This window comes from Cupriavidus pampae, assembly GCF_914271485.1.
GTDB lineage: Bacteria > Pseudomonadota > Gammaproteobacteria > Burkholderiales > Burkholderiaceae > Cupriavidus > Cupriavidus pampae.
The window spans coordinates 1-230,686 of the sequence record NZ_CAJZAG010000011.1 but is presented as its reverse complement, the minus strand read 5'-3'; the positions used below and the strand labels follow the sequence as shown (position 1 = coordinate 230,686).

202 protein-coding genes, 2 pseudogenes and 1 riboswitch (1 of these 205 cut by a window edge) are annotated in these 230,686 nt (G+C 63.9%); of the genes and pseudogenes, 125 read left to right on the top strand and 79 right to left on the bottom strand.

The features are described 5' to 3' along the window. Positions 1-662, top strand: the 3' portion of a protein-coding gene (locus LDO41_RS26575) for a GGDEF domain-containing protein (RefSeq protein ID WP_223993784.1). The gene continues 634 nt to the left of window position 1, outside the view; 662 of the gene's 1,296 nt are visible here — the last part of the coding sequence; the start codon falls outside the window, past its left edge; its stop codon occupies positions 660-662. A 4-nt stretch (positions 663-666) separates the two neighbouring features. Here LDO41_RS26575 and LDO41_RS26570 read toward each other — a convergent pair whose 3' ends face one another. Next, positions 667-1,380 (bottom strand): GntR family transcriptional regulator, encoded by a 714-nt coding sequence (locus tag LDO41_RS26570; RefSeq protein WP_223993777.1) that lies wholly within the window; start codon positions 1,378-1,380, stop codon positions 667-669. A 121-nt stretch (positions 1,381-1,501) separates the two neighbouring features. Here LDO41_RS26570 and LDO41_RS26565 point away from each other — a divergent pair, with 121 nt between their 5' ends. The 3 genes from LDO41_RS26565 (at position 1,502) to LDO41_RS26555 (ending at position 5,146) form a co-directional block, all read left to right on the top strand. After that, complete coding sequence (locus LDO41_RS26565; protein ID WP_223993775.1) at positions 1,502-2,782, top strand: iron-containing alcohol dehydrogenase; 1,281 nt, start codon at positions 1,502-1,504, stop codon at positions 2,780-2,782. A gap of 69 nt (positions 2,783-2,851) precedes the next feature. Continuing rightward, positions 2,852-4,231 (top strand): MFS transporter, encoded by a 1,380-nt coding sequence (locus LDO41_RS26560; RefSeq protein WP_223993773.1) that lies wholly within the window; start codon positions 2,852-2,854, stop codon positions 4,229-4,231. Positions 4,232-4,342: 111 nt separating this feature from the next. Next, positions 4,343-5,146, top strand: coding sequence for a sterol desaturase family protein (locus LDO41_RS26555; RefSeq protein ID WP_223993771.1), 804 nt, complete (start codon positions 4,343-4,345; stop codon positions 5,144-5,146). A gap of 41 nt (positions 5,147-5,187) precedes the next feature. On the opposite strand, the gene LDO41_RS26550 is transcribed toward LDO41_RS26555, so the two are convergent. Continuing rightward, entirely contained in the window at positions 5,188-6,003 is an 816-nt protein-coding gene (locus tag LDO41_RS26550; protein WP_223993770.1) for an IclR family transcriptional regulator, read from the bottom strand. A gap of 182 nt (positions 6,004-6,185) precedes the next feature. Between LDO41_RS26550 and LDO41_RS26545 the strand changes: the two genes are divergently transcribed. The 10 genes from LDO41_RS26545 to LDO41_RS26500 all read left to right on the top strand — a co-directional run bounded on the left by LDO41_RS26545 (position 6,186) and on the right by LDO41_RS26500 (position 15,405). Beyond that, positions 6,186-7,274, top strand: coding sequence for an ABC transporter ATP-binding protein (locus tag LDO41_RS26545; RefSeq protein WP_223993769.1), 1,089 nt, complete (start codon positions 6,186-6,188; stop codon positions 7,272-7,274). Further along, positions 7,271-8,188, top strand: a complete 918-nt coding sequence (locus tag LDO41_RS26540) for an ABC transporter permease (protein ID WP_377743294.1) — start codon at positions 7,271-7,273, stop codon at positions 8,186-8,188. The genes LDO41_RS26545 and LDO41_RS26540 overlap by 4 nt, the downstream gene beginning before the upstream one ends. Positions 8,189-8,203: 15 nt before the next feature. Further along, a complete protein-coding gene (locus tag LDO41_RS26535; RefSeq protein ID WP_223993768.1) occupies positions 8,204-9,001 on the top strand; it encodes an ABC transporter permease in 798 nt (265 codons plus the stop codon). Then, the gene (locus LDO41_RS26530) at positions 8,998-9,312 is read left to right on the top strand and encodes a (2Fe-2S)-binding protein (protein WP_223993767.1); all 315 of its coding nucleotides are present in this window, start codon (positions 8,998-9,000) and stop codon (positions 9,310-9,312) included. Before LDO41_RS26535 ends, LDO41_RS26530 begins: the two co-directional genes overlap by 4 nt. Further along, positions 9,309-10,733 (top strand): FAD/NAD(P)-dependent oxidoreductase, encoded by a 1,425-nt coding sequence (locus LDO41_RS26525; RefSeq protein WP_223993766.1) that lies wholly within the window; start codon positions 9,309-9,311, stop codon positions 10,731-10,733. Before LDO41_RS26530 ends, LDO41_RS26525 begins: the two co-directional genes overlap by 4 nt. Beyond that, positions 10,726-11,916: an NAD(P)/FAD-dependent oxidoreductase gene (locus tag LDO41_RS26520; protein WP_223993765.1), complete on the top strand. Its 1,191-nt coding sequence runs from the start codon at positions 10,726-10,728 to the stop codon at positions 11,914-11,916. The genes LDO41_RS26525 and LDO41_RS26520 overlap by 8 nt, the downstream gene beginning before the upstream one ends. A gap of 12 nt (positions 11,917-11,928) precedes the next feature. Next, entirely contained in the window at positions 11,929-12,972 is a 1,044-nt protein-coding gene (locus LDO41_RS26515) for an ABC transporter substrate-binding protein (protein WP_223993763.1), read from the top strand. Positions 12,973-12,978: 6 nt separating this feature from the next. Next, positions 12,979-13,929: a 2-hydroxyacid dehydrogenase gene (locus LDO41_RS26510; protein WP_223993761.1), complete on the top strand. Its 951-nt coding sequence runs from the start codon at positions 12,979-12,981 to the stop codon at positions 13,927-13,929. 106 nt (positions 13,930-14,035) lie between these two features. Continuing rightward, positions 14,036-14,572 carry a TetR/AcrR family transcriptional regulator gene (locus LDO41_RS26505; protein ID WP_253074806.1) on the top strand — a complete coding sequence of 179 codons (537 nt, stop codon included), beginning with the start codon at positions 14,036-14,038 and terminating at the stop codon, positions 14,570-14,572. Between the two features lie 92 nt (positions 14,573-14,664). After that, entirely contained in the window at positions 14,665-15,405 is a 741-nt protein-coding gene (locus tag LDO41_RS26500) for an SDR family oxidoreductase (RefSeq protein ID WP_223993757.1), read from the top strand. Between the two features lie 15 nt (positions 15,406-15,420). On the opposite strand, the gene LDO41_RS26495 is transcribed toward LDO41_RS26500, so the two are convergent. Then, positions 15,421-16,305: a GntR family transcriptional regulator gene (locus tag LDO41_RS26495; protein ID WP_223993755.1), complete on the bottom strand. Its 885-nt coding sequence runs from the start codon at positions 16,303-16,305 to the stop codon at positions 15,421-15,423. After that, positions 16,302-18,962 carry an aconitate hydratase AcnA gene (gene acnA, locus LDO41_RS26490; RefSeq protein WP_223993754.1) on the bottom strand — a complete coding sequence of 887 codons (2,661 nt, stop codon included), beginning with the start codon at positions 18,960-18,962 and terminating at the stop codon, positions 16,302-16,304. Before acnA ends, LDO41_RS26495 begins: the two co-directional genes overlap by 4 nt. A 184-nt stretch (positions 18,963-19,146) precedes the next feature. Here acnA and LDO41_RS26485 point away from each other — a divergent pair, with 184 nt between their 5' ends. The 4 genes from LDO41_RS26485 to LDO41_RS26470 all read left to right on the top strand — a co-directional run bounded on the left by LDO41_RS26485 (position 19,147) and on the right by LDO41_RS26470 (position 24,337). Further along, on the top strand, positions 19,147-20,466 hold the full coding sequence (locus tag LDO41_RS26485) for an MFS transporter (RefSeq protein ID WP_223993753.1): 1,320 nt from the start codon (positions 19,147-19,149) through the stop codon (positions 20,464-20,466). An 85-nt stretch (positions 20,467-20,551) separates the two neighbouring features. Next, positions 20,552-21,778: a metal-dependent hydrolase family protein gene (locus tag LDO41_RS26480; protein ID WP_223993752.1), complete on the top strand. Its 1,227-nt coding sequence runs from the start codon at positions 20,552-20,554 to the stop codon at positions 21,776-21,778. A 101-nt stretch (positions 21,779-21,879) separates the two neighbouring features. Further along, positions 21,880-22,782, top strand: a complete 903-nt coding sequence (locus LDO41_RS26475; protein WP_223993751.1) for a LysR substrate-binding domain-containing protein — start codon at positions 21,880-21,882, stop codon at positions 22,780-22,782. A 406-nt stretch (positions 22,783-23,188) separates the two neighbouring features. Next, the gene (locus LDO41_RS26470; RefSeq protein ID WP_223993750.1) at positions 23,189-24,337 is read left to right on the top strand and encodes an OpgC domain-containing protein; all 1,149 of its coding nucleotides are present in this window, start codon (positions 23,189-23,191) and stop codon (positions 24,335-24,337) included. 13 nt (positions 24,338-24,350) lie between these two features. Here the strand turns inward: LDO41_RS26470 and LDO41_RS26465 are convergent, their stop codons facing one another. Together LDO41_RS26465 and LDO41_RS26460 are read right to left on the bottom strand one after the other, a co-directional pair. Further along, positions 24,351-24,638, bottom strand: coding sequence for a putative quinol monooxygenase (locus tag LDO41_RS26465; protein ID WP_223993749.1), 288 nt, complete (start codon positions 24,636-24,638; stop codon positions 24,351-24,353). 58 nt (positions 24,639-24,696) lie between these two features. Then, on the bottom strand, positions 24,697-25,464 hold the full coding sequence (locus LDO41_RS26460; RefSeq protein WP_223993747.1) for a glycine betaine ABC transporter substrate-binding protein: 768 nt from the start codon (positions 25,462-25,464) through the stop codon (positions 24,697-24,699). 261 nt (positions 25,465-25,725) lie between these two features. On the opposite strand from LDO41_RS26460, the gene LDO41_RS26455 reads away from it, so the two are divergent. The 3 genes from LDO41_RS26455 to LDO41_RS26445 all read left to right on the top strand — a co-directional run bounded on the left by LDO41_RS26455 (position 25,726) and on the right by LDO41_RS26445 (position 27,950). Beyond that, positions 25,726-26,220, top strand: a complete 495-nt coding sequence (locus LDO41_RS26455; protein WP_223993745.1) for a hypothetical protein — start codon at positions 25,726-25,728, stop codon at positions 26,218-26,220. Further along, a complete protein-coding gene (locus LDO41_RS26450; protein WP_223993743.1) occupies positions 26,217-26,708 on the top strand; it encodes a hypothetical protein in 492 nt (163 codons plus the stop codon). Before LDO41_RS26455 ends, LDO41_RS26450 begins: the two co-directional genes overlap by 4 nt. Before the next feature lie 573 nt (positions 26,709-27,281). After that, positions 27,282-27,950, top strand: coding sequence for a hypothetical protein (locus tag LDO41_RS26445; RefSeq protein ID WP_223993741.1), 669 nt, complete (start codon positions 27,282-27,284; stop codon positions 27,948-27,950). A gap of 146 nt (positions 27,951-28,096) precedes the next feature. On the opposite strand, the gene LDO41_RS26440 is transcribed toward LDO41_RS26445, so the two are convergent. Genes LDO41_RS26440 through LDO41_RS26425 form a run of 4 tightly spaced genes read right to left on the bottom strand, consistent with a single transcriptional unit; the run spans position 28,097 to position 32,306 of the window. After that, a complete protein-coding gene (locus LDO41_RS26440; protein ID WP_223993935.1) occupies positions 28,097-29,188 on the bottom strand; it encodes a VWA domain-containing protein in 1,092 nt (363 codons plus the stop codon). Next, the gene (locus LDO41_RS26435) at positions 29,185-30,237 is read right to left on the bottom strand and encodes a DUF58 domain-containing protein (RefSeq protein ID WP_223993739.1); all 1,053 of its coding nucleotides are present in this window, start codon (positions 30,235-30,237) and stop codon (positions 29,185-29,187) included. Before LDO41_RS26435 ends, LDO41_RS26440 begins: the two co-directional genes overlap by 4 nt. Next, positions 30,215-31,228 (bottom strand): AAA family ATPase, encoded by a 1,014-nt coding sequence (locus LDO41_RS26430; protein WP_223993738.1) that lies wholly within the window; start codon positions 31,226-31,228, stop codon positions 30,215-30,217. The genes LDO41_RS26435 and LDO41_RS26430 overlap by 23 nt, the downstream gene beginning before the upstream one ends. A 13-nt stretch (positions 31,229-31,241) precedes the next feature. Next, positions 31,242-32,306: a S1C family serine protease gene (locus LDO41_RS26425; RefSeq protein WP_223993737.1), complete on the bottom strand. Its 1,065-nt coding sequence runs from the start codon at positions 32,304-32,306 to the stop codon at positions 31,242-31,244. A 74-nt stretch (positions 32,307-32,380) separates the two neighbouring features. Here LDO41_RS26425 and LDO41_RS26420 point away from each other — a divergent pair, with 74 nt between their 5' ends. Further along, complete coding sequence (locus tag LDO41_RS26420; protein WP_223993736.1) at positions 32,381-33,442, top strand: VWA domain-containing protein; 1,062 nt, start codon at positions 32,381-32,383, stop codon at positions 33,440-33,442. Between the two features lie 16 nt (positions 33,443-33,458). Here LDO41_RS26420 and LDO41_RS26415 read toward each other — a convergent pair whose 3' ends face one another. Next, the gene (locus LDO41_RS26415) at positions 33,459-33,953 is read right to left on the bottom strand and encodes a winged helix-turn-helix transcriptional regulator (RefSeq protein WP_223993735.1); all 495 of its coding nucleotides are present in this window, start codon (positions 33,951-33,953) and stop codon (positions 33,459-33,461) included. Positions 33,954-34,123: 170 nt separating this feature from the next. On the opposite strand from LDO41_RS26415, the gene LDO41_RS26410 reads away from it, so the two are divergent. The 3 genes from LDO41_RS26410 to LDO41_RS26400 all read left to right on the top strand — a co-directional run bounded on the left by LDO41_RS26410 (position 34,124) and on the right by LDO41_RS26400 (position 36,708). Then, positions 34,124-34,765, top strand: a complete 642-nt coding sequence (locus LDO41_RS26410; protein ID WP_223993734.1) for an isochorismatase family cysteine hydrolase — start codon at positions 34,124-34,126, stop codon at positions 34,763-34,765. Next, positions 34,762-36,339, top strand: a complete 1,578-nt coding sequence (locus LDO41_RS26405) for an aldehyde dehydrogenase (NADP(+)) (RefSeq protein WP_223993733.1) — start codon at positions 34,762-34,764, stop codon at positions 36,337-36,339. Before LDO41_RS26410 ends, LDO41_RS26405 begins: the two co-directional genes overlap by 4 nt. A gap of 78 nt (positions 36,340-36,417) precedes the next feature. Beyond that, positions 36,418-36,708, top strand: coding sequence for a hypothetical protein (locus LDO41_RS26400; RefSeq protein ID WP_223993732.1), 291 nt, complete (start codon positions 36,418-36,420; stop codon positions 36,706-36,708). A gap of 3 nt (positions 36,709-36,711) precedes the next feature. On the opposite strand, the gene LDO41_RS26395 is transcribed toward LDO41_RS26400, so the two are convergent. The 3 genes from LDO41_RS26395 to LDO41_RS26385 form a co-directional block, all read right to left on the bottom strand. After that, positions 36,712-37,959: a GGDEF domain-containing protein gene (locus tag LDO41_RS26395; RefSeq protein ID WP_223993731.1), complete on the bottom strand. Its 1,248-nt coding sequence runs from the start codon at positions 37,957-37,959 to the stop codon at positions 36,712-36,714. A gap of 73 nt (positions 37,960-38,032) precedes the next feature. Beyond that, entirely contained in the window at positions 38,033-38,734 is a 702-nt protein-coding gene (locus tag LDO41_RS26390) for a substrate-binding periplasmic protein (protein WP_223993730.1), read from the bottom strand. A 208-nt stretch (positions 38,735-38,942) separates the two neighbouring features. Further along, positions 38,943-39,614, bottom strand: coding sequence for a LysE/ArgO family amino acid transporter (locus tag LDO41_RS26385; protein ID WP_223993728.1), 672 nt, complete (start codon positions 39,612-39,614; stop codon positions 38,943-38,945). Positions 39,615-39,700: 86 nt separating this feature from the next. Here LDO41_RS26385 and LDO41_RS26380 point away from each other — a divergent pair, with 86 nt between their 5' ends. Continuing rightward, on the top strand, positions 39,701-40,597 hold the full coding sequence (locus tag LDO41_RS26380) for a LysR family transcriptional regulator ArgP (RefSeq protein WP_223993726.1): 897 nt from the start codon (positions 39,701-39,703) through the stop codon (positions 40,595-40,597). A gap of 41 nt (positions 40,598-40,638) precedes the next feature. On the opposite strand, the gene LDO41_RS26375 is transcribed toward LDO41_RS26380, so the two are convergent. The 4 genes from LDO41_RS26375 to LDO41_RS26360 all read right to left on the bottom strand — a co-directional run bounded on the left by LDO41_RS26375 (position 40,639) and on the right by LDO41_RS26360 (position 44,147). After that, positions 40,639-41,613, bottom strand: a complete 975-nt coding sequence (locus LDO41_RS26375) for a Bug family tripartite tricarboxylate transporter substrate binding protein (RefSeq protein ID WP_223993724.1) — start codon at positions 41,611-41,613, stop codon at positions 40,639-40,641. 54 nt (positions 41,614-41,667) lie between these two features. Beyond that, a complete protein-coding gene (locus LDO41_RS26370; protein WP_223993722.1) occupies positions 41,668-42,426 on the bottom strand; it encodes an SDR family oxidoreductase in 759 nt (252 codons plus the stop codon). Between the two features lie 70 nt (positions 42,427-42,496). Continuing rightward, the gene (locus LDO41_RS26365; RefSeq protein WP_223993719.1) at positions 42,497-43,102 is read right to left on the bottom strand and encodes a fumarylacetoacetate hydrolase family protein; all 606 of its coding nucleotides are present in this window, start codon (positions 43,100-43,102) and stop codon (positions 42,497-42,499) included. A 91-nt stretch (positions 43,103-43,193) separates the two neighbouring features. Beyond that, entirely contained in the window at positions 43,194-44,147 is a 954-nt protein-coding gene (locus tag LDO41_RS26360; RefSeq protein ID WP_223993718.1) for a 2-hydroxyacid dehydrogenase, read from the bottom strand. Between the two features lie 119 nt (positions 44,148-44,266). Between LDO41_RS26360 and LDO41_RS26355 the strand changes: the two genes are divergently transcribed. After that, the gene (locus LDO41_RS26355) at positions 44,267-45,412 is read left to right on the top strand and encodes a citrate synthase family protein (protein ID WP_223993716.1); all 1,146 of its coding nucleotides are present in this window, start codon (positions 44,267-44,269) and stop codon (positions 45,410-45,412) included. A gap of 13 nt (positions 45,413-45,425) precedes the next feature. On the opposite strand, the gene LDO41_RS26350 is transcribed toward LDO41_RS26355, so the two are convergent. Next, positions 45,426-45,611 carry a hypothetical protein gene (locus LDO41_RS26350; RefSeq protein WP_223993714.1) on the bottom strand — a complete coding sequence of 62 codons (186 nt, stop codon included), beginning with the start codon at positions 45,609-45,611 and terminating at the stop codon, positions 45,426-45,428. A 134-nt stretch (positions 45,612-45,745) separates the two neighbouring features. Here LDO41_RS26350 and LDO41_RS26345 point away from each other — a divergent pair, with 134 nt between their 5' ends. The 5 genes from LDO41_RS26345 to LDO41_RS26325 all read left to right on the top strand — a co-directional run bounded on the left by LDO41_RS26345 (position 45,746) and on the right by LDO41_RS26325 (position 50,510). Continuing rightward, positions 45,746-46,654: a LysR substrate-binding domain-containing protein gene (locus tag LDO41_RS26345; RefSeq protein WP_223993712.1), complete on the top strand. Its 909-nt coding sequence runs from the start codon at positions 45,746-45,748 to the stop codon at positions 46,652-46,654. Positions 46,655-46,796: 142 nt separating this feature from the next. Then, complete coding sequence (locus LDO41_RS26340) at positions 46,797-47,423, top strand: isochorismatase family protein (protein WP_223993710.1); 627 nt, start codon at positions 46,797-46,799, stop codon at positions 47,421-47,423. 27 nt (positions 47,424-47,450) lie between these two features. Next, the gene (locus tag LDO41_RS26335; protein ID WP_223993708.1) at positions 47,451-48,959 is read left to right on the top strand and encodes a GMC family oxidoreductase; all 1,509 of its coding nucleotides are present in this window, start codon (positions 47,451-47,453) and stop codon (positions 48,957-48,959) included. Continuing rightward, positions 48,959-49,897, top strand: coding sequence for an alpha/beta hydrolase (locus LDO41_RS26330; protein WP_223993707.1), 939 nt, complete (start codon positions 48,959-48,961; stop codon positions 49,895-49,897). Before LDO41_RS26335 ends, LDO41_RS26330 begins: the two co-directional genes overlap by 1 nt. A 67-nt stretch (positions 49,898-49,964) precedes the next feature. After that, positions 49,965-50,510: an RrF2 family transcriptional regulator gene (locus LDO41_RS26325; protein WP_223993706.1), complete on the top strand. Its 546-nt coding sequence runs from the start codon at positions 49,965-49,967 to the stop codon at positions 50,508-50,510. A 74-nt stretch (positions 50,511-50,584) separates the two neighbouring features. On the opposite strand, the gene LDO41_RS26320 is transcribed toward LDO41_RS26325, so the two are convergent. Beyond that, the gene (locus tag LDO41_RS26320) at positions 50,585-51,796 is read right to left on the bottom strand and encodes an NAD(P)/FAD-dependent oxidoreductase (protein WP_223993705.1); all 1,212 of its coding nucleotides are present in this window, start codon (positions 51,794-51,796) and stop codon (positions 50,585-50,587) included. A 234-nt stretch (positions 51,797-52,030) separates the two neighbouring features. Between LDO41_RS26320 and LDO41_RS26315 the strand changes: the two genes are divergently transcribed. Continuing rightward, positions 52,031-53,185 carry a GGDEF domain-containing protein gene (locus LDO41_RS26315; protein WP_223993704.1) on the top strand — a complete coding sequence of 385 codons (1,155 nt, stop codon included), beginning with the start codon at positions 52,031-52,033 and terminating at the stop codon, positions 53,183-53,185. 17 nt (positions 53,186-53,202) lie between these two features. Here LDO41_RS26315 and LDO41_RS26310 read toward each other — a convergent pair whose 3' ends face one another. Together LDO41_RS26310 and lhpI are read right to left on the bottom strand one after the other, a co-directional pair. Next, positions 53,203-53,559: a RidA family protein gene (locus LDO41_RS26310; RefSeq protein WP_223993702.1), complete on the bottom strand. Its 357-nt coding sequence runs from the start codon at positions 53,557-53,559 to the stop codon at positions 53,203-53,205. Between the two features lie 24 nt (positions 53,560-53,583). Further along, complete coding sequence (lhpI, locus tag LDO41_RS26305; protein WP_223993700.1) at positions 53,584-54,534, bottom strand: bifunctional Delta(1)-pyrroline-2-carboxylate/Delta(1)-piperideine-2-carboxylate reductase; 951 nt, start codon at positions 54,532-54,534, stop codon at positions 53,584-53,586. Positions 54,535-54,696: 162 nt separating this feature from the next. Between lhpI and leuC the strand changes: the two genes are divergently transcribed. The 6 genes from leuC to LDO41_RS26275 are packed head-to-tail and all read left to right on the top strand — an operon-like array spanning position 54,697 to position 61,705. Next, positions 54,697-56,133, top strand: coding sequence for a 3-isopropylmalate dehydratase large subunit (gene leuC, locus LDO41_RS26300; protein WP_223993697.1), 1,437 nt, complete (start codon positions 54,697-54,699; stop codon positions 56,131-56,133). Then, positions 56,120-56,725 carry a 3-isopropylmalate dehydratase small subunit gene (gene leuD / locus LDO41_RS26295; protein WP_223993695.1) on the top strand — a complete coding sequence of 202 codons (606 nt, stop codon included), beginning with the start codon at positions 56,120-56,122 and terminating at the stop codon, positions 56,723-56,725. Before leuC ends, leuD begins: the two co-directional genes overlap by 14 nt. Beyond that, positions 56,722-57,795 (top strand): 3-isopropylmalate dehydrogenase, encoded by a 1,074-nt coding sequence (gene leuB / locus LDO41_RS26290; RefSeq protein WP_223993693.1) that lies wholly within the window; start codon positions 56,722-56,724, stop codon positions 57,793-57,795. Before leuD ends, leuB begins: the two co-directional genes overlap by 4 nt. A gap of 45 nt (positions 57,796-57,840) precedes the next feature. Continuing rightward, positions 57,841-58,872 carry a putative 2-aminoethylphosphonate ABC transporter substrate-binding protein gene (locus tag LDO41_RS26285; protein WP_223993691.1) on the top strand — a complete coding sequence of 344 codons (1,032 nt, stop codon included), beginning with the start codon at positions 57,841-57,843 and terminating at the stop codon, positions 58,870-58,872. Positions 58,873-58,913: 41 nt separating this feature from the next. After that, complete coding sequence (locus LDO41_RS26280; RefSeq protein WP_223993689.1) at positions 58,914-59,993, top strand: putative 2-aminoethylphosphonate ABC transporter ATP-binding protein; 1,080 nt, start codon at positions 58,914-58,916, stop codon at positions 59,991-59,993. Further along, the gene (locus LDO41_RS26275; RefSeq protein WP_223993687.1) at positions 59,990-61,705 is read left to right on the top strand and encodes a putative 2-aminoethylphosphonate ABC transporter permease subunit; all 1,716 of its coding nucleotides are present in this window, start codon (positions 59,990-59,992) and stop codon (positions 61,703-61,705) included. The genes LDO41_RS26280 and LDO41_RS26275 overlap by 4 nt, the downstream gene beginning before the upstream one ends. Here LDO41_RS26275 and LDO41_RS26270 read toward each other — a convergent pair. Next, a complete protein-coding gene (locus LDO41_RS26270) occupies positions 61,699-62,667 on the bottom strand; it encodes a LysR family transcriptional regulator (RefSeq protein WP_223993685.1) in 969 nt (322 codons plus the stop codon). The two genes, LDO41_RS26275 and LDO41_RS26270, sit on opposite strands and share 7 nt — an antisense overlap. Positions 62,668-62,956: 289 nt before the next feature. On the opposite strand from LDO41_RS26270, the gene LDO41_RS26265 reads away from it, so the two are divergent. Then, positions 62,957-63,988, top strand: coding sequence for a Bug family tripartite tricarboxylate transporter substrate binding protein (locus LDO41_RS26265; RefSeq protein ID WP_223993683.1), 1,032 nt, complete (start codon positions 62,957-62,959; stop codon positions 63,986-63,988). Between the two features lie 18 nt (positions 63,989-64,006). Here the strand turns inward: LDO41_RS26265 and LDO41_RS26260 are convergent, their stop codons facing one another. Then, positions 64,007-64,414, bottom strand: a complete 408-nt coding sequence (locus LDO41_RS26260; protein WP_223993682.1) for a cupin domain-containing protein — start codon at positions 64,412-64,414, stop codon at positions 64,007-64,009. A gap of 209 nt (positions 64,415-64,623) precedes the next feature. On the opposite strand from LDO41_RS26260, the gene LDO41_RS26255 reads away from it, so the two are divergent. Then, positions 64,624-65,073, top strand: coding sequence for a DUF6130 family protein (locus tag LDO41_RS26255; RefSeq protein WP_223993680.1), 450 nt, complete (start codon positions 64,624-64,626; stop codon positions 65,071-65,073). Between the two features lie 5 nt (positions 65,074-65,078). Here the strand turns inward: LDO41_RS26255 and LDO41_RS26250 are convergent, their stop codons facing one another. The 4 genes from LDO41_RS26250 to LDO41_RS26235 form a co-directional block, all read right to left on the bottom strand. Then, positions 65,079-66,422 (bottom strand): epoxide hydrolase family protein, encoded by a 1,344-nt coding sequence (locus LDO41_RS26250; protein ID WP_223993678.1) that lies wholly within the window; start codon positions 66,420-66,422, stop codon positions 65,079-65,081. A 48-nt stretch (positions 66,423-66,470) separates the two neighbouring features. Further along, complete coding sequence (locus tag LDO41_RS26245) at positions 66,471-68,048, bottom strand: aldehyde dehydrogenase (NADP(+)) (RefSeq protein WP_223993676.1); 1,578 nt, start codon at positions 68,046-68,048, stop codon at positions 66,471-66,473. Then, positions 68,048-68,674 (bottom strand): isochorismatase family cysteine hydrolase, encoded by a 627-nt coding sequence (locus LDO41_RS26240; protein ID WP_223993674.1) that lies wholly within the window; start codon positions 68,672-68,674, stop codon positions 68,048-68,050. The genes LDO41_RS26245 and LDO41_RS26240 overlap by 1 nt, the downstream gene beginning before the upstream one ends. Before the next feature lie 128 nt (positions 68,675-68,802). Next, on the bottom strand, positions 68,803-70,923 hold the full coding sequence (locus LDO41_RS26235; RefSeq protein ID WP_223993672.1) for a TonB-dependent receptor: 2,121 nt from the start codon (positions 70,921-70,923) through the stop codon (positions 68,803-68,805). Positions 70,924-71,130: 207 nt separating this feature from the next. On the opposite strand from LDO41_RS26235, the gene LDO41_RS26230 reads away from it, so the two are divergent. The 8 genes and pseudogenes from LDO41_RS26230 (at position 71,131) to LDO41_RS26195 (ending at position 79,033) form a co-directional block, all read left to right on the top strand. Then, the gene (locus tag LDO41_RS26230; RefSeq protein ID WP_223993671.1) at positions 71,131-72,750 is read left to right on the top strand and encodes a rhodanese-like domain-containing protein; all 1,620 of its coding nucleotides are present in this window, start codon (positions 71,131-71,133) and stop codon (positions 72,748-72,750) included. A gap of 102 nt (positions 72,751-72,852) precedes the next feature. Beyond that, positions 72,853-73,839, top strand: coding sequence for a Bug family tripartite tricarboxylate transporter substrate binding protein (locus LDO41_RS26225; RefSeq protein WP_223993670.1), 987 nt, complete (start codon positions 72,853-72,855; stop codon positions 73,837-73,839). 40 nt (positions 73,840-73,879) lie between these two features. Further along, positions 73,880-74,710 carry a transporter substrate-binding domain-containing protein gene (locus LDO41_RS26220; RefSeq protein WP_223993669.1) on the top strand — a complete coding sequence of 277 codons (831 nt, stop codon included), beginning with the start codon at positions 73,880-73,882 and terminating at the stop codon, positions 74,708-74,710. A 20-nt stretch (positions 74,711-74,730) separates the two neighbouring features. Then, positions 74,731-75,474 carry an amino acid ABC transporter permease gene (locus LDO41_RS26215; RefSeq protein WP_223993934.1) on the top strand — a complete coding sequence of 248 codons (744 nt, stop codon included), beginning with the start codon at positions 74,731-74,733 and terminating at the stop codon, positions 75,472-75,474. Continuing rightward, positions 75,419-76,147 carry an amino acid ABC transporter permease gene (locus tag LDO41_RS26210; RefSeq protein ID WP_377743380.1) on the top strand — a complete coding sequence of 243 codons (729 nt, stop codon included), beginning with the start codon at positions 75,419-75,421 and terminating at the stop codon, positions 76,145-76,147. The genes LDO41_RS26215 and LDO41_RS26210 overlap by 56 nt, the downstream gene beginning before the upstream one ends. Beyond that, entirely contained in the window at positions 76,134-76,982 is an 849-nt protein-coding gene (locus LDO41_RS26205) for an amino acid ABC transporter ATP-binding protein (RefSeq protein ID WP_223993666.1), read from the top strand. The genes LDO41_RS26210 and LDO41_RS26205 overlap by 14 nt, the downstream gene beginning before the upstream one ends. Next, positions 76,979-78,160: pseudogene (metC, locus tag LDO41_RS26200) on the top strand (cystathionine beta-lyase). The gene LDO41_RS26205 and the pseudogene metC overlap by 4 nt, the downstream one beginning before the upstream one ends. A 117-nt stretch (positions 78,161-78,277) precedes the next feature. Beyond that, positions 78,278-79,033 carry an SDR family NAD(P)-dependent oxidoreductase gene (locus tag LDO41_RS26195; RefSeq protein WP_223993664.1) on the top strand — a complete coding sequence of 252 codons (756 nt, stop codon included), beginning with the start codon at positions 78,278-78,280 and terminating at the stop codon, positions 79,031-79,033. 13 nt (positions 79,034-79,046) lie between these two features. On the opposite strand, the gene LDO41_RS26190 is transcribed toward LDO41_RS26195, so the two are convergent. Together LDO41_RS26190 and LDO41_RS26185 are read right to left on the bottom strand one after the other, a co-directional pair. Beyond that, entirely contained in the window at positions 79,047-80,153 is a 1,107-nt protein-coding gene (locus tag LDO41_RS26190; protein WP_223993662.1) for an oxidoreductase, read from the bottom strand. Continuing rightward, entirely contained in the window at positions 80,150-80,548 is a 399-nt protein-coding gene (locus LDO41_RS26185) for a RidA family protein (protein WP_223993660.1), read from the bottom strand. The genes LDO41_RS26190 and LDO41_RS26185 overlap by 4 nt, the downstream gene beginning before the upstream one ends. 121 nt (positions 80,549-80,669) lie before the next feature. Here LDO41_RS26185 and LDO41_RS26180 point away from each other — a divergent pair, with 121 nt between their 5' ends. The 3 genes from LDO41_RS26180 to LDO41_RS26170 all read left to right on the top strand — a co-directional run bounded on the left by LDO41_RS26180 (position 80,670) and on the right by LDO41_RS26170 (position 84,873). Then, a complete protein-coding gene (locus tag LDO41_RS26180; protein ID WP_223993657.1) occupies positions 80,670-81,602 on the top strand; it encodes a LysR substrate-binding domain-containing protein in 933 nt (310 codons plus the stop codon). A 64-nt stretch (positions 81,603-81,666) separates the two neighbouring features. After that, positions 81,667-82,533: a thiol-disulfide oxidoreductase DCC family protein gene (locus tag LDO41_RS26175; protein WP_223993655.1), complete on the top strand. Its 867-nt coding sequence runs from the start codon at positions 81,667-81,669 to the stop codon at positions 82,531-82,533. Between the two features lie 108 nt (positions 82,534-82,641). Next, positions 82,642-84,873 carry a rhodanese-like domain-containing protein gene (locus tag LDO41_RS26170; protein WP_223993653.1) on the top strand — a complete coding sequence of 744 codons (2,232 nt, stop codon included), beginning with the start codon at positions 82,642-82,644 and terminating at the stop codon, positions 84,871-84,873. 130 nt (positions 84,874-85,003) lie between these two features. Here LDO41_RS26170 and LDO41_RS26165 read toward each other — a convergent pair whose 3' ends face one another. The 6 genes from LDO41_RS26165 to LDO41_RS26140 all read right to left on the bottom strand — a co-directional run bounded on the left by LDO41_RS26165 (position 85,004) and on the right by LDO41_RS26140 (position 93,874). Next, entirely contained in the window at positions 85,004-86,308 is a 1,305-nt protein-coding gene (locus tag LDO41_RS26165) for an aminotransferase class I/II-fold pyridoxal phosphate-dependent enzyme (protein WP_223993651.1), read from the bottom strand. After that, entirely contained in the window at positions 86,305-87,009 is a 705-nt protein-coding gene (locus LDO41_RS26160; RefSeq protein ID WP_223993649.1) for a DJ-1/PfpI family protein, read from the bottom strand. Before LDO41_RS26160 ends, LDO41_RS26165 begins: the two co-directional genes overlap by 4 nt. A gap of 80 nt (positions 87,010-87,089) precedes the next feature. Further along, a complete protein-coding gene (locus LDO41_RS26155; protein WP_223993647.1) occupies positions 87,090-88,352 on the bottom strand; it encodes a D-amino acid dehydrogenase in 1,263 nt (420 codons plus the stop codon). Between the two features lie 189 nt (positions 88,353-88,541). After that, positions 88,542-88,634: riboswitch (glycine riboswitch) on the bottom strand. A gap of 28 nt (positions 88,635-88,662) precedes the next feature. Beyond that, complete coding sequence (locus tag LDO41_RS26150) at positions 88,663-90,987, bottom strand: FdhF/YdeP family oxidoreductase (protein ID WP_223993644.1); 2,325 nt, start codon at positions 90,985-90,987, stop codon at positions 88,663-88,665. A 364-nt stretch (positions 90,988-91,351) separates the two neighbouring features. Further along, on the bottom strand, positions 91,352-92,881 hold the full coding sequence (locus LDO41_RS26145) for an aminotransferase-like domain-containing protein (protein ID WP_223993933.1): 1,530 nt from the start codon (positions 92,879-92,881) through the stop codon (positions 91,352-91,354). A 312-nt stretch (positions 92,882-93,193) separates the two neighbouring features. After that, positions 93,194-93,874, bottom strand: a complete 681-nt coding sequence (locus tag LDO41_RS26140; protein WP_223993642.1) for a type 1 glutamine amidotransferase domain-containing protein — start codon at positions 93,872-93,874, stop codon at positions 93,194-93,196. A gap of 170 nt (positions 93,875-94,044) precedes the next feature. Here LDO41_RS26140 and LDO41_RS26135 point away from each other — a divergent pair, with 170 nt between their 5' ends. The 5 genes from LDO41_RS26135 to LDO41_RS26115 all read left to right on the top strand — a co-directional run bounded on the left by LDO41_RS26135 (position 94,045) and on the right by LDO41_RS26115 (position 100,487). Then, the gene (locus LDO41_RS26135; protein ID WP_223993640.1) at positions 94,045-94,317 is read left to right on the top strand and encodes a TFIIB-type zinc ribbon-containing protein; all 273 of its coding nucleotides are present in this window, start codon (positions 94,045-94,047) and stop codon (positions 94,315-94,317) included. After that, complete coding sequence (gene czcI / locus LDO41_RS34260) at positions 94,274-94,708, top strand: cation efflux protein, CzcI family (protein WP_290370919.1); 435 nt, start codon at positions 94,274-94,276, stop codon at positions 94,706-94,708. Before LDO41_RS26135 ends, czcI begins: the two co-directional genes overlap by 44 nt. A 92-nt stretch (positions 94,709-94,800) precedes the next feature. Continuing rightward, positions 94,801-96,069: a TolC family protein gene (locus tag LDO41_RS26125; RefSeq protein WP_223993639.1), complete on the top strand. Its 1,269-nt coding sequence runs from the start codon at positions 94,801-94,803 to the stop codon at positions 96,067-96,069. Beyond that, on the top strand, positions 96,066-97,340 hold the full coding sequence (locus tag LDO41_RS26120; RefSeq protein WP_223993932.1) for an efflux RND transporter periplasmic adaptor subunit: 1,275 nt from the start codon (positions 96,066-96,068) through the stop codon (positions 97,338-97,340). Before LDO41_RS26125 ends, LDO41_RS26120 begins: the two co-directional genes overlap by 4 nt. Before the next feature lie 15 nt (positions 97,341-97,355). Then, positions 97,356-100,487, top strand: coding sequence for a CusA/CzcA family heavy metal efflux RND transporter (locus tag LDO41_RS26115; RefSeq protein WP_223993637.1), 3,132 nt, complete (start codon positions 97,356-97,358; stop codon positions 100,485-100,487). Between the two features lie 71 nt (positions 100,488-100,558). Here LDO41_RS26115 and LDO41_RS26110 read toward each other — a convergent pair whose 3' ends face one another. Beyond that, complete coding sequence (locus tag LDO41_RS26110) at positions 100,559-101,011, bottom strand: nuclear transport factor 2 family protein (RefSeq protein ID WP_223993636.1); 453 nt, start codon at positions 101,009-101,011, stop codon at positions 100,559-100,561. A 361-nt stretch (positions 101,012-101,372) separates the two neighbouring features. Here LDO41_RS26110 and LDO41_RS26105 point away from each other — a divergent pair, with 361 nt between their 5' ends. Then, a complete protein-coding gene (locus LDO41_RS26105; RefSeq protein WP_223993635.1) occupies positions 101,373-103,001 on the top strand; it encodes a methyl-accepting chemotaxis protein in 1,629 nt (542 codons plus the stop codon). Positions 103,002-103,003: 2 nt separating this feature from the next. Here the strand turns inward: LDO41_RS26105 and LDO41_RS26100 are convergent, their stop codons facing one another. Then, entirely contained in the window at positions 103,004-104,419 is a 1,416-nt protein-coding gene (locus tag LDO41_RS26100; protein WP_223993634.1) for a carotenoid oxygenase family protein, read from the bottom strand. A gap of 247 nt (positions 104,420-104,666) precedes the next feature. Here LDO41_RS26100 and LDO41_RS26095 point away from each other — a divergent pair, with 247 nt between their 5' ends. Further along, positions 104,667-105,728: a LysR family transcriptional regulator gene (locus LDO41_RS26095; protein WP_223993633.1), complete on the top strand. Its 1,062-nt coding sequence runs from the start codon at positions 104,667-104,669 to the stop codon at positions 105,726-105,728. Between the two features lie 29 nt (positions 105,729-105,757). Here LDO41_RS26095 and LDO41_RS26090 read toward each other — a convergent pair whose 3' ends face one another. Together LDO41_RS26090 and LDO41_RS26085 are read right to left on the bottom strand one after the other, a co-directional pair. Then, positions 105,758-106,264 carry a DUF6630 family protein gene (locus tag LDO41_RS26090; RefSeq protein WP_223993631.1) on the bottom strand — a complete coding sequence of 169 codons (507 nt, stop codon included), beginning with the start codon at positions 106,262-106,264 and terminating at the stop codon, positions 105,758-105,760. A gap of 30 nt (positions 106,265-106,294) precedes the next feature. Further along, positions 106,295-106,987: an ArsR/SmtB family transcription factor gene (locus LDO41_RS26085; RefSeq protein WP_223993629.1), complete on the bottom strand. Its 693-nt coding sequence runs from the start codon at positions 106,985-106,987 to the stop codon at positions 106,295-106,297. Positions 106,988-107,452: 465 nt separating this feature from the next. On the opposite strand from LDO41_RS26085, the gene LDO41_RS26080 reads away from it, so the two are divergent. From LDO41_RS26080 to LDO41_RS26050, 7 genes are all read left to right on the top strand, one after another. Next, positions 107,453-108,127 (top strand): alpha/beta hydrolase, encoded by a 675-nt coding sequence (locus LDO41_RS26080; RefSeq protein WP_223993627.1) that lies wholly within the window; start codon positions 107,453-107,455, stop codon positions 108,125-108,127. Positions 108,128-108,174: 47 nt separating this feature from the next. Further along, entirely contained in the window at positions 108,175-109,806 is a 1,632-nt protein-coding gene (locus LDO41_RS26075) for an ATP-binding protein (protein ID WP_223993626.1), read from the top strand. A 133-nt stretch (positions 109,807-109,939) separates the two neighbouring features. Next, positions 109,940-110,659, top strand: a complete 720-nt coding sequence (locus tag LDO41_RS26070; protein WP_223993625.1) for an SDR family oxidoreductase — start codon at positions 109,940-109,942, stop codon at positions 110,657-110,659. Between the two features lie 168 nt (positions 110,660-110,827). Further along, on the top strand, positions 110,828-111,445 hold the full coding sequence (locus LDO41_RS26065; protein ID WP_223993624.1) for an isochorismatase family protein: 618 nt from the start codon (positions 110,828-110,830) through the stop codon (positions 111,443-111,445). A gap of 3 nt (positions 111,446-111,448) precedes the next feature. After that, positions 111,449-112,132: a DUF1326 domain-containing protein gene (locus LDO41_RS26060; protein ID WP_223993622.1), complete on the top strand. Its 684-nt coding sequence runs from the start codon at positions 111,449-111,451 to the stop codon at positions 112,130-112,132. Next, positions 112,129-112,959 (top strand): DUF2182 domain-containing protein, encoded by an 831-nt coding sequence (locus tag LDO41_RS26055; RefSeq protein WP_223993620.1) that lies wholly within the window; start codon positions 112,129-112,131, stop codon positions 112,957-112,959. The genes LDO41_RS26060 and LDO41_RS26055 overlap by 4 nt, the downstream gene beginning before the upstream one ends. A gap of 3 nt (positions 112,960-112,962) precedes the next feature. Next, complete coding sequence (locus tag LDO41_RS26050; RefSeq protein WP_223993618.1) at positions 112,963-113,937, top strand: GlxA family transcriptional regulator; 975 nt, start codon at positions 112,963-112,965, stop codon at positions 113,935-113,937. Positions 113,938-113,968: 31 nt separating this feature from the next. Here LDO41_RS26050 and LDO41_RS26045 read toward each other — a convergent pair whose 3' ends face one another. Beyond that, a complete protein-coding gene (locus LDO41_RS26045; RefSeq protein WP_223993616.1) occupies positions 113,969-114,688 on the bottom strand; it encodes a GntR family transcriptional regulator in 720 nt (239 codons plus the stop codon). A gap of 67 nt (positions 114,689-114,755) precedes the next feature. Between LDO41_RS26045 and LDO41_RS26040 the strand changes: the two genes are divergently transcribed. Genes LDO41_RS26040 through LDO41_RS26020 form a run of 5 tightly spaced genes read left to right on the top strand, consistent with a single transcriptional unit; the run spans position 114,756 to position 122,980 of the window. Continuing rightward, entirely contained in the window at positions 114,756-115,514 is a 759-nt protein-coding gene (locus LDO41_RS26040; RefSeq protein WP_223993614.1) for an enoyl-CoA hydratase/isomerase family protein, read from the top strand. A 10-nt stretch (positions 115,515-115,524) separates the two neighbouring features. Beyond that, the gene (locus LDO41_RS26035) at positions 115,525-117,036 is read left to right on the top strand and encodes an aldehyde dehydrogenase (protein ID WP_223993612.1); all 1,512 of its coding nucleotides are present in this window, start codon (positions 115,525-115,527) and stop codon (positions 117,034-117,036) included. Positions 117,037-117,045: 9 nt separating this feature from the next. Beyond that, entirely contained in the window at positions 117,046-118,569 is a 1,524-nt protein-coding gene (locus LDO41_RS26030; protein WP_223993610.1) for an efflux transporter outer membrane subunit, read from the top strand. 22 nt (positions 118,570-118,591) lie between these two features. Further along, positions 118,592-119,761: an efflux RND transporter periplasmic adaptor subunit gene (locus LDO41_RS26025; RefSeq protein ID WP_223993607.1), complete on the top strand. Its 1,170-nt coding sequence runs from the start codon at positions 118,592-118,594 to the stop codon at positions 119,759-119,761. Between the two features lie 9 nt (positions 119,762-119,770). Beyond that, entirely contained in the window at positions 119,771-122,980 is a 3,210-nt protein-coding gene (locus LDO41_RS26020) for an efflux RND transporter permease subunit (RefSeq protein ID WP_377743570.1), read from the top strand. 24 nt (positions 122,981-123,004) lie between these two features. On the opposite strand, the gene LDO41_RS26015 is transcribed toward LDO41_RS26020, so the two are convergent. After that, positions 123,005-123,499: an MATE family efflux transporter gene (locus LDO41_RS26015; RefSeq protein ID WP_223993603.1), complete on the bottom strand. Its 495-nt coding sequence runs from the start codon at positions 123,497-123,499 to the stop codon at positions 123,005-123,007. Between the two features lie 271 nt (positions 123,500-123,770). On the opposite strand from LDO41_RS26015, the gene LDO41_RS34385 reads away from it, so the two are divergent. The 3 genes from LDO41_RS34385 (at position 123,771) to LDO41_RS26000 (ending at position 126,522) form a co-directional block, all read left to right on the top strand. After that, positions 123,771-124,076 (top strand): YHYH domain-containing protein, encoded by a 306-nt coding sequence (locus LDO41_RS34385; protein WP_396022284.1) that lies wholly within the window; start codon positions 123,771-123,773, stop codon positions 124,074-124,076. A 96-nt stretch (positions 124,077-124,172) separates the two neighbouring features. Next, positions 124,173-124,703 carry a GNAT family N-acetyltransferase gene (locus LDO41_RS26005; protein WP_223993601.1) on the top strand — a complete coding sequence of 177 codons (531 nt, stop codon included), beginning with the start codon at positions 124,173-124,175 and terminating at the stop codon, positions 124,701-124,703. 346 nt (positions 124,704-125,049) lie between these two features. Beyond that, entirely contained in the window at positions 125,050-126,522 is a 1,473-nt protein-coding gene (locus LDO41_RS26000; protein ID WP_223993600.1) for a LamG-like jellyroll fold domain-containing protein, read from the top strand. Positions 126,523-126,573: 51 nt separating this feature from the next. Here the strand turns inward: LDO41_RS26000 and LDO41_RS25995 are convergent, their stop codons facing one another. The 5 genes from LDO41_RS25995 to LDO41_RS25975 all read right to left on the bottom strand — a co-directional run bounded on the left by LDO41_RS25995 (position 126,574) and on the right by LDO41_RS25975 (position 131,458). Then, positions 126,574-127,383 carry a carbohydrate ABC transporter permease gene (locus LDO41_RS25995; RefSeq protein WP_223993597.1) on the bottom strand — a complete coding sequence of 270 codons (810 nt, stop codon included), beginning with the start codon at positions 127,381-127,383 and terminating at the stop codon, positions 126,574-126,576. Next, positions 127,380-128,264: a carbohydrate ABC transporter permease gene (locus LDO41_RS25990; RefSeq protein WP_223993595.1), complete on the bottom strand. Its 885-nt coding sequence runs from the start codon at positions 128,262-128,264 to the stop codon at positions 127,380-127,382. The genes LDO41_RS25995 and LDO41_RS25990 overlap by 4 nt, the downstream gene beginning before the upstream one ends. A gap of 79 nt (positions 128,265-128,343) precedes the next feature. Next, on the bottom strand, positions 128,344-129,639 hold the full coding sequence (locus LDO41_RS25985; RefSeq protein WP_223993594.1) for an ABC transporter substrate-binding protein: 1,296 nt from the start codon (positions 129,637-129,639) through the stop codon (positions 128,344-128,346). Positions 129,640-129,688: 49 nt separating this feature from the next. Then, positions 129,689-130,663 (bottom strand): ABC transporter ATP-binding protein, encoded by a 975-nt coding sequence (locus tag LDO41_RS25980; RefSeq protein ID WP_223993593.1) that lies wholly within the window; start codon positions 130,661-130,663, stop codon positions 129,689-129,691. Positions 130,664-130,690: 27 nt separating this feature from the next. Beyond that, positions 130,691-131,458 (bottom strand): DeoR/GlpR family DNA-binding transcription regulator, encoded by a 768-nt coding sequence (locus LDO41_RS25975; protein WP_223993592.1) that lies wholly within the window; start codon positions 131,456-131,458, stop codon positions 130,691-130,693. 193 nt (positions 131,459-131,651) lie between these two features. On the opposite strand from LDO41_RS25975, the gene LDO41_RS25970 reads away from it, so the two are divergent. Both LDO41_RS25970 and LDO41_RS25965 read left to right on the top strand, forming a co-directional pair. After that, positions 131,652-132,464 (top strand): YggS family pyridoxal phosphate-dependent enzyme, encoded by an 813-nt coding sequence (locus LDO41_RS25970; protein ID WP_223993589.1) that lies wholly within the window; start codon positions 131,652-131,654, stop codon positions 132,462-132,464. Between the two features lie 38 nt (positions 132,465-132,502). Further along, entirely contained in the window at positions 132,503-133,423 is a 921-nt protein-coding gene (locus tag LDO41_RS25965; RefSeq protein ID WP_223993587.1) for a pyridoxal-phosphate dependent enzyme, read from the top strand. A gap of 70 nt (positions 133,424-133,493) precedes the next feature. Here LDO41_RS25965 and LDO41_RS34255 read toward each other — a convergent pair whose 3' ends face one another. From LDO41_RS34255 to LDO41_RS25940, 6 genes are all read right to left on the bottom strand, one after another. Continuing rightward, complete coding sequence (locus tag LDO41_RS34255) at positions 133,494-133,619, bottom strand: hypothetical protein (protein WP_290370918.1); 126 nt, start codon at positions 133,617-133,619, stop codon at positions 133,494-133,496. A 72-nt stretch (positions 133,620-133,691) separates the two neighbouring features. After that, complete coding sequence (locus LDO41_RS25960) at positions 133,692-134,330, bottom strand: FMN-binding negative transcriptional regulator (protein ID WP_223993585.1); 639 nt, start codon at positions 134,328-134,330, stop codon at positions 133,692-133,694. A 109-nt stretch (positions 134,331-134,439) separates the two neighbouring features. Continuing rightward, a complete protein-coding gene (pdxR, locus tag LDO41_RS25955; protein WP_223993583.1) occupies positions 134,440-135,960 on the bottom strand; it encodes a MocR-like pyridoxine biosynthesis transcription factor PdxR in 1,521 nt (506 codons plus the stop codon). 77 nt (positions 135,961-136,037) lie between these two features. Continuing rightward, entirely contained in the window at positions 136,038-137,996 is a 1,959-nt protein-coding gene (locus LDO41_RS25950; RefSeq protein WP_223993582.1) for an ATP-binding protein, read from the bottom strand. Between the two features lie 153 nt (positions 137,997-138,149). Further along, complete coding sequence (locus tag LDO41_RS25945; protein ID WP_223993581.1) at positions 138,150-138,383, bottom strand: hypothetical protein; 234 nt, start codon at positions 138,381-138,383, stop codon at positions 138,150-138,152. Between the two features lie 83 nt (positions 138,384-138,466). Next, a complete protein-coding gene (locus tag LDO41_RS25940; protein WP_223993576.1) occupies positions 138,467-138,904 on the bottom strand; it encodes a glycosyltransferase family protein in 438 nt (145 codons plus the stop codon). Positions 138,905-139,176: 272 nt separating this feature from the next. On the opposite strand from LDO41_RS25940, the gene LDO41_RS25935 reads away from it, so the two are divergent. Next, positions 139,177-140,244, top strand: a complete 1,068-nt coding sequence (locus LDO41_RS25935) for a zinc-binding metallopeptidase family protein (protein WP_223993574.1) — start codon at positions 139,177-139,179, stop codon at positions 140,242-140,244. Positions 140,245-140,293: 49 nt separating this feature from the next. Here LDO41_RS25935 and LDO41_RS25930 read toward each other — a convergent pair whose 3' ends face one another. Together LDO41_RS25930 and LDO41_RS25925 are read right to left on the bottom strand one after the other, a co-directional pair. After that, complete coding sequence (locus LDO41_RS25930) at positions 140,294-140,551, bottom strand: hypothetical protein (RefSeq protein WP_223993572.1); 258 nt, start codon at positions 140,549-140,551, stop codon at positions 140,294-140,296. Between the two features lie 165 nt (positions 140,552-140,716). Further along, complete coding sequence (locus tag LDO41_RS25925) at positions 140,717-141,478, bottom strand: SDR family NAD(P)-dependent oxidoreductase (protein ID WP_223993571.1); 762 nt, start codon at positions 141,476-141,478, stop codon at positions 140,717-140,719. 258 nt (positions 141,479-141,736) lie between these two features. Here LDO41_RS25925 and LDO41_RS25920 point away from each other — a divergent pair, with 258 nt between their 5' ends. Continuing rightward, entirely contained in the window at positions 141,737-142,201 is a 465-nt protein-coding gene (locus LDO41_RS25920; RefSeq protein ID WP_223993569.1) for a hemerythrin domain-containing protein, read from the top strand. 106 nt (positions 142,202-142,307) lie between these two features. Further along, complete coding sequence (locus tag LDO41_RS25915) at positions 142,308-142,889, top strand: redoxin domain-containing protein (protein WP_223993566.1); 582 nt, start codon at positions 142,308-142,310, stop codon at positions 142,887-142,889. Here LDO41_RS25915 and LDO41_RS25910 read toward each other — a convergent pair. Next, on the bottom strand, positions 142,870-143,670 hold the full coding sequence (locus LDO41_RS25910; protein WP_223993564.1) for an SDR family NAD(P)-dependent oxidoreductase: 801 nt from the start codon (positions 143,668-143,670) through the stop codon (positions 142,870-142,872). The two genes, LDO41_RS25915 and LDO41_RS25910, sit on opposite strands and share 20 nt — an antisense overlap. Positions 143,671-143,742: 72 nt before the next feature. Here LDO41_RS25910 and LDO41_RS25905 point away from each other — a divergent pair, with 72 nt between their 5' ends. Next, positions 143,743-144,339 (top strand): TetR/AcrR family transcriptional regulator, encoded by a 597-nt coding sequence (locus LDO41_RS25905; RefSeq protein ID WP_223993562.1) that lies wholly within the window; start codon positions 143,743-143,745, stop codon positions 144,337-144,339. A 131-nt stretch (positions 144,340-144,470) separates the two neighbouring features. Beyond that, a complete protein-coding gene (locus LDO41_RS25900) occupies positions 144,471-145,490 on the top strand; it encodes a sulfate ABC transporter substrate-binding protein (RefSeq protein ID WP_223993561.1) in 1,020 nt (339 codons plus the stop codon). 70 nt (positions 145,491-145,560) lie between these two features. Here the strand turns inward: LDO41_RS25900 and LDO41_RS25895 are convergent, their stop codons facing one another. The 3 genes from LDO41_RS25895 to LDO41_RS25885 form a co-directional block, all read right to left on the bottom strand. Continuing rightward, the gene (locus tag LDO41_RS25895) at positions 145,561-146,895 is read right to left on the bottom strand and encodes an epoxide hydrolase family protein (RefSeq protein WP_223993560.1); all 1,335 of its coding nucleotides are present in this window, start codon (positions 146,893-146,895) and stop codon (positions 145,561-145,563) included. 154 nt (positions 146,896-147,049) lie between these two features. Further along, a complete protein-coding gene (locus LDO41_RS25890; protein ID WP_223993559.1) occupies positions 147,050-147,970 on the bottom strand; it encodes a ketopantoate reductase family protein in 921 nt (306 codons plus the stop codon). Positions 147,971-148,037: 67 nt separating this feature from the next. Beyond that, positions 148,038-148,694 (bottom strand): FadR/GntR family transcriptional regulator, encoded by a 657-nt coding sequence (locus tag LDO41_RS25885; protein ID WP_223993558.1) that lies wholly within the window; start codon positions 148,692-148,694, stop codon positions 148,038-148,040. A 104-nt stretch (positions 148,695-148,798) separates the two neighbouring features. On the opposite strand from LDO41_RS25885, the gene LDO41_RS25880 reads away from it, so the two are divergent. Then, positions 148,799-149,902, top strand: a complete 1,104-nt coding sequence (locus tag LDO41_RS25880) for an enolase C-terminal domain-like protein (protein ID WP_223993556.1) — start codon at positions 148,799-148,801, stop codon at positions 149,900-149,902. A 70-nt stretch (positions 149,903-149,972) separates the two neighbouring features. Continuing rightward, the gene (locus LDO41_RS25875) at positions 149,973-150,482 is read left to right on the top strand and encodes a hypothetical protein (protein WP_223993555.1); all 510 of its coding nucleotides are present in this window, start codon (positions 149,973-149,975) and stop codon (positions 150,480-150,482) included. A 75-nt stretch (positions 150,483-150,557) separates the two neighbouring features. Here LDO41_RS25875 and LDO41_RS25870 read toward each other — a convergent pair whose 3' ends face one another. Continuing rightward, on the bottom strand, positions 150,558-152,327 hold the full coding sequence (locus LDO41_RS25870; RefSeq protein WP_223993554.1) for an ABC transporter ATP-binding protein: 1,770 nt from the start codon (positions 152,325-152,327) through the stop codon (positions 150,558-150,560). 114 nt (positions 152,328-152,441) lie between these two features. On the opposite strand from LDO41_RS25870, the gene LDO41_RS25865 reads away from it, so the two are divergent. Further along, positions 152,442-153,401 carry a Bug family tripartite tricarboxylate transporter substrate binding protein gene (locus tag LDO41_RS25865; protein WP_223993552.1) on the top strand — a complete coding sequence of 320 codons (960 nt, stop codon included), beginning with the start codon at positions 152,442-152,444 and terminating at the stop codon, positions 153,399-153,401. A gap of 20 nt (positions 153,402-153,421) precedes the next feature. Here the strand turns inward: LDO41_RS25865 and LDO41_RS25860 are convergent, their stop codons facing one another. Together LDO41_RS25860 and LDO41_RS25855 are read right to left on the bottom strand one after the other, a co-directional pair. Continuing rightward, the gene (locus tag LDO41_RS25860) at positions 153,422-154,552 is read right to left on the bottom strand and encodes a DSD1 family PLP-dependent enzyme (protein ID WP_223993551.1); all 1,131 of its coding nucleotides are present in this window, start codon (positions 154,550-154,552) and stop codon (positions 153,422-153,424) included. A 108-nt stretch (positions 154,553-154,660) separates the two neighbouring features. Next, positions 154,661-155,584 (bottom strand): LysR substrate-binding domain-containing protein, encoded by a 924-nt coding sequence (locus LDO41_RS25855; RefSeq protein WP_223993550.1) that lies wholly within the window; start codon positions 155,582-155,584, stop codon positions 154,661-154,663. 190 nt (positions 155,585-155,774) lie between these two features. Between LDO41_RS25855 and LDO41_RS25850 the strand changes: the two genes are divergently transcribed. The 3 genes from LDO41_RS25850 (at position 155,775) to LDO41_RS25840 (ending at position 163,269) form a co-directional block, all read left to right on the top strand. After that, complete coding sequence (locus LDO41_RS25850; RefSeq protein ID WP_223993548.1) at positions 155,775-156,443, top strand: response regulator transcription factor; 669 nt, start codon at positions 155,775-155,777, stop codon at positions 156,441-156,443. Between the two features lie 222 nt (positions 156,444-156,665). Then, positions 156,666-157,670: a LysR family transcriptional regulator gene (locus LDO41_RS25845; protein ID WP_223993546.1), complete on the top strand. Its 1,005-nt coding sequence runs from the start codon at positions 156,666-156,668 to the stop codon at positions 157,668-157,670. A gap of 37 nt (positions 157,671-157,707) precedes the next feature. Beyond that, complete coding sequence (locus LDO41_RS25840; protein ID WP_223993544.1) at positions 157,708-163,269, top strand: AAA family ATPase; 5,562 nt, start codon at positions 157,708-157,710, stop codon at positions 163,267-163,269. On the opposite strand, the gene LDO41_RS25835 is transcribed toward LDO41_RS25840, so the two are convergent. Beyond that, the gene (locus tag LDO41_RS25835) at positions 163,238-164,443 is read right to left on the bottom strand and encodes an MFS transporter (RefSeq protein WP_223993543.1); all 1,206 of its coding nucleotides are present in this window, start codon (positions 164,441-164,443) and stop codon (positions 163,238-163,240) included. The genes LDO41_RS25840 and LDO41_RS25835 overlap by 32 nt on opposite strands. A gap of 133 nt (positions 164,444-164,576) precedes the next feature. Here LDO41_RS25835 and LDO41_RS25830 point away from each other — a divergent pair, with 133 nt between their 5' ends. From LDO41_RS25830 to LDO41_RS25785, 10 genes are all read left to right on the top strand, one after another. Next, on the top strand, positions 164,577-165,038 hold the full coding sequence (locus LDO41_RS25830; protein WP_223993540.1) for a winged helix-turn-helix transcriptional regulator: 462 nt from the start codon (positions 164,577-164,579) through the stop codon (positions 165,036-165,038). A gap of 169 nt (positions 165,039-165,207) precedes the next feature. Further along, positions 165,208-166,194, top strand: coding sequence for a Bug family tripartite tricarboxylate transporter substrate binding protein (locus LDO41_RS25825; RefSeq protein WP_223993538.1), 987 nt, complete (start codon positions 165,208-165,210; stop codon positions 166,192-166,194). 17 nt (positions 166,195-166,211) lie between these two features. Continuing rightward, the gene (locus LDO41_RS25820) at positions 166,212-166,892 is read left to right on the top strand and encodes a 3-oxoacid CoA-transferase subunit A (RefSeq protein WP_223993536.1); all 681 of its coding nucleotides are present in this window, start codon (positions 166,212-166,214) and stop codon (positions 166,890-166,892) included. Next, positions 166,882-167,592 carry a 3-oxoacid CoA-transferase subunit B gene (locus LDO41_RS25815; RefSeq protein WP_223993534.1) on the top strand — a complete coding sequence of 237 codons (711 nt, stop codon included), beginning with the start codon at positions 166,882-166,884 and terminating at the stop codon, positions 167,590-167,592. The genes LDO41_RS25820 and LDO41_RS25815 overlap by 11 nt, the downstream gene beginning before the upstream one ends. Positions 167,593-167,680: 88 nt before the next feature. Then, positions 167,681-168,604 carry a tripartite tricarboxylate transporter substrate binding protein gene (locus tag LDO41_RS25810; RefSeq protein WP_223993930.1) on the top strand — a complete coding sequence of 308 codons (924 nt, stop codon included), beginning with the start codon at positions 167,681-167,683 and terminating at the stop codon, positions 168,602-168,604. Positions 168,605-168,727: 123 nt separating this feature from the next. After that, positions 168,728-169,024 carry a DUF4148 domain-containing protein gene (locus tag LDO41_RS25805; protein WP_223993533.1) on the top strand — a complete coding sequence of 99 codons (297 nt, stop codon included), beginning with the start codon at positions 168,728-168,730 and terminating at the stop codon, positions 169,022-169,024. A gap of 81 nt (positions 169,025-169,105) precedes the next feature. Beyond that, complete coding sequence (locus LDO41_RS25800; RefSeq protein ID WP_223993532.1) at positions 169,106-170,014, top strand: LysR family transcriptional regulator; 909 nt, start codon at positions 169,106-169,108, stop codon at positions 170,012-170,014. A gap of 112 nt (positions 170,015-170,126) precedes the next feature. After that, positions 170,127-172,181: a hydantoinase/oxoprolinase family protein gene (locus tag LDO41_RS25795; protein ID WP_223993530.1), complete on the top strand. Its 2,055-nt coding sequence runs from the start codon at positions 170,127-170,129 to the stop codon at positions 172,179-172,181. 3 nt (positions 172,182-172,184) lie between these two features. Then, positions 172,185-174,170: a hydantoinase B/oxoprolinase family protein gene (locus LDO41_RS25790; RefSeq protein ID WP_223993528.1), complete on the top strand. Its 1,986-nt coding sequence runs from the start codon at positions 172,185-172,187 to the stop codon at positions 174,168-174,170. 9 nt (positions 174,171-174,179) lie between these two features. Further along, entirely contained in the window at positions 174,180-175,184 is a 1,005-nt protein-coding gene (locus LDO41_RS25785) for a Bug family tripartite tricarboxylate transporter substrate binding protein (protein ID WP_223993526.1), read from the top strand. A gap of 78 nt (positions 175,185-175,262) precedes the next feature. Here LDO41_RS25785 and LDO41_RS25780 read toward each other — a convergent pair whose 3' ends face one another. Then, complete coding sequence (locus tag LDO41_RS25780) at positions 175,263-176,603, bottom strand: MFS transporter (RefSeq protein WP_223993524.1); 1,341 nt, start codon at positions 176,601-176,603, stop codon at positions 175,263-175,265. 220 nt (positions 176,604-176,823) lie between these two features. Between LDO41_RS25780 and LDO41_RS25775 the strand changes: the two genes are divergently transcribed. Both LDO41_RS25775 and LDO41_RS25770 read left to right on the top strand, forming a co-directional pair. Continuing rightward, positions 176,824-178,005, top strand: a complete 1,182-nt coding sequence (locus tag LDO41_RS25775; protein ID WP_223993521.1) for an iron-containing alcohol dehydrogenase — start codon at positions 176,824-176,826, stop codon at positions 178,003-178,005. A gap of 22 nt (positions 178,006-178,027) precedes the next feature. Then, positions 178,028-178,342, top strand: a complete 315-nt coding sequence (locus LDO41_RS25770) for an NIPSNAP family protein (protein WP_223993519.1) — start codon at positions 178,028-178,030, stop codon at positions 178,340-178,342. 27 nt (positions 178,343-178,369) lie between these two features. Here LDO41_RS25770 and LDO41_RS25765 read toward each other — a convergent pair whose 3' ends face one another. Then, the gene (locus tag LDO41_RS25765; RefSeq protein ID WP_223993518.1) at positions 178,370-179,341 is read right to left on the bottom strand and encodes a LysR family transcriptional regulator; all 972 of its coding nucleotides are present in this window, start codon (positions 179,339-179,341) and stop codon (positions 178,370-178,372) included. 127 nt (positions 179,342-179,468) lie between these two features. Between LDO41_RS25765 and LDO41_RS25760 the strand changes: the two genes are divergently transcribed. Further along, the gene (locus tag LDO41_RS25760; protein ID WP_223993517.1) at positions 179,469-181,061 is read left to right on the top strand and encodes an aldehyde dehydrogenase (NADP(+)); all 1,593 of its coding nucleotides are present in this window, start codon (positions 179,469-179,471) and stop codon (positions 181,059-181,061) included. On the opposite strand, the gene LDO41_RS25755 is transcribed toward LDO41_RS25760, so the two are convergent. Further along, entirely contained in the window at positions 181,062-182,339 is a 1,278-nt protein-coding gene (locus LDO41_RS25755) for an adenylosuccinate synthase (RefSeq protein WP_223993516.1), read from the bottom strand. 127 nt (positions 182,340-182,466) lie between these two features. Here LDO41_RS25755 and gcvA point away from each other — a divergent pair, with 127 nt between their 5' ends. After that, positions 182,467-183,360 carry a transcriptional regulator GcvA gene (gcvA, locus tag LDO41_RS25750; RefSeq protein ID WP_223993515.1) on the top strand — a complete coding sequence of 298 codons (894 nt, stop codon included), beginning with the start codon at positions 182,467-182,469 and terminating at the stop codon, positions 183,358-183,360. A 55-nt stretch (positions 183,361-183,415) separates the two neighbouring features. Here gcvA and LDO41_RS25745 read toward each other — a convergent pair whose 3' ends face one another. Then, complete coding sequence (locus LDO41_RS25745) at positions 183,416-184,498, bottom strand: LacI family DNA-binding transcriptional regulator (RefSeq protein ID WP_223993514.1); 1,083 nt, start codon at positions 184,496-184,498, stop codon at positions 183,416-183,418. 140 nt (positions 184,499-184,638) lie between these two features. Between LDO41_RS25745 and LDO41_RS25740 the strand changes: the two genes are divergently transcribed. The 12 genes from LDO41_RS25740 (at position 184,639) to LDO41_RS25685 (ending at position 204,361) form a co-directional block, all read left to right on the top strand. Next, positions 184,639-185,910, top strand: coding sequence for a DUF445 domain-containing protein (locus tag LDO41_RS25740; protein ID WP_223993512.1), 1,272 nt, complete (start codon positions 184,639-184,641; stop codon positions 185,908-185,910). A gap of 337 nt (positions 185,911-186,247) precedes the next feature. Further along, positions 186,248-195,745: a hemagglutinin repeat-containing protein gene (locus tag LDO41_RS25735; protein ID WP_223993510.1), complete on the top strand. Its 9,498-nt coding sequence runs from the start codon at positions 186,248-186,250 to the stop codon at positions 195,743-195,745. Next, entirely contained in the window at positions 195,742-196,074 is a 333-nt protein-coding gene (locus tag LDO41_RS25730) for a hypothetical protein (protein WP_223993508.1), read from the top strand. Before LDO41_RS25735 ends, LDO41_RS25730 begins: the two co-directional genes overlap by 4 nt. A gap of 92 nt (positions 196,075-196,166) precedes the next feature. After that, positions 196,167-196,706 carry an imm11 family protein gene (locus tag LDO41_RS25725; protein WP_223993507.1) on the top strand — a complete coding sequence of 180 codons (540 nt, stop codon included), beginning with the start codon at positions 196,167-196,169 and terminating at the stop codon, positions 196,704-196,706. A gap of 294 nt (positions 196,707-197,000) precedes the next feature. Continuing rightward, a complete protein-coding gene (locus tag LDO41_RS25720; protein ID WP_223993505.1) occupies positions 197,001-197,498 on the top strand; it encodes an Imm42 family immunity protein in 498 nt (165 codons plus the stop codon). Positions 197,499-197,664: 166 nt separating this feature from the next. Further along, positions 197,665-197,916, top strand: coding sequence for a hypothetical protein (locus LDO41_RS25715; protein WP_223993503.1), 252 nt, complete (start codon positions 197,665-197,667; stop codon positions 197,914-197,916). A 315-nt stretch (positions 197,917-198,231) separates the two neighbouring features. Next, a complete protein-coding gene (locus LDO41_RS25710) occupies positions 198,232-200,004 on the top strand; it encodes a ShlB/FhaC/HecB family hemolysin secretion/activation protein (RefSeq protein WP_223993501.1) in 1,773 nt (590 codons plus the stop codon). A 147-nt stretch (positions 200,005-200,151) separates the two neighbouring features. Then, entirely contained in the window at positions 200,152-200,676 is a 525-nt protein-coding gene (locus LDO41_RS25705) for a hypothetical protein (RefSeq protein ID WP_223993499.1), read from the top strand. Positions 200,677-200,817: 141 nt separating this feature from the next. Further along, complete coding sequence (waaC, locus tag LDO41_RS25700) at positions 200,818-201,816, top strand: lipopolysaccharide heptosyltransferase I (RefSeq protein WP_223993498.1); 999 nt, start codon at positions 200,818-200,820, stop codon at positions 201,814-201,816. Positions 201,817-202,021: 205 nt separating this feature from the next. Then, positions 202,022-202,369 (top strand): antibiotic biosynthesis monooxygenase family protein, encoded by a 348-nt coding sequence (locus LDO41_RS25695; RefSeq protein ID WP_223993497.1) that lies wholly within the window; start codon positions 202,022-202,024, stop codon positions 202,367-202,369. A 9-nt stretch (positions 202,370-202,378) separates the two neighbouring features. Next, positions 202,379-203,131 carry a sulfite exporter TauE/SafE family protein gene (locus LDO41_RS25690; RefSeq protein ID WP_223993496.1) on the top strand — a complete coding sequence of 251 codons (753 nt, stop codon included), beginning with the start codon at positions 202,379-202,381 and terminating at the stop codon, positions 203,129-203,131. Positions 203,132-203,230: 99 nt separating this feature from the next. Next, positions 203,231-204,361 (top strand): extracellular catalytic domain type 1 short-chain-length polyhydroxyalkanoate depolymerase, encoded by a 1,131-nt coding sequence (locus tag LDO41_RS25685; RefSeq protein ID WP_223993495.1) that lies wholly within the window; start codon positions 203,231-203,233, stop codon positions 204,359-204,361. Here LDO41_RS25685 and LDO41_RS25680 read toward each other — a convergent pair. Beyond that, on the bottom strand, positions 204,358-204,657 hold the full coding sequence (locus LDO41_RS25680) for a 2Fe-2S iron-sulfur cluster-binding protein (RefSeq protein ID WP_223993494.1): 300 nt from the start codon (positions 204,655-204,657) through the stop codon (positions 204,358-204,360). The genes LDO41_RS25685 and LDO41_RS25680 overlap by 4 nt on opposite strands. Further along, the gene (locus LDO41_RS25675; protein ID WP_223993493.1) at positions 204,641-205,249 is read right to left on the bottom strand and encodes an IMPACT family protein; all 609 of its coding nucleotides are present in this window, start codon (positions 205,247-205,249) and stop codon (positions 204,641-204,643) included. Before LDO41_RS25675 ends, LDO41_RS25680 begins: the two co-directional genes overlap by 17 nt. Before the next feature lie 212 nt (positions 205,250-205,461). On the opposite strand from LDO41_RS25675, the gene LDO41_RS25670 reads away from it, so the two are divergent. The 6 genes from LDO41_RS25670 to LDO41_RS25645 all read left to right on the top strand — a co-directional run bounded on the left by LDO41_RS25670 (position 205,462) and on the right by LDO41_RS25645 (position 214,282). Continuing rightward, complete coding sequence (locus LDO41_RS25670; RefSeq protein WP_223993492.1) at positions 205,462-206,073, top strand: DUF938 domain-containing protein; 612 nt, start codon at positions 205,462-205,464, stop codon at positions 206,071-206,073. Positions 206,074-206,192: 119 nt separating this feature from the next. After that, positions 206,193-207,392, top strand: a complete 1,200-nt coding sequence (locus LDO41_RS25665) for a CaiB/BaiF CoA transferase family protein (RefSeq protein WP_223993491.1) — start codon at positions 206,193-206,195, stop codon at positions 207,390-207,392. A 1-nt stretch (position 207,393) separates the two neighbouring features. Further along, positions 207,394-208,224: an HpcH/HpaI aldolase/citrate lyase family protein gene (locus LDO41_RS25660; protein WP_223993490.1), complete on the top strand. Its 831-nt coding sequence runs from the start codon at positions 207,394-207,396 to the stop codon at positions 208,222-208,224. A 377-nt stretch (positions 208,225-208,601) separates the two neighbouring features. Further along, positions 208,602-209,966, top strand: a complete 1,365-nt coding sequence (locus tag LDO41_RS25655) for a TolC family protein (protein ID WP_377743520.1) — start codon at positions 208,602-208,604, stop codon at positions 209,964-209,966. 22 nt (positions 209,967-209,988) lie between these two features. Continuing rightward, positions 209,989-211,167, top strand: coding sequence for an efflux RND transporter periplasmic adaptor subunit (locus tag LDO41_RS25650; protein WP_223993489.1), 1,179 nt, complete (start codon positions 209,989-209,991; stop codon positions 211,165-211,167). A gap of 13 nt (positions 211,168-211,180) precedes the next feature. Next, a complete protein-coding gene (locus LDO41_RS25645; RefSeq protein WP_223993482.1) occupies positions 211,181-214,282 on the top strand; it encodes an efflux RND transporter permease subunit in 3,102 nt (1,033 codons plus the stop codon). Positions 214,283-214,576: 294 nt separating this feature from the next. Here the strand turns inward: LDO41_RS25645 and LDO41_RS25640 are convergent, their stop codons facing one another. Together LDO41_RS25640 and LDO41_RS25635 are read right to left on the bottom strand one after the other, a co-directional pair. After that, complete coding sequence (locus LDO41_RS25640; RefSeq protein WP_223993478.1) at positions 214,577-214,930, bottom strand: DUF883 family protein; 354 nt, start codon at positions 214,928-214,930, stop codon at positions 214,577-214,579. 170 nt (positions 214,931-215,100) lie between these two features. Further along, positions 215,101-215,508, bottom strand: a complete 408-nt coding sequence (locus LDO41_RS25635; RefSeq protein WP_223993477.1) for a hypothetical protein — start codon at positions 215,506-215,508, stop codon at positions 215,101-215,103. A 253-nt stretch (positions 215,509-215,761) separates the two neighbouring features. On the opposite strand from LDO41_RS25635, the gene LDO41_RS25630 reads away from it, so the two are divergent. Continuing rightward, positions 215,762-216,547 carry an SDR family NAD(P)-dependent oxidoreductase gene (locus LDO41_RS25630; RefSeq protein ID WP_223993476.1) on the top strand — a complete coding sequence of 262 codons (786 nt, stop codon included), beginning with the start codon at positions 215,762-215,764 and terminating at the stop codon, positions 216,545-216,547. Between the two features lie 129 nt (positions 216,548-216,676). Here the strand turns inward: LDO41_RS25630 and LDO41_RS25625 are convergent, their stop codons facing one another. Both LDO41_RS25625 and LDO41_RS25620 read right to left on the bottom strand, forming a co-directional pair. After that, positions 216,677-217,003 (bottom strand): hypothetical protein, encoded by a 327-nt coding sequence (locus LDO41_RS25625; protein ID WP_223993475.1) that lies wholly within the window; start codon positions 217,001-217,003, stop codon positions 216,677-216,679. A 261-nt stretch (positions 217,004-217,264) separates the two neighbouring features. Beyond that, a complete protein-coding gene (locus LDO41_RS25620; protein WP_223993474.1) occupies positions 217,265-217,705 on the bottom strand; it encodes a polyhydroxyalkanoate granule-associated phasin in 441 nt (146 codons plus the stop codon). 258 nt (positions 217,706-217,963) lie between these two features. Here LDO41_RS25620 and LDO41_RS25615 point away from each other — a divergent pair, with 258 nt between their 5' ends. Further along, a complete protein-coding gene (locus LDO41_RS25615) occupies positions 217,964-218,956 on the top strand; it encodes a Bug family tripartite tricarboxylate transporter substrate binding protein (protein WP_223993472.1) in 993 nt (330 codons plus the stop codon). A gap of 19 nt (positions 218,957-218,975) precedes the next feature. Here the strand turns inward: LDO41_RS25615 and LDO41_RS25610 are convergent, their stop codons facing one another. Genes LDO41_RS25610 through araD form a run of 3 tightly spaced genes read right to left on the bottom strand, consistent with a single transcriptional unit; the run spans position 218,976 to position 222,439 of the window. Beyond that, on the bottom strand, positions 218,976-219,914 hold the full coding sequence (locus LDO41_RS25610) for a 2-hydroxyacid dehydrogenase (protein ID WP_223993471.1): 939 nt from the start codon (positions 219,912-219,914) through the stop codon (positions 218,976-218,978). Positions 219,915-219,946: 32 nt separating this feature from the next. Continuing rightward, complete coding sequence (locus LDO41_RS25605) at positions 219,947-220,678, bottom strand: ribonuclease activity regulator RraA (protein WP_223993470.1); 732 nt, start codon at positions 220,676-220,678, stop codon at positions 219,947-219,949. 21 nt (positions 220,679-220,699) lie between these two features. Further along, the gene (gene araD / locus LDO41_RS25600; RefSeq protein ID WP_223993469.1) at positions 220,700-222,439 is read right to left on the bottom strand and encodes an L-arabinonate dehydratase; all 1,740 of its coding nucleotides are present in this window, start codon (positions 222,437-222,439) and stop codon (positions 220,700-220,702) included. A gap of 137 nt (positions 222,440-222,576) precedes the next feature. Here araD and LDO41_RS25595 point away from each other — a divergent pair, with 137 nt between their 5' ends. Continuing rightward, entirely contained in the window at positions 222,577-223,278 is a 702-nt protein-coding gene (locus tag LDO41_RS25595; protein ID WP_223993467.1) for a GntR family transcriptional regulator, read from the top strand. A gap of 3 nt (positions 223,279-223,281) precedes the next feature. On the opposite strand, the gene LDO41_RS25590 is transcribed toward LDO41_RS25595, so the two are convergent. Next, positions 223,282-223,821: a BON domain-containing protein gene (locus tag LDO41_RS25590; protein WP_223993465.1), complete on the bottom strand. Its 540-nt coding sequence runs from the start codon at positions 223,819-223,821 to the stop codon at positions 223,282-223,284. Between the two features lie 297 nt (positions 223,822-224,118). On the opposite strand from LDO41_RS25590, the gene LDO41_RS25585 reads away from it, so the two are divergent. After that, positions 224,119-224,334 (top strand): helix-turn-helix domain-containing protein, encoded by a 216-nt coding sequence (locus LDO41_RS25585; RefSeq protein WP_223993463.1) that lies wholly within the window; start codon positions 224,119-224,121, stop codon positions 224,332-224,334. Positions 224,335-224,364: 30 nt separating this feature from the next. On the opposite strand, the gene LDO41_RS25580 is transcribed toward LDO41_RS25585, so the two are convergent. Both LDO41_RS25580 and alkB read right to left on the bottom strand, forming a co-directional pair. Then, the gene (locus tag LDO41_RS25580) at positions 224,365-225,900 is read right to left on the bottom strand and encodes an SLC13 family permease (RefSeq protein WP_223993460.1); all 1,536 of its coding nucleotides are present in this window, start codon (positions 225,898-225,900) and stop codon (positions 224,365-224,367) included. 113 nt (positions 225,901-226,013) lie between these two features. After that, positions 226,014-226,674, bottom strand: a pseudogene (gene alkB / locus LDO41_RS25575) (DNA oxidative demethylase AlkB). Between the two features lie 321 nt (positions 226,675-226,995). Here alkB and LDO41_RS25570 point away from each other — a divergent pair. After that, positions 226,996-229,428: a di-heme oxidoredictase family protein gene (locus tag LDO41_RS25570; RefSeq protein WP_223993458.1), complete on the top strand. Its 2,433-nt coding sequence runs from the start codon at positions 226,996-226,998 to the stop codon at positions 229,426-229,428. Positions 229,429-229,448: 20 nt separating this feature from the next. Continuing rightward, a complete protein-coding gene (locus LDO41_RS25565) occupies positions 229,449-230,483 on the top strand; it encodes a glycosyl hydrolase (protein WP_223993456.1) in 1,035 nt (344 codons plus the stop codon). Positions 230,484-230,686: the final 203 nt, after the last annotated feature.

Genomic DNA, 230,686 nt, shown 5'->3' with positions numbered 1-230,686 from the left:
ACCTGTCGATCCGCGACCATCTGTCCGGCTGTTTCAACCGGCGGCATCTGCATGCGACGTTGCTACCTTCGGAAATGATGCGTGCGCGCAAGGGCCGTCAGTGGATCACGCTGATGGTTTGCGATATCGATCATTTCAAGCGCATCAACGACAGCTACGGCCACCAGAGCGGTGACGCGGTGCTGCAGCACGTGGCGGGCACGCTGCAGGCGATGACACGCGGAGAACTGGACAGCGTGGTGCGCTACGGTGGCGAGGAATTCCTGCTGGTGCTGCCGCAGACCGACCTCGAGCGCGGCATGCGCGTGGCGGAACGCCTGCGCGCGGCGGTCGAGCAGAATCCGATTCCCGATGTCTCGGGCAAGGAGATTGCGGCGACGATGAGCATCGGCGTGTTGTCGGCGAATTTCGCGACGATCCGGCGCACGGTGTCGGAGGCCACGCTGATCGCGGCGGCCGATGCGCTGCTCTACGATGCGAAGAAGTCGGGCCGCAACAGTATCCGCTGCCTGCAGTGGACCGATGAGCTATCGCGCGCGGGGGCGCATCCGGGCAATCTGCCGTTTCCGCTGACCGGGCTGGACATCGATACGCGGGGACGCGCGGCACTTGCCGACGGTCCCCCGACGCAGGGGCGAAGCGAGCCGAGTATCACCGGCTGATGCGTTACCGGTAATCCCCGAGCACGGTTGCGCGCGTGAATTCCTCGATATTGTCGAGCAGCGCGTCAAGCGCCTGGCCGGCTGCCTCGACATCGCCGCGCGCGATTGCCGAGGCGACGGCCGCATGGAGCTTCGACATCGTGGGCAGGTCCGCCGCTTCCTTGTAATGCAGATACCAGAAGCGCCGCGACAACCCATGCATCAGCCGCATCGAACCCTCGGCAAACTCGTTGCGCGCGGCCACCAGGCATAGCTCATTGAACTCGCGATCGGCGCGCACGAACGTAATGTCGTCGCCGCTGCGTGACGATTGCTGGAACTCGGTGGCCAGCCGCTTGAAATGCTCGCGCTGCTCCGCAGTGGCACGTTTGGCCGCGCTGCGGCAGATCAGCCGTTCCACCTCGCGCCGCGTCTCCAGCAGGCGCAACTGACGCGCCACGTCCATCGGCGCGATCAGCAGGCCGCGCTGCGGCAACACCATGATCAGATGCTCGCGCGCCAGGCGCTGGATCGCTTCGCGAATCGGCGTGCGGCCGATTCCCGTCATCTCGCTCAACTGCAACTCCGACACCGAACTGCCCGGCGCCAGCCGCAGCGTGACGATCGCTTCCTCGATCTGTTCGTACGCCTGATCGGTCAGCTTGCCGCGCTGACCCGCGGGTTCTTCGGGTTCCGGAGCGGCCGCGGCACGGGCGCGGGAAGCGGTTCTTGCGGTCATGAGTGATGGTCTGCGGACGCGGTGCGGCCATTCTATCCGGTCCTTGCATCCTGAATGTTTTCTGCTAGCATGTCAGTAATATATTAGATGTACACCATTTGTGTACCCCACAGGAGACAGCATGAGCGTGGAGGACCTCGTCCATTTTTGCGCCCCGGCGCGGCTGATCATGGGCGCCGGCGCGCGCACGCGGCTGCCGGCGCTGCTGCAGCGGCTCGGGTACCAGCGCGGGCTGATCGTGACCGACAGGTTCTTCACGTTATCGACGCCATGGGTTGAAGAGCTGGTAAGCGGTGCCCGCGCGCATGGGGTGACACTGACCGTCTATGACGGCGGCGCACCCGACCCGACCACGACGTTGTGCGACGACGCGACTGCGGCTCTGCACGCGCGCGGTGACCTCCCGCTCGACCATGTGATTGCGCTCGGCGGCGGCAGCAATATCGACCTCGCGAAGGCGCTTTGCCTGACGCTGCCGGCCGGCGCGCCGGTGCGCACCTTTATCGGCCGGATCGACAGCGCTACGCCGGTGCTGCCGCTGATCGCCATGCCGACCACGGCCGGCACCGGCTCGGAAGCCACACCTGGCGCGATCCTCGTCGATCCCGACAACGCCACCAAGGTGGCCGTGATGGACAACCGCCTGCGGCCGGCGGTCGCGCTGATCGATCCCGAGTTCACCTACACCTGTCCGCCGCGCGTCACCGCCGATGCCGGTATCGATGCGCTCACGCATGCCGTCGAGTCTTACCTGACGATGGATGCGGCGCAGTTCGAGCGCGGCGACGATCCGGATCCCGGTTATAGCGGTCGCAACGCGCTGACGATGCTGTTCGCGCGGGAATCGATCCGGTTGTGCGCGCGGCATCTGCGCCGCAGTCACGCTACCGACGGCAGCGCCGCGATGCGCGACGCGCGTACCGGCATGAGCCACGCCAGTGTCTACGCCGCGCTGTCGTACGGCAGTGCGGGGCTCAACGCCGTGCACGGCATCGCCTATGCGGTAGCCGGCCTCACGCATCTGTCGCATGGCACCACCAATGCCGTGATGCTGCCCTACGTCCTGGATGCGCTACGCGATGTCAGGCGTGATGAACTACTGACGATCGCACGGCTCTTCGACGTGGACGATGTCGACGCGGACGCTGCCATCGAACGTTTGCCCGCGGTGCTGCGCGAGCTGATCGGCGCGCTCGGCGTGCCGATCACGCTCGCGGCATGCGGCATCGAGGAGGGCGACCTCGACACACTCACGCGCGATGCGCTGGCCGTGACACGGCTGGCCAAAGCGTTTCCCGTGCCCGATGTGGACGCAAGGTATGCGCGCATCGTGCGCAATGCGTGGGCCGGAAGACTTTCGTTCGACGATGCGCGGGCAGCGCCGCAACGCCGCGTGGCCTGACCACGCAATCGGTTTCCAAGACAAACGCGCCGTCAACGAGCGCGTGACACCTGCAAACAGGAGACAAGCATGGACATGTCCGTAGGCGCCCTCAAGCTCGAGACGAGCATCGCGGCGCGGCTGGAACGATTACCGATGACGCGATACCAGCGCTCGTTGTTCGGCATCATCGCCACCGCGTGGTTCTTCGACTCGATGGACCTTGGGCTGATGACGTTCGTGCTCGGCTCGATCAAGGCGGAGTTCGGGCTCACCGCCACGCAGACTGGCATGCTGGCCAGTTCGAGCTTTCTCGGCATGTTCCTCGGCGCCGCGATCGCGGGCCTGCTGGCCGACCGCTTCGGCCGCAAGCCGGTGTTCCAGATCAGCATGATCTTCTGGGGCGTGGGCAGCCTGATGTGCGGGTTTGCGCAGGATGTCACTACGCTGATGCTCTATCGCGTATTGCTCGGGTTTGGCATGGGCATGGAGTTTCCGATCGGTCTCTCGATGGTGTCCGAGATCGTGCCCGCGAAAAGCCGCGGGAAGTATGTAGCGATTCTTGAAGGATTCTGGCCGCTCGGCTTTATCGCCGCAGGTGTGCTGACGTACGCGCTGTTGCCGGTCATTGGCTGGCGCGGCATCTTCATCGCGCTGTCGGTGCCAGCGATCTTCGTTTTCGCGGTGCGCCGGATGGTGCCGGAGTCGCCGCGCTGGCTCGAGGATGTGGGCCGCACGCGCGAGGCCGATGCCGTGATGGCGGGCATCGAGCAACGCGTGGAGCGCGCCTCGGGCAAACCATTGCCGGCGGTGTCGGCCGCTTACAGCCGTGCGCCGGTCACGAATCGCAAGGCGCGCTTCATGGAGTTGTGGAGCGGCCCGTATGCGCGCCGCACCGTCATGCTGTGGTCGGTGTGGTTTCTCGCGCTGCTCGGCTACTACGGGCTGACGACCTGGCTCGGCGCATTATTGCAGCAGGCCGGCTATGCGGTGACCAAGTCGGTGCTCTACACGGTGTACATCTCGCTGGCCGGCATTCCGGGCTTTATCTTCTCGGCATGGCTGCTCGAGAAGTGGGGGCGCAAGCCGACCAGCGCGCTGATGCTGCTCGGTAGCGCACTGGCTGCGTTCGCCTACGGACAGGCTGCCGTGAACAAGGTGCCGGTGGAACAACTGATCGCCGCGGGGCTGTGCATGCAGTTTTTTATGTTCGGCATGTGGTCGGTGCTCTATGCCTATACGCCGGAGCTGTATCCGACGCGCTCGCGTGCCACTGGCTCGGGCTTTGCCTCATCGATTGGCCGCATCGGTTCGCTGGTGGGACCGTACCTCGTTGGCGTGCTGTTGCCGCTGACGGGGCAGGGCGGCGTGTTCACGCTCGGCGCGCTGTCGTTCGCGCTGGCCGCGGTCGTGGTGCTCGTGCTCGGTGTGGAGACTCGTGGCAAATCGCTCGAGGAGGTTTCGCAGTAACGACCCGTTTTTCATCACGCCCCTGTGCGCAGGGGCTTTTTTACCCGTCAACCTTTTTTATATCCAACTAATATGTTAGTGAATATTAGTTGGTCCGCATGGAGACGCAACATGATGACCGAACGCCAGCGCCAGTTCCGGGCGCAATACAAGGCAGATATCCATCCGGCCTACAATGGCCTGCTGCATGTGATCGTGATCTACGGCGTGGGTGCCGCCGCGTTGTACTACACGATCGGCAAACTGCACGGCGTGACGTGGGAATGGACGCTGATCCTGCCCGTCTTTCTGGCCGGTAATTTCGTCGAGTGGTTTATGCATAGATATGTCATGCATCGCCGCATCGACGTCTTTGCGTTGCGCGCGATCTACGAGCGTCACACGCGGCAGCATCACCAGTACTTCACTGACCAGGAACCGACCATCGACACCACGCGTGAGTTTCGCATCGTGTTCTTTCCGTGGCGTGTGCTGATCACGCTGGGCGTGGGCGGTTGCGGGCTTGGCTATCTGGCCTCGCTGCTGTTCAACACCAATGCGGGCTATTTCGTGTTCATCACGATGGTCGCGCAATACCTGCTCTACGAGACGTTCCACTACTGCTGCCACGTCCACGACAACTGGTTCGTGCGCAACATGCCCTTTATCAACACGATTCGCCGTCACCATACCGCGCATCACAACATGGGCATCATGATGAAGTACAACATGAACCTCACGTTCCCGATCGCGGACTACATCATGGGCACCTCTGACCTGCGCCGCGGCCTGCTCGGCCATCTGTTCAACGGCTATAGCGAAACGCACGTGAAGGAAGAACTGAAGCCGATCATCCAGAAGTTCCGCACCGACCATTCGCGCGTGACGCTCGACGGACCGGTGCTCGATGACGACGAACAGCGTGCGATGGCATAAGGGCTGCTTATCGTGTGATTGTCTTGTGAGCGTCGTGCGACCTAACGGTTCGCGAGTTCCGCTGCGGGGTTCCACAAGGTGGGATCGAACGGATTGATCTGCTGCGTGACCGTGGCGGCCTCGCGCTTCATCAGTTCCACCACGATCGGCAACCGCTCCGGGCTCAGGCGCTCGATCAGCGTGCCCACGCCCAGCGCGGCCACCGCGCGGCCCTCGCGATCGAGAATCGGCACCGCGACACCGGCCATGCCTTCGAGCAGGCCGGTGCGTCGCGAGGCGTAGCCGCACTCGCGGATCACCTCCACCTCGCTGCGCAGCGACACCTCGTCATGCACGCCGAACTCGCGTAGCCGCGGCAGATTGAATTGCAGTACGGCCTCTCGCTCGGCCTCGGGCAGGAACGCGAGGATCGCCATCGCGGCCTGGCCGACGCCCAGCGGCACGCGCCCACCGACGCCACCCGTGAACGTGCGGATCGCATAGGGCCCTTCATTGCGGTCCAGGCAGATCGCGTCGAAGCCGCTGCGCACCAGCAGGAAGATCGCGTCATTGAGCCGCGCACCAAGACGCAGCAGGACGGGTCGGCATAACTGCCGTAGTCCGTTGACGTTGCCGGCCTGCGCCGCCAGCACGAAGAATTCGATGCCAAGCCGGTAGCGCTTGGTGCGCGCATCCTGCTCGACCATCCCCTCCTTGACCAGCGATTGCAGCACGCGGTGCGTGGTCGCTTGCGTCAATCCTGCCTGTTCCGCCACATCCTTGATGCGCGATGCGCTGGCCTGGTGCATCGCGAGCACCCGCATCACCGCCATGATGCGGGCCGCGCCGCCGACGCCTGTTTCCTGCGGGTCTTCCATGAGTGACGATTTTCCTGTGGATGAAATTGGAACGCGTGCGAATCGTGCACTAATTTCGTTCATCGAAATAAAAACGAAAAAAATCACGTTCACTCGAATTATCCACGCAAACGGGAATATTTCCTGCTCAAATGAAGACGAGACCAGAACACGCATAGAGACACGTCAAGGAAATCGCCCCCATGTCCTTCCTAGCCCTGAGCAATGTGAGCAAGTTCTATGGCGACCTCCAGGTCGTCAAGTCGATGAACCTGTCGGTGGAACAAGGCGAATTCGTTTCGCTACTCGGTCCCTCGGGCTGCGGCAAGACGACCTGCCTGCAGATGATCGCGGGCTTCACGCCGGTCTCGCAGGGGCGCATCACGCTGGACGGGCGCGACATCACGCATGCGCGCCCGAACACGCGTGGGCTGGGCATCGTGTTCCAGAGCTACGCGCTGTTTCCGCACATGACGGTGGCCGAAAACGTGCGCTTCGGACTGGAGATGCGCAAGGTTTCGCGTAGCGAGCAGGAAGCGCGCGTCAAGCGTGTGCTGGCGCTGGTGCATCTGGAAGGCCGTGAAGGGCGCTATCCGCGCGAGCTGTCCGGTGGCCAGCGGCAGCGCGTGGCACTGGCGCGCGCGCTGGTGATCGAGCCGCCCGTACTGCTGCTCGATGAACCGCTGTCGAACCTCGACGCCAAGCTGCGCGAGGAGATGCAGTTCGAGTTGCGCCGTATTCAACGTACGGTGGGCACCACCACGATCATGGTGACGCACGACCAGCACGAGGCGCTGTCGGTCAGTGATCGCGTCGTGGTGATGGAGCAGGGCATGCTGGTGCAGGCAGACGCGCCTTACGCGCTGTACGAGCAGCCCTCCAACGCATTCGTATCGTCTTTCGTCGGCAAGAGCAATCTGCTCCCCGGGCGAGTCAGTGCCGCCGCCAATGGCGTGGTACTCGACGCGCTGCCCGGGCTGCCGCTGGCCGCGCCCGCCGTGACACTGGCGGCGGGAACGGCCATCTTGTTCAGCCTGCGTCCGGAGAAGATCCGTCTGACGCCGGCCGGTGCCGGACGCGTCGATGGACGCGTGGCCGAGCGCTTCTTCCTCGGGAGCCACTGGCTCTATCGCCTCGATACACCGCTTGGCGAACTCGTGGCGATGTCGGGCAACGATGGCGCCGTCGCGGTAGCGGATGGCGCCACCACTGGCATCACCTGGGACGACGCGAGCGTGCGCGTGCTGCCCGCCGTCATGCCAGCGGACGCGATGCAGGCGGTGGCGGCATGAGCACCACCGTTCCGGCTTCCGACACCGCGGCATCCGGTCAACCCGGCGCGATGGACGCCCCGCGCGCAAGCCATGCCACGCCGTGGCTGATGACCGCGCCCGGTGTGGTGCTGTTCCTTGTCATGCTGGTGACGCCGCTGGTGCTTACCGCCGTGCTCGCGTTCGGCGTGTTCGATCACAACCTCGGCACGATGGTCGATGGCGTGACGCTGTCGAACTTCGTGGCCATCGTCACGGACCCGTACTACTACGCGATTCTGTGGCGCACGTTCTGGATCGCGCTGGTGGTGACCTTGCTGAGCGTGCTGATCGGCGTGCCCGAGGCCTATATCCTGAGCCGCATGCGCAATCCGTGGCGCTCGATCCTGCTCGTGGTGGTGCTGGCCCCGCTGCTGGTATCGGTGGTGGTGCGCGCGTTTGGCTGGAGCATCCTGCTCGGCAACGGCGGGCTGGTGAATCAGGGGCTGCAGGCGCTCGGCTTCGAAGAAGTGAAGCTGCTGTACACGAACACCGCCATCGTCATCGGCCTGGTGCACGTGATGTTGCCGTTCATGATCATCCCGGTCTGGACCACGCTGCAGAAGATTGATCCGAGTGCCGCCGATGCCGCGCTCTCGCTCAATGCCTCGTTCTTCACGACGCTGCGCCGCATCGTGCTGCCGCAGATGACGCCGGGCATCCTGTCCGGCAGCCTGATCGTGTTCGGTCTCAGCGCGAGCTCGTTCGCCATTCCCGGCCTGCTCGGCGGGCGTCGCCTCAAGATGGTGGCGACGCTGGTCTACGACGAATACCTGAACACGCTGAACTGGCCGCTTGGTGCCGCACTTGCGATCGTGCTGCTGCTGGCCAATCTGCTGATCATGCTCAGCTATAACCGGCTGCTCGAGCAGCGCTACCGCAAGCGGTTGGGTTAAACGAGGGATATCGCGATGAACAAGAACGGACCGCTCGCCCTGATCTTTAACGCGCTCGTGGTGACCTTTACGCTGGCACCGCTGGTGGTCGTCTGCCTCGTGGCGTTCACCCCCGCGGAAACGCTGACGCTGCCGACCACGTCGTTCTCGCTGCGCTGGTTCCACACGCTGTTCGAGCACGACGAGTTCCTCCATTCGTTCTGGATCAGTCTGGGTTTGGCCGCGTGCAGCGCGACACTGAGTTGCCTGCTCGCCGTGCCGGCCGGCATCGCCATCACGCGCTATGCATTTCCGGGACGCAATGCCATCAACGCGCTGCTGCTGTCGCCGCTGCTGATTCCGCACCTCGTGCTCGGTGTGGCGCTGATGCGCATGTTCTCGCTGGTGGGCGGCGCGGGCAGCCTCGGCTGGCTGCTGCTGGCCCATGCGATGGTCATCACCCCATACGTGATGCGGCAGGTGGTGTCCGCGCTCGCGGGCTTCGACGCCAGCGCCGAGCAGGCGGCGATCTCGCTCGGCGCCAGTCGCGCCACCGTGTTCCGCCGCATCACACTGCCGATGATCCTGCCCGGTGTGACCGGCGGCTGGATGCTGGCGTTTATCAACAGCTTCGACGAGGTGACGATGTCGGTGTTCGTGACCTCGCCGTCCACGGTGACGTTGCCGGTGCGCATGTACATGTACGCGACTGAATCCGTCGATCCGATGATGGCGGCGGTGTCGGCACTGATGATTGCGTTGACCGCGGTGGCGATGCTGATGATCGACCGCGTCTACGGACTCGATCGCATGCTCGTGGGGCGTACGGGATGACAGGACAACTGCAACGGCTGCAGGAGCGCCAGCGCGCCGTGGTCGCGTTCGAACTTGATGGCGAGCGCTGCGAGGCGCTGGCGGGCGATACCGTGCTGACCGCGATTCTGACGCAGCGGCGCCGCCTGCGCGACAACGAGTTCACGGCCACACCGCGCGCGGGTTTCTGCATGATGGGCGCCTGCCACGACTGCATCGTCTGGACTGCGGGCGGCGAACGCGTGCGGGCCTGCACGACGATGCTGCAACCGGGCATGTGCCTGATGACGGAGCCCGGAACACCCGTGACGCAAACCGTGGAGGCGGCATGACGCGCGAACCCGCTACGGTCATCGTCGGTGCGGGGCCTGCCGGCGTGCGCGCCGCGCAGACGCTCGTGCGTCATGGCGTGCGGCCGCTCGTCATCGACGAAGCGCCACGCTGGGGCGGACAGATCTATCGCCAGCAGCCGCCGGGTTTCGAGCGGCCTATCACGCAGCTGTATGGCTTCGAGGCCGGCCGTGCGCGCGCGATCCACGATACGTTCGAGGATTTGCTGCCGCACGTCGATTACCTGCCAGGGCAGCTCGTATGGAATGCGGGCCCGCGGCATCTGGATCTGTGGCACGCCACCGGCAATCGCTACACGCAGGTGGCGTGGCGCGACGTGATTCTCGCCACCGGCGCCACCGATCGCATCCTGCCGGTGCCCGGCTGGACCACGCCCGGCGTCTATGCGCTTGGCGGCGCGCAGATCGCGCTCAAGTTCCAGGGCTGCGCGATCGGTCGCGACGTGGTGTTTGCGGGCAGCGGTCCGCTGCTATACCTCGTGGCCTATCAATATCGCAAGGCTGGCGCACGTGTGCGCGCGGTGCTCGATTACGCGACACCGGGCGAGCAGCTGCGCGCGGTGCCCGCGATGACCCGCCTGCCCGCGGTGCTGGCCAAAGGCCTGTACTACGTGGCATGGCTGCGCGCGCATGGGGTGCCTGTGCATCAGGGCGCTCAGCTTGTGAGCGTGGATGGTGAGACCTCCGTAAGCGCGGTGCGGTGGCAACCGCGCGGCAGTGACGACGTGCGGACGATCGCCTGCGACGCGCTTGGCTTCGGCTATGGTTTGCGCCCCGAACATCAGCTTGCGGACCTGCTCGGCTGCCGCTTCGTGTTCGATGCGCTGCAGCGCGCGCACCTCGTGGAGCAGGATCGTGGCGTGACCTCGGTACCTGGCGTCTATGTAGCGGGCGATGGCGCGCGCATTCTCGGTGCCGATGGTGCCGAACGTGCGGGCGAGCGCGCCGCGTTGCAATTGCTCGCGCAGCGTGGCGTGCATCGCGACAATGCGAGATTGGCGGCTCTCGATACCGAACTGTCACGCATCGAGCAGTTCCGGACTGGCATCGAGCGCGCGTTCCCGTTCCCGCAGGACTGGGCCGCGCAGGTGTCCGATGACACGCTGGTGTGCCGCTGCGAGGCGGTGACTGCGGGCGATATCCGCGACACCGTCGCCACGCTTGGCGCGGACGAGATCAATCGCGTCAAGGCACTGTGCCGGCTCGGCATGGGTCGTTGCCAGGGCCGTATGTGCGGCGCGGCTGGCGCGGAGATCGTGGCGCACGCCTGCGGTAAGCCGCTCGATCGCATTGGTCGGCTGCGCGGGCAGGCACCGATCAAGCCCGTGCCGATCTCGGCGTTCGCCGAAGATGACATCACCGAGCCGCGGGCGACCGTGGCGGCGGAGGTGTCCCATGGCTGAGCGCGAATTGCTCAAGACCGACGTCCTGATCATCGGCGGCGGTATCGTTGGCACCTCGGCCGCGATCGCCTTGCGTCGGCGCGGTGTATCCGTCGTGCTACTGGAGCGCGACCTGTGCGGTGCGCGCTCGAGCGGCATCAACTTCGGCGGCGTGCGGCGGCAGGGGCGGGCATTCGGCCAATTGCCGCTGGCCCAGCGCGCGCATCGTATCTGGCAGGATCTGCCCACACTGCTTGGCACCGATGGCGAGTACGTGCGCAGCGGCCATCTGAAATTCGCGCGCACCGCCGAGGACTTCGACAAGCTCGTCCACTATCGCGATGGTGCCGCGGCATACGGTCTCGAACTGGAACTGATTGGCGCCGCGCAGTTGCGCTCCCGCTTTCCGTGGGTTGGCGCAGGGTTTGCGGGCGCGTCGCTGAGCCCCGAGGACGGTCAGGCCAATCCGCGTCTGGTGGCGCCGGCCTTCGCCCGCGCGGCACGCGACGCGGGTACCGTGATTCGCGAACGTGAGGAAGTGGTAGAAGTCGGCCGCACGCTCGCGGGCTTTCATGCCACCACGGCCGCGGGCCTGACCGTGCAGGCGGACCATCTGCTCAACTGCGCGGGGGCATGGGCCGCGCCGCTGGCCGCGCGCTTTGGCGATAACGTGCCGCTCACGCAGGGACATCCGGCAATGGCGGTGACCGAGCCAATGCCGTACTTCCTCTCGTTGAGCCTTGGCATCGAGGGCGGCGATATCTATTGCCGGCAGGTCGCGCGCGGCAATGTCGTCTTCGGTGGCGGTCGCGTGGAACCCGGAGCGGCCGGCGTCGATGCGATCCGTTCCACTACCACGGCGCTGTTTCGCCAGATGCGCAGCCTTGCCGCGCTGGTGCCACGACTCGAACATGCGCAGATCATTCGCACCTGGAGCGGCATCGAGGGCTATCTGCCCGATCGGCAGCCGGTGCTGTGTGCCAGTCCGGGTACACCGGGCCTGTTCCACGGCTTTGGCTTCTCGGGCGCCGGCTTCGAGATCGGCCCCGCAGCGGGAGAGGTATTGGCTGAACTCGTGGTCGACGGCAGCACGCCTACACCGATCGACACCTTCGACCTGCGTCGCTTCACGCCACCCAGTACCGCTCATACGCAATCGCAATCACCGCAGCATAACGAAAGCCGCAAGGCCACCACGACATAAAGGAGCTCACTGATGAAACACATCCTCACCGGTTTGGGTGCGATTGCCGCGCTGTGCTGCGGGATGGTCACCGCGCAGGCCGCCACGCGCACGCTGTACGTCGGCATGAATGGCGGCGCGATGGAGAAGACCTACTCGGAGCACGTGTTCAAGGCCTTCGAAAAGGCCAATGATGTGAAGATCGTGGTGGTGCCGGGGACCTCTTCCGATATTCTGGCCAAGTCACTGGCCGCGCGCGCCAAGCCGCAGTTGCACCTGATGTTTCTGGATGATGGTCTGATGTATCGCGCCATCCGCATGGGACTGTGCGAACGGCAGCCTGCATCGACGAACACCAAGAAGCTCTACCCGCAGGCGCATATCGAGAACGATATGGCCACCGGTGTGACCATGAGCATGACCGGCATCGGCTACAACACCAAGATCTTCAAGGAGAAGGGGTGGGCGCCGCCGACCAGCTGGCAGGATCTTGGCGATCCGAAGTACAAGGGCAAGGTCGTGTTCCAGTCGATACCGTCGTCGACGTTCGGGCTGCACGGCTTTCTGATGCTGAATCGCATTCGCGGCGGCAACGAGAGCAACGTGGAACCGGGCTTCAAGGCATGGCCGCAGACTGTCGGCCCCAACGTGCTCGAGTACGTGTCCAACTCCGCCAAGCTGTCGGAGATGGTGCAGTCGGGTGAGGCCGCCGTATTCCCGTTCACGCCCAGCATGACCACGATCTTCCAGTCGCGCGGTCTGCCCGTCGCGTATGCGCCGCCGAAGGAAGGCGCGGTGGTGCTGATGGTTGCGCAATGCGTGATCGCCAACAACACCGAGCAGGAGTTGTCGCAGAAGCTGGCGGCGTACCTGCTGAGTGTCGATGCGCAGAAGGCCGCGCTCGAGGGTGGCTCTTACAACCCGACCAATACCGATGTGGCGGCGACCGGCAAGGCCGGCCAGGAACTCGCGCAGATGAAGGAGTACCTGAAGACCGCGGTCACCGTCGACTGGGCACAGATCAACCAGAACCGTTCGAACTGGGATCGCCAGTGGAACCGTCAGGTGGAGCGCTGATCGACGATGCCCGCGCGCCTGCTTGTCGTAGTGAAGTCCGGCGGCGCCGCCGCCATGCCCGAGTGGCGCGCCGCGTTCGCGCACGCGCTGCCCGAGGCTGAGGTACGGATGTGGGGAGACCCGGAGATCGTGCCGGCGGCGGTGACGCACGCACTGGTGTGGGAGCCGGAGGCCGGCGCGCTCGCCAGGTTTCCGAACCTGCGCCTCGTCATCAGTACCGGCGCGGGCGTGGACCATGTACTGGCCGATCCCGACTATCCGCGCCACGTGCCGCTGGCGCGCATGATCCTGCCCGAAACACGCGATGGCATGGCCGAGTACGTCGGCATGGCCGCGTTGATGCTGATGCGCGATATGCGCACGATCGCGCGGCAGCAGGCCGAGCATCACTGGCGCATTCCGCCCGAGATGCCACTCGCGCGCCGTACGCGCGTGGGCGTGATGGGGCTGGGCGCGCTCGGTCTGCACGCGGCGCGCTATCTGGCGACGCTAGGGTTCCAGACCTCGGGGTGGTCGCGATCGGCCAAGACGATCGAGGGCGTCACCACGTATCACGGGATGGGGCAGCTGCCGGGCTTTCTCGCGCAGTGCGACATCGTCGTCAACTTATTGCCACAGACCGCCGACACCGTGGGGCTGCCCGATCGTGCGCGGTTGTCGCTGCTGCCACGTGGCGCGAGCCTGCTCAACGCCGGACGAGCCGCGCATGTGGTCACCGCGGATCTGCTCGCGCTGCTCGATGAAGGACACCTGCACACCGCCATGCTCGATGTGTTCGACATCGAGCCCCTGCCACAGGATTCAGTGCTTTGGTCCCACCCAAGCGTCGTGGTCACGCCGCATTGCGCCTCCACGCCGTCGCGTACCGACCGCGCGCATCGCGCCGCCGCGCTGATCCGGCTGGCAGAAACTGGGGCACCGATTCCGGATCTGTATGAGGCCGCGCGCGGCTATTGATCACCGGGCCCGAAATTTGTTATTGACACATCAGTCCATAACAACTATCTTTCACTCCATGGTGAGACCAAGAGAATTCGATCGCGATGCTGCGCTGACCAGTGCCATGACGCTATTCCGTCAGAAGGGCTTTGCCGCGACGTCCACGGACGATCTGCTCAAGGCCATGGGAATTGGCCGGCAGAGCATGTACAACGCGTTCGGCGACAAGTGGCAGCTCTATCTCGAGGTGTTGCAGACCTATCAGCAGAACATGCTCGGCGCGCATCTGACGCGGCTCAATGGACCCGCGTCGCCGCTCGATGGCATCCGTGATCTGCTGAACGGGCTGGTGCCGTCGGATGATGCGTTGCGCGCGCTCGGATGTCTTGGTGTCAGTGCGGTGGGCGAATTCGGTACCAGCGAGGCCGAGCTGGGTCAGCTTGCACAGAAGGTGTCACAAGCGCTCGGCGCGCGGATTGCCGAGCGGATTCGCGAAGGGCAGACCCGTGGCGAGATCGATGCGAGTATCGAGCCCGGCGAAGGGGCCGCGTTCATCCAGACCACGATGACTGGCTTCCAGGTTGCGGCGCGGGCCGGTGCGGGCGTCAAGGATATGCGCAAGCTGACGGACTTTGTCGTCGGCCGGCTTGCGGCGCACTGAAAGCAGACTCAAGCGTCGGGCATCCCCGTCGGGAACGTGCCCGATATTTTTTTGGCTAGTTATGGACTGATCGATCAAAAAAGGAGATCGCAATGCAACAGACAACTTCCACGGCACGCAAGGCCGCACTCGTTTTCGGTGGTTCGCGCGGCATCGGCGCGGCGACTGTCGCCCGCCTCGCGAAGGATGGCTTCGCGGTGGCATTCACCTACGTGTCGAGCCCGGACAAGGCACAGGCACTTGTCGATCGCGTGGCTGCGGACGGTGGCGAGGCATTCGCGATTCGCGCCGATAGCGCCGATGCGACCGCGATCCGCGATGCGGTGGCACAGGCGGTGGCGCGCTTCGGCACGCTGAGCGTAACCGTGGTGAACGCCGGAATCTTCCGCATGGCGACCGTCGATGCGGTCAAGCTCGAAGACCTCGACCAGATGCTGACAGTGAACGTGCGCGGCGTGTACCTGTCGATTCAGGCGGCGGTGCCGCATCTGCGCGATGGCGCGCGCGTGATTACGATTGGCAGCAATGTCGCGCTGCATACGCGTACGCCGGGCTCCAGTGTCTATCAGATGACCAAGACCGCAGTGGCTGGCATGGTCAAGGGCATCGCGCTGGATCTGGCACCGCGCGGCATCACGGTCAACAACGTGCAGCCGGGTCCGACCGACACCGATATCAATGCGGGTGCGACCGAGATTCTGGCCGGCATGAGCCCGCTCAAGCGCGTCGCGGAACCGGCAGAGATCGCGGGGATGGTGTCATACCTCGCCGGCGACGATGCGCGCTTCGTGACCGGTGCGAGCCTGACGATCGATGGCGGTTGGACGTTGTAAGGCTGGCAGAGTGCGTCAGCCGCGCAGCACCTCGCTGATGCGCGCGAGCGCGGCGAGCGTGTGTTCGAGGTGCGCGCGCATCGCCTGCGCCGCTTCTTCGTTGCGTTCACTTTCCAGCAGCGAGAGGATATGCAGATGCTGCCGGGCATGCGCGGCGTAGCGCGCGCGGTCGCGCATCGAGCGGTAGGACAGCAGGCGGCGCACGCGGTTGACGCGCCGGATGGCATCGATAAAGAACGCATTGCCGGACGCCTCGACCAGTGCTTCGTGAAAGCGCACGCCGCGTTCGTGTAGTTGATCGGCGGTGTCGGTCTCGATGCCGCCATCGAGCAGGTGCTGTTCGGCCGCGCGCAATCGTGCGAGCGTGCGCGCATCGAGCCGATAGCCAGGTTCGAGCAAGGCAGCAGGCTCGAGCGCGAGCCGCATGCGATAGGACTGCAGTAGCGAGTCCGGCGTGGTCAGCATGGTCGAAAATTGCCAGCCGTAGCCGGGCTTGCGCTCGCCCCAGCCTTCCTGCGCGATACGTGTCAACACCGCGTTCAACTGGGCGGCGGTCAGTGCGTAGCGCGTGCGCATGGCCTGTTCGGACACTTCCATTGGCAACGCACCGTTGAGCAGATCCTCGGCGATCCGGAAATAAGCAGTGGTGACGGCGTCGGGTTCCGCAGCGCTCAGCGTCTTCACCGGCTGCGCCACAAAGAAGCCGCGATGCTTCTCGCGCGTGACGATGCCTTTTTCATGCAGCAGTGCCAACGCTTCGTTGACCGGTGAGCGCGATACCCGCAGGCGGTCCGCCAGCATCTGCGCGGGCAGATGCGTGCCAGCCGCCATGCGTTCGGCGTGGATCAATTCAACGATCTGGGCAACCACCTGTGCGGCGATGGACCGGTCCTGGCTCATGGCGATTCAGAGATACCTTGTTGTGCGAGCGTCTTCCGCAGAATCGACGGAATCACGCCGCCATGGCGCAACAACTCGACTTCGCGTCGCGTCTCCACAGCCGCGATGGCGTCGAAGACGTCCACGCTTCCATCTGCACGCTCGATGCGGACCGGTATCGTACCGCGTGGCACAAGCGTTCGCGCATCGGCGTGCACGTGCAGGCGATCGCCGGGCTGGATCGCCAGGGTCTGCGGATCGATACCGGCAGGCATGCGCAACGGCAGGATGCCCATGCCGATCAGGTTCGAGCGGTGGATGCGCTCGAAGCTCGTGGCCAGCACCGCGCGGATACCGAGCAGCCGCTGCCCCTTGGCGGCCCAGTCGCGCGACGAGCCGGTGCCGTAACGCGCGCCCGCCACCAGCACCACCGATGCATCATCCTGCCGATAGCGTTGCGCCGCCTCGAAGATCGGCAGCACCTCGCCGCTCGGCACATGCACGGTATGCGCGGTGGGCGCATCGGGCTGAAGCAGATTGACGAGCGTGCGGTTATAGAACGCAGCGCGCATCATCACCTCCCAGTTGCCACGCCGCGAGGCAAACACGTTCAGATCGTCGCGATCGTCGCCGCGAGCGACGAGGAAGTCCGCCACGAAGCTATCCGGCGGAATTGCGCTGGCCGGCGAGATATGGTCGGTGGTGACGTCATCGCCGAGCACGAGCAGCGGCCACGCGGCGTACTCACCGAGCTGCGAACCCCATTGCGGATCGGCTGCGGTGCCGACGGCCGCGAACGGCGGGCGTCGCAGCGTGGTGGACTCGGGCCGCCACGGATAGCGCGGGGTACCGGACGCAGGCAATGCGGCCCACGCCGGATTGCGCGAGGCCTCGGCGAATGCTGCGGCATAGTCGTCAGTGTCGGCACCGGTCGCGAGCGCCGTGGCGATTTCCTCGGACGTTGGCCACAGATCGGCGAGATACACCTCGCTGCCATCGGGCGCGATCTGCACCGGCTGCTGGCTCAGGTCGCGCGCGGCATCGCCGGCCAGCGCGAACGCGATCACGAGCGGCGGCGACATGATAAAAGCGAGGTCGAGATCCGGATGGATGCGGCCCGCGAAATTACGATTGCCGGACAGCATCGCCACGGGTCGCGCCGAGCGTTGCGCCACTACCGCGCGAATCTCGGGCGTCAGCGGCCCCGAGTTGCCGATGCAGGTGGTGCAGCCGAAACCGACGATATCGAAGCCCATTGCGGCAAGATCGCTCAGCAGTCCGCTGCGTTCCAGATAGCGCGATGCGGCGGGAGATCCGGGCGCGAGCGAGGTCTTGATCCACGGCGCAACTGTCAGGCCACGCGCGCGCGCCTTGCGCGCGACGAGGCCGGCGGCCATCAGCAGTGCGGGATCGGAAGTGTTGGTGCAACTCGTGATCGCGGCAATGGCGACTGGGTAGGCCGGCATCGCCACCGGTCGTGCATGGCTGGCGCTCGCCTCATCGAGCGGATGCGCGCTCAGCGCGCGTGCGGTATCCGTAAAGGCCAGCAGATCCTGCGGCCGACGCGGCCCGGCCACGTGCATGCCAACCGTGGACAGGTCGATCTCGATCGCGCGCGTATAGCGCGGGTTGGCTTCGGGATCGAACCACAGGCCCGTTCGCCGCGCATACTCGCGTACCAGCGCGATCTGCGCCGCGTCGCGGCCGGTGGTGCGCAGATAATCGAGCGTGCGCGCGTCGATCGGAAAGAAGCCGGTGGTCGCTCCATACTCGGGTGCCATATTGGCGACCACCGCGCGATCGCCGGCACTCAGCGTGCTTACGCCGGGTCCAAAGAACTCGACGAACTCACCAGAGATCCCAAGCGCGCGCAGACGTTGCGTAACGACCAGCGCAAGATCGGTAGCCAACGTGCCAGGCGGCAGCGCGCGTGTCAGGCGCACGCCAACCACGTCCGGAATCCGCTGCATTACGGGCAGGCCGAACATCACCGTCTGCGCTTCGAGTCCGCCCACGCCCCAGCCCAGCACACCGATGCCATTGATCATCGGCGTATGGCTGTCGGTGCCGATCAGCGTGTCCGGCACCGCCCATGTCTCGCCATCGCGCTGCTCGGTGGCCACCACCGTGGCTAACTGCTCGAGATTGATCGTATGCATGATGCCCGTGCCGGGCGGATGGATGCGTACACCATGCAGCGCGCGCGAGGCCCAACGCAGAAAGCTGTAGCGTTCCGCGTTGCGTCGGCATTCGATGCGCAGGTTCTCGCTGGCCGCATCGCCGCGCGCAAACACTTCCACCGCGAGTGAGTGATCGACCGAGGCGTCGACCGGCAGCGTGGGGCTCAGCGCAGTGGGGTCGGCGCCTGCTTCCGCCAGGGCATCGCGCATCGCGGCGATATCGACCAGCGCGGGGGTGCTCGTGGTGTCGTGCATCAGCACGCGGCCCGGCTGGAACTCGATTTCCGCCTCGCTGGTGCCCGTGTCCAGCCACGCTGCGATGGCCGCGATGGCTTGCTGACGCTCGTTGCCATCCATATTGCGCGCCACATTTTCGAGGAGCAGACGCAGGACGACGGGCAGGTTAGACCAATGCATGCCGGGTAGCGCACTCAGATCGAGGTATCGATAGGTGCGGCCGTGCAGAGCGAACGTGGAGGATGGGGGCGATGGCATCATGCCCGTTACTTTGCATAAATTAACGTAAAAATGCAATGTTTCCATACGAGATGCCACTATCGATATGCATGCGCTGGCGTCATGCATGCATGCGCAGCAATCGTTTGTCGCGTCATCAGGCCGACCCTAAGATCGGCTAGAGCCCAGTCGAGACTTGAGACTGACCAAAGGAGAGAGAGACCCCATGCAAGCCAGCGCCCCTGCCCGCAGTGCTTCCCCGCCTATCAGTGCGCCACCCCATATCGGGGCCAGCCAGCGCCGCCGCGCGATCGTTGCCACCGTTATCGGCAACGGTCTCGAATGGTTCGACTTCACCGTGTACAGCTTTTTTGCGGTGATCATCGCCAAGCTGTTTTTTCCGACCGGCAACGAACTGACATCGCTGCTGCTTGCGGTGGCCACGTTCGGCGTGGGCTTCTTCATGCGGCCCGTGGGCGGCATCATCCTTGGTATCTATGCAGACCGCGTGGGCCGCAAGGCGGCACTGTCGCTGACCATTCTGCTGATGGCGGCGGGCACCACGTTGATTGGCATTGCACCGACCTATGACCAGATCGGACTGTTTGCGCCGATGCTGATCGTGATCGCGCGTCTGATGCAGGGCTTCTCCGCCGGCGGCGAGATGGGCGGCGCCACCGCGTTCCTCACCGAGTACGCGCCTGAGAATCAGCGCGCCTACTACTCGAGCTGGATTCAGGCGAGCATCGGCGTGGCCGTGCTGCTCGGCGCGGCGGTGGGCACGTTCGTCACCGCATCGCTGAGCACCGAGGCGCTCAACAGCTGGGGCTGGCGTCTGCCGTTCCTGATCGGCATGATCATTGGACCGGTTGGCTATTACATCCGTAATCACCTCGAAGAAACGCCGACGTTCCAGGCCGCGACCGACAAGACCGACTCGCCGCTGAAGGAAGTGCTGCGCGACTACCCGCGTCAGACCGCCGCGAGCTTCTCGATGGTGATTCTGTGGACGGTGTGCACGTACGTGCTGCTGTTCTACATGCCGACCTACGCAGTCAAGGTCCTGCACGTGCCGCAATCGACGGGTTTCGTCGCGGGCATGGCGGGTGGTCTGGCGATTCTCGTGTTCGCGCCGATCGTTGGCATGATTGCCGACCGCCGTGGCCGTCGCGGTCTGTTGTCCGGTGCTGCCGCGCTGATCTTCGTGCTGGCATGGCCGATGTTCGTATACATCAACCAAGCGCCGGGGTTGTTCTCGCTGCTGGTGTTCCAGATCGTGTTCGGCGTGCTGATCGCGACTTACACGGGGCCGATTCTCGCGGCGTTCTCGGAACTGTTCCCGGCCAAGGTGCTGTCCACCGGCTTGTCCGTCGCCTATAACCTTGCTGTGACGATCTTCGGCGGCTTTGCCTCGTTCTTCATCACGTGGCTGATCGCGAGCACCGGCAGCACGATGGCGCCCGCGATCTACGTGATGATCGCCGCGGCGATCAGCTTCTGCGGTACGCGTCTGGTGCGCGAGCCGGCGTATCTGCGACGCCCGTAATGTGGCGCGCATGATTTTCATAACACGCCGCGGCGGTCACGCACGCGGCGGACAGCACAACCCAGCAGCAAAGACGTAACCCACCATGACTCAGATTCTCCTCAAGGGCGGCAACGTCCTCGATCCGGTCCGCGGCAGTCTGCGGCAAAAACACGATGTGCTGATCGACGGCGAGCGCATCGTCGAGGTGTCTGGCACGCCGATCCACGCGCCGCACGCTAAGGTCATCGACGTCACGGGCAAGACTGTGATGCCGGGCCTGATCGATCTGCACGTGCACGTGCTGGCCTCGCTGGCTAACCTTGGCGTAAATGCGGTGCAGCCCAACGTGCTGGTCGCGTTCCGCGCGATGCCGATCATGCGTGGCATGCTCGAACGCGGCTTTACCACCGTGCGCGATGCGGGTGGTGCGGACTGGGGTTTGTCGCAGGCGGTGGCCACCGGTCTGATTCCGGGGCCGCGCATTTTCCCGTCGGGCAAGGCGCTGTCGCAGACCGGCGGTCACGGCGACTTCCGTCCGCGCAGCGACGTGCTGGAGCCGTGCTCGTGCGCATTCCGCGCGGGTGCGATCGCGCGCGTCGCTGATGGCGTGGATGCGGTGCGGCTCGCGGTGCGCGAAGAGATTCAGAAGGGCGCCACGCAGATCAAGATCATGGCGTCCGGTGGCGTGGCCTCGCCGACCGATCCGATCGGCAACACGCAGTACAGCGAGGACGAGATCCGCGCGATCGTTGCCGAGGCGGAAGCGGCGCAGACGTATGTGATGGCGCATGCGTACACGGGCCGCGCCATCACGCGCGCGGTACGTTGCGGCGCGCGCACGATCGAACACGGCAACCTGGTCGACCTGGCCGCCGCACGCGTGATGCGCGAACACGGCGCGTTCGTAGTGCCTACGCTGATTACGTATGACGCACTGGCGCGCGACGGTGAACGCCTCGGGCTGCCCGCCGACTCGGTGGCCAAGATCGAAACCGTACGCGAAGCCGGTCGTGCGTCGCTGGCGATCTATGCGGAAGCGGGCGTGCCGATGGGCTTCGGCTCGGATCTGCTGGGCGAGATGCACCAGTACCAGTCCGAAGAATTCCTGATTCGCGCGGAGCTGCTCGGCAATGCGGAAGCGGTCCGCTCCGCCACGTCGATTGCGGCGCAGATCCTGCAACGCGAAGGCGAGCTCGGCACCATCGCGGCTGGCGCGCTGGCAGACGTGCTGGTGGTCGACGGCGATCCGCTGACCGACATCCGCGTATTGGCCGGCCCCGACACACGCATTGAGCTGGTGATGCAGGCTGGGCGCGTCCACAGCAGCTGACAGATTGAGAAGGCCTGCGGCATGGGCGTTCCAAAGTGGCGGGGCATAGGAGGTTGCGTTTACCATTGCGCCACCCCCTGCCCGATCACACGCCACCGCCCATGCGAATCTCCCCGCTTCCGCCGCTGCCCTGCCTGGTCGCCTTCGAAGCAGCCATGCGCCATGGCAGCTTCACCCGCGCGGCCGCCGAGCTGCATCTGACGCAAAGCGCCATCAGCCGACAGGTAGCGCAGCTCGAACGCTTTCTCGGCAAGAAGCTCTTTATCCGCGAAACGCGCGCACTGCGCCTGACCGTCAGCGGCCAGCAATACGCCGAGCAAGTGCGACGCCTGCTGGTGGACTGCGCGGAAGCCACCGAAGACGTGATGAAGCGCAAGGGTCAGGTCGAGCTGACCATCGCATGCTCCTCGGGCGTCGCCGTGCTATGGCTCGCGCCAAGACTGCCCGCATTCCGCGCGCGTCATCCCGACTTCCGCATTCGCCTCGTCGTCAACGACAGCCTGGCCTCGCTAGCCGGCACGGACTTCGACATCGGTCTCTACTATCTGCGCGAAGGAGCGCCAAGCGGCGTGGCGTCGCGACGGCTCTACGACGAGGAAGTGTTCCCCGTCTGCGCACCCCACTATCTGAATGGCCGCACGCTGGCCGTGGCCGATCTGCCGCGCGAGTCGCTGCTCGTGCTCGAAGACGCGCAACGTCAATGGATGTCCTGGCCCGCGTGGTTCGCGCGTAACGGGCTGCGCGAAGCGCGCGTCGAGCGCGAGGTCGTCGTCAACACCTATCCCGTGCTCGTGCAGATGGCAATCGAAGGGCAGGGCATCGTACTCGGCTGGCGGCATATGATCGACCGCTGTCTGGAAGCGGGAGTGCTGGTACGCGCGTGCGAAGCCAGCGCCTCGATGGGCGGCGGCTACTACGCGGTCTGGCCACGCGACCGCGCCGAGCCAGCCGCCGCGCGCGCATTCCGGCAGTGGCTGGTCGAGGAAAGCGGCGCGGATGCTTGAGCCCCTGCCATACGCCTGAGCTGACGTTACGCGTCTCGTAAAGGTTACGTAACGCGTAACGTAATCCCGTCTGCGTAACCGCCCGCCGCCGCCCGCTCCCGCTAACCTGGTCGCGCGCCAAGCCCTTGATCCGATTGCAATTTTCGACGCAGTCGGACCACCTTCCCCACAACCCCGCCCGCCTGGCACGCCCATTGCAAAAATGGATGCGTCGGGGCCGACTGGCCCCAGCAAGGCAGAACTGCAACCCCAGACCGTCCCCGTGCGGCCTGGGGTTTTTTTCGGCCAGGTGCAAGGGCTCGATGCCACCGACCCGGCGGCTCCGGCCATGCGCGACGATGCGCGCACCGGAACCCCACCGCCGTGAGCGAGTCGAACCGCCACGTTCGTGCTGCCGGTCCATGTCATGCTCTCTTCCCCCGCTCACCGCAATATCGAGATCGACTTTATTCGCGGTCTGGCGCTGCTGTTTATCGTGGTGGATCACGTGGACGGCAGCGTGCTCGGTCAGTTCACGCTGCGCAATTTCGCCGCATGCGATGCGGCCGAAGCCTTCGTATTCCTGTCCGGCTACTCCGCCGCTGCGGCCTTTCAGGCGATTGCCGAGCGCAAGGATCCACGCACCGCGCAGCGTCGTTTTCTGCGGCGGGGATGGGAGATCTATCGCGCGTTTATTGTCACGGCGCTGCTGATGCTGGCCTGCGGATTGATCCTGACGCGGCTTGCGGTGCCACCACCCGCGCTCGATGCGACCGAAATCGCCGCGTTCCTCGCGAGCCCGTTCTCGACGTTGATCGAGGTCGTCACGCTGGCACGGCAGCCTTACGTCGCGGACATCCTGCCGATGTACATGCTGTTCATGCTCGCGGTGCCCGTGTCCATCGGGTTTGCCACACGCTCGCCATACGGCTTCCTCGTGACCAGCGTCGTGCTGTGGGCACTGGCACCGTGGCTCGGCAAGGCCTTGCCGACTACCACCGAGTTCGGCTGGACCTTCAACCCGTTCGCATGGCAACTGCTATTCGCCCTTGGCCTGCTCGCGCGCCTGCGACCCGATGCGGTATTGCCCGACAGCCCCGGCAAACGCCGCACGATTACATGGCTCGCGGTGGCGATGACGCTGTTCGGCATCGTGGTGTCGTACCTGTGGATGCGACCCGAACTGTTCGAAGCGATCGCCCCAGAATGGCTGCGTCAGGAACTCTCATTCGGCGAGAAAAAATCCTCACTCGCCGCGATCCGCCTGGCGAGCTTCCTCGGCATCGCGTGGCTGGTCTACCTGCTAGGCACCCGAGGCTGGTTCCACCACCTCGCACTCGCACTACGCCCCGTGGCGCAGATCGGCAAACGCAGCCTGTTCTGCTTCGTCATCGGCTCTGTCATCTCGATCGGCATCGAAGGCATGACGTACGCGTTTGGCGGCGGCTACCCCGCAAAGTCGGTGGCCCTGTTCGGCGACATCTGCGCGGTGGCGCTGTTGCTATGCGCGGGCGTGATATGGGACCGCATCGTGATGCGGCGCCGCGCGCCGCTGGCGGCTGGCGCACGGCAATAATCCAGTTTCGGACTCAAGCTACCGGCGTCAGTCGCTGAATCGACAGCTGTGCAATGCCGGTGATCGTCTTGGCCAATGCGACAAAGGCAGGGGCATTGGCATGAGTTTCAAGATCCGCCTTGCTGCTCCAGCGTTCGACCATGACAAAGCTGCCGGGCCGCTCCGTGTCGGCGTTCAAATCGTATTGCTCACAGCCCGGCTCCCCCCTGACAGCCGCCACAGCGGTGGTGAGCGCGTCCCGGACAATGCTTTCTGAACCTGGCTGAGCAGTAATGGTTGCGATAACGACGATTGGTTGCATGTTGAGGTGACTCGGTTGATAAATCGGTAAAGCGACTCGCGCAATGATGAGGGGTCAGTTATGCAGCTGTGGCCTCTCGTGCGGCATCGACGGGATCACGGTGTTGGCGGGATATCAGATAGTCGATCTTGCTGATCGTACTATTTCCTGGTTGCAGTCCACGCAGCGCATCCACGGCGGCCGATGGTAACTTGGCAAGGCGATCCTTGCGTGCGACCAGCGTGGCGTCATCGACAACGCCCATGACACCCAAGGGATCCACGAGGGGGCGAATATGGTGGGTTTCATGGAGGAATTGCGGCTGCCACAGCGGTACGGTAACCCAATCGCCTGCCGCGACAGCTTGCTCGTACGCACTCACGCAGTCATCCAACGTGCCATTCGCGAACTGATAGCCATGCTGCGCAAGCCCATACCGCTCGAGGGCGATGCGAGAAAATCGGCTGATCCCGGCACCGGGGCCGATGCCCTGCAATAGCTTCCTCATCCGTCCAGCGACGGGCGCGTTGGCGAGATCCCAAATCGAGCGCACTGACTCGATTGGCACGTAATCAGGCACCCCCCAAAAGGCGAACGGCCGATAAAGCACCGTCAACTTCTCGACCTCATGAGCGATGGGCGCGAGATAGATTTCATGACTCGATGGCAGCCAGGCGCTGCAGATGAGATCGGCTTGGCCAGCCTTAAGCAGTTCAAATGCCTTTTCATGAGGCGCAAGCAGTTCGTGCGTGGTGACCCCATGGTCCTCCAGCGTGGCTCTCACCAGACCAGTGGCCGCACGGTGGAACGACAGATCGATAGTAACGATCGTGATATCGGCCGACATAGTCGCTGCCCTCTACATTAGATTCGAGGAAGCAATAGTTCCATAACACAGGGCGTAGATCACCCCGCACTGCGGGGCAGCAGTTTCACTGTTCGCGTGAAACTGCCCGGTCGACTTCCTGATAGCGCTGCCTGGCAATACCAAGCTGCGAATAACAGTTTTTACATGGTGGAACTCAATCGATAGCGTCGTCCGCCGTTGATCCCGGCAAGCCTGGCAGGTCACTCTGCGAGGGATTACAAAAACTAGGCGACGAACATCATGAATATCACTTCTCCGGTAGCTGCCGACTTTCCGATGCAGGCACCGACAACCGAGGCCGCTCCGGCAGCGGGAGCCCAGGCAGGCACGACGCAATCCGCCTCTGGCACGGACGCCGACAAACCAGAAGAACAAGGTCGCATCACTGTGTCCCACGGCGGCCGGATACTGTCTAAGTCGGACAGCGGCAAGGACCCCGCTACGCAGGCGATCGAGGATAGCAATTACCCGGAAGAGATCAAAAAGCTAATGATCAAGATCCGCGAACTGCAGGCGCAACTGCGTGAGAAGGCTGCGGAGCTGAGGGACGCCGCGGGCGATCAGACGACACCACCGCGCCAGCGCGAGATGAAGATCACCGCGATCCGCGAAGCGGTGACAACAATCACCTCAGCCATCCGATCGGCCACGACCACGCTGAACGACGCGATGACGGTAATGCGGATGTCCAGCGACGACCGCAAACAGATCGCAACGATGATCTCCGGCGCGTGATCCTTCACGGTGAAGACGGAGAGATCTTTGCGGAACGGTTCGCTCAAGAGCTTCTTTTCCCTCATGTAGCTGCTAAAGACGCATTGACGAGCGTCTTGGCATCGCAAGATCGGATGGAGCGCGCTCACTTCTACGCCGAGGCATACGATATCTCGATCGTGACCGTCATTCGTCAGATCGATCGCGTGGCTGGGGAGCTTGGTCTGCCTGCGACAGGATTGGAGACTTCCGATTTCTGGCAAGCATGGAATGGCAACCGCGCTTCAATCCCTACCGTTGGCCATTCTATTTTTGGCACGGAAAAGCCTGATGTGGCGACCTATGTCGTCGACTCCGAGAGAACCTTCGGTACGACCTTCTTCAAGGCGCTTGCTCAATGGCAACTGACCGAGGGTGGTCGATCGCCTTCTTTCGTCGCCACTGTGATGAATATCGGCTTGGATGATGCGATTGAGCTGTCGCACTATCTACAGACGCATACCGCTTGAGTTGCTACGGCAAGTCTGATCGTCTTAGAACTATCCTTTATTCGAAGGCGAAACTCGCAGAACGGCGAGATCTTTGCCAAATAGTCGCTGATACACTGCGCGCGTTCCAGCATCTCGTTTCGCAATACCGATGAATAAAGCTGACAATGGTGGCGCCGAAGAATGCGTCGCGGCGGAGCCTTGCTATCGTGGGTCGCAGAAACACAAGAACCGACCGGTCGAGACACGTAAGGGCACACTTTGCCCGGAGTGGACGCATCGAACGGAAGGAGGCAGCTATGCAGCTGATCCATTCAAGCACGATTGGAATATGACGGCGGCCTGCCAAATGTTGAAGGCATCCGTTGAGTCGCCGGATGGGCGGAGGCGGTATGCTACGGCGAACGGTATCGCGTTTGAGGCTAAACTCACCGGTGATGGCACATGGCATGGCTATCCGATTCCGTGGGAGAACGTACCTGCGGCGATTCTCAAGGCATGGCGCGATTCTGGGCAAGTCTCGAAACGCGACCTTCGGCGGTACTGGACTGCCAACCCCAATGACCTTCGGTGGGCTTTGGATAGCGACGTCTCATGAACGATTTCATTACCTTTGGCTCACCAGATCGATTCGAAATCTCCGCACGATGGACGAGTGACATCGAGGCGCGCGATCGGCTGCCGCTTGACGACGGATGGTCTACGGGCGATTTGCGTATCACCGTGGGTAATCAGGTTCTGACAGAGAACCGGTTCGGCCAATCCTCGCGAGATCACTTGTCGTGGTACCTGTCACCGGTGCTGGACTGGTTGATCACGTCATGGACGTGGCTTTTTCATGAGGAAGGGTACGCGTGGCTTGATAAGTCTGGAGACTCCGCCGCCGTTGCGACGATCTCGGCAATCAAGCGGACAATCGCGTCGTCGAGCGATGCCGAGCATGATCTATACAAGCTAACGCAAGAATGGTGGCAACGGCATGCGCTGCGGGCGGCCGACTCGAGCGCGCTTTACCCGGACGTTTACTTTCGTCGCGTGGGCGACGATATCGAAATTTCCTGGCTCGACCGGCAACCGTCCTATGCGCCCGACGGGTTGGCAATAGCGCTTCTTCCGGGCTGCGCGGTATTGCCAGTGCGCGCCGTCGCGGAGCCGCTTTGGCAGTTTCTTGATTGGGCTACGAGCACGGCCACTCCGGTCTTCGATGCGGATGTCTTGCGAATCGCGACTCTGCGAAATGCATTTGGGAGTCTTAGGAAGTGAGCGGCAGAGGGGGGCATAGCCTTCAACGTACCGCCGCCTCAGCCCGCAATAGCGACACAAACTTCGTGATCGTCTCGTTCTGGCCGCCGCGTCGCAAGACGGCGCCTGTTGGGCCGAACGAGCCGACATCGCGCGGTGCATTGCAGTTACAACACGCGCCCGAACCACCACAGCGACAGCATGCCGGCGATCGTTGCCAGCAGCGCGCCGAACGCAGCGAAGAATGCGGTGACTTCGATCTGGTCGCGCTTGCCCATCGCGAGCTTGGCGTGTAGCGCCTCGTAGACCCTGCTCAGCTTGCTCGCGTCTTCAAGGCGGAAGTATTCGCCGTTGGTGGCGTCGGCCACCTGCTTGAGTGCCTGTTCGTCGAGCTTGACGCGTGACGACAGGCCGTCCACCTTGAGCACGACGCCGTCGGTGGTGCCAATCCCCACGGTGTAGATGCGCACACCGTTCTCCGCAGCCAGTTTCGCGGCCTGCATCGCGGCGGGGCCGGCGTTGCTTTCGCCGTCCGAGAACAGCACGATCGCACCTGCTGCATAAGATCCCGGCTGCGCGGCTTCCGGCGCGGACGCAGCGCCGGCGCTTGCCGCGCCGGCCGCGGATTTCGGCTTGCGTACCGGAATCGCATCCTCATCGTCGCTGAGCATGCGCGCGGCATCGTTGTTCAGTTGCGGTAGCAGCGCGGTCAACGCGATCAGCAAACCGTTGCCGAGCGCCGTGCCGCCCTGCGGCTGCAGACGATCGATCGCCATCGTCACTTCATCCTTTCTGCGGCTCGGTGCCTGTGCCAGCGCCGCGGTGCCGGCCATTGCCACCACGCCAGTGCTCACGCGCGCGGGCTGCGCGTTGACGAGTACCTTGGCCGCCTGCTGTGCCGCGCGAATGCGGCTTGGCTTGATATCCTGCGCGCGCATGCTGCCCGACAGATCGATAACGAGGATCACGGTCTCGATGCGCGACGGCAAGACCAGCACGGCCTGCGGTCGCGCGATTGCCACCACGAGCGATGTCAGCGCCAATAGCGCCAGCACCGGTGGCACATGCCGCCGCCATCCCGCGCCGGATTTGGGCACGAGCCCGATCGTCTTCAACGCGGGATACGCGATGGCGGTGCGCCGCCGTCGCGCATCGAGCCATACGTATCCTGCCGCCAGCAACACCACGAGCGTGAGCAACCACAGCAGGCTGGGCCACAGAAAGCTGAGGACGGGCAGGCGCTCCATCGCGTCCATCAGACCGCTCCTTTGACCGCGCTCTCGGCGGCGGCTCGGCCGGCATTCTGCCGATGATGTTGCTGACGCGCGAAGTGCAGCAGCGCGAGATCGAGCCGCGCATACGTGGATAGCGTCAGGCATGCCACGCCAGCGCGTGCAAAGCCCTGGCGCAGTTCCGCCTCACGTGCCTCGGCAACTTCGGCAAAGCGTTTTCTGAAAGCGGGATCGTGTGTGTCGACGAACAGTTGCTCGCCAGTCTCCGCATCCTGCAACACCACGAGGCCGAGGTCGGGCATCGCGGTCTCCAGCGGATCGACAAGCCGCACCGCCACCACCTCGTGACGACGCGCCAGCATGCCGAGCGCCTCCTGCCATCCCGGCGTGCTGATGAAATCGGAGACCACGAACATCACCGAGCGGCGCTGCGCCACGCCGCGCGCGCGATCGAGCAGATCGCGCAACTGTGTGTCGCCCGGTGAAGCTGATGGCGTCGCGCGCATGCGGTCGATCAGATGCAGCAGATGACGGCGACCGGCGCGCGCCGGAATCACGGCGGCGCCAGCGTCCTTGGTCTTGCCATCGTTCTTGCCGTGCGAGCCACCATAAAGCACCGCGCCAACGCGATTGCCATAGCGCGTGAGCAGCGATCCCATCACCGTGGTGAAATCGCTCAACAGATCGCGCTTGGTCACCTCGCCCGAGCCAAAGCCGATGGAGCCGCTGAGGTCGAGCAGGAACCAGACCGATACCTCGCGATCCTCCTGAAACTCGCGCACATGCGGTACCTGCAGCCGTGCCGTTACGTTCCAGTCGATATGACGCACGTCGTCGCCGGGTTGATATTCGCGCAGATCGGCAAGGTCGAGGCCGAAGCCGCGGAACAGCGTACGGTAGTCGCCCTGCAGCAACCCGTCGAGCCGACGCACCACGGTCCATTCGAGCCGGCGCACGAGCGCCTCGGTATGGCTCGCACCGAGCCCCGCGCGCTCGCCGGACTCCGGCACTGGCGGGGGAGAAGGGGGCGCGGCGCTCTGCCCGCGCTCGCGCTTACCGCGCAGCCGCCCGAACATGGGATTCCAACGGCCGTTCGGGTACAGGCAATACCTGCAGGATGCGCGCAATCAATTGATCGGGCGTGACGCCGTCGGACATCGCTTCGTAAGATAGCGCCAGCCGGTGACGCAGCACGTCGGGCACGAGGTCGATCACGTCTTCGGGCAGCGCGTAGTGCCGTGCGCGCAGATACGCCAGCGCGCGTGCGCCCTCGATCAGGCCGATGGTCGCGCGCGGGCTCGCGCCAAATGTCACGTAGCGGTCCATGTCGCCCAGCCCGTACGCGCTGGGTTTGCGCGTGGCGGCCACCATGCGCACCGCGTATTGGATCAACCCTGGGTCCACGTACACGCGGCGGCATTCCTCCTGCAGACCGGCCAGCAGTTCCGGCGTGGCGATGGCGCCGACATTGATGCGCGGCCCCGTCACGCGGTTGACGATGACAACCTCTTCTTCCTCGCTCGGATAACCGACCAGCACCTTCATCATGAAGCGGTCCACCTGCGCTTCCGGCAGCGGGTACGTGCCTTCGGTCTCGATCGGGTTCTGCGTGGCCATCACGAGGAACGGCGTCGGCACACGGTGCGTTTCCCCGGCGATCGTCACCTGCTTCTCCTGCATGACCTCGAGCAACGCGCTCTGGACCTTGGCCGGTGCCCGATTGATTTCATCGGCCAGCAGCAGGTTCGCGAACACCGGGCCGCGCACGGTAGAAAACTCGCCGGTGCCCTGGTTGTACATGCGCGTACCGATCAGATCCGCCGGCAACAGGTCGGGCGTGAACTGGATGCGCTTGAACGTACCGCTCATCGTGCGCGCGAGCGTGTTCACCGTCAGTGTCTTGGCGAGCCCCGGCACGCCCTCCACGAGCAGGTGGCCGCCCGCGAGCATCGCCACCAGCACGCGCTCGAGAAAATGGTCCTGACCGACTACGACACGTTTCACCTCGAACAGCAGGCGCTCCATCATGTTGGCGCTGTCCGCAGCACCACGGGCTTGGTCGTTCATAGGCCTCCGCGTCTTAGAAAGGAGAAGATCCGAGGGAACCGCCGGCACTTTCGATCGTGATGGCAAAGCCGATGCCGATAAAGGTGCCGCTTTGACTGGGGTTGAGAATGGCGGTGACGATGCCGACCACCTCGCCGTTCATGTTGACGAGCGGACCGCCCGAATTGCCGGGGTTGGCCGCGGCGTCGAACTGGATCAGCTTGTCCAGCTTGACCTTGCTGTCCGGCGAGATGAATTCTCGATCGAGGCCGGAGACTACACCGGCGGAAACAGACGGACCGATGCCGAACGGGAAGCCGACCGCAACGACTTCCGACCCCGGCGCCAGGTCGCGACTGTTGCCGAGCGTGGCCGCAGGCAGATCGTCGGGAATCGACATCGGCTTGATGATGGCGAGGTCCTTCTCGGGAATCGCCTGCACCACTGTGGCCTCGGCGATGTAACCGTCATGGAACCGGACTTCGATGCGTCGCGCGCCAGCAACCACGTGATAGTTGGTGATGACGGTGCCACTCTCGGTCACCACCACACCCGAACCGATGTGGCTCGGCTCGTCATCGCCCGCCGGCGCACCCTTGGGGCCGGTGGCTTCCTTGCGCTTGTCGTTGGACTTGTCCCTGCCACCGGTCGGATCTTTCGTGGCATCGCGCGCCGGATCCTTCGCCAGTTCGTCTGGCCGGGCGGGGCCGGGTGGGGGCGGCTTGGCGGATTTGCCCGCGCGGTCGTGACCCTGGTCCTTCTTGTCGGGCTTCTTTTCCGCTTTTTTCTCGGGCTTGCGGGATTTGGGGTCGTCCCTGGGGACGATATTGGGTGCGTTTGGCGCGGAGGCGGCTGCGAGCGTCTTCTCCGATGGCGAATAGCCACGAATCTCGACCACCGATTCGCGCACCGCCTCCGCCGCGCGCGCAGTGCGCGACGGCAGACTCTTCGTCGTCAGCGTGTGCAGTACGGCAGCGTCGATATCTGCCTGGGTCAGCACGCGCAGCTTGGGCTGCGTGAGCCAGACGGTCCCCACACCGGCCGCAAACACCAGTGCGATCGCCACCGAGATCCATCCGTAGATCGCCACGCGCTTCATTGCAGCCTCCGACGTCCCGTACCGCTTTCAAAAATACAGTACCATCCTCTTGTCTACGCGCCAAGGAGCACGGCATGCAGTTCATCTGGCCGCAATTGCTCTGGTTGCTGCTTGCGCTCCCGTTGCTGGCAGCCGCCTACGTGTATCTGCTCGCTCGGCGGAAAAAAATCGCGCTCCTTTATGCCAGCCTTGCTCTGCCGCGCGCTGCATTAGGTCCTCGCCAACGTCTGCGGCGACACATCCCACCTCTGCTTTTCTTTTTTGCACTGACTGCGGCGATTCTCGCGTGCGCGCGCCCCAGCGCAACCGTGACATTGCCCGCTGATGTGCTCACGCTGGTGTTGGCCGTCGATACGTCGCGCAGCATGGAAGCCACCGATGTGGCGCCCTCGCGCATCGTCGCCGCGCAGCAGGCGGCGCGTGACCTCATTGTGGAATTGCCGTCCAGTGTGCGCCTGGGCATCGTGTCGTTCGCCACCACGGCGACGGTCGTGCAACCGCCAACGAACAATCGGCAGGACATGCTCGATGCACTGGATCGGTTCCAGCTTCAACGTGGGACCGCAACCGGAAGCGGTTTGATCCAGGCGCTGGCGGTGCTGTTTCCGGACGATGGAATCGACCTCGAAAACATCCTGTTCAATGGCGCGTGGGAGCGTGGCAGCCGCCCCGGCTCGCTCGACGAAGCCGCGGCCGCCGATGCGGCGCGCAAGCGTCAGCAGGAACGGCCGCCGGCGGAGCCTGGCTCATATCGGCACGGTGCGGTGATCCTGCTCAGCGACGGGCGTCGCACGACCGGCCCGGATCCGATCGAGGCGGCACGTATGGCCGCGCAGCGCGGCGTGCGGGTCTACACCGTGGGGTTCGGTTCGCCGCAGGGGGTGACCGGCGGCGACAACAGCCTTTCGTACTTTATGCAGCTCGACGAGCCAGCGTTGCGCGCGGTGGCGACCCTGACCGGTGGCGAGTATTTTCAGGCGGGATCGGCTGCGGACCTGACCAAGGTGTATCGGCAACTGACGGCCCGCTTCGCGCTGGAGCGCAGGGAGACTGAAATCAGCGCGCTGTTTGCGGCGGCTTCGGTACTGCTGCTGGTGCTGGCGGGAACGTTATCGATTCTCTGGTTCCGCCGCTGACCGACGCGCTCTGACCCTATCGGCGACGGAACGCTTCGCGCCGCGCCGTGCGTTCGGCAGCAAAGCGTTCGCCCATCGTCGCATCGAGATCCTTGCGCTCCACCGGTTCGCCACAGTGTGGGCACACGTTGGCAAGGCCGACGTCATGACCACAGGCGCGGTGCACGAAGTGCATCGCCACCTCTTCATCGTGCTTGCACCAGTTTTCCCCAAACGCGCGCAGCGCGTAGATAACGGGGTAGAACGCCCAGCCCTTGTCCGTCAGCCGGTACTCATGGCGCAGCGGCTTCTCGCTGTACGGATGCCGCGCGACCATGCCATCCGCCTCCAGCGCCTTGAGACGCGAGGCCAGCATCTGTGGCGTGGCCTCGGTCTGAATCTGGATTTCCTCGAAACGCGTCGCGCCCATATAGAGCTCGCGCAACACGAGGATGGTCCAGCGATCGCCGGCCACATCGACCGAACGCGCCACCGGACAGTTCGTGTCCGCCGTTTGCTTCGTGCCAGTCACGATCGCCTCCGCTAGTCACTATTGATTTCATAGTAACACAGATTCGGCGAGTATGCCGAGCTGGGAGAGTGTGCCTCATCGCCCGCAATCCCTCGTGTTTCTTGACACTATGATTTTCATAGTTATACTTCGACTCACCGACGCGCCCCGGCGTCCGAATGGAGTCCAACATGTCCAACCCCGTATATCCCGCGGAAAGAACCGGCGTGCTGCTGGTCGATCCGTACAACGATTTCCTCTCCCACGGCGGCAAGCTGTTTCCGATGCTGCGCGACGTGGCTGACGATGTGAAGCTGATCGACAACCTGCGCGCCACCGTCGGCGCCGCCCGCGCGTCGGACATTCCGGTGTTCTACGTACCGCATCGTCGCTGGCAGCCCGGCGATTACGACAACTGGGATCATCCGAACCCCACGCAACGCCTGATTCAGCAGCGTCATACGTTTGCCAAGGGCGAGTTCGGTGGCGAATGGCATCCCGACTTCGTGCCGCAGGACGGCGACATCATCATCCAGGAGCACTGGGGTCAGAGCGGCTTTGCCAACACCGACCTCGACTTCCAGCTCAAGCAGCAGGGTGTCACGCACGTGATCGTCATCGGTCTGCTGGCCAATACCTGCATCGAGTCGACCTCGCGTTTCGCGATGGAACTCGGCTATCACGTGACGCTGGTACGCGATGCCACGGCGGCCTTCAGCAAGGAGCTGATGCACGCCGCCCACCAGTTGAACGGTCCCACGTTCGCCCATGAAATCCTGACCACGGCAGAAGTCATTGCAGCACTGCCTACGACCCAAGGGAGCGCAGCATGAAACTCACCGGTAATCTTCTGATCGGCGCCAGCGAAGTGGGCGCCACCGCGGGCACCCTGCAGGCGCTCAACCCAGCCACCAACGAAAAGTTCGGTCCGGACTTCGCACTGGGCGGCGCGGCCGAGGTCGAACGCGCGGTGCAACTGGCCGACGAAGCGTTCGATAGCTACAATGCGACCAGCCTCGAGGTCCGTGCGGCGTTCCTCGATCGCATTGCGGATGGCCTCGATGCCAACGCGCCCGCACTGGCCGAGCGCATTTCGCTCGAGACTGGCCTGCCAGCCGCGCAGTTCCTGGGCGAAGCCGCCAGGAGCGCGACGCAATTCCGTCAGTTCGCCACCGTCGTACGGCAGGGCCGCTTCCGTCAGGCCGCGATCGATCCCGCGCAGCCCGAGCGTCAGCCGCGTCCGCGCATGGATCACCGCATGCAGAAGATCGCGGTGGGTCCGATCGCTATCTTCGGCGCGAGCAATTTCCCGATCTCGTACTCGGTGGCCGGTGGCGATACCGCATCGGCGCTGGCCGCCGGCGCGCCCGTCATCGTCAAGGCACACAACGCGCATCCGGGTGGCTCGGAAATCCAGGCGCGCGTGATTCAACAGGCCGTCAAGGATTCGGGTCTGCATGAAGGCGTGTTCTCGATGGTGCGTGGCGAAGGCAATGCGATTGGCGAAGCGCTGGTCGATCATCCGCTGATCAAGGGCGTGACATTTACCGGCTCCGAAGTCGGCGGCATGGCGCTGTACCGCCGCGCGCAGCAGCGTCCCGATCCGATCCCGGTATTCACCGAGATGACCAGCGTCAATCCGACGTTTATCCTGCCAATCGCGTTGTTCGAACGCGGCGCGACCATCGGTGATGGGTTTGCCGAACGCATGCTCGTCAATGTCGGCCAGGCGTGCCTGAAGCCGGCGATTCTGCTGGCGATCGACGGTGTTGGCTACAGCGAGCTCAAGCAGGCGATGATCGAGCGCATCAGCGCGATGCAGGCGCGCACCATGCTCACGCCGGGCATCAACCTCGCCTATCGCAAGAACGTCGAAGCGCAGCGTGCCGCGGGCGCAGAGCAGATTGCCGCGGGTGCCGGCCCTACCGGTGAGTGGGATGGCCAGTCGTTCCTGTTCGAGGTCGATGGCGCACGTCTGCTCGACACACCCGCGCTGCTCGACGAAGTGTTCGGTCCGTCGGCGCTGCTGGTCCGCGTGCGCGACGACGAGCAACTGCTGGCCATCGCGCGCCGTTTCCGCGGTCAGTTGTCGGCGACCATGCATCTGGAACGCGCAGACCATGCACTGGCCACGCGTTTGCTGCCGATTCTCGAACGCCGCACCGGCCGTATCGTGATCAACGCGTTTGCGCATCCGCAGGAAGTTTCGTACGCGACCATCCACGGTGGTCCGTTCCCGGCCACCTCGGACAGCCGCTTTACATCGGTGGGCATGGGCGCGATCGAGCGATTCCTGCGGCCCGTCACGTACCAGGGCTTCCCTGACGAGTTGTTGCCGGAAGCGCTGCAGCGCGCGAACCCGCGTGGGCTCTGGCGTCTGAACGACGGCGAACTGTCGAAGGCCTGACCCGCCCGCGCCCGCATCCATCTTCATGCTCACAAGGTGCGGGCGCAGGTCTCCCCCTAACTCATTCTGGAGTTGACGATGCAATTTCTCGTTCTGGTTTCCCGCACTTCGCCTGCCCCGCAGAACCCGCCGACCGCCGCCGATCGCGAGGCCGAATCCGAAGTCATCCGCCATTTGTATGTCGATGGCGTGGTGCGCCAGATCTGGCTGCGCGGTGACGGTGGCGCGGCCGTACTTGCCGAGGCCGACGATGCGGAGCGCCTGGTGCGGGCATTCTCGGCGCTGCCGCTCGTGAAGTCGGGCTTCCTGCAGCCGCCGCAAGTGATAGAGCTCAAGCCGTACTCGGGTTTCGGTCCGCGCGCGGCCTGAAACTCAGTCGAACACCGGGTCGCTCAGTTCGCCACCCGTGTCGCACGACTCGTCACTCCGCCTGGGCGCATATTCCACGCGATTGCGCCCGCGCTCCTTGCTGCGGTACAGCGCCTGATCCGCGCGCGAGATCATGCCGTGGATCGTGTCGCTCTGCTGCACGCATGCCACGCCCAGGCTCGCGGTCATCTGTCCCGTGACCGAAAACACGCGCGCGGCCACCGCGTCGCGCAGTGTTTCCGCAAAGCGCACCGCATCGTCGAGGTCGGTGTCCGCGCAGATCAGCAGGAATTCCTCGCCGCCCCAGCGGCCCACGGTATCCGTTACGCGCTTGACCTCGAGAATGCAGCGTGCGATCTCCACCAGCACGCGGTCGCCCACCTGGTGTCCGTAGGTGTCGTTGACCGACTTGAAGCGGTCCACGTCGAGCAGAATGATCGAGAACGGCATGCCGTCGTGCCGCGAGAACGTCAGCGCGCTGTTCAGGACTTCGTCCAGATGCCGGCGGTTGAAGACGCCGGTGAGCTGATCGGTCTTTGAAACCGCTTCGAGTTGACGGTTCTTCTCCACGAGTTCGGCCTGGGTTGCCTGCAGCCGCCGCAGTACGCGGTTGAAACCGTCGATCACGCTGTCGAATTCTGTGCGGCCCAGCCTGGCCAGTTCGTCGAGGCGGTCGCCCTGGCTCGACGCCAGCCGGAACAGTGCCGTGCGCAGATGTTCGAGCGGGCCGAACACCATGCGCAACCCAAACGTCAGCAGCAGCACCAGCACCACGTCGATCGCCGCGACTTCGGTGATGCCCTGCACCATGGCCTTGCGCTGCGCCTGACGCATGTTGTCGCGCGTAAAGCGGATGATGGCCTTGCCGATGGGCTGGGCGCGGCGGTCGGCGTCGATCTCGTCGGGCGGATAGATGGTGACGTCGCTGAGCACATCGTGGCTGCCCGTGACCGTGCAGGCGGAGGCATGCGTGGCCGATCGGTGCACCTCGGCGTAGACGTCGTGGCCATCCGGCGCATAGATACAGGCACCCGTGACTTCAGGGTGGATCAGCGTGGCTTCGAGCGTCGTGCGCAGGATATCGACATTGAGCGCCCAGGCTGGCGCGGCAAGGCTTTGCCGCAGGCCGTCGGACACTTCCGCACGCGTGCGCTCGAAGCGTTGTTCAAGGTCCTGCTGCAACTGCCATTGCCGATGGGCGGCAAACGCGCCCAGCGTGGTGGTCGTGGCAACGATAAACAGGACGATCATCCTGTTCCGGATCGAACGAACCGGTGGCAGCAGTGGCATGGAAGCGCGATCTCGGGAGTGTCAGGGCAGCATTCTATTCATCCACCGCCTTGTCGAACAACTGCCGGAAGCGAGCGAGTTCCGGATGGGATTCCTCATACTTCTTGCTGAAGCCGATATGCACGGTTTCGTTGCGGATCGTCAGCACGCGCCGGGACTTGTAGCGCATGCGTTCCGGGATGCCCTGCGCCTCGAGCGCGATCAGCGCCTCGTTGATGACCACGCTGGGGTTGACCACGCAGTCGATCTCCTGCACCAGCATCTTCTTGACGAGGTCGTGGAACTCGTGGCCCTCGACCAGCCCGATCCTGCCGTCGGCCACCATCTGGAAGAATGGCTTGCCGGGGGCCAGGTAGCCGCGCTGGTTGCCGAACCGCAGGCCGGCGAAATCCTCGGGATAGTTCCGAAACGTCCGACCCTCGATCGAATCGCGGTTGCAGTGCACGGCGACTTCCTCGGTGTAGAACGCCTTGGAATGATTGAGAAACGGCCGATCGTTAGGGCGGTAGTACACGCCGAGGATGCCGGCGGAGTTGCCGTTGCGCGCTTCCTCGACCGTACGCGCCCAGGATGCGAAGCGGATCTGCACCTTGTACTCGGGCATGCGCCGGAGCACGCGCCGGAGATTTTCGATATAGGCGCCGCGCGGAACGCCGTTCTCCTCGAACGACAGCGGCCGCTGGCCGGCTTCCGAATACAACACGATGGTGATCTCTGCACCGGCCGCGGGGGCCATGGCACAGAGCGCGGCCCAACCCACGCAGATAGCGAGGAGAAGCCGGCGGAAGCGAAGAAGGTGCATGGCGTCAGGTACGGCGCGGAAGGCGAGAACGTGCTCTGCTGCGCACCCGCAACCCGGGTCCCTCGCAGTAAGCCCCTGCGGCATTAACGGCAGGTTACAGCGGGGGTTTAGATCAAGGATTACCCTTGTTCCGCCATCAAAGTCATCCGACGACGGCCTGCCGCAGCAGCAGCCCCGACAACAGGAACATCGTCACACCTATCAGGCCATCGAGCACCCGCCACGCCAGCGGCCGCGCGAACCATGGCGCCAGCCAGCGTGCACCAAAACCCAGCATTCCAAACCAGCACAGACTGGCCGTGCTTGCCCCCGCGACAAACCACACGCGCAATGCCGCCGCCTGCTGCGCCCCGATGCTGCCGACCAGCAATACGGTATCCAGATATACATGCGGATTCAGCAGCGTGAAGGCGGCCGCCTGCGCCAACGCTGCGCGGCGCGTGAAACCACGGCCCGTATTCGCGGCATCCATGCGCTGGTCGCGCCGCGCGCGCTGCAACGCGCGCCAGCCATACACCGCCAGAAAGATCGCCCCCACCAACGCCAGCACCCGCGCAAGCCCGGGCCGTTCGCCCAGCGCCTGGGCCATGCCCAACACGCCGGCCGCAATCAGCAATGCATCGGCGGCCGCGCAGAACGCCACGATGATGCCGACGTGCTCGCGGCGCAGCCCTTGCCGCAACACGAAGGCATTCTGCGCGCCGATGGCCACGATCAAGCCGAAGCTCAGCACCACACCCTGAACAAAGACGGCGAGCGAGGCGGAAGGAGAGAAGGGGAGGGCAGGAAGGGCAGAAAGGGAGATTGGGTTCATGCGCACAGCTTGCCGGTCTTGGCGAATGAAGACAAACTATCTTATCTTTATCCGCATTAGACAAACTAAACCACGTTGGCAGAACGATGCTCGACTACGCAGCCCTCTCCGCGCTGGCCGCAGTGATTCGCGAAGGCAGCTTCGAGCGTGCCGCGCGCATGCTCAACGTGACGCCATCGGCCATCTCGCAGCGCATTCGCCTGCTCGAGGAGCGCGTTGGGTGCGCGCTGGTCGTGCGCGATCAGCCATGCCGGGCCACCGAGACTGGCCGCCGCCTGTGCCAGCATGTGGATCGCGTGCGGTTGCTCGAGCATGAGTTGCAGGGCACGTTGCCCACACTCGCCCCCGAAGGCATCGCGCGCGTGCCGCTGCCCATCGCGGTGAACGCGGATAGTCTGGCCAGTTGGGTGGCACCGGCCCTCGCACGCTTTGCCGCCAGCCATCCGGTACTGATGGAAGTGGCGGTGGACGATCAGGACCACACCATGGAATGGTTGCGCAGCGGCGCGGTGATGGCGGCGGTGACCGGCACCGCGCGCGCCGTGACCGGCTGCAACAGTCAGCCGCTCGGTGCGATGCGTTACGTGGCCGCCGCCAGTCCGAGGTTTGTCGCGCAATACTTTGCGGATGGGGTGGGCGCTGGCAGTCTGGCGCAGGCGCCGAGCCTGGCCTTCAACCCCAAGGATGAACTGCAGGATCGCTGGGTGCGGCGCGTATGTCATCGGCATGTCGAACTGCCGCGCCATGCACTGCCATCGACGCATGCCTTCATCGTCGCCGCGGTCGAAGGCATGGGATGGGGTTTGCATCCGCAGGCGCTGATCGCCGACCAGCTTGCGGACGGCACGCTCGTCGAGCTGTTACCGGATACGCCGCTCGACGTGCCGCTGCATTGGCAATACGCGCGGGCCGCCTCGGCATTGCTCGACGGGTTGAGCAAGGAAGTCATGGCAGCCGCGCGCGCACTGTTGCTACCGCAGTAGCAACTCAGCAGCCAACGCAGTGGCCAACTCAGTGGCCAAAATTACTCCGGCTGGATGTTGGCCTCCTTGACCACCTTGCCCCACTTCGCGAGATCGGACTTGATCACCGCCGCGTACTGCTGCGGCGTGCCACCCTGCACCTCGATGCCGGCGGCCTCGAGCTTTGCGCGCACCTCCGGCAGCTTGAGCGCCGCATTGATCTCGACATTGAGCTTGTTGACGATGTCCTTCGGGGTACCGGCCGGCGCGAGGAAGCCACCGTTGGTGTTGGCGTCATAGCCCTTGATGCCCTGTTCCTCGGCCGTCGGCACGTTGGGCAGCGCCTTCGAGCGTACCTTGGTGGAGACCGCCACCGCGCGCACGTTGCCTGACTTCACCTGCTCCTGGATTGCGCTGATGGTGTCGATGTAGAGCGCGGTACGGCCCGCGATCAGATCCGGATGCGCGGCCGATGAACCCTTGTACGGCACCAGCAGCACCGGCGCGCCGCTGTCCATGCGGAACATCTCGGCGGCCATTTCCTGCGCGCTGCCGCGACCCGAGGTGGCGACCTTGGCTTCGGCCGGGTTGGCCTTCATCCAGCTCACGAGTTCAGGCAGTGTCTTTACCGGCAGCTTCGGGTACACCGCGAACACCAACGGAATCTCGTGTGTGTAGACGATGGGCTCGAAGCTCTTCTCGGGATCCCAGCCCAGGTTCTTGAACAGGAACTTGTTGGTGTTGTGGCTGCCGCCGACGATGCCGATGGTGTAGCCATCCGGCTTGGCGTTGGCGAGCACCGCGGTACCGAGGTTGTTCGATGCGCCCGGCCGGTTCTCGACGATAAACGGCTGGCCCAGCTTGACTGAGAGCTTCTCCCCAACCACGCGCGCGATCAGGTCGATACCACCGCCGGCCGGCGCGGGCACGATGATCGTAACGGGGCGGGTCGGGTAGTTCTGGGCCAGCGCCAGTCCCGGCGCAACGATGAGTGCCGCGGCGGCGGCGACGGTCTGGATCAGCTTGTGGATTGTCATGGTTGTCTCCTTCTGTGTTCTATTCGTTCGGTGTCAGTGTCGGTGGCGACCGACTTATCCGCGACCGACAAATGGCATGTTGCTGGCCATCACCGTCATGGTCAGCACGTTGGCTTCCAGCGGCAGCGAGGCCATGTGCCGTACCGCGTTGGCCACATGCTTCGCGTCCATCATTGGTTCCGGCGCCGTGGTGCCGTTAGCCTGCAGCACGCCGCGCGTCATGCGCTCGGACAGTTCGGTCAGCGCGTTGCCGATATCGATCTGGCTCGCGACGATGTTGTAGGCGCGCCCATCGAGCGCAAGCGCCTTGGTAATGCCGGTGACCGCATGCTTGCTCGCGGTGTACGGCGCCGTGAACGGACGCGGCGTATGCGCGGAGATCGAACCGTTGTTGATGATGCGACCACCTTGCGGCGACTGGCGGCGCATGAGGCCGAACGCGGCGCGCGCGCACAGGAACACGCCCGTGACGTTGGTGTTGATCACGTTGAACCACTTGTCCAGCGGCAGCTCGTCCATCGGTACCGCGGGGGCATTGACGCCGGCGTTGTTGAACACCATGTCGACCCTGCCGAACTCGCGCTCGATGTTGTCGAACAGCGCCTGCACGCTGGCGGGATCGGTCACGTCGGTCGGCATCGCCACGGCATGCTGACCACGTTCCGCTGCTTCGGCCGCGAGCGTCTGCAGCGGTTCGGCGCGACGGCCGGCAAGCACGACGGTCCAGCCGTCGTCGAGCAGCGCGAGCGCGGTCAGGCGGCCAACGCCACTGCCAGCACCGGTAACGAGGGCGATCTTGCGAGATGCGTTCAAGGACTGTCTCCTTCCTGTTGTCGTGCAACGGCGGTCTGTCGCCGCTTGCGTGTGAGGGTGAATCGGATGTTTATGGGTGGCTGGCGCTCGGCGACGGGCCGACGGTCATCGACAGTTCGCCGATACCGCTTACGCTCGCGCTGATGACATCGCCGGGTTGCAGTGCGGCTACGCCAACCGGCGTACCGGTAAAGATCAGATCGCCGGGCATCAGCGTGACCGAGCGCGACAGCATCGCCACGAGCTCGGGTACAGGCCACAGCAGGCCCGATAGATCGTCATGCTGGCGTGCGACACCATTGACCGCCAGTCGGATCGACCCTGCATGCGGATGGCCACACGTCGCCACCGGTACGATGGGACCGCACGGCGCCGAGTGATCGAAGGCCTTCGACGGTTCCCACGGATCGCCCGCGCGCTTGGCCTGCTGTTGCAGATCGCGCCGCGTCATGTCCAGGCCGACCGCATAGCCCCAGATATGGGATGCGGCAAGCGCGGGATCGATGTCGCGGCCACCATCGCCAATCGCGACGACCAGTTCCACCTCGTGGCAGAACTCCGCGGTGCCCGGCGGATACGGCAGCGTGCCTCGCGCGGGTACGACGGCGGTAGCCGGCTTCATGAACCATGCGGGCATGCGGGTGGGCGCAGGCTCGTCAGGCTGCCAGCGATCCATCGACGGCCAGCGAGGCTGGTACGGCGGGCGGAAAGACGTAGTCCATCGTGAGGGCTGTCATGATCTGGCGCTGGCGACTTGGCGTGGGCGCTCAGGTGGTCAGGCTCATCGTCGGACGCTGACCGGCCAGGCCCTGCGCCACGCTGTCCAGCACCATGCGCGCCATGGCACCACGCGTCTCCCACGTGGCGCTCGCGCGGTGCGCCTGCAGCGTGGTGCGGTCGGACTCGCGCAGCGCCGCCGGCACGCGCGGCTCGTCGACAAAGACATCGAGCCCGGCCCCGGCGATGCGTCCAGCGGTAATGGCTTCGGCAAGGTCGTCTTCGTTGACCAGGCGACCACGCGCCACATTGACGAGGAAGCCACGCGGGCCCAGCGCATCGAGCACGGCGGCATCGATGATGCCTTCCGCCTTGTCAGCCGCCGCGCACAGCACGAGCGCGTCGCTGGCCCGCGCCAGATCGCGCAGATCGGACACGAATTCGTGTGGCACGTCGTCCATGCGACCGAGGTCCGTATAGCGGATCGGGCAGTTGAATGCGGCGGCGCGCGTGGCCACCGCGCGGCCCACGCGTCCCATGCCAACGATGCCGATGTTCATGCCGGTGAAGCGGCGCGCCAGCGGAATCGCGCTCGGCGACGGATGCAGTTCCCACTGGCCGTCGCGCACGAAGCGATCGCCGGCAGCGATATTGCGGCAGGCGGCGATCAGCAGGCCGATGGCAAGGTCAGCCACGTCCTCGGTCAGCGCGCCCAGCGTGGCGGTGACGGGCAGGCCGCGCTCGCGGCAATAAGCCAGATCGACGGCATCGGTGCCCACGCCGTTGACGGCGACCACCTTGAGCGAAGGCAGTTGCTCGAGCATTGCGCGGGAGATGCCGGTATGGCCGCCCGTGATGACAGCCTGGATTGCCGCGCCATGTTGCTGGAGCCACGCCGCCTGGTCCGCGATCTCGAAGTACTTGTGCACCTCATAGAGGCTGGCAAGCTCGTCGTTGATCGCGGGAATCAGGATGGGATTGAGTTGCAGGATCTGCGGCTTCATGTGTGGGGGCGGTGTCGCGTTGAAGGTTGACTAGCATGGTATGTAATACTTGATCGACAAGGCAATATTGATCTATAAAATCAACATATAACGACACGAGAGAGTTACGACTGGTCATCATGGGAACCTGGATCACGATGGATGAGGCGTGCCAGCGCCTGGGCGTGCGGCCGCAGACGATCTACGCGTATGTGAGCCGCGGCAAGCTCGAGGTGACGTCCGACCCGGCCGATACGCGCCGCAGTCTGTATCGCGCGGAGGATGTGGCGGGCCTCGCCAAACGCAAGCAGGCAGGACGCAAGCACGAGACGCTTGCCACCAACACGCTGTTCGGCGCGGAGCCGAGTATTCCGACCTCGATCTCGACCTTTGTGCGCGAGCGGCTGTATTACCGGGGGCAGGACGCGGTGACGCTGGCGCAGGCGGGCACGCTCGAGGAAGCGGCGCAGTTGCTGTGGAACGCGCAGCAGACGGTGGATCTGTCGTCGACGGTGCGCGTCGCGCGGCCCGGCCGCGTGGCGGCCTTCACCTCGCTGGCCACGCTGGCCGCCACGGGCCATTCGACGCATGGCCGCACCACACGCGTGCTGCATGTCGAAGGCCAGAGTCTGGTCGGGCAACTGGCCAATGCATTCGGGGCGCAGCCGGGCCAACAGCCGCTGCATCTGCGCTTTGCACAAGGCTGGAAGCAGCCCGCGAAGGTCGCGGAGTTGTTGCGGACCGCGATGGTGCTGCTGGTCGACCACGAACTGACGAGTTCGGCGTTTGCCGCGCGCATCGCTGCCTCGAACGGGGCCTCGCTGCCGGCATGTCTGCTGTCGGGGTTGACGACGTTGTCCGGCCCGCTGCATGGCGACGCGTCAGGGCGCGTCAAGGCGCTGTTCAGCGAAGTGGAGCGAAGCGGCGAGGATCAGGTCATCGCGCACCATCTGTCGACGGGTTTGCCGTTCGCGGGCTTTGGCCATCATCTGTATCCCGATGGCGATCCGCGCGCGACGGCACTGCTTGCGCTATTCGAGCCGCCCGAGGTGATCGCGCGTTTTATCGAGAAGGCGACGGCGTTGACGGGGCTGCAACCGAATATCGACGTGGCGCTCGCCGCGCTCGTCATGCATCACGGCTTGCCCGAGGATGCCGCGTTTGGCATGTTCGCGACCGCGCGCAGTATCGGGTTGCTGGCGCATAGCATCGAGCAACTGGGCATCGCGCAGGTGATCCGCCCGCGCGGGCGATATGTGGGCACGATGCCGGAGAAGACCGGTTGAATGCGCCCTTGGGCTAGCGATCGCGCTTAAGGCTCACGCCTTCGTCGACGACGCCGTAGACGCTGATGCCCGATTGGCCATCATCGGGGCGCGAGGCGCAACCGGCGAGGGCGCCGAACCCAATCATGACGGCGATGGCGCCAAGCACGCCGATCAGGCCGAGTCTGCGGCGGAGCCTGCGTTTCGTGTTCTCTCCCATGGATCTTCTCAGTGTTGGCGTAAAGCGTTGGCGTAAACACATAGGACGCCCGGGCACCATGGAAAGTTCGGACGCATCGCCATGCGTTAGCATTGCGCAAGTCACATTGCGTCAGGAATGAGCCGCCGCCAGACATGATCGATCTCAATGACGTCTATTACTTCGCCAAGGTCGTCGAGCACCAGGGCATTACCGCCGCGGCCCGCGTGCTCGATGTGCCCAAGTCCAATATCAGCCGGCGCATCCTCGCGCTCGAGGCCGCGCTGGGGGCGCGGCTGATCCAGCGGACCTCGCGCCGTTTCGTGATCACCGAGATCGGCGTGGAGTTTCATCGCCACGCGGTGGCGATGCTCGTGGAGGCCGAGGCGGCGGAGAGCGTCGTGCGCACCCGCACAGCGGAGCCGAGCGGCACCATCCGCTTCACGTGTTCGGTCGCGGTGGCGCAGTTGGTACTAGCCACGCTGATTCCGCGCTTTATGGCGACATATCCGCGTGTGCGCATCGTCGAGCATGCGACCAATCGTCATGTGGACCTCGTGCATGAAGGCTTCGACATGGGCCTGCGCGCGCATATGGGGCCGTTGCCCGATTCCTCGCTGGTGCAACGTCCGCTCGCGCAGATCCCGTGGTACCTGTTCGCCAGCCCCGGTTATCTCAGGCGCAAGGGCGTGCCCAGTGCGCCAGAGGAGTTGGCCGGGCATGACGCGATTGCGCTGGGCGCCACGCAGGATGCCTACGTCTGGCAATTGCGCGATGTCCGTCATGCGGATCAGACCCATGCCGTGCCGTATTCCCCGAGCCTTGTCAGCGATGACATGGCCACGCTCAAGGCCGCCGCGTGCGAGGGCGTGGGCATCGTCGCGCTGCCGGGCTACGTCGGCCGCGCCGAGATTACCGCCGGCAAGCTCGTGCGCGTGCTGCCGCAATGGATCGTCGGGGTGGCCACACTGACGTTGCTGATGCCGTCGCGGCGCGGGCTGCTGCCGTCGGTACGCACGTTTGCCGAATACCTCGCCGAGCATGTGCCGACAGTCGTCCAGTAACTTTCTTCGTGGCTCATCGTCCCAATAATGGGACGATAGGTCCAATTTACACCCACTGTTTTCTGATCGTCTCATTTGTAAAGTGGTCTCCAGGCCGCGATCGCACCGCGACGCGGGCCTGACCCACCCAACGGAGAGACCCATGAACGCTCAGAACAACGCTCGCAACAATCGCCTGACCCGTGACAACGCCGTGCTGCTGTTGGTCGACCATCAGGTTGGCCTTTACACCGGCGTGCGCGATATCGAGGCACTCGAACTGACGCACAACGTGGTGAGCCTGGCCAAGGCGGCCGTCGCGCTCGGCGTGCCCGTGATCGTCACGACCACCACCGAAAACCTGTGGGGCCCGCTGATTCCCGAACTGCGCGACGCGCTGCCCGGCATTACCGTGATCGAGCGCACCACCGTCAATGCGTGGGACGAGCCGCGCGTGGTGGCGGCCGTCGAGGCGACTGGCCGCAGGAAGCTGATCGTGACCGGTATCTCCACCGATGTGTGCCTGGCCTTCCCGGCGATGTCCGCGCTCGATGCCGGCTATGACAGCTTTGCGGTCATCGATGCGTCGGGTGGTTTCTCGAAGACCCAGGTCCAGATGGGCGTGGCGCGCATGCAGCAGGCAGGGGTGGTGCCGGTCTGCTATTCGAACGTCGCGGTGGAAATTCTCGCCGACAACGCGGCCCCGGAGGCGCAGGCGGTGTACGCCGCGTTGGGCATGCCGTTCGCCAGTCTGGTGTTCGGCCTCAAGCAGCATTTCTCGCGCGGTTGAGCGTCGGCGTTGAACGGGAGTCCGATCATGCAATACGACATCGTCATTGTGGGTGGCGGCAGCGCGGGCGCGGTGATGGCCCGCCGGCTCAGCGAAACGTCGCAGCAGCGCGTGCTGCTGCTGGAGGCGGGCCCCGCTTATCGTCCTTCGAACTATCCCGACGCGTTGGCGCTGGCCGACCGCGTCGGTGGCGACGCGCCGCACGACTGGGGCTACAAGTCCGAGCCCGGCGTGGTGGGCCATGCGATCCATGCGCGCCGGGGCAAGGTGCTTGGCGGCAGCTCCGCGGTGAACGCCGCGGTGGCGATGCGCGCGCGATCGGCCGACTTCGATCGTTGGGCGCGGCGCGGTCTCACCGGCTGGTCGTCGGCGGAGGTGCTGCGGAGTTTTCGCAAGCTCGAATCCGCGCCATATGGTGACGATGCCTGGCACGGACGTGACGGTCCGCTGCCCGTGCGGCAAGTCGCACATAGTGCGCTGACGCCATCGCTGCGCGGGTTTGTCGACGCCACTGTGGCACTTGGCTTCGAGCGCATCGCGGACTTCAATGCGGCCACGCAGCATGGCGTGGGCCCGTATCCGCTCAACGTGGTCGACGGCGTGCGGCAGAACACCGGCATCGCCTATCTGACCAGCGATGTGCGTCGCCGCGTGAACCTCGAGATCCGTGCCAGCGCGGAGGTCGATCGCGTGCTGGTCGAGGGCGGCCGCGCCCATGGCGTGCGGCTTGCCGATGGCACACTGATCGAAGCCGGTACGGTGATCCTTTCCGCCGGCGCTTACGGTAGCCCATCGATCCTGATGCGTTCGGGCATCGGTCCCGCCGACGATCTGCGCGCGCTCGGCATCAAGCCGCTTGCGGATCTGCCCGTGGGCCGCCGCCTGATGGACCACCCGTTCTATTACAACGTCTACGCTCTGCGGCGCGAGTTCAATGCGATGACGCCCGCAGCGGGCGCGGTCCTGTGGACGCGTTCGCTCGAAGCGTCACCTGGCGAGCTGGACCTGCATGTCTCCGCCACGCATATCTGGGATCCCGCGGCGAGTCCGACCGGAGGTGCGATCGTGCTGGCTACCGCGCTCACGTTGCCGGAGTCGATCGGCAGCGTGCGGCTGGCCAGTGCCGATCCACGCGTGGCACCGCGCATCGACTTCAACTTCCTGGCCACCACGCGCGATCGTCGCCGCCTGCTGGAAGGCGTGCGGTTGTCGCGGCAGATCGGTGCCACCGCGCCCTTCGCGGATCTGGTGGCGCACGAGATGGAGCCGGGCCGCGCGGTGCGGACGGATGCCGAGCTCGAGGCGGCCATCGTGGCGGGACTCGATACTTATCAGCACGCGACCTCGACCGTGCCGATGGGCGCGGATAACGATCCGGGCGCGGTGGTCGACGGCCTCGGCGCGGTACGCGGCATCGCGGGACTGCGCGTGGTGGATGCATCGATCCTGCCCGAGATTCCATCGGTCGCAACCAACCTCACCACGATCATGGCGGCCGAGCACATTGCCGCGCGCGTCACCGACTGGAGCCGATGATGCCTGCCACTACGACCCAGACCATGCCGTTGAGCGCGGAGGAGCGCGAGGCGGAACGTACCTTGCTGGAGTCCTTCGTGCGCTATTGGTCCGCGCATGCGAACGACGATCTGCGCACCACCTACGATGGCTTTATCGCCGCGACGCCCCCTGCGGCCGATGTGATCGCCGTCGCGGTGCACGACGGCGAGATAAGTGGATGGTGGTTGCTGCCGCCGGGACAGGAGCGCGCGGGAGACGCTGCGATTCTTTATCTGCATGGCGGCGCCTACGTGCTCGGTTCCGCCACCGCATACCGCCACTTCGCCAGCCAGATCGCCGCGCGCACCAACCGGCCGGTGTTCGTGCTCGACTACCCGCTGGCACCGGAACACGCGATGCCCGCCGCGCACGATACGGCGGTGGCAGCGGCGCAATGGCTGGCACGCTCGGGCGTGCAGCGGCTGGCGGTGATCGGCGATTCGGCCGGAGGTGGGCTGTCGCTCTCGGTGTTGGCCACGCTGACGCGCGCGTCGACGGCGGGTGAACAGAGCGTCCCGACGCTCGCGGCAGGGGCGATGTTCTCGCCGTGGACCGACCTGTCGCTGTGCAGCCCAAGCATGACGGATCCCGCCATTCGCGATGTGTTGCTCACACGAGCATACCTCGCGGACAGCGCGGAGAAGTATCTGGGGTTTGCCGCGCCGACAGACCCCATGGCGTCACCGCTGTTCGGCATTCCGGCGGGCATGCCACCGCTCTATATTCAGGTGGGCAGCGAAGAACTGTTGCGCGACGACGCCACGCGTTACGCACAGCAGGCGCGCGAGCAGGGCAATACGGTGAGCGTGGAGATCTGGGAGGGTCTGCATCACGTGTTCCAGTTCAATGTCGTCGAACTGGCGAGTGCGCGTAGCGCGCTTGACCGTGTGGCGGGTTTCCTGACCGGGCGATTGTGATCGCACCTTGCGGTGGCCGCGCAAGTTGTATAGGCTATTACTACGATTACAACAGTCCTAGTTTGTTATGTCCCACATCAGCACCGGCGTCGAGTACGGCCTGCATTGCATGCTGTATCTGACGCGTTCGGACGCCGCCGTCGATGAAGCGAGCGTGCGCGATCTTGCCGAGCTTCAGGGCGTACCCACCGAGTTTCTCGCCAAGTTGTTCACCAAGCTGGCCAAGGGCGGACTCGTGGCGGCGACCGAAGGCATCAAGGGCGGCTTTCGGCTGGCGCGCCCCGCCAATCGCATCACGGTGCACGATGTCGTCGAGGCCATCGACGGCGACAAGGCACTGTTCGACTGCCGCGAGATTCGCAGCCGCTGCGCGGTCTTCGAGGATGCGCCCCCGACATGGGCTACGCGTGGTGTCTGTTCGATTCACGCGGTGATGCAGGCGGCGGAGCGCGCGATGCGCGCCGAGTTGCAACAACATACGCTCGCGGATCTGGCGCAGCGCACGCTCGAAAAGGCGCCGGCGGCCTATGGTCCGCAAGTGGTGCAATGGCTGACCGATCGCGCCGACCATCGCGCGGACAGCCGTCGTAGCGACAAGAGCGAACGCGGCTGAGTCATTGTCGACATGGTGTGAAAAAAGGGCGATCCATTGGATCGCCCTTTTCTTTCATCGTGCGTTGACGTTCATCACGCCACCACGATGCGTTGCGGATCGGCCAGTGCCAGTGCTTCCGCACGGTCCGCGCGCGGCGGATAGATCCACTCGGTGTTGATTTGCGTCTTCAGCGCCTTGGCCACGCCGCCCGTCAGCTTGACCTGACGATCCCACCCTTCGGTGTACACCGCGCCCCACGGGCCGAGGTCCAGGCACGTAACGTACTTGGGCTGGCTGTATGGAATCGCTGCCACGCCGAGCAAATCGGCGGCCACGTTGTGCCCGGCTGAGCGGCCGAGATTCATCGCATGCTGGCATGACATCGCCGCGAAGTTGCCCTCGTCGTCGGTGGCCGCGTAGGCACAGTCGCCGGTCGCGAACACGGTGTCCAGGCCCTTGACCTTGAGACTGCTATCGACGTGCAGACGGCCGAATTTGTCGCGCTCGGCCGGAATCTGCGCGGTCAGCGCGCTGGCGCGTGCGCCCGCGGTCCAGATCACGGTTGTCGCTTCGATGCGCTCGCCGTTCTCGAGCGTCACGCCGTGCGCGTCCACCGCCGCCACGCCGGAACCGAGCTTCCAGGTCACGCCGAGTTCGGTCAGCGCCTGCGTGATGACGGGACGCGGGCCCGCGCCGAGGTCGGGGCCGATCGCATCGTTGCGCTCGACCATGATCACGTTGACCGCAGCGTTTTCTCCGAGCACTTCGCGCAGACGCGCCGGCATCTCGGCCGCGGTCTCGATGCCCGTGAAGCCCGCGCCCGCGATAACGACCGTGTTGCGGGCCGCGCTGTCGGGAAGGCCGGAGAGACTGCCGATATGCGCATCGAGCTCGGCCGCGTCCGCTACCTGATCGACGTTGAACGCATGCTGTTCGAGACCCGGGATCTGCGGGCGGAACAGGCGGCTGCCGGCGGCCAGCACCAGTCGATCGAAGTGGACAAGTTGGGAGGCGCCTTCCGCACCCGCGGTGGCGACGGTGACTTCCTGCCGCGCCACGTCGATGTGTTCGACCCAGCCTTGAATAAAGCGAACCCCGACGGCCTGGAAGATGTCCTGCAACGGCGCACGCATGCCATTCGGATTCTGTTCATAGAGGCGCGGGCGAACGTGCAGCTCGGGCGTGGGAGCGACCAGAGCAATTTCCATGTCGGTGCGCCCGACCTGATCGAGCAGGCGGGCCGAAGCCAGTGCGCTCCACATACCGGCAAAGCCGGCGCCAATAACAAGAATACGTTTCGACATCTCTGATGCTCCTGAATCAAACCTCGGTTTCGTGCGGTCTGGCCGCCAGTGGCGGGCGCCCTGAGATTTCTGTACGGCGCCGCATAACTACGATTCTATGAGTCGGAGTTTAAAAGTGCAAGAAATTAGAAGGGATTCCTTGGAAAGTGAACGTTTAGTAACCTCGCACGGTCGAATTTCCAACGTAAAATTCGGCTGGCGCCAGAGCCATGGCGCAACGTCTTTACATTCGGGATGTACGTCGATCTCCTTACCCTTTATCTCCTTGCGATCGGGACTCTGCTGGCCAGCGCCGGCATGATCTTCTGGGAACACCGGACCAATCCCAGGCGCAGCCGGTCGTTGCGAATTCTCGCGACGGGCTTTGCAACGCTCGCGACCGGATGCGCCGCGGTACTGATCCGCAGGCAGTTGCCCGGTTTCAGCGGCGCGATGATCAGCAACCTGATCATGCTGTGCGGTTATCTGCTGATCCTCAGTGGTGTGGCCTCGTTCAGCGGGCGGCACGTGCGTGGGCGCGCGATAGCCATCCTGGTCGTGATGGCGCTGATCTGGCTGATCGGTGGCGCGCGCTGGCAGGACCAGATCTGGGCCTACGTCAGTGCGACGCCGATTGCGTTGATCAGTGGCATGACGGCATGGGAGATGTGGCGCTGCGAGTCGCTGCGCGCGCTGCATGCGCGTCGCATCGTCGTGGCGGTCACGGGCATTCACTCGCTGTTCTATATCGCGCGCACCTGCGTGCTGCCGTGGGTCGTCAACGCGTATGGCCCGGTGGCACAATCGATGGCAAGCAAGATCACGATGTACGAGGGCGTGCTGTTCTCGGTCATCCTGCCGATGACGCTGCTGAAGCTCGTGCGCGAGGAGCTGCACAGCCAGCTACTGCGTGAGTCGCAGACCGACTATCTGACGCGCCTCGGCAATCGGCGCTGGTTCTTCGAGCAGGGCGCGCGCATTCTCGATGGCGAAGACGGTCGTGGTCCGGTGGCCGTGCTCGCGTTCGACCTCGATCAGTTCAAGGCCATCAACGATATCCACGGTCACCAGACCGGTGACACCGTGTTGAGGTCGTTTGCGGAAATCGCGCGTGGGGTGCTGGAGCCGGGCGCGTTGCTCGCGCGCATCGGCGGCGAGGAATTTGCCGCGCTGCTGACCGGTGACGATGCGCGCCGCGCGCAGACGCTTGGGCAGACCATCGCGCAGCGCTTTGCCGCCGCCATCCCCAACCGGCTCGACAGCGTCGGCGTGCCAGCCACGGTTAGCATCGGGCTCGCGCAGTTCGAGCAGGACGCTCCCGCGCTAACCGACGGCCTGGCCGCGGCGGACCAGGCGCTCTATCGCGCCAAGTCGCTTGGCGGCAACCGTCTGGAGCTCGCGGGGGCCTGAGGCAATGCGTGCCGACCTCAGTCGCGCGCCGCGGTCACGATGAACTCCACCAGAATGGCGGCGTCGGCCATCTGGGCCTGACACGTCGCGCGCGCCGGTGCGGCACCCGCCGGTAGCCAGCGTTCCCATACCGCATTCATCGCCGCGAAGTCTCGCGGCAGGTCCTTCAGCCAGATCTGCGTGGTCAACAGCCGCGATTTGTCGCTGCCAGCCAGCGCGAGCAGGCGTTCCACTTCGGCCAACGCCTGTTCCGACTGGGCGGTGATATCGCCGTCCAGACGCTCGGCAATGGCGCCGGCCAGGTAGACGGTATTCCCATGGATGACCGTATGGGACATGCGGGCGCTGGTTTCGAATCGTTCGATCTTGGACATATTGAGAGAGGATGAAGAAGGGGATCAGTGTTGGGACGCGGTGAGCTGCCGGTAGGCGAGGCGGGCACTCGCGAGGTCTTCCAGCGCAGTGCCTACAGCCTTGAACACGGTACGCTCGGTGGCTGACTGCCGGCCCGCGCAAGTGCCGCGCGCAAGGCCGGTCAGATTGCCGCGCAATGACTCCGGGGTCAGGCAGCCTGCGGCAAACGCGTTGAGCAGATCGCCGGATTTGGCCGGTGCTTCGTCGGTATCGACCCATACCGAGGCATTGGCAAAGCAGGCGGGCTCGGCTTCGGTCATGCGCGGTGTAAAGCTGCCGATCAGGTCCAGATGGCTGCCGGCGGCAAGCCATTCCGCGTGAATCAGCGGCGAGGTGGCCAACGTCGCGCAACTGACGATATCGGCCGCGCGTACGGCGTGTTCCAGATCCGTGGCGGCGCTCGCCGGAAGACCCTGTTCACGCAGCGCTTGCGCGCATCGGGCCGCCGCGCTGGCGTCGATGTCCCAGATCTCGATACGGTCGAGCTGGCGGACGGTCGCCATGGCCGGCGCCACCAGACTGCCGACGCGCCCGGCTCCCACAACCAGCAACGAACGGGCGTCGGGGCGGGCCAGATAGTCGGCGGCCAGCGCCGCCGCCGCGGCAGTGCGGCGCGAGGTAATTTCGTTGCCGTCGAACATCGCCAGTGGCGCGCCGGTGCGCGCGCTGTACAGCATGTAGGTCGAATGCAGCCCCGGCAGGCCGTGCGCGGCATTGCCCTCGTAGATATTGACGATCTTGACGCCATAGAAGCCCTCGGCATCCCACGCGGGCATCAGCAACGAGATGCCGGCATCCGGCTGGCCCGCTTCGCCGATGGTGTGGGTATGCCTTAGCGGTACCGTGGCACCGGCGGCAAACGCGTCGCGCAGGGCGCTCACGAGCAGTGGGAACGACAACAGGTCTCTCAGCAGCGCGGCTTCGGGTTGCAGCACGACGGCTCCTTCTTCTCGATCGATGGAATCCCGCCATGCTAGCCGCGCCGGACGATCCTTGCCATCGTCATTCGCGTCGGCAGCGTCGCGAACCACCAATATACGGGCGCGGGGCGGCTCGGCAAGATGGCGGCACATAACGTCATGGCACCACAGGCCTTCATGCCGCACCCCACACATCACGCATCGCCGCGCTCGCTGTTCGAGAAGATCTGGCAGGCGCACGTCGTCGCGGAGCAGCCATCCGGACAGATCCTGCTCTATATCGATCGCCATTACCTCAGCGACGACCTGCCCGCCGAGTCGTATCACACGCTGCAGCGTCGCGGCATTCCTATTCGGCGGCCGGCGGCCACCGTCGCCGTGCCCGATCACTACGCGCCGTCCCACAGCACACGGCTGGCGGATGTCATCGACGAGGACCGGCGCGTCATGGTGACGGAGCTCGCCGAGCAGGCGCGTCGCCATGGCATGGTGCACTTCGGCCTCGGCGACGAACGTCAGGGCATCATCCACGTGGTCGGCCCGGAGCAGGGCATGAGCCTGCCCGGCATGACCGTGGTCTGCGGCGACAGTCATACCTCGACCCACGGCGCGTTCGGTGCATTCGGGTTTGGCATCGGCGCCAGTGAAGTCAGTCACGTGATGGCCACGCAGACGCTATGGCAAGTGCGGCCCGCCACCATGCGCGTGTGTTTCAGCGGCGAGCCGGCGCCTGAGATCACGGCCAAGGATCTGGCGCTGGCGTTTATCCGCCAGGTGGGTGTTGGGGGTGCCACGGGGCATGTCATCGAGTACTGCGGCCCGGTCATCGATGCGATGTCGATGGAAGCGCGCATGACGCTCTGCAATCTGTCGATCGAGGCGGGCGCGCGTGCCGGCCTGATCGCGCCCGACCACACCACGCTCGCATATCTGCGCGGCCGGCCGTTCGCGCCGTCGGGCGCGGAATGGGACGCCGCCAGCCGCGACTGGCTGGCATTGCGCAGCGACCCCGACGCGGTATTCGACCGCAGTGTCACTGTTGCCGTCGCATCGATTTCACCGATGGTCACGTGGGGCACCGATCCGTCGCAGTGCTGCGGCATCGACGAACGCATTCCCGATCCTGCCGATCTGCCCGATCCCGCACGACGCGCCGCCGCCGAACGCGCGCTGCGTTACATGGGACTCGAGGGTGGGCAGTCGCTACAGGGGCTCCCGGTGGACCGTGTGTTCATCGGCTCGTGTACCAATGGCCGCATCGAAGACCTGCGCCTCGCGGCCAGTGCCATCCGTGGCCGCAAGGCCCGTGTGCGCACGCTCGTAGTGCCGGGCTCGGGCCTGGTTCGCGCGCAGGCGGAAGCCGAAGGGTTGCACCGTGTCTTCCTCGATGCTGGCATGACATGGGGCACACCGGGCTGCTCGATGTGCCTGGGTGTGAATGGCGATATCGGTCAGCCGGGCGAGCGCAGCGTGTCCACCACCAACCGCAACTTTGTCGGCAGGCAGGGCCCCGGGGTGCGTACCCATCTGGTCAACCCTGCCATGGCCGCCGCCACTGCGATTGCGGGTTGCCTGACGGACTATCGCGAGGAGCTGGCCCATGCAGCCGTTTGATCATGTGCGCGGCGTGGCCGTGCCGATGCCGGAAGCCGATATCAACACCGATCAGATCGTGCCCGGTCGCTTTATGCACAAGGTACGCGAAGACTACGGCCGCTTCTGTTTCCACGACCTGCGCTTCGATCAGACGGAGCAACCACGGCCCGGTTACGTGCTGAACGATCCTGCCTATGCCGGTGCGGCCGTATTGGTGGCGGGGTCGAACTTCGGCTGCGGGTCGTCACGCGAGCACGCGGTATTCACGCTTGCCGACTACGGATTTCGTGCCGTGCTGGCGCCGAGCTTCGGGGACATCTTCCGCAACAACTGCTACCAGAACGGCGTGCTGCCTGTCGTCCTGCCGCCCGACTTCATCTCTCGCCTGCTGGCGTGCCTGGCCCGCCAGCCCGGCGCGCAGGTGGAGGTCGACTTGCCCGGGCAGCAGGTGACGGCGCCGGACGGCGGCGTCTGCGGGTTCGAGATCGACGCCTTCCGCAAGGACTGCCTGCTCAAGGGGCTCGACGATATCGACCTGACGCTCTCGATGCGCGAGGCCATCGATCGTTTCGAGCAAAACCGGATTCAACCGACGGGTAAGACATCATGAAGATTGCAGTACTGGGGGGCGATGGTATCGGCCCGGAAGTGACCGCGCAGGCGGTCAAGGTTCTGCGGGCGCTGGCAACGCGAGGCCTGCATTTCGAGATGGTCGAATGCCTGATCGGCGGTGTGGCCTACGATCGGACAGGCCATCCGCTGCCGCCCGCCACGCTCGATGCGGTGCAGCGCGCGGACGCGATCCTGTTCGGCGCCGAAGGCGGGTTCCAGTATGAGACGCTGCCGCGCGGATTGCGCCCGGGCGATGCGCTGCTCACGCTGCGCAAGGATCTGGATCTGTTTGCCAACTACCGGCCCATCGTCACGTTCCGCGAACTTGCCGGCGCATCGTCGTTCCGGCCCGAGATCGTCGAGGACCTCGATCTGTTGCTGATCCGCGAGCTGACGTCGGATCTCTATTTTGGCGAGCCGCGCGGCATCGTTGTAGAGAACGGTCGTCGTGTCGGCATCAACACCATGCGCTACACGGAGGACGAGATCGCGCGCGTGGTACGCGTGGGCTTCGAGGCCGCGCGGGCCCGGCGCGGCAAGCTGTGCTCGGTCGACAAGGCCAACGTGCTGGAAAGCATGGAGCTGTGGCGCATCGTGACCGAAGAGGTCGCGCGCGACTATCCGGACGTGGCGCTGAGCCACCTCTACGTCGATGCCGCGGCCATGGCGCTGGCTCGCGACCCAAAGCAGTTCGACGTGATCGTCACCGGCAATCTGTTCGGGGACATCCTCTCCGACGAAGCATCGATGCTTACGGGGTCCATCGGCATGCTGCCGTCATCGTCCCTGAACGCGCAGGGCAAGGGCCTGTACGAACCCGTGCACGGCTGCGCGCCGGATATCGCCGGCAAGGATCTCGCCAATCCGCTGGCCTCGATCCTGTCGGCAGCCATGATGCTGCGGCAGGGCTTGGGCCAACCGCAGGCGGCGAATCTCATCGAGCGCGCGGTACGCCGCGTGCTGGCCGACGGTCTGCGCACGGCCGACATCTTTCAGCCCGGCTGCACGCGCGCCGGCACGGAAGCGATGGGCGACGCCGTGGTGGCGGCGCTCGCCGCTCTCGAATAACCGTTGCGGCCTGCCAGCCGTGTCCAACCCCCGAAGAGGACTGCCATGAACTTACTGAAATCCACGCTGTTCGCCGCTTTCGCCTGTCTGGTCGTGCCGTTCGCGCAGGCACAGGGCAAGACCACCCTGACGGTCTACACCACGCTCGAGAAGGAGCAACTGGCGCCGTACAAGGCGGCGTTCGAGAAAGCGCATCCCGAGATCCAGATTGCCTGGCTCCGCGACAGCCCCGGCATCATCCTTGCACGACTGATCGCCGAGAAGGACGCGCCCAAGGCCGACCTGCTGTGGGGCGTGCCGGCGATGCATATCCTGACGCTGAACAAGATGGGGCTGATTCAGCCGTACGAGCCCAAGGGCTACGCGCAGCTCAAGCCGCGCTTTCGTGACAGCGTCAACAAGCCGCCGGTCTACACCGGCAACGAGGCCTGGATGACCATGATCTGCTTCAACACGGTTGAGGCCAGGAAGCGTGGTCTGCCGCCGCCAACGCAGTGGTCGGATCTCGCCAAGCCCATTTACAAGGGCCAGATCACGATGCCGAATCCGGCTTCGAGCCAGACCGGCTATCTCGGCGTCAATCACTGGGTCCAGAGCATGGGCGAACCCGCCGCGTGGAAGTACATGGATGGCCTGCACGCGAACATCGCGATGTACACGCATAGCGGCTCCAAGCCTTGCAAGCTGGCGGCCACGGGTGAATACGTGATCGGCATCTCTACCGACATCACCGCGCCACAGCTCAAGAGCAAGGGGGCGCCGATCGACATCATCGTGCCGACCGACAAGCTCGGCTGGGACATCGAGTCGACGGCGATCATGAAGAACACGCCCAAACTGGCGGCTGCCAAGGTTGTGGCGGATTGGGTTACCACCAAGGAGGCCAACGAGCAGTTCAACAAGTTCATGGCGGTGGTGTCTCATCCCGAAGTGAGCCAGGTGCCGCCGAACTATCCGGCCAACGCGGAAGCGATGATGGCCGACGACAACGTGACCACTGCCGTCGATAACCTGACGCGACTGACCAACGAATGGGTGCGCCGCTACGACGGCAAGTCCGAGCCCAAGCCGAACTGATGCGGGCAATGGAGTCCATGATGCAGAATCCGAGCGGCCACATGCTGGCACTAGAAGGCATCGGCAAGCGCTTCGGCAAGACCGAGGTGCTGCGCGATATCGACCTCACGATCGGAGAGGGGGAGTTCGTCTGCTTTCTCGGTCCGTCCGGCTGCGGCAAGTCGACCTTGCTGCGGATCATCGCCGGACTGGAGGTCCAGAGCGACGGCCGGCTGTTCAAGCAGGGCACCGACATCTCGCGGCTGCCGGCCGCGGCACGCGACGTCGGCATCCTGTTCCAGTCGTACGCGCTGTTTCCGAACCTCAGCGTGGCCGACAACGTGTCGTATGGCCTGGTCAACCGGCGCACACCGCGCGCGGAGATCCAGCGCCGTGTCGAGGAGTTGCTGACGCTTGTCGGTTTGCCGGGCATTGGCGAGCGGCTACCCGGTCAACTGTCCGGTGGCCAGCAGCAGCGCATTGCGCTCGCGCGTGCACTGGCACCGTCGCCGCGCGTCCTGTTGCTCGACGAGCCGCTGTCGGCACTGGACGCCAAGGTGCGCGTGCATCTGCGTCAGCAGATCCGGCAACTGCAGAGCGCGCTGCGGCTCACCACGATCATGGTGACGCACGATCAGGAAGAGGCACTGACGATGGCCGATCGCATTGTCGTGATGAACCATGGCGTGATCGAACAGATCGGGACGCCGGAGGAAATCTACCAGCGTCCCGCATCGCGCTTCGTGGCGGACTTCGTCGGCAAGATGAATTTTCTGCCGGCGGTGCGCACCGGCGCGGAGGAAGCGCGTGTCGGCGACGTGCGCTGGACCGTGCCGCGGACCGATGCCGCGGAGGATGGGGCCGGCAAGGACGTCACGCTGGGCTTTCGTCCCGAGGAAATCTGCTTTCGTCACGTGAGCGAGCAGCAGCCCAATAGTCACGCCGTGCGGGTTGGTGATATCGAGTTTCTGGGCGCGACGTGGCGCACTGCCCTGACATGTCCGGCATTGGGCGATGCGGCATTGATCGCAGACTTTTCCTGCGCCGATGCCCGCACGCTGGGTCTGCACACGGGTCAGGAGCTGCGCGTGGCGATCCCACCCGAGCATGTTCACGTCTTTCCCGGCGGAGTCATGCGATGAAGGCCGCTGCTCCCCTGCCATTCGGCACGCAGGTTGTCGCGCCGCCCGCCAGCCGACGGCGCGTGCCCGAGCGCGCGGTGGCGTGGCTTGTGCTCGCGTTGCTGTGCGTCATCGCGCTGATATTGATCGGCCTGCCGTTATGCATGGTGTTATCGCGCAGCCTGCGCGATGGTGACGGTCATTTCGTCGGACTGGCCAACTTCATCGCCTATGCGTCCAATCCGGGCCTGCGAGCCTCGCTCGTGCATACCCTCGTGGTGTGCGCGCTGACCACGGTCATCACGCTGCCGCTGGCGTTCGGTTATGCGATGGCGCTGGTGCGCAGTCGTCTGCCGTGCAAGGCGCTGTTCAAGGGCATCGCACTGCTGCCGCTGCTGGCACCGTCGCTATTGCCGGCCATCGCGCTGACCTATATGTTCGGCAATCAGGGCTTCCTCAAGGGCTGGCTCGGCGGCGAGTCCATCTATGGGCTGATCGGTATCGTCATGGCGCAGGTGTTCTACTGCTTTCCCCATGCGGTATTGATTCTGGTGACGGCGCTGGCGCTGTCGGACGCGCGCATGTACGAAGTGGCACGCACGCTCGACACACGGCCCTTGCGCGCATTTCTGACGATTACCCTGCCGGCCGCGCGCTACGGCCTGGTCAGCGCGGCATTCGTGATCGTCACGCTCTCGGTGACCGACTTCGGTATCGCGAAAGTCATCGGCGGGCAGTACAACGTACTGGCGATCGACATCTACAAGCAGATCATCGGGCAGCAGAACTTCAGCATGGGGGCTGTGGTGGGTGTCATCCTGCTGGTGCCGGCGGTGCTGTCGTTCTTTGTCGACCTGTTGGTGCGCCGCCGCCAGCGCTCGATGCTGAGCGCGCGCTCGGTGCTCTATCGCCCAGAGGTCCGCCCGATCTTCGATGGCGCCATGGCGCTGCTCGCGGTGATGGTCTCGCTGGCGATCCTGCTGGTGGTTGGCACCGCGATCTTCGCCTCGCTGGTCAAGCTATGGCCGTACAACCTCAGCCTGTCCCTGCACAGCTACGATTTTGCGGCCTACGACAGCCTGGGTTGGGGTGCGTATTACAACAGCCTGACGATTGCGGCGGGCGTGGCGGTGGGCGGTACGGTACTGGTCTTTACTGGCGCGTATCTGATGGAGAAGGTGCGTGGCGTGGGCCTGCCCGCCATCGTGCTGCACTTCCTCGCCATGCTGCCGCTGGCGGTGCCGGGTCTGGTGCTCGGGCTGGGCTTCGTGTTTTTCTTCAACGATCCCGCCAATCCGCTATCCGGTCTCGCCAGCAGCCTGGTGCTGATGACGATGTGTTGCATCGCCCACTATTACACCGTGCCGCACCTGACTGCGCTGACCGCGCTGCAGCAGATCGACAGCGAGTTCGAGGCAGCCTCCGCATCGCTGGGCGTACCGTTCTGGACCACCCTGCGCCGCGTCACGATTCCGATCTGCCTGCCGGCGATTCTGGATATCGCCACCTACTTCTTCGTCAATGCGATGACCACGGTCGCGGCGGTCATCTTCCTGTACGAACCATTGAGCATGGTGGCTTCGGTGGCAGCCGTGGCAATGGACGACACCGGCGACACCGCCGCCGCCTGTGCCATGGCGGTCATGGTGCTGCTGACCTCGGCGATCGTGAAGTTGCTGCAGTCGCGACTGGCCGCGTGGATGGGGCGTCGCACGCAACGCTGGCGCTACTGAGTCGACGCGTTTCCCGTCAGGTGCTGGAACATCAGTCGGGTGGCCACCGGCTGCTGCTCCAGATCCCGCACGCAGACCTTGTAGTGCCGGTCCACCCATTGTTCCTGCAGGTTGATGGATACGATGCCGGCGGTCGGCGATAGCCGCGCCGCGTAGCTATGCGGCACGATGCCGACGCCCAGGTTGGCCTGAACCATGCGACAGACGGCGTCGTAGCCGGCCACACGCACGTGCGAACGCGGCGTGATGCCCAGCTCGGCCGCCTGCCGTACCAGCAACGCCTGCAAGGCGCTGCTGGCTTCCTGCTCGACCATCTCGTGGTCGAGCACATCGGCATATCGCACGGTGTCGACTGTGGACAGCGGATGGCGTGCCGGCACGACGGCAACCAGCCGGTCCGAATAGCAGGGCACCACCGTGAGATGTGGGGCCGCGATATCGCCCCAGAAGATACCGATGTCGGTGGTGCCGTCCATCACCGCCTGCACCGACGCGGCGCTGGACGCCGCGGCCAGATCGATGCGAATCTCCGGATACAGCTTGGTGAAGGTCTTCAGCGCGTCGGGGAAATAACCGAACAGCGCGGACTCGCTGGCCAGCATACGCACATTGCCGCGCACGCCATCGGCATAGTCGAAAATCTCGCTTTCAAGTTCGGCCAGATTGCGCAACATGGTGCGCGCATGGTTGAGCATGGCGAGACCGGCGGCGGTGGGCTCCACGCCCTTGCGATGCCGCAATAGCAACTGCGTCTGCGTTGCATGCTCCAGATCGGCGATGCGCTTGCTGACGGCGGAAGGCGCGATAAACTCGCGCTCGGCGGCGCGGTTGATGCTCTGCTCCTCGACGATCGCGACGAACAGCTTGAGCGTGACGAGATCTAGCCGCGAGACGAGGCTGCCATGGAGCCTGCCGCGCGATACGTTGCGGCAGCCGGGTGGGGATTTGACGTTCGAGTTCATGAGACGCGGGAACAGCGCATGGGCGCGCGTGAAACAACAGATGCGCACCGTAGTGCAAGCTTCGTGCCGAGTCCTGCACCATCGTGCAACATCGCGGGGGCGGTCAATCGGGACTTGCACCGATCGGCGCATGTGGTCCCATGTGGCCCCATGCGGCCCATCACTACGGCGGTGCATTGGGCAGGTGCGCTCGCGGATCGCGATGTCGGCGTCGTCAATGACGTGTTGGCACCCCTTCGCATTCGATCGATGATGAGCGGCATCGAGCCTATTGCGAGGAGTCTGATCCATGTCTTCGGTCGTCGTCCGTGCTTCCCGTTTCAAGTCCCTATCCACGCGACGCAGGCAGTTGCTGCGCGTGGGCGCCAGTGCATGTATCGCCGCCATGTTCGGCGCGGCGCCGTTGACCGATGCGTGGGCGCAGACCGGCGATAACACCGGTCCGCTGCGGTTGATCGTGGCCTACCCACCCGGCGGCTCGGCGGATATTCTCGCTCGCATGCTGGGGCAGAAACTCGGTCAGGTGCTCAATCGCAGCGTGGTGGTCGACAATCGCCCAGGTGCTGGCGGCATGATTGGACTCAACGCCGCCGCGCAGGCGGCGCCCGACGGCAATACGATCTTTCTGTGTGCCGTGACCACGCAGATCATTGTCACGCTGCTCAACAAGAACGCTCGTTACGACGTCACGCGCGACCTCGAGCCGATCTCGCTGATGGCCAGCGCGCCGCATGTGCTGGTCGTCCATCCGTCGGTGCCCGCCAAGGACATGAAGGCTTTTACCGCGTGGCTCGCCACCCAGAACGGCAAGGTCAATTTTGCTTCCGGCTTCGGCACGCTGTCGCACCTCGAGGGCATTCTCCTCGGGCAGCGCCTCGACGTGACGCTCCACAATATTCCCTACAAAGGCTCGTCGCAGGCGGTGACCGATCTGCTGGCCGGCAATGTGTCATTCATGTTCGACAGCATCCCGTCGTCGCTGCCGCTGATCACAAGCGGAAAAGTGCGCGCGCTGGCGGTGGCCTCGACGCAGCGCATGCCGGCGCTGGCCCAGTTGCCCACCGTCGCGGAAGCAGGGGTGCCGGGCTACGACGTCAACAACTGGTTTGGTGTCTACGCGCCCAAGGGCACGCCACAGTCAGTGCTCGAGGGCTTCGACAAAGCGATTGCCGAGACGCTCAGGGACAAGGATCTTGTTGCCAGGATGGAGCGCAACGGGTATCTGCCGAAGTACGGCAACAGTGCGGAGATGGGGCGGGTGGCCACCGACGAGGTCAAGCGATGGGGCAACGTGATCTCGACGGCGGGCCTGTCACTTTGATTCGCGCTGTCGCGCGGCTTATTTAGCCGGCACCACCAGCGGCGCGTTCTGCTTGACGAAGTACGTCGCCAGCTCGGAGGCTTTGCCACTGCCCACGTTCCTCGCCGAATGCGCGACACCGGCGGGGATAAACAGCGACTCTCCGGTCTTTAGCGTCACGGGCGGTTTGTCGCCGAGTTGATACTCGAGTGTGCCCTGCAGCACGAACGCGATCTCCTCGCCCGGATGGGTATGCTTCGGCGCAAACGCGCCCGGATCGAAATCGACGCGAGCCTGAATGCCGTCGTGGCCGGGTACGCTCAGCTCCTGCTTGACGAGGTCGGTGCGATGAATGCCGGCTGCCTGAGCGTGCGCGGCCTGCAATGAGAAGGCGCCGCCGATCAGAAGGAGCGTGGCGGTAAGGTTGCGGATGGATAGGGTACGCATGAACTGTCTCCGTGGTTGCGTTCGATCGGGAGCTTTTGCCCGACCGTTATGCTGTATTGAAGGACAGCGATGTATCGCCGGTGTCGCGATAAGAGTGATCGTGCGTAACGTTGCGTAAGCACTCCCACCCTCGATACACGCGGACACAACTTTCGCGCGCACTCGGTCTACGCTGCGGGTCTACGCTGTAAGCGAGGAGACAAACTATCATGCGCCTGCTATCGAGATGCCTGTTGATCACCGCGCTGTGCTGCGCGATGCCGCCAGCACAAGCGTCACCCGTGGATGAACAACCGCCCGCCATTCTGCCGCTCGCGAGTGAACCTTCGCCGCGGCTCGTGCCCTACGCGCCATTGCCCGAACCGCTCGCACGCGGTGTGGTGATCGTGCAGTTCCGTACCGAGCATTTTCGCGTGATGCCGGTCTTCGGCAAGACCGCAAGCGAAGTGTCACCGCGCATCGGACATCTGCACGTGACCGTCGATGATGGCCCAGCCACCTGGGCGCATACGAGCGAGGACCCGATCATCGTGGTGGGGCTGCCTGCCGGGCCACATCGCGTCAAGCTCGAACTGGCCGATCCCACGCACAAGATATTGGCCACCGAGCTCGTCACTGTGACCGTACCCGACGTGAAAGCGGCCCCGCATCGACACTGAACGGTTCAGCGCAACGTGCGAAAGCTCACGCGCAGCTCCTCGGTGAAGGCCATCGGTTGTTCCCATGCCGCGAAGTGCCCGCCCTTGGGCATCTTGTTGAAGTGGATCAGCTTCGGATAGGCCTTCTCGGCCCAGCTTTGCGGCGCGGCGTAGATCTCGTCGGGGAACACGCTCACGGCCACCGGAATCGCGATGTGCTTCGGCTCGAAAAAGTTGAGCTTGTTCTCCCAGTACAGACGCGCCGACGATACGCCGGTGCCGGTCAGCCAGTACAGCGTAGCGTTGTCGAGGATATCGTCGCGCGTCAGACCTTCCTTTGTGCCCGCAAACACACGCGCGATCAAGGCCTGGCTGCGCGCGTCGTGATCGATCATCCATGCTGCAAGTCCGATTGGCGAATCCTCGAGCGCATACAGCGTCTGCGGGCGATTCGCCATCTCCAGCGCATAGCCCAGCCCGTGCTTGTAGAAGTCGTCGAGTTGATCGAATGCGTTCTTCTCGTCGGCCGACAGCCCTGCTGGCGCCGGCTCGCCAAACTTGAGCGCGCGCGCAATGTTGTCAGGCACGGTCGCGGGCATATTGGTGTGGATGCCGAGTAGCTCCGGCGGCTTCAGCACCGCCATCTGTTCGGTCACAGCGTTGCCCCAGTCGCCACCCTGCGCCACGTAGCGCGTATAGCCCAGCCGCTTCATCAACGTGACCCACGCGCGCGCGGTGCGTTGAGGATCCCAGCCGGTTGCCGTCGGCTTGCCCGAGAAGCCATAACCCGGCAGTGATGGAATTACGAGATCGAACGCATCCGCCGCGGTGCCGCCATGCGCGGTTGGATTGGTGAGGGGCTCGATGATCTTCATCTGCTCGATGATCGAACCGGGCCACCCGTGCGTGACGATCAACGGCAGCGCATCCTTCTGCTTCGAGCGCACGTGGATAAAGTGAATGTCGAGCCCGTCGATCTCGGTAACGAACTGCGGCACGGCGTTGAGCTTTGCCTCCATGCGTCGCCAGTCGTAACCCGCGCCCCAATAGCGCGCGACGCTCTGCATGGTCGCCAGCTGCACACCCTGCGAGGCGTCGTTGACGGTCTCGCGTTCGGGCCAGCGCGTGGCCTTGACGCGCTTGCGCAGATCGGCGAGGTCCGCCTCGGGTACGCGCACGCGCAGCGTCCGGATGGCACTCTTGTCGCCGCCCGGAGGCTTGCCGATATCCACGATCGGCACCTCGGCCAGCGCGTGCTCGCTCAGCGAGGTGGCGGCCAGCGCGGCCGCCGATGTACCGAGAAAGCGCCGGAAGAAAGGACGGCGAGAAGGGATCCCGGGCACGCTGGGCAGTTTGTTGTTGTTATCCATGGCAGGCTCCTGAGGGCAGGGAAGGAGGCAATGCACTACGTTCGCCAATCAGGCCCTCGACAGCTCACCATCGGTCAGCCGCCAGATGCCAGCCGGGTTGGCATGTCGGAGCGCTTCAGGCAACAGCGCGTCTGGAAACCCCTGATAGCAGACCGGCCGCAGGAATCGCTCGATAGCAGTCATGCCCACCGAGGTGAAGCGACTGTCCGATGTGGCCGGGAACGGTCCGCCATGGATCGATGCGTACGAGACCTCCTGCGGATGCGAAAACGCATTGATCACGATGCGTCCAGTGCGACGTTCGAGAATCGGCACCAGCCGGCGCGCCAGCGCGTAGTCGTCCGCGTCGATCTGCAGCGTCGCCGACAACTGCCCGCGAAACTGCCGCGCCAGCGCGAACAGCTGTGCTTCGTCCTTGACACGCATCAGCAGCGCGGCGGGCCCGAACACCTCCTCCGACAGCGAAGCTTCCTCGAGTGCGCGCGTGCCATCGACTTCGAACAACATTGCCTGACCGTCCCAGGCGCCCTGTGGATCGCCACCGGCCGCAATACGCTCGGCACCGGCATTGGCCAGACGTTCGAGATTGCGGCGATACGCGGTGTTGATGCCCGGCGTCAGCATTGTGCGTGCCGGCATCGCCTGTACGCGCGCGGTCATCGCCTGCTTCATGGCGTCGTAGCCGGGCCCGTGAATGGCCAACACGATGGCGGGCTTCAGGCAGGCCTGGCCGACATTCACCAGCATGCGTTCGGCATAGCCATCGCCAATGTCGTGCCCGCGCGCGGCCAGTGCCGCCGGCAGCACGAAGGTTGGATTGACGCTCGTCATCTCCGTGAAGACAGGGATCGGATCGGGACGTTGCTGTGCGCGGTGGAACAGGGCCATGCCGCCAACCTCGGAGCCCGTGAAGGTGACACCCTTGATCAGTGGATGCGCGACCAATGCCTCGCCGATCTCGTTGCCGCCGCCGCGCACCAGCGAGAACACGCCTTCATGCAGTCCGGTGTCCTCGATCGCGCCGCGAATCACGCGGCCCTCGATCTCCGAGGCACCAGGATGCGCGTTGTGCGCCTTGAGAATGACCGGACAGCCGGCGGCCAGCGCGGAAGCGGTATCGCCCCCCGCCACCGAATAGGAAATCGGGAAATTGCTCGCGCCGAAAATCGCCACGGGACCGATCGCGATCTTCTGCAGTCGATGATCCATGCGTGCGCGCGGCTGACGATCGGGCTGCGCGGGATCGATCGCCGCCTGGCGGAAGCGTCCCTGCCGCACGACTTCGGCAAACTGCCGGAACTGCGTCACCGACTTCGCGATCTCCACCTGCAGTTGCGCCGCCGAGAAGCCGGTTTCGAGCGATGTGCGCTCGGCAAGCTCCGGCGAGACGGCCTCGAGCCCGGCAGCGATGCGTTCCAGGAACGCCGCGCGCTCCGCCAGACTCGTCGCGTGATAGCTCTCGAACGCGTCATCGGCGAGCTGGGCGGCCCGGTCCACTTCCGCTGCCCCGCCAAATGCGAACGCTGGCTCGATTTCCTGGTTGGTCGCCGGATTGAGGGCCTTCATCGAACCCGCGGTGGCGGCGACATCTTCCGCGCCGATAAGCATATGACCGGTCAGTTCCATCAAAGCCTCCCAAGCGTGGCAGTGAGTTCCGCAGCGGTCAGAATCGCGTGCGCGAAGGTCGGACCGTTGAGCTCGTGCGCGGCATGCATCATTTCCTTGCTGAACGCGGCGGTGGCATCGCGCACCAGCGTCACGTGGTAGCCGAGCTCCATGGCAAAACGGCTGGTCGATTCGATGCAGGTATTCGCCAGCAGTCCGATGACCATCACGTGCGTGACGCCCTGTTGTTTCAGCTGGAAGTCGAGGTCGGTATTGGCAAAGCCGCTTTGCGCCCAATGCTCCTTGATCATGATGTCCTCGGGCCGCGGCACGAAGTCGGGATGCCATTCGCCACCCCATGTGCCCACCGCGAAGGTATGCCGGTCCTCGATCGCCACCTGCGTGGGATTCGGATGATCCCAGTTCTCGTAATCGCCAGGCTGCCAGCGACGGTGCGGCACGTAGAAAACCTGAATCCCGGCCTTGCGTACTGCGGCGACCACCGCGCGCATGTTGTCGAGCAGCCCTACCTCGTTCGCGACCGCCTCGATCATGGGAAACACTTTGCCGCCGTGCGACAGAAAGTCGTTGTACGGATCGACCAGCAACAGGCCGCAGCGCTCCGCTCGATACACAGGATCTGCCATTTCGCTCTCCCTACGACATTGCTCACGCATTCGGTATGCCGAATGGACGGATCGAGTCTAGATGATGCGAAATGGAAAGGCAGCCGCGCGCATAAAAATACGCGGCGAAAGTGAAACCGTGTCGCGAATCAGAAGCGATGGTTCACGGTGAACTCGAAGCGCCGGCCCGTACCCTGCAACCATTGGGTGGGGTTGTAGTAGGCGGTGGTCACGTACGAACGGTTGAAGATGTTGTAACCGCGCAGTGACAGCGTCGTGTCCCGGCGCGGACGCCATTGCAGCAGCGCGTCGGTCGTGGTGTACGCAGGCATCTCCAGCGTGTTCGCGCGATCGGCAAAGCGGCGGCCCACGTAGCGGATGCCTGAGCCCACAGTCCAGCCCGGCAGGAAGCGCCATGTCAGCCAGGCATTGGCAAGGCGCTCGGGCACATCCGTGGGGACATTGCCGGCGCGCGACACTGGGGCTCCGCCGACCGATTCCGTGAAGTCGTCGTAACGTGCCTGCAACACCGCGGCATTCGCATCGACGCGCCAGCCCGGCAGAAACTCGACACCAACGGTTGCTTCCAGACCTTTGGTGGATTGTTCACCGACTTGTACGCTGAGCGACGGGTTGATGACGTCACGCGTAACGAGGTTCTTCTTGACGATGCGATAGGCGGCAAACGTCCATTCGCCCTTGTTGTCGAGGAAGTTCTGCTTGACGCCGGCTTCCACCTGATGGCCCGTGGCCAGGCTGAAATTGCTGTTGGCCGGCGATAGCATCAGCAGGGCGCTGACCGGGTCGGCCGCCTCCGAGTACTGTGCATACACGGCGAGGTTTTCGGTCAGGTTGTAGACGGTGCCCGCGCGCCAGCCCACGTGCGAGAAGCTCTTGTCGTAGGCCTGCTGGTTGATGACGAGATCATGGCGGCTGATGTCGGCATGGTCGTAGCGCAGGCCAGCCAGTACCGACCAGCGCGAGGTGATCTCGAGCCGGTCTTCGGCGAAGAACGCGTATTGCGTGGCGGTGTTGTCATAACGCGGCGAAGTACCGGCCACGTTGATGAAGTTACCGCGATCGAACACGTACGGGTCTACCACCGAACTGCCCGAGTACGGCGAGTTGTTGGTGTGCCGGAAGGCCGCGCGGTTGACGTCGTAGCCGGCCGAGATACTGTTCTTCATGCCGAACGGCGTACGACGGTACACGACGTTGGTGGTATTGCCGACCTGCCACTGATCGTGGAGGATCTCCACATAGTCCGAGCGGCCGATCATGCCGCTTGCCGGCAGATAGTTGTAGTACTCGGCATTGCGCCAGTGGCGCTTGCTGTCGACGTAGTACAGCCGCGACTGCACCGTGAAGTTTGCGCTCGGCGTCCACTTTGCCGCGAGCTCGGTCCAGGCGTCGTCGTACTTGATCTGGCTGTCCGCCACGTTGTAGTTCTTGCGGCGCAGGCTGTCGTCCTGCACACCGTTCACGAGCGGCACGCCAAAGTATCGCTCGGGCTCCTGCCATCCCTTCGCGTAGCTGAGCTTGAGGCTCAGGTCCGCGTTGGGATCCCATTGCACCGCGCCGGAGAGCGACAGATCGCGCGAGCTGCCGAAGTCGACCCAGCCGTCGGAGCGATTGCCGCTGACGTCGAGCCGATACGACCACTTCTCGCTGATCGCGCCACCGCTGCCGAAGGCAAGGCGCTGTGTATTGTTACTGCCGACGGTGGCCTGCACTTCGTTCTCGATCGGACCGCGCGTGGGCTTTCTCGGCACGATATTGACGGTGCCACCGATCGCGCCTTCGCCATAGATGACCGAAGCTGGCCCGCGCAGTACTTCGATGCGCTCCACCGACCAGGTATCGAACGGAAAGGTCACGCCGATGCCGCCGTACTGACGCAGCCCATCGTACAGCCGCATGACCGACGCGGCATCGGTAAAGCCACGCGACGACAGCGAGGCGCCACCGTTGCCTGGATGGCCGAGACTCGAAATGCCGGCCGCGCGCGTGACAGCCTCGACGATCGAGGTATCGCCGCGCTCCTCGATCTGCTCGCGCATGATCGCTTCCACGCTAGCCGGTGTCTCCATCGGCGTCAGGCCGAGGTTGGAGCCAACCGCCGCGGGCTCCTGCAGCACGGTCAGCGCCGTATCCGCCTGCACAGTGACCGGTGCCAGCGCGTGCTCGGGACTTGCCGTTTGCTGGGCCAGCGCGGGCAGGCACAGTAGCGCGATGGCGGAGGCGATCGCATGCTTGCGGAGTTCGGTCATCGGTGGGCAGGACACAGGCGGACGTGGGATGCACGGTGGAAGGAGCCCGCATTGTATGAATGGGTGGACATGCGGAAAATGCGACACGAAGCCGCAGCGCGGAACCCGTCCATATCTGTTTCGCGCATATCCGCATGACAATTGCCACCTTTGCCGCGCTGGAGGACCTCCCTAGAATGGGCCGCTCTCCTTCAGCCAACTCTCTACATGCCGAATGCTTCCATCCGCGCGATCGACGCGGCTACGCTCAAATCGTGGGTTCACGACGATCAGGAGCTCGCGCTGTTCGATGTGCGCGAGCACGGGCAGTACGGCGAGGGGCATCCGCTGTTCGCGGTACCGCTGCCATTCAGCCGTCTGGAGGCCGATATCGGTCGCCTGGCGCCACGTACCGCCGTCCGCATCGCGCTGGTAGACGATGGCGATGGTGTGGCCGACGCCGCGGCGCGCGTGCTGGCCGCGCTGGGCTACGCGAATGTGTTCTTGCTCGCGGGCGGCGTACCGGCGTGGCAGGCCGCGGGGCTCGCGGTGTTCAAAGGCGTCAACGTGCCATCGAAGGTATTCGGCGAACTCGTCGAGCATCATTTCGGCACGCCGCGCGTGACGGCTGCCGAATTGGCCGCGATGCAGCGCTCGACCAACGCGCCCGTCGTGCTCGACGGCCGGCCTGTGAGCGAGTTCAGCAAGATGAATATTCCGGGTGCGATCTGTTGCCCGAACGGTGAACTTGCCTATCGGCTGCGCGACATCGTGCCCGATCCTGATACGCCGGTAGTGATCAATTGCGCGGGCCGTACGCGCAGCATCATCGGCGCGCAATCGCTGATCAATGCGGGCGTCGAGAACCCAATCTATGCGCTGGAGAACGGCACACAGGGCTGGTACCTGAACGACCACGTGCTCGAGCACGGCGGTACGGCGCGCTATCCGGACCGGGTGTCGCCGCCATCGGTGCGCCGCGCACGCACCGGCGTGCAGGCGTTCTCGGCACGCTTCGAGGTGCCGCATATCGCTGCAAGCGATGCCGCCGCGTGGCTGGCCGACGGCGCCCGCACCACGTTCCTGCTGGATGTGCGCACGGAGCAGGAGCACGCCGCCGCGACGTTGCCGGGCGCGCAGCATGCGCCGGGCGGCCAGCTCGTGCAGGCGACGGATCAGTACGTTGGCGTGCGCCACGCGCGGTTGATCGTGTTCGATGCCGACGGCGTGCGCGCACCGCTCGTCGCCAGCTGGTTGCGGCAGATGGGACATGATGCGGTGGTGCTGCAAGGCGGGCTGGAAGCAGGGCGAGCGGCGCATCTGTCGGCGCGCCCGGGGCCACGCGCCACGCCACATGACGCGCGCTCGATTTCTCCCGCCGAGCTTCATGAGAGCCTTGGCGCCAGTGCCGCACAGATCGTCGATCTGCGCGACAGCATGGCCTACCGTGATGGCCATATCGCCGGCAGCAAGTGGTCGATCCGTCCGCGTCTCGCGCGCGATCTTGCCGAGGTGCCCAGACACGTCACGCTTATCGTGGTCGACGACAGGAAGAGCGGCGCCGCGGCGCGACTTGCCATCGGCGATCTGCACGCGCTGGGCTATCAGGATGTGCGCGTGCTGGCCGGTGGCATCGGCGCATGGAAGGAGGCGGGACAGCCGCTGCGGCAGGGCGCGCATTTCCTGCCCGATGCACGTTGCATCGATTACCTGTTCTTCGTGCATGACCGCCACGACGGCAACAAGGACGCCGCGCGCGCCTATCTGGCATGGGAGACCGGCCTGATCGCGCAACTCGACGAGCGGGAACTGGCGACGTTCAAACTGCCGGCGCTCGATCACGCGTAATAAGCTCGGACGGTTTTTCGCGCATATGGATGTGCGGGAAGATTCGTTCGATTCCTGCGGGGCGATCACTAAGCTAGTCGGTTCCATCTCTCGAAACCGATCATGCCGCGTCGCTCCCTGCTTCAAGCCCTTCGTATCGCCACCATCGTCGCGCTGTGCTCGGCGGCATTGCCATGCGCGGCACAAGGCGCGGGTGACAACGGCAAGCCGGTGCGCATCGTGGTGCCGGTCTCGGCCGGCGGCAGTGCCGACAAGCTTGCGCGTATCCTCGCCGTGAAACTCGCGGAACGGTGGCATCAAACCGTGATCGTCGAGAACGTGGCGGGCGGCAGCGGCACGATCGGCGCGGCGCAGGTCGCACGCGCGGCGCCGGATGGCCGCACGCTGCTGCTCGGTGGCGAAGGCGTGACGCTGAACGCGTCGCTGTTCAAGCGCCTGCCGTATGACACCAATCACGCATTTCGCGGCGTGATCAAGGCTGTGGTGAGTCCGCAGATTCTGGTGGTGCGTCCGGACCTCGGCGTGCGCACGTTCCAGGACTACGTGGCCTACACGCGGCGCAAGCCGGGCGAACTCGCGCTGGGGCTGCCCGGTAACGGCGGCATCGCGCATGTCGCGCACGAGATGCTCGCGCGCCAGCTCGGCATTCGCGTCAACTACATTCCCTATCCCGGCGGCGGCCCCGCCACGCTCGATCTGCTCGGGGGCCATATCGATGCCACGCTGATCACGCTGGCCGCCGTCACCGATTACGTGCGCACGGGCAAGCTCACCGCGCTGGCGGTCACCACGCCGTATCGCTCGAAAGCGCTGCCACAGGTGCCGACCATGGCGGAGGCAGGCGTGCAGAACTTCGCCGTCGAAAGCTGGCAGGGCCTGCTTGCGCCCGCGGCGACGCCGTCGGACGTGGTCGAGCGCATCTATCGTGACGCCGCCGCCGTACTGGCCGAGCCGGCGACGCTCGCACAACTCGAGGAAGCGGGTTTCAACGTCGTCGCGTCGAATCCGCGCGACCTCGATGCCACGCTGACGCGTGACCTGCCGCGCTACGCGGCGGTGATTGCGTCGGCGGGTCTTACGCTCAACTGAGCGCCCATCGTTCCTACCCTCTCTATAGATCGGCTTCGACATGCTTACCTCGATTCCTCTGCGCGCCATCGCCGCGCTCGTACTGCTGACCACGGGTGTCTCGACCGCGTGGGCCGACGCCACGCTCGACAAGATCCGCCAGCGTGGCAAGGTGGCCATCGGCGTGCTCGTCAATGGCGGGCCCTTTGGCTCGATCGATCCCGCCACGCAACAGCTCGTCGGCTGGAACCCCGAGCTTGCGCGCGACCTGGCGAAGCGTCTTGGCGTCGAAGCCGAACTGGTGCAGGTGAACCCAGCCAATCGCGTGCAGTTCCTGCAGCAGGGCAAGGTCGATCTGCTGGTGGCGTCGATGGAGTACAACGCCGACCGCGGCGAGATCCTGTCGTATGCGCCGACGCCGTTCTATCGCGTGGGCGGCACGGCCGCGGTGCTCAAGACCAGTGGCATTCAGCAGTGGGAGGATCTGCGCGGCAAGACCGTGTGCGCCTCGCAGGGCAGCAGCTTCGTCAAGCCGCTACAGGAGCAATACGGCGCACAGGTGCGCGGCTTCAAGACCGCTGCCGAGTCCCTGCTGGCGCTGCGCGGTGGGCAGTGCGTGGCGGCGGTGCATGACGCCACGTTGATCCATCCACTGCTGCGCACCAATGCCGAATGGGCCGGCTATGCGGCGCCGCTTCCCACGGAGATCCTGCCGGCACCGTCGGTGGTATGGGCACGCAAGGGCGAGGCCGATACGGTCGCCGCCGTGGACAAGGTCGTGCAGACGTGGCATCGCACCGGGTGGCTGATCGACACCGAGAAGCGCCTCGGCATCACGCCGCCGCAGCCGCTGCTGCCCGAGTTGCAGAAACAGTTGCGTCAACCCGCCTGAGCGGTCGAGCGGCAGACGTGATGCTCGACACCGTGACGGTCGTGATCGCCGCGCTCAAGGCGTTAGGTCTCAACTACGGCTTTCTGCTCGATGCGCGCGAACGCGTGGCCTTCCTGCGCGGGCTGGGCGTGACGCTGGAGTTGTGCGCACTGACGATACCGGTCAGCTTACTGGCGGGCATCGTCCTGGCGGCAATGCTGACGTCGGGCCGTCGCACGCTCGCCGCGCCGGCGCGGGCGTTTGTCGAGATCACACGCAATACGCCGACGCTCGTGCAGTTGTACTGCGGCTTTCTCGTACTCAATATGGTGATTACGCAGCAGCTGAGCCAGTACGGCGGCACCAATCCGTTGACGCCATTCTTCTGGGTGGTGCTGGTGGTCTCGCTGCACAAGGCCGTGTTCCATGCGGAAGCGCTACGCGCTGGCATCGAAGCGGTGCCGCCTGTCACGCTGGAGGCGGCACGCTCGCTTGGCTTCTCGCGCCGGCAGATGCTGCTGCGCGTGGAGTTGCCGCTGGCGGTTCGCTTCGCGCTGCCGGCGCTCGTCAACAACCTCGTCGACCTCGTCAAGATGACCGCGCTGGCCTCCGCGATCGCGGTGGGCGATGTCACATACGAATCGATCATGATCTGGACGCAGCGCGACAACGTGCTGGAACTGCTGCTGTTGATCCTTGCATGGTTCGGCCTGCTGACCTGGCTGGTCAGTGTGGTGGGACGCTGGCTCGAAGCGCGCCTGCGCATGCCTGGCTATGGCCAATAGTGTGATCGAGCTCGCGTGGACGTGGACACCGGTCCTGCTGCGTGGCATGGCGGCCAATATCGGCATCAGCGTACTGGCGATGGCGATCGGCACGCTGGTCGGGCTTGTCATCGGCGCGCTGTCGCTCTCGTCGCTGTCGCCGGTGCGTCGTGCCACGCGGTGGTGGGTGCAGGCCTTCCGCAACGCTCCAGTACTCGTGCTGGTCTACTTCACCACGTACGTGTTTCCGTTCGAGTGGCAGGTCGGTCAGTGGACGGTGCCATTTCCAGACTGGGTCAAGGTCGTGCTCGGGCTGGCGCTGCCGGCCAGCGCCAACGTCGCGGAGATCTTCCGCGGTGCGATCCAGTCGATCCCCAGCGCGCAGTGGGAAGCCGCGCACTCGCTAGCCTTCCGTCGCCGCCAGATCTATCGGCTGATTGTGTTGCCGCAGTGCGTGCGGCGCATGCTGCCACCGTGGATGAACCTGTACGCGAGCATCACCATGAGCACATCGTTCGCCTCGCTGGTCGGCGTGCATGACGTGGTGGATGCCGCGCAGGTAGCCAGCAACACCGTGGCGCGCACCGACTTCACGATCCTCGTCTACTTCGGACTGCTGATGCTGTTCCTGCTGTATTGCTATCCGATCTCGCGCGCCACGCGCGCACTGGAGCGCCGCCATGGCCGTTATTGAGGCGAAGATTGAAGTGACACCGCAGGTTGCACTGCGCGATGTCCATCTGGCGTTTGGTGAGACCGCTGTGCTCAAGGGCATCGATGTCGATGTCGGGCGCGGCGAGGCGGTCACCATCATCGGGCCGTCCGGCTCCGGCAAGAGCACGATCCTGCGGTGCATGACGGGCCTGCTGCGTCCGCAACAGGGCAGCATTCGCGTTGGCGATACAGCCGTCGAGACGCTGCGCACGGAAGCCGAACTGATTTCGCTGCGCAAGCGCGTGGGCTTCGTGTTTCAGCAGTACAACCTGTTCCCGCATCTGACGGTGCTGGAGAACCTCGTTATCGCACCAACGCGCGTGATCGGCCGCGCCCGCGCGGAGGCAGAGCACGACGCGCGGGAACTGCTCGGCAAGGTGGGGCTAACGGACAAGGCGCATGCCTATCCCGGCGAGTTGTCGGGTGGGCAACAGCAGCGTGTGGCGATTGCCCGCGCGCTGGCCATGCGACCCGAGCTGATCCTGTTCGACGAGGTCACGTCGGCGCTCGATCCCGAGACTGTTGGCGAAGTGCTGACCGTGATTCGCGATCTCGTCGAGGACGGCCTGACGTGTGTGCTGGTCACGCATGAAATGCGCTTTGCCGCGGAAATCAGCGACCGCATCTACTTCACGGAAGCCGGGCGCATCGTCGAGCATGGGCCGCCCGAACAGATCTTCGGCCATCCCGAACATGAGCGTACGCGGGCGTTTCTGCGTCGCGCGCTCGGTGCGGTGCCGCGCCTGCCGGCATCGTTCAACGCGGCATTCGCGCCGCTCTCCCCACCGCCGCTTTCCAAAGAGGATCACGCATGAGCGAGGCTGACCGCCACGGCAATCACACGCGCCTGCTGCATGCCGGTGCGCCACGTCTTCATGATGGCATCGGGCCCGTCAATGTACCGGTGGTGCGCACAAGCACCGTGCGCTTCGATAGCGTGGAGACGTTGGCCTAGCGCCAGCACCGCCGCGCCGATCACGAGCGTGTGGCGACCTATGGACGTCATGGTCTGGACACGCATACGGCGCTGGAAGATGCGTTGTGCACACTCGAAGGCGGCCGGCGCGCGTTCCTGACGCCATCGGGACTGTCGGCGATCGCGCTGGTACTGCTTTCGCTGCTCGGTCCGGGCGACCACGCGCTGGTGTCGGACAGCGTGTATGCGCCATTGCGACGTGTCGATCTGGATCTGCTGCGGCGCCTCGACATCCAGCTGGAATATTTCTCGCCGGCGCATGACGACCTGGCCGCGTTGATCCGTCCGCAGACGAAGCTGGTGTACCTCGAATCGCCGGGGTCGCTGTTGTTCGATGTGCTCGATCTACCGGCATTGACGGCCATTGCACGTGCGCGTGGCGTGCCGGTTGCGATCGACAACACATGGAGCGGTGGCTGGTTCCTGCAGCCGCTGAAGCTGGGCGCCAATATTTCCGTGCAGGCGTCCACCAAGTACATCGCGGGACATTCCGACGTGATGCAGGGTGCGGTGATCGTGGATAGCGACGATCTCGCGCGGCGCATCTCGATCACGCACGAGGCGCTGGGGCTGACCATCGGTGCCGACGATGCCTACCTCGCATTGCGCGGCCTGCGCACGTTGCCGGTACGGCTGGCGCAGCACCAGACCAATGCCACCGCGGTCGCGCAATGGCTGCAGCGGCATCCGCAGGTAGTGCGGACGTTTTACCCGGCACTGCCCGAAGATCCCGGTCACGCACTATGGCAGCGCGATTTCTCCGGCGCGAGCGGCCTCGTATCGTTTGCGCTGCGCGATGCCGATGCGGCCGCGGCCGGGCGCTTTGTTAATGCATTGCAACTGTTCTCGATCGGCGCGTCGTGGGGTGGCTATGAAAGTCTTGCACTGGTGGCGCCGCCGGAACGGCTGCGCGCCTATCGCTCATGGCAGAACCCCGCACCGGTCATCCGGCTGCATGTGGGGTTGGAGGATGTGCAGGATTTGATCGGCGATCTTGCGCGGGCGTTCGCGGCGTAAGAGGATTTCAATACTGCAACGATAACTTTCAATCAATGCTATTTCGTTATTGATCGCCGCGCCATATGCTTCTTCTCATCGGATCACGTGATCCAGACACGTTCAAGGAGAAGCATCATGGCTGGCAAACTCGAAGGCAAGATCGCACTGGTTACCGGCGGCACCAGCGGCATTGGTCTGGCCACCGCCAAGCGCTTTGCGAAGGAAGGCGCGCATGTGTACGTCACCGGCCGGCGCCAGGCCGAACTCGATGCGGCAGTGGACGCGATCGGCAAGAACGCCACTGGTGTACGCGTCGATTCGTCGCAGCTCGCGCAACTCGATCAGCTTTATGAGCAGATCCGTGCCGAGCGCGGTCATCTCGATGTGCTGTTCGCCAACGCGGGCGGCGGTTCGATGTTGCCGCTGGGCGCGATTACCGAGGAGCAGTACGACGACACCTTCAATCGCAATGTGAAGGGTGTGCTGTTCACCGTGCAGAAGGCCCTGCCGTTGCTGGCCAAGGGCGCGTCGGTCATCCTGACCGGTTCCACCGCGGGCAGCGCAGGCACGCCGGCGTTCAGCGTGTATTCCGCCTCGAAGGCTGCGGTGCGCGCATTCGTGCGCAGCTGGATTCTGGATCTCAAGGATCGCAACGTGCGCGTCAACACGCTGAGCCCCGGTGCCACGCGCACGCCGGGTCTGGTCGAACTGGCGGGTCCCGACGCGGCACAGCAACAGGGCCTGGTCGACTACCTCGCCTCGCAGATCCCGCTCGGTCGCGTGGGTGAGCCCGACGAGATCGCTGCCGCCGCGCTGTTCCTCGCCTCGGACGAGGCGAGCTTCGTGAACGGCGTCGAGCTGTTCGTCGATGGCGGGCAGCAACAGATCTGAGCGGGTGATGCTGTTACTCCCGTACCGCGAGTTCGGCCGGCTTGATATCGCCGAGCGGACTCAGCAGTGCGGGATCGAAGTCACGCGGCGCAATGCCGGCGCGCACGCGGTGCGGCCAGTCGTGGTTGGCAAGGGCGCCACGCCCTAAGGTCACGACATCCGCACCGTGTTCCAGCACTTCCACCGCACGCGCGGGGTCGTGCAGGCTGCCGTTGGCGACGATCGTCAACTTCGGCGCCGACTCCCGGGCGAGTTGCACAAGGCTGCGGGCATCGTCCGCAAACGCGGGCTTCCACGCTTCGAACTCGGTCACGTGCAGATAATCGATGCCCGCATCAGCCAGTTGCGCGAACACGGTATGCGCGCCTTTCACGCCTTCCGGCCATTTGTGCGTGAAGTCGTTGACCTTGCCCTGCGAGATACGGATGCCTACCGTGAAGTCCTCGCCAACAGCCTCACGCACCGCGCGCACAATCTGCAATGCAAGTCGCGCGCGACGATCGATCGTGCCACCCCAGGCGTCATCGCGCAGGTTGGTATGCGCGGTCAGGAACTGGTCGATCAAATAGCCGTTGGCGCCGTGGATTTCCACGCCATCGAACCCCGCGACATCGCGAGCCAGGCGTGCCGCCCGCACAAAGCCATCGATCACTGCACCGATATCGGCTTCGGTCATGGCGCGTGGCGTCGCGTAGGCGCCGTTGCCTGCATACACTTCCATCTGTTTCCCCTGCGGCGTGATGGCCGATGGGGCGATCGTGTCGGCACGGAACCGGTTGCCTTGCGATAGCGCGCCCGCATGCATCAGCTGCGCGACGATGCGCCCGCCCGCGGCATGCACGGCATTGGTCACAGTACGCCACGCGGCCGCCTGCTCACCATCGGTCAGGCCGGGCTGGCCGGCGTAGCCCTGCGACCATGCACGATCGGTGTAGATGCCTTCCGTCACCATCAGCCCAAAGCCGCCGCGAGCAAAACCGGCGTAGTAGCGCCGCATCGTGTCGGTCGGCACGCCATTGGCGGAGGCGCTGACGCGCGTCATCGGCGCCACGGCGATACGGTTCTCCAGCGGCAGCCCGCCGAGATGGCCGGCGTCGAACAACTTGCGATCGGCGCTCATGATGCGGCTCCATCGACGACCGCAATGGCTTCGATCTCGATCATCGCATCGGGCGAATACAGCGCCGAGATCTCGACGATGGTGTCGGCCGGATACGGCGCCGAGAACCACTTGCGGCGCAACTCCACGATCTTGCCGAAATGCGCCATCGATGTCAGGAAGATGGTGACTTTGGCCACGCGGTCGAGGCCCGAACCGCCGGCCTTGAGCGCGCGCTCGAGATTGCGGAAGGCGCGATCCGCCTGACGATCGAAATCGCCGGGGCCGTCGATTTTCCCGTCATCACCGACGGCAGCCTGCCCGGAGACAAACAGAAAGCCGCCCACACGGATGGCTTGCGACAGCAGATAGGGCGCGTAGGGATCAGGCTGGGTATGGACTTGTTCGAGCTGCATGAGAGGCTCCGTGATATGGTTGAACGATTGTTGAACTGGGCTCAGGTGTAGCCAGTATCGACAGCCGTCGATTCGTGGACAAATGGTCATATCTCACGCTATGGGTGAGTAAATCTTCATCATGCGCAAACTTCCTCCCCTCAGTGCGTTGCGGGCATTTGAAGCAGCCGCGCGGCGCAACAGCTTCAAGCAGGCTGCCGAAGAACTCAGCGTCACGCCCACCGCGGTCAGTCACCAGATTCGCCAGCTCGAGGAATGGCTCGACCTCAAGCTGTTCGAGCGTCAGACGCGGCAGGTTCGCCTGACCGACGGCGGCAAGGCTTTGTTTCCCGCCATCCGCGACGGGCTCGATGGTTTCGAGCGCGCGATCGAGTCGGTGCGTCACGCGCGCGATGCAAAGGTGGCCACGCTCACCTCCACTGTGGCGTTCACGGCAAGATGCCTGGCCGCGCGCGCGGGCGCATTCCACAAGGCGCATCCCGAGTGGGCGCTGCGGCTCGACGCCACCAACACCGTGGTGGATCTCGATCGCGATGCCGACGCATCGATCCGCTATGGCTCGGGTCAATATCCGGGGCGCATCGTCGAGCCATTGTTCGGCGATCGCTTTGCACCGGTGTGCCGGCCCGACCTGCGCATCGCCAGCGAAAAGGATCTGCGGCGCGCCACGTTGATCCATTTCGAATGGGGCGCCGCCGTACACGGCGATCCGCGCGCGATCGTGTGGCAGGACTGGCTCGAGGCTGCGGGCATGGGTAGCGTGGAAGCCAGCGGCGGCCTGACGTTCACCGAGGAGGTTCATGCCGTGCAGGCCACCGTCGCGGGTCAGGGCATTGGCCTGTTGAGTCTGACGCTGGTGGCCGACGAGCTCGCGGCGGGGGTTCTCGTGCAGCCGTTCGAGCTCACGCTGGAAAGCTTCCGCTACGACCTCGTGTACAGCAAGCGCGCTGCCACGCGTCCCGCGACGGGGCTGTTGCGTGAGTGGGTGCTTGCACAGTTTGGCGATCGAACACCAGCCAGGACGCGAAGCAAACGACTTGCACGCGATGCTTGACTTTCCTGTCGATTAATTCTTTAATTTCTGTAATAACAGAAATTAAAGAAAGCGGAGAAGCATCATGTCGGCGGTGCAACTGGAGTTGTTCTACGACGGCAAGTGCCCGTTCTGCACAGCGGAGATGGGTCGGCTTGCCAGATGGGATCATGGCGGCCGACTCGCCTTCGTCGATATGGCGCAGCCTGACTTCGATTGCACACCGCTCGGCGTCGACATGGCCGCGCTCGATCGCGAGGTGCACGGCCGCACACGGGACGGTCGCATCCTGGTTGGCATCGACTGCATCTTCGCCGCCTATTCGCTGGTTGGCCGCCGCTGGCTCGTATGGCCGCTGCGTGTACCGGGATTGCGCGCGCTTCTGGCAACGCTGTATCGCGGCTTTGCGCGCAACCGGTATGCCTTCTCTCGCTGGCTGGGATACGGCACCGCGCAGCAATGCGAGAGCGGCGTGTGCGCGGCGTACGGCGCGCACACGGCTTCCGCGACGGCGCGGCATGACGACCCCACGCGTAACCGTGTCGCGTTGTGGCTCTATGCCGCCGCCCTCGCGCATCTGTTTGGTGGCATCGTCCTCGCATGGTTTACTGGCAGCGTAGGTCTCGACGGCTACCATCGTGGCATCGAGGCATATTTCTGGCACGGCGCGGCACCGGTTGCCGCGCGCGCGCAGCAGGCATGGTGGATGCAACTATTTGGCGCCACGCTCCAATGCACCGCCATCTGGATGCTGGCGCTCGTGCATATCGGCTATCGCAGCAGACAACGCATGGCGTGGGGCGCATTGCTGGCCGGCCTGCTGATCTGGGCGCCGCAGGACATCGTCATCTCGCTGCAGGCCGGCGTGTGGTCGCATCTGGCGGCCGACGGCTTCGCACTGTTAGCGATGGTGCCGCCGCTACTATGGCTGTGGCGAAGGGATTCGCGTTGAGCAGCGACGATTGGCATAACGGTCTGCGCTTTTTTTCGTTCCGCTGCCGGCGGCTGGGTCATAGAGTGGGAGATCCCCATCCCATACTCACGACCTCCACAGACCAGCATGAGCGCGATTCCGCATTCCTCCGCCGTCGCCGGCGATGTCTTCAGCCGCCGCCAGGCCGCCGTTGCGGCCTTTATCGATACTGCCAGGCAGCATCTTGATGCCGGCGAGCACCATGCGCCGCTGACGCACGACCAGCTCAAGCCCGTAGCCGAGGCGCTCGAGCAGCTTGGCCTGCAGCGCGATCTGTTTCCGGACGAGCACTTCCGCGTGACACCCGAATTTCCGGCGCAGGTCTATCGGCTGGCCGAGGACGCCGATGGCCGCTATGCGCTGTATGTGTCCGCGGGTCTGCCCGGCAAGTCCCAGCCGCCGCACGACCACACCACGTGGGCGATCATCGCCGGGGTCACCGGGCGCGAGCGCAATGTCTTCTTCAAGCGCGAGAAAACCGACGATCCGGTTCGCGACGACCTTCACCGGCTGAGTGACAGCGACGTCGTGGCCGGCTCGTCGGTGAGGCTGCTTCCCGACGACGTGCATACGATCGAACTGATCGGTGACGAGCCTGGCCTCCACCTGCATTTCTACGGTCTGGCGCTGGACCGGCTTCATCATCGCGTGGTGTTCGACAGCCCGGCAGGCGGCAGCTTCCGCACGTTCGGGCCACCGCGTCGGCTCGCGGCACCTGTCATAGATGCCGCGACGCTCAAGGCCGCGCTGCAGGATGGTCAGGAGATTGCGTTGCTCGACGTGCGCGAGGCGGGTGTGTTCGCGCACGGCCATCTGTTGCTGGCAGCCTCGGCGCCGCTGTGGCGTCTGGAGCTGTTGATCGATCGGCTGGTGCCGCGCCGCGATACGCGCATCGTGCTGACCGACGGTGGCGACAATCGTGACCAGTTGGCGCATGACGCCGCCGCCAAGCTCGTGCGGCTGGGCTGGCGCAATGTCGCGGTGCTTGAAGGTGGAGTGGCCGGCTGGGTCGCTGCCGGCAACGAACGCTTCACCGGCAGCAACGTGCCCAGCAAGGCTTTCGGCGAGGTCATCGAGCACCGCAAGCACACGCCATGGATCGATGCGCAAGCGCTGCAGCAGCGCATCGAGCGCGGCGACGACATCGTCGTGGTCGATAGCCGCACTACCGAAGAATTCGCGGATTTCAGCCTGCCCTTTGCGCACAGCGTGCCTGGCGCGGAGCTGGTCTACCGCATCGGCGAGCTCGCGCCGCGACCGGAGACGCTGGTGGTCGTCAACTGCGCCGGTCGCACGCGCAGTATCGTCGGCGCGCAGACGCTGATCGATGCGGGCATTCCGAATCCGGTCGTGTCGCTCAAGGACGGCACGATGGCGTGGCTGCTTGAAGGACGCACGCTTGCGCATGGACGTGTGACGCCGCTGCCGGAGCCTTCGCCGGAGACGCTACGCGATGCGCGTGAGCGTGCCGAACGCGTGGCCAAGGCAGCAGGCGTACGCCGCATCGACGCGACCACGCTGGCTGACTTCGTCGCTGGCGAGGACCATCGCAGCGTCTATCGGTTCGATATCCGCACGCGCGCCGAGTATGAAGGCGGCCATCTGCCGTATTGGCGCTGGGCACCGGGCGGCCAGCTCGTGCAGGCAACGGACGAATACGTTGGCACGCGCCATGCGCGCATCGTGCTGGCGGACTTCGACGGCGTGCGTGCGCTGACCACCGCCGCATGGATCGCACAACTCGGCGGGCATGAGGTCTTCGTGTTCACGCCGGAGGCGAATGCCGAACTCGTGACCGGTCCCGAGCCGATCCGCGTGCTGAGTTCGCGTGCACCGGCACGCACCGTATCAGCCCAGCAGGCGCGCGAGCAACTGGAGGCACAACGTGCACGATTGTTCGACGTCGAACGTCGGGCCCCGTATCAGAAACGTCATGCCGCGGGCGCGTGGTTTGCGGTGCCCGATCAACTGGAAGCGCTCGTCGCCGATCTGCGCAAGGAGCAGACCATTCTGCTGACGTCCTCCGACGGCGTGCTCGCCCGCATCGTCGCGGCGGAACTGGCCGCGCGCACCGGCCGCGATGTGCGCGCCATCACGGGCGGCACGCAGGCGTGGATCGCTGCCGGCCTGCCGACGGACAGCGGCGCGGCACGCGTGCTCACCGGCGACGATGACTACTGGTTCAGCCCGTACCATCAGCCCACACAGGTGCAGCGTGACGCGGGCTTCCGTGAGTATCTGGAATGGGAGGTGGGACTGGTCGCGCAGCTCGAACGCGAAGGCGACGTCGGATTCTGGCTGGTCGGGGACAGGCACTAACAGTCGAGTCGCGATTGCGGAGTGTGGTGGCACGGACGTCGGCTATACCGACTACCCGTTTCACACGGCGTTGCTGGCGGCGTAATCAGGAGGGTAATCAGGAGCGTAATCAGGAGGGTAATCGGGCCGTTCACGCCAGTTGCGGCGGCCGCGCGGTGAGCGCCTGCGCGAGCGCCGCGACGAAGGCGTCTGCGGCGGCCTGATCCAGCGCGGCGGTCGTCACGCGGAACCCTGGCGCGCTCTCCAGCGTGAAATCCGCGCCGGTGCGAATGTGCCAGCCACTGGCGATCAGGCTTTGCGCGATCGACGCATCGTCCGCGCACGGCACCCAGATATTGAAACCCGCGGTGCCGGTGGTCTCGATGCCAATGCGGCGCAGCGCCTTCTGCATGTATCGGTACCGCTCGCGATAGATCTTGCCGGCATCGCGCACCAGCGTGTGGACCGCCGGCTGTTGCAACAGGCCGCCCACCAATCGTTGCAGCAGCGAGCTGACCCACCCCATCGAGTAGGCCTGCGCACGCGCGATGCGTGCCACCGTCAGTGCATCGCCGGCCGCCACCGCCACGCGCATATCGGGGCCAAGGAACTTCGACACCGAACGCGTCACCAACCAACGCTCAGCGTGCGCCGCGACGAGGTTGCGATACGGAGCAAGTTCGAGCAGGCTCGAGTGGTCGTCATCGAGGAACAACGTCTGTTTCGCTTTGGCCACGATCGGCGCCAATTGCTTGGCGCGCTCGGCCGACGTGCAGATACCAGTGGGATTTTGCGCGCGCGTGCTGAGGATCACCGCCTTGCAGCCGGCCTTGATGGCGGCCTGCAACGCTTCCGGACGAACACCCTGCGCGTCCATGGCCAGCGGGAAGGTCTTCAATCCGATCGAGCGTACCAGCCCGACCGTCGTGGCATAGGCCGGATCCTCCAGCGCCACCAGATCGCCGGGCGCCAGGCAGTTGCGCAGCACCATGTCCAGCACGGCCATCGTGCCGCTGCCTATGAACAGCGAATCGGCGGGAATGCCATCGGCATCGAACGACGCGCGCGCCCATTCCATCAGCGGCATCGCCTCGTCGGCCTCGCCATAGAGCAGCGGGTCGGTCGAGATCTTCTGCAACTGCGCGCGCACCATCAGTGCACTGGGCAGCAGCGTGCGGTCCGGATTGCCACCGTTGGCCGCGATCACGCCATCAGGCGGGGGCGCCCATCCCGTGGTCGCATGCGGCGCCACCGGGCCACCGACCACCGAGCCATTGCGCCCCGCACTGTAGATCAGCCCGGCGTTCTGCAGCATGCGGTATGCCGCAGCCACGGTGTTCTTGTTGACCTGCCAGAGCTCGGCCGCTTCCCGCACGGTAGGCAAGGCATCGCCCGCGCGCAATTCGCCGCGAACGATCCGGTCTTCCAGACTGCTGAATATCTCTGCCGCTTTCATCGTCGCTCAGACTTCTGTTGATAGGCCTTCGCGGTGGCCAGCCGTTGCGTCGTGATCGGCGCGGCGCGCTGCGTCACCGCGTCAAGGATCGACGCCGGCGCGGTCTTCGGCGAGCCCGCATTGAAGGGCGGTTGCGGATCGTAGTTCATGTACAGCTGCAACTCTTGCGCGACCGTCTCGCCGCGCAGCAGGGATGCCATGATAAGCGAACCATCGATGCCGGAGGTCACGCCCCCCGCGCTGACGTACTTGCCGTCGATCACCACGCGGTCGTCGCTCGGAATCGCGCCGAAGTAGGGCAACACGTCCATTGCCGTCCAGTGTGTCGTGGCGCGCTTGCCGTGTAGCAGGCCAGCCGCGCCGCACAGCAGTGCGCCAGTGCACACCGAGTACACATAGCGCGCCGACGCGGCCTGCCGGCGGATAAAGCCGAGCACCTCTTCGTCGGCCATCAACGCTTCCTGACCGTACCCGCCGGGCACCAGCAGTACGTCGAGTTGCGGCGCCTCGTCGAATGTCGTATCCGCCAGCAACTGCATGCCGGCCATATCGCGCACGGGAAGCCTGTCCTTCCAGAGCGTCACGAAAGTGGAATTCGGCACGCGTGCGAGGGCTTCGAACGGACCAGTGAAGTCGCACTGGTCCATCTTCGGAAAGATGATGCCGCCAATCGTCAGGTGAACGTCGCTGGGGATGGTCATGATGGGCTCCTGTGGCCGATACGTCCTAGTACAAAAACAATATGAACTAGGACGATAGGCCGATCAGGCAGCCATGTCAACTACGCGACCGCCAGCCGCAACTCCCCATGTGCCGCCACCTCGGCCACCACATCCCCGATCATCTCCGCCGTGGCGGCCGATAGCGTCCACCCCAGATGCCCGTGCCCCGTGTTGTAGAAGACGTTGGCGGCGTGCCCACGGCCGACGCGCGGCATCATGTCCGGCATCATCGGTCGCAATCCGGCCCATGGCACCACGCTGCGCGTGCTCACGCCCGGGAAGCACTGGTGCACCCAGTCGATCAGCGGACGAATGCGATCGGCGCGGATATCGCGGTTGATGCCATTGAACTCGGCCGTCCCGGCCACCCGGAAGCGATCGTCACCGAGACGACTGGTCACGAGCTTGGTCTCGTCATCGAGCAGGCTCACGATCGGCGCGGCCGCCTGGCTGGTCGCATCGTTCAGATTGACGGTGATCGAGTATCCCTTCACGGGGTAGACGTTCACGCGGTCGCCTAGCTGGCGCGCGAACTCGCGACTGGCCACGCCGGCACACACCACTACGGCATCGAATTCACGCGTGGCGGGTAGTCCGTCACAGATCGACGTCACGCGTGCCGACAGGCCGTCGGTCTCGATCGATGTCACCTGCTGGTCATACAGCGTGGTTGCGCCATGGCGCGCCGCGGCAGCCGCAATGCCGGTCGTGAACTTGTGGATATCGCCGGTGGCATCGCTCTCGGTGTAATAGCCGCCGTAGTACGTACCCGCCAGCGTTGGCTCGATGGCACGCATCTCCTCGGGTGTCACGGCCCGCCGTTCGAGTCCGCCCTCCGCCAGCATTTTCGATACGCGCCCCGCATGTTCGAAGCCGGCCCGATTGCGATAGATATGAAGGATGCCGCGCCGCTTGAGGTCGAAGTCGATATTCTCGGCCTCGGCCCACGCGAACAGATGCGCACGCGCCGCGATCGCCAGCCGCGCGGTTTCCACGGTATTCGCGTGGTAGCGTGGCATTGACGCCATGAACGCCGCGAACCAGCTGAGCTTGTGCCAAGACGGGCGTGGATTGACGAGCAACGGCGCATCGCTGCGCAGCATCCATTTGATGCCCTTGAACAACGTCGACCAATGCGTCCACGTTTCCGCATTGGACGCCGAGAGCTGCCCGCCATTGGCGAACGAGGTCTCCATCGCCGCATAGCGGTGACGCTCGAACATCGTGACGGAGAAGCCGCGCCTGGACAGCGCGTAGGCCGTGGTGGCGCCAGTGATGCCACCGCCAATAACGGCGATGGATTTGACTGCATGGGATGTCATGAGACGGTCTTCCGGACGTCGGGGGAATGGCAGTCCGTGCGCAGGATTGCGCAATGCGGACGCCCCCTCTGTCCTTGACCTGAGAGATTCGCGGGCGCGCCTCCACTATGCGAGGTTCGCAAAAGAAGCGCGCCGCTTGCTCCTTCGGTACCAGCGGCGGACGTACGCGCCGTGGTTCTTCAGAGTGCAATGGTGACACCGGTCCGGGGTGCCTGAGAGATTCCGGGGCGGTTGCTCCTTCGGCGCCGTGCGCTGTGGCACGGACTCTCCCGATGTCGCGGGCTACTATGCCAAGTAACCCGCGACGCTGTCAAGCGGCCGCGGCTTCAGCCACGTGGGCGGTCAGCAGTACCGGCACCGACTTCGACGTCGGCGTGCCGCAACCGTCGCCCGTGCTCTCCAGCGGAACCAGCGGATTGGTTTCCGGGTAGTACGTGCCGATGCAGCCGAGCGGAATGTCATACGGCACGATCCGGAAGTCTTCGACATGGCGCGTTACTCCATCGGCCCACACGCTGGTGATATCGACGTGCTGGCCATCCCTGAAGCCCAGGCGTTCCATATCGCTCGGATTGATGAACACCACGCGACGCAGACCGAACACACCGCGATAGCGATCGTTGAGACCATAGATCGTGGTGTTGTACTGATCGTGCGAACGCGTGGTCATCATCACCAGCAGCTTGTCACCGTGTTCGGCGCGCAGCTTTTGAATCGGCGTGTCCTTGACGACCGGATGCACGATGAACTCGGCCTTGCCGGACGGCGTGTCCCAGATGCGATCGCGCGCGGGCGGTGTCAGATGGAAGCCGCCGGGCACCGCGATGCGCGCGTTGTAGTCCTCGAAGCCCGGGAGCACCTTCTCGATCGCATTGCGAATACGCGAATAATCCTGTGCGTACCAGAGCCAGTCGATCTTGCGATTGCCCAGCGTCGCGGCAGCCATGCGCGCGATGATGGCGGTCTCCGACAGCAGATGCGTCGACGCGGGCTGGTTCATGCCGTACGACACGTGGACCATGCACACCGAGTCTTCCACAGTGATGCCCTGCGGCACGCCATTCTGCATGTCGACTTCGGTGCGGCCCAGCGTCGGCAGGATCAGCGCGTCGCGACCGTGGACCAGATGGCTGCGGTTGAGCTTGGTGGCGATGTGTACTGTCAGGTCGCATTGCCGCAAGGCTTGCTGCGTGCGCGGCGTATCTGGCGTGGCGGCGGAGAAATTGCCGCCCAGGCCCACGAACACCTTTACCTTGCCGTCGAGCATCGCCGAGATCGTATTGACCACGTCATAGCCGTGCTTGCGCGGCGGTTCGAAGTTGAAGACCTTCTCCAGCCGATCGAGGAACGCCTCGGTCGGTTGCTCCTCGATGCCCACCGTGCGATTGCCCTGCACGTTCGAGTGACCGCGCACCGGCAGCAAGCCCGCGCCCGGGCGGCCGATATTGCCGCGCATCATCATCAGGTTGGTCAGGATCTGAATCGTCTGCACCGAGTTCTTGTGTTGCGTCAGACCCATGCCCCAGCATGCAATCACATTCTTGCCGCGCGCATAGACCTCGGTCAGCGCATCGATCTCCGCGCGCGTGGTGCCGGACTGCTCGATCAGATCGTCCCAGTTCTCGGCGCGCAGATCCGCGACGAACACATCGTAGCCATGCGTGTGGCGGCGCACGAAGTCTTCATCGATCAGCGACGGCTCGCCACGCTCACGCGCGGCATCGTCCATTTCCACGAGGCGCTTGGCCATGCCCTTGATCAGCGCGAAGTCACCGCTCAACTGCGGCTGCACGAACATCGACGCAATCTTGGTGCTGCTGCCGGTAATCATCTCCGACGCGTGCTGCGGGCTGGTAAAGCGCTCCATGCCGCGTTCGCGCAGCGGATTGATCGATACGATCATGGCGCCGCGGCGTGCGCATTCGCGCAGCTCACCGAGCATACGTGGATGATTCGTGGCCGCGTTGTGGCCGAAGATCAGGATCGTGTCGGCGTGTTCGAAGTCATCGAGCAACACCGTGGCCTTGCCCACGCCAACCGTCACCGGCATGCCGCGGCTCGTGGCCTCGTGACACATGTTGGAGCAATCGGGGAAATTGTTGGTGCCATAGGCGCGCACGAACAGCTGATACAGGAACGCGGCTTCGTTGCTGGCGCGACCGGACGTGTAGAACGCCGCCTGGTCCGGCGTATCGAGCGCGCGCAGATGGCGTGCGATCAGTGCAAATGCTTCGTACCAGTCGATGGCGACATAGCGATCCGCCACCGCGTCGTACACCATCGGGTGCGTCAGACGGCCATGCTGTTCGAGTTCGTAGTCGGTCTGCTGCAGGAGCGACGTGACGCTGTTCTCGGCAAAGAACTCGGGCGTCACGCGCTTGCTGGTCGCTTCCGCCGCCACGGCCTTGACGCCGTTCTCGCAGAACTCGAACGTCGAGCCGTGTTCGCGGTCGGGCCACGCGCAGCCAGGACAGTCGAAGCCATCGGGCTGGTTCTGACGGAACAGCGTCACGTACTTGCCGCCGGCCACCTTCTCCTTGACGAGATTGATGGCCACGTACTTGAGGGCGCCCCAGCCTGCTGCGGGGTGAGTGTAGGGGGCGATGTAACCGTCTTCAGGGGTCGGCTTGCTCATGACTATGTTTCCTTCGAATCTTCAGGGGGCGTGAATCGTGGTGATTGCAAGATTAGGTCTCGCATCGAGATACAGACGGATACAACCCGTTGGACGCTCAGGGGACACAGTGAACACAGCGCCGGACACCGTGTTGGTGCACGCTGTAATGCATCACGTCTTGATGGACTGTGTCCTTCGGCGTAGCGCATCCGCACTAAAGTTCTTCGCGACGATGCTTGTATTTCGTTCCTTTCTCCTCACATACGAAGAGACAGGCGTTTTTCCATCCCGACCAATGTGCAGCACTGGTGCCCGGAGTCAGTCGGGATGGAGCGTTTCGGCGGTTGCTGCGCGCAGCGACTCCGGGCACTTTTTTTACAGATCAATGAATGCCCTGCGAGAGTTCGGACGAGGCGAGTGACGCCATGGAGGTCAGTGCAAGCTGACCGAGCGTCTGCATGGCGCGATCGGTTTCGCCCGTCCATTCACCGCTGAAGTTCAACCGAAGGAAGTTGGCAAAGCGATGGTCGCTGCTGAATAGCCGACCTGGCGCGGTGCTGATGCCGCACGCCAATGCATTGCGATACAGCGCGAGCGTATCGATACCGTGCGGCAGTTCGATCCACATCAGGTAGCCGCCTTCGGGCGTATGCACGCGCGTGCCCGCCGGGAAGAATCGATGAACTGCCGATTCCGCGATGCTGGCGTTCTGCGCGATGCGTCGACGCAACCGGCGCAGGTGATGGTCATAGCCATCGTGCTGCAGGTATTCGGCCAGAGCGAGTTGCACGCTCGCGGGTGTGGTGATCGCGCTGAGAAACTTGAGCTTTTCCACCTGCTGACGGAAACGACCCGGCAACGCCCAGCCGATGCGATGACGATGCGTGAGGCAACGCGAGAACGATCCGCAGTGCAGCACCAGGCCGCGCGTGTCGTACGTCTTCAGGGACGTGGGATGCTGCGTGCCGAAATACAGTTCGCTGTATTCGTCGTTCTCGACAATCGGAATGTCCTGGCCCGTCAGCAGTTCGACGAGCTCGCGCTTCTTCTCGTCGGGCATCTGCCGTCCGAGCGGATTCGAGAAGTTGGCCGTCAGCACGCACGCGGCAATGGTCTGCGTATCGAGCGCATCGCGCAGCAGCGCCAGATCGATGCTGCCCGACTCGTCGCTCGGAATCTCGATCGCGCGCATGCCAAGGTGCGTGATGGTCTCCAGCATGCCGTAGTAGCAAGGCGATTCCACCACCACTGCATCGCCGGGACGCGCCACCGCTTGCAGGCACAGACGTACCGCCTCGGTGGCGCCGCATGTGATGATGAATTCGTCCGGATTCGCCGGCTGGCCACGTTCGACGTAACGGCGCGCGAGCTGGCGGATCAACGCGGGGTGGCCGGGCGGCAGGCCGTCGAGCATCGCGCTGTCGCCGCAGCGGCGCGCCTGCACACCAACGTACTGCGCGATGCGTTGCGAGGGCAGCAACGCGGTATCGGGATACGGCGAGCCCAGCGGCATCGCATTGTCCTGCTGGATCGCGCGCAACGTGCTCAGCACCAGTGACGTGACATCGACGTCGTCGTCGTGCGCAGCGGCGGGAGGCTTCCCCTGACTGCGGGTCATGGCGCGATCGTGCGCGGCGATCGTACGCTCGATCGCCGCGGTTGCGGATCCTGTCGCGGACGCGGGGTGGGACGTCGCCGCGAAATCCATACGCGACCGCACGAAAAATCCCGACTGCGGCCGGCTCTCGATCACGCCACGGCTCTCCAGCAGCAGGTACGCGCGCACCACGGTGTTGATGCTGATGCGATGCTGCTGGCTCGCCTGGCGGACCGACGGTATGCGTTCGCCGGCACGGAAGATTCCCTGCTGGACCGATCGTTCGATCGCATCCGCGAGCCGGTGGTAGAGCATGGACGAAAGATCGGGCTTGCCATGGCCAGCCGCGGCGTCGTTGAAGGATTCGAGCGTGGTGACGATCATCAGAGAAACTCCCAGAGGCGGCGTCGTGGTGCAAGGTGGACGCGTGGCCGTTGTGCTGCCGAAGCGAATGCCATGCAGAGATGACACATGGCGACACAACTTTAAGGAGCCGAGCCGGACAAAACCCGCTCAGAACAATGACAGATCCGTCATGAAACTGGCCTCATTGAGGACCGAAAAACACAAAGCGCCCGGAGCCGGGCGCTTATCTGCAATCGCGTACGCGAATATGAAATAGATCTCTTACTTCTGTAGCAGCTTCAACAGTGCGCGTGCCCCGTCGGCCGACGATCCGGGGTTCTGTCCAGTGACCAGCAAGCCATCGGTCAACACATACGACGCCCAGTCCGGCCCGCTCGAATACTTGCCGCCGTTTGCCTTGAGCGCATCCTCGACGAGAAACGGCACCACGTCGGTCAACTGCACGGCGGCTTCTTCGCTGTTCGAGAACCCCGTCACCGACTTGCCCTGCACCAGCGGCTTTCCATCCGGCCCCTTGACGTAACGCAGCACGCCGGGCGCGTGGCAGACGAGCGCGAGCGGAATCTTGCTCGCATAGGTGCGCTCCAGCAGACCAATCGAGTCGGCATCGTTGACGAGGTCCCACATCGGCCCGTGCCCACCCGGATAGAACACCGCATCGAACTTGTCGTTGGCCACATCCTTCAGCTTGTGGGTCTGCGCAAGCTGCGCGCGGGCCTCGCTGTCGGCCTCGAAGCGACGCGTATCGTCGGTCTGGAACCCCGGTTCATTGCTTTTGGGATCGAGCGGTGGCTGGCCGCCCTTCGGTGACGCGAGCACGATCTCGACGCCAGCCTCCTTAAAGACGTAGAAAGGCGCAGCCAGCTCCTCGAGCCAGAAGCCGGTCTTCTTGCCCGTGTTGCCGAGTGTGTCGTGCGATGTCAACACCATCAGGATCTTCATCTCATCACCTCATCTTGGTATGGTCTGTGTGGTCCGGGGAGGAGCCTCAACCATTGTGGGCAATGGGACAGATTTTTCCATCTACATTACATTTTGGTTAGAAACGCACTGGTCAGCGAGGCCGCCCATAGAATGCTCCCGTCACAACCGCTTGGCATGGAGCCTCGAACATGAAATGTCCCGTCTGCCCGGATGCCGTGCTCACAATGACCGATCGTCAGGGCATCGAGATCGACTACTGCCCGCGCTGTCGCGGCGTCTGGCTGGATCGCGGCGAACTCGATAAACTGCTGGAGCGCGCCACGGATGCACCGGCACCGCGCGCGGCGCGCGAGCGTCATGAATCGTCCGACTATCGCTACCAGCAGCAGGGTGCGCGCGATCATGGTGGGTACAGCCATGGCAAACGCCGCAAATCGTGGCTCGAAGAGATTTTCGATTAAGCTGTCACCTTTCCGATTCGCCGACTCTCGGATTACCTATTTTTCTGACGTGCGCCGTTTTCTGTTGATCTTCCTGTTGCTCGTACTGCCGTGCCAGTTCGCCTGGTCCGCGGCGGTACCGTATTGCCAGCACGAAGCGCAACCGGCGAAGTCGTGGCACCTCGGACATCACGAGCATCGCCACGAGGCCAAGAAGCAGCACGAGACAAAAATGGCGGTCGATGCCGATTGTGACGTCTGTCACCTGGCATCGGCACCGCTCGCATCCGTCGCCCGGACGTTTGTATCGATCCACCAGCAGGTGCCGGCCGACGTCCAATCCGTCGAGCGCAAGCTGCACTCGCATGTGCCCGAGGCACCTGATCGCCCCAACTGGTCCCGTCTCGCCTGATCGGCGAGACGCCTCCTGTCTGTTGTCCTGAAGCCAGCCGTCTCGCCGAATTTCCCTGTTCTTGATTCAGGTGCAATTCGATGCGAACCCCGATGCGAACCCTCTTGTTGCCGCTCGGGCTGGCGGCCGTCATTTCCAGCTCATTGCTTTTTCCCTTGTCGGTTGGCGCGCAGGTATTACCCGCGGCCACCGGCTATGCCCAGGGCGTCACCGAGCCCGATGGACCGCTGACGCTCGATGCCGCGCTGGGCTTTGCCGCCGGCGGCAACTTCACGCTGTCCGCTGCCGGCCGTGAAATCGATGCGAGCGAAGGCGCCGTGATCCAGGCCCGCGTGATTCCGAACCCGGAACTCGCGACGCTGGTGGAAGACACGCGGCGGTCCTCACGAACGTCGACCGCGCAGATCAATATGCCGATCGAACTCGGCGGCAAGCGTTCGGCACGAATTTCCGCCGCGGAGCGCGGGCGCGAGGCCGCGCAGGCATCGCTCGGCAGCATTCGCGCGGATCTACGCGCGGCCGTGATCGAACGCTTCTTCTCGGTGCTGATTGCGCAGGAGCGCATCAAGCTTGCGCGGGGCTCGCTCGATATCGCCACGCGCGGTACCGACGTGGCCGCGCGCCGCGTGGCCGCCGGCAAGGTTTCGCCGGTCGAGGAAACCAAGGCGCGTGTGGAGCAGGCGAACGTTGGACTGGAGCTGGCCGAAGCCACCGCCGAGTTGCAGAGCGCGCGGCAGGCCTTGACCGCGCTGTGGGGCAACGATCTGCCGCGCTTTTCCGATGCGCAGGGCAATCTCGATGCGCTGCCCTCGCGCCCGGCACCCGATGCGCTGCGTGCCGCGCTCGACGAATCCCCGGACATCATCGCCAGCCGCATCGAAATCGAGCGCCGGCAGGCGCTGATCGGTGTGGAGCGCAGTCGCCAATATCCCGACCTGACCGTCAGCGTCGGCGCCAAGCGGGATAACGACATCCATCGCAATATGGCTGTGATCGGCGTGTCGATTCCGCTGCCGCTGTTCGATCGCAATCAGGGCAACCTGTACGAGGCGATCCGCCGCGCGGACAAGGCGCAGGACGACTACCTCGCCGCGCGTATCCGGCTAGCCAACGATCTGATGGTCGCGTCCAACGTGCTGGCGGTATCGCGCGCCTCCGCGCAGACGCTGAAAGGCACGGTGTTGCCGGCGGCCGAGGAAGCCTATCGCGCCGCGACCATCGGTTTCGAGTCCGGCAAATTCAATTACCTCGACGTGCTCGATGCCCAGCGCACGCTGTTCCAGGCGCGGATTCGCTACCTCGGGGTGCTTTCGCGCACCTATCAATCCGCTACCACCATCGACCGCATTCTGGGACGCTGAACATGACGAACAAGCAAAAAAAGACGATCGCGGCGATCCTCGTGGTGGGCCTGCTGGCTACCGCCGCCGCGGTGATGGTGGGGCGTGGTGGCGGAGACAGCCACGATCATGACGAAGAACACGCGCACGAGAGCGAGCAGGCGAAGCCGGCAGCCGATGCCCACGGCGCGGCAACCGCGTCGGCACCGACTGCGGCGGCTCAGCCGGCCGCAACGGCGAAGCCCGGCGAGGACACCGTCCGCCTGACGCGCGAGCAGATCCAGCAAGCCGGCATCACCGTGGTCGAAGCCAGGCCCGGCAGCGTGCAGGCCAGCCTGCCGTTCCCGGGCGAGATCCGCTTCAACGAAGATCGCACCGCGCACGTGGTCCCGCGTCTGGCCGGCGTGGTGGAGAGCGTGCCCGCCGACCTCGGGCAGATGGTGCGCAAGGGGCAGGTGCTCGCAGTGATCGCCAGCACCGCGTTGTCCGACCAGCGCAGCGAGTTGCTCGCGGCCCAGCGCCGGCTCGAACTCGCGCGCACCACCTACGCGCGCGAGAAGTCGTTGTGGGAACAGAAAATCTCCGCCGAGCAGGACTACCTGGCCGCGCGCAACGCGCAGCAGGAGGCGGAGATCAGCGTGCAGAACGCGCGGCAGAAGCTCACTGCGATCGGCGCAGACACTGGCAGTGGTGGTGCGCTGAATCGCTTCGAACTACGCGCCCCGTTCGACGGCATGGTCGTCGAGAAACATCTGACGCTTGGGGAGGCTGTAGCGGCCGACGCCGCCATCTTCACGATCTCCGACCTGCGTTCGGTCTGGGCCGAATTCGTGGTGGCCGCACGCGATCTGGGCAATGTACGCGTGGGTGAGCGGGCGACCGTGAGGTCCACCGCATCCGACAGCAAGGCCGATGGCACGGTGTCGTATGTCGGCGCGCTGCTCGGCGAGCAAACGCGCACGGCCAAGGCGCGCGTCACGCTGACCAACCCCGACAACGCGTGGCGGCCGGGCCTGTTCGTAACGGTCAACGTGCTTGGTGCAGCCGCGCAGGTACCCGTGGCGGTAGCGGCCGAAGCCGTGCAACAGGTGGAGGGGCGCACCGTGGTGTTCGTCGAAACGCCGGAAGGCTTCCGTGCCCAGCCGGTGACGGTGGGCCGCACCAGTGGCAGCGGCAGTGGCAGCATCAGCGAGATTGTCTCGGGGCTCGAAGCCGGCCGTCGCTACGCATCCGCCAACAGCTTCGTGCTGAAGGCGGAGCTCGGCAAGGCGGGCACCGAGCACAGCCACTGAGCGGGGGAGACGATCATGTTCGAACGCCTTATCCGCTTTGCCATCGAACAGCGATGGCTGGTACTGCTGGCCGTGCTCGGCATGGCGCTGCTCGGCGGCTACAACTACACGCGGCTGCCGATCGACGCGGTGCCTGACATCACCAACGTGCAGGTGCAGATCAACACGCACGCGCCGGGGTATTCGCCGCTGGAGACCGAACAGCGCATTACCTATCCGCTCGAAACCGTGATGGCGGGCCTGCCCGGCCTGATGCAGACGCGTTCGCTGTCGCGTTATGGGCTGTCGCAGGTCACGGTGATTTTTCGCGATGGCACCGATATCTACTTCGCGCGCCAGCTAGTCAATCAACGCATTCAGGAGGCACGCGCTTCGCTGCCCGATGGCATCACGCCCGCCATGGGGCCGATCTCGACCGGGCTCGGCGAGATCTACCTGTGGACCGTGGAAGCGGAGGAGGGCGCACGCAAGGCCGATGGCAGTGCGTACACCACCGCGGACCTGCGCGAGATTCAGGATTGGGTGGTGCGGCCGCAGTTGCGCAACGTGACCGGCGTGGCGGACGTCAATGCCATTGGTGGCTTCGACCGCCAATACCTCGTGGCACCAAGCCTCGAACGCATGGCGTCGTACGGGCTCACGCTGGCCGACGTGGTGGGCGCGCTCGACAAGAACAACGACAACGTGGGCGCGGGCTATATCGAACGCCGCGGTGAGCAGTACCTCGTGCGCGTGCCGGGTCAGGTGAAGTCCATCGACGATATCGAGCAGGTGATCGTGGGCACTGCGCAGGGCCAGCCGATTCGCGTGCGCGACGTGGCGGCGGTGGAGTCCGGGCGCGAACTGCGCACCGGCGCCGCCACCGAGAATGGCAGGGAGGTGGTACTCGGCACGGTGTTCATGCTGATCGGCGAGAACAGTCGCGCGGTGTCGCAGGCTGTGGATGCGCGAGTCAAGAGCATCAATCGCACGCTGCCCGAGGGCGTGAAGGTGATTACCGTCTACGATCGCACCAAGCTGGTCGACAAGGCGATTGCCACCGTCAAGAAGAACCTGCTCGAAGGCGCGGTGCTGGTCATCGCGATTCTGTTCCTGTTCCTCGGCAATATCCGCGCGGCACTGATTACGGCGCTGATCATCCCGCTTGCGATGCTGTTCACGTTCACGGGCATGGTGCAGTACCGTGTCAGCGCAAACCTGATGAGCCTGGGGGCGCTGGACTTCGGCATCATCATCGACGGCGCGGTCGTGATCGTGGAGAACTGCGTGCGGCGCCTCGCGCATGCGCAGTCGGCACTGGGACGACCGCTCACGCGGCGCGAGCGCTTTGACGAAGTGTTCGCGGCCGCGCGCGAGGCCCGGCGCCCGCTGCTGTTCGGCCAGTTGATCATCATGATCGTGTACCTGCCGGTGTTCGCCTTGACGGGTGTGGAAGGCAAGATGTTCCATCCGATGGCGTTCACGGTAGTGATTGCGCTGATCGGCGCGATGATCCTGTCGGTGACGTTTGTGCCGGCCGCCGTGGCGCTGTTCATCGGAGAACGCGTGGCGGAGAAGGAGAATCGGCTGATGGGCTGGGCGCGTGCCCGCTATGCGCCGCTGCTGGACCGCACGCTCGCCAACACGCCTGTGGTGTTCGCGCTGGCCGCGATGATCGTAGTGGTTTGCACGGCGGTCGCGTCGCGGCTCGGCAGCGAGTTTGTGCCGAACCTCAACGAGGGCGATATCGCGATTCAGGCATTGCGCATCCCGGGTACGAGCCTCACGCAATCGATCGCCATGCAGACGCAGATCGAACGCGCTCTGATGGCGAAGTTTCCGGAAATCGAACGGATCTTCGCGCGCACCGGCACAGCCGAAATTGCCTCGGACCCGATGCCGCCGAATATCTCCGACGGCTACATCATGCTCAAGCCACGCGACCAGTGGCCCGAGCCGCGCAAGACGCACGCGGAGCTCGTGGCGGCGATCCAGCAGGAGACCGACAAGATTCCGGGCAACCTGTATGAGTACTCGCAGCCAATCCAGCTGCGCTTCAACGAGCTGATTTCGGGCGTGCGGTCGGACGTTGCTGTCAAGATTTTTGGCGATGACAACGCCGTGCTCGACGCCACGGCCAATCGCGTGGCGGAGGTGCTGCAAGGCATTCGCGGCGCGACCGAGGTCAAGGTGGAACAGACCACGGGCCTGCCGATGCTGACCGTGAACATCGATCGCCAGAAGGCCGCGCGCCATGGGCTCAATATGCGCGACGTGCAGGATGCGGTGGCGATCGCGATTGGCGGGCGCGAGGCCGGCACCTTCTTTGCCGGCGATCGCCGCTTCGACATCGTGGTGCGGCTACCCGATGCCGTGCGCGACGATGTGGAGTCGCTGCGGCGCCTGCCGGTGCCGTTACCGAAGGGCGCGGCGGCCGATGCGCGCACGACGTTTATCCCGCTGAGCGAAGTGGCCACGCTCGAGGTGGCGCCCGGTCCCAACCAGGTATCGCGCGAGGATGGCAAGCGCCGCATCGTCGTCAGTGCCAACGTACGTGGCCGAGACATCGGGTCGTTTGTGACCGAGGCCGAAGGTGCGCTACAGCGTCAGGTCAAGATTCCGGCTGGATACTGGACCGCATGGGGTGGCACGTTCGAGCAACTGCAATCCGCCACCGCGCGGCTCAAGATCGTGGTGCCGGTGGCGCTGCTGCTTGTGCTCGTGCTGCTGTTTGCGATGTTCGGCAATCTCCGCGACGGGCTGCTCGTATTCACGGGCATCCCGTTCGCGCTGACCGGCGGCATCCTCGCGTTGTGGGCGCGCGGTATTCCACTGTCGATCACGGCGGCGGTCGGCTTTATTGCGCTATGCGGCGTGGCGGTGCTGAACGGGCTGGTGATGCTGTCGTTTATCCGCACACTGCGGGAGGAAGGGCAGCCGCTGGAGACGGCGGTGCGGGAGGGGGCATTGACCCGGTTGCGTCCGGTGCTGATGACCGCGCTGGTGGCGTCGCTTGGTTTTGTGCCGATGGCGATTGCTACGGGAACCGGCGCCGAGGTGCAACGGCCACTGGCGACCGTGGTCATTGGCGGCATCCTGTCTTCGACCGCGCTGACGCTGTTGGTGCTACCGGCGCTGTACCGCTGGGCCCACCGCCGAGACACCTGAGATCGGTGTGTTCCCCTCTCCCTGCGGGAGAGGGGCGTCCCGCTACATAAGATGTCGTATGACTAAGTCATTCACGCGGCCTTGACGGCCTGGCGTGCCAGCAGCTTCCAGTGGCCGCCTTGCTTCTGCCACACTTGCAGCACCTTGAGCAGCACCGTGCCCTGCTTGCCGCTGTCGAGCGTTTCACCGGACAGCGTGTGGCGCACCACGGCAACGTCACCGGAGACGCTCACGGTCTGGTCGGTAATCGCGATGCTCACGAAGTCGGACTTCTTGTCGAGCAGGTCGCCGATAAAGCTGGATTTGGTATCGAGGCGGCCGCCCGAGTGGCCATAGCTCAGCGAATCGGCTACCAGGCCGGACAACGTGGCCTGGTCGGGATCGACCATCGCGACGCGCAATTTCTCGGCCACAGCGGTGACGGCTTGCGTGTCGGCGGACTGGGCGTGGACGGGCGCGCTGATGGCGATGAAGAGGACGGCGGCGCTGAGGGTAGCGGTAACGGCGGCGGTGAGTCTGGACATCGGGTGTCTCCGGTTTCTTCGAGTTGTCTTCGGTTGAACTCCTAATCCGACACCTGACCGCACGTACCGGACTAGTTGTAGGTCATCGTATCACAACGATTGCAAGCAGGCAGATGCTCGTCAACCCTTGCTTTCCGACCCGCCAGCACGCTTGCCCACGCGCTTTCTCACCCCCCTTCCGACGGCCCCCCACTCGCGTAGGGGTTATGTCCGGGGAATTTGGCCGTTAGGGTGCGAATAAAACAAATGTCTGGCGACATTTACGCCGGGCAATATGCTGGAACGGGCTCATCAGCGGTGCAACGCGTCACGTCAGAAGACGCGTCATTCATGCAACCGGGAAGAGAGAGGGGGTAGAGCCGTGGCATTCCGCAATCTATCAATCAAGACCAAGCTGCTGGCTGGCTTTGGTGTGCTGGCACTTGTCGTACTGGTGGTATCGGGGTTATCGCTGCACGCGCTCAACCGCGCCATCGACGGCTTCAACGACTACATCAACGGACTCAACGCACGCGCCAACATGGCGATCGAGGTGCGCACGGCAGTGGACCGCCGCGCGATCGCGGCACGCAACCTCGTGCTCGTGACCACGCCCACGGATCTCGAGATGGAGCGCACCGATGTCCTGCGCGCCCACGACGACGTGCAGAAGAACCTCGCCCGACTCAAGGACATGATCGTGCAGGGCAATGCAAGCCAGGGCGCGCGCGACCTCGTGGCGGAAGTCGATCGCGTGGAAGCGAAATACGGCCCGGTTGCCACGGCGATCGTCGGGCTGGCCCTCGACAAGCAGCAGAGCGCCGCCATCGCGAAAATGAACGCCGAATGCCGGCCATTGCTGGCCGCGCTGGTCAAGGCGACCGATAGCTACCTGAGCTTTACGCACGCTCGTCAGCGCGAGATGGTGCAACGCCTGCAGGACGACTACATGACGCAGCGCAACCTGCTGATCATCGCGTCGCTTGCGGCGGTGGCGTTCGGCCTGATCGGTGGCCTGCTGCTGACGCGTGCCATTACGGGCCCGATCCAGCGCGCGGTGGAACTGGCGCGCACGGTGGCACGTGGCGAGCTTGGCTCGCGCATCGAGGTCAACTCGGATGACGAGACCGGTCGCCTGCTTGGTGCCTTGCGCGACATGAACGATCGCCTCACGGAGACCGTGGCCCGCGTGCGCGATTCGAGCGCCAATATCAGCGTGGCCACCGGCGAGATCGCCAACGGCAATATGGATCTGTCGAGCCGTACGGAGCAGCAGGCTGCTTCGCTCGAAGAGACTGCGGCGAGCATGGAGGAACTGACGGCCACCGTGCGTCACAACACCGAGAACGCGCGTCAGGCCAGCGAGCTGGCACGCACTGCCGCCGAGGTGGCGCAGCGCGGCAGCCAGACCGTCGGTCGTGTGGTGCATACGATGGAGGGCATCAGCGCGAGCTCGGTCAAGATCGCGGAGATCACGGGCATCATCGAGAGCATCGCGTTCCAGACCAACATTCTTGCGCTCAACGCCGCGGTGGAAGCGGCACGCGCGGGCGAGCAGGGTCGTGGCTTCGCGGTCGTGGCCAGCGAGGTGCGCAGCCTGGCCCAGCGTTCCTCGAATGCGGCCAAGGAGATCAAGGAACTGATCGAGACGTCGGTGGTGCAGGTGACCACAGGTTCCTCGCTCGCAAGCGAGGCCGGCCAGACCATGAGCGCGGTGACCGAGGCCGTGGGACGTGTGACCGCGATCGTGCAGGAGATCTCGTCGGCCTCGGCCGAGCAGAACCGCGGCATCGAGCAGGTGAACCAGGCGATCGTGCAGATCGATCAGGTCACGCAGCAGAACGCCACGCTCGTGCACGAGGCGGCCACCGCGTCACGCTCGCTGGAGGAGCAGGGTCGCGAGCTCGACGAAGCGGTGTCGTTCTTCCGCCTGCCGAACGGTCTCGCCGCCGGCACGCGCCTGATCGAGGCACCGCGCGCGAAGGGCGCGTGGCAGCCGCAGCTCGCGTAGCCTCAGTTTGCCGCAGGCACCCAGTTCCCGTGGAAGCCAAACGGCACGCGGTGCGACAGCTGCACCGTGGCCACGGGACCTGCTGCAATATCGGCGGTGTCGTACACCGCCAGATCGCTACGATGCTGCTGTCCACGATAGACCGTGGACAGCAGCCAGCCATCCCCTTCCGCCGCATCCGCCGCGCGCGGCACGAACACTGGTTCCGACAGCGCATCGCCAAGCGGTAGCGTATGCATGCGCCGCGTGCCGGTGCCATGGTCGATATGCACGAGCGTGTCGTAAGTCGAGCGCAACGAATCCGCATGCAGGCGCGATGCAAAGAAGCCGTGCCGGTAGGGCAACGTGGCGTGACGATCGTCGATGCGCGGAAACTCGCTGCCGAGATCGTCGAGCCATGTGCGCTGGAACTGGTCGCTGTTGCTCGCCATGTCGAAGGTCCAGCGACACAGACGCGCGCGCGTGCCGGGGCCGGTGGCGCCGGGATTGAACATGCCCGGGTTGTCGTACTGCAGTACATCCGCGTGGATCAGGTCGCCGTCTTCCCACGCGTTCATCGTGTGGAACACATAGCAGGACTCGCCGCGGAACCAGCGTAACTGCGAGGCATCGCCACCTCCACGTCCATCGCGCGGCAGGATGCCGATATGCGACCCGCGCTCGGGTTCCCATAGGTACATCGACTCGCCCCGCATCGCGCGCGCCATGCTGCCGACAATCGGCAGGATCGGAAACAGCGCATAGCGCGGCGTCACCAGAAAGTCGTGGACCATGCTCGAGAACGGCGCGTCGAATGCGGCGGTATGCGTGATGCGGCCGTCGCCGTTGACGACGCCGAATGCCATGCCGTTGGAGATCGGTCCCGATGCCGAGTAGGCGAAGTAGACCATCTCTCCGGTGACCGGATCGATCTTCGGATGCGCGGTCATCGCGCCGGCCAGCTTGCCGCCATAGCGATACTCGCCGCGGGTAGCGAGCGTGCCCGGGTCCATTTCGATCGGTGGGTCTGCTTCCTCCAGCGCCAGCAGCCGGCCGCCATGCCAGACGATATTGGTGTTGGCCAGGCTCGAAGTCTCGTCCCGTACCGAGGGATCGGTCGTGGCCGGGTTACCCCAGCTGCCGAACAGCGATTGCCCCGCCGCGCGCTCGAGTTCGAACTTGCGGGTGCGCACCCATCGGTTGCGATATCGCGCGCGCCCGTCGCCGAGTTCGAACGCGTGGATCATGCCGTCGCCGGTGAACCAGTGATAGTCATTGTCCCGTGGCGCGAACTGTGGGTTCGGTCCATTGCGATACAGCGTGCCATGCAGCGCACGTGGCAGCTCGCCGACGATGGGTAGATCGTGCGCGTCGCACTCGATCGACAGCGGCGCGAAATTGCCGGACAAATAGAAGTGGGGAGGGAATGGCTGGCTCATGCGGCACCTTGTCAGGAAGACGTTTCGGGGGCGCTTCGAAGCGTTTTGGGGGACGCTTTCGGGACGTTTGACGCAGTGTCCGTCATGTTGACAGGTTTTATGCCGTTCCGAAATCCAGGCCGGCGTGCGAATGCGAAAGCGGCCCTCCGATGCCTTAACCACATCGTGAGCGTGGACTTCATCATTGTCCATGTTGTGGGACAATCGCCGGCGACGTCCCGATGGGCGTTGACGATGGGAGTACCGGATGAAATCGATCGACTGGAAGGACTGGGAAATCTTCTGCCGCGTGGTGGAAGGTGGTGGGTTTACCCAAGGCGCGGAGCTCGCCGAGGTCCCCAAGTCATCGGCCAGCGCCGCCGTGGCGCGACTGGAAGGACAGCTTGGTATCCGCTTGTTCGAACGCACCACGCGCCGCGTGCGCGTGACGCAGCGTGGCCAGCAACTCTACGAACGCGTGGCGCCGCTATTCGGCGAACTGCGTGAGATCAGCGCGGAAGCCGTATCCGTCAGCGCGGAAGTCAGTGGCACGTTGCGTATCGCCACGCCCTACGAGGTCGGATCCCAACATTTGTCTCCCTCGCTGTCGCGGTTGCTCAAGCTGCATCCGTCGCTGCGCGTGCAGCTCGACGTCAGCTGGGATCAGCCCGATCTGATTCGTCACGGCTACGACCTTGCCTTCGTGATGACCGATACCGGCCTGACCGACAGTTCGTTTGCAAGCAAGCGGGTGGTGCTGATCGAGCGCGCGTTCTACGCGGCGCCATCGCTGATCCGCGAGCGCGGCCTGCCACGCGTGCCGCAGGACCTCAACGGCTGGCCGACGCTGGGAAGCATCGACGATGGCCGCTGGGAGTTTCTGCGCGATGGCGTGGAGATGCACACGATGGAGGTGGAGCCGCGCATCTGCACGCACAACGCGGAGGTGCGGCTCAAGGGCGCGATTGACGGCCTGGGCGTGGCACGACTCTCGCCGCGCTTCGTGCATGAACAGCTCGGCCATGGCCAGCTCGTGCGCGTGCTCCCGAACTACATGTCTTCGCCGCTCAAGGTTTACGTGCTGATGCCCGCGCGCAAGCTGATGCCGGCGAGCGTGCGCGCTTTTCTGGACGTCCTCGAGGAAACGCTGGGTGTGCCCGATGGACGCAAGCCCGTACCGCGTACGCTGCTGGGCTCCTCACCGAGGTGGGCGGCGCTCACGGGCTCGGGATCGATCACGTTGCCCGATGGTCTCGATGGCATCGACGAGACGCTGGTGCCTGCGCCGGATGGCGCGTCGCCCATCGTCACGCTCGACGACGGGGTTTGACGCGCGCGCGTTCGTTGCGCGTCTGACGCTTAGTAGGGCTGGTCGCCCGTACGCAGATCGATGCTGAGCGTCTCGGAGATTTCAACCATCTCCTCGTCGTCCTCGCTTCGCGTAATCCAGCCTGCGTAGGCATCGCCGCCGGTGTCCCAGTTCCACAGCGTGTAGCCTGCGACGCGCAGCTGGTTGAATGCGAGTTCCATCAACTCGGGGACGCTGGTGCTTTCGAGGAAGTCTTCGTCCTCGGTATCTTCCACACCCCAGTCGATTTCCAGATCGATGCGCTCGCACAGCTGGTTCAGACTGCCGATAAAGGACTCGGCGTCCTTCCAATCGACGTAGAAGCCCGACTCCCAGTCGATGATGTCCTTGAGGACCCAAAGCAGTTCCTCGCCATCGGCGTCCTCTTCCTCGGAATCTTCGAGCGACTCATCGAACAGCGCCTGCTGCCGCTCGGTCTGCGCGGTGTCGCCGAGGTTGATCAGCCCGATCAGCCGACCGACCGCATCAGCTGCGTCGTCTTCCAGTTCAATTGCCATCGTTCGGTCTCCTTGTCGTGCCGTGGCCAGTCATTCTGCCGCAATTCCCACAATCGCCCGCTGCCCGCGCGGCGTTACCCGCAACGCGCGCGAGGTAGCGGTTGTCTCGATCCAGCCCTGCGTCAGCATGCTCTCCAGCAACGCCGCGCCGAGCGCGCCGCCCAGATGCGGCTTGCGCTCGCTCCAGTCCGGGCAGGTACAGGCAAACTGCCGGCGCTTGCGCCGCGCATTCCCCAGATCGATCCCAAGCTGCGTCATCGCGTCGGTCCCATCCGCAGTGAGATCCACTGCGGACCCATCCACGATGATCCAGCCCGATTGCTTCATACGATCGAACAACCCCACCGCAAGTTCACCGGCCATATGGTCATAGCAGGTCCGCGCCTGCCGCAACGCCGGCGGCGCCGTCCGCGAAACGGGCACCGCCCGCATGCGCGGCGGCTGACTGGCCAGCGAAGCGGACGCCAACGCCTCGATCGCAACACCGATCTCGGGCGTGGAAAGCCGGTAATAGCGGTTACGCCCCCGCGACTCGACCGCGAGCAACCCGCCCTCTGATAACCGGTTCAAATGCCCGCTGGTAGACGACGCTGATAACCCCGCAATCAACGCCAACTCGCCAGCAGGACGCGCGCTGCCATCCATCAGCGCCCAAAGCATGGCCGCACGACCAGGATCGGCGAGAAGACCAGCAAGCTGGCTGATACCGGGGGCGTATTCCATTGTTTGGTTGCGGATGAAGGGTGGGATGTCGGGAGTATAGACAGATGCGTCTTTTAATCAAGTGCACCGCTTTCCTTAACGGTGCGGCTACTGGTCAGCCTTGCTATTCGGTAGTAATGGCTTCAAGGACACAAATGCAAAAGGCTCCAAAATCGGAGCCCTTTGTGATGCTGGAGAACTGACAGTCGGAACATCCCCTTAGCTTGTAGGTTCGGGGACTAGCAACCAATGTGACCGACTTGATGTCGCCACAGTGGCTAGTCGTTGCTACCACTGCCATCAGAACCCCGGACGGTTCTGTGCCCAATTGAGTGGACCCGTTGGTGCCGGGATGGTCCCCCAAAAGTTCTTGCAACCAGCGGTGCAATCCTAGCGCCTCACTAGACAAGAACACAAGAGCCTGCCCTATGCACAGAAATGGTGATATATTACATATCACCACGTCAATGACGCATCGCTTCCTCCATGTTCGATCCTTCTCTGCTGGGCCGGATGACTTTTACGCATGCCGAGCCGTCGCTGGCCCCATTTCCGCCGGGCCGCCACCAGCTTGGACTTGTCGATGACCGCGATGCTGTCCTGTATGTGCCTGAAGGGCTAGGCCCGGGACCGGTGCCGTTGCTGGTCATGTTTCACGGTGCCGGTGGCTTTCCAGAAAAGGTATTGCCCTCTGTCGAGCCGCACGCCGATGCGCATGGCTTTCTGGTGCTGGCGCCGCATTCGACCTTTCCCACGTGGGACATCGTCATTGGTGGCAACGGACCCGATCTGGAGCGCCTGCAACAGGCGCTGGTCGCTGTTTCGGCTCGCTACCAGATTCGTCGCGATCGACTGGCGTTCGCCGGCTTTTCGGATGGCGCGAGCTACGCGCTTTCGATCGGTATCACCAACGGCGATATCGCCAGCCACGTCATCGCTTTCTCCGGCGGGTTCATGTCCGTATTCATGCAGGAGGGCACGCCAAAGGTCTTTATCGCGCATGGGTTGGCCGACGAGCAGTTGCCCGTGCAGACAAGTGGCCGCGTCAATGCCGCCAAGCTGAAGGCTGCCGGCTACGACGTCGAGTATGTCGAATTCAACGGCCCGCACGCGATTCAGCCGCCAATCGTGGCCGAGGCCATCCGCTTTTTTCTGGCATAGCGCTCCGTTATGTGAGCCTGGGATTTGCCGCTATCGGAGTGCAACTTATGAATTTCGAGATTCCGCAGTCCCTGATTCACCCGCTGCTCGCAATGATCCAGGCCGAGTCGCCACTGGCCCGGCAGTTGAAGGAACACGGCATCTGTCACGGCAGCATGTCAGTGTCGGCTCGCCTGTTTGACGCGCAGTCGCTCAATACGCTTTACACGTTGAGCAAGGCGCAGAACGAGCGCGAGCTTCTGTTCCAGATGCTCGCGCTCGATAACATCTACAACGCACCGCAGGCCCGCACCATTCCCGGTCTGGAGATGCTGGTCGCGGGACTTGTCGCCTACCTGTCGCGCGATGTCATTGACGGTTGGCTCTACCAGCGCAGCCGCGACGGAATACTGCTGCCATGGTTGGTCCAGCGCATTCGTCACGTAGAGCCCGAGCAGGGCATGGCCTACGTTGCCATCGACATGTTGGCGAACACCATGCTGTCCGCCAACTCGGAGCTGACCGACCCCGCACGACGCAGGGCGGGCATGACGACTTCAATCATCGTCACGCGAGACGAGATCGTCGACCGTACCATCCCGCAACTTCTCGCCGATTTTGGCTTCTTCAAGGAGTGCGCGGAATTCCGGCAGGAGTACGAACGGCACGCGCAACTCTTTGTGCGCTACCAGCGCAGCTTCGGCGCACAGTACATTGCCACGGGGTCCGCGCTCACCGTTGAAGGCAAAAGCACCGTCACGCTGGCGCGTCTGGGCGACGGCGTAGCGGCTCGCTGCATCAATGACGAAGAACGGCTCGAGCGCCGCTTCGAAGTGACCTGCGACGCTGAGTTCTGGCGCAGGGCCGGCGTTGCCACCGGCTTTGAAAAGATGCCGCTGCACAGCTACGTGCATCTGTTCCATCTGGAATGGCACCGGAACATCTGGGTGCATGTACAGCACCTGAGCGAGTACCAATACCGGCCCGATGTGCGCGAGAAATTGGTGCTGCCAGACCATCACCGCGACCTGATCGATATTCTGACGTCGCATATGGACGTCCTGGTCCAGGATTTCGTGCCGGGCAAATCGGGTGGCACGACCATCCTTTGCCAGGGCGCGCCCGGGCTCGGTAAGACCTTGACCGCGGAGGTCTATGCGGAGGTCGTCGGCAAGCCACTCTACCGCGTGCATTCCGGACAGCTGGGTACGACCGCCGCATCGGTCGGCGCGAGCCTTATGGAGATACTGCGCCGGGCCATGCGCTGGAATGCGGTGCTATTGCTGGACGAGGCCGATGTCTACATCCGCCGCCGCGATAACGACCTGGAGCACAACGCCATCGTTGCGGAGTTTCTGCGCACGCTGGAGTATTTCAGCGGTCTGTTGTTCATGACCACAAATCGCACCGGCGACGTCGATGATGCCATCCTGTCGCGTTGCATTGCCACCATCCAGTACGAGACGCCGGGCAGAGAAGATGCGGCGCGTCTATGGCGCCTGCAAGCAGATCAGTGCGGCGCGACGCTGGACGACGAGCTGGTGGACGTATTGACCGCCGCCTATCCGAAAGCGAGCGGACGCGACATCAAGGAGTTGATGAAACTCGCTACCCGCTATGGCAAGGCAAAGCAGACCGCGCTATCGGAAGATGTGTTCAGGCTATGCGCGCAGTTCCGCGCCATTGATCCAATGACGTGATAGCGGAGAGGGTGCCCGGGCGCACCCGAAAATTTCTTGACGAAAAATTAGATGTTGTCTACCATCTATTTAAGATGGTTAGCGACCACAAACAAGTGGGCGGCCACATTTGATCGACTTCAGGAAGCGAAAAATGGACATCAAGGACTCGGTTGTATTCGTCACCGGCGCAAGCCGCGGTTTGGGTCTTGCGTTTGCGCGTGAGGCGTTGGCTCGGGGCGCGGCAAAGGTGTATGGCGGTGTGCGTAATCCGGCGGCGTTCAACGAGCCAGGCATCATCCCAGTCGCGCTGGATGTTACGGACCCGGCATCGATTGCGGCGGCAGCAGCGTTGGCGAAGGACGTCACCATACTCGTCAACAACGCGGGCGTTGCCGAAATCACTGGCTCGCCGTTTGCCGATCATGCCGAAGAACAGGCGCGCCGGATCTTCGAGACGAACTATTACGGCGTCATGCGTGTGACACAGGCCTTCGAGTCGATCCTGCCTGATGACGGACGCGGCGCAATCGTCAACGTGCTTTCCGACGTGACGTGGAAGACGGCTCCCCCGCTTGCCTCGTATGCAGCATCAAAGGCCGCCGCGTGGAGCTACACAAACAACATTCGTGTGCAGCTGAAGGACCGGAATATCTCGGTGGTGGGTTTGCATGTCGGGTTCGTCGACACGGATCTCACCAAAGATTTCGACGTTCCCAAGTCCAGCCCCATTGCGGTCGCCAGCCAAGCCTACGACGCACTGGAAGCCGGTGCCGGCGAGGTGTTGGCGGATGCCGGCACCAAGGCGCTCAAGCGCACGCTTTCTCTGGACGTGCCGGGCTACATCGACCCGGAGGTTCTTGCCGCCGCATGAGATGACGCGTTGCTTCGCGACGCGGAAGAAGCGACAGTTCGCGCGAGTGAACTGTCGCTAAACGCACGGCGTGTCGGTATCAACACAGATTTCGTCGTTCCTGCCAATTGGCGGTAGCGCGCCAACGCTGCATTCTTCCTATACCGAATCCTCAGTCGAGTAAGGAAGATGACCAAGCGCGCACTCGTCGTCATTGACGTCCAGAATGAATATATCGAGGGAAACTTTCGTATCGAGTATCCCCCGACCGAATCCTCGCTCACTCAGATCGCGAAGGCGATCGACGCCGCAAACGCCGCGGCTATTCCGGTAATCGCAGTCCAGCATCTATTGCCCGCCGATGCGCCAATCTTCGCCGAGGAAAGCGAAGGTGCCGAGTTGCATCCAACTGTCGCGGTACGTCCCTACAGCGTCTTGATCAAGAAGGCCTTGCCAAGCGTTTTCTCGTCCGAGGCGTTCGGCCCATGGCTCAAAGCGCACGCGATCGACACGTTGACCATCGTTGGATATATGACTCACAACTGCAACGATGCAACGGCGCGGGAGGCCATGCATCGGGGCTATCACGTGGAAGTCTTATCCGACGCGGCGGGATCCCTGCCATACAAGAACAAGGGCGGAACAGTGAGTGCGGAAGAGCTTCACCGCAGCACGCTGACGGTCATGGAATCCGCGTACGCCGCGGTCATGACGACCGATCAATGGATGTCCAGCCTGAGCGCATCGGTTCCGCCGCGCCCCGACAACATCTATTTTTCTAACCAACGTGCTCTGGGACGGATGTAAAAGATGTCGGCCCCAACAACTGAGCATATCGCCACCACGCGTGGCGGCACCGAGTGGCACATCGCAGGCGAGTGGTTCGACGTCTGCTCCTGCAACTCCCCATGTCCATGCACCTTCGCGCAGCCGCCCACAAACAACCATTGCGAGGTGCTTTGGGCGTACCGGATCAACTCGGGTCACTACGGCGGAACTCCAATGGCCGGGCTGCATGTTGTCTTGCTCGCCGGCTTCGATGGCAATCTTTGGGGTGGCGCGATGCTCGACTGCGGCTTCTTCTTCGATGCCAGGGCGAATGAGATTCAGCGCGCGGCATTGGTGAATATCTTCACCGGGAAGGCTGGAAGCTGGATGTCTCAGTTCGTGCCAACGCACGTCCGCCAGGTGAATGGCGTCGAGTTCGCCGACATTGCGGTAGAGATCGACAGCAAGCTCGAGCGCTGGAGCGTGAAGATCGACGATCGTGTCGATGCGAGTGGAACGCCGATGTACGGGCCCACGTCTGACCAGTCAAAGCTCCTTCAGAGCTTCAATCCACCGGGAAGCGAGGTTGGTCCGACCACTGCGCCGGTGACGTGGGGAACGGGAATGGGTGGCCGTTGGACGGCCTTTGGCTTCGAGCAGAATATCCCGGCGGGCCAGGCGAGCAAGCACATCCCCTTTGACTGGCACGGGACCGACCATTCATGAGGGCCGCAGCTTCCGCCTGGCGCTCGGCGATCCATTCGCTCGGGCGTGGCGCGCCAATCGCGGGCTGGACCGTTCTCATCGTCGGCCTGAGCGCCGCCGCCTGGCTCTACATGCTCTTCTTGATGGGCGGGATGGACCATCAATCGCAAGGGCAGCTGCATGACCTGCCGGTCTTTCTGGTTGGCTGGATCGTCATGCTTACCGCCACGATGTTGCCGTCAGAGCTGAACTATGTCGCCGCCTTCGCCATTCTGCTCAGAGGTCGAGGGAAGTCTCCGGTTGAACGTCAGCGCATGATCGTAGCGTTTATTGCTGGCTATGGCATTGCCTGGAGCGCTTATGGACTGCTGGCCTACGCGTTGGACTCGGCCTTCCGCCTGGGCGCTTTCGAATGGGTTGCCTGGAACCAGACCAGCCCGTATCTGGCTGGCGCCACGCTCGTGCTGGCGGGCGCCTATCAGTTCTCCACACTCAAGCATGCGTGCCTGACAGGCTGCCGCTCGCCGCTCTCCTTTTTTTCGCGTTATTGGGGGGAAGGCAACCTCGGAGCGATCGGCATGGGCGTCAGGCACGGAATGGTTTGCGTTGGTTGCTGCTGGGCATTGATGGCGGTGATGTTTGCCGTCGGCGTCATGAGCTTTTCGTGGATGGCCTTGCTGACCGTCTTTATGTTTGCCGAAAAGATGTTGCCCCAGGGAAAGAGGCTTGCGGCCCCCATTGCCGTTTTTCTCATCGTGATGGGACTTTGGGCTGTGGCGGCACCGGAAACCGCGCCTCTGCTCCAGCCCCATTTCCTATACGATTCCGTGATCTGCTACGGGCGCTAGACCATGCAACGACATATCGAGATCGGCATCGTCTTGTTTCCCGGTGTACAGCTCGCAGCCGTATATGGGCTGATCGATCTCTTTGCGATTGCCAATGAATTCGCGGGGAGGCGGGGCGGCGAGGATGTCGCTTCGCTGCATATCACGCAGTGGCGACAGCATCCGTCAGAGCAGGAGCCGATGAGGGACGCCCCGATCGTTCACGATCGGAGCAGTTCTCCCGCCGTATTGCTGCTGCCGCCATGCCTCGGTGATCCGTTGTCGCGGGAGCAAGCCGAGTTCTTTGCGGGGTGGTTGGCACGGCAGCATCGGAACGGGACCACACTGGCTTCCGTCTGCGGAGGCGCCTTCCTTCTCGGAGAGACCGGGTTGCTGGCGGGGCGTACCGTTACCACCCACTGGGCGCTCGCCGACGCCTTCCGGCAGCGCTTTCCCGAGGCATTGTTGAATGCGGACCGATTGCTCATCGATGACGGGGACATCATCAGCGCAGGCGGAATGATGGCTTGGACGGATCTTGGTCTGAAGCTGGTGGATCGCTTTCTGGGACCCACGGTGATGTGTGACACCGCCCGCTTTCTACTGGTCGATCCGCCGAATCGCGAGCAGCGCTATTACAGCGTGTTCTCCCCTGATCTGACGCATGGCGACCCAGCGATACTGAAGGTTCAGCATTGGCTGCAGGCGACCGGCGCGAAGGATATGTCGCTCGCCTCCCTCGCCGTCCGAGCGGGGTTGGAAGAGCGAACCTTGCTACGTCGTTTTCGAAAGGCGACCGGTTTGACGCCAATCGATTATTGCCAGAGAGTGCGCGTGGGCAAAGGCTGCGAATTGCTGCAGTTCGGACATCTGGCAATCGACGCCATCGCATGGGAAGTCGGATACGGCGACCCGAGCGCCTTCCGGAAAGTCTTTCAAAGGATCATTGGGCTGACGCCTGGCGAATATCGTCGCCGATTCAGTGTGGAACGCGGATAAAGGGCATCCGATCCTCCACGCGGCAGGCACATCAGTCGTCCCCTCCCTTGAGTACGTCGAGCGCAGCGCCACACGCGCCGCGCAGTTGCTCGCGCATCAGCTTCTGGGCGTCGTCGCCTGACTGCTGAACGATGGCATCGCGGATACGAACGGACTGGTCGAACGAAATTCGCATGCGTCCGCCCCGGGCCATGGCGATGCGCCGCAGGCGTCGTACGGGTCCAATCAGGCCCCGATGTGTTTCCTGCAGCGTGCGGTTGTCCGCGATCGCCATGATGATCGTGTAGAAGCGATCGAGCGCGTCTACGTAGCGACTGGCGTCGCCAGCGTCTACCGCCGCGCGCATCGCATCGAGTACGTCATCGAGTTGCGCGGTGCCCAGCGCATTGATCCGTTCCGCGGCTTCCTGTACCGCGAGGCATTCCAGGGCAGCCCGCACCGTATAAATCTCTTCCACATCTCTCGGCGTGACGATACGGACTAGCGCGCCGACACGCGGGAGGATGGTCACGAGTCCTTCACGCTCCAGTTGAGAGAACGCCTCTCTCATCGGCGTGCGGCTGACATTGAGCTGCTTGGCGATCTGGACCTCAGACAGACGACTGCCCGCCGCCAGCACGCCATCCACGATGGCTTCGCGAAGCGCCGGCACCACCAGCCCTTCACTCAGCGAATCGCCTAGCGCGGGCGTTGTCCGCAGACGTTCGTGATGCTTACTCGCGATCGTTTCCAGCGTTTGCACTGTCGACATTGACTTCTCCCGGGTCAGTGTATACCCTGTATACAGGGTGTTCGAAGTATACACGAAGGAGGCCGCAATGGGGCCAGATTCGTTTTCATCTCCTGTGCTCATCGAGCGCAGTGGCGGCGTCTTGACGTTCATCATCAACCGGCCGCACGCGGGCAACGAGGTGTCGGGACCGATGTTCGAGGCGATGGTGGCCGCGTTGCGGGGGGAAGTCGAAAGGCCAACCGCGCGTGTGCTACGCCTCCGAGCAGCCGGCGATGTGTTTTGCCGGGGCCGCGAGCGGGCGGGGCGCGATGCCGAAACCGTGCACAGCGAGGTGAGTCAGCTGATCGAGCTGAAACGGCTGTTGCGCTCGACGTCCCTGATTTCGGTTGCGCAGGTGCAGGGCGACGCGCTGGGGTTTGGCTTTGGGATTGCCATTCTTTGCGACTTCACCCTCGTGTCGTCGAGCGCGTCCCTCGGGTTTCCCGAGATGCGAAAAGGATTGCCGCCCGCCGCCATCATGGCGTACCTCGGCAACTACGGTCTTCCCAAGCAGCTGTTTCCCATGCTGCTGTTCGGCGACGCCATTACACCAGCCGACGCGTTGCACGCGGGCCTTATCACCCAGATGTCCGACCCCGCGCGCCTGCAAGCCGATACGGATGCGCTGATCGCGCGCGTGGTCGGTCTTGACGATGCTGGCGCACGTCAGTGCAAGGCCTTCTTCCAAGCCGCGCAGGAAGGCTCCGTCGAGCAGAATTTTCGCTGCGCGACAGAAATGCTGACGGCAACCAGCCTCCGGATTCTGGAGCGCCATCGTGCCTCCGCTTCACTTCAAGGTGAGTGAGGAAAATTCCATGAACACAACCAACACTCCGCATCATGAAGCGCTGCTCTTCATCGATGGCGAATGGACCCAGGCTGCCGACGGCCGCACGCTGGAGATCGTGAATCCCGCAACCGGTAAATCCATCGGTTCGCTCGCGGTAGCTTCGCAGCACGACGTCGATCGCGCGGTGCGCGCGGGGCATGACGCATTCGAGCGCGGTGCGTGGCGCGATATGCCCGTCCAGCAAAAGGCGCGCGTGCTCAACCGCTTTGCGGACTTGTTCGAGGCGGACCTCGAGCAGTTCTATCAGCTCGAAACGCTGAACAATGGACGGCCGACCAATGAGACGCGCGCGCAGATCGGACGCCTTCCCCAGTTTTACCGGTACTTCGCCGCGCTCGCGCTGACGCGCCGCAGTGACGTCATTCCGGTTGAAGGCCCATATCTCTGCTACACGCAGCGCGTGCCACTTGGCGTCGTCGCGCTGATGACGTCGTTCAACCACCCGCTGATGATTCTGTCAAAAAGCCTTGCGCCCGCTTTAGCCACCGGCAATAGCGTGGTGATCAAGGCGTCCGAGCGGACACCACTCACCACGGTGCGACTGGTCCGTCTGTTGCACGAGGCCGGAATTCCGAAAGGAGTGGTCAACGTCGTCAACGGCATCGGAAGCGAAACCGGCGCAGCGTTGGCAAGTCATCCGCTGATTCGCAAGATCGTCTTTACGGGAGGCACCGCAGTGGGACGCTCCATTGGCGAAGCGGCTGCCCGCAACTTTGCGCTGACGACGCTGGAGTTGGGCGGCAAGGGTGCCGTCATCGTGTTTGAAGACTTCGATTTGGAGCGCGCGGTGACTGGTGCCACCTTCGCCGCGTTTATCGGTGCCGGACAGACCTGCGTGTGCGGTGCCCGGATTCTTGTCCAGAGATCGATCTACCGGGCGTTTCTCGAGCGACTGCGCGAGAAGACCGCTGGCATTCGCATCGGCGACCCGGCCGACCCCGACACACAACTTGGCCCGGTGATATCGGAGTCTTCACGTGAGCGCATTCTCGCCATGCTCGAGCGCGCGAAGGCCGATGGCGCGAAGGTGTTGACGGGGGCGCGCGTACCGCCCGGCTTCGAGCACGGCTTCTTTATCGAGCCGACGGTGCTCTACGACGTCGATCCGCAATGCGAGATTGGCCAGGAAGAAGTGTTCGGCCCAGTGACCGTCGTCATGCCGTTCGACGACGAGGCCGATGCGCTGCGCATTGCCAACGGCACGAAGTTTGGCCTTGCGGCATCGGTCTGGACCAACGATGTGGCACGCGCCCATCGCGTCGCCGGCAAGCTCGAGTTCGGCCTGGTGTGGGTGAACGACCATCATCGGCTCGATCCGGCCTCGCCGTGGGGCGGATTCAAGCAAAGCGGCGTGGGCCGCGAGACCGGTATCGAATCGTTCGATCAGTTCAGCGAGGCGCGCGCGGTGACGATCAACACCTCGGGCGAGACCACGGACTGGTATGCCGACGGTGGTGCACCGGCGCGCCTCAACTGAGGAATGGGCGTGAAGACCGATGCCACGACGATGGGATGCGGGCGGCTAGCGCGCGGCGCGACGTTCGCGGTCACCCTCGCCCTCTCCCTGATGCTCGCCGCCTGCGCCGTCGGCCCTGACTATCGTCGGCCAACGGTGCAGATTCCGGCAGGCTTCAAGGAGGGGGTCAGCTGGCAGCGCGCGCAAGCGAATCCGGCCGCATCGATATCGAGTACCTGGTGGCGCATGTATCAGGACGACACGCTCGACGGACTCGTCGAGCGTGCGCTGAAGGCGAACCAGTCCATTGTGGCCGCCGAGGCCGCCTATCGTGTCGCGCTGGCAACCGTGCAGTCCAACACGGCCGCGCTTTTTCCGATCGTGACGGCCGGCGCCTCAGGGACGCGCACCGGCATCGGTGGCAACGTGACCCAGGCGGCGTCGGGCACTTCATCGCTCGGGAGAACCGCGACGCCGGGCGTTTTCAATAGCGTAAGCGCATCCCTTTCGGTGAACTGGGAGCTCGATCTGTGGGGCGGAATCCGCCGTCAGATCGAATCGGCGAAGACGAGCGCGCAGGCGAGCGATGCGCAGCTCGCTGGTGTTCAGTTGTCGATCGCCGCCAGCGTGGTGCTCAATTACTTCGCGCTGCGGCAGGCCGATTACGACATCGACTCGCTGACGCGTCAGCAGAATATCGATAGCAAGATCCTCGAGATGACCCGAGCGTCTTATCGCGAAGGTGCATCGTCGAGCAACGATGTACTGGTCGCGCAGGATGTGCTGGACGCGGTCATCGCGAACCTGCAAGCGTCCAGGATAGCTCGCGAGCAGGACGAACATGCGATAGCCGTGCTCACAGGCGTGCCGCCAGCGGCAGTCGATATCGCATCGGACCCGGCGTACACATTCCGCGCCCCTCAATTGCCGCTCGCGCTGCCGTCCCAGTTGCTCGAGCGCCGCTACGACGTGGTGAGTGCCGAGCGCCTTGCCGCCTCCGCGAACGCGAAGATTGGCGCAGCGGTGGCAGCGTTTTTTCCGGATCTCACGCTATCCACCACAGGGGGCTTTCAAAGCAACACGTTCGCCCGCCTGTTCTCGTTGCCGAGCCGATTCTGGACACTCGGCCCCGATGTCGCCGCGACGATCTTCGATGCCGGTGTGCGTAGCGCGGCGGTGACCTCGGCCCGTGCGAGCTATGACGAGCAGGTGGCGACGTATCGCAACACGGTGCTAACGGCGTTTCAGAGCGTCGAAGACAGTCTGTCATCGATCAACCATCTGCGTACGCAGGAGCAGTCCTCCGCGGACATCCTGCATCGCAACCAGCAACTGTTCGCGACCGTCGAGGCCCAGCGCAGCATTGGGACGTCAAGCGAGGAGGATCTGCTCGATCAGCAGCTCACGCTGATCGAGGCCGAGCAGAGCCTGCGCGACACGCAGTCGGCGCTTGCACAGAGTGACGTCACGCTGATCAAGAACCTCGGCGGCGGGTGGTCGGCGGATGGCACCAACGCGGCGTCGACGACCACCAGCCTGCATGTACGGTCTTGAACCGGACTGGAGTTTCCCTTCCATGAAGTTGTCCCCTTATCGCGTGTCGGTGCTGCTGCTGAGCGTCGTCATGCTGGCCGCCTGTTCGCACGGCAATCCACCGGCACCGCCGCCTCCTACCGTGGCGGTAGTGGTGGCCCGACCGCAGAGCGTGCCGCTGATGCGGCAGTTCGTCGGGCGCCTTTCGCCGTATTACAGCGCCAACGTGACGGCGAGGGTGTCGGGTGTGCTGACGAAGCGCGTCTATACCGAGGGCAGCGAAGTCCGGGAAGGGCAGGTGCTGTTCGATATCGATCCCGCGTTCTACAAGACCCAGCTCGATAGTGCCATCGCGCAGCTTGCGCAGGACCAGGCGACCTACGTCGACGATCGCATCACCGCCGAGCGCAACCGCAAGCTGCTGCCAGTGGGATCGGTATCGCAGCAGACGGTCGATAACACCGACGCCCTGGAGCGTAGCGCCGCAGCGAAGGTGCAGGCGGATCGGGCACTGGTCGACAGCGCGCGCATCAGTCTCGGATATACCCGCGTGACGTCGCCGATCGACGGCATTGCAGGACAGCAACTGGTGACGGCAGGGGCCGTCGTTGGCAACGGCACGAACGACGTCGGCACCGGCGGTACGTTACTCACCACGGTCCAGCAGATCGATCAGGTCTACGTCAACTTCACGATGAGCTCTGCCGACCTGACGACGCTGCGACTATCGCAGGACGTTGGATCGGTCGACCTCGCAAAGCAGAGTGCCACCACGGTGCAGGTCGGTTTGCCCAACGGCGCACCCTACGACCACGCTGGCACACTCGACTTCTCGGATGTGGCTGTCAACGCGACGACAGGCGCCGTCAACCTGCGCGCGTTGGTGCCTAATCCTCGGCACTTGCTGCTGCCCGGGATGTACGTGACGCTCAATGCGAACTTCGGGCGGCAGAACGATGTCTTCCTGATTCCACAGCAGGCGCTGCTGCGCGATACGCGCGGGGCTTACCTGCTCGCCGTCGGGCCGGACGGCAAGGTGGTGCGCAAAGACGTCGATGCGAGTACCAGCCAGGGGACCGACTGGATCATCACTAAAGGTCTCGTGCAAGGCGACCGGATCGTGGTCATGGGTATGCAGGCCGTACGCGAGGGCAGCCAGGTGGCGACGACACCATGGCAGCCGCCCGCACCGTCCAGCATGGTGCGGAGTTAAGACATGTCCATGCCCGGTTTCTTTATCGATCGACCCGTATTCGCCTGGGTCGTCGCCATCCTGATTTCTCTGTTCGGTGCCATCGCCATGCGCAGCATGGGGATCGACTCGTATCCGGAAATCGCGCCGCCGCAGGTGACGATCACCGCGAACTATCCCGGTGCGAGCGCCGCGACGATGGAGTCGACGGTGACGCAGGTAATAGAGCAGCAGCTCACCGGCATCGACAACCTGCTGTACTTCAGTTCAAACTCGAGCGCGAACGGCCAGACCGTTATCACGCTCAGTTTTGCCACCGGCACCAACCCCGACATCGCGCAGGTGCAGGTCCAGAACAAGGTGACGCTTGCCGCGCCGCTGCTGCCCGCGCAGGTCACCCAGCAGGGCGTGGTCGTCGCCAAGGCGAGTCCCGATATCCTGATGTTCATTGCGTTGCGCTCGAACAGCCCATCGGTGGACGCGGCGCGGCTCAGCGATATCCTTGCCTCGCAGATACAGCCTGTGATTGGGCGGATCAGCGGCGTTGGCAATACGACGTTGCTCGGCTCGGAGTATGCGGCGCGCATCTGGATCGATCCGGACAAGCTGCAAGGCTATGGGCTCTCGACGACCCAGGTCCTCAATGCAGTCAATTCCCAGAACGCACAGTTTGCGGCGGGCGCGCTCGGCGCGGACCCCGCAGTGAAAGGCCAGGTCTTTACCGCGACGGTATCCGGCGACAGTCTCTTCTCGTCGCTGCAGCAGTTCCGCGACATCATTCTGCTTTCGAGAAGCGACGGTACGACGGTGCGACTCTCCGATGTGGCGCGTGTCAGTTTTGGTGCGCAGACGTACGGGATCGCGCCGGTCTATGACGGTAAGCCGGCCGGCGGCCTCGCGGTCTTTCTGCTGCCGAGCGCCAATGCACTATCGGTGGCGAACGCGGTCAAGGCCCAGATGAAGGACCTCTCGCGGGACCTTCCCGCTGGCGTGACGTGGAGCGTGCCTTATGACACCACGCCATTCATCACGGCCTCCATCACCGACGTGGCCTACACGCTGATCGAGGCCATCGCGCTGGTGTTCGTCGTGATGTTGGTCTTTCTGCAAAACCTGCGGGCCACGATCATTCCGACGCTGGTCATCCCGGTGGCGTTGCTCGGCACCTTTGTCGGCCTTTCCCTGCTGCACTACACCTTGAATCAGCTCACGCTGTTCGGGATGGTGCTGGCGATCGGTATCGTGGTCGACGACGCGATCGTGGTGATCGAGAACGTCGAGCGCATCATGAGCGAGGAACACGCCGAAGCGAAACCCGCGACGCACAAGGCCATGGGGCAGATTACGGGCGCGATCATTGCGATTACCGTCGTGCTGTCGGCGGTGTTCGTGCCGTCTGCGCTGCAGCCGGGTGCGACGGGGATTATCTACGCACAGTTCGCGGTGACCATTGCCGTGTCGATGCTGTTCTCCGCGTTTCTTGCAATGTCGTTCACGCCAGCGCTGTGCGCCGCCATCCTCAAGCCCGTCCACGCTGACAAGAAGGGAGTGATATTTCGCGGGTTCAATCGCGGCTTCGAGTGGATGTCGCGGACCTACCTTGGGCACGTCGGCCGGGCCGTGCGTCATGCGCCGCGCTGGATGATGGGCTTTGTACTGCTTCTCGCATTGACCGGGTTTCTGTACACGAAGCTACCGACGGGCTTCGTTCCGGACGAGGATCAGGGCTTTATCCTCGTGCTCGTGAACCTGCCGTCGGGGGCGACGCTGGAGCGCACGAATCGCGTGATGGGCGAGGTACGCCAGAAGCTGCTTAGCAGCCCGGTTGGGAAGGATATCGACGCCATGTTCCAACCGGTGGGATTCAGCTTCGTGGGCACCAGCGAGAACGTCGGTATGACGTTCATCAAATTGACCGACTGGAGCAAGCGCTCGCAGAGCGCGATGGATTTGATACCGCAGGTCAATCAGATCCTGCACGGCATCACCGATGCACAGACTTTTGCCACCGATCTGCCGACGATTCGCGGCCTGAGCCAGTTTGGTGGCATCGACATGTATCTGCAGGCACGGGCCGGGCAATCACGTGACCAGTTGGCAGCCGCCGAGGCCACGCTGCTCGAGAGCGCGGGCAAGAGCCCCGCCTTATACGGGATTCGGGCCAATTCGCTGCCGAGCGCGCAGCAGTTGCGGATCGCGGTGGATCGCACGCAGGCGGAATCGATGGGGCTATCGCTGACGGATGTCTACAACACGATTCAAATGCAGCTCGCGCCCTTCTTTGTGAACCAGTTCACCTACGGCGGTCGCGTGAAGCGTGTGTACATTCAGGCGGATGCCCCATATCGCATGGACCTCGGCGCGTTCGGACATCTCTTCACGCCGGCGGGGACGACGAGCGGGACCGTGGCGGGAACAACTGCAGCCACTGCCGCCAATCCTCTGGCTCCGGTGAATCCATCGATCGCCAACACCTTGGTCAGTCCGTACAACATGGTGCCGCTGTCGAGCGTGGTGAATACTCAGTGGGCATATGCGCCGACGGTGCAGCCGCGGTATGACGGTTTTTCCGCCGTCGAGATCGTCGGCAACCCAGCATCGGGTTATTCCACTGGGCAGGCCATGCAGGTGCTGCAGGACATCGTTGACCAGAAGCTTCCGCACGGATTCGCCGCGGACTGGACGGGTCAGTCTTATCAGGAACTGCTGGCGGGGTCTTCCGCGACCACGCTGATGGCGCTTTCCATCGTTGTCGTATTCCTGTGTCTTGCCGCGCTCTACGAGAGCTGGTCGATCCCGGCTTCGGTACTGCTGGTGGCACCCATCGGGATGCTCGGCATGCTTGCGTTCGTTCTGTGGCACCACATGCCCAACGATATCTACTTCAAGATCGGTCTCGTCACGGTCATCGGGCTTGCCGCGAAGAACGCCATTCTGATCGTCGAGTTCGCCGTTGAAGGGCAAGCACGCGGACTGAAGCTCTATGACGCTGTCGTAGCGGCGGCACGGCTGCGCCTGCGCCCGATCCTGATGACGTCGATGGCATTTATCCTCGGTGTTTTCCCGCTAGTAGTGTCCACTGGCGCTGGTGCGGCATCCCGGCATGAGATCGGCACCGGCGTGATCGGCGGAATGCTCGCGGCGACTGTGCTCGGGCTGCTGTTGATTCCCGTGTTCTATGTCACAGTCAGACGGCTACTCGGAGACAAACTCGACGAGGCGCCGCAAGAGCGGTCATGAGCATGTCTTTCGGGGTCGAGAGCGCTATAACGCGCGCTGCGCTATCCGTCGCAAATCGAGCGCGAAGCTTCGCCATAGAAGGGCGCTGGTTGCGCCAAACGCGATGCACAGGCCTAGCCAGACACCCTCGCCACGCCAGCCGAGCCAGGTGCCGAGGAGAAGTATTGCCGGGAGGCCGATCAAGCCATAGCCGATCATTACCGGCCTTGCCAGCGTGACCACGGCGGCATCCTGGCCGAGGGAGGTCAGGCAAAAGCTCAATCCGACGAGCAGACCGCCAGCGACAAGTGCGACGGTGGTGGCCAAGAACAATGCGGACCGAATGAGGTCGCGGATTTCTTCTTCTGCGATGGCGTCGATGCCAACATGCCCGGTACGCCGTTCGCCTTTGCCAATCGCTGCGGCAATCAGATTGCCCAGGCCGGTCACCATGCCCACGCACATGGTGCGGAACTGGTTATAAAGCAGAAGCGCCAGCCCGCCCGCCGCGAGCGCATCGATGCCGATCAACCCCATCATCGCGAGGTCCGTACTCGTCAACGCAATCTGCGCGAATTGAATCCCGGCGATTGGCGCGGAGAGCGAGATCAGTGCACGGTAGTGACGAGGGAGAGATGGCATCGAGGGGCGGTGGACACGCGTCCAGCGTATTAGACGATGTTCCCGCTGTTGCCAGCAATCGATTTTCCCTACTCCGGCGGGATAGTGGCGCGGTGGCGCACAGAGGAGAATTGGATCCCCGCGGCGCATTGCGCGTTGCACAAAATAAGAATGTACAAGGGAGGGGGCGATGGGGAAAATGTTGGGAACGAGCGGCCTGATATGGATTTTATTGTCCGGTGTCGCGCATGCGCATGGCGGCGGTCTGAATGCCGAGGGTTGTCACTCCAATCGGAAGACCGGTGAATATCATTGCCACCGAGGCGGTGCAGGTTCAAGTGCGCGGTCAGCACAGACTCTCGAGTCCAACACAGCACGGGCGACCGCAACGAAGTCTGACCGATCGGCGCTGAGTGGACCCACCTGCTACACCGGCCCCAGGGGCGGTACATACACGATCACGGCGAGTGGCCGGAAGAATTACGGCGGCTGCTAGTTCGTAGCAACGCGACGCGCGTCTCTTGCGGACGACGCGCTTTAGGTCGATGCTTGCCGAAGGCAAACACCCAACCCCATCCTCTGGAGCTTCTAAATGAACGCCGCAGTCACCGTCCGTCGCATCGGTCCCGATGAGGTAAGCGATTACATCGATCCCTTGTCCGATGTCCTCATCGATTGCGTGGAAGGCGGCGCGTCGGTCAGCTTTATGCTGCCGATCTCACGCGAGACCGCTGGCCGATTCTGGAAGCAGGTCGCCGACGGCGTGACGCGCGACGAGCGGATTCTGCTGGTAGCTGAGCACACCGATGGCCGCGTCGTCGGCACCGTGCAGGTGGTCACAAGCCAGCCCGAGAACCAGCCCCATCGTGCCGATATCGCCAAGATGCTGGTGCATCGGGATGCCCGGCGCCAAGGCGTCGCCCAACAACTAATGACCGCCGCCGACGAAGCCGCGCGCGCGGCGGGCAAGTCAGTGCTGGTGCTCGACACCGTCACCGGCGGCGATGCCGAACGCCTGTACGCACGCGCGGGCTGGGAGAAGGTCGGCGATGTACCGAACTACGCGCTGATGCCAGACGGAAGCTTGTGCGGGACGACGTTCTATCACAAGCAGCTATCTTGATCGCCCCACGCCATAGGTCGCCAAGTGATCTACCGGTTTCTTTAGCATAAATCGGTAGTTTAGCTGCCCAGCTAAACCACCGTTTTTAGCTAAAGCAAGCGTACGAAAGAAGTGAGTCTTCGCTCAACATCACACTCGTTTTAGTGAGCAAACGAAACCTCGTCGGTTTCATTTCGCCGTCACCTCCCCGTCATATCGCTGTCCCGATTGATGCCGACAATCGGGGCCACCACGGGCACTTGTCGCGGTTATCCGCGTCGGGTGCCGGTGTTGGCGGGCCCTTCGGTGGTCGTTGCATTGGTTTCAGGGCCCGTGTTCGCTCACTTCCAACATAACGGGATCCTGCATGCATCGAGCCATTCAGTTGTATCGACGTTTCATTCGCGCATTACTTCTGCTGTCGCTATGCGCAGCGCCGGTCGCCGCGCACGCGAGCACTTACTGGAGCGGTATCGGCCGCGCGCTGCCGGTATCACCGCTGGGCAACGCCGTGGCGCTGTCGTGCCATAACTGCTACGGCAGCAGCACCGCCGCGACTAACGCGCAGGTGGCTACGGCCCTGACGCGCGGGTTTGATCTGATCGAGTTCGATCTGACCTCGCACGCCGACGGGCAGGTGTACGTCGAGCACGGCGACAGCGAGAGCGCGGTGGGCAGCTTCGCCGACGCGCTGGCCAATACCAATCTGCTGCAGAGCGATCGGATGCTGTTTCTGGAGGTCAAGGAGAGCTACTCCACTGCCGCCGCCAGCGACACCATGATGTTGGCCGTACTGCGTGCCGTGCGCGACTGGGGTTATGCCAAGGCCGGACGTCCGGTGTTCCTGCGCGCGTTCATGGATGGTCGCCATCAGCATCTGGTGCGCGCCAAGGCATTGCTCGCGCAATCGGAGTTCGCCAGCATCCGTGACCACGTGCGCTTTCACACGCTGATCGAAAGCAATATCCGCAGCAACATCCGCACGACCAAGAGCCTGGGCTTCGATGGTGTGGAGCTCGAGTACCGCATGACCAGCCTGTTCGGCGCGCTGATGCAGGCCAAGATGCTGGGCCTGGGCGTTGGCGTCTACACCACGCCCGCCAGCATGGGCGAGCTGTATCTGTCCGCGCTGCGCGAGGATGTGGACTTCATCACCACTGAGTACGATCGCGGTGCAACCGCTTTGCCGGTCCAGTCACGCGCGCTGATCGCAGAGCCTACCTCGCTGGTGCATATGAACACCGCCCAGCAGACCGCATGGCCGCTGACGTACGCACGTACCAACTCGACGCGCTATGGCATCGCGCAGAGCGCCACCACGCCGACGCTCGAGCAGCTGGCGGTGACGTCCGACGAAGATCGCGTCGGCGGCAGCATGGTTTTCAGCGGCACGCAGTCGGTCACCACCTGGCAGGCCGACAACGAAACCAATGGCGGCTTTATGGTCAGTGCCGTGGTCAATTTCGACGACCTCACCTCGGGCGCGACGGCAGCAATTATCGCCAAGAGCGACTCGGGCGGCTTTGCGCTCGAGCAGGCCGGCACGCTGCTGCGCTTCGGTGTGTATGTGAACGGTGGCTACCAGTACGCGACGGCGCCGCTGTCGCTGTTCAACGGCACCGACTCGTACTTCATCGTCGGCGCCTATGACGGCAACGGCGCGGTGCGTCTGTGGGTGAACAACGTCGAGCGTACGCCGTCCGTGTCAGTGAGCGGTGGCGTCGGCCTCAACACCAGCCCGATCGTGATCGGTGCAGACCCGCAGGGTGCCACCGATCGTCGCTACTTCTTCAAGGGCAAGATCCAGCAGGTGATGGTGCAACGCTGGCGCGATCATTGATCCTTGATCGGGATCGCGTGTAAGAAGTAAGTCGTAAGGCGGGCCGGCGCGCTATTTGACGCCGGCCTGCATGAACGATTGCATGAACTGTCGCTGGAACAGCAGAAAGGCCAGCACCAGCGGTCCGACGCATAGCAGCGTGCCAGCCGACAGTACGCCCCAGTCGACACCGGTCTCGGGCGCGGCAAACAGCGCCATACCGACCGTCACCGGGCGGCTGGCTTCAGTCTGCGTGGCGACGAGTGGCCACAGAAAGTTGTTCCAGTGATAGCTGATGGAAACCAGCGCATAGGCCAGGTAAGTCGGCCGCGCGAGCGGCACATACACCTTGAGCAGAATGCCAAGCCGCCCCAGCCCCTCGATACGCGCGGCATCCTCGAGCTCCTGCGGCACGGTCATAAAGGTCTGCCGCAACAGGAAGATGCCGAAGGCACTGGCGATATACGGCAGGGCGACGCCAAGGTACGCATCCACCTGACCCAGCCGCGCGATCGTCAGGTAGTTCTCGGCAATCAGCACCTCGGGCATCACCATCAGCTGTAGGAGCACCAGACCGAACACGAAGCTGCGTCCGGCAAAGCGCATGCGCGCCAGCGCAAACGCGGCCAGCGTGCAGACCGTGAGTTGCAGCACCAGCAGCAGCGTAACGATCGCCACGGTGTTGAGCAGATAGCGCGCAAACGGCGCCACATTCCACGCCTGCGGGAAATTGGCCAATCCCCACGGCGTCTGCAAGCTGAGCCGCATCGCTTCGCCACCGGGGTGGAACGCCCCCCAGCACAGCAGCAACAGCGGCGAAATCCACAACAGGCCAGCCACGAGCGCGGCGGCGGGCATCAATGCATGGCGAAGGAAGTTCATCGATAGTGCACGCGGTTGCGAGACAGCCAGAACTGGATGGCCGAGCACAGTGCCAGCAGCGCCAGCAGCACAACCGTCAGCGCACCGGCATAGCTCGCGTCCTGAAACTTGAAGGCGATTTCGTAGAGGTAATACAGCAGCAGCGTGCTCGCATTATTGGGGCCGCCGCGCGTAAGTACGAACAGGTGATCGACGAGCTTGAACGCGTTGATCAGCGCATTCACCACGACGAACAACGTGGTCGGCGCCAGCAATGGCAACACCACGCGTCGCAATCGGTACCACGCGGAAGGCGACTCGAGCCGTGCGGCATCGAGCAGCTCCGTCGAAATCGATTGCAGCGCCGCGAGGTAGAAAATCATGAAGAAGCCCGCTTCCTTCCAGATGGTCACCACCATCAGCGCCGGCAGCGCGGTATCGGTATCGCCAAGCCAGTTGTGGCCGGCAATGCCAAGGGCTGCCAGCAAACGGTTCAGCAGGCCGATATCGGGCGCATAGAAGAACAGCCAGATGTTGGCCGCGGCCACCATCGGCAATACGGTGGGCGTAAAGAAAGCCAGCCGCAGCAGGCCGCGACCGGCGTAGCGCTGGTTGACCCACAGCGCCATGGCAAGTGCCAGCACCACGGACACCGGCACGGTGACCAGTGCGTACCAGAGGTTGTTGCGCAGCGCCTGACGGAATACGGGATCGTCGAGCAGCGCCGTGAACTGTTCGGCGCCCGCGAACGTTGACGGTAACCCCGGCGCCTGCATGTGAAGGCTGTGCCAGAGGCTGCCGGCAATCGGCCAGTAGGTGAACGCGGCCAGCAGCACCAGCGCGGGCAACAGCATGAGCCAGGCCTGAGCGGCCTGGCGAGGATCGCGGAACCGAAGGTTCATCGAGGGCTTGTCCAAATCTCGGTGTGACCGGACGCGGCCGGCACCGGCAACAATGCCAGCGCCGGCCGCGCCCGTGTCATCAACGCTGGTAGGGCTTCAGCACGCGGTCCGCCTGCGCCTGCGCGCCGGTCAGCGCCGCACGCGGCTCCTGCTGGCCGGTGATGGCCGATTGCAGGGCGTCTTCAAGCATCTTGCGCACACGGCCCGACTGATGCGTCGACAGCTCGGCCGTTGCCACAGACAGCTGGTCACGCGCGACGAGCGTCTGCGGCACCTTGGCGGCGTACTCCTTCAGCGTCGGCGTGTCGTAGCTGGCGGCGCTCACACCCATGTAGCCGGTGGCCACGCTCCACTGCGCCGAACGCTCCGGTGCGGTCAGGAACTTGACCAGACGGAACGACGCGCGTTGCTCGGCTTCGCTGCCGCTCTTGAACAGGTAAAAGTTGCCGCCGCCGGTGGGCGAGCCCGGTTCGGTGTTGCCGGGCAGCGGGGCCACGCCGACGTCAAACTTGGCATCCTTGAGCACGGCCGTCAGATTACCGGTGGAGTGCCACATCATCGCGGTCTTGCCCTCGACGAAATTCTGGCGCAGCGTGCCCCATTCGATCAGGCCCTTCGGGCTCACGCCGTCCTTCGACAGCGACGTCCAGAACTCGAGCGCCTGCACAGCCTTCGGGCTGTCGAACATCGTGCGCGTACCGGCCGGGTTCATCAGCGTCTGGCTGTTCTGCTTGGTCAGCGCGCCGAACATCCAGTAGGCATAACCGGTGGAGGGGATCATCACGCCCCAGCGGTTGGTGGTGTTGCCGTCGCGCTGCACCAGCTTGGCGGCGGCTTCGCGCATCTCGGTCCAGGTGCGCGGCGGCTTGTTCGGGTCGAGGCCGGCCTGACGGAACGCATCCTTGTTGTAGAACATCACGATGGTGGAGCGCTGGAACGGAATGCCCCAGGTCTTGCCATCGGCACGGCCGTTGTCCATCAGGCCCGGGTAGAAGCTTTGCAGCCACGCCTTGTCTTCGGGCATGGTGGCGAAGTCGTCGAACGGACGAATCACGCCCATGTCCTTCAGTTCGTGCAGGTCGATCGAGAACAGCACCGAGGTCTGCACCGGCGTGCCGGCCTTGAGCGCGGCCAGTGCCTTGGTGCGCGCGTCGTCATAGTTGCCCGCGTAGATCGCGTTCACCTTGACATCGGGGTTGGCCTGCTCGAATTCACCGACGAGCTTGTCCACAACCTGAGTGAGCGGACCGCCCACGGACACGGGGTAGTACATCGTGACCTGCGTCTGTGCGGCGGAAGCGGCGACCGGCGACAGACCGGTCAGGCCGGCAAACGCGCCGAGCGCAAGCGCCAGGCATCGGGTTTTGAACGACATGGTGGCTCCTTGAAGGCGATGGGGGATAAAACTAGGGCAGGTCAAAACGTCACTGGCTGATCGCATCGAGGGCGAAGCGATGTTCATGCTCGGCGGACCACCGCAACATGAGGCCGGCGCCGGGCGATACCGCGACGCGGCCGGGATGGCGCACCAGCAGCGGTTGCTCGTGGAGCTTCACCTCGATCAGCGTGTCGGCGCCGTGATATTCGGTGCGCATGACGACAGCAGCATGTCCGTCGGCGAGTTCGATATGTTCGGGACGCACGCCGAGCCAGGTGCTGGTGCCAGGCATGCGAATCAGATTCATCGGCGGCTGGCCGATAAAGCGCGCCACGACGGGCGTGGCGGGCTGGTCGTAGAGCTGTGCGGGGGTACCGACCTGTGCGATCTGACCCTGATGCATCAGCACGATGCGGTCGGCCATGCTCATCGCCTCCACCTGATCGTGCGTGACGTAGACCACGGTGAGACCGAGCTGTTGCTGGAGCTTGCGCAACTCGGCGCGCATCTCGGCGCGCAGTTGCGCATCGAGGTTGGAGAGCGGCTCATCCATCAGGCATAGCGGATGCTGCGACACGATGGCCCGTGCCAGCGCGACACGTTGCTTCTGGCCACCCGACAGCGCGCCGGGTTTGCGTGCGAGCAACGCGCTCAGGCCCAGCAGCTCGGCCGCGTGCTGCAGCCGGCGAGCCTGCTCGTCGCGCGCGACCTTGCGCGCACGCAGGCCGAACACGATATTGTCGGCCACGCTCAGATGCGGAAACAGCGCGTACGACTGGAACACCATGCTCAGCATGCGCTGCGCGGGGTCCAGTGCGGTGACGTCGCGGCCATCCAGATGGATGTGGCCATCGGTGGGCGCATCGAGTCCGGCAATCAGCCGCAGCAGCGTGGTCTTGCCGCAGCCCGAGGCACCGAGCAACGCGATGAATTCGCCGCGTTCGATGTCGAGGTCGATGCCGCGCAGCACGTCATGATCGCCGAAATGCTGCCGTAGTCCTTCGAGTCGCAGATAGGCCATGGAAGGGATAGAAATGGGCGCGCCCGGTTAGCAGAGATGGAGGGCAACGCCCGCCTGTTCGCAAAGCGCGGGCAGCGTGCCCAGCGCGTCGGTGGCCTCGTGATCGGTAAAGAGGTGATCGATCTCGTCGAGCGTGCCCACGCGGCAAGGTGCGTTGTGCAGGTACTTGCTGCTGTCGAGCAGCAACATGCGCAGATGGCTATGCGACAGCAGCACGCGACTCAGTTCGGCCTCTTCGGGCTGGAACTCGTAGAAGGCACCATCCTCATCGAAGCCCGCCGCGCTGCAGACCGCCACATGCGCACGGAAACGGCGCAGGAAGTCGAGCGACGCGCTGCCCATCACGTCGAGGTCTCCCGCGCGCAGGCGGCCGCCGGCGACCCAGGTCTCGATGCGCGGCTTGTCCGCGAGCGCGTGCACAACGCCCAGATTGTTGGTCACGACGCGCAATGGCAGATCGGCTGGCAGCGCATGCGCGAAGTCCGCCACCGTGGTGCCGTAGCCGAGGAACACCGTGGCATCGGCCTCGAGCATGCCAACCGCCACGGCCGCGATGCGGCGTTTGCGTTCGACGTGATTGGCGCTGCGTTGCAGGTAGCTAAGGTTGTGCTGGCTCGCGGAGAGGCTCAGGCCACCGTGCGTACGGCGCGCCAATCCCTGCACGCTGAGTTCGTTGATATCGCGGCGAATCGTCTGCGTGCTCACGCCAAAGCGGCTCGCGAGCTGTTCGGTGCTCAGGTAGCCAGCATCGTTCAGCCAGCCGATGATTTCGCGTTGGCGCGGAGTCAGGCTCATAGGGTGCCGCCCGACTGAATCGGGCTCATTCGATCATTTTGTGTGTTCGAATGAAAATGTAAGCGCGCAATGTGTCACTTCCATGACGCACAATGGACGCGATGGACGAATAGGTACGTAAACTGGACGGATGGATCGATTGCGACGGATCGGGCGCGCCATACTTCAGACATCCGATCGAACGAAGGCACACATGTCATCGCTGAACTCTCCGCCAACCGGCACCCTGCATGCCTTGCATGACCGTTGGCCGCAAGCCAAGTCGGTGGACGATTTCCGCGCCAATCTGGCGGCGGTGCACGCGCGCATTGCCGCGGCGTGCCAGCGCGCGGGGCGCGATCCCGCCGGGGTGCGGCTGCTGCCGGTCAGCAAGACCAAGCCGGAAGACACCCTGCGGCTCGCCTATGCGGCGGGCTGCCGCATGCTCGGCGAGAACAAGCCGCAGGAGGCCCATCGCAAGTGGGAAGGGATGCGGGATCTGACCGATTTGCAGTGGTCGGTCATCGGGCATCTGCAGACCAACAAGGCGAAGCTCGTGGCGCAGTGCGCGAGCGAGTTCCAGGCGCTGGACAGCCTGCGCGTGGCCGAGGCGCTCGATCGGCGCCTGCAGGCTGAGGGGCGTGCGCTCGATGTGTTCGTGCAGGTCAATACTTCGGACGAGGACAGCAAGTACGGCTTGCCTCCCGCCGAGGTGGCTGCGTTTCTGCGCGAACTCCCTGCGTTCTCCGCGCAGCGGGTGAAGGGGTTGATGACGCTTGCGATGTTCTCGGCGGAGGCGGAGCGTGTACGCGCGTGCTTCGTGCAGCTACGCGAACTGCGTGACCGGTTGCGCAACGATCTGCCATCGGGCCTCACGCTCGATCAGCTGTCGATGGGCATGTCGGGGGATTTCGAGATCGCGATCGAAGAGGGCGCCACGGTCGTGCGCGTGGGACAGGCGATCTTCGGCGCGCGCGCCACGCCGGACAGTCACTACTGGCCCGGTGGCGCGCAGGAAGAGGCATGACGGCATAATGCCGGGGTTCATTTGATCACGCCCTCAGCATGACTCTTCATATTCGTACCCCGCTATTGCATTCACTGCCGATGTCCGCGCGCCTCGGCAAGACTGTCTGGCTCAAGATGGAAGCGCTGCAGCCTTGTGGCTCCTTCAAGCTGCGAGGGGTCGGGCACGCGTGCCTGACGCATGCCGAACGCGGCGCGCGGCATTTTGTGTCGTCGTCGGGTGGCAATGCGGGCGTGGCGGTGGCCTATTGCGGCCGCATGTTGCATATCCCGGTGACGGTGGTGGTACCGGAGACGACATCGGCGCGCGCGCTCGAACTGCTGCGCCTCGAAGGTGCCGAGGTCATCGTCCATGGGCAGTCGTGGGCGGAAGCCAACACACTCGCGCAATCGATGCTCGATGCGCACACCGCGTTTATTCACCCGTTCGATGATCCGCTGCTGTGGCATGGCCACGCATCGCTCGTCGATGAAGTGGCGGAGGCGGGCATCAAGCCCGATGCGGTGGTGCTGTCGGTTGGCGGTGGCGGGCTGCTGTGCGGCGTGGCCGAAGGCATGCACCGGCAAGGCTGGGACGACGTGCCGATCATCGCCGCGGAGACGCATGGCATGGCGTCCTATGCGCGCTCGCTGGAAGCCGATGCGGTGGTGGCGCTGCCCGCGGTGACGGGCATTGCGACCTCGCTGGGCGCCAAGCAGCCATCGAGCGAAGCGGTGGCATGGAGCCGCCGCCTGCCAATCTCGAGCGTCGAGGTGTCCGACCGCGAAGCGGTGACCGCCGCGCTTCAGTTGCTGACCGACCATCGCGTGCTGGTGGAGCCCGCCTGCGGCGCGGCGCTGGCCGCGGTGGAAAAAAACTCGGAAGAGCTGGCCGCGGCGAAAGACATCCTGATCGTGGTCTGTGGCGGCGTGGTGGCGACGCTCGCGCAGTTGCAGGATTGGGAGCGCACGCTAGCTTGATTTGTTTATCGCGGCCTGCCACCATGCCTCTCGCCCCGATTTGACCCGCAGCTGAATCGGTTGGATATTCTTACGCAGTCAGCCGCAGTCCAAACCACCAAAAATCGACTCGCGCAAACCAGTGGCCATCGTGTTTGCCGAAGCCGATGCGGGCCATGCGGTTTGCGGAGTTCAGTGGCAGGTAGGTGATCTTCATCGTGCGGAAATCCGGGGCCAAAAGGAAAATGGCCCCAGATCTTACAGGTGCTTTGCGCGGACAGCGCCGCGGCTAGCGCTGTTGCTCGGGAATCGCGTCCAGCATCGCCTGCCCCATCGCGACGTCGCCTTGCGCCTTGAGGCCTTCGGCCGCGCCCGTTTTGTCACGCAGTTCGCGGTTCTGGCTCAGCTTGAACTTGCCGACGAGCTGCTCGATTTCCACTTCGATGCCGACGATGGACTTGAGCATGGTGTCGAGAAAATCAGCGGGGGCATCGCCCATCTTCCAAGGCTTTGGTTGCGAGGCCTCGTGCGTGCGGGTCAGTTTGGCTACCACACCGCGCACATAGCGCTCGTCATCGCGAATGGTGATCTTGCCGTGAGCGTGGACGACTCTGTAGTTCCAGGTCGGAACCACCTTGTGCGCTTCCTGTTTGCTCGGATACCAGTTCGGCGAGATATAGGCGTCTTCCGCGCGGAACACCACCAGCACATCGTCACCGCTCTTCACGTCCTGCCAGACAGGGTTGTTGCGGGCAACGTGCGCAAGCAGGACTCCCTGCTTGCCGGCCGCGGGATCCAGTTCGAACGGAAGGTGATTCGCATCGAGACCGTTCTTTCCGTTCGTCATCAGGATGGCAAACGGAAACTCGCGCATCAGGCGATGCAGGTCTTCGACATTGGGAACTTCGAAATGGGCAGGGACGTACATGTTCTGTTCCGCTGGGGGTCTTTATGTGGGGATGAATCCATGATGGCCTTCCCGGATGTCATCGGGAAGGGCCATTTTCACCCAATTTCACTAGACCAGTATTGTCCGGTTACGCGCCGGCGCGCCGTCGTCTGGGTTTCCGCTCTCCGGCCTCGGCTGCAATGATCGTGGCCAGCTTCTTCACGGCGTCGTCCATCTGCTTGTCGGTGAATCCGCCCAGCCCGAGAATCAGGCCGGGACGGCGCCTGGCGTTCGAATACATGGGCGATACGGCCCTGACTGCCACGCCGGCCTCCTTGGCCTTTGCCGTAACGACCGTGTCGTCGATGCCTTCGGTCAGCCACAACACGACGTGCATGCCCTGATCGCCGGGTTGGAGCCACGCGAGATCGGCCGGAATCCGCTGTTCGACGATCGAGATCAATTGCTGGCGTCGATCTGCATAGACGAGTCGCACGCGACGGATATGGCGATCGAGATATCCCTCGGCTATAAACGCCGCGAGCGTGTGTTGGTCCGCGCTTGGCGGATGCCGGTCCATCAACCCGCGCGCGCCACAGAACGCCGGCACAAGATGCTCGGGCACGATCGCATAGCCGATGCGCAACGACGGGAACAGAATCTTGCTGAAGGTGCCGAGGTAGATCACGCGATCGGGCGCCAGACCCTGCAGCGAGGGGAACGGATGCCCTACGTAGCGGAGCTCGCTATCGTAGTCGTCCTCGACGAGCCATGCATCATTCGCGCGGGCCCACGCCACCAGCGCGGTCCGACGCGCCATGCTCAGCGGCATGCCGAGTGGATACTGGTGAGAGGGCGTGACGAAAGCCACGCGTGCATCGGGTGCGGCGCGAATGCCGGCGTCTACATCGATGCCGGCCTCATCGACGGCCACGCGCACCATGCGATCCGCAGCGCCCGTGGCTTCCAGAATGCCTGTGATACCGCGATAGGCGGGATCTTCCACCCACACCGTGTCCGCAGATTCCAGCAGAATCTGGCACGAGAGATAGAGTCCCTGCTGCGTGCCTGCCGTGATGATGACCTGCGCAGGCGTGCAATGCACCGAGCGAGACTTGCGAACGTAGTCGGCAATGGCCACGCGCAGCGCCGGTACGCCCTGTGGATCGTCATAGCCCGATGGCGCGGCCGAACGTAAGCCACGTGTGCGATTGCCGAGTTTGCGCCAGGTGTCATCGGGCGCTGTGGGGCCGATCGGGACCGATACCGCGAATGGCACCGGGGGGAGTGGTGCGAATTGACGGGCCACCTCCGCAAACGCCGCGGCACGGGGCCGCAATTCAGGCGCCGGCTTTGCCTTTCTGCTCCGCTTGGCACCGTCATCCGCGGGGAGCTGAGACAAGCCTGTGGAGACCCGGGTGCTTGACCCCGCCTGCGCCTCCAGAAACCCCTCGGCAATCAACTGCTCGAACGCATTGGTGACGAGCCCACGCGAGATCTCCAGGGTGCTGGCGAGATACCGCGTGGATGGCAGCGATTCCCCGGGCTTCAACTCACCCGAACGAATGGCCTCGCGGAGCACGAGCATCAGCTGCCGCCCAAGCTGCCCCTCGGTGCGATCGAGTCTGCCGACGAACGGCAACTCCACAGCCTGACGACGTCTGGGCATAAATACTGGCTCATTGATTCCGGTCGATACTCGTTACATACCATAAACCAGTAAAAAGTCGAAAGCCAGAGTCCCTATCAGAAGGCTGAGGCCATGGCTTCTTCCTCATCGGTCTCCAGCGCTAAGCCATCCTCGTCCTCCACAGCGTCGTCAACTTCGAATACGCCCTGCAGGTACGTCGCGTAGCGTCGCTGCAGGTACCTGAGCGAGGCACCGCGATCCGCTTGAATATCGAGCTGGTCTTGCAAAAACTTCAGGCGTGCGCGGTTGTCGTCCAGCACTTGAGCCCAGGTTTTCGCGAAGATGCTGACATTCGGCTTCTCCAGAATCGAGCCGGTCTCGTCCTTGACCAGATGCTCGGTGTAGGGCTTCAACTCGTCGCTGATTACCCAGAAACTCCACTTCACCCCCACCCTTGAGAAGCGCGGGTCGTCGATAACCGAGAACGCGTAGCCTTGGATCTGCGTGACCTCATCGGGGCCGATGGACACATTGGGCGCCTTGAGTTCCACGACGAGGTGCGAGAGCCGGTTGGCACGATGATGCTTGGTGGCCCTCGACAGCATCAGATCCACAATGCCGCGCGTCTGTGAGATATGCCTGACCGGCTCGTCGATCACGATGTCGGCATCGAGCAGTTTCTTGTGCGCCACCAGCGCTTGCGTGAGCGACTGGTCGTCCACCGAGAGACCAAACTCATCGCCGAACAGCCAGCAGTTCTGCGCAATGATGCGATGCAGCTGCGATCGTTCCTTCAGGCGCCGCTTTGGTTCGGCATCGAAGAGTATCGCCTCCAGACCATCGAGAAACTTCAGCCGGTCAGACACAACCTTCGCCGCGCCGATGATGGAAGACACGGTCGTGTCGCGTAGCAGCCGCGCCAGCTCTTCCTGCTGCCGCCTCGGCAGTCGGAGCACCTCGCCGAGGATCAGTTGAAGATCTGCGGGACTACGCTCGATTGCCTGCCGAAGCATGCGTAGCTGAAACGCCTTGGTCGTCGGTTGTGTCGCGCCGAAATCGGGAAGGTAGCGCGCCACATTGACCGCGACAATGTCGAACACCTGACGTTCGACCCGCTCGATCGGCGTGACCGGCTCGTTTGCGAACGGGTACACGGCGTCGTGCTTCCACTCCTCCACCACTGAACGAGCCTCTTCCGCCGCGCGCAGCCGGAAATGAGTCCTGATGACGTGCTGGGCCTCCGCAACCGTCGCGGCCACGACGTCAGCCTGCAGCGCGAGGTCGAAGTAGGGCGAGTAGAGGTACGCGGAGAACTGGAATAGTCCAATCTGGATAGGACGATCGACCTGCATCAGAGGAAACACCCGCTGGTTGCAGAGATAGAGCGCCTGATGACTGGTCGCGTCCCATTCGATCAGGTGCAGGCGTACCCAGAATTCTCGGCCATCGATCGTGATGTCGGTCAGGCTGAACGACTTTCGTCCAGCCATGGCAGACGCTGAATCGATGACGCGCCCGTCGAGAACGATGCATGCGTTATTTCGCGCATCGGAGAGATAAATGGCGAAGACTTCCGTCAGCGCCTGGCGGCCGTCCTTGAGCGCAAGCACATCAAGGTCCTGAATGAGCTCTCGAATCGTGACGGTCACGCCCGGCATCGCCGTATCGGTTGCCACAGTTTCGTCGCTGATCCTCACCTCGCGGAGGTCGTGCGCCGATACGCGAATCGTGTAGGCCCACAGCTCGCCATCGCGTCGATAAACAACCGCCCACTCCGCTACGCGCCCGAGTGCAAACGCCTTGAAGCGACCGCACCCGTCCCGTCCATGCAGGAAACGGCCGGTTCGCGTCTGCGATCTCGTCTTCTTCCAGGAGTCGCTCTGGAAGCGAAAGAATTCCGCGGCATCAGCGTGGGGAATGCCATCGCCGTCGTCTTCCACCATGACGGCCTGCGGTTCGCCGGCGTCGTCGCGTTCGAACGATACCTTCACCGTTCTCGCCTCGGCGTCGAAAGCGTTCCAGATGAGTTCACCCAGTGCGAGCACGGGCTTTGAACGTTCCTGCTCCGCAACCATCGTCCCTCTCCTTGACCATGTAACCACGCAATGCTGTGGATTTATACAGTCTCGAAGGTGAACGGTGAAGACCGGCGTCCGCATATTGCAACGCGAACATCAAATCGGGAAATGGCGATGGACAGGGCAGGGCTAACGGCCCCACTCGGTCCTTCACCGCAACCCATGAATGATGTCGATGGCAAATCTGCCGTAGTACAGCGCTGCCTGCTCCGCGGCTTCACGCGTGAAGTAGTCGTCGTCGTAATCGAGCGAGTCGCAGAAGATGTGGTCGTCCCGTTGTGGCGTATAGCGAATCGCCATACGGTAGTTCCACTTCGGGCCGGGGAGCTGCTGGTGGCTGGCGTCTTCGGGGGGCAATTCGAATGCCACGGCGTGGATGTACATGCCTCGATAGCCTTGGCAGAACCAGCTCGATCGATTCATGCTGTCCTTGCCCATTCCGATTGCACGCCCATGCCGTGGCGGTCTCAGCTACTCGCGGAGATAGAGACGGTGCTGCGTACCTTTCGACCAGCGCCGAGGCCCACGGGGATCAGGGGGCCGTCCCATGGATCAACGGCCCAGTCCAGTGCGCAATCGCCTTCGCGCGCCTTGTCGTACAGGTGATCACGCAGGGCCTGGGCGATGGCAAGACGGATCAATGCCTCCGGCGTGCTGAACGCTCCGTCCTGCACCGGTGCCTCGACGGTCCACACCGCGAACGAACGGCGTCCCGCGCCCACGAAGCTCGTGAAGCGGATGTTCGCTGGTTGACGTTGGGATGCATCGTGAAAACCCACCACGACGTGGTAGGCCGTACCCTGTTGCTCGGATGGCAGCTTGCAAAGGAATTCGAAGGGTGCCGCGGCAGTCGCCGCCGTGGAATCCTTGCCTGCTCGGCTGGACTCGATCTCGTTATTGATCATCTGAGGCTCGCTGTGGGCATGCGGAAGGCGTGATCTCAACGCTTGCGGCGATGAGACCGGTGGGAGCTGCGGGAGGAGAGCCCGTACAAACGTATGGAACATCGCGAGACGAAAAACACGCAATGTGTCTGACCAGTGTAGTGGCTCATGGCGGTTCCAGCTAACATCCTTACAAACTAAATCGCCAAAGTATCCCTCACAGGGTGGAATATGGCACGGAGCTTGCACTTACTGTTGTAGTAGTTCCCTCCTTCCTCCTGCCAGGCACGCCAATGAAGACGTTCCACTGCACGCACTGTAAAAGTCTCGTGTTCTTCGAGAGCTTCTCCTGCAATCATTGCAACGCCTTGCTGGGCTATGTGCCCGGCATGCAGGAAGTCTGCGCGTTCGAGGGGAGCGATGCCAATGGCTGGTCGATACTGCCCGCTCTGCCGGATGCATCGGGTAAACACTTCCGCCGCTGCGCCAACTTCGCACAGGAAGCGGTCTGCAACTGGATGGTGCCGGCGGACGATTCCAACCCGTTGTGCGAGTCCTGCCGCATGACGCGCATCATCCCGACGCTGTCCAAACCGGACAATCGGCTGTACTGGTATCGTCTGGAACAGGCAAAACGGCGTTTGTTGTACACGCTTACCGCGTTGCATCTGCCGACCCAATTCGCGGGCACCAATGGCACCGGGCCCCTGACCTTCGAGTTCCTCGAGGACATATCCGCCACGGAGCCCGTGGTAACCGGTCACGACAACGGCCGCATCGTCATCAACATCAAGGAGGCGAACGATGTCGAGCGGGAAACCACGCGTTCGTGGGCGGGGGAGGCATATCGGACGTTGCTGGGCCATCTGCGTCACGAGTCCGGGCATTATTACTTCCAGCGGCTGGTAGAAGGGTCGGAGGATATCGCGCCGTTTCGCGCGCTGTTTGGCGATGAACGAGCCGACTATGCGGAGGCGATGCGGCGCTATTACGAGAACGGTGCGCCATCGTCGTATCAGGGTTTCATCAGCGCTTACGCCACCATGCATCCGCTCGAAGATTGGGCCGAGACGTGGTCGCACTACCTGCATATGGTGGATACGCTGGATACCGCCAACTGGTGCGGGCTCACATTGCTGCCGTCGACCCATGCCGATCCGGGTCTGACGGATCGCACGCCCGTCGATATCGCAAACTTCGACAGCCTGATGGGCCGGTGGCAACCGTTGACGTACGTCATGAACAGCCTCAACCGCAGTCTGGGCTTGCCGGACGCCTATCCGTTCTCACTGTCGCCAACGGCGGTGAACAAACTCCGATTCGTGCATCGGGTGATCAATGCATGCGGGCAATACCGATGAGAGCCCAGCCGATGAGAGCCCAGCCGATGAGTGCTCAGCCGATGAGCGCTCAGGCGTCCGCCAGCAGCACGTCGACGACGATCCTTCCGCGTCGCGCGCAGGCGTCTTGTGCATCGCCCTGCGTGCCGTAGCCGGACGACGAATAGAACGGCCCGGAGAGCAGGGCGCCATCGCTGTCCATAATCGCTACGTCATAGTCCCAATCGGTGCGTTTCAAGGCGGTGGCGCCGCGCGCGGCCTGAAACACGTGCATGCGCAGCAGCAGCCCGCGGTAGGCCTCGGTGGTTGGTTCGGCCCGATCTGTCACATTGTCCCCAGATAAACCCGCTGAATGCGCGGCACGATACGGTATCGCGGCAAGAACATCCGGTGGTGGGGTTCATGGTAGGCCTCTTTGGCGACTGGCCCTGTCAGTCTATGTCTGATTATTTCCGGTGCCGCGCAAGTCCAGGCGCCGCACGGGCGCTCCCTTCTATTGCGGGGGCTGGCCGTTGGATGCGCTCAGTCCACCGTCCACCGGCAGGTTCACGCCGGTGATAAAGCGCGCGTCCTCGCTGGCGAGAAAGGCAATCACATCGGCAATGTCTTCGGGCTCGGCGGTACGACCCAGGGCGATGCGCTCACGAAATTTCGCGATCAGAGCCTCGTCCTTGAACATGTCGGTGGTGAGGTCCGTACGTGTGAGCGAAGGGCATACCGAGTTGATGCGTACGCCGTCGCGGCCATAGTCCAATGCGAGCGAGCGCGTCAGATTGACCACACCGCCTTTCGCCGTGTTGTAGAAGCTCATGTTCCAGTCGGCGCCGAGACCGGACACGGACGCGGTATTGACGATGCATCCCTTGGTCTTGATCAGATGGGGCAGCGCCGCGCGCGCGCCGTGGAACACGCCATCGAGGTCGATCGATATCACCTTGTGCCAGGCGTCGACGCTATCCTCGGTCGCGCGGCCTTCGGACGCAACGCCGGCGTTGTTCACCATCACGTCCAGCCTGCTGAACTTGTCGATCGTCGCACGGACGAGTCCTTCCACCTGGTCATAGTCGCTAACGTCCGCCACCCGCACGAGGTACTTCTCCTTCGGTAATTGCGCGGCCACGCTCTCCAGCTTTTCGCGTGTGCGTCCCGCCAGTACGACCTTGGCGCCTTCCGCGGCAAATCTGCGCACGGTGGCGGCACCGATGCCCGACCCCGCTCCGGTCACGATGACTACCTTGTTCTCGAACCGTTTCATGATCTCGTTCCCATAAAGTTCACGAGACCTGCGCGCAAGTTCCATACCCTGCAGCAGCCGTCACGATCATGCGGCGCTGTGGCGAGGTCTGCACCGCGCTTTGTGCGCGCCAGACGCAAGCAAAAATGCAGTGACCGCAGATTTGTACGCGTAAGCGTGGCCGGTACGCATTTTGCTGAAGGAACAGGCCGCAACGGCAAACCAAGTATTTGCCGCGGTATCGGCGTACCGATTGCAACTTTCCCCACGGAGATTCACATGGACAAGTCAAAAATTCCGGTCGAGCAACGCCCAGCGCTGGCTCTGTTGATGGATGACCATCGCGCGGTGAAGAAGCTCTTCAAGGAGTTCGAGGCCGCGAAGAAGGATTCCGATAAACAGGCCATCGCCGCGGAGACCTGCCAGCAGCTCAGCGTGCATGCGCAGATCGAGGAAGAGATCTTCTATCCGGCCCTGCGCGGCGCATCGGACAAGGTCGATGACATGCTCGATGAAGCGGAAGTCGAGCATGACGTGGCCAAGTCGCTGATCCAGAAAATCCAGCAAGGCGACTCGGAGATGCTCGACGCCAACTACAAGGTGCTGACCGAGTACGTGGGTCACCACGTCGAGGAAGAGGAAGGCGAACTGTTCCCGGCCGTGATCAAGGCAAAGATCGATCTGCGCGAGATTGCGACGCGTCTGGAAGCCCGGAAGATGGAGCTGCTTGGCGAGCCTGCTTGAGCGGCGCCGGATGCTGTACGAATTGATAGCTAATCTGGACGAATTGAGGCATCGCGCGGTGTCTCCGGTTGCATACTGATCCTGTCATGCAGCCGGAGATTCCATCATGCGCGAACGTCATTTTCAGCCTGCCCCGGAATGGGTGGTCCAGCAGTGGTTCAACACCGACAAGCCTCTAACTCTTGCAGCGCTGCGCGGCAAGGTCGTGGTGCTCGAGGCGTTTCAGATGCTGTGTCCGGGCTGCGTTTCGCATGGGTTGCCGCAGGCTCAGCGCGTGCATCAGACGTTTTCGTCATCCGAAGTCGTGGTCGTGGGTTTGCACACGGTGTTCGAGCATCACGAAGCGATGACGCCCACCGCCTTGCGCGCGTTCCTGCACGAATACCGGATTCCGTTCCCGGTAGGAGTGGATATGCCCGATGGCCGCAATGGCGTGCCGCAGACGATGCGGGCGTACGATATGCGCGGCACGCCGACGCTGATCCTGATCGATGCGCGTGGCAATCTGCGTCAGCAACATTTTGGTTCGATCAGTGACCTGACGCTTGGTGCGCAGATTGCCGAGTTGGTGCTCGAGGCACGCGAGGACGCGACCGGTGCGTCGGCGACGTCGGCTGGCAGTGGCGCCGATCGCAGCGCGGACGACTGCGCATCGGGCGCCTGCGCCATCAGAATGCCGAACGAATAGTGCCGCCGTCGACGCGGATCGTGGCGCCGCTGATGTAGTCAGCGAACGGGCTCGACAGGTACGCCACCGCGCCGGCAATTTCATCGGGACGGCCCAGACGGCCGACGTCGTTGGGTACGAGGTCGCGTACGCAGCCTTGCTCGATCTCCTCCCAGCTCTCGCCCCAGCCGAACTTGGGCGCGATGGCTTCCAGCAACTGCCTGACCGCCGGCACCAGAATCGCGCCGGGCGCCACGACATTCGACGTCACGCCCGTGTCCTTGAGGTCGCGCGCCAGCGATACCGCGAGGTTATGACGCGCGGCGAGCGATGCGTTGTAGTCCGGCTGCATCGGCACCGGCTGCCCGGCGAGGCCGCCACCAATCTGGATCACGCGGCCCCAGCCACGCTCGCGCATGTTGGGCACCAGTCGCTGGATCATACGCACGGCCGATACCACGTTGACCTGATAGGTCTCGACCCAGGTCTCCGGCAGCGCGGTGGTCCAGTTCAGATGGTGATAGTAACCAGCATTGTTGACGAGGATATCGATCTCGCCGCCTTTCCGCGCCTGTGCTGCCACGGCATCGGCGCCTTCGTCGGTGGCGAGATCGCCCAGTGCCACCTCTGCCGCGCCGCCTGCGGCTTTGATGGCTGCAGCCACCGTATGAGTGCGATTGGCATCTCTGCCGTGCACCACCACCGTCGCGCCTTCCGCCGCCAGCAGCTTCGCGATCGCCTCGCCCAATCCTGCGCTCGACCCGGTGACCAGCGCGCGTTTTCCGTTCAGATTCAGATCCATGCCATGCATCCAGCTTGATAAAGTTCTACCAGTGTAGAATTTATGGCATCAAAAGTATACGTGTGTTTAATTATGCGAGAACTGGGGAAGAAGGGTGCCGCGACGCGCCAGGCGATTCTGGAGTCGGCCCGTCAGGCGTTCACGCAATCCGGCTATGACGTGGGCGTGCGGGAGATCGCCGAGAACGCGGGCGTTACGGCGATGCTGGTCAACCGCTACTTCGGTTCGAAGGAGCAACTGTTCGAGGAGGTACTGGAGGGGGTGTTGTCGGCGCCGGGCATTCTGACGCGCGAAACCATGAAGCACGCCACGGACCTCGCGGCGTTGTGCCGCGAAATTGCCACCTCGTTGGTAGCGCGTACGTCGCCGGATATCACGCCGATGGATGGCTTTTTGATCATGCTGCGCTCCTCGAACAACGCGCAGGCCACGGCGATCCTGCGCAAGAAGATCGACGCGCATTTCGCACGGCCGCTCGCGGCGGTGCTGCCGGGTGCCGACGCATCCCAGCGCGCGGCGATCTTTCTGGGAATCATCGCCGGCATCCAACTGATGCGGCAGGTCATCGAGCTTGGCGCACTGCGACGCACCACGCCCGAAGACCTCGCGCGACGCATCGAGGCGTTATTGATCGTCGCCATCGGTGAGGCGGATCAGGCCTTTTTATAACCTTATTCGTCTATCGACATTAGAAAATCATCTTTGCGGTGCTATGAGTGACATTGGAGAATGGCACGGCGCATGGGTGATCCCGCCGCGCGACCTCGCCGGGTTCACGGCGGCTATCTACCTACAAAACCATGTCCGCATTGGAATTTCTCGGGTCGCGCAGTCTTCGCAATCTCCTCGTGGCGGCATCGCTGTCGGGTCTGTCGTTTGCCGCACTGGCGGACACCACGATCCTGAACGCCGCGTATGACGTCACGCGCGAGCTCTACAAGGAGGTCAACCCTGGCTTCGTCGCGCAGTGGAAGAAGGACACCGGCGAGACGATCACGGTCAACCAGTCCCATGGCGGCTCCAGCAAGCAGGCGCGCTCCGTTGCCGATGGCCTGGAGGCCGACGTCGTGACGATGAATCAGGAGACTGACATCGACCTGCTGGTGCAGCGCGGCATCATCGCCAAGGACTGGAAGACCCGGTTGCCGAACAACGCATCGCCGTATTTTTCGACGATCGTGTTCCTGGTGCGCAAGGGCAACCCGAAGAAGATTCTCGATTGGGACGATCTCGGCCGCGCGGGCGTGCAGGTGGTCGTACCCAACCCGAAGACCTCCGGTAACGGCCGCTATACGTATCTGGCCGCGTGGGGTGCGATGATCCGCAAGGGTGGCACCGAAGCGCAGGCGCGTGAAGCGGTGACCAAGCTGTTCCGCAACGTCCCGGTGCTGGACACCGGCGGTCGTGGGGCCACCACCACCTTTACGCAACGCCAGATCGGCGATGTGCTGGCGACCTTCGAAAGCGAAGTCCATCAGATCCGCAAGGAACTGGGCGACAACTTCGAGGTGGTCTACCCGAGCCAGTCGATCATCGCGGAAGCGCCGGTCGCCGTGGTGGACAAGGTGGTGGACAAGCGCGGCACGCGCAAGCAGGCCACCGCCTATCTGCAATACCTGTGGTCGGAGCCGGGGCAGGAAGTGATTGCCAAGCAGTTCAACCGCCCGCGTTCGGCCACCGCGCTGAAGGCCCATGCGGACCTGTTCAAGCCGATCAAGCTGTTCTCGATCAATGAAGTGTTCGGCAGCTGGGCCCAGGCCCAGGCGCGCCACTTCAACGACGGCGGCGAGTTCGATCAGCTTTATCAGGCACGCAAGTAAGGACGTTGTCCGGGGGGAGACGCGTTGCGCCCCCCCACCTCTGCTAAAAAACAGCGGTCAGTGTGTGGGCCTATCGCAGCGACCGGAAGCTCGTCCGCACCTCTGCCGTGAAGGCCTGCGGTTGCTCCCACGCCGCGAAGTGGCCGCCTTTGGGCAGGCGGTTGTAGTGGATCAGCTTCGGGTACGCCTTCTCTGCCCAGCTGCGCGGCGCCGCGTAGATTTCGTCGGGGAACACGCTGACCGCGACCGGGATGGTCAGGTGCTTCGGTGCGAAGAAGTTGAGCTTGTTCTCCCAATACAGCCGCGCGGAAGAAACCGCCGTATTGGTCAGCCAGTACAACGTGACGTTGTCGAGCACATCATCGCGCGTCAGCCCTTCCGACTGCCCGGCAAACACGCGCGCGATCAGCGCCTGGCTCGCGGCATCGTGGTCGAGCATCCACGCCGCGAGGCCGACCGGCGAGTCCGCCAGCGCGTACAGCGTTTGCGGGCGGTTGGCCATCTCCAGTGCATAGCCGAGACCATGCTTGTAGAACGTGTCGAGCTGCGCGTACGCATGCCGTTCGTCGGTCCCGAGCCCTGCGGGGGCATCGCCGCCGGCCTTCAGTGCGTTGGCAATATCGTCCGGAATCGTGGCGGGCATGTTGGTATGAATGCCAAGTAATCCAGGCGGGGCGATCAATGCCATTTGCTCGGTAACCGCATTCCCCCAGTCGCCACCCTGCGCGACGTAACGCGTGTAGCCAAGGCGCTGCATCAGCGTGACCCACGCGCGCGCGATGCGTGCGGGATCCCAGCCCGTTGCGGTGGGCTTGCCCGAGAAGCCGTGTCCCGGCAGCGAGGGAATCACCACATCGAACGCATCGGCTGCCGTACCGCCGTACGCGGTCGGATTGATAAACGGCCCAATGATCTTCAACTGCTCGATGATCGAACCGGGCCATCCATGCGTGATGATGATCGGCAGTGCGTTCTCGTGCTTCGAGCGGACGTGAATGAAGTGAATGTCGAGCCCGTCGATCTCGGTCACGAAGTTCGGCACGGCGTTGAGGCGCGCCTCCACCTTGCGCCAGTCGTAACCTGACGCCCAATACTGCGCGAGCTTGCGCATGGTCGCGAGCTGCACGCCCTGCGTGGCGTCGGTCACGGTCTCGCGCTCGGGCCATTGCGTCGCGCGAATGCGCCGACGCAGATCGGTGAGCCGGGCCTCCGGCACGTGTACGCGCAGCGGGCGGATGGCCTCGGCAACGGCCGGCTTGTCGCCCGACGCACCGGTTATCTGAATGAGGGACGGATTCTCATCGGCAAAGGCAAGTCCACTGAAGGATGCCGTTGCCACGGCAGCAGCGGCCGCGCCGATAAAGTGCCTGCGCGACGTCGCTGCGGGAAGGTTGGTGTTTGACATGACTGCTCCTGATTTCCTGAGTTGTCTCGAGCGCGGCGCGAACACCGCGTGGTTGCGAGATCAGTATGGGAAATCCTGAGCAGGAGTTGAACGGTAACGGGCGTACAAGACTTGTGCGAGGCAGGAACAACACCACCTGCCGGCGCACGACGGCTCAACCCCGGCCGTTCACATAGGGCGAGAGCGCATTCGCGATCAGGGTGTTGACGGGCACAGCCACGTTGACATCCTTTGCCAGCGACACCACACCGCCACCAAGCCACGGCAGTTCGATGCGGTTGCCCTTCTCGAGGTCGTGGAACATCGACGACGTCATCGTGTAGGGCAGGTTGTCGACGAGCTTCATGCACTGGTCCGCATAGTCCTCAGGCAACTTGACGCCGTGCGCGCGGCCCACCTGTACGCCTTCCGCGATGACCGAGCGCAGCACGCCGCGGCTGCCTTCGCTTTCGCGGATCGGGCCGATGGTCAGGTGCGTGAGGCAGGTCATCGAGGACAGGCCGACCAGGAACACGTACTTTTCCCAGAGCACGCGCTGGATGTCATCGGACAGCAGCGCATCGATGCCGGTATCGGCAAAGCTCTTCACCAGCGTTTCGGTACGCTCGCGACGCTTGCCGTCGTACTCGCCGAGCGTCACGCGCTGCAACGCGCCCGTCTGCCGGATCACGCCGGGGCGGCCGATGGTGGTGGCCACATAGCCCACGCCGCCGATGACCGCTTCCTCGCCAAACACCCGACGCAGCACCAGATCCTTGATCACGCCGTTCTGCAGCGACAGTACAGCGGTATTGGGGCCGGCAATCGCCTTGAGCTCCTGCGCGATGCTCTCGAGGTCCCACAGCTTCACGGCGATGATGATGAGGTCAGGTTGCTCGAGCGACTTGATGTCGTCAGTCACCTTGACCTTGATCGACGACAGTTCGCCGCTATCGCGCTCGATGTGCAGACCGGTTTCCAGCATCGCCTTCAGGTGCGCGCCGCGCGCGACGAAGGTCACGTCGTGACCCGCCTCCTGCAGCTTGAAACCATAAAAGCCGCCCACACCGCCCGATCCGATGATTGCAATCTTCATTTGCCGTCTCCAATTGGTTAACCAATATCAATAATTGGTTTAATTCTGGTACGACAAATGGCAGGTGTCAAGGCCGGAGCAGCGCCGACGTGATCTGCTCCAGATGCTCGCGCGTGGCGTTGTACGCGGCCGTGGCATCGCGGCTGCGGATCGCCGCGACGATCTTGTCATGCTCGCGTCGGGAGGCCACACGCCGTTCCGCCGTCAACAGGCGCTGGCGGATATTGCCCCATTCGATCTCTTCATCGGCCGCAAGAAAGGCTTCGTAGGCGCGGACCAGAAGCGGATTGTGGGTGGCCATCGCGATCGCGCGATGAAAGCCCTGATCGGCCTGTTCGTAGGTTTCGAAATCGTCGGCCAGATGGTAGCGTTGCGCGCATTCGGTCAGGTGCGCCAGATCATGGGTGGTGCAGTTCATTGCCGCCATCGCCGCGAGATTGGGCTCCACCGCCAAGCGCGCTTCGACAATCTGCTTGGGGCTCAGGTCCAGCACGTCACTCGTCATACCCGCCCGGCGTGGCTGATGGGCCAGATAGGTGCCGCTGCCGACCTTGCGTACCACGCGGCCTTCCATCTCCATAGCGGCGAGCGCTTTCCGCACGACGTTGCGCGAGACGCCGAGCGTTTCCGCCAGCGCCCGCTCGGTGGGGAGCTTGGCGCCATCTTCCGCATTCCCGCGCAGCAGGTGGCTGCGCACTTTTTCCACGGCGGCGTCGGCTTTCATTTGGTCAACCAATTTGGCGATTCTGGTGTCATTGGATTAGGATTGGTTAAATTCTGGATGGATTGGTTCACACTCTATCACTGCCCCCTGCCTGGAGAAACACCGTGACCTCTGTTGCTCGCCCCTTGCTGCACATCTCCGCGATCCGCACCCGTTTTGTGAAGGTGCCGATGAAGTTTCCGTTGGGCACGACTGCGGCCCGTATGACCGCGGCGCCGTTGTTGCTCATCGATCTGGAAACGAAGGAGGGCGTGGTCGGCCGCAGCTACCTGTTCTGCTATCGCGATAGTGGCGCGCGCGCGATTGCCGAAGTCATCAGGGAAGCCGCGGAGCTGATCAACGGCATGGAAGCCGCGCCGGGCAAGATCGCCGAATTCCTTGGACGACGCTATGCGCTGCTGGGGGTGACCGGTGTGGCGCGCATGGCGCTGGCCGCCATCGATATCGCGCTGTGGGACGCGCTGGCCGTGGCCGCCGATATGCCGCTTGCCACGTTCCTCGGCGGCAACCTCGATCCGCTCCCGGCGTACAACAGCGATGGGCTGGGGCTGATGCCGGCAAAAGATGCGGCCGAAGAAGCGATCCGTCTGCTGGAGCCCGGCTTCAACGCCGTGAAGCTGCGACTGGGCCACGCCGATGCGCGCGTGGACCTCGAAGTGGCAACGGCCGTACGCGCTGCGCTCGGCAACGACGTGGCGGTGATGGTCGACTACAACCAGGGGCTGACCGTCCCCGACGCGATCCAGCGTGGACGCGCGCTCGATGGACTGAACATCTACTGGCTCGAAGAGCAGATCCGCCACAGCGATCTGGCCGGCTATGCGGCCATTGCGGCGGCGCTGGAGACGCCGGTTCAGCTGGGCGAAAATCTCGACGGCCCCGATTCGGTATTCGATGTCGTGGCCAACCGCGCGGCCGATTACCTGATGCTCGATATCGCGCGTATTGGTGGCGTCAGCGGCTGGCTGCGCGGCGCCGCGATTGCCGCCGCGCGCGGCGTGCCGGTATCCACGCATCTGTTCCCGGAGATCAGCATTCACCTTTTGGCCGTCACGCCCACGGCGCATTGGCTCGAATACACGAGTTGGGCCGATTCGATCCTCGAAGAGCCGCTGCAGATCGTCGATGGCAAGATCGCGCCGCCGAATCGTCCCGGCCTGGGCCTGCAATGGTCGAAGGCCGGTATCGAACGCTGCCGCGCCGACTGAGCCCCGCATTGGCGCCGGATCTGCCGACTGGGCTAAAATCCACGCCCGCACAGCATTTCGGGCAGCACGCATGCAACAGCACAACGACACCATCGATTCGGCAGCATCGGCAGACGAGCCCGATCAGATTCACGAGCCTCGCCTCTGGCGCGACAAGGGCTGGACCGCACGCGTCATCAAGAACGAGGATGGCGAAGGCTGGGCCGTCGAGATGATTCGCGATGGCAGCGCCGAGCCCGCGCTCGTCGGACCCTGGACCATGGGTCGCAACAAGGTCGACCCGAAGCCGCTCGATGCTACTGCGCATCAGACGCTGGTGAAGACCGCGTCCGAGGTGATTCGCCGGCACGAGCAGCAGTTGCACGCGCAGCTCAACAAGGAGGTGTCGATCGACTTCGGCGACGATGTCGTCTCGGTCCGGTTGACGATTACGCCGGACGAGTTCGAACCGTTCGGCACGCTCATCGCGCTCAACCCGCTCGGCGACGTATTGGCCACCACCAACGTGCGCCCGGATTTCCGGCTGACGCGCGAGAGCGCCGGCCGCTGGGCCGCCGACGGCTTCGGCAAGATCCGCTGAGCTGAACGGTCCCCACGCCGCGCGACGGACCCATCCAGCCGCGCGACGGACCGATCAAGCCGCGCGAGGTACCCATCAAGCCGTGCGGCGGGCCAATACCTCATCGCGCGGACCGGCATCGACCACGCGGCCGGCTTCCACCACGACGATGGTGTCGAAGCGCGCAAGCAGGCTAGGGCGATGCACCGACGCCACGATGCAGGTCGTCGGAAACGCGGCGAACATGCGGTCGAACACGCGGCCTTCGGCCTGTGGATCGAGCGCGCTGGTCGGCTCGTCGAGCAGCAGCAGCGAACTCCCTTGCGATGCCAGCGCGCCGCGCGCCAGTGCCAGCCGCTGACGCTGGCCACCCGACAGGTTACTACCGCGCTCGTTGAGCGGACTGGCCAGTCCATCCGGCATGCGCTGCAACACTTCATCGAACACGCCCGTGTGGACCGCCGATTGCAGCGCCGCCGCCTCGGCCGGTTCGCCGAACGTGAGGTTCTCCTCGACGCTGGCCTCGAAGACTTCGGCCTCCTGCGGAATCAGCGTGGCAAGCGTACGCAGTTCGGCCCAATCGTTCGCCACGCCATCGCGCAATAGTTCGCCCTGCTGCGGTCGGTACAACCCAGCCAACGTACGCAGCAACGTGCTCTTGCCTCCGCCACTGGGGCCGATCAGTGCGACGCGCGTGCCACGATGCAGCACCAGATCCACGCCATGCAGCCCACCCCGCGCGTCATCGGCATAACGCCAGGTCGCGCCGCGCAGCGCCAGCGTCTGCCATGGGGCATCGGGTATGAGCTCGGGCACGACCGCATCCGGATCGCCCGGGGCCGCCCAGATCGGCTCGGCGCTGCCGTAGTCGGTATGCATGCGCGCAAAGCTCTGGAAGTTCGATGCCATCGCACCGACCACGGTCGCGGCCTGCTGCGCGTACTGGTAGATCATGAAGATCGTGCCCAGTAGCACCGCTTGCCCAGGCTGGCGCGATTGCAATACGTACACCACGACCAGAATCCACGTCAGCCCCATGCCGAGAATGTCGACGGCAAACCATTTGCCTTCGTTGACCATGACCGCGCGGCGCAGTGGCGCCATCACGGCCGCCATGCGATGGTCGAGCAGCTTGCGCGAGGCCGCCTGCAGCCGCAAGCCGATGACCGTGCCGGCATTGCCAACGAAGTCGAGCAGCGCGGCCGCGTAGCGGCGTTCCGCATCGTTCTCCGCGCGGGCCAGATGCATCAGTGTGCGATCGAACCGCAGGATGATCAGCGCGACGATGACATAGCCGGTGACGGCGATAATGCCGCTGGTGTGCGACAGCAGCGCCAGCGCAACGATCGGACCAACGAAGTTGAAGGCGCTCTGCAGATAGCCGAACTGGTTCTGCGCGAAGTCCGACAGCGCGCGGCTGGACTGCACCACGCGGTGTTGCAACTCGCCGGAGTGATGGCCATCGCGCCACGCCAGCGGCGCCGACGTGATGCGCGCATAGAGCTGATCGGCCAGCCGCTCGCGCACGCGTACGCCGACGTTGCGTTCCAGCACGCGGCCCGGGCCATGCAGCAGCCACGACAACAGATAAATACCGATCAGGTAAATGATCCAGCGCCCCGCAGTGGACATGTCGCCCTGCTGCAGCGCGTTGATAGCCTGCGCGGCCAGCCATGGCATGGTCAGGCGCAGCAACTGTGCAGCAGACAGCAGCCCCGCCGCGCCGAGCATATGGGCACGCACGCCGTGGGCATGCTGCCAGAGCGCGCGATACAGATCGCGTGCCGCGCTGCCAAGGCCGACCGCGCGCGGATGCGCAGGGACGTCGGGCGCGTCGGGGATATCGGGGGTAGCAAGCTCCGTCATGCAGTCATCACTCCTGTTCGGGTGAAGGTCCGGATGAAGGCCTCTATGGTAGCCTCTCTCTTCAAGACGTTACCGAGAGACGTCGCATCACGACCACCATTCGAGGAGACTCCATTGAAGTCATCGCGCCTGCATGCCGCCGCGCTGCTGCTGACCATCGCCGGTACTGCCCACGCTGCCTATCCTGATCGACCCATCAAGCTGATCGTGCCATTCCCGCCGGGACAGGCCACCGACATCTTCGCGCGCGCGCTCGCCGAGAAGCTCGGCAAGCAGCTTGGCCAGTCGATCATCGTGGAGAACCGCGCGGGCGCGGGCGGCAATATCGGCATGGAGGTCGCGGCCAAGTCGCCGGCCGATGGCTACACGCTCGTGATGGGTGGCAGCGCGATGGCCATCAATCAGACGCTCTACAAGAAGGTCAACTACGATCCGCTGCACGATTTTGCACCCGTAACCGGTGTGTTCTCGGTGCCGCTGGTGTTTCTGGCCACGCCGCAGTCGGGCTTCAAGTCTCTGCATGAACTGATCGCCAAGGCCAAGGCCGCGCCGGGCAAGTACAGCTACGCGAGTGCGGGTATCGGTGGCACGCAGCATCTGTCGGCGGAAATGCTGAAGGCACAAGCGGGCGTATTCATTGTGCATATCCCCTACAAGGGTAGCGGCCCCGCGCAGGCGGACTTCCTCGGCAATCAGATCCCGCTGATGGTGGACTCCGTGACGGCCGCCATGCCGTTGATCAACACTGGCAAGGCCGTGCCGCTAGCGGTGACCACGGCGAAGCGCGTGCCGCAGCTACAGTCGGTGCCGACCGTTCGCGAAGAAGGCGTCGCGGGCTTCGAAGCGCTTGGCTGGGCCGTGCTGATGGCCCCGGCAGGCACGCCGCCCGCGACCCTCAGCCTGCTCAATACGGAGGCCGTGAAGGCGTTGCAATCGCCCGAGCTAAGCAAGTTCATCACCGATCGCGGCTCGGAGCCAATGCCGTTGACGCCGGCCGAGACCAGCAAGTTTATCGACGGCGAGATCCGGAAGTGGGCGACCGTCGTGAAGCGTTCGGGCGCGACGGCGGATTGATCTGCTACCGGCCGCGAGGGTTACCAGCCATAAAAGCGCGGCCACGTGTGCACCGAACCATCCGCGCTGACAGCCTGGTACTCGGGATGCTGCGCGCCCGTTGCGCACGCATGGTTCGGCAGGATGCGCAGCTTCGTGCCGATCGGGAAGCGGGTGGCAATCTCGAGGTCCGGTGACCCGGTGCGCGACACGATGCCGTGTTCCTGGTTGGCGCCGCTGATGGTGTAACCGTCGATCGGCGCACCGTTCTCGTTGCACACCTGCCCATAGCCGAAGTCATGCTGCTGGCGTTGCGTGCCGCGGTCGCGGCTCATCGCCATCCAGCCAGCATCGACGATGGCCCAGCCCTTGTCGGTCTGATGTCCGATCACGGTCGTGAGTACGGACAGCGCGATGTCGGCGGTTTCGCACACGCCGACGTTGTGCATGACGAGATCGAAGAACACGTACACCCCCGCGCGTACCTCGGTCACGCCCGCCAGTTGTTCGGCGGTGAGTGCGGTGGGCGTGGAGCCGATACTGACCACGTCGCACGGCAAACCGGCCGCGCGCAGGCGGTCGGCGGCGCGCACGGTGCCGGCGCGTTCCTGCTCCGCGATCTTCACGAGCGCCTCGTGCGTGTTGTAGTCGTAGCTGGAGCCCGCGTGCGCCATCACGCCACCCAGCCGCATGCCACTCTCCGCCAGCACACGGCCGACCTCGAGCAGGGTATCGCTCTCCGGCGGAATGCCCGAGCGATGACCATCCACATCGACCTCGATCCATACATCGAACGCTTCCCCATGCGTGCGTCCGAATGCGGCAATGGCTTCGGCGGTCTGCACGCTGTCGGCCACGATCTTGAGGTCGCAACCCTTGCGACGTAGCGCCAGCGCTTGTGCAAGCTTGGTCGGCGCCATGCCGACCGCGTAGACGATGTCGCGAACGCCGGCTTCGAAAAACTGCTCGGCTTCCTTCAGCGTGGAGACCGTGATGCCCTGCGCGCCAGCCGCGATCTGCGCCTCCACCACTTCGCGGCACTTGGTCGTCTTGACGTGCGGGCGGAACCTGACGCCAAGGGCGTTCATGCGCGTCTGCATGCGGTCGATATTGCGCTGCATGCGGGCAAGGTCGATCAGGGCGGCGGGGGTGTTCAGCGTGTCGAGGCTCATGATGTCGCGGGCGGTAGATATTCAGTCAACACCGCCACTATAGAGCGTCGGCAGCTTGCCGTGGTTAATGCCGATTGAATGCTTCGTTTAGTTGTATTTAATGCTGAACTAGGCCCGTCGCCACGGTGGCGGCGACAGCGCGGCGCGCAACGCGTCGAGAAAAGCCCGCTGCCGCGACGATACGCCGGTGCGCGAAGGCAGCAGCGCCATGACCGGCGCTTCCGGCAGACTCCAGTTCGGCAGCAGCCTGACAAGCTTGCCTGCGGCGATCAGCGGTGCCACATCCCACTCGGACCGCTCCACGATGCCGAGACCGGCCAGCGCCCAGTCCGAGATGATCGTGCCGTCGTTGGTGGAGAGAATGCCCGACACACGGATCGTCACCGCCTTGCGCGCATCGGCCTGTCCGCCATGGCCGGGCAGGAACCGCCAGCGCGTCACGTCTTCCTCGTTCTCGCGCAGGCACAGGCACGGATAGCGCGTGAGATCGGCGGGATGTTCGAGGTCCGTCAGGCGACGGGCATAAGCCGCGCTGGCACACAAGATGCGATCGTTCGGCGCAATCGGATGGGCAATCCACGACGACGACTTGAGTTTGCCGATGGTCACCACGAGGTCGGCGCCGGACCCGTCGGACAGTGGGCTCTCGGACAAATGCAGCGACACCTCGAGTTCGCGGTGCTGGCGATGAAAGTCGCGCACGATCGGCGCGATGTGCTTTCTGCCGAAGCCGAATGGCGCCACGATGCGCAGCTTGCCGCGCATCTCGCCATCGCGGCCCGAGATGCGCGCCGGCAGCGCTTCCATGCGGTCGAGCAATTCGATGGCCTCCTGATGCAGACGATGACCCTCGTCGGTCAGGGCGATGCCGCGCGACTGCCGCACCGCAAGCCGCACACCGAGCCGCGCCTCCATTCGCTGCAGACGCACCGTTACCGCAGGCGGCGTCAGGTCGAGCAACTGCGCCGCGGCGGCGAGCGACGGGGACGCGCCCACGGCGCGAATCAGGCGCAGATCATCGAGGCTGAGCATTAAACGGAATTAAGTGCTGAGTGGAAATGGCATTAAACACGAGTTCCGGCCACGATGCCAGGCTCCGGAATGGCACAGGCATGATGTCGTCATACTTTCGTCTTACGGGAGCGGAATGATGCTTGCGAGGCGGTCGGCCGTGATGCTAGGGTGCCCGTGGCAATGTCGCAACCGGCCGTAAGGAAGCAAGATGAGTTCGTGGTCCCAGTCCACTTTTGTCCCACCGTCGCATGATCCCCGGGAGTGGATGGTCTATGTCATCGACGATGACGAGTCGATGCGTCTGTCGCTCGATGCGCTGCTTCGTTCGAACGGCTTACGGGTGGCAACGTTCGAGTCGGCACAGGAATTCCTGGCGCACCCCAAGGCCCCGGTGCCGAGCTGCCTGATTCTCGACGTCAGGTTGCGCGGCGAGAGCGGTCTGGCTTTTCAGGAGTACATCGCGCGCAACGGCGTGCATATGCCCATCGTGTTTGTCACCGGCTATGGCGACATCGCGATGACGGTCAAGGCGATGAAGGCCGGCGCCGTCGACTTCTTCTCCAAGCCGTTTCGCGATCAGGACATGCTCGATGCGGTGGCCAGCGCGCTGGCGCGCGACAGCGAGCGGCTGGCGGCGGACAAGGCGACGGCCGTGCTGCGTGCCGGCTATGACGCGCTGACGCCGCGCGAGCGCGATGTCATGCGGCTCGTCGTTACCGGCATGATGAACAAGCAGATCGCCGCGCAGTTGAGCGTGAGCGAGGTCACGGTCAAGATTCACCGCGGACAGGTGATGAGGAAGATGGCGGCCCGTTCGATTGCGGAACTCGTCAAGAAGGCACAGTTGCTGGACCTGCCCGCGCAGTCCCCTGAGTGACCGCGCGTTGCCGGCGGGGCGGTGTTCCCCCATACCGTCGTATGACCCCCGCATGCGGATGTAGAACCTGGCGTCAGACCTCCGAAGAATGGTGTCGGCATGTCGTGTGCCCCTACTCTTGCGTCACGGCGGGCATGCGGTTGCGGCGTTGAGATCGGCTTCTATCCATCGCCGCATCTCGCGACCCGTTGCCGCGCCCGACGCAACATTCCGGAGTCACCGATGAATCTACCGAGCCTGTCCCCTCGAACCAGTCACGCCGGCCTGCCTTTGCATGCGGCGGCCGCGCGGCGATTGCCAGACCACGATGGCCTGTCCAGTTGCCTGACGACGAGCTACGCGAGCATCATCGCGTTCATGGCTGTGGCGGCCGAGGGCAACTTCGCGCGGGCCGCGGAGCGCCTCGGCATCGGTCGCTCGGCGGTGTCGCGCAGCGTGCAGCGGCTGGAAGAGCAATTGCGCACGCGACTATTCCTGCGGACCACGCGCTCCACCAGTCTGACGCGCGAGGGCGAACGTTTCTTCAGGCATTGCAACGAAGGCGTGACGCAGATCGTCGGCGCGGTCAACGACATGCTCGACCTGCGCCATGGACCGCCGCGTGGATTGCTACGCGTGTCGTCCGGGGTGCGCTTCGGGCGCGAGGTGGTGACGCCGTTGCTGCTGAAGTTCTTCGATCTCTACCCGGACGTGGCGGTGGAGCTGCAACTCGATGACGAGCCGGTGGATCTGTCCGCCGGCCGCATCGATATCGCGTTTCGCGATGGTTGTCTGGAGGACTCGAGCATCATCGCGCGGCGTCTCGCGCCGATGGACATGATGGTCTGCGTGGCGCCGTCGTATGCACAGTCGCGCGGTTTGCCCGAGACGCCGGAGGAACTGGCGCGGCACGATTGCATCAACCTGCGGCTCTCGTCCGGACGGATGCTGCCGTGGCACTTCGACGCGGACGGGCGCAACGCACGGCATTTGCCAACTGGCCGGCTGACGTTCAACGATGCCGCGGTCGTGCTGAGAGCGGTGCTGGACGGCCGTGGCCTTGCCCAACTTCCTGCGCATCAGGTCCGGGAGCATATTGCGCGCGGCGAACTGGTGACCACGCTGGCGGCGCATGCCCCGCGCGATCGCTGGCATTACATCTGCTACCCCTGCCGAGAGCATCTGCCCATGCGCGTGCGCGTGTTCGTCGATTTCATGACCGAACAGCTACGCGTCAACGGGCCCTGAGCGCCGGCCGGTTTATCAAGAAACGCATCGATCAGCAATGGCAATCCGACTCGAGACCCTGTGGGATGATGGCGAACGCGTGTTCTGCCGACAATCGGCGCCCGAAGCCGCGCACAGCGTGCTGATCGTGCGCTCGGCGGCGGAGCGCCCGCTACCGGCGAGTCTCGATCGCCTCGCGCATGAGTTCGCGCTCAAGGACGATCTCGACTCCGCCTGGGCGGCAAGACCGCTGAGCCTGATGCGTGAAGGGGGCCGCAGCCAGCTGGTGCTCGAGGATCCCGGTGGCATGCCGCTGGCGTGGTTCGACGCCGCGATGCCCGAGCCCGAGCAATTCCTGCAACTGGCCATCGGCATGGCAGGTGTGGTGAGCAAGCTGCATCAGCGTGGCCTCGTCCACAAGGACATCAAGCCCGCGCACTTTCTGGTGCATTGCGCCGATGGCGGTACGCGCCTGACCGGCTTTGGGCTGGCGTCTCGACTGCCGCGCGAGCGCCAGCTGCCGGAGCTGCCGGAGACGATCGCGGGCTCGCTCGCGTATATGGCACCCGAGCAGACCGGACGGATGAACCGGTCGATCGACTCGCGCAGCGATCTCTACGCGCTTGGCGTGACCTTCTATCAGTTGCTGACTGGGGTGTTGCCGTTTCAGGCGGCGGATGCGATGGAGTGGGTACATTGCCATATCGCGCGGCAACCGGTGCCGCCGGGCGAGCGCGTAGGCGCGGTGCCCGCCGCGATCTCCGACATCGTCATGAAGCTGCTGGCGAAAACGGCCGAGCAACGCTACCAGACCGCGGCCGGACTCGAGCACGATCTGCGTCATTGCCTGACGGCATGGCGGCGCCATCGCAGGATCGAGCCGTTTCCGCTCGATACCTACGGCACGCCGGACCGGTTGATGATCCCCGAGAAACTGTATGGGCGCGAGCGCGAGGTGGAGGCCCTGGGTGCCACGTTCGCGCGTGTCTGCGAGAGCGGCCTCCCGGAGATGGTGCTGGTGTCGGGTTACTCGGGTATTGGCAAGTCTTCCGTGATCAACGAACTGCACAAGGTGCTGGTGCCTCAGCGAGGGCTGCTCGCAGCCGGCAAGTTCGATCAGTACCAGCGCAATATCCCCTACGCCACGCTGGTGCAGGCGTTTCACGGGCTCGTGCGCGCGTTGCTTGGCATGTCCGATGCGCGGCTGGCGACATGGCGCGATGCGTTGCTGGAGGCGCTGGATCTCAATGCGGTGCTGGTGACGGATCTGATTCCCGAACTCAAGCTGGTAATCGGCGAGCCACCACCGGTCCCGGAACTTGGCGCCCAGCAGTCGCAGCAGCGCTTCCGGCAGGTGCTGCGCCGCTTTATCGGCGTGTTCGCGCGCCCCGAGCATCCGCTGGCGCTGGTGCTCGACGACCTGCAATGGCTCGATGTGGCCACGCTGGATCTGCTGGAGGATCTGCTCACGCATGCCGACCTGCGGCATGTGATGATCGTCGGCACCTTTCGACATCACGACATGGAGGCGGGGCATCCGCTGTGTGCAACCCTGCGGGCCATCCGCAGTGCGTGTGTCCGGGTGACGGAGCTGCGCCTGACGCCGCTCGGCAGCACGCATATCGAGCAGTTGCTGGCGGAGTCCATGCATACCACCTGCGCGGAGATGCGGCCGCTGGCGCGACTGATCCGCGATCGGACGGCCGGCAATCCGTTCTTCGTGATCCAGTTCCTGCAATCACTCGTCGACGAGGCGCTGCTGGTGTTCGATCACGAGACGCGGCAATGGCGCTGGGATGCGAGCCAGATCCACGCGAAGGGGTACACCGACAACGTAGTGGACCTGATGGTCGGCAAGCTGGCGCGCGTGCCGGAAGGCACCCTGCATGCTCTGCGGCAGCTTGCGTGCCTGGGTCACGTTGCCGATGTCACGACGCTGGCGTTGATGCTCGATGTGTCCGAGGCGGAGGTCCATGCCGCGCTATGGGAAGGCGTGCGGCAGGAGCTGGTGGAGCGTATCGACGATAGCTACGCGTTTGCGCACGACCGCATTCACGAAGCCACGTATTCGCTAATGCCGGAGTTCGAGCGCACGCAGGCGCATTTGCGGATCGGGCGGTTGCTGGCCGTGCATACGCCGCGCGCGCGGCGCGGTGAGGCGATCTTCGAGATCGTCTCACAGCTCAACCGCGGCGCTGCCTGCATGACCGACGCGGACGAGCGGGAGTCTCTGGCGGAGTTCAACCTGCGCGCGGGACGACGCGCCAGGGCCTCCGCGGCGCACGTTTCCGCGCTCACGTATCTGACCACCGGGGCAGGCCTGATGGAGGCTGCCGACTGGACGCGCCGTCACGAGCTGATGTTCGCGCTGGAATGCGGCCGCGCCGAATGCGAGTTCCTCACCGGTCAGTTACAGGTGGCGGAGGCGCGCTTCGCGGTGCTCTCCACCCATGCGGCGACGACGGCCGAGCGTGCGCGCGTCGCCTGCTGGCAGGTGGATGTGTATCTGCTGCTCGAGCGTCATGGGGACGCGATCGGCGTCTGCCTCGCGTTTCTTCGGCACGTTGGCATCGACTGGACCGAGCGTCCCGACGAGGCGTTGCTGCGCAACGAGTACGAGGAGATCTGGCAGCGCATCGGCGAACGGTCAATCGAAGATCTGATCGACCTGCCACCGATGGCGGACGAGGTGGCGATCGCCACGCTCGAGGTTCTGGCGTCGCTGTTCTCGCCCGCGCTGCTGGCCCACGGCAATCTGGCCGGGCTGACGATTTGCAAAGCGGTCAATCTGAGCCTGGCGCACGGCAATGGCGAGGCATCGTGCGTCGCGTACGCAAACTTTCCGCGCATTGCCGGGCGCTTGTTTGGCGACTATGCGGTGGGTTTTCGCTTTGGCCAACTCGGCTGCGAGCTGGTCAGGCGATACGGCTGCGAGCGCCATGCGGCCCGTACCCATCTGTCCTATTCCCTATTCGTGGCGCGCTGGACGCAGCCGATGCGGGAGTGTACCGATCGGTTGCGCGATGCGTTCGAGACCGCGCTGCGGATCGGCGATGTACCGCGTGGCGGCTTTGCCTGTAACTCGCTGGTCTCGACGCAGTTGTATATGGGGGAGTCGCTATCGATCATTGAAGCGGAGGCGCGGCGTGGCATCGAGCATGCGAGCAAGGCGCAGTTCCGGCTCGTGGTGGATTTCCTCGGGCAGCAGCTTGCGCTGATCCGCACGCTGCGCGGCGTCACGCCGAGGTTTGGCCACTTCGATGACGAGGACGTCAATGAAGCGGAGATGGAAGCGCGGCTGTCGGAAGGCTCGCCGATCCGTGCGTGCTGGTACTGGATTCGCAAACTGCAGGCGCGCTACCTTGCTGGCGATCATTGGGCGGCGATGGCGGCGGCATCGCATGCGCAATCGCTGCTGTGGATCTCGCACGGGTTTATCGAGGAAGCCGAATACACCTTCTACGCCGCGCTGGTCGGAGTGGCCCGCTACGATGTGATCGCGGTGGAGGATCGACGCCGACAACTGGGCCTGATTCAGGTGCTGCGCGCCAAGCTCCAGACCTGGGCCACGCACTGCACGGAGAACTTCGCGAGCCAGACCGCACTGGTCACGGCGGAGGTTGCGCGCATCGAAGGGCGTGTGGCCGAGGCGGAGCTGCACTACGAGCATGCCATCCGGTTGGCGCGCGATGGCGGCCTGATTCATATCGAGGCGCTGGCCAACGAGTTGGCGTCACGCTTCTACGCGGCGCGCGGCCTGGCGAAGATCGCCCGCGTCTATATGCAGGACGCACGGCACGGTTATCTGTGCTGGGGCGCGGACGGGAAGGTGCGACAGCTCGAGGCGCAGCATGCGTATCTGCGCGCGGAGGCGCGTGCGCCCACGTCGACGCACACCATCGCCGCTCCAGTCGAGCATCTGGATCTCGGCACCGTGATCAAGGTGTCGCAAGCGGTGTCGGGCGAGATCGTGCCGGACAAGTTGGTCGCGCTGATCCTGCGCACGGCAATCGAGCAGGCTGGCGCCGAGCGCGGGTTGCTGATCCTGATCGACGACGACGCGCATCGCATGGCAGCAGAAGCTACGGTTGGCGTGGATGGGATCCGACTGCACCACGAGGAAGCGGAGGTCACCGCCACCATGATGCCGATGTCGATGCTGCTGCAAGTGCTGCGGACGCGCGAGAGCGTGTTGCTCGACGACGCCAGCGCCGACCCGTCTTTCGTCGCGGACCCTTACGTGCGCGAGTTGCGCGCGCGTTCCATGCTGTGCCTGCCGCTGACCAATCGCGCCAAGCTCGTTGGCGCGATCTATCTGGAGAACAACCTGATGGCGCGGGTGTTCGATCCGTGCCGTGTGGCGGTGCTGAAGCTGGTGGCATCGCAAGCCGCGATCTCGCTCGAGAATGCACGCCTGTATCGCGACGTTGCCGCCAGCGAGGCGAAGATTCGCCGGCTGGTGGAGTCGAACATTATCGGCATCATCGGCTGGGACAGCGACGGCTATATTCTCGAAGCCAACGATGTGTTCCTGCGTATGGTCGGCTACGCGCGTGAAGAGCTGGTTTCCGGGCGCGTGCGCTGGCGCGACCTGACGCCACCGGAAATGCTGACGCTCAGCGAACGCGGCCTGGAGGAAGCGCTGCGCACCGGGCGCGCGGTGCCTTACGAAAAGGAATACATCCACAAGAACGGTACGCGAGTGCCGGTCATCATCGGGTTGGCGACGTTCGGCGCGGAGAGCCAGCAGGGCGTGGGCTTTGTGCTCGATCTGACGGAGCGCCGTCGTGCCGAGGAGCGGGTACGCGAAGGCGAGCGGCGCTATCGCGAGGTGCAGACCGAGCTCGCACATGCCAATCGCGTGGCCACGATGGGGCAACTGACCGCATCGATCGCACACGAGATCAATCAGCCGATCGGTGCGACGGTCACCAACGCCCAGGCCGCGATGCGGTGGCTCAAGATGGCGGCGCCGAACCGCGATGAAGCGATGCTCGCGCTCGAGCGTATCGTTAAAGATGGGGGACGCGCGGCCGATGTGTTGGGCCGCATCCGGCAACTGATCCGGAAAGGGGCGCCCGAGAAGACTGCCGTGGCGATCGACGCGGCGATCTGCGAGGTGATCGAGCTCACGGCGACCGAAGCACGCAGGAGCGGCGCGGTAGTGACGGTCCGCCTTGGCGGCAACCTGCCACGCGTGGAAGGGGATCGGGTGGCGCTGCAACAGGTGTTGCTGAACCTGATCGTCAATGCGCTCGAGGCCATGCGTGGGATGGAGGACGGTGTGCGGGCGCTCGACATTGCCGCGAGCGCTGGCGACGACGGCTACGTGCGCGTGACCGTGGCCGACACCGGACCCGGCTTTGGTCTCGATGAGGCCAGGGCAGAGGGGGCCGGACATGCCGCCAGCTTCGACGCCAACTTCGACACCAACTTCGACACCAACTTCGACACCATCTTTGCGGCGTTCTACACCACCAAGCCGACCGGACTCGGCATGGGGCTGGCCATCTGCCGCTCGATCATCGACTCGCATGGCGGGCAGCTATGGGCCAGCCACAACACGCCGCGTGGGGCGCTGATGCAGTTCACGCTGCGTGCGTGTGGCGACGTTGCATGACGAACAGAAGCAATGCAAGCAGACTCACCCCCGCGCCAAGCAGACACACCGCCTGCCAGCCACCCCATGCATACGCGATCGTGCTGACGCTCGCGCCCAGACCGCTGCCGATCGCGTAGAACAGCATATAAAGCGCGATCAGGCGCCCGGCCGCCTGCGGCCGGTTGCGCAGGATCAGGCTTTGGTTGGTCACATGCAGTGCCTGCGCGGCGGCATCCAGCAGCACGATCCCGAGCACTAGCGCCGCCAGTGAGGCTAGTGCCGAGGGTGCCTGCAGGTACGACAGCGGCCACCATGCCATCAAGAGAACGATCGATGCGATGGACGTCGTACGTTGGCTGAAGCCGCGATCCACCCACTGCCCCGCGCGCGTGGATGCCAGCGCGCCGACGATGCCGACCAGACCGAACGCGCCGATGAGGGTATGCGGGAACGAGAAGGGCGGGGCGCTCAACGGCAGTACCAGTGCACTCCAGAAGATGTTCAAGGTCGCAAACATCAACAGCGCCAGCATGCCGCGCTGCCGCAGCACGCGTTCTTCGCGCAGCAACGTAAGCATGGATGCCAGCAGGCGGGCATAGCCGATGTCCACGCGCGGGGCAGGCAGAACCGGCAGTCGGCGCCACAGCGGAATCGCGAGCACCAGCATCAGTACCGCCGACGCCAGATAAACGCCACGCCAGCCGGCGACATCGGCGATCGCGCCCGAGAGTACGCGCGCCCCGAGCAGCCCCATGAACACCCCGCTCTGCGCGGCACCGACGATCCGACCCTGCTCATGCGCGAACGCGCCATGGGCGGTGCTGGCCGCGTAGGCGATCAATCCCTGCGTCATCGCGGTGCCGAGCAGGCCAACGGCCAGCATGCCGGCGTACAACATCGGCGTCGATCGGGCACTGGCTACGAGCAGCAACGCGCCAACCAACGCGAGCAACTGGATCACCATCAGCCGGCGCCGGTCGAAGCGATCGCCCAGCGGCACTAGCGACACCAGCGCGAGCGCGCAGCCGATCTGCGTCGCCGTGACCACGCTGCCAATGGCAGCCTCGGCGACACCGAATTCGCGCGCAATGGCGTCGAGCAATGGTTGCGCGTAGTACACGTTCGCCACGCTGAGTCCGCTCGCCACGGCGAACAGCGTCAGCAGGCTGGAAGGTAGGGTAGCGGTGGGCATTTTGGGGACGAGCGTGTCCCCAACCTCGGCCGAAGGCAGGTTTGACATGGATGAATGTAGTTGCAAATCGAAACTGGTTGAATGCTAGGGCTTCTAGTTTTAAAATGCAACCACATTCAATCAACGGCCTGTCATGTCAAAAGCTCGATCCGAAACGCGTCTGGATCCCAGCGAGGATCCCTGTCCGGTCGCCCGATCGCTGGGCATCATCGGCGACCGCTGGTCGATGTTGATCGTGCGCGACGCGTTCGACGGCGTGCGGCGCTTTGGCGATTTTCAGCGCAACCTCGGCATGGCGCGCAATATCCTGACCGACCGGCTGCAGAAACTGGTCGATGCGGGCATTCTCGCCACGCAGCCCGCTTCCGACGGAACGGCCTATCTCGAGTACGTGCTGACCAGCGCCGGCGAACGCCTGTTCCCGGTGGTCGTGGCGCTGCGGCAATGGGGCGAGAGCCATTTGTTCGCGCCGGGAGAATGGCATTCGGTGCTGATCGACAAGCGCACCGGCAAGCCGCTGCCGCCAATGCGGCCACTGGCAAAAGACGGCACCGCGATCGCTGCCTCGGCGACGGAAGTGAAGAAGGTGCGGTGATACGGCCGCCGGGTGGGGGGTGGTACTTCCACAACCCCGAAGCCCAGTGTTGTAAATCAAGAATTCCCATGTCTCCGGGGCTGGCCTATCGTAAGTGCGCGATCCGGACGTTACGGCGCCACACAAATACATAACGGCCGATGACATAACGGCCGGCCAGGAGACAGCAATGACCACAACGATGGGCGGGGCCGGTCTGGCTGCCGCATGGGCGGTTGCATCCTTTCTCTCGTTGGGCATGGCGGGCGGCGCGCAGGCTGCCTATCCCGATCACCCGATCCGGCTGATCGTGCCCGCTGCGGCAGGCGGTACCACCGACATCGCAGCCCGGCTCGTCGGCAAGCGTATGAGCGAGATCCTCGGACAGCCGGTCGTGGTGGACAACCGCGCGGGCGGGGCGGGCATCATCGGGGCGCAGGCGCTGCTGCAGGCCCCCGCCGATGGGTACACGCTGATGATGGGCAATATCGGCCCGAACGCCATCAACTACGCGCTGTACCGACAGCTTCCCTACAAACCGCAGGACTTCGCACCGATTACGCTGGTGGTATCAGTGCCCAACGTCCTTGTGGTCAATCCGAAAGTGCCCGCCCACAACGTCGCGGAACTGGTGTCGTACGCGAAGACGCAGCCGGGGCAGTTGTCGTTCGGCTCCTCGGGAACCGGCCAGTCGGTGCATCTGTCCGGCGAGCTGTTCAAGAAACGCGCGGGCATCGACGCCATTCATGTCCCCTATAAAGGGGCCGCGCCGGCCGTGGCCGATCTTGTCGCGGGACAGGTGACGATGATGGTCGACAACCTGCCCAGTTCGCTGCCGCAGATTCAGGCCGGCAAGCTGCGCGCGCTGGCGGTGACCAGCGCGACGCGCGTGCCAGAACTGCCCGATGTGCCCACCATGAAGGAGGCGGGATACGACGACTTTCAGGTAACGGCATGGTTCGGGCTAGTGGCGCGCGCCGGTACCCCCCAGGCGGTAATCGACCAGCTCTACAAGGCGGCGTCGACGGCGCTGGCAGAGCCACAGATCAAGACGCGCCTTGCCGAACTCGGCGGTCAGTCGGGTGGCGACACCCCCCAGCACTTCGGGCAGATGATCGAGCAGGAGCGCCAGCGCTGGGCGCGCGTGGTCAAGGACACCGGCATCCCCTTGCAGTAGTTCTCGAAGGAGTCTTCATGATCGACAAGATCGCCCCGTCGCTCGCGGCGGCGGTGGCCGGTATCGGCGATGGCGCCACGGTATTGGTCAGCGGCTTTGGTGGCTCGGGCATTCCCGATGCGTTGCTGGAGGCGCTGCTGGCGCAGGGCGCGCGCGACCTCGTCATCGTCAATAACAACGCCGGCAACGGTGACACCGGCATCGCGGCGCTGATACGTGCGGGCCGCGTGCGCAAGGTCATCTGCTCGCATCCGCGTTCCACCAATGCCGAGGCCTTTATCGATGCCTATCGCGCGGGCAAGGTGGCGCTCGAATGCGTGCCGCAAGGTACGCTGGTGGAGCGCCTGCGCGCCGCTGGCGCGGGGCTCGGGCCGTTCTTCACGCCTACCGCGTACGGCACCGCGCTCGCGGAGGGCAAGGAGAGTCGCGTGATCGACGGAGTCGGCTACGTACTGGAGCAACCATTGCGCGGCGACTTCGCGTTGATCAAGGCGCATCGTGCCGATCGCTGGGGCAACCTCACGTATCGCTATGCGGGGCGCAACTTCGGTCCGGTCATGTGCACCGCGGCGCGTCATACGATCGTGCAGGTGGATGAGGTTGTGCCGCTTGGCGATATGCCGCCCGAATCCGTGATGACGCCGGGCATATTCGTGCAGGCGGTGGCACTGGTCGAAGGAGAACTTCATGCCGCATGACACGTCACCGATGACCGCCACGTTGCCGCGTCTGAGCCGTGCCGAGATGGCGCGCGTCGTCGCGCATGACATTCCCGCAGGTAGCATCGTCAATCTCGGCATCGGCATGCCGACGCTGGTATCCGATCAACTGCCGGGCGATCGCGAGATCGTGCTGCACAGCGAGAACGGCATCCTCGGTATGGGGCCGGTCATTCGCGAAGGCGCGACCGATCCGGACCTGATCAATGCCAGCAAGGCACCGATTGGCCTGATACCCGGCGCGTCGATCTCCGACCACGTGATCTCGTTCACGATGATGCGCGGCGGTCATCTCGACATCACGGTGCTGGGTGGCTTTCAAGTGTCCGCAACCGGGGATCTGGCTAACTGGTCCACGGGCGAACCCGATTCGATCCCGGCCGTTGGCGGCGCGATGGACCTCGTGGTTGGCGCCGCAACGCTGTTCGTGATGATGGAACACGTGACGCGCGACGGGCAACCCAAGATTGTCGAGCGTTGCACCTATCCACTGACGGGCCTCGGCGTGGTCGATCGTATCTATACGGACCTGGCGGTCATCGATGTGGTACCCGGGCAGGGCCTGCACGTAACGGGGCTAGTGGAGGGAGTGTCGTTCGACGCCGTGCAGGCGCTGTCCGCCGCACCGTTGACGCTGGCGCCCGACTGCCGCGTGCTGCGCGCCGGGCTTGGCACATAAGGCATCCATAACAGGCGAGGGGACAACAATGAGAATGCTGACGAAGAACGCGCTCCATGCTGTGGTGGCACTCGCCACCGTAACGGTCATGCCGCAGCTCGCGATGGCGGCGGAGGCATGGCCGACCAAGCCGATTCAATTGCTGATTCCTTATCCGCCAGGCGGCAGCGCGGATTTGCTCGCGCGTCCGCTCGGCGCCAAACTGCAGGAGAAACTGGGCCAGCCCATCGTGCTCGACTATCGGCCCGGTGCCGGCGGCACCATCGCGTCGCAGGCCCTCGCGCGCAGCAAGCCGGATGGCTACACGCTGATCATGGTGTTGGCCGCGCACGCGATCAATCCGAGCCTGTATCCGAAGCTGCCGTACGACACGCGCAAGGATTTCGCGCCGGTGTCGTTGGTGGCGAACCTGCCGCTGATCGTCGCCGGCAGCGCATCACTGAAGGCGCGCAACGTGACGGAGCTGATCGCAGCCGCCAAAGCCGCACCGGGCAAGATCACGTTCGGCTCGGCGGGCAACGGCAATACGGGTCACCTTGCGGGCGAGTTGTTCGATTCGATGGCCGGCGTGAAGATGACCCACGTGCCCTACAAGGGTAGCGCGCAGGTGGTCAACGCGATGCTCGCGGGCGACATTCAACTGACGTTCGACAGCATTTCCACCTCGATGCCCCAGATTCGTGCAGGGCGCATGACCGCGCTGGCCGTGACCAGCAGCAAGCGCGCGGCCATGGCACCTGATGTGCCGACATTAGCCGAAGCCGGCGTGCCGGGCTTCGATATCAACGGCTGGTACGCGATTCTTGCGCCGGCCGGCACGCCGCGCGCGATTGTCGACAAGCTCAGCACCGAGATCGCGGCCGTGCTGACGCAACCCGAACTGCGCGCGCAGGTGGCCGCGAACGGTTATGAGCCCGTGGGCTCGACGCCGGAGGCGCTAGGCACACATATCGAGGCGGAACTCGTGCGCTGGCACAAGGTGGTGCAGGAGGCAGGGGTGAAGCTGGAGTAGCTTGCATCGCTGCCATTGCTGTCATAGCGCTAAAACTTGTGAAACTTCGACGTCGTAGAAAGCGAATGTCGTCAACGCCGCCTATGCTGGAAGCGCTGATTGCGTTGCAAAGGAGCGGTATCCATGAAACGACTGATGAGTTTTGCGTTGATGTCGGCGACATTCGCGGCGGTAACGTTGGTGCCATCGCTGGCGGTGGCGGCTGACGCGGCCTACCAGGGCGCCCCGCGCGGGCTGACGCGCGAAGAGGTGCGGGCCGATCTCGAGGCATGGGAGAAGGCAGGTCTGCGTAACCGGTATCGCGGCGACGGCGCCCCGCCGTTCTTCGATCCTTCGCTGCAGAAGCAACTGGCCGAGTATCAGCGGCTGCGCGCGACGTCGGTGCCTGCGGCGGCGCCGCCGCCTTCGACTGGAGGGTGAAGCGTTTCCCTCGGGCTTGAGCGGGGCCGAGCGCCGGTGCTACGATGCGCGCTTGTTGCCCCCCACGATGCCTTTTATCCGATGAAACGTATTGGCCGACGCCACCTGCCGGCAATATCGAACCTGGTTGCGTTCGCCACCACCGCCCGTCTGGGCAGCATCACGCTCGCCGCGCGCGAGATGTCTCTGACGCAGAGCGCGGTCAGCAAACAGTTGTCGGAGCTCGAATCCTTCGTCGGCCTCAAGCTCGTGGAGCGGACTCCGAGCGGCGTCGTGACGACCGTGGCGGGCAAAGAATACCTGCGGCGCGTCACACGCATCATCGACGACCTTGACGACGCCACTGCCGATCTGATGGCGACGCGTGGCGAGGCCGGCAGCCTCAATCTGTCGGTGGTACCGTCGTTCGCGTCGTTCTGGCTGCTGCCGCGGCTGTCCGACTTCGCCAAGGCGCATCCCGACATCACGCTCAATATCACCACGCGCACGGGCATCCCCGACCTCAACGAGGAAGGGCTAGATGTGGCGATCGTCACCAACGCGAACCCGCCCGCGCGCTATGGCAGCGACCTCGTCATGGGGCTCGAGTCCTACCCGGTGTGCGCGCCGTCGCTGCTGGCTGGACGCGAGCTGACCTCGCTGGCGGACATCGCCGAACTGCCGCTGCTGCATCAGTCGCTATTCCCGGAAGCATGGGGTGAATTCTTCCGCGCGCACGGACACGACAAGGGGCACAACCTGGTCGGGCCGCGCTATTCGATACTCTCGCTGGGCTTTCAGGCCGCGGTCAGCGGGCTCGGCTGCGCGCTGTTGCCGGACTACCTGACCGAGCAGGCGATCGAACAGGGCCAGCTGGTCAAGCTGTCCGAGTTCTGCTTCCGCCCGCAGCAATGCTATTACCTGCTTTACTCGCCTGATCGCACCGGGGCCCCGGGCATCGCCGCCTTCCGCGGCTGGCTGCTCGAATCCGTGGCATTCCAGGGGCTCTGAATTTCTGGAATGGCCGTCTGAAAAAGGATCAATTGTTGATCTTGCGGCGCGTCTCTACAGTTTCCCTGACAGCAAACGCTGTGCAAACGGAAATCAACCTGTTGGGACGATCATGGGTTATCGAATTGGTGTGGATATTGGTGGCTCGTTCACCGATTTTGCGGTACTGAACGAGGAAACACTTCAGGTGCAGGCGCTGAAGGTGTTCTCCCGCCCGGACGAGCCGGGCGCGGAGGTCATCACGGGCGTGAAGACGCTCACCGAGCGTTATGGCATTGACCCCGCCGAAGTCACCTACTTCACGCACGGCACCACGGTCGGCGTGAACGCGGTGATTCAGCGCAAGGGTCTCAAGCTTGCGTTGTTCACCACGGAAGGCTTCTCCGACGTGCTGGAGCTGGGCCGCCTGAAACTCCCGAGCATGTTCAACCTGCTGTCCAAGCGTCCCGCGCCGCTGGTGCCGCGCGAGATGGTGTTCGGCATTCGCGAGCGTCTGTTCCGCGACGGTGCGGTCGATGAACCGCTGGATCTCGACAGCGTGGCAGAAGCGCTGGCACTGGCGAAGAAGGCCGGTGCTGAGGGCGTGGTGGTGTCGTTCCTGCATTCGTACCGCAATGCCGCGCACGAGCAGGCCGCCTGCGACCTGATCAAGACGCTGGCCTCGGAACTGCCCGTGTTCAGCTCGGCCAAGATCTGGCCGATCGTGCGCGAGTTCGAACGCACCACGACCGCGATCATCAACGGCTATGTACAGCCGCGCGTCGAGCACTATCTGTCGTCGTTCCAGAAGGCGCTGAAGCTGGCCGGCGTGCAGCCCGAGCCGCGCGTGACGAAGTCCAACGGTGGCGTAATGACCGCGGAGCAGGCCAAGCGCGAGTGCGTGCAGATGATTCTGTCGGGCACCGCGTCGGGCGTGATCGGCGCGGCATTCGTAGCAAAGGAATGCGATGTGCCGGAGTGCATGAGCCTGGATATCGGCGGCACCAGCGCGGATGTGGCGCTGATCGTGAACGGCGAGCCGCAATACGGCATTGGCGAGTACATCGGCGAGCATCAGATCTTTATCCCGTCGGTGTCGGTGACGTCGATCGGTGATGGCGGTGGCTCGATCGCATGGGTGGACTCGCTCGGCGTGCTCAAGGTGGGCCCGGACAGCGCGGGCTCCAGCCCCGGCCCGGCCTGCTTCGGCCGCGGCGGCGAGCGCCCGACCATTACCGATGCGTTCGCGGTCTGCGGCATCGTCGGTCAGGGCGAGATCGGCTTCAATGCGGTGAAGGTGGACGTCGAGCGTGCACGCACCGCGGTGGGCACGCTGGCCACGGTCCTGAACCAGACCATCGAAGAGACAGCCGAGTCGATCATCAACATCGCGGTGTCGGGCATGTTCGCGAAGGTCAGCGGTCTGGTGACGCGCTTCGGGGTGGACCCGCGTTCGATGGCCATGCTGCCGTTCGGTGGTGCGGGCCCGATGATGGGGGCGCTGCTGGCGCGCGAACTGGAGATGACGGAAATCATCGTGCCGCTGGTACCCGGTGTGTTGAGCGCGATGGGCGGCTTGATCGCCGACCTCAAGAACGATTTCATCAAGACCGTCTACGAAGATCTGGAACCGGAAACCGTCGAGACCCTGCAAACCGAGTACCGCCGCCTGCGTCGCACCGCGATCAACTGGCTGCGTGAGGAACAGGACTATCGCGGCGAAGAGCAGTACGTGTACACGGCCGATATGCGTTATCGCGGCCAGTCGTACGAGATCGAAGCGGTGATCGACGAGAAGGTGATCGAGGCAGGCGACTTCCAGGCGCTCCGCCAGGCCTTCCACGACGCGCACGAGAAGCTCTACGGCCATAGCGATCCGGAAGCATCGATCCAGATCGTCAACCTGCGCCTCGTGGTCAGCGGCAAGACGCCGCAGCCGAACATGCCGCGCATCGCGGAGGGCACCGGCAGCCCCGACCCGGTCAAGACCGTGGACGTGTGGTCGGACGGTGCACACCGCAAGACGCCTGTGTATCGCCGTGCGCAGCTGCTCGCGAATCAGGAATTCTCGGGCCCGGCCATCGTCACGCAAGACGATACGACCACCTTCGTTCCGCAGCACATGCACGTTCGTGTGGACGCTTTCGGCAACCTGCGCATCACGTCCAGCGCGGCACAAAAGGATTAAACGATGAAACTCACTCGAGCAACGCTTCAGATTCTTGCCGACTACTGCGCGGCGGCAACCGAGGTGATGGCGTACACGGTGATGCGCACCGCGCACTCCTCGTTCGTCAAAGAAACCGAGGACTTCACGACGCAGCTGGTGACCCCCGGTGGCGAGACTTTCGCCTCGCCGAAGGGCCTCGGCGCGACGTGGTACACCGGCATCAACTACTCGGGCGTGCTGCCGCTGGTCAAGGACTACCGCGAAGGCGACATCTGCCTGACCAATGATCCGTACAGCGGCTTCGTCGCCACGCACACCCCGGACATCCATATGTGGAAGCCGGTGTTCCACGAGGGCGAGCTGGTCTGCTTCGTGGCCGGTCACGTGCATAACACCGACGTCGGTGGCGCGGTGCCCGCATCGCTGTCGCGCTCGCTGAACGAAGTGCATCAGGAAGGCATCCGCATTCCCCCGACGAAGATCGTTGAAGGTGGCAAGTTCAACGACGACGTGCTGAACATCCTGCTGCTGAATGTGCGCACGCCAGACCAGAACTGGGGCGACCTGAAGGCACATATCGCCGCGATGAACTCGGGCGAACGCCGCATCCACGAGATCATCCGCCGTTTCGGCGTGGACGTGTTCAAGGCCGCGCAGGGTGAACTGCTCGACTACGCCGAGCGCCAGGCGCGCGAAGTCGTACGCGACATTCCCGATGGCGAGTACTTCTTCGCGGACTACGCCGACGAAGACTCGGTCAACGGCTATCCGTGCCGAATCGCGGTAACGCTGACGGTCAAGGGCGATGCGCTGACGATGGACTTCACCGGCAGCGATCCGCAGCTGGCGTCGTCGCTGAACATGCCAACCGGCGGTCATCCGCAGCACGCACTGGTCACGCCGGCGCTGATCTATACGCTGGCGACGCTGAACCCGCACCTCGTGCTCAACGCGGGGACCTCGCGCGTGGTCAACTCGATTCTGCCGCGCGGCACCGTGATGAACGCGGAGGCCCCGGCGGCATGCGGCATGCGCAGCCTGACCGTGGCGGTGTCGCAGCTGGCGGTGCTGGGTGCCTTCCAGCAGGCGCTGCCCGAGCGTCTGGCCGCGGCACCGGCCGGCAGCGCGTCGCTGATGAACGTCAAGACCAACGATCGGCGTGGTCGCCTGATCATGGCATCGATCGGCCCGATCAGCGGCGGTGGCGGTGGTTCGGTCTCGGACGATGGCGCCGAGGGTAGCGGCGGCAATCGTTCGTTCCTGAAAAACACGCCGGTGGAAATGATCGAAACCGAAGTGCCGATCAAGATCATGAACTATGGTCTGGTGCGCGACTCGGGCGGTGCGGGCCGCTATCGCGGTGGTCTCGGTATGGTCATGGAATTCAAGGTCTTCTCGCCGAACTCGGTGGTCACCGCGCGAAACCGCAATCGCACGCGCTTCAGCACATGGGGCGTGCTCGGTGGCAATGCCGGTGGCAACTCGCAGTTCCTGCGTAATCCGGGCCAGCCGAACGAGGTCGACCTCGTGAACTCGGACGTGGTCAGCTGCAATCCCGGTGACGTGCTGCGTATCATCGGCCCCGGCGGCGGTGGCTATGGCGACCCGTTCGAGCGTTGCGTGCACACCGTGGCGCGCGACGTTGCGGCAGGATTCGTCAGCCGCGAGGCGGCACGCTCGGTCTACGGCGTGGAGCTTACGGACGATATGGAAGTGAACGAAAGCGCTACACGCGTACTGCGCAGCGCCCGACCGCTGTGGAAGAATGGCGCGCACTTCAGCTACGGCGAGAAGCGCGACGCGTTTGAAGCGGTATGGTCGCGCAGCCGCTACGATGCCTTGACGAAGATCCTGGCGCAGGTGCCGATCACGTGGCGCCACTACGTCAAGAACACGATCTTCGCCGCAATCGGCGAGGATATCGGCGATGCGGGTCCGGCCCGGGTCAACGAGGTTTATACCGAACTGGCAAGCCGCCATTCGGATCTTCCGACGCTAACGTTCTAGGGGAAAGTCGTGAGTTATCAGCGTCGCAGTTTTATGCGTGCGATTGGCGCTCTCGGTGCCGGACTGGGTGGGGCTGCGGTCCTGCCGAGGATGGCCTGGGCAGAGAAGGCCGTCGAGTATCCGACCAGTCCGGTCAATGTGATCATCCCGTTCACCGCGGGTGGCAGTACCGACTACATGGGGCGGTTGATCACAACTGACATTGGCTCGCGCTTTGGCGGCAAATTCATTCCCGAGAACAAGCCGGGCGCGAGCGGCAGTATCGGCACGGCCGGCGTGCTGCGCGCGCAGGCCGATGGTCATACGCTGCTCTACACCACGGCCGCATTCATCACGAACCTGCTGCTGTACAAGAACCTGCCGTACGACCCGATCGCGGATTTCGCGCCGATCGCTCGCACGGTGGGGTTGCCGCTGGTGCTGACGGTAGGCAAGGAGACCGGCGTGACCTCGCTGCCCGGCCTGATCGACTACCTGAAGCGCAACCAGCAGTCGGCGTCCTACGGCAGCTACGGCATTGGTACGTCGTCGCATGTGTCGGCGTCGATCTTCCTCAAGAAGATCGGTCTGCCGTCGATCGTGCATGTCCCCTACAAGGACAACCGCATCACGAGCGACCTCGTCGAAGGCCGGCTGACGTTCATGATGGAAGCATGGTCGGTGGCGGCACCGATGGTGCAGGCCGGGCGCGCGGTGGCGCTGGGCGTCACCAGCGACCAGCCACTGCCGTTCTCGCCGCAGTTGCCGACGATCCAGAGCGTTATCCGCGACAAGTACAACCTGGTCTCGTGGCATGCGGTATTGGCCAAGAAGAAGACGCCGGACGACATCCTCGACCTGCTCAACCGGGAAATCAACGTGTCGCTCGCCAAGGAGCGCATTCAGAAATCGGTCAACGACATGGGCTTCCTGAAGTTCGCGCCGATGTCGCGCCCGGCCATGACGCCATTCCTGACGGACGAGCTGGCGCGCTGGAAGCTGCTGATGGCGGAAGCCGGCGTTCCGATGGTGTGAGGTGAAACGAGTACTGTGAGGGCTTTCCGCACGGCGCAGCGATCTGCGCCATGCGGTTTTTTGCGTTTGAGGATCGGACTATCTGGTGGCTTCGGTGGCCACAACCCGCTCACGCGGGCGGTAGTCGATCAGGCTGGAGAACACCGCGATGCCAACGGCCATGACCACGAAGAACAGCAGCGCCAGGAAGTACGAGCCGGACCATTGCACGATCACGCCGATCAGTACCGGCACCACCACGCCGGCCATATTGCCGCAGAAGTTCATGGTGCCGCCGAGCACGCCGGCGCGCGCGGGGCCGCCGATCACCGCCGGCAGGCTCCAGTACATGCCGCAGAAGCGGATAAAGAACAGCGCCACGCACAGCAGGCCCACCACCACCGCGGAGTCGGCGATATAAGCGGCCGCCAGAATGCACGCGGCGGCGATCAGCGACGAGCCGCTGAACATCGTGCGCATGACAAGATTCGGCGATGCGCCTGAGGACTTCCACTTGTCGCCGATATAGCCGCCGATCAGCTCGCCGACAAAGCCCGACATAAAGATCAGAAAGGTCGCGCCGCCCATTGCGGCGATGTTGAAACCGTGCGCCTTGTGCAGGTAGCTCGGCATCCATGTGAGCAGGCCATAGAACACCGCCAGAATGCAGCTATAGCCGGCGAACATCGCGAGCACCGAGCGGTCGCGGATCAGCTCGCGAAATGGCACCTGCTCGGCAGCGGCATGGTTATCGGCGGCATTGCCGCGCTCGATGTGCTCGAGCTCGGCCGCGTTGACGTCGGGATGCTCGGACGGATGGTTGCGGATATAGCGCCATGCCAGAAAGCCCGCCAGCATCGTGCCGACCCCGGCGATCACAAACGCGATGCGCCATGAGCCCAGCCACGAGATCAGGCCCGCGATGATGATCGCGCCGAAGGCGCTGCCGAGGGGCGCACCGCCATCGACCAGCACCGCGCCGCGGCCGCGCTCGTGCGGCGTAAGCCAGGAGCCGATCAGCTTGGCGCCCGACGGCATGATCGGCGACTCGGATACGCCAAGTCCCATGCGCGTCAGCAACAGGATGATCCAGTTGTGCGAGACCGCCGCGAGGGCCTGGAACGCGCCCCACGCGATGGTCGCCGCGGCGATGATGCCGCGCGTGTGATAGCGGTCCAGCATCATGCCGGCCGGAATCTGCATCAGCGCGTACGACCAGAAGAACGCGCTCAGCATCAGCCCCTCGATGGCTGGCGTGAGGTTGAACTCGGGGGCGATCAGCGGCAACGCGACCGACAGCGACGCGCGGTCGATGTAGTTGATCGCGGTCAGCAGCAGCATGATCAGGAAAATGCGCCAGCGCACGTTGGTCGGCCGCATCGCGGCGGCATGCGACGGTGCGTGTGGCGCGGGAATGGCGGAAGGATGCGTGGTTGGCATGGCTGTCTCTCTTTGTTGTGTTCGGGGCGAAGCGAGTCGCCACGGCACTGTATGAGCCGTCCATGCGATTGGCTAATGACGCGTTGTGATCACGTGATAACCAACGGATATGCACCGCCACCACGCCGCGCTTTGGTTATCGGGGCATCACGCCTTTTCATTAGGCAGCGTCGGCGAGGGTTTGTAACGTTGGAAGCCGGAGACACATCAGGACGACAACATGCACGCTTTCCCCTATTACTTCCCCACCACGCTCAAGTACGGCAACGGCCTTGCCGCCCAGGCCGGTGCGCTGATTCGTCAATTCGTGCCCGCCGACGGCAAGCTGCTGGTCGTCACCGACGAAGGGCTGATGCGCAGCGGCGTGCTGGACAGCTTCTTCGCCTCGCTGCGCGCGGCCGAGATTGCCTACGAAACGTTCGACGGGGTCGCGCCCAACCCCGACACCGCCGTACTCGAACGCGCGGTGGGGTTCCTCAAGCAGCATGGCTGCACCGCGGTAGCTGGCGTCGGTGGCGGCAGCAGCATCGACACCGCCAAGGGTGTGGCCGCGATGGCCACCAGCCCGGGTTCGATTCTCGACTACGAAGGCTACGACCGCATTCGCGAGACGCCGCTGCCGATCGTCGCGTTGCCGACGACGTCTGGCACAGGCAGCGAATGCACGGCATCGACGGTGTTCACCAACCGCGAGACGCTGTTCAAGACCGTGATCATCAGCCCGAAGCTGTTTCCGCAGCTCGCGATCCTCGATCCCGAGCTGACGCTGCGGCTGCCGCCGGCGATCACCGCCGCCACGGGCATGGATGCGCTCACGCATGCCATTGAATCGTATGTGTCCAAGCAGGCGAACCCCATCAGCCAGGCGCTCGCGCTCCACGCGATTCGCATGATCGGCCGCAGCCTGCGCAAGGCCTACTATGTGGGCGCGGACCTGCCCGCGCGCGAAGATTTGCTGATGGGCTCGTTCCTGGCGGGCGTGGCGTTCTCGCAGTCCAAGCTCGGCAACGTGCACGCGATCTCGCACACCATGGGCGGCGTGTTCAATATCGCTCACGGCATCGCCAATGCGGCGCTGCTGCCCTATGTGCTGGCCTTCAATGTGCCGGCTTGCCCCGAACGCTTCCGCGACATCGCGCAGGCACTTGGCGCCGACGTCGCCGGTCTCGACGATCTGGCCGCCGCGCGGCGCGTGGTCGAGGAAATCCGCGCGCTCAACCGCGCGCTGGACATTCCGTCGAACATTCGTGAGCTCGGGGTGGACCTCGCCCATCTACCGCAGATGGTCAAGGACTCGATGCGCAGCGGCAACGTGCTCGTCAATCCGCGCCTGACCAATGCCGGCGATATCGAACGCATCATCGTTGCGGCACACCGCGGCAATATCGAAGAGATTGTTTAACATCCACTCATTAGGAAGCACCATGTATTTTGAAATGCGGACCTATACGGTCCAGATCGGCAAGATGAAGGACTACCTGCGCCATTTCGAAAAGGAGGGGTTGCCCGTCATCTCGCGCTACGCGAAGCTCGTGGGCTGGTGGTACACCGAGATCGGCGAACTGAACCAGGTCGTGCATATCTGGGCGTACGAAAGCCTCGACGACCGCATCGCGCGTCGCAATGCACTCTACGAAGACAAGGACTGGCTCGAAAAATTCGTGCCGGTGGCCTTCCCGATGCTGGTCAAGATGGAGTCGAAGCTGCTGCGCCCCGCGGATTTCTCGCCGATCAAGTAATGCGCGGCAGGGGTCAGTAGCAGGGGGCTAGTCGTGCGGCAACGCTTCGTCGGGGAGCGGCGCCGTGCGATGGGCCCGCAGTGCATCGATCAGCAGACGCGCACCGGGCGACAGTTGCGTGCCTGTGCGCGTGATGACGCCGTAGGGATCCTCGAGCGCGCGCATCGCGACAGGCAGCCGTACGAGCATGCCGAAGCGTTCGCCGAACTCGGCTACCGCGCGCGGCATTACCGCGACGAGGTCGGGCGTTTCCTGCAGCATCGTCAGCATCGCAAACGCGGATGCCGTTTCCAGCGGATAACGCGGCAGATCGATGCCGGCATCGCCGAGCTCGCGCTCCAGCGTGTTGCGCATCGGCGTGTTTACCGGGTAGGCCATCCACGGCAGCCCGGCCAGATCGGCCAGCGCGAGCGAAGACTCGCCGGCCAGCCGGTGCGAGGGCGCGGCCACTACGGCGAGCGGCTCCATCTCCAGTTCCATGCAGTCGTACGCGCCGGGGCGGCGGCTCACGCCGCATCGACACAATGCGAGGTCGATGCGACCTTCGTCTAGCAGAGCGAGCAGCGTGGCGCTGGTGTTCTCGATGATCTCGACCGATAAATGCGGCTGCTGCTCGCGCACGGCGGTGATGGCGCGTGTCAGCAGCGGGATCGCACCCATGATGACGCCCACCGCGAGGTGGCCGCCGTGACCATGTGCGATCGCGGTGATCTCCGCGTGCAGATGTTCGAGGTCGCTGTAGATCAGCCGCGCATAGCGCGTCACACACTGGCCGAGTTCGTTGGCAACCAGCCCCTTGGGCTGGCGTTCGAACAACGCCATGCCGAGGATGTCCTCGATCTCGCGCAGCGCCTTGGTGGCCCCCGGTTGCGAGATGGCGATCTCGTCGGCCGCCTTGTGCAGCGAGCCGTGATTGTCGAGTGCGATCAGCAGCCGCAACTGCTTGAGGCGCAGCCGCGAGGCAATGGTGGCGAGGGAGGGCAGGGGCGTGGAGCGCATGCGGGGCGTGCAAAAGCCCACACTATACCAACGGCATAACCGCCATGCATCGGCCGATCAGGTCTTTTCATTAGCCGCGTGGCGCAATGGCTCATAGAGTGCTCCGACATTGGCGAAGGAGACATTTATGACCACCGAGCATTTCAAGCAGTTCATCAAGGGCGAGCAGGTCGGGGCAAGCGACGTCGTGCTGTACAGCGTCGACGCCACCACTGGCGAGCGCCTGCCGTACACCTTCCGCGAGGCGACCGCTGGCGAAGTAGATGCCGCCGCCAGGGCCGCGGCAACGGCATACCCGGCCTTCCGCGCGCTGCCGCCCGAGCAACGCGCGCGCTTTCTTGACGCCGTGGCGGACGGACTCGATGCGCTCGATGCGAGCTTTATCGAACTGGTGTGCCGCGAGAGTGCGTTGCCATCAGGACGCATCACGGGCGAGCGCGCGCGCACGAGTGGCCAACTGCGGCTGTTCGCCACCGTGTTGCGTCGCGGCGATTACCTCGGCGCACGCATCGACCTCGCGCTACCGCAACGCACACCGCTGCCGCGCGCGGACCTGCGTCAGTACCGCATTGGCGTAGGCCCGGTGGCCGTGTTCGGCGCCAGCAATTTCCCGCTCGCGTTCTCCACTGCTGGTGGCGACACTGCCGCCGCGCTCGCGGCTGGCTGCCCGGTCGTGTTCAAGGCGCACCCGAGCCATATGGCCACCGCGGCGATGGTGGCCGAAGTGATCGTCGACGCCGCGCGCCGTACCGGTATGCCCGCTGGTGTTTTCAACATGATCTACGGCGACCGCGTGGGAGAGCCGTTGGTCAAGCACCCGGAGATCCGCGCGGTGGGCTTCACCGGCTCGCTGCGCGGGGGCCGCGCGCTCTGCGATATGGCTGCCGCAAGGCCGCATCCAATTCCGGTGTTTGCCGAGATGAGCAGTGTCAATCCGCTGATCCTGATGCCGCATGCACTCGAACGCCGCGCGCCGGCGATTGCCACGCAACTGGCGGCCTCGGTCGCGCTGGGAGCCGGGCAGTTCTGCACCAATCCCGGTCTGATCCTCGCGGTGCGCTCACCCGCGCTCGGTGCATTTATCGAGCAATTCCAGGCTGCGATCACTGATGTCGCGCCGCAGGTCATGTTGAATAGCGCCGGCCTCGCGCACTACGAGCAGGGGCTCGGCCGCTTTGCGGATACACCGGGCATGACCTTGCTCGCGCAGGGCACCGCCGCGCCGGGGCGCGCGCCGGCGCAACTGTGGCGCGCCGATAGCGCGTTGTTGTTCCAAGCCGATGGACGTCTGCAGCAGGAAGTGTTCGGTCCGTGCACGGTGCTCGTCGAATTCGATGATGCGGAGCAATTGCTAAAGGCCGTGCAGGCGCTGGAGGGGCAGCTTACCGCCACGTTGATTGCGGAGCGCGAGGACCTCGCCAACGCGGGGGCGCTGGTGGCTGTGCTCGAGGAGAAGGCGGGGCGCCTGCTGGTCAATGCATATCCGACCGGCGTCGAGGTTTGCGATGCGATGGTGCATGGCGGGCCATACCCCGCCACGTCCGATGCGCGCGGCACCTCGGTGGGCACGCTTGCCATCGATCGCTTTCTGCGGCCCGTGTGCTATCAGGACTTCGACGATGCGCTACTGCCCGAAGCGCTGCGCGATGCCAATCCGCTTGGCATCGAGCGCCTGGTCAACGGCGTGCGCACGCGCGACGCCGTGGTGCGACCGCAGTAATCAAGCAGGGTCGCGCAGAATCACGTCGTCGCGCTCGGCGCCGGTGGTGACCATCGTCACCGGCACGCCGACCTCTGCCTCGATCGCCTCGATCAACGCAACGGCTTCCGCGGGCAGCGCATCCATCGTGCGCGCGCCCTGCGTCGGCCGCGACCAACCCGCGAACTCGCGCAGCACGGGACGTACGCCCACCAGCGCGGCATCGCTGGCCGGGATGTAGTCGATGCGCTGGCCATCGCGCTCGTAGCCCACGCAAAGGCTGATCGAGTCGAAGCCATCGAGCACATCGAGCTTGGTCAGCGCCAGCTGATCGATGCCGCTCACCTTGGCGGCCTGCCGCAGCTGCACGGCATCCAGCCAACCACAGCGGCGTGGCCGGCCGGTGTTCACGCCATACTCGCGGCCGCGGTCGCGCAATTGCTCACCGAGCGCGCCATCGAGTTCGGACACAAATGGACCCTCGCCCACGCGGGTCGCATAGACCTTGCTGACGCCCAGCACGGTGCCGATGCGCGACGGCGCAATGCCGGTACCGCTGGCCGCGCCCGCCGCCACCGTGCTCGACGATGTCACATACGGATAGCTGCCCCAGTCGATATCGAGCATCACGGCCTGCGAGCCTTCGAATACGACGGACTGTCCAGCTTGATAGGCGGCATCGAGCTGCTCCCACACGCGTCCCACAAACGGCAGGAGCTTCGGCGCCATCGCCAGCAATGCGTCGAGCAGCGGCGCCTTCTCGAACGTTTCGAGGCCCAGGCCACGGAACCATGCGTTGTGATGGGCCAGCAGGAGGTCGAGCCGTTGCGACAGATACGCCGGATCCGCCAGATCGCAGACGCGCAGCGCGCGTCGGCCCACCTTGTCTTCATACGCAGGGCCGATGCCGCGCAGCGTGGTGCCGATCGGCTTGTCGCGTAGCTGCTCCTGCGCGGCGTCGATCGCACGATGGATCGGCAGCACCAGCGTCGCGGTTTCGGCAATCTGCAGCACCTCGGGCGTGATGCGCACGCCGAGCGCTTCCATGCGCGCGATCTCCGCCAGCAGGGCCTCCGGGTCCAGCGCCACGCCATTGCCGATCATGCCGCGCTTGCCACGCACCACGCCGCTCGGCAGCAGTGCGAGCTTGTAGGTCTGGCCGTTCACGACGAGCGTATGGCCGGCGTTATGGCCGCCGTTGTAGCGCGCCACGATATCGGCGCGCTCGGCCAGCCAGTCCACGATCCGGCCTTTGCCTTCATCGCCCCATTGCGCGCCCACGACCACGACATTCGACATCGATTTCTCCCACTGGTGACTAAACGAGACAGAAGGACGCAATGTAAATGGCATCCCAGCTAAGGAAAATCGATATAAACTCAGGTTATCTGTCAGGAAAAATCACATATACCGGAATGTCTACCTTATGTCACGCCGCCTGCCGCCGCTGAACGCGGTCCGCGTCTTCGAAGCCGCCGCACGCCTCGAAAGCTTCACCGCGGCGGCGGAAGAGTTGTTCGTCACGCACGGCGCTGTCAGCCGGCAGGTGGCGCAGCTCGAGTCCTGGCTTGGTCATGATCTATTCGAGAGGCGTGGCCGCAGGGTGGTATTGACCGCGCTTGGTCGTAGCTATCTGTCGGAGGTGTCGGCGGCATTGGACCGTCTGGCGCTGGCCACTGCGGAGCAACTCAAGGCGTCGCGGCAGCAGGTGATTCGCGTCAATGCGCCAACGACATTCGCGTTGCGTTGGCTGCTGCCGCAGTTGTCAGGGTTTCAGTTAACGCATCCGTCGATCGAAGTCAGGCTCAATACCTCGGACGAGCCGATCGATCGCGTGCGCGAGCCGTTTGATGTCGCGATTCGCGGCGGCGAGCAGAAGCCTGCGGGCTACGTGGTTACCGAGTTCCTTACCGAAGTGCGATTGCCGGTATGTTCGCCAAAGGTGTTGCAGGCGCATCCGATTCACGAGGTGTCGGACCTCGCGCAGCACACGTTACTGCATACGGCGACGTATCCGGAGTTATGGGCGCAGTGGCTCGCGGCGTGTGGCAACCCGCAACTGTCGGCGCAGTCGCTGCAGCTCGACCACTTCTATCTGACGCTGCAGGCGGCAATCGATGGGCTGGGCATCGCGATGGGTCCGACCGCGCTGGTGGCGCTGGATGTCAAGGAGGGTCGCCTCGTGTTTCCGTTCGAGGGACCGTCGCTGCCGGCGTGGCGCTATGGCTGCTATGTGCACAACGCGCGCCGCGAGGAGCCCGCCATTGCGGCGTTTGTGGATTGGCTGCGCGAGGTGGGCGCGCGGTTCTCTGCGACCTGATCTGCGACCTGATCTGCGACCTGATCTGCGAACTGAGCTCCCAACCGAGCGCGCATCAGGGGCGCCACACGCGCTCGTTCTCCACCTCGACCACACCATACGCGGGCACGCGCGTAGACCCGCGAACCACCAGATCGCCCGCAACCACCTCACTGCGGCCGCTGTCGGTGCCCTGCAATTGCGCATCGATCATTGCGACCGCGCGCGCGGACATCGCGCGCACCGGCTGACGGAACGTCGTCAACGAGAACTCCGGCCACGCCGCCATCGGCAGGTCATCGAAGCCTGCGATCGAAATGTCTCGCCCTACCGTCAAGCCGAACTCGGCGCGCGCCACGCCCAGCACGGCGAGGGCCATGTAGTCGTTGGCACAGAAGATCGCATCGGGCGGCGCGTCGCTACCGAGCAGCATGCGCGCGGCGGTCTGCGCTTCGTCGAACGCGTAGTGCGCGACCGCACGCTGCACAGGTTTCCCAGCCTCCTCGATCGTGGCCAGGAACGCGGCCTCGCGCTCGCGGCTCGTCGATGCGGTCTCGAGCCCGGCAATAAACGCAAAACGCTGGTGTTCGCAGGCGAGCAGAAAGCGCGCAACGGTCGCCGCACCGCCGTGGTTGTCACCTACCACGCTCGACACGGTGCTGCGCTCGGCGGTGCGGTTGAGTTGCACCACGGGCAAGCCGATATTCTGGCATTCGTCGGCCAGCCCCGAAGACAGCGTTGATGACACCAGAATCAAAGCATCGACGCGATAGTTCAGTACCTCGTCGAGTACAGGATCGGGGGTGCCGCGCGCGGGGGCGTTGAACAACAGGATGCGATAGCCGGCCGCGGCAAGATCCGCGGACAGCGCCTCGAGCACCGACGAGTAGAACGGGTTCTGCAGGCCGGGAATGACCACGCCGATAATGGTCGAGCGGCGCTTGATCAGCGAGCGCGCAATCAGGTTGGGCCGATAGCCAAGCTGCTCGGCGGCAGCCTGCACGCGTCGGCGCGTGTCGTCGGAGATGCTGGCACCCGGCGTAAAGCAGCGTGACACCGCCGATTGCGACACACCCGCGAGCGCGGCCACGTCATGCGCGGTGGGCGCACGGCGTGGTAATCCTGTCTTCTGCGGCGGCCGGTCCGGACTCGATGCCATGTCACCCCGATTTGCGATATGGAACGGCCAGCATTGTCGCAGATAACTGCGTGCGAGCCGTCGCCTGATTACGTGAGGCCACTTGCTTTTGGACGACAATGGGCGACATGGACGCCCCTCACTCACACGATCCCATCGCCATGACGCAAGCGCAGGAACTCGACAAGGCCAAGCGCCAGGCCATGGCATTGTTGCTAGCGGCTGCGGCGGTATTCGTCGCCACGCTCTTCCTGCCACGCGGCCTTGCAACCGACTGGATCCGCGCCGCCGCGGAAGCCGCGATGGTGGGCGGCCTGGCCGACTGGTTCGCGGTGGCGGCACTGTTCCGCCGCATTCCGATACCGGGCCTCTCCGGCCATACCAACATCATCATTCGCAAACGCGACGATATTGCCGATGGTCTGGCGGTGTTCGTGAAGGAGAAGTTCCTCGACAAGGACTCGGTGGTCGCGCTGATCGATCGACACAACCCAGCACAGGCTGTCGCGGACTGGCTCGACTCGGCCGCGAACACGCGAAGAATCGGCGATGCGGTAGCGAAGTTTCTGCGCGGTGCGCTCGATCTGCTGGACGAAGAGGACATGCGCAAGTTCGCGCGCGATGCCGTCGATGCGGTGCTGCGTAGGATCGATCTGACGCAGGCAGCGGCGGACATCCTCGACACGCTGACGCGCGACAACCGTCATCAGGTGCTGCTCAGGGAATCGATCACACATCTGGTGGCGCTGCTCAACGAGCCGGATACGCGCACGCTGATTGCCGCGCGCATCGTCGAGTGGCTCAAGGTCGAACATCCCGCCAAGGAGAAGGTGCTGCCGACCGAATGGATCGGCAATCGCGGCGCTGACATGATTGCCGCCGCGCTGATGCGCATCCTGACGCAGGTGGAACAGGACGATAGCCACGAACTACGCAAGAAGTTCGACGAGGTCACGCAGGACCTGATCCGCCGTCTGCGCGAAGATGCCGCGTTCAGTGCCAAGGCCAACGATATCAAGCGATACCTTCAGGAGCATCCAGCCCTGCACGCCTATATCGGCGAGCTGTGGAACGACTGGCGCGAGCGCCTGAAAGCGGATCTCGGTCGCACCGCGTCATCGATCTACAAGCGAGTGGTGGCGGCAGGGCAGTGGGTCGGCGCCGAACTCGCGCACAACGAATCGCTGCGACAGTCCATCAACCAGCATCTGCGCGACGCCGCCGAGAAAATGGCGCCCGACTTCGCGGACTTCATCACGCGGCATATCAGCGGCACGGTACGTAGTTGGAACGCGCGCGACATGTCGCGGCAGATCGAACTCAACGTGGGCAAGGACCTGCAATACATCCGCATGAACGGCACGATCGTGGGTGGACTGATTGGGGCGGTGTTGTATCTGGTGGCGCAATTGCCCACGTGGCTAGGCACGTAGGTGTTGCGCCAGTGTGACATTAATATCTGATGTAAATATTTTTTATATCAGGGTGGTGGCGGTCACCTCGAATGCGAAGAAATGGCGGCTTTGCTATATCCAGCGCGGAGGTGCGGATTTATCCTCTTGCGGGCGTTGAGCAAATGTGAATAAGAAAAAACTTTAGCTCCCAGGAAAGTGGGGTGTGAATCCCATTTTTCTTGCTCTACGCTGCGCCCCGTTTGTGTCGTCAGAAAGGTTACAGCTGTTGTTGCGCGCAGTACGTAGTGGCTTTGCCCTCGGTTGCAGCGGATCTCAGTGCGTCACCACGAGACACGCCAGTTGCATTCGGGGTCCCATGAATCGTCTTTGCTACCGCATCGTTTTCAACCGCTCGCGCGCCATGCTGATGGCCGTGGCGGAGACTGCCAGCAGTGTTGGCGCTGGCAGGAATGCTTCCGCTGCGCGCGGCTCGCGGAGCCTGCCGTCGATGCAGTGGCTCGCCATTCCGGCGATCAAGCTGGCGGTGTGGGCGTGCATGGGTTTGCCCGTTTTCGCTACGGCGCAGATCGTCGGCGATCCGAACTCGGGTGCGAACCGACCCACGGTGATCTCGACGCCCAATGGCCTGCCGCAGGTCAACATCACGCGCCCGTCCGGTGCGGGGGTCTCCACCAACCACTACACGCAGTTCGACGTGAACCGCGGCGGCGCGATCCTCAACAACTCGCCCACGGCCGTCAACACGCAGCAGGCGGGGTATATCAACGGCAACCCGAACCTGTTGCCCGGTGGCTCCGCGCGGATCATCGTCAATCAGGTCAACAGCATGTTGCCGAGCCAGCTGCGGGGTTACCTCGAAGTGGCGGGGCCCGGTGCGCAGGTGGTGGTTGCGAACCCCAACGGCATCCTTGTTGACGGTGCCGGCTTCATCAACACGCCGCGCGCCACGCTGACTACAGGTCTGCCGGTGTACGGCGGCCTCGGCAGCCTCGATGCGTTCCGGGTAACCGGTGGCCAGATCAACATCGAAGGCTCGGGCCTCAATACCGCGAACATCGATCAGGTAGACATCATCGCGCGTGCGGTGAAGGCTAACGCGGCGATCTACGCGAACAAGCTCAACGTGGTGGCCGGTGCCAATCAGGTCGACTACAACACGCTCGGCGCGACGGCCATTGCCGGTACTGGGGCCGCGCCCTCGGCAGGCATCGACGTGGCGCTGCTCGGTGGCATGTACGCTAACAAGATCATCCTCGCTTCGACGGAGCTCGGCGTGGGGGTCTCGCTGCGCGGCGTGGCCGCCGCGCAGGCCGGCGACTTCACGCTGACGTCCGAGGGCAAGATCATCCTGAACGGCCAGACCAATGCCAGCGGCAATCTCTCTGTCGTGGCACGCGATGGCATCGACAACAGCGGCACGACGTACGCCAAGGGTGCCATCGGCGTCCAGACCGATGGCACGCTGACCAACAGCGGCACGCTGGCGGCCCAGCAATGGCTCGGCGTGAACGCGCAGAACGTGGCGTCCACAGGCACGCTTGCCGCGGGCATGAGTGCCGACGGTACGTCCGTCGGTAACGCGGACCTTGCGCTAAGCGCCACCGGCGCACTGTCTGCCACGGGTCGCAACTCAGCCAGCGGTAATGTCGCGATTCACGGCGCAAGCGTCAGCCTTGCCGGCAGTCAGACCGCCGCCAACGGCGCTCTGACTGTCGCCGGAGGTGCTGTCGATCTGTCGGGCGCGAAGGTGCAGGCCGGCGGCGCGATCACCGTCAGCGCTGGTGCGTTGAACACGCGCCAGAGCACCGTCACGGGCAACACCGTTGCCATCACCGCGCAGTCGCTGGACAACACCAGCGGCCAGATCGAAGGCACCCAGCTTGCGGTCCAGACCAAGGGCGATCTGCTCAACGTTGGCGGCACGCTGAAGCAGACCGGTCAGGCCGACACCACGATCACCGCCGGTGGCAAGCTCGACAACACCGGTGGCACCATTGCCGCCAACGGCCAGAACCTGACTGTCATCGCCGCAAGCCTGATCAACGACCGTGGCCAGCTCTCCCACGCTGGCAGCGGGGCGCTCGCTATCACGAGCCAGGGCGCGGCCAGCAACGTGAGCGGTGTCATCCAGACCAACGGCGCGCTGGTGGCACGCCTCGGCGCACTCAACAACGCTGGCGGCACCGTGGCTTCGCAGAAGGCCCTGAGTCTCGCCGTCCAGGGCGCGCTGGACAACACGAACGCGACGCTGCACGCCCAAGATAGCCTCACGCTGCAGGCCGACGGCAAGCTCATCAACACCAGTGGCCGCATCGAATCCGCAGGCGCGCACGGCGCGCTGTCAGTGGCCGCCGCCAGCATCGACAACACTGCTGGCCGTATTGCCAATGCCGGCGATGGCGCGACGCAGGTCAGCGCACAGCAAGCGATCACGAACACCAGCAACGGCCTTATCGGCGGCAACGGCGCACTGGCGCTCAATGCCGGCACTGCGATCGTGAACGCAGGAACCATCACCGCCCGTGGCGACGCCACTGTCAACGCCCAGTCGCTGAACAACGACAACGGCGACCTGACCGCCAGCGGTGCGCTGCAAATTGCCAGCACGGGCGCGACCACCAACCGCAACGGCACGATCTCGGCCGCTGCCACCACCGTCAACGCGGGGTCGCTCGACAACGCCAATGGCTGGCTCGAAGGCGACCGCGTCAGCGTGGCGACCACGGGCGATCTGTCCAACCGCGGTGGCACGATCAGGCAGTATGGCCAGGACACCACCAGCCTCTCCGCAGGCGGCACGTTCGACAACACCAGCGGCACCATCGTTGCCAACGGCGCAAGCCTCGCCATCGACGCCAACGCCGTGGCCAACGACAGTGGCCAGATCTCCCACGCGGGCACCGGTGCTCTGAGCGTGACCAGCCAGCAGGCATTGACCAACGCAGCAGGCGTCATCCAGACCAACGGCGATCTGCAAGCGCGTGCGGCGACGCTGAACAACAACCAGGGCAAGCTCTCCGCACAAGGCAAGACAAGCGTCGTCACCGGCGGAAACGTATCGAACCAGCAGGGCAGCCTCTACGGCAACACCGGTCTCGACATCACCAGCGGCGGCACCATCGACAACGCAGGCGGCTCTGCGCAGACCGCCGGCGATTTGTCCGTATCCGCCACAGGCGCGTTGCTCAACACCGACGGCACGCTCGCGGCCAACGGTGCAAGCAGCAAATCGACCGTCACGGCCGCAAGCATCGACAACACGCGCGGCGCGCTGCTTAACGCTGGCGCTGGTGCCACGACCGTGACGGCAAGCACCACCCTGACAAACACAAGCGGCAGGATCGGCGCCAACGGCGACGTCACCGTCGCCGCGCAAATGCTCGCGAACAATGGCGGTCAGGTGGTCGCAGGCCAGGCGCTAGACCTGCAGGTCAACTCGCAACTCGACAACCGCAGCGGCACCCTCTACGGCCAGAGCCTGACCCTCAACCAGACCGGTGCGACGCTGAACAACGCCGGCGGTCAGGTACTCGGCGGCAAGGACGTCAAGCTGGGCGTGGCATCCCTCTCGAACCTCGGTGGTGCCGTCAAAGCCAATCAGGACGTCGCCGTCGCCGGCGCACTCTCCGGCAGCGGCACCATGATCGCGGGCCGCGATCTGACGCTCAATGTCGCGGGTGACTACACCAACGACGCTGCTAACCAGCTACACGCCAACGGCAATCTGAAGGTCGCGGCGACCGGCACGCTCACCAACACGGGTACGTTGGCGGCGGCAGGCGCGGTGACGGTCTCCGGCGCGAACGTAGTCAATGCCGCGTCCGCGGACATCAACTCGACCACCACCACGGTGACCGCCGGCAACGTTCTGTCGAACGCTGGCCGCATCGAAGGCGACACCGTACAAATCTCCAGCCCGACGACCCTCAACACCGGCACGGTCATCGGCAACAACGTTCAGGTACAAGGCACCGACATCACCAACAACGGCGCCTCGGCGCTGATGGCCGCCGTTCAGAACCTGAACCTCTACGCCACCAACTCGGTCCAGAACCTCGACGGCGCCACGCTCTACAGCGCCGGCAACCTTCAAATCGCGCGCGACGGCACACGTGATCCGAACACTGGCCTGCTCGCCAATCAGGTCAACACACTGATCAACCGCTCGGCCAACATCGAAGCCGACGGCGATATCGACATTGCCGCCAATCAGGTCAGCAACACGCGCACGAGCATCGTGACCACGGCGGGCACGCCGACGCAGACCGCAGCGCAGACCTTGACGCTCTGGCAAGGCGGCCTGTGGGGCATCGATCTGGCCATCCACACCAGCCTGACGTTCCCCCAGTGGAACTGGAATACACAGAGCGCGCAGGTCAGCACGCCGCAAACCAACGCGCTGCGTGCCCCGATCACGGTGACCGTTGATAAGGCGGACGTCAAGAACCTCGATCCGACAAACAAGACGCTATCGTTCGTCAAATCGCCCATCGAAGAGTACGTCGACCAGATTGCCACTCCGCAGTCGCCGTGCGATCAGGACACGGGTATCTGCACGCGCCCGATTGCTACGCGCCCGACACAGTACTACCAGTCCATTCAGGACAACGGCAGCACCTACAGCATCACGCTGTGGCCCGACTGGGATCCGAATATCCACATCCGGCCGGATGAGGTGAAGCAGGCCAACTTCGGCCACGACTACAACGAGATCAGCCGCACCACGATCACGATGACGGCGACCGACCAGCTCGTCAGCGCGACCGATGCGGCCAAGATTCAGGCGGCCGGCAGCATCCGCATCAACAGCAACAACGGCAACATCCTGAACCAGTCGTCCACCATGGCGGCGGGCGGCAATCTGATCCGCGTGGCCGCCAACGGCACGATTCAGGATGTCGGCACGGTGCTCCAGCAGACCGTTACCACGCAGGACACCTCCACCTACTACTGGCACCAGCGCACGGGCAGCAGTTCGGACACGCAGGTCGTCGCCTACCCCAGCGCGCCGCAGGCGCCAACGACAACGTCCGCACTGGCCGCGGTGGCCACCGCCAACCAGAACGTCCAGACCACAGCCCAGAACGTCACGGTCGCCTCGGTCAACACGGTCGGTGCAGCCGTGACCGGCAGCAGCGTATCGGGCGGCGGCGCGACGGGTAGTCAAGCCGCTGGCGCCACCGGTAGCGCGGGCGGTGCCACCGCAGTCGGCACGAGCACGGTGAAGGGCGTAGCCCAGACACTGGGTAGCCCGCAGGGCGGCATCCCCAACCTCACGCTGCCCACCAACGGCCTGTACCGCTTCCGCACTGCGCCCGGCGACACGTATCTGGTCGCGACCGACCCACGCTTCACGCAATACACCAACTTCATCTCCAGCGACTACATGCTGGGGGCACTAGGCCTCGATCCCCAGAAAACCCAGAAGCGCCTCGGCGATGGCTTCTACGAAGAGAAGCTGGTCCGCGACCAGATCACGCAGCTCACCGGCAAGACCTTCCTCAACGGCTACACCGACCAGCTCGAGGAATACAAGGCGCTGATGAACAATGGCGTCACGTATGCGAAGGCCTTTGACCTGACGTCGGGCATCGGCCTGACCGACGCGCAGATGCAGCAGCTCACCACCGACATGGTGTGGATGGTGTCGCAGGACGTGACGCTGCCGGACGGCACAGTCCAGTCGGTGCTGGTGCCCAAGGTCTATCTGGCGCAAGGTAACGCCGTCGACCTGAACAGCACCGGCGCACTGGTGGCGGGTAACACGGTGTCAATCAACGCTACCGGCACGGTGGACAACAGCGGCTCGATCGTCGGCAACCTGGCTACCCAAGTGGTGGGTACCGACATCATCAACCGCGGCGCCATCGGCGGCGCCGGCACGACCGTGGTCAGCGCCACGCAGGACGTCCGCAACCTCGGTGGCCGCATCGGCGGCCAGGACGTCGTCGTTGCCGCCGGCCGCGACATCGTCAACGACGCGCAAACGATCACGAACACCACGACGCTGGCGAACGGCAACAGCGCCAGTGCCACGGGAATCGGGGCGGTGGGCACCATTGCAGGTGCGAACAGTGTCGCCATGCTGGCCGGTCGTGACATCACAATGGCGGGCGGCTCGGTCAGCGCCGGCAACAACGCACTGCTCGCCGCAGGTCGCGACCTCAACATCGGCACGGCACAGCTTGGCACCACGCAGGACGCCACCGCTCACGGTGGTCAGGACTACCTGCACAACCAGACAGTCATCAATCAGGGCAGCACCGTGCAGGCCGGCGGCAGCATCACGGCGGTAGCCGGCCGCGATGCCACGCTGACCGCATCAGCCTTCAGTGCAGGCGGCGACACCGCGATCGTCGCCGGACGGAACACGACAATAACCGCAGCGATGGACACGAGCACGCAGTCCTCTGGCGCCCTCAGCAACAAGGCCTCGCAGTTCACGCAATCGTCTTATGACGAAGGCACGCGCGCCGCGTCGATCGAGGCCGGTGGCAACGTGACCCTCGGCGCGGGGCAGGCGGGCATCGTGGGTCAGATCCTTCAGGCCAATGGCATTGCCCCAACCCAGCTTGACGGTAGCGCTACCGGCAACGTGTCGGTGTTGGGCTCCGGTGTCACGAGCAAGGAGGGCACGGTGAAGCTGGTCGCCACCGGCGACGTCAACGTAGGCGTCGTGAACGAACAGCACAGCGCCGACAGCTGGTCGCATACCGAAAGCTCCGGCTTCATGTCAAAGAAGGAAACGACCGAGAAGACCAGCTCGCGCGACAGCGTCGCCGTCGGCTCCGTCGTGTCAGGCGAGTCCATCACCGGCAGCGCCGGCCGCGACATGACCATCGCGGGCTCGACAGTTGCCGCGACCGACGACGTCACGCTGCAGGCCGGCCGCAATCTCACCATCACCACTGCGGAAAGCACCAGCGAAAGCGACACCTACTCGCACACCAAGGCCACCGGCTTCGGTGCCACCGGCGGTGGCCTGTCCTATGGCATGAAGGACCAGAAGGACACGACGCACGACAGCTCGGTCACGCAGACTGGCAGCCTGGTCGGCAGCACCGAAGGCAACGTCAGCCTGAAGGCGGGTAGCACGCTGCAGATCACCGGCAGTCAGGTCATTGCGGCAAAGGATCTGACCGGCGTAGGCGCCGACGTCATCATCGATGCCGCCGCGGGCAGCGAGCACCATGACGAAACCCACGAAATCAAGCAGACAGGACTTACGCTCGGCGTGAGCGGCGGTGCCCTCGGCGCAGCCATCAGCGCAGGTCAGAAGGTCAACTCGGGCACGAAGAGCGAAGACGGCCGAGCCTCGGCGCTGTGGGGCATTGCCGCAGGTCGCGACGCGTACGACGCCGCAATGGGCGCTGGCGCGGCGATGAACGCACTGGAGAAAGGCAAGGGTCCGGAGGGCACCGCCATCACGTTGTCATTCGGTACCAGCCAGAGCAAGAACACGCTCACGCAGGACAGCACCACCCACACCGGCTCGAACGTGCAGGCCGGCGGCACCGCCACCTTCATCGCCACCGGCGTGGATGCGGATGGCAACAAGACCGCAGGCAACCTGAGCATCATCGGCTCCGATATTGCCGCCACGAAGGTCGGTCTGGGCGCGAAGGGTGACGTCAACATCGTCTCGGCCACAGACACCTACGAGAACCACACCACCAACAAGTCCAGCAGCGGCAGCATCGGCGTGTCCTACGGCGCGCAGGGCTGGGGTGTCTCGGTATCTGGTCAGATGAGCAAGGGCAACAGCGATACCGTTGGCACCACGCAGGTCAACAGCCACGTCACCGGGAGCGAGTCGGTGACGATCGTATCCGGCAACGATACGAACATCCTCGGTGGTGTGGTCAGCGGCGGCAAAGTCTCCGCCGACATCGGCGGCAACCTGAACCTCGCGAGCCGCCAGGACACAGAAGAAAGCCACGCCGAACAAAAGAGCGCAGGCGGGGGCCTGAGCATCAGCCAGGGCGGCGGCGCCAGCGGCTCGTTCTCGGCGTCGAAAGGCAAGGCTGACAGCAGCTACGCCAACGTCACCGAGCAGTCCGGCATCCTCGCTGGCGACGGCGGCTTCGACATCAACGTGAAGGGCAACACGGACCTCAAGGGCGCGATCATCGCGAGCACGGCGACCGAGGACAAGAACAAGCTGACGACTGGCACGCTGAGCTGGAGCGATATCGAGAACAAGTCCGACTACAGCAGCACGTCAATGGGCGTCACCGGCGGCCTGACGTTCGGCCAGAAGGTCGTGGACAAGACAAGCGGCCAGACTTCAGGCAAGAACACCGGCGGCGTCAGCCCCATGATCCCGCAGCACGAAAGCGGTAGCCAGCACGGTGTAGCGCAGTCAGGCATCGCCGCCGGAACGATCACGATCACCGATCAGGCTAACCAGAATCAGGACATCGCCGCGCTCAATCGAGACACGGCCAACACCAACGCCACGGTCGGCAAGGGCCCCGACCTGAACAACGTCCTGGGCAAACAGGCCGACATGATGGCGGCGGCGCAGGCGGCCGGGGAGGCGGTGGCGAAGACGGTCGGTGATGTCGCGGGTAGCCAACTTAAGAAAGCTGAGGCTGAACAAACCAAGGCCGCGCAGGCCTACAAAGAGAACCCCTCGGAGGAGAATGGTGCTGCGCTGGCGCAGGCCAATGCAGACGTCGCAGGCTGGAAGGAGGGCGGAGCATACCGCGCGGCACTGCACGCCGCCGGCGGCGCCATGATCGCCGGCCTCGGCGGTGGCAACGCCATTGCCGGCGCAGTCGGTGCCGGGCTGTCATCGCTCTCCGCGGAAAAGCTCGCGTCCCTCGGCAAGTCAGTGGAGAGCGGCGTCAACAGCGGCAACAAGGACCTGGACGAAGCCATCGGCAACCTCGCGGCCAATCTTGCGGCTGGAGGAATCGGCGCCGCGGTGGGTGGTGGCTCAGGGGCGGCAACGGCTGCGAACGCCGATCGGTTCAACAGACAGTTGCATCAGAGAGAGTACGACTTTGCCAAAAAGAATGCGAAAGTACTGGCCGACCAACTCGGCATCTCCGTCGAGGATGCGGAAGGTCGGATAGTCGCGGAGATCCTCAGAAACTCCGATAAGCAGACGGCGGATGAGGCCGGCGGCAAGCATGATTATGAAGTCCGTAAAATTATCGGTTGCCAAAATCTAAACTGTGGCGGATCGAGCGATGCAAATTATACGAACCACGATTTTAATAACCAATTGATTATCTCGAATCAGCCGGGATACGAAAGAGGGCAATCGCAATTGGGGAGCGGTCAGACTTACAATCAGTTGGTCAATTCGAATATTGCGAAAGACCCTGTCGGTACGACGATTGCCGGTATAGGGATGATCGGGCTCGGATATTTGACTGGAGGCAGCGGAACCGCTGTGGGTGTGAAGTTGTTCGGTGCTGGAGTTGGTGCCGCCGCGAACTATGCCTTTCAGTCTGGAAAAACAGATTGGATCGATGTCACCATTGCCGCAGGGACCGGATTCATCACGACGGGATCAGGATTTGGCTCTTCGATAATAACGAATACTGGCGGGTCTCTTTTCGGGTCCGCCATAAAAGGGGAAAATCCGAACGCTGGCATGGCCGGCGCGGCCTTCAGTACTGCTGCTGGATACGGATTGGGAAAGACGATTGAAACTATCGGTGGAAAGGTGGTTGATCCACGAGGATGGTGGACGCCGGATTGGATTGAATTGAATTACGGGATAACCAAGTGGAATGCGCCAAGTCCGCTCCCTGGAGCCGCAGCTGGTGTGGGATCGGCGATTTTTCAGGAACCTACTGGCAATGCGATAAAAAATTTAGTCCAAGGAATGCAGAAATGAAAATCGCATACGCGCTATCTATACGTCAAATTATTGCAATAATTTTAATTTTTACTTTTGCAATTATGGCTTTTCTTGTTGCGGGAGATATGGTGGTCATTCCGGCCATCAACGAAATGGCTCGTGATATTTCGGTCAGAAATTGGTGCGGATTTTTGGCTAAGTGTACCGATGGGGCTAGGCCATCGTTGGTGGAGTATATATATAGCGGTGAATTTTGGAGAAATTCTATCGATTTCGGAGTGTTCTGGGTAAGGCTCATAAAATCCGCAGTCATTGGGTTGTTATTTGGGGTCGGTTGGGCTCTTGTGATCATGTTTAAGCGGTGAGCTTGTAGGCTTCTTCTTTTACTTCGAGATGCTCCCAAACCAGTATCAAGTTGCATTCACATCAACTCGTGCATAGATATTTCAGAATCGGATTGGATTTTGATGATCACGGGCAATGGTATCTCGATCAGCCTACGAATGAGAATGGAACTGAACTCGTCACCGGAACCTTCTGGAGAGGGAAGCGCTGGACGTCATCGACCGCGCTTAAGACCAAGGTGAGGCAAGAAGGACATCCGGTGAGCTTCTCGCACAGTGGGGCTTCCGAATACATCGTCTCTAAGACACTCATGGATGTGTTGCGGGATGCATTGCCGGAAAACAGCCTGCAAGGCATTCCAGTCGTAATCGAAGATTACGACGATCCATATGAAATATTGAATGTTCTTGATGTAGTCGATTGCGTGGATGAAAGTCGTTCTGATTTTTCTATATGGGCGCCAGAAGATGGTCGCCCCGAGATGGTTGGGGAATACAGAATGAATGTTCTAAAAATAGATGCCATAAAAACTAACAATCACGAACTATTTCGGATTGCTGGATGGCGAATAGCATTAATCTGCTCCGAGCGAATCCGTAATTTGTTGGTGAAAAATGGTGTGACGGGCGTCCGTTTTATGCCGGTCGACTGATAGCCCTCGTACAGGGGAGTCTAAGAAGCTGAGAGCCTGTACTTGCTGGCCTTCCAGTGATACTAACGATCTTCGCAAGTATTACTTATCAGTTTGTTAAAGAGTTGAGGGCAGTGCGTAGCAAGGAAGGGGAAGAATCAAGGTGGCAAGATGCCACGAGTGATAAGAAGAGGGGTTAAGGGCCGCAATGAATATTCGTACGCCACTGTCCGGGCGCGGTAAAAGAAGAAATCTCCGCTTGCGGTATAAAAATTATCATTATTAAAAAATTAATGAGATTCTAAAGAAAACTAAATGCTCTCTGGCGACCCAAGTACGTTCGCAATTTGGTGTGATTCCGTCGATTCATGGTCGAACGAAAAATTCAACAATGGATGTTTCGGTTACATCATTAGTGGTGCTTTCATATGGTCCACGCGATCCACGCTTGGCGATGACCTCGCAGGGCTGTGTGGACTGTCCTGCATGAGTAATTCCGCAGAGGATGGCGTTCTATTCGAAATGTCGGGGAGTGAGAGCTATGCGGAACTGTATAAGCGTGCCTATCCAGAAATGGAATCGGGTGCCGAAAATAATGATTTCAGGCATGTGGCGGCTCCGATGAGTCTTCTGGATGAGGGGTATACCATCTTTCTGGTGGAATCGGGTGAGCAAGGAAGGCTTCTATACGGACGGGATGGAATGGAGAATTTCATTGGAGAAGTTCTCTTGAGGCGCGGAGAGTTTCAAGCGGTGGTGAGAGAGGCGGATGGTAGATTTACAAAATGGGGAGCACTCGCTGTGCGGATTTGAATATCACTGAGTCTTCTTGAATTGAGGGGTATTAATCGATCGTGAGTGATGTAGATCTATTTCTGCGTCTTCGTTCTCATAGCGAGCGTCCCAATGCCGTCTATTGGGTTTTGGGTGAAAAGGTGCTCGAATCACTGGTTGGGTATTCCAGAAACTGATCCGGTTCGTGACTGGCGTTCCGACAAAAAATGACGCGATGAAAGAGAGCGACACTTTTGAACTATCCAAACCTGCCGAAGCCGAGGTAGTTGGAGAGGCTCGCACCGTAGTTTTGCCGGCCGGCACTGTCGTTACCGTGGTTCTGGTATTTGGGGAGCCAAGTTCACCTGTGGCGTATGAAGTAGAGGCGTTCTTGCAGGATGACGATGTTTATGTGCTTGCCACAATAGAAGCAAAAAATAGATACCATAAAAACTAACGATCACGAACTATTTCGGGTTAAGGGATGGCGGATAGCATTAATTTGCTCCGAACGAATCCGTAATTTGTTGGTAAAAATGGTGTGACGGGCGTCCGTTTTACGCCGGTCGACTGATAGCGCTCGCATAGGGGGATCCGTAGAAGCTGAGCCCCAACCCAAGGACTTACGAAACGACGATTTATCGGAGTTGGGAAATTAGGTGCTGAGATCTCGGGGGAATACGATGGAAGCGCCTACTGTCACTATGTAAATTTGAGCACTTTCTTTGCAAGCTTGAGAGAAGTTTGATAAATGGCGATGTAAAAGCCAAACATGCTGATGTTCCAAAACCAAAACCAACTCGCATCCGCCATCGCGATCGGCATCGCGTGTTACGCCTCGGCCACCAACGCCCAGGTCCCGCCTACTCCGGGTCAATCCGCCGCCCTGAACAACGCAGAACAGGACCAACGAACGCGTCAGCAGCAAGAAGCCCGCGAGCGCGCCGCGATCGTCGACGCACGCGCGGTTCGCGCAGAGGAAATCGCGAAAGCAGAGCATCCGATCCTCCCCAAGGAAGCCCCATGCTTCCGCATCGAGCATCTCAAGCTCGAAGTCCCCAAAGACCTGCCTGCCAACCTGCAGGCTAGCGGCGCTTCAGCGCTCCCCATGGATCCCTTCGCCTTCGCCCAACAGTGGCTGGACCACTACCAAGGCGAATGCATCGGCAAACAAGGCGTCGGGATGTTGGTGCAGGGACTCTCGCAGACCATCCTGTCGAGAGGCTATGTCACCAGCCGTCTACTGGTGCCTCAGCAGGACTTGTCCTCGGGAACGCTAACGCTCGCGCTGATCCCAGGCGTAATCGGAGAAATCCGATTCAGTGACCCCGACCTATGGGGCACGTGGAAGAACGCATTCCCGACATCAGCAGACGAGCTGCTGAATCTCAGAGAGCTCGAGCAAGGCCTCGAGCAAATGAAGCGGGTCACCAGCCAGGATATCCAGATGCAAATCGTTCCGACATCGACACCCGGACGTAGCGACGTCCTGATCTCGGTCAAGCGAGGCAAGCCATGGACGCTGGTAGCCTCCGTCGACAACTCCGGCTCCCGTTCCACAGGCAAGTGGCAAGGCAACGTCAGCGTCGGCATCGACAACCCGCTAGGCCTGAGCGACATCTTTAACGTCGGCTACAACCAGGACCTGATGTTCAGCAACAAGGACCACGGCACGCGCGGATGGAATGGCTTTTACTCGATCCCGTGGGGCTACTGGACCGCGACGCTTTCAGCCTACAGCAGCAACTACTTCCAGCAGATCGCCGGCGTGAACACGACGTTCGTGTCGAGCGGTAAATCAGAGAACGTAGATCTGAAGCTCCACCGCGTGTTGAGCCGCAGTCAGGACGATGTCTTCGGCATGCAATTCCGACTGACCCGCCGCTTCGGCAAGAGCTATATCGAAGACACGGAAATCCCCCAACAGCGCCGCAACAACACGATCCTCGAGCTCGGCGTGACCGACCGCCATTACTTCGGCCAATCGCAACTCGATGCCACGCTGTCCTACCGCCAAAGCGTCGGCGCGCTGGGCGCGCAGGACGACACGATGGCATCGGAAGGTGGCCCGACGTGGCGCTATCGCATGATGGTCCTCGACGCCAACCTATCAGTGCCCTTCAAAGTCGCCGAACAAGCTTTTCGCTACGTCACCACAGTACGAGGCCAATTCACTAACGATCGGCTGTTTTATGTCGATGACCTAACGATAGGCAGCCGCTACACGGTGCGCGGCTTCGACGGAGAAAGCCAGCTTGCTGGCGAGCGAGGGTTCTATTGGCGCAACGAGCTGCAGGCACCGCTGGGAGCCAGCAACCAAGCGCTCTACGTCGGTCTGGACTATGGCCGCGTCTACGGCCCCTCAACCGAAGCACTGGTCGGCACTCAACTGGCCGGCGCAGTCATCGGAATGCGAGGCGGAGTCGGATTCCAGAAGTTCGGCGGCGTGTCGTACGACGTGTTTCTTGGCATGCCGGTGTACAAGCCAGAGCAGTTCCACACGGCAGCAGTGACAGCAGGATTGCAGGTGGTTTATCAGTACTAATAGAAAAGCGGTATCGCGGTCGTAAAACTAAAAAGCAACACCTCGGCACTGCCAAACATGCCGATTTACATTATCGACGGGGTAAAAATGAAAAATAGAACGTATAGCAGTCTCCTCCTTGTCCTGCTGGCCACTGGGTGCAGTCTCATGCCGCAGCCGACGCTCCATCTCAAGCAGGAGCAGCCCACCTATGATCCTGCCGTGTCGGCGCGCGTCCGCTTCCTTTCCGGAAACGGTACGGCAGATGCGGATTTTTGGCCGCAGAAGGCGTGCTATCGGACACCGGGTTTGCGCATCGACCCCGATGTCGTGCATGTCAACACCGAGAGCGGCTGGAGTTACTCTGCGACCAGCACCACCATCGGCATGCCGCAGAGCCCGCGCGAATACATGCGTTTCGAGGGACTGACCTTCAAGGATTTCATCAAGGAACAGGTGGTTGCCGGCAACAAGCCGATCACCGTGAAGCTCATGGCGTTTGGCCACAATTCGAGCTGCAAGCCGCCTGCTGTCACCTTCACGCCAGCGGCTGGGGTTGATTACGACATCTTCATGGCGTGGCAGGCAGGGCGATGCAGGGTCGCCATTCAACGCATCGACGCAAGCGGTTTGGATGATCCGATTCTTCCGACGCTCGCGAAAGAGTGTGAGCCGATTGGTCCAGCGGGTTAAGACTCACCCCTAGGACATCTCCGAAGTCCCCATCGCAGCGGTCAATTCTGTCGTTGCGATGTTGTGATCTTCATCAAGTGTGACAGACCACAACACTGGTAGCTTCCGTCGATCGTTCCAGCTCACATCGACGCAGCCGCCGTGGAAAACGTACTCATTGTCCGCACCTCCTCAATGGGGGATCTGATTCACGCATTGCCTGCGATCACCGAACTCAAGACGCACCATCCCCATGTGCGAATTAGTTGGATGACCGAAGAGGCGTTCGCAGATATACCCCTGCTGCATGCAGGCGTGAGTGACGTCATTCCAATCGCTTGGAGGCGATGGAGGAAGCAACTGGCACATAGACAAACGTGGCGCGAATTCTACGAATTGCGGAAACGACTACGTGCCAGCCAATGGACATTGGTTTTGGACTGCCAGGGCTTGTTCAAGAGCGCCGCGTTTGCCTCCCTCGCTGGAGCACCGATCGTCGGATACGACCGCAGAAGCGTGCGTGAATCCGCAGCGTGTCTGTTCTACGAGCGAGCGCACTCGGTAAGCTGGCAACTGCCTGCCGTAGAGCGTAACCGGCAGCTCTTTGCCGCCGCGTTCGGATATCAAGTGGAAGGTGCACCGGACTTCGGCCTGATGCCCGGCGCGCGACCATCGTGGCTCGATGCAGGGCGTTACGCCTTGATGCTGCATGCCACCAGCAAGGCTTCGAAAGAATGGCCTGAATCGATGTGGATCGAGCTTGGCAAGCGCCTTTACGCTGAGCAAGATTTCAAGGTCGTGTTGCCGTGGGGCAGCGCCGCCGAAAAGGCCCGATCGGAAAGACTCGCGAGTGCCATCCCCGATGCGAGGGTAGCGCCGCGCGTTGGCCTGAAGGACGCGGCGCCCCTGATCGGACACGCGTCCGTCGTCATTGGCGTGGACACAGGACTCACGCATATGGCCAACGCCTTGAAAGTGCCGCTGGTCGCCATCTACACGGATACCGACCCGGCCAAGACAGGCGTAGTGGAGACCCCGCGCGCCATCAATCTCGGAAACATCGCGCATTGTCCGACCGTTGAGGAAGTATGGCAGGCGATGCGCACGGTACAGTCTGTAGCGGTTCAACAAGACGAACAGCATGCTGAAGCGCTTTGTTGAACGCCTTCGCACCGCCGGATTCGTGGTCGTCGTTCTCGCAACCCTGATCTGGTCCCACCCACGTGGCAGGTTCGACGATGACACGGTATGAAGGCTAGCTGACGATTCGGCGTTCCACATTTCACCCCGCGGTGAAGCATCCGATGCCGTCACGTGCCATCATGCAGCGTAACTCCCATCCCATACCAAAAAAGGAGACCGCCCCATGATCGCCGTCATCTTTGAAGTCCAGCCCGCCGAAGGCAAGCAGAACGCTTACCTCGACATTGCCGCGACGCTCAAGCCCATCCTCGAAACCATCGACGGCTTTATCTCCGTCGAGCGGTTTCAGAGCCTGACCAACCCCGGCAAGATCCTCTCGCTGTCGTTCTTCCGTGACGAGCAGGCCGTCATGGCATGGCGCAACACGTTCGAGCACCGGCGCGCGCAGGAAGCCGGCCGTGGTGGCGTGTTTGCCGGATACCGCCTGCGCGTGGCGCAAGTGCTGCGCGACTACGGCATGGATGAGCGGGAACAAGCTCCCGCCGACAGCCGCACCGTCCACGATCGTTAATCGCGAGCCATGACCAGCATGTCCCTCGAACTCTACGTCTTCATTGCGTTTACGTTTCTCCTCGCTGGCTTCGTCAAAGGCGTGGTCGGCCTGGGCCTGCCCACGGTAGCCGTCGGCCTGCTCGGCCTGACCATGCCACCCGCGCAGGCCGCGGCGCTGTTGGTCGCGCCATCGATGGTCACGAACATCGTGCAGTTGTTTAGCGGTCCGCGTTTCGGCCAGCTGGTGCGCCGTCTGTGGCCGATGTTGGTCATGATCTTCGCAGGCACGATCGCATGCGCCGCGCTGGTGCCCGCAAAGATGATGGCCAATGCCACGCCCGCCCTCGGTGTCGCACTGGTGCTCTACGCCTTGATGGGCCTCGCAGCCGTCAAGCTCAATGTGCCGCCCACCGCCGAACGCTGGCTGGCACCGATCATCGGCTTCGTCACCGGCTCGATCACCGCCGTGACCGGCGTATTCGTGATCCCAGCGGTGCCGTATCTGCAAGGTCTCGGTCTGGACCGGGAGAGCCTGGTACAGGCGCTAGGCCTGTCGTTCTCGATTTCGACCGTCGCGCTGGCAATCAGCCTCGCCATGAACGGCGAGTTACTGCACACCCCGGTGCTGTGGACCTCCGCACTAGCGCTGGTGCCCGCACTCGGCGGCATGTTCCTGGGCCAGTGGCTGCGCCATCGCATCAGCCCGGAGCGCTTCCGCAAGCTGTTTTTCTCCGGCCTGCTGATTCTGGGCGCCGAACTGTCGTTGCGCGGCATCCTCTGACGTTGGACGCCGCAAATAGCTGACACATTGCTTCCGCAAACTGGTGCACGATAGCTGGCGTGACATCTGTCGTGACACGGAATCGGGAGGCAAGTCGGCATGAAGCGGCGCTCGGGCAGCACCAAACTGTGGACAACGCTGGGCAAGCAGGCCGCACGTAGCGCGCGGAAACTGCAGCGCAGCGTCACGGATTCGGTCTTGCGCACCGCGCGCCAGCAAAGCAGCGCGGTCGGCAAGGCCGTGGGCGACGCCGCACGGCATGCCCTGTCCGGCGTGGCGACGCCCGCGCGTGCGCCGGTCAGTCGCGCCGGCGGTGTCTGGGAAGAGGGCATCTGGGGCTTCGGTTTCGGGCTCGGGCACACGCAACGCCGCTACCGTTTATATGTACCTCCGGGCGTCAGCGCGGCGCGCCCCGCACCATTGCTCGTGCTGCTGCACGGTTGCGGGCAGGACGCCGCGAGCTTCGCGGCCAGTACCCGCGTGGCATCTGTCGCGCGTGACGCACGTTGGATCGTGCTGATGCCCGAGCAATCGGTACAGGCCAACGCGCAACGCTGCTGGACGTGGTTCAGCCCCGGCACGCGTGGCGCGGCAGAAGCCGCCTTGCTGATGTCCATGGTCGACCATGTCTGCCGTCGTTACGCGGTGATTGCCGATCGCGTCTGCGCGATGGGCTTGTCCGCCGGCGGTGCCATGGCGATGCTGTTGGGCCTGCGCTATCCGGACCGCTTTGCCGGCATCGCCTCGCATTCGGGCGCGGCGCCGTACACCGCGACCAACGCCGCGCAGGCTACGCGCGCCATGCGTGGCGAACGCAGTGCCGACGCCGGCGCGGCCAGGCTGGCACTGGTAGGCCGCCGGCCGCCACCATTGGTGCTGTTGCATGGGGATGAGGACACCCTCGTGACCTATGACAGCGCGACCACCGCCGCCGCGTTATGGCTCGAATTGATGCCGGCTGATGGCGGCCCCGCGGAAGCGCTACCGATCAAACGCATCCGTCGTGGCACACGCCGCGCCATCGAAGTGCTGGACTGGCAGGCGCACGCCGACGCCCATTCCGCTGCCAACGGTGTCATCCATCCTTATGTGCGATTGGTCAAGGTGGAAGGCCTGCGCCATGCATGGAGCGGTGGCGCGCCGGGGCAGGCGTTCTCCGACCCGACCGGGCCCGATGCGCTCAAGATCGCGCTGCGCTTCTTCTCGGTGAACGGTCGCGGCGTTATTTAATCGGTGCCAACCGGTTCGAAGACGACGTCGCCGGTGGGGCATGCCACGCACGGCAGGATGTAGCCGTCTTCTTTCTCGTCCAGGCTCAGCCCCGGCCATTCCACCCGATAGCGCACGCTACCCGCATGCAGCTTGCTGAGGCACGCGCGACAAGTGCCATTGCGGCACGAGCTCGGCAGACGCATGCCATCGAGCAGCGCGGCTTCCAGCAGGCTGAGTCCAGCCGGTGCTTCGAAGCGCGTGCCGGATGGCAGCACGGTGGCGCTGTAAATAGCGTCGTCAGCCATTGTCATCATCAGGAAAACGCGCACGCCCGTGCGTGGCATCGCGCAGCGTGTCGATGGCCTGCGCGCGCATCGTCGCCGGCAACTTGATGTCCAGCCGAGCCAGCGCGCCATACGTGGTGTCGGCGAGTGAACAACCCTGCGCGGCGGATTGGTCGAGCCAGCGGCGCACACGCGGTTCGTCGGCGTAGTCGATCTCGATAGCGAGCGTGGCATACGCGATGCGCTCGATACGTTCAGCCTGCTTCAGCGCCGCGGCAATCGCATCGGTATAGGCGCGCACCAGCCCACCCGCGCCGAGTTTGATGCCGCCGTAGTAACGCACGACCGTCGCCAATACGCCATCGAGGTCATGATGGCGCAGTACTTCAAGAATCGGTCGCCCGGCGGTGCCGGAGGGCTCGCCATCGTCGGACATGCCCGACTGGCCGCCCGCCAGCAGGGCCCAGCAGACATGCGTCGCGGTGGGATGCTCGGCGCGCAGCCGTTCGATCTCGACCATGGCGGCATCGCGATCGGCGACGGCAATGGCCTGGGCGATAAAGCGGCTTTTGCGGATATCGATTTCCGCGTGAACCGTGGAGGCGAGCGTGTAGGTTGGCAAGACGGTGGGAACGGCAGGAGTTCAGGGGTGCAGTGTAACGCTGCAATCGAACCCCGCCGTGCGACTCTACGCGTTTGCGTGCGCGGCATCGGCCGAAGCTGACCGCAGGCGTTGCGGATTTTGTTACGCTTGCAACCTGATGCGCCAGTCAAGCCACAGTCAATCCACAAACCGGCGCCAATACATTTGCCCGCAAATCCTCCCCACCCATCATGACCTCTCAGGCCCCCGACGAACGCCGCATGGCGCCCGCGACCGAACGCAATCGTGAACCGATCCTCGCTGTATTGCGTGATGTGTTGCCCGCCACCGGCACTGTGCTCGAGGTCGCGAGCGGTACTGGCCAGCATGCTGTGCACTTCGCTGGTGCGCTGTCGGGGCTCGACTGGCAACCCAGCGATCCCGATGCCACCTCGCGTCATTCCATCGCCGCGTGGACCGCGCACGCGGGCCTGACCAACATTCGGCCGCCGCTCGCGCTCGATGTGCAGCGCCGCCCGTGGGGCATCGAGCGTGCGGATGCGATCGTCTGCATCAACATGATCCATATCTCGCCATGGGCCTCGACGCAGGGGCTGTTTGCTGGTGCCGAGGAGATACTGGCCAAGGGCGGCGTGCTGTTCCTGTACGGGCCGTACCGTCGCAATGGCGAACACACGGCCCCGACCAATGCCGCGTTCGACGAGCAGTTGCGCGCGGCCAATGCGGATTGGGGCGTCCGCGACATGGAAGCCGTTATCGCGCTCGGCGCGGCGCATGGCCTGCAATGCGAGGCGCAACTGCCAATGCCAGCCAACAACTTCAGTCTGGTGTTCCGGCGCTAAAACAGGCGGGGGAAAGGCAGGCTATTGCCCAGCCTTACCGACCCTTCCGCAATCCGAAGTTCACAGCGGTCGGGGTTGGCGGGTAGATTTGATGGCATCGAACAGCCGGCAACCCTTATATGTCTTTTCCCTCCCGTCCCAGCCGCCCCAGTCGTCCACTTGAAGGCATTACCGTCGTTTCCCTGGAACAGGCGATTGCCGCGCCGTTCTGCACGCGCCAGCTTGCCGACCTCGGCGCGCGGGTGATCAAGATCGAGCGGCCGGGTCCGGGCGACTTCGCCCGCGCCTACGACTCGCGCGTGCGCGGGCTGTCGTCGCACTTCGTATGGACCAACCGATCGAAGGAAAGCCTCTCGCTCGACGTCAAGGCGCCCGAGGCCGCGCCGTTGCTGGACGCGTTGCTGGCCAAGACCGACGTGCTCGTGCAGAACCTTGCCCCCGGCGCGTCGGCGCGGCTCGGCCTGGATTTCGAGACGTTGTCCAAGCGCTATCCGCGCCTGATCGTCTGCGATATCTCCGGTTATGGCGGCGATGGCCCGTATCGCGACAAGAAGGCATACGACCTGCTCGTGCAGAGCGAGTCGGGTTTCGTGTCGGTGACCGGCACGCCGGAGGAGGGCGTCAAGGCGGGCGCATCGGTGGCCGATATCGCGGCCGGCATGTATGCGTACAGCAATATCCTGGCGGCGCTGATCGAGCGTGGGCAGTCCGGCCGTGGCAAGCATCTGGACGTGTCAATGCTGGAGTCGATGGTCGAATGGATGAGCTTCCCGATGTACTACGCGTTCGAGGGTGCTGCGCCGCCGCCGCGCGCGGGCGCCGCGCATGCCACGATCTATCCATATGGCCCGTTTCCGACCGGCGACGGCAAGACCGTCATGCTCGGCCTCCAGAACGAACGTGAATGGGCGGTATTCTGCGATGCCGTGCTCGGCGAGCCGACACTGACGACCCATCCAGACTTCTCGAGCAATTCGCTGCGCAGCGCCAATCGCGCCCCGCTGCGCGCCCATATCGTCGAAGCCTTCTCGCGCCTGACCGCGGAGCAGGTGGTCGAACGGCTCGAGCAGGCCAAGATCGCCAATGCCAACGTCAACACCATGGCCGACGTCTGGCAGCACCCGCAACTGGCCGCGCGTGACCGTTGGCGCACGATCGACTCGCCGGTCGGTCCGTTGCCTGCGCTGTTGCCCCCCGGTCAGACCGATGCATGCATGAACGCGGTGCCGGCTGTGGGCCAGCATACCGATGCCATCCTCGCTGAACTCGGCTACGCGGCCGACACGATCGCAGACCTCCACGCCCGCGAGGTGGTCTGACATGGTCGCGCGCAGCTACCTGTTTGTGCCGGCTTCACGGCCGGACCGCATCGGCAAGGCGATTGCCGCTGGCGCGGACGCTGTCATCGTGGATCTGGAGGATGCGGTAGCGCCGGAGGCCAAGGATGCCGCGCGATCCGGATTGATTGCCGCCTGGTCCGTCCTCCGAGCGCAGGCCGATGCCGCCTCAGTCGGGCTGCTAGTGCGCGTGAACGGTGACGATACTGCGTGGTTCGCCGACGATATTGATATTTGCGCACAGTTGCAGGTTGCTGCGGTGGTCCTGCCAAAGGCCGACCCCGCTGCGCTGGCGGACTTCCGCAAGAGGTTACCAACGACCCCTTGCCTTGCCCTGCTGGAAACCGCCGCCGGGTTTGACGACTTACGCACCGTGGCGCGCGCGCCCGGCGTCGAGCGCCTGCTGTTCGGCAGCATCGACCTGATGGCCGATCTCGACGTCGCTGATGACGGCGCGCCGCTCGACTACTTCCGCAGCGCGCTGGTCGCCGCTTCGCGTGCTGCAGGCCTGCCGGCGCCCGTGGACGGCGTCTGCACCGCCATTGGCGACGCCGAGGCACTGGCCGCTGACACCGCACGCGGACGCCGCTTTGGCTTTGGCGCCAAACTGTTGATCCATCCGAATCAGGTGCACGGCGTACATGCTGGGCTGGCTTCCGCGCCAGAAGCCGTGGCCTGGGCCCGGCGCGTGGTCGAGCAAGCCGCCGCCGCCAATGGCGCAGCCATCGCCGTGGACGGCAAGATGGTCGACAAGCCCGTGCTCGATCACGCACTCCGCATCCTTGCTGCGGTGGGTCGGCAGTCGGCTGGCTAACGCGCAATTAAATGCGCATCTCGGCACCCTGGCGGGTATCAAAATCCCGTCAAGTCGGGGCCCGGCTCATCATTGCGACGCAATAACCAGGCACCCAACGGCAAAGCCGCAGGGAAAAAGCGAATAATGCCATTCGGGTTTTCCTTTATAAGGGGTTAGCCTGATTTCTTGCGTTTTGCCGGTCAGATGAAAGGCGTTTGTAATGAGAGTCGGTTTGAATGACGCTCGGAAGATCATGCGTAGTCATCAGCAAAAACATATTGCAGCGGGGTTCCCGGGATAAAAGGCGTCGAAAAAGAAAATTCCCATTCCGGTGCACCGTTCGGCTCGCATGGTCGTTTACCTCTGACCGTTGTCGACCTCGAGCCAGATTGATCGTGCATTTTCCTGTTTCCCGTGCTGCCGTGGCGATGCTGCTGGCCCTGGCGGCCACCGGTGGGCGCGCTGCCAGCCAGCCCATGCCGCCCGACGGCCCCTGCATCGCACCGCCTCTCAAGGCGGCGCTCACGCTCGCGCAGGCGCGCCTGGACGCCCAGCGCTGCAATCGCGACATTATTTCCGCGCGACGTACCGAAGAAGCCAGCCAGGCCGATATCGAAATCGCCTCGCAGCGGCCGAATCCGGTGCTGAGCGTCGGCGTCGCCAATATCAACCAGACCTATGGCATCGGCTCGGGCAATCTGCGCAACAAGACGATGGATTCCACGTTCCGCGTCGATCAGACCATCGAAACCGCCAACAAGGGCAACCTGCGCGTAGATGCCGCGCGCAAGTCCAGCGTTGCCGCGGGCGAGCAGGTTCAGGCCGTTGCGGCCCAGCAGCTGGGCGCCGTGGATCAGGCCTGGTACGAAGCCGTGGTCAGCCAGGAACGTGTGGAAGTCCTGAACGAGATGGTCGGCCTATACGGTCGCACTCAACAGGCCAACGAAGTCCGCCTCAAGGCTGGCGATGTGTCGCGCGCGGACGTAACCAAACTCCAGCTGGATACGCTGCGCGCGCAAAACGATCTGCGCGCCGCGATGGCGGACCACGCCCGCGACAAGGCCGCGCTGGCCGCCGCGATGGGCGTGCCGGGCACGCTCACCGACAATCACCTGATTCCCGACTGGCCCACGCTTGATACCCCCGTGCCGCCGATCGATCCGGAAACGCTGCAGCGCCGTCCCGACGTGACCGCCGCCGAAGCGCGTCTGGCGGCGGCCGCGGCCAGCCGCGACGTGGCGCGCGCGGGCCGCGTGCCCGACGTGACGGTGGGCGCGCAGTACGAGCACTATCCGATCTCGCAGACCAACCAGACCGGCAGCGGCAACAGCTGGGGCGTGTTTGTCTCGATTCCGCTGTTCGTGCGTCACAGCTTCGGCGGTGAAGCACGCCGTGCCGAGGTCGATTACTACGCGGCGCTCGACGATCGCAATCGCATCCTGCTGGAGGCGCAGAACGACATCGAGCGCCTGCGCGCGCAACTGGAGTCGTCGCGCGCCACGCTGAAGCAGATGCGCGAAGCCGTGCTACCGGCGGCCGAGAGCGTCGCCAACAGCGCGGAATTCGCCTATGGCAAGGGCGCATCCGGCGTGCTCGACCTGCTCGATTCGCGCCGCGCGCTGCGCCAGACCCGTCTGGATGCCGTGGAGGCACAGGGCGATTACGCCAAGGCACTGGCTGCCTACCGCACGGCCCTGCAGGCCACCAATACCGATATCAACAAGCTTCCCCAGGTCCGTACCGATGCGTCGCGTCAATAACAGCATGCAGAGATTTACCGAGATGTCCGTCCTGTCCCGCGTCGGCGTGGCCCGGCTCGCCGCCGTCTCGCTGTGCGCGCTTGCGCTCGTGGCGTGCGGCAAGAAGGCCGTGGAAGAGAACGACGACGACCCCAAGGTCAGCGGGCAGACCATCACGTTCCCGGAAAGCGTTCGCACGCTGCCCGGCATCGCCAGCGCGTCCATCAAGGTCGGCGGCGAGCGCATGCTCAGCATGCCGGGCCGGTTGGTGTGGGACGAGGACAAGACCGTGCGCATCAGCTCGCCATTCGCGGGCCGCGTCACCGAGATCCTCGTGTCCCCCGGCACCGCGGTGAAGATGAATCAGCCGCTGGCATTGTTGACCTCGCCGGACTTCGGCGTGGCGCAGGCCGATGCACGCAAGGCTGCGGCGGATAGCGCCTATGCGCAGAAGTCGCTCACGCGCCAGCGCGAACTCTACGATGCCGGCGTCATCGCGCAGAAGGACTTCGAGCAGTCGCAGGCCGACAGCGCGCGCGCAATGGCCGACCAGCAGCGCACGCAGGCCGCGCTGCGCATGTACGGCACCGGCAGCGACATCGTCAACCAGAAGTTCTCGCTGCGCAGCCCGATCGAGGGTCTGGTGGTCGAGCGCAATATCAACCCCGGTCAGGAGCTTCGTCCCGACCAGCCGCCCGCGTCGCCGTTGTTCCTGATTACCGATCCGAGCACGCTGTGGGCGCAGCTGGACGCCACCGAGGCGGACCTCGCGCTGTTCAAGCCCGGCGTCACCGTCAAGCTGACCAGTGCCGCTTATCCGGGCGAGACGTTCCCCGGCACCGTGGTCAAGGTGGCCGACTACGTCGATCCGGCATCGCGCAGCGTGAAGGTGCGACTGGTCGTGCCGAATGCCGACCGCCGCCTGAAGGCCGAAATGTTCGTTACGGCCAAGTTGCAGGCCGCATCGTTCAAGGGTATCGCGGTACCGTCGAAGGCTGTGTTCCTGGCCGACAACAAGAACTACGTGTTCGTGCGTCCGTCGCAGAACGTGTTCGAGCGCCGTCAGGTGACGCTCGGCGTGTCGCTGCCCGGTACCACCGAAGTGCTCGAGGGGCTCAAGGATGGCGAAGTCGTCGTGACCGACGGCAACCTGTACCTGCAGGAAATCCTGCGCGATGCCACCGCCGTCAACAGCGCACGCGCCGCCGGCGCCAAGCAGTGAGGACCGCGGCCACATGATCTCGCGCATCGTCAGTTTTGCGCTTCACCAGAAGCTGTTTGTCTGGCTGGGGCTGCTTATTTTTATCGCCGGCGGCCTGGCCGCTTTCAAAAACCTGCCCATCGAGGCATTCCCGGACGTCTCGGACATCCAGGTCAACATCATTACGTTGTACCCGGGCCGTGCGGCCGAAGAAGTGGAACGTCAGGTCACGATCCCGATCGAGACCGCGCTCGCCGGTACGCCGAATTCCGTGCGCGTGTTCTCGCACACGCAGTTCGGCCTGTCGTTCATGATGGTGACCTTCAACGACAAGGCCACCGACGTGACCGCGCGCCAGCAGATTCTGGAGCGCCTGCGTGGCGTCGATCTGCCGGATGGCGTGAGTCCCGAACTCGCGCCGCTGTCCACGGCAATCGGTGAAATCTATCGCTTCCGCCTGGCCGGCAAGGCCTACACCGCACAGGAACTGCGCACGCTGCAGGACTGGGTGGTCGAGAAGAATCTGCGCCAGGTGCCTGGCGTGGCCGATCTCGTGACCATCGGCGGCACCATCAAGCAGTACGAGGTCAATCCGAACCTCGCGCGTATGCGCGATGCCAAGATCTCGCTCTCGCAACTGTTCACGGCGCTGCAGCGCGCCAACTCGAATGCCGGTGGCGGCTCCGTCAGCCATGGGCGCCAGCAGTACCTGCTGCGCTCGCTTGGTAGCTATCGCACGTCGGCCGATATCGCCAACACGGTGGTGGCCGAGAACAACGGCACGCCGATTCTGGTCAGGGACATCGCCGAGGTGAAAATCGGCGCCGCGCCGCCGCAGGGCCTGATGGGGCAGGACAACGAAGACGATATCGTGTCCGGCATCGTGGTCATGCGCAAGGGCGAGAATCCGTCGATCGTGCTCGAGGCGCTGAAGCAGAAGATCGAGCTGCTGAATAGCTCGATCCTGCCGAAGGGCGTCAAGATCGAGCCGTACTACGACCGCTCGACGCTGATCGACAAGACGCTGCACACCGTGTTCGGCAACCTCGTCGAAGGCGCGCTGCTGGTGATGGCGGTGCTGTACCTGTTCCTCGCCAACGTGCGCGCGGCGTTTATCGTTGCGATCATCATTCCGTTGGCGCTGCTGTCGACGTTCCTGGGCCTGACGTGGGTCGGCATTCCGGCCAACCTGCTGTCGCTTGGCGCGATGGACTTCGGGATCATCGTCGATGGCGCGGTGATCGTCGTCGAGAACATTTTCAAGCGGCTGGGCGAGCTCAAGGAACAGCAGATCAAGGACAGCAAGGCGCGTCTCTACGCGATCTTGCAGGCCACCACCGAGGTGGGCCGGCCGACCGTGTTCTCGATGGTGATCATCATCGCCGCGCACATCCCGATCTTCACGTTGCAGCGCCATGAGGGCAAGATTTTCGCGCCGATGGCCTATACGGTGACGGGCGCGCTGATCGGCTCGCTGATTCTTTCGCTGACCGTGGTGCCGCTGCTGTGCCATCTGCTGCTGACGAAGAACATCTCGCACGAGGACAACTTTATCGTGCGTCACAGCAAGCGGTTGTACGAACCGATCCTGACGTGGGCGCTTGGCCACAAGAAGGCTGTGGTCGGTGTGGCGCTGGGTCTGCTGGTGGCCACCGTGGGTGTTGGCAAGTTCCTCGGCAGCGAGTTCCTGCCTGAGCTCGACGAAGGCTCGATGTGGGTCAGCTTCGACCTGCCCGCGTCGGTGTCGATCGACGAGGCGCGCGAGCAGGCGCATATCCTGCGCGATGTCATCCGCAAGACGCCAGAGGTCAATACGACGATCTCCAAGGTGGGCCGTCCTGACGACGGTACCGATCCGAAGCTGATCAACACCGTGGAAATCCTGGTCGACCTGAAGGGCGACAAGCAATGGCGGTCGGGTTTCGACAAGCGCAAGATCATTACCGAGATCGACCACAATCTGCGCGCGCTGCCGGGCATCGAGCCGAATTTCTCGCAGCCGGTGCGTGACAACATCCTTGAAAGCATCTCGCAGATCAAGGGGCAGATCGTCATCAAGGTGCAGAGCGACAGCCTTGAGCACAACAAGCAGGTGGCCGACCAGATCCTGGCCAATGTGCAGACGGTGAAGGGCGTGATGCGCGCGTTTATCGACCGCGATGGCGAACTGCCGCAGTACGTGCTGGACTTCGATCGGGCGCAGGCCGCGCGCTACGGCATCAACGTGGCCGATGTGCAGGACCTGATGGAAACCGCGCTGGCTGGCAAGGCGGCCACCGAGCTGTGGGAAGGCGAGCGTCACTTCAGCGTGGCCGTGCGTCTCAAGCCCAACGAGCGTGAGCTGCCGAACCTGCCGAACATCTTCATGCAGACCGCCGATGGCGCGCAGGTTCCGCTGTCGCAACTGGTGACGTTCCGTGCCGCTTCGGGTGCGATGAACATCAGCCGTGAAAACGGTCAGCGTACAACCTCGATCGGCATCTTTATCCGCGACCGCGACATGGGTAGCGTAGTGAAGGACATGCAGGCGCTGGTCAAGAAGAACGTCAAGACCGACGATGTGAAGATCGGCTGGTCGGGCGAGTTCGAGAATCAGGAGCGCGCGATGGCACGGTTGTCGATCGTGGTGCCGCTGTCGGTGCTGTTGATTTTCCTGCTGCTGTTCAACGCGTTCAAGTCGTTCAAGAGCGCCACGCTGATCATCTCGAACATTCCGTTCGCGCTGATCGGTGGTGTGTTCGCGCTGTTCCTGACGGGCATTCCGCTGTCGGTGTCCGCGGCAATTGGCTTTATCGCGCTGTTCGGTCAGGCTGTGCTGAATGGTGTGGTGATGGTCACGTACTTCAACCAGCTGCGCGAAGAAGGCATGCCGCTGCGGCAGGCCGTGATCACAGGCTCGATGGACCGCCTGCGCACGGTACTGATGACCGCGCTGCTGGCCATGCTGGGCCTGTTCCCGATGGCCGTATCCCGCGCCATCGGCTCGGAAACCCAACGCCCGCTGGCCATCGTGATCATCGGCGGCCTGATCACCGCCACGATGCTCACGCTGATCGTACTGCCCACGCTCTACGAATGGATGGTCGGCCGCAGCTGGCCGGATGAAGAAGTAGAGCCAAAGCCGAGCGAAGCGTAAAGACCAGATTGGTTTGGCTTGGCTGCCCTCTCCCTCGGGAGAGGGCAGCGACGCGGCCAACCGCTGATGGTTTGCTCCGCGCCTCGCCGCAGCGAGAGGGGCGAGCGAGCCCATCGCGCACCAATGGTTCGCTCCGCGCCTCACCGCAGCGAGAGGGCGACGCGAGTCCATCGCGCACCAACGGTTTGCTCCCCTCTCCCTTGAGGGAGAGGGGCCGGGGGAGAGGGAGAACGCAAAATAACCAATTGTTTTCTCCCCTCTCCCGCGGGGAGAGGGGCCGGGGGAGAGGGCCTCTTACCCTCGGCCGTGAGGCCGACACATCAAAGCCCCCAACAACACCCCCACACCCACCGCCATCCCCAACGCCCGCACCGGCTCCCGGTGCACATAATCCCGCGCGCATTCCTGGGCATTCTCCATCCGATGGCAGGCATTCTCCTTGAGCGAATGCAATGCACTCGACCCACGTTCAGCCTTGGCGAGAAATGTCTTCTTGGCCGCTTCCATGGCCTCACCCGTCAGGCTAGGCAACTGCGAAAGCAAATCATCGAGGTCGCGCGCAAGCTGATCTGTGCTCGCGCGGAGTTGAGCGGTGGAACGCGAAGCGGCGTTATCCGCAGCATGCGGATCGATATCGTTGGGGTCCATGACGTTCTCCGTGGTGGTAAGTGGGACCATAGTCCCGCGCAGAAACCGTACCAGCCACAGAGATCGCCCGGAAAGGCAGGAAGTACCGTCAGGAACGGTACGTCAGCAAGCCGCCGCGATGAAAGAATCGCAGCCGCAATGCCAAACCGCTTTGTAAATTCCGCTCGCCATCAAGCCTTGCGATGCGCATCCCGATCCAGCGCCACTTCGGCCTCATTGCCGCTGAAGCCCTTGTAATACAGATGCACGCCAATCGCGAGCGAATCATGGCGAATCTCGTTGAGCGCCTTCCACGCCTTTACCGGGTCCTTGAAGACCAGATAATGCGCTTCCTGCTCGATCAATTCGGCCACCTGATGCAGCCCATGCACGTGCAGCGCATTGACCAACGCATCGAGGCTGCGGTGCGTGCGCGCATCGGTGCGCGGATACAGCATATGGAGCACGGCCACGCGTTGCTCGGCCATCGTGCCAGACCACGCAGTGACGATGTCCTGATGGCGGATCGCGGTCACGACGTCATCGGTGACGTTCGTATCAGTCGAAGCGGGGAGCAGGGTTTCAGGAGTGAGTCGCATGATGGGGGGCTCCTTATGGCAGGCGAATCGGAGTCCTTACTGTATGCCTTTCATCCGCGAGTAACAGGTCGAATCCGGTAACGCACTGTTCCTCCCAGTGAACGAATTCAACGGGAACTTTCAACCTTTCAACGATTGAAAGCAATGGCCCAGCAATGGCGCGGGCTTGCGGCAAGCCCCCAAAAAGCGCGATGCGGCGCGGCGACGCGCGGCGTATATTAGCGCTTTAAATTTTTTATAACTGGGGGAGCGAATGGATCTGCAATTGAACGGAAAGGTCGTGCTGGTCACGGGCGGCAGCAAGGGTATCGGCCTGTCGTGCGCGCGACTGTTTGCGCAGGAAGGCGCAAAAGTCGCCATTGCCGCGCGCAACGCCGAAGGTCTCGAGACCGCGGTGGCACAACTCGCCAGCGAGGGTCTGAAGGCACAAGGTTTCGCCGCCGACCTCACCGTTCCGGCTCAGGCCGCCGCATTGCGCGAGCAGGTAGAAGCCGCGCTCGGCCCGATCGACGTGCTGGTCAACTCCGCCGGCGCGGCCAAGCGCACGCCGGCCGAACAGCTCACCGCCGTGCACTGGCATGCGGCAATGGACGCCAAGTACTTCACGTACATCCACATGATGGAGGCGGTGCTGCCGGGCATGGCCGCGCGGCACGCAGGCAATATCGTCAACGTGGTGGGCATGGGCGGCCGCGTCGCGTCGCCGTTCCACCTTGGCGGTGGCGCGGCCAACGCGGCGCTGATGCTCGCATCGACGGGTCTGGCCAACGCGTACGCGAAGCATGGCATTCGCGTCAACGCAGTCAACCCGGGCACGACCGAAACCGACCGCTATCACGCACGCATGGAAGTGGAAGCCGCAGCAGCAAAGGTCAGCAAGGAAGAAGCCATGCGCGTGCTGACCGACAAGATGCCGATGGGCCGTCTGGCATCGCCCGAGGAAGTGGCCGACATGGTCGTCTTCCTGGCCTCGGGTCGCGCGGCGTACGTGAATGGCGCCGTCATCGCGATCGATGGTGCCGCCAACGGTGTGCCCTGATCTAGTCAGTCACGCGAAAAGCAAAACGCCCCACTCCGCCGGGAGAGGGGCGTTCCACGGTTGGCGGTAAGGGCAAGCCTCGCCGCCGCCCTCCTCCTCCAGGAAGAGGGCCCTGCGAGTCAATCCCGCTTACTGCTTCTTGGCGCCGTCGGTGTACGGATCGGCCTTGCCAGTCTTGGCACCGTCCGTGTACGGGTCACGTGCACCAGCGCGCGCGCCGTCGGTGTACGGGTCGCGCTTGCTGTTGACCAGGTCCGAACGGGTCGAACCCGACTTCGCGCCATCGGTGTACGGGTCGAACTTGCCGGTCTTGGCGCCGTCCGTGTACGGATCGGGCTTGCCAGTCTTGGCGCCTTGCGTGTACGGATCGGCTTGCTTTTGTTGCGCAACGGCCAGCGGCGCGGCAACCACGGCCGCAGCCGCGACGATCAGACTGATGAGATGGGTCTTCTTCATAAGGTGCCTCGCGATGTATGTAATGGGCGCGATCAGAATACCTGCGTCGACTGCGCCCTGCGTCGATCTGACAGGCAGCTTAATGCTGCACTCTTGCAAGCATACCCCTCTGACGATTCAGAAGACACTATGCCTTAGTTTTAGATAACGCACGCAATGGTCGAGCCATGTGCTGGATGTCTTAATGTCCATATTTGGGCCGATCGATTGTAGGTTGTACGCGTAATTGCAGACATCCGACACGATCTGCCGCCATTTTTCTCAATGCGTCTTCCCGCGCGGGTGCCGCGTCTCGCGAATGGCATGACGTGGCACATCTTCCACATCGGTATGTGCTGCATCCGTGGCAGGGGGAATCAGCATGCCCGGCACGCCAAACCAGTGCCCCCAGACGTCCAGCCACGCACGTTGTTGCGCGCAGCCGAGCTCGATCAGCGCGGAGGCATAGTGCAGCGGGATGGACAACGCCGGAATCTGATTGGTCATCTGCCGGACATAAAGGGATTCGGGATCCTGCATCACGAACATCGAGGCCCAGTCAAAACGCGCTTCGTCGAACATCGAGCGCGCGAAATCGTTATTCAGGCCCATCAGCCGGGCCCAGTTGTCGTTCAGTTGCTGCCCTTCGACGGCGTCACCCATCGCCTGCAGGTGAGGAAAGAAAGCCGTCATCGGCCACAGTGTCGGTGGAATGCTTTGCATTGGGAGGCTCCAGTGAGATGCCTGTGGTGACACGCAAGCAAGCCTCAAGCTTAACGACATTCCCGGCCCGGTCAACCGGGGATTCAACCGAATCCGACCCGGTTGCAGGCGCACGAGCCTTCACGATTTGTGATCCCCCCATGCCAAATAGGGGCTGGCTAGCGTTCGGCGACGACGATAGAGTGTCCGATTCGGCCGGAATCCGCATGGACGATGCATGGCCGACACATAAATACGATCCCCCGAGGAGACACCACGATGAAAACGATGCCGCGCCGCCGCATGGCGCTCAAGGTCATGTTTGGCGCCGCCCTGTTGGGCACCGCTGCCATCAACACTGTCCATGCCGCCGACGCGTGGCCGAGCAAGCCGATTACGCTGGTCGTGCCCTTTGCGGCAGGCGGTACCACCGACATCGTCGGCCGTGCAGTCGGCCAGAAACTCGGCGAGGCACTGGGCCAGCCCGTGGTGGTGGACAACCGCCCCGGTGCCGGTGGCACCCTCGGTGCGGCCAATGTGGCGCGCGCCCAGCCGGATGGCTACACGTTCCTGCTCGCGACCATCGCCCACACGATGGCGCCCGGCATCTACAAGTCGCTGCCGTATGACTTTCAGAAAGATCTCGAGCCGATCGGCATGGTTGCCTCCACGCCGAACGTGCTGATCGTCAATCAGTCGATTCCGGTCAAGACGGTGCAGGAGCTCATCGCCTATATCAAGGCGCATCCGGGCAAGGTGAACTACGGTTCGGCTGGCATTGGCAGCACCGAGCATCTGTCGGGCGAACTGTTCCGCGCCTCCACCGGCACTGACATCTCGCACGTCCCGTACAAGGGCGGCGCGCCGATGATGACGGACATCATCGCGGGTCAGATTCAAATGGCAATCGAGACCAGCCCGTCGGCCAATCCGCATATCAAGAGCGGCAAGGTGCGCGCACTGGCAGTGACCTCGGCCAAGCGCTCGGCCGCTTATCCGGGCGTGCCGACGGTGTCTGAGAGCGGTGTGCCGGGTTACGAGGTGGTGACGTGGTACGCGCTGATGGCGCCGCGCGGCACCCCGGACGCGATCAAGCAGCGTGCTGGCGCGGAACTGGCCAAGGTGCTCAAGCAACCCGATGTGGTCAGCCGCTTCGACGAACAGGGCGTGACCGCGGGCGACATGAATGCGCAGCAGTTGGCCGCCTTCATCAAGACCGAGACCACGAAGTGGATCAAGGTGGCGAAGGACTCGGGCGCCAAGGCCGAGTAACCCTCGCCACAAGCGCCGGTCAGACGGCGGACTTCAGCACCTTGCCGGTTTCGAAGAAGCTCTGCAGGTTGTCGAACACGAGGTCCGCCATTGCCTTGCGCGTCTCGTGTGTGCCGCTGGCCACGTGGGGCAGCAGCACCACGTTGTCGAGCTTGAACAGGGCTTCCGGCACGTGCGGCTCGTTCTCGAACACGTCGAGGCCAGCGCCGGCGATCTTCTTGTTGGTCAGCGCATCGACCAGCGCGGCTTCATCGACCACCGTGCCGCGCGCGATATTGATCAGGTAGCCCTCGGGGCCCAGGGCCTCCAGCACGTTGGCCGAGATCAGATGCTTCGTGTTCGGGCCGCCCGATGTGGCCAGCACGAGGAAGTCCGCCCAGCGCGCGAGCGCCTCGATCGACGGCTCGAAGCCGTACGACACGCCTTCCTGCGGCTGGCGGCCAAAGTAACGCACTTCCATGTCGAAGCCGCTCGAACGTTTGGCGATCACGCGACCGATGCGGCCGAGCCCGACGATGCCGAGGCGCTTGCCACTCACGCGCGTGGTCAGCGGATACGCGGCCTTCGGCCATTCGCCGCGACGCACATAGCGATCGGCCGCGCTCACCTGCCTTGCCGCATCCATCAGTAGCGCGAACGCGGTATCCGCCACGCAGTCGTTGAGCACGTCAGGCGTGTAGCCCACCGCGATACCACGCGCACGCGCGGCGTCGAGGTCGAGCTTGTCGAGGCCCACTCCAAAGCTGGAGATCACGCGCAGCGCCGGCAGCGCGGCAATCGTCGCCGCATCCACGCCGGTGGCCGCGCGCGCGGTCAGCGCGACGAACTCGCCGCCATGCTTCGCCAGGTAGCCAGCCGGGTCGGTCTCGGACCAGAACGGATGCACGTCGAAGTGCTCGGCGAGTTTGGCTTCGATACGTTCGGGCAAGCGGCCGTGCTGCAGAAGGCGGGGTTTCATGCGGGAGTGTCCTGTAGGAAAGTCAGTGGGTATTATCGATGAGAAGCCTTGCGCCAGGCGGCGAAGTCCGCGCGCGCCTGTTCGGTCGTGGGCGGATAGAGGCCGATGATCGAGCGACCCTTCTTCACCTCCTCGGTGACAAAGTCCTCGAACGCGGTCATCTCCACCGCCTCCGCCGCAATTTCTTCGGCGATATCGCGCGGAATGATGACCACGCCCTCGCCATCGCCCACCACCACGTCGCCCGGAAACACCGCCACATCGCCGCAGCCGATCGGCACATCGAACTCGAGTGCCTGATGCATCGTGAGGTTGGTCGGCGCGGACGGCCGCTGGTGATAGGAGGGGATATCCATCTCGGCGATCTCCGGCGAGTCGCGCAGGCCGCCGTCAGTGACGATGCCCGCGACACCACGCTGCATCAGCCGCGTGACGAGGATCGAGCCGGCCGACGCCGCGCGTGCATCCTTGCGGCTGTCGATCACCAGCACCGCTCCCGGCGGGCATTGCTCGATTGCCTGGCGTTGCGGATGGTTAGGGTCCTGAAACACGGTGATCGGATTGAGGTCCTCGCGCGCGGGGATATACCGCAGCGTGAATGCTTCGCCGACCATCGCGCCGTGCTTGGCGGCATGCCTGGGATCGAGCGGATGCACGTCCTGAATGAACTGATTGCGCAGGCCGCGCTTGAACAGCGCGGTGCATAGTGTGGCGGTGCTGACGGTCTTGAGCGCATCGCGCAGGGAAGGGCTGAGCGGAGTCATGTCGGGTCCGATGGCAATCGATCAATAGATACTCGGTTCGCCAGTCGGCTCGCCGAAATCAGTCTGCAGGAAGTCGAAGTCGCAACCGTCGTTGGCCTGTCGGATATGTTGCGCGAACATCCAGCCATAGCCGCGGGCGAACTTCTTCGGCAGCGGTTGCCACGCGGCGCGTCGCCGCGCGAGTTCTTCGTCGGAGACTTCCAGATGGATGCTGCGCTGATCAATATCCACCGAGATCATGTCACCGGTGCGCACCAGCGCGAATGGTCCACCGATATACGCCTCGGGCGAGACGTGCAGGATGCAGGCGCCATAGCTGGTGCCGCTCATGCGCGCGTCGGACATGCGCAGCATGTCGCGCACGCCGGCTTGCACGAGCTTCTTCGGAATTGGCAGCATGCCCCACTCGGGCATGCCGGGGCCGCCTTGCGGACCGGCGTTGCGCAGGATCAGCACGTGGTCCGCAGTCACATCGAGGTCGTCGCGCTCGATCGCGGCCTTCATCGACGGATAGTCGTCAAACACCAGCGCCGGGCCCGTGTGTTTGTAGAAACGCGGCTCGCATGCGCTCGGCTTGATCACGCAGCCATCGGGCGCGATATTGCCCTTGAGCACCGCCAGCGCGCCTTCCTGATACAGCGCGTTGTCGCGTGTGCGGATCACGTCGTCGTTGTAGACCTCGGCGCCCGCGATATTCTCGCCAAGCGTGCGGCCCGTTACGGTGGGCGCATCGAGGTGCAGCTTGTCGCGGATGCGGCTCATCAACGCGGGCAATCCACCCGCATAGAAGAAGTCCTCCATCAGGTATTTGTCGCCGCTGGGCCGAATATTGGCGAGCACCGGCACATGGCGGCTCATCGCATCGAAGTCCTCGAGTCCGATGTCATGGCCCGCGCGCCGCGCCATCGCAATCACGTGGATGATCGCGTTGGTGGAGCACCCCATTGCCATCGCGACCGCAATCGCATTCTCGTACGACGCATGGGTTTGCACACGCGCGGGCGTCAGGTCTTCCCACACCATTTCGACGATGCGGCGGCCGGACTCCGAGCACATGCGGATATGGTTGGCATCCGCGGCCGGAATCGAGGAGGCGCCGGTCAGCGACATGCCGATGGACTCGGCGATGGCGGTCATCGTGCTGGCCGTACCCATGGTCATGCAGGTGCCGTGGCTACGCGCGATGCCGGCTTCGATGCCAACCCATTCCGTCTTGCTGATATTGCCCGCGCGGCGTTCGTCCCAGAACTTCCAGGCATCGGAGCCGGAGCCGAGCACATTGCCCTTGTAGTTGCCGCGCAGCATCGGTCCAGCCGGCACGTAGATGGCCGGCACACCCGCGCTGGTCGCGCCCATCAGCAGGCCTGGCGTGGTCTTGTCGCAGCCGCCCATCAGCACGGCGCCATCGATCGGATGCGAGCGGATCAGCTCCTCGGTCTCCATCGCGAGCAGATTGCGATAGAGCATCGTGGTCGGTTTGACCGAGCTCTCGGACAGCGAAATCGCCGGTAGTTCGATGGGAAAGCCGCCGGCTTGCAGAATGCCGCGCTTGACGTCGTCCACGCGCTGTTTGAAGTGCGAGTGGCACGGATTGATATCTGACCAGGTGTTGATGATCGCGATGACCGGCTTGCCCATCCACTCATCGGGCGCGTAGCCCATCTGCATGATGCGGGAGCGATGACCGGAGGACCGCAGGTCGTCGGGGGCGAACCAGCGCGCGCTGCGCAGCGCGTCAGGCGCCTTCTTGTGTGCCGTCATGGTTGTCTCTTCCATCCACGTTGAAGCGGGCAGCCGGTCTAGTGTGTAGCCGGCCTTGATTCGGACGATTAAAGCACTAATATATTAGTACGTCAACGACGATCCCGACGGTGCTTTCGGCTAGAATCGCGCCCCAAATGGAAACCTTGCTGCAGGTACCTCTCTCCCTGTTCCAGTTCGACCGCACACGCCAGGCGGCGCCGCAGGTGTTCGAGCATATGCGCGAGCAGATCATCGCGCTTGCGCTGCCGCCCGGCACTGTGCTGTCGCGCATCGATCTGGCCGCGCAATACGGCATCAGCCAGACGCCCGTGCGCGACGCGCTGATCCGGCTTGCGGAAGAAGGGCTCGTCGATATCTTTCCGCAGCATGCCACGCGCGTGAGTCGTATCGATGTCGCCCTTGCGCGCCAGGCGCATTTCCTGCGGCGCTCGGTGGAACTGGAGATCGTGCGCACGCTCGCGGCCGCGCCCGACGCAGCGCTGCTTGAACGCCTGCGCGCAATCGTCGATCGCGCGACGCGCATGCTCGAGATTCATGCGCTCGACGAGTTCAGCGACAACGATCAGGCTTTTCATCGCGCGCTGTACGACGCCGCGGCAGTGCCGGATCTGCACGCGCTGGTACGCCGGCAGAGTGGGCATCTGGATCGTCTGCGCCGTCTGCATCTGCCGATTGCCGGCAAGGCGCGCGAGGTATTGCGTGACCATGCCGAGCTTGTGGCCGCGATTGCAGCGGGGGACGCGGCGCGCGCGGAAGCGGTATTGCGCGATCATCTGTCGGGCACGCTTGCGCATCTCGACGACATTCGCGCGCGCTTCGCCGATTACCTCAAATAACGCTCAACGCGTGGCAGCGACATCGATCTCGCTACGCACGTAATGATCGGTGAGGCAGCCCATCACGATATTCTCGACGGCCTTGCGCGTCGGAGCATCGCGTACGGTACCGCGTAGCGTGACCGCGCCATCGATCATCTCGATCTGGATCACACCGGGGTCCACGACCATCGACAGCCGTTCATGCAGGACTTCGAGCCGCTGTGCATCGTTCCACGGCTCGACGGGCCGCATATCGTCGCCATCGAACTGGCCGAGCGCGGCGGGGCCGGGCAGTGGGCGTTGACCAGCGTTGGCGAACTCCGGCGTCTGCTTTTCGGCGCCCGGCGCTACGCCGTACATGCCGTAGCGCTCCACGCCATCCGGCTCGTTGGAGCCTGGTTGCGGGCGATAGGGCTGCGGTGGCATGTTCGCGTGCGACTGAGGAGCCGAATCCTCCGCCGCGCGTACTGGCTTTTGCGGGCGACTCTTCTCGTCATCCACACCGCTGTGGCCGCCATAGTGAAAATCCGTCAAAGGTGGGGATGTTCGATTCTTGTCCATGATCGTCTCCATTGCTTATTGCGTCGAAATGCCGAGGTGTTGAAGACGCAAGCTGCAAGGTCTGTTCCATTCGGACAAACGCCGACATCGGACACTGCGCGGCGCCCGTCGCGTGGTGGCGCGCGCAATAGAGCGCCCGGTAGGAATTGCAAGCACTCGCAAGCGTGCATGGACGATCCACAGCGGCAGGCCGGGTGGGAATCGCCAAATGCGGCTTATGGTTGCGCAATGCGCGTGTGACTGCTAAATCAAAAGAGGGCACCGCGCGGAGGCCCGTAGATGGAGGAAAACATAACTATGGAAGAGCGAATCACCACAGCCCTCGACCTCGGTCGGGTGCTTCAGGGTGCACGAACCATTGCCGGACTCAGCCAGGCGGAGGCCGCCACGCGGCTGCATGTGAGCCAGAGCTGGATCTCTCATATGGAGCTGAATCCGGAAACGGTCAGCGCGGCCCAGTTACTCGCATTGATGGAGGTGTACGACCTCGCGTTGTACGTGGGCCGCCGCTAGCGCCCCGGGCGCGCGCGCAATGCAGAAGGTTTAATGCAGCCAGCCGAGCGCGCGCCACCACAGGTAGTCCAGCGGCAGCAGCACCAGCACCGTAATCACGGCAAGCGCCAGACAGAGGCGCGTGCCGTGCCGCAGTCCCACGCCGCCGAGCTGCATCGCGATCATGATCGGCGGCGACTGATATGGCAGAAACACGGTGGAGAACACCGGCACCTGCAGCATCAGCACGGTTTCAAGCGGCAATCCTGTGGCCGTGGCCAGATCCTTGGCCAGCGGTGTCAGCACTGCGGGCAGCGCTGGCAACGTCGACACCAGTCCGAGTGCCGCGCCCATCGCGCTGAGCGCGCCCACATTGCCCAGGGTATGGCCCGGCGCCAGTGGCAGCCAATGCAGCAACGCGCTGCTGATCGCGGTGCCGAGTCCGGTCGATTCGACCACCGCCCCCAAGCCGAGAAAGCCCGCCACATACAACAACGGCACTAGGTGCACCTGTTCAGTCAGCGCTTTCGACGAAACCAGCCCGACCCCGGGCAGCAGGCAGATGATGCATGCGGTCAGCGAGATCCACGCGGGCGAGATGCCATGCCATGCATCGGTCGCGAAGCCGGCCACGGCCAGAATGAGGATCACCGCGAGCAGTCGTTCCTGCCGGCTCATGGCGGCATGATCGGCAGGCTGTTGCGGCGGCATCGGTCCGTTTTCCGGGAACAGCTTGCACACCAGCCACACCAGCACCAGCGTCTTCAGCAGACCGAGCACGGGGAAGTGCAGCAGCAGATAACTGCCGTAGCTGAGGTTGATGCCGTAGAGCGAGCTCGCCGCACCGAGCAGCACGCTGTTCGGAATATTGGCCGGCAGGATCGTTGCCGGCGGCATGTAGCTGGCGGCCGCTACCGTCAACACCATGCCGATACGGCCATTCGATTGGGGGCCGAAGCCAAGCCGGTCCGCCAGCGCCAGCACGATCGGCATCAGCAGCAGCACGCGGCCCGTGGTCGATGGCATCAGGAACGCCAGCCCGACCGAGGTGGCCGCGACCGTTGCGATGACCTGCGTGTAGCGATTGGCGCGCTGGTGGAAGATGCGGTCCGCGAGCCGCAGTGCCAGCCCGGTGTTGCGCAACGCCACGCCGGTGACCGCCCCCCCGAACATCAGCCACCACGCGGCTGAGGAGAAGCCCGAGAACACCACGGTTGGTGGTGCGATATGGAACACCACCGCGCACAGGAAGAACAGCAGCGTGGTGGTGGGCTCGGGCAACACGCCAACGGCCCAGCAGCACACCGTCGATAGCACCAGCGCGGCGGCCAGGATCAGCTTCGGCGAGGCACCGGCCGCATGCCCGGCAATCGTCGCGATGGCGATGCAAGCCAGAATCAGCAGTGCCGCGCGCAGCGAATCGGCGGCACGGCCCGCGGCCTGGGCGGCAGGGGGCGGAGCGGGCGCCTTGGGCGAAGGTGGGGCGGAGGTGGCGGTCGCACGCGCGTCGGTGCGTCCCGGTGTGGCGGTCATGGCGGGCGTCTCGGATGTGGCACCGTCCGCGTGAGCGTCGGTACGTGTTGTCATGGTTGGCAATCGTACGTCGTCGGCCGCCGCCCGCGTGACATTTTTTGGCCCATCTCTGGCGATTTCGGGCCAGTTTCCGTTCGGTGACCGCTCAGTGTTCGCTCAGTGACCGTTCAGCGCGACTTGCGAAACGTCAGATTGATGCGCTCGTGGCCCCACCAATGGGTGGTCGCCATCGACCAGCGGCGCAATGCCGTGGAACGCCAGCCGCGACGGGCCGCCCCACACCGCCACATCGCCATGGGCCAGCCGCACGCGCGCGGGCCGGTCCGCGCGCCGCAGTCCGCCAAACAGGAACGTGGCAGGTAGCCCGAGCGACACCGAGACGATGGGCGCGCGCAGATCCAGTTCGTCGCGGTCCTGATGCAGCGAGAGCCGGGTGCCGGGCAGATAGCGGTTGATCAGGCAGGCGTCCGGCACAAAGCCGTCATAGCCGGCGGCTGCCGCGGCGCGCGTGGCCAGCGCCAGGAACGGCGCCGGTAGCGGCGGCCAAGGCTGCCCGCTGTCGGGATCGACCGGATCGTAGCGATAACCGGTGCGGTCCGAGACCCAGCCATAGGTGCCGCAATTGGTCATGGCCACCGACATGCGCAGGCCACCCGGCGTGATCAGGTGTCGCCAGGGCGCGCTCGCGATCACGCCGCGTACCGCCGTCAGCAGGGCCTGCTCGTCGTCGCGGGCGAAGCGCCGTAACAACACTGCGCCGGGTGCCAGGGCCTCGGCCGCGTCGTCGTCGGGTTGCGCCGGCAGCGAGTCGAAGAGATCGAAAGTCATGGTGCGTTTGGGGGGATTCACCCCAGGAACGAGGCGCGCCGTGGCGCTCTCCTCCAGACCGCTCGATTATGCCTCGTCCGGCATCGTGGCAACGCATCGTGCGTTTAACAGAATTTCACACCCACGGTGTTTACAAGTAACCCAATTAATTTATCATCCGCGTGTCATCGTCAGCGATACATTTGCGCATTGCGTGGCCGGGCAATTTTTGGGAATGACTTTGCTATCGGTTTGCAAGCAATAAAAATCGAATTATCGGATGCGGTGGGTCGACACGTGCAAATTCAAAAAGAAAGCACGTTTGTACAAAATGAAGGGTCAATGATGATTCACAGCAAAATAGCGCCATCGCGCTCGATGGCGGCTGCGCGTCAGCTTGGGCGTCAGCTTGGGCGTCAATTATTTGGCGCGGGCATAGTGGCCTGCGTGCTGGCCCTGGCGGCCTGCGGCGGCGGCGATGGATCGAGCGCCGGCAGCGGCGGCAACCCCGCCGGCGGTGGAAATGGCAGCAATGGCGGCAATGGCCCTTCGACCAACCAGCCGCTGCCGGTGGGCGCCTTCGTACCGCTCAGCTGGTCCAGCGTCGATCCCGCAACCCAGTACACGCTGACCGACGGAACGCTCGTCACGCGCGTCGGTGGCCGCGTACGCGATCGCCATGCGCGCGAGCAGTCGGAAACCGGCACCAATGCTGGCGGCGATCTGTACGGGATTTTCGCGCCCCATTATTTTGAACGCCGCACGCACGCGATTACCATTTATGACAACGTCTCGCCTACCAATCCGGCGGAGCGAATCCTCACGTTAGTCATCAAGCCGCAATGGTGGATGTACGGCACCAATTTCCGTTTTGGCTTTATTGGCCGCCGCGATGGTGACGACCCGGGCCCGACCGCGGTAGCGCTGTACGGCGACAACGGCGGCGTCAAGCGTCTGCCGGTCGGCATGCTCAAGGATGGGCAGGAACTGCGCACGCCGATCGCCAACTACGACGCCCTGGACGAAGATCCCAACAGCAACTACAACACCGACCTGAACGTGCCGCCGCAGGACGGCGAATTCGTGCTGGTCAAGCAGATCAAGACGCTGCCACGGTTGAATCGCGGGCTGCGGAACGGCGATCTGGTCGAATTCGAGCTCGGTATCTTCCTTGCGGGCACGCAGGGCGATGCGCTGGGCCGCTTCAATTACTACGCGGACGTCATTACCTACAAGGTCGGCGCGCCGGGCGTGGTGCCATGGTTCCGCGGGCCTTGTTGCGACGCGGCCCCGATTCCGTGGGATACGAAGCTGATTCCGCCCGAGGCCTTTGCCGGTGGCCCGCTGATGACGCTGCACGAGGATGCGTCGAACGAACCCGAGATGCAGTTGCTGCAGCCTTCGCTCAACGTGGCCGGCCGCAATATCCAGCCATTCGTCGAGGGTCGCCGCCTGTTCCACTCGTCGTTCCTGACCGGCGCGCACGTCGAGGCCGGCAATCCGACGCTGTTCGACAAGCTCGCCAATCGTGCCGGCCCGAAGTTCCAGGAAGCGGCCTGCGTGCAGTGTCACACCAACAACGGCAAGAGCTCGCCCGGTTTCAACCTGCCGCTGAACAATATGGTCGTGCTCACGGGCTCGGCCGATGCCAATGGCAACGTGGTACCGGATACCCGCTTCGGTGGCCGCATCTGGCAGGGTCTGGTAACGGACGGCGGGCGCACGTGGGATGGCCGCAATGCGCTCCTGCGCATCTCCAGCTATCGCAATACGGCTGGCAAGTATCCGGATGGCAGCGCCTACACGCTGCAGACGCCGGTCTACACGCTGACCGATGTCAACGGCAATACGTTGCCGATGCCGGATCGCATGTCCGTCCGCGCGTCACCGCATCTGGTCGGCATGGGTTTGCTCGAGGCCGTGCCCGAAGCCACGCTGGTGGCACTCGCGCAGGCCAGCGCCACCGATCCTGACGGTACGCTGGGTCGCGTGCAGATCGTGCCCGATGCGGTGGATGCGCGCATTCCGCGCGTGGGCCGCTTCGGCTGGAAGGCGTCGTCGTCCACGGTGCTGCAGCAGACCGCCGATGCGCTGAATGGCGACATGGGCGTGACCACTTCGCTGCTGCCCAAGCATTTCTGCGGCCGCGCCACCACGGGTAGCGACTGCCGCGCGGCCGATGCCAACGGGCCAGAGCTTGGCGATGCCGACGTCGATCTGATCTCGCGTTACCTGAGCCTGCTCGGCGTGCCCGCGCAACGGCACTTCAAGGGGCAGCAGTTCAACGGCATTCCGGCACCGACCATCGTGGACCAGCTCAAGCAGGGTGGAGCCACCATCACCGCCGCGCAGCAGGCCGAAAGCCGCATGCAGGATCGCGTGGCGCGTGGCGGCCAGTTGTTCACGCAGGCGCGTTGCACGTCGTGTCACGCGGCCTCGCTGACGACGGGTGGCAGCCACAAGTTTGCCGAGCTGCGCAACCAGCTGATTCATCCGTACACGGATCTGCTGCTGCACGACATGGGACAGGACCTCGCGGACAACTATCCGCAGGGCAGCGCCAGTGGTTCCGAATGGCGTACCGCGCCGCTGTGGGGGCTGGGGCTGCTGAGCAGCATCGACCCGAATACGCGCTACCTGCATGACGGCCGCGCGCGCACGATCGAGGAAGCCATTCTCTGGCACGGCGGCCAGGGCGCCCCCGCGCGAGACCGCTTCAAGGCATTGAGCGCTGACGATCGTCAGCAACTGATCGACTTTGTGAAATCACTATGATGACCATGCAAACGAATGCGATGGCAATGCCCCAGGTGGGATGGAGTGCGATATGGCGGCGCACGGCAGGACTGCTTGGCGCGGCGCTGCTGGTGATGACGCTGACCGCATGCGGTGGCGGCGATGACGCGGGCACCAGTGGCAGCGGTGGATCACCGTCGTCCGGGTCGGGCAGCAACGGCAACGCCGGTGGCAATGGCGGCACGGGCGGCACCGGTGGCACGGGCAATAACGGCGGCAACGTCGGTGGCTCGGGCAATATCGGCACGCCCGGCGTGACCAAGAGCGCCAAGCGCGGAGTCGCCTACGACCTGCGCAGCGCCAACGACCTCAGCGCGCTCGCCCCGGGCGTGAGCTGGTGGTACAACTGGGGTTCGCAGCCCAACGGCACGGCCGCGGCGGACACCACGACCGCCTACAACATGGACTACATCCCCATGCTGTGGAACGGCAACTTCGACGCGAACGCTATCGAAGCCTATCTGCGCGCGCACCCGAAGATCAAGTACCTGCTGCTGCTGAACGAACCGAATCTCGGCGACCAGGCCAACCTGCAGCCACGCGATGCGGCGATGCTGTGGCCGCGCTACGAAGCGGTGGCCCAGCACACGGGCGTCAAGCTGGTCGGCCCGGCCATCACGTGGGGCAATATCGGCAACGGCTTCAACGATCCGGTGGCATGGCTCGACGCGTTTTATAACGAATACCGCGCCGCCAACGGCAACCGCGACCCGCAGATCGACTACATCGCGTTCCACTGGTACGACTACGGCCTGGGCGGGCAGCTCGACCGGCTGACCAAGTACGGCAAACCGTTCTGGGTCACCGAGTTCGCCAACTGGCACGTCGGCGACGGCAACGCCGCGATCGACACGCCGGCCAAGCAGGCAGCCCAGATGCGCGACCTCGTGGCCACGTGCGAACAACGCACCGACGTGTTCCGCTACGCGTGGTTCACGGGCCGCTGGGACAACGACACCCACTTCACCAGCCTGCTCGGCGCAGACGGCCAGCTAACGGATCTGGGCAAGCTCTACATCAGCCTGCCATTCTGATCGGCGCGTGATTGGCGCCTTCCTCGTGGTGGCCAGGCAAGCGTGACTACGCAGCCGTTCTCCCTCTCCGCCGGAAACGAACGTGAGGCGGCGAGCGTCGCGGTGGGGTTCTGGGGGCGTTGGGGGGGGGCGCCCCCCCCCCCCACCGCAACCCCCAACCCCGGGGGGGGGGGGGGGGGGGGGGGGGGCCCCCCCCCCCCCCC

Coding starts and splice junctions, on each gene's coding strand:
- LDO41_RS26570 (WP_223993777.1), bottom strand. CDS start 1,380: ATGACCGCAAGAACCGCTTCCCGCGCCCGTGCCGCGGCCGCTCCGGAA.
- LDO41_RS26565 (WP_223993775.1), top strand. CDS start 1,502: ATGAGCGTGGAGGACCTCGTCCATTTTTGCGCCCCGGCGCGGCTGATC.
- LDO41_RS26560 (WP_223993773.1), top strand. CDS start 2,852: ATGGACATGTCCGTAGGCGCCCTCAAGCTCGAGACGAGCATCGCGGCG.
- LDO41_RS26555 (WP_223993771.1), top strand. CDS start 4,343: ATGATGACCGAACGCCAGCGCCAGTTCCGGGCGCAATACAAGGCAGAT.
- LDO41_RS26550 (WP_223993770.1), bottom strand. CDS start 6,003: ATGGAAGACCCGCAGGAAACAGGCGTCGGCGGCGCGGCCCGCATCATG.
- LDO41_RS26545 (WP_223993769.1), top strand. CDS start 6,186: ATGTCCTTCCTAGCCCTGAGCAATGTGAGCAAGTTCTATGGCGACCTC.
- LDO41_RS26540 (WP_377743294.1), top strand. CDS start 7,271: ATGAGCACCACCGTTCCGGCTTCCGACACCGCGGCATCCGGTCAACCC.
- LDO41_RS26535 (WP_223993768.1), top strand. CDS start 8,204: ATGAACAAGAACGGACCGCTCGCCCTGATCTTTAACGCGCTCGTGGTG.
- LDO41_RS26530 (WP_223993767.1), top strand. CDS start 8,998: ATGACAGGACAACTGCAACGGCTGCAGGAGCGCCAGCGCGCCGTGGTC.
- LDO41_RS26525 (WP_223993766.1), top strand. CDS start 9,309: ATGACGCGCGAACCCGCTACGGTCATCGTCGGTGCGGGGCCTGCCGGC.
- LDO41_RS26520 (WP_223993765.1), top strand. CDS start 10,726: ATGGCTGAGCGCGAATTGCTCAAGACCGACGTCCTGATCATCGGCGGC.
- LDO41_RS26515 (WP_223993763.1), top strand. CDS start 11,929: ATGAAACACATCCTCACCGGTTTGGGTGCGATTGCCGCGCTGTGCTGC.
- LDO41_RS26510 (WP_223993761.1), top strand. CDS start 12,979: ATGCCCGCGCGCCTGCTTGTCGTAGTGAAGTCCGGCGGCGCCGCCGCC.
- LDO41_RS26505 (WP_253074806.1), top strand. CDS start 14,036: ATGACGCTATTCCGTCAGAAGGGCTTTGCCGCGACGTCCACGGACGAT.
- LDO41_RS26500 (WP_223993757.1), top strand. CDS start 14,665: ATGCAACAGACAACTTCCACGGCACGCAAGGCCGCACTCGTTTTCGGT.
- LDO41_RS26495 (WP_223993755.1), bottom strand. CDS start 16,305: ATGAGCCAGGACCGGTCCATCGCCGCACAGGTGGTTGCCCAGATCGTT.
- acnA (WP_223993754.1), bottom strand. CDS start 18,962: ATGATGCCATCGCCCCCATCCTCCACGTTCGCTCTGCACGGCCGCACC.
- LDO41_RS26485 (WP_223993753.1), top strand. CDS start 19,147: ATGCAAGCCAGCGCCCCTGCCCGCAGTGCTTCCCCGCCTATCAGTGCG.
- LDO41_RS26480 (WP_223993752.1), top strand. CDS start 20,552: ATGACTCAGATTCTCCTCAAGGGCGGCAACGTCCTCGATCCGGTCCGC.
- LDO41_RS26475 (WP_223993751.1), top strand. CDS start 21,880: ATGCGAATCTCCCCGCTTCCGCCGCTGCCCTGCCTGGTCGCCTTCGAA.
- LDO41_RS26470 (WP_223993750.1), top strand. CDS start 23,189: ATGCTCTCTTCCCCCGCTCACCGCAATATCGAGATCGACTTTATTCGC.
- LDO41_RS26465 (WP_223993749.1), bottom strand. CDS start 24,638: ATGCAACCAATCGTCGTTATCGCAACCATTACTGCTCAGCCAGGTTCA.
- LDO41_RS26460 (WP_223993747.1), bottom strand. CDS start 25,464: ATGTCGGCCGATATCACGATCGTTACTATCGATCTGTCGTTCCACCGT.
- LDO41_RS26455 (WP_223993745.1), top strand. CDS start 25,726: ATGAATATCACTTCTCCGGTAGCTGCCGACTTTCCGATGCAGGCACCG.
- LDO41_RS26445 (WP_223993741.1), top strand. CDS start 27,282: ATGAACGATTTCATTACCTTTGGCTCACCAGATCGATTCGAAATCTCC.
- LDO41_RS26435 (WP_223993739.1), bottom strand. CDS start 30,237: ATGTTCGGGCGGCTGCGCGGTAAGCGCGAGCGCGGGCAGAGCGCCGCG.
- LDO41_RS26430 (WP_223993738.1), bottom strand. CDS start 31,228: ATGAACGACCAAGCCCGTGGTGCTGCGGACAGCGCCAACATGATGGAG.
- LDO41_RS26425 (WP_223993737.1), bottom strand. CDS start 32,306: ATGAAGCGCGTGGCGATCTACGGATGGATCTCGGTGGCGATCGCACTG.
- LDO41_RS26420 (WP_223993736.1), top strand. CDS start 32,381: ATGCAGTTCATCTGGCCGCAATTGCTCTGGTTGCTGCTTGCGCTCCCG.
- LDO41_RS26410 (WP_223993734.1), top strand. CDS start 34,124: ATGTCCAACCCCGTATATCCCGCGGAAAGAACCGGCGTGCTGCTGGTC.
- LDO41_RS26405 (WP_223993733.1), top strand. CDS start 34,762: ATGAAACTCACCGGTAATCTTCTGATCGGCGCCAGCGAAGTGGGCGCC.
- LDO41_RS26400 (WP_223993732.1), top strand. CDS start 36,418: ATGCAATTTCTCGTTCTGGTTTCCCGCACTTCGCCTGCCCCGCAGAAC.
- LDO41_RS26395 (WP_223993731.1), bottom strand. CDS start 37,959: ATGATCGTCCTGTTTATCGTTGCCACGACCACCACGCTGGGCGCGTTT.
- LDO41_RS26390 (WP_223993730.1), bottom strand. CDS start 38,734: ATGGCCCCCGCGGCCGGTGCAGAGATCACCATCGTGTTGTATTCGGAA.
- LDO41_RS26385 (WP_223993728.1), bottom strand. CDS start 39,614: ATGAACCCAATCTCCCTTTCTGCCCTTCCTGCCCTCCCCTTCTCTCCT.
- LDO41_RS26380 (WP_223993726.1), top strand. CDS start 39,701: ATGCTCGACTACGCAGCCCTCTCCGCGCTGGCCGCAGTGATTCGCGAA.
- LDO41_RS26375 (WP_223993724.1), bottom strand. CDS start 41,613: ATGACAATCCACAAGCTGATCCAGACCGTCGCCGCCGCCGCGGCACTC.
- LDO41_RS26365 (WP_223993719.1), bottom strand. CDS start 43,102: ATGGATCGCTGGCAGCCTGACGAGCCTGCGCCCACCCGCATGCCCGCA.
- LDO41_RS26360 (WP_223993718.1), bottom strand. CDS start 44,147: ATGAAGCCGCAGATCCTGCAACTCAATCCCATCCTGATTCCCGCGATC.
- LDO41_RS26355 (WP_223993716.1), top strand. CDS start 44,267: ATGGGAACCTGGATCACGATGGATGAGGCGTGCCAGCGCCTGGGCGTG.
- LDO41_RS26350 (WP_223993714.1), bottom strand. CDS start 45,611: ATGGGAGAGAACACGAAACGCAGGCTCCGCCGCAGACTCGGCCTGATC.
- LDO41_RS26345 (WP_223993712.1), top strand. CDS start 45,746: ATGATCGATCTCAATGACGTCTATTACTTCGCCAAGGTCGTCGAGCAC.
- LDO41_RS26340 (WP_223993710.1), top strand. CDS start 46,797: ATGAACGCTCAGAACAACGCTCGCAACAATCGCCTGACCCGTGACAAC.
- LDO41_RS26335 (WP_223993708.1), top strand. CDS start 47,451: ATGCAATACGACATCGTCATTGTGGGTGGCGGCAGCGCGGGCGCGGTG.
- LDO41_RS26330 (WP_223993707.1), top strand. CDS start 48,959: ATGCCTGCCACTACGACCCAGACCATGCCGTTGAGCGCGGAGGAGCGC.
- LDO41_RS26325 (WP_223993706.1), top strand. CDS start 49,965: ATGTCCCACATCAGCACCGGCGTCGAGTACGGCCTGCATTGCATGCTG.
- LDO41_RS26320 (WP_223993705.1), bottom strand. CDS start 51,796: ATGTCGAAACGTATTCTTGTTATTGGCGCCGGCTTTGCCGGTATGTGG.
- LDO41_RS26315 (WP_223993704.1), top strand. CDS start 52,031: ATGTACGTCGATCTCCTTACCCTTTATCTCCTTGCGATCGGGACTCTG.
- LDO41_RS26310 (WP_223993702.1), bottom strand. CDS start 53,559: ATGTCCAAGATCGAACGATTCGAAACCAGCGCCCGCATGTCCCATACG.
- leuC (WP_223993697.1), top strand. CDS start 54,697: ATGCCGCACCCCACACATCACGCATCGCCGCGCTCGCTGTTCGAGAAG.
- leuD (WP_223993695.1), top strand. CDS start 56,120: ATGCAGCCGTTTGATCATGTGCGCGGCGTGGCCGTGCCGATGCCGGAA.
- leuB (WP_223993693.1), top strand. CDS start 56,722: ATGAAGATTGCAGTACTGGGGGGCGATGGTATCGGCCCGGAAGTGACC.
- LDO41_RS26285 (WP_223993691.1), top strand. CDS start 57,841: ATGAACTTACTGAAATCCACGCTGTTCGCCGCTTTCGCCTGTCTGGTC.
- LDO41_RS26280 (WP_223993689.1), top strand. CDS start 58,914: ATGCTGGCACTAGAAGGCATCGGCAAGCGCTTCGGCAAGACCGAGGTG.
- LDO41_RS26275 (WP_223993687.1), top strand. CDS start 59,990: ATGAAGGCCGCTGCTCCCCTGCCATTCGGCACGCAGGTTGTCGCGCCG.
- LDO41_RS26270 (WP_223993685.1), bottom strand. CDS start 62,667: ATGAACTCGAACGTCAAATCCCCACCCGGCTGCCGCAACGTATCGCGC.
- LDO41_RS26265 (WP_223993683.1), top strand. CDS start 62,957: ATGTCTTCGGTCGTCGTCCGTGCTTCCCGTTTCAAGTCCCTATCCACG.
- LDO41_RS26260 (WP_223993682.1), bottom strand. CDS start 64,414: ATGCGTACCCTATCCATCCGCAACCTTACCGCCACGCTCCTTCTGATC.
- LDO41_RS26255 (WP_223993680.1), top strand. CDS start 64,624: ATGCGCCTGCTATCGAGATGCCTGTTGATCACCGCGCTGTGCTGCGCG.
- LDO41_RS26250 (WP_223993678.1), bottom strand. CDS start 66,422: ATGGATAACAACAACAAACTGCCCAGCGTGCCCGGGATCCCTTCTCGC.
- LDO41_RS26245 (WP_223993676.1), bottom strand. CDS start 68,048: ATGGAACTGACCGGTCATATGCTTATCGGCGCGGAAGATGTCGCCGCC.
- LDO41_RS26240 (WP_223993674.1), bottom strand. CDS start 68,674: ATGGCAGATCCTGTGTATCGAGCGGAGCGCTGCGGCCTGTTGCTGGTC.
- LDO41_RS26235 (WP_223993672.1), bottom strand. CDS start 70,923: ATGACCGAACTCCGCAAGCATGCGATCGCCTCCGCCATCGCGCTACTG.
- LDO41_RS26230 (WP_223993671.1), top strand. CDS start 71,131: ATGCCGAATGCTTCCATCCGCGCGATCGACGCGGCTACGCTCAAATCG.
- LDO41_RS26225 (WP_223993670.1), top strand. CDS start 72,853: ATGCCGCGTCGCTCCCTGCTTCAAGCCCTTCGTATCGCCACCATCGTC.
- LDO41_RS26220 (WP_223993669.1), top strand. CDS start 73,880: ATGCTTACCTCGATTCCTCTGCGCGCCATCGCCGCGCTCGTACTGCTG.
- LDO41_RS26215 (WP_223993934.1), top strand. CDS start 74,731: ATGCTCGACACCGTGACGGTCGTGATCGCCGCGCTCAAGGCGTTAGGT.
- LDO41_RS26205 (WP_223993666.1), top strand. CDS start 76,134: ATGGCCGTTATTGAGGCGAAGATTGAAGTGACACCGCAGGTTGCACTG.
- LDO41_RS26195 (WP_223993664.1), top strand. CDS start 78,278: ATGGCTGGCAAACTCGAAGGCAAGATCGCACTGGTTACCGGCGGCACC.
- LDO41_RS26190 (WP_223993662.1), bottom strand. CDS start 80,153: ATGAGCGCCGATCGCAAGTTGTTCGACGCCGGCCATCTCGGCGGGCTG.
- LDO41_RS26185 (WP_223993660.1), bottom strand. CDS start 80,548: ATGCAGCTCGAACAAGTCCATACCCAGCCTGATCCCTACGCGCCCTAT.
- LDO41_RS26180 (WP_223993657.1), top strand. CDS start 80,670: ATGCGCAAACTTCCTCCCCTCAGTGCGTTGCGGGCATTTGAAGCAGCC.
- LDO41_RS26175 (WP_223993655.1), top strand. CDS start 81,667: ATGTCGGCGGTGCAACTGGAGTTGTTCTACGACGGCAAGTGCCCGTTC.
- LDO41_RS26170 (WP_223993653.1), top strand. CDS start 82,642: ATGAGCGCGATTCCGCATTCCTCCGCCGTCGCCGGCGATGTCTTCAGC.
- LDO41_RS26165 (WP_223993651.1), bottom strand. CDS start 86,308: ATGAAAGCGGCAGAGATATTCAGCAGTCTGGAAGACCGGATCGTTCGC.
- LDO41_RS26160 (WP_223993649.1), bottom strand. CDS start 87,009: ATGACCATCCCCAGCGACGTTCACCTGACGATTGGCGGCATCATCTTT.
- LDO41_RS26155 (WP_223993647.1), bottom strand. CDS start 88,352: ATGACATCCCATGCAGTCAAATCCATCGCCGTTATTGGCGGTGGCATC.
- LDO41_RS26150 (WP_223993644.1), bottom strand. CDS start 90,987: ATGAGCAAGCCGACCCCTGAAGACGGTTACATCGCCCCCTACACTCAC.
- LDO41_RS26145 (WP_223993933.1), bottom strand. CDS start 92,881: ATGCTCTACCACCGGCTCGCGGATGCGATCGAACGATCGGTCCAGCAG.
- LDO41_RS26140 (WP_223993642.1), bottom strand. CDS start 93,874: ATGAAGATCCTGATGGTGTTGACATCGCACGACACACTCGGCAACACG.
- LDO41_RS26135 (WP_223993640.1), top strand. CDS start 94,045: ATGAAATGTCCCGTCTGCCCGGATGCCGTGCTCACAATGACCGATCGT.
- czcI (WP_290370919.1), top strand. CDS start 94,274: ATGGCAAACGCCGCAAATCGTGGCTCGAAGAGATTTTCGATTAAGCTG.
- LDO41_RS26125 (WP_223993639.1), top strand. CDS start 94,801: ATGCGAACCCTCTTGTTGCCGCTCGGGCTGGCGGCCGTCATTTCCAGC.
- LDO41_RS26115 (WP_223993637.1), top strand. CDS start 97,356: ATGTTCGAACGCCTTATCCGCTTTGCCATCGAACAGCGATGGCTGGTA.
- LDO41_RS26110 (WP_223993636.1), bottom strand. CDS start 101,011: ATGTCCAGACTCACCGCCGCCGTTACCGCTACCCTCAGCGCCGCCGTC.
- LDO41_RS26100 (WP_223993634.1), bottom strand. CDS start 104,419: ATGAGCCAGCCATTCCCTCCCCACTTCTATTTGTCCGGCAATTTCGCG.
- LDO41_RS26095 (WP_223993633.1), top strand. CDS start 104,667: ATGAAATCGATCGACTGGAAGGACTGGGAAATCTTCTGCCGCGTGGTG.
- LDO41_RS26090 (WP_223993631.1), bottom strand. CDS start 106,264: ATGGCAATTGAACTGGAAGACGACGCAGCTGATGCGGTCGGTCGGCTG.
- LDO41_RS26085 (WP_223993629.1), bottom strand. CDS start 106,987: ATGGAATACGCCCCCGGTATCAGCCAGCTTGCTGGTCTTCTCGCCGAT.
- LDO41_RS26080 (WP_223993627.1), top strand. CDS start 107,453: ATGTTCGATCCTTCTCTGCTGGGCCGGATGACTTTTACGCATGCCGAG.
- LDO41_RS26075 (WP_223993626.1), top strand. CDS start 108,175: ATGAATTTCGAGATTCCGCAGTCCCTGATTCACCCGCTGCTCGCAATG.
- LDO41_RS26070 (WP_223993625.1), top strand. CDS start 109,940: ATGGACATCAAGGACTCGGTTGTATTCGTCACCGGCGCAAGCCGCGGT.
- LDO41_RS26065 (WP_223993624.1), top strand. CDS start 110,828: ATGACCAAGCGCGCACTCGTCGTCATTGACGTCCAGAATGAATATATC.
- LDO41_RS26060 (WP_223993622.1), top strand. CDS start 111,449: ATGTCGGCCCCAACAACTGAGCATATCGCCACCACGCGTGGCGGCACC.
- LDO41_RS26055 (WP_223993620.1), top strand. CDS start 112,129: ATGAGGGCCGCAGCTTCCGCCTGGCGCTCGGCGATCCATTCGCTCGGG.
- LDO41_RS26050 (WP_223993618.1), top strand. CDS start 112,963: ATGCAACGACATATCGAGATCGGCATCGTCTTGTTTCCCGGTGTACAG.
- LDO41_RS26045 (WP_223993616.1), bottom strand. CDS start 114,688: ATGTCGACAGTGCAAACGCTGGAAACGATCGCGAGTAAGCATCACGAA.
- LDO41_RS26040 (WP_223993614.1), top strand. CDS start 114,756: ATGGGGCCAGATTCGTTTTCATCTCCTGTGCTCATCGAGCGCAGTGGC.
- LDO41_RS26035 (WP_223993612.1), top strand. CDS start 115,525: ATGAACACAACCAACACTCCGCATCATGAAGCGCTGCTCTTCATCGAT.
- LDO41_RS26025 (WP_223993607.1), top strand. CDS start 118,592: ATGAAGTTGTCCCCTTATCGCGTGTCGGTGCTGCTGCTGAGCGTCGTC.
- LDO41_RS26020 (WP_377743570.1), top strand. CDS start 119,771: ATGCCCGGTTTCTTTATCGATCGACCCGTATTCGCCTGGGTCGTCGCC.
- LDO41_RS26015 (WP_223993603.1), bottom strand. CDS start 123,499: ATGATGGGGTTGATCGGCATCGATGCGCTCGCGGCGGGCGGGCTGGCG.
- LDO41_RS34385 (WP_396022284.1), top strand. CDS start 123,771: ATGGGGAAAATGTTGGGAACGAGCGGCCTGATATGGATTTTATTGTCC.
- LDO41_RS26005 (WP_223993601.1), top strand. CDS start 124,173: ATGAACGCCGCAGTCACCGTCCGTCGCATCGGTCCCGATGAGGTAAGC.
- LDO41_RS26000 (WP_223993600.1), top strand. CDS start 125,050: ATGCATCGAGCCATTCAGTTGTATCGACGTTTCATTCGCGCATTACTT.
- LDO41_RS25995 (WP_223993597.1), bottom strand. CDS start 127,383: ATGAACTTCCTTCGCCATGCATTGATGCCCGCCGCCGCGCTCGTGGCT.
- LDO41_RS25990 (WP_223993595.1), bottom strand. CDS start 128,264: ATGAACCTTCGGTTCCGCGATCCTCGCCAGGCCGCTCAGGCCTGGCTC.
- LDO41_RS25985 (WP_223993594.1), bottom strand. CDS start 129,639: ATGTCGTTCAAAACCCGATGCCTGGCGCTTGCGCTCGGCGCGTTTGCC.
- LDO41_RS25980 (WP_223993593.1), bottom strand. CDS start 130,663: ATGGCCTATCTGCGACTCGAAGGACTACGGCAGCATTTCGGCGATCAT.
- LDO41_RS25975 (WP_223993592.1), bottom strand. CDS start 131,458: ATGAGCCTGACTCCGCGCCAACGCGAAATCATCGGCTGGCTGAACGAT.
- LDO41_RS25970 (WP_223993589.1), top strand. CDS start 131,652: ATGTCATCGCTGAACTCTCCGCCAACCGGCACCCTGCATGCCTTGCAT.
- LDO41_RS25965 (WP_223993587.1), top strand. CDS start 132,503: ATGACTCTTCATATTCGTACCCCGCTATTGCATTCACTGCCGATGTCC.
- LDO41_RS34255 (WP_290370918.1), bottom strand. CDS start 133,619: ATGAAGATCACCTACCTGCCACTGAACTCCGCAAACCGCATGGCCCGC.
- LDO41_RS25960 (WP_223993585.1), bottom strand. CDS start 134,330: ATGTACGTCCCTGCCCATTTCGAAGTTCCCAATGTCGAAGACCTGCAT.
- pdxR (WP_223993583.1), bottom strand. CDS start 135,960: ATGCCCAGACGTCGTCAGGCTGTGGAGTTGCCGTTCGTCGGCAGACTC.
- LDO41_RS25950 (WP_223993582.1), bottom strand. CDS start 137,996: ATGGTTGCGGAGCAGGAACGTTCAAAGCCCGTGCTCGCACTGGGTGAA.
- LDO41_RS25945 (WP_223993581.1), bottom strand. CDS start 138,383: ATGTACATCCACGCCGTGGCATTCGAATTGCCCCCCGAAGACGCCAGC.
- LDO41_RS25940 (WP_223993576.1), bottom strand. CDS start 138,904: ATGATCAATAACGAGATCGAGTCCAGCCGAGCAGGCAAGGATTCCACG.
- LDO41_RS25935 (WP_223993574.1), top strand. CDS start 139,177: ATGAAGACGTTCCACTGCACGCACTGTAAAAGTCTCGTGTTCTTCGAG.
- LDO41_RS25925 (WP_223993571.1), bottom strand. CDS start 141,478: ATGAAACGGTTCGAGAACAAGGTAGTCATCGTGACCGGAGCGGGGTCG.
- LDO41_RS25920 (WP_223993569.1), top strand. CDS start 141,737: ATGGACAAGTCAAAAATTCCGGTCGAGCAACGCCCAGCGCTGGCTCTG.
- LDO41_RS25915 (WP_223993566.1), top strand. CDS start 142,308: ATGCGCGAACGTCATTTTCAGCCTGCCCCGGAATGGGTGGTCCAGCAG.
- LDO41_RS25910 (WP_223993564.1), bottom strand. CDS start 143,670: ATGGATCTGAATCTGAACGGAAAACGCGCGCTGGTCACCGGGTCGAGC.
- LDO41_RS25905 (WP_223993562.1), top strand. CDS start 143,743: ATGCGAGAACTGGGGAAGAAGGGTGCCGCGACGCGCCAGGCGATTCTG.
- LDO41_RS25900 (WP_223993561.1), top strand. CDS start 144,471: ATGTCCGCATTGGAATTTCTCGGGTCGCGCAGTCTTCGCAATCTCCTC.
- LDO41_RS25895 (WP_223993560.1), bottom strand. CDS start 146,895: ATGTCAAACACCAACCTTCCCGCAGCGACGTCGCGCAGGCACTTTATC.
- LDO41_RS25890 (WP_223993559.1), bottom strand. CDS start 147,970: ATGAAGATTGCAATCATCGGATCGGGCGGTGTGGGCGGCTTTTATGGT.
- LDO41_RS25885 (WP_223993558.1), bottom strand. CDS start 148,694: ATGAAAGCCGACGCCGCCGTGGAAAAAGTGCGCAGCCACCTGCTGCGC.
- LDO41_RS25875 (WP_223993555.1), top strand. CDS start 149,973: ATGCAACAGCACAACGACACCATCGATTCGGCAGCATCGGCAGACGAG.
- LDO41_RS25870 (WP_223993554.1), bottom strand. CDS start 152,327: ATGACGGAGCTTGCTACCCCCGATATCCCCGACGCGCCCGACGTCCCT.
- LDO41_RS25860 (WP_223993551.1), bottom strand. CDS start 154,552: ATGAGCCTCGACACGCTGAACACCCCCGCCGCCCTGATCGACCTTGCC.
- LDO41_RS25855 (WP_223993550.1), bottom strand. CDS start 155,584: ATGCTCAGCCTCGATGATCTGCGCCTGATTCGCGCCGTGGGCGCGTCC.
- LDO41_RS25850 (WP_223993548.1), top strand. CDS start 155,775: ATGAGTTCGTGGTCCCAGTCCACTTTTGTCCCACCGTCGCATGATCCC.
- LDO41_RS25845 (WP_223993546.1), top strand. CDS start 156,666: ATGAATCTACCGAGCCTGTCCCCTCGAACCAGTCACGCCGGCCTGCCT.
- LDO41_RS25840 (WP_223993544.1), top strand. CDS start 157,708: ATGGCAATCCGACTCGAGACCCTGTGGGATGATGGCGAACGCGTGTTC.
- LDO41_RS25835 (WP_223993543.1), bottom strand. CDS start 164,443: ATGCCCACCGCTACCCTACCTTCCAGCCTGCTGACGCTGTTCGCCGTG.
- LDO41_RS25830 (WP_223993540.1), top strand. CDS start 164,577: ATGTCAAAAGCTCGATCCGAAACGCGTCTGGATCCCAGCGAGGATCCC.
- LDO41_RS25825 (WP_223993538.1), top strand. CDS start 165,208: ATGACCACAACGATGGGCGGGGCCGGTCTGGCTGCCGCATGGGCGGTT.
- LDO41_RS25820 (WP_223993536.1), top strand. CDS start 166,212: ATGATCGACAAGATCGCCCCGTCGCTCGCGGCGGCGGTGGCCGGTATC.
- LDO41_RS25815 (WP_223993534.1), top strand. CDS start 166,882: ATGCCGCATGACACGTCACCGATGACCGCCACGTTGCCGCGTCTGAGC.
- LDO41_RS25810 (WP_223993930.1), top strand. CDS start 167,681: ATGCCGCAGCTCGCGATGGCGGCGGAGGCATGGCCGACCAAGCCGATT.
- LDO41_RS25805 (WP_223993533.1), top strand. CDS start 168,728: ATGAAACGACTGATGAGTTTTGCGTTGATGTCGGCGACATTCGCGGCG.
- LDO41_RS25800 (WP_223993532.1), top strand. CDS start 169,106: ATGAAACGTATTGGCCGACGCCACCTGCCGGCAATATCGAACCTGGTT.
- LDO41_RS25795 (WP_223993530.1), top strand. CDS start 170,127: ATGGGTTATCGAATTGGTGTGGATATTGGTGGCTCGTTCACCGATTTT.
- LDO41_RS25790 (WP_223993528.1), top strand. CDS start 172,185: ATGAAACTCACTCGAGCAACGCTTCAGATTCTTGCCGACTACTGCGCG.
- LDO41_RS25780 (WP_223993524.1), bottom strand. CDS start 176,603: ATGCCAACCACGCATCCTTCCGCCATTCCCGCGCCACACGCACCGTCG.
- LDO41_RS25775 (WP_223993521.1), top strand. CDS start 176,824: ATGCACGCTTTCCCCTATTACTTCCCCACCACGCTCAAGTACGGCAAC.
- LDO41_RS25770 (WP_223993519.1), top strand. CDS start 178,028: ATGTATTTTGAAATGCGGACCTATACGGTCCAGATCGGCAAGATGAAG.
- LDO41_RS25765 (WP_223993518.1), bottom strand. CDS start 179,341: ATGCGCTCCACGCCCCTGCCCTCCCTCGCCACCATTGCCTCGCGGCTG.
- LDO41_RS25760 (WP_223993517.1), top strand. CDS start 179,469: ATGACCACCGAGCATTTCAAGCAGTTCATCAAGGGCGAGCAGGTCGGG.
- LDO41_RS25755 (WP_223993516.1), bottom strand. CDS start 182,339: ATGTCGAATGTCGTGGTCGTGGGCGCGCAATGGGGCGATGAAGGCAAA.
- gcvA (WP_223993515.1), top strand. CDS start 182,467: ATGTCACGCCGCCTGCCGCCGCTGAACGCGGTCCGCGTCTTCGAAGCC.
- LDO41_RS25745 (WP_223993514.1), bottom strand. CDS start 184,498: ATGGCATCGAGTCCGGACCGGCCGCCGCAGAAGACAGGATTACCACGC.
- LDO41_RS25740 (WP_223993512.1), top strand. CDS start 184,639: ATGACGCAAGCGCAGGAACTCGACAAGGCCAAGCGCCAGGCCATGGCA.
- LDO41_RS25735 (WP_223993510.1), top strand. CDS start 186,248: ATGAATCGTCTTTGCTACCGCATCGTTTTCAACCGCTCGCGCGCCATG.
- LDO41_RS25730 (WP_223993508.1), top strand. CDS start 195,742: ATGAAAATCGCATACGCGCTATCTATACGTCAAATTATTGCAATAATT.
- LDO41_RS25720 (WP_223993505.1), top strand. CDS start 197,001: ATGCTCTCTGGCGACCCAAGTACGTTCGCAATTTGGTGTGATTCCGTC.
- LDO41_RS25710 (WP_223993501.1), top strand. CDS start 198,232: ATGCTGATGTTCCAAAACCAAAACCAACTCGCATCCGCCATCGCGATC.
- LDO41_RS25705 (WP_223993499.1), top strand. CDS start 200,152: ATGCCGCAGCCGACGCTCCATCTCAAGCAGGAGCAGCCCACCTATGAT.
- LDO41_RS25695 (WP_223993497.1), top strand. CDS start 202,022: ATGATCGCCGTCATCTTTGAAGTCCAGCCCGCCGAAGGCAAGCAGAAC.
- LDO41_RS25690 (WP_223993496.1), top strand. CDS start 202,379: ATGACCAGCATGTCCCTCGAACTCTACGTCTTCATTGCGTTTACGTTT.
- LDO41_RS25685 (WP_223993495.1), top strand. CDS start 203,231: ATGAAGCGGCGCTCGGGCAGCACCAAACTGTGGACAACGCTGGGCAAG.
- LDO41_RS25680 (WP_223993494.1), bottom strand. CDS start 204,657: ATGATGACAATGGCTGACGACGCTATTTACAGCGCCACCGTGCTGCCA.
- LDO41_RS25670 (WP_223993492.1), top strand. CDS start 205,462: ATGACCTCTCAGGCCCCCGACGAACGCCGCATGGCGCCCGCGACCGAA.
- LDO41_RS25665 (WP_223993491.1), top strand. CDS start 206,193: ATGTCTTTTCCCTCCCGTCCCAGCCGCCCCAGTCGTCCACTTGAAGGC.
- LDO41_RS25660 (WP_223993490.1), top strand. CDS start 207,394: ATGGTCGCGCGCAGCTACCTGTTTGTGCCGGCTTCACGGCCGGACCGC.
- LDO41_RS25650 (WP_223993489.1), top strand. CDS start 209,989: ATGTCCGTCCTGTCCCGCGTCGGCGTGGCCCGGCTCGCCGCCGTCTCG.
- LDO41_RS25645 (WP_223993482.1), top strand. CDS start 211,181: ATGATCTCGCGCATCGTCAGTTTTGCGCTTCACCAGAAGCTGTTTGTC.
- LDO41_RS25640 (WP_223993478.1), bottom strand. CDS start 214,930: ATGGACCCCAACGATATCGATCCGCATGCTGCGGATAACGCCGCTTCG.
- LDO41_RS25635 (WP_223993477.1), bottom strand. CDS start 215,508: ATGCGACTCACTCCTGAAACCCTGCTCCCCGCTTCGACTGATACGAAC.
- LDO41_RS25630 (WP_223993476.1), top strand. CDS start 215,762: ATGGATCTGCAATTGAACGGAAAGGTCGTGCTGGTCACGGGCGGCAGC.
- LDO41_RS25625 (WP_223993475.1), bottom strand. CDS start 217,003: ATGAAGAAGACCCATCTCATCAGTCTGATCGTCGCGGCTGCGGCCGTG.
- LDO41_RS25620 (WP_223993474.1), bottom strand. CDS start 217,705: ATGCAAAGCATTCCACCGACACTGTGGCCGATGACGGCTTTCTTTCCT.
- LDO41_RS25615 (WP_223993472.1), top strand. CDS start 217,964: ATGAAAACGATGCCGCGCCGCCGCATGGCGCTCAAGGTCATGTTTGGC.
- LDO41_RS25610 (WP_223993471.1), bottom strand. CDS start 219,914: ATGAAACCCCGCCTTCTGCAGCACGGCCGCTTGCCCGAACGTATCGAA.
- LDO41_RS25605 (WP_223993470.1), bottom strand. CDS start 220,678: ATGACTCCGCTCAGCCCTTCCCTGCGCGATGCGCTCAAGACCGTCAGC.
- araD (WP_223993469.1), bottom strand. CDS start 222,439: ATGACGGCACACAAGAAGGCGCCTGACGCGCTGCGCAGCGCGCGCTGG.
- LDO41_RS25595 (WP_223993467.1), top strand. CDS start 222,577: ATGGAAACCTTGCTGCAGGTACCTCTCTCCCTGTTCCAGTTCGACCGC.
- LDO41_RS25590 (WP_223993465.1), bottom strand. CDS start 223,821: ATGGACAAGAATCGAACATCCCCACCTTTGACGGATTTTCACTATGGC.
- LDO41_RS25585 (WP_223993463.1), top strand. CDS start 224,119: ATGGAAGAGCGAATCACCACAGCCCTCGACCTCGGTCGGGTGCTTCAG.
- LDO41_RS25580 (WP_223993460.1), bottom strand. CDS start 225,900: ATGACAACACGTACCGACGCTCACGCGGACGGTGCCACATCCGAGACG.
- LDO41_RS25570 (WP_223993458.1), top strand. CDS start 226,996: ATGATGATTCACAGCAAAATAGCGCCATCGCGCTCGATGGCGGCTGCG.
- LDO41_RS25565 (WP_223993456.1), top strand. CDS start 229,449: ATGGCAATGCCCCAGGTGGGATGGAGTGCGATATGGCGGCGCACGGCA.